The sequence below is a fragment of the Mesorhizobium sp. M1399 genome (assembly GCF_040317735.1).
Taxonomy (GTDB): domain Bacteria; phylum Pseudomonadota; class Alphaproteobacteria; order Rhizobiales; family Rhizobiaceae; genus Mesorhizobium.
This window is the reverse complement of record NZ_JAMYKZ010000004.1, coordinates 56,238-278,052: the sequence shown is the minus strand read 5'-3', so window position 1 is coordinate 278,052 and position 221,815 is coordinate 56,238. Positions and strand designations below refer to the sequence as shown.

Here is a 221,815-nt window from a genome sequence, read left to right as displayed (position 1 = left end):
GCGCCGCCGGGCCGCTGAACAGATGCGTGCCAACATCGCGGCAATTCCCGATGGCATCTACCGGTCGCAGGCCTTCGTCGATTCCGATGGGGTGGTGAACGAGCCGCTGACCATTGCGCTTGCCGTCGAGAAAAAAGGCGACACGCTCCGCTTCGACTTCTCAGGCTCGTCAAAACCCTGCGCCGGGCCGATGAACAGCGTGCTGGCGACGACCTTGTCCTCGGTCTACCTCGCCATGCGCCACATTTTCCCCGACGTGCCGATCAGCGCCGGCGCCTTCGAGCCGCTCATCGTCAAGCGGCCAGAAGGCACCTTCCTCGATGCCAAATATCCGCGGCCGGTATCGGGCTGCGCGGCCGAGGTTTCGCAGCGCATCGCCGAGGCGGTGTTCGCGGCCATGGTGCAGGCGCTGCCGGACAGGGTGACTGCGGCTCCCGCCGGCTCCAGCGGCAATTTCGCGCTCGGCGGCAACGATCCGCTCCGTGGCCGCGACTACGTCATGTACCAGATATCCGGCGGCGGCTATGGCGGCAATGCCGATCATGATGGCCTGACCAATGGCTGCTCGACCATCGGCATTTCCAAATCGCCGCCGGTCGAGATCATGGAACAGGCTTTCCCTGTGCTCTATCGCCACTATGCCTTGCGCGAAGGCTCGGGTGGCGCCGGCAAGCATCGCGGCGGTTTTGGCCTCGCCTATGAGGTCGAGATCCTGCGTGGCGACGCCCGCGCCTCCTTCGTCATGGACCATGGCCGTTTCGGCCCGCAAGGCGCGCTCGGCGGCAAGGACGGCGCGGTCAACACGGTGACCGTGTTCCGCGACGGTGAGGCCCATGTGCCGCCGCACCTCTCCAAGGAACAGGACATCGCGCTGAAGGCCGGCGACCGCGTGCGAGTTGGCACGCCGGGCGGCGGCGGCTACGGCAATCCCTGGCAGCGTGATCCGGAATTGGTCGCTCGGGATATCGCCCTAGGCTATTACACACCCGCAGAAGCCGGCGAAAAGTTCGGCGTCGCGCTGTCGGCGAACGGGTTGGCGATTGACCGGGCAGCGACCGAAAAGAAGCGCGCCGGCTGACGATGCTGGCCAGCATCTCCGCTGTGCCACGCTCAGTTCCGATGATCCAGCCTCGCGACCAGCCGGTCGCCGGCCCACTGGATGCCGCAGACCAGGACGATCAGGACGATGACCACGGCGATCATGACTGACGTTTCGAAGCGCTGGTAACCGTATCGGATGGCGAGGTCGCCCAGCCCGCCGGCGCCGATGGCGCCGGCCATGGCCGAGGCGCCGATAAGCGTCACCAGCGTCACCGTGAAGCCGGCGACGATGCCGGGCAGCGCTTCCGGCACCAGCACCTCGCGGATGATCGTCCAGCGGTTGCCGCCCATGGCGCGCGCCGCTTCGATCAGCCCGTGGTCGACCTCGCGCAGCGACACTTCGGCGATCCGGGCATAGTAGGGCGTGGCCGCGATCGACAGCGGCACGATGGCGGCCCATGTGCCGATCGAGGTGCCGACGATCAGCCGCGTCACCGGGATCAGCGCAACCAGCAGGATGATGAAAGGCACCGAGCGGAAACCGTTGATGACCGCGCCGAGCGCACGGTTCACCCACAGGTTTTCGGCGATGCCGCCGCGGTCGGTGGCGACCAGCGCCAGGCCGAGCGGCAGCCCGAAAACCAGCGAGATGAGGCCGGAGGCGGCCGTCATCAGGATCGTTTCCCAGATGGATCGAAGCAGGAGTTCAAACAGAATTGGCGACATGGCCAAGCACCTCCACCCGCGCATTGCGGGCTTTCAAGAACGCGATCACCTGTGCCAGGTGAGCTTCATTGCTACCGGCGACCGCGACGAACAGCGTCCCGACAGGCTGCTGCTGGACGTGATCGATGCCTCCATGAACGAGGCGGAACGAGCCGGGAACTGCCGAGGCAAGATCGGACAAAAGCGGGCTTCGCGCGGCCTCACCCGCCACGTCGATCCTGAGGATCGCCTCCACGCCGGCGTTCTGCGTTAGCCGGCTTGCGATCTCCGCCGGCAATTGCGGCCTGATGCCGCCGAGCAGGCTTTGTGTGATCGCCGACTTCGGATCGGCAAACACCGACCACACCGGCCCTTGCTCGACGATTCGTCCGGCGTCGATCACCGCGACCCGGTCGGCGATCGAACGGATCACCTCCATCTCATGGGTGATGAGCAGGATGGTCAGGCCGAGCTGCCGGTTGATGTCTCTGAGCAAGGCAAGGATGGAGCGCGTCGTCTCCGGGTCCAACGCCGAGGTCGCTTCGTCCGACAGCAGCAGCGCTGGGCGCGCCGCAAGCGCCCGGGCAATGCCGACGCGCTGTTTCTGTCCGCCCGACAGCGACGCCGGATAGGCTTTCGCCTTCTCCGACAGGCCGACGAGCTCGAGCAGCTCGGCAGCGCGCGCCAGGCGTTCGGCCCTGGGCCGGCCTTCGATCTTGAGCGGCAGCGCTACATTGTCTTCGACCGTCTTGGCGGACAGCAGGTTGAAATGCTGGAAAATCATGCCGATACGCCGGCGCAGCGGCTGCAATTCGCGCTCGCCGAGCCGGCTGATGTCGCGGCCTTCGATGAAGACCTGTCCTGTATCCGGCCGCTCCAGGCCGTTTAGGCAGCGTATCAGCGTCGACTTGCCGGCGCCGCTCCGGCCGATGATTCCGAGGATCTCGCCCTGGCGCACGCTGAGCGATACGCCGTCCAGCGCCGCTGTTGCGCCGAAGCGGCGCTTCAGCTCGATGAGGCGTACGACATCGTGCGGTCCCGCGGAACGGCTGCCGACGGGATGCATGACTTCGGTGACCGGGGCGAAATGCTGGTTCATGAAAGTTCCTGTATTGGTGTCCCGCAAAACGCGATCGCGGTCCGCGTTGGAGCGCGGACCGCTTTATCATGCCGGGCTTCAGCGCCAAGTCGAGCTCGGTATCAATAGGCGCTGATGCCGGTTCCCTTGTAGACCCGGTCGAATTCGGCCTTCACCTTTTCGTTCTGGTAGGAGGCGACCAATGTCTTTACCCAGGGCTGGTTTTCATTGCCGGCCTTGACCGCGATGAAGTTGCGGTAGGGATTGTCGGCCACCGCCTCCTGGGCGATGCGGTTCTCCGGTGTGAGGCCGCTTTTAAGCGCCCAATCCGTGTTGACCACGGCCCCGTCGAGATCTTCCACCGAGCGCCCGACAATGCCAGCGTCGAGCTCCTTGACGACCAATTTCTTCGGGTTTTCGGCAATGTCGGTCGTCGTAGCCAGAATGCCGGTTCCTTCCCTGAGCTTGATCAGACCTTCGCTCTGCAGGACACGCAGCGCGCGCCCTTCATTGGACGGATCGTTCGGCACGCCGACGACGGCGCCTTCGGGCAAGTCGCCAATCTTCGCGTACTTCTTGGAATAGAGGCCGATCGGCCAGACCCCGGTATAGCCGACCGGGACGATGTGATAGCCCTGCGTCTTGATCTGGTTGTCGAGATAAGGCTTGTGCTGGAAGGCGTTGGCGTCGATTTCGCCACGCTCGAGTGCTTCATTCGGCTGGGTGTAGTCATTGAACACCACGGTCTCGATCGTCAGCCCCCTCTCCGCCGCCTGGGCGGTCACGACCCGCCACACATCCTCGTCCTCGCCGCTCATGATGCCGACCTTGACCGCCGTCTTGTCTTCGGCGAACGACGGCGCAGCAAGGCCGACAATCGCAACCGCCGACGCGAAAAGTACAGCCAGACCGGCGCGCCGGTTTATAGTTGCTGAGAAGAATGGAAGCAAAGTGTTGATAGTCCCAGGCATGGTCAATCCCATCGGTTTTGAAATCATTGCGGCCAAGCGGAATGCGAAGCCTTGCGGGCATCATCGGAAATGCTGATCGCCAGATCAAAGAACGGTATTTCCCGCCAAATGAGGAGCCTGGAATATTCTGTCAAAGTTTCTGGCCTAGCGAGCACAGGACGCTGCCGCCTAGCGCGCTGACTCCGCTATGAGGCCCGCCGTGCGTCGGAACGGCGGGCCTTTCTGCGTCCGAATGCCCAGGCACAGGCACCAGTTTGGGATGTCGACAATGCAGGACGCGCCGCATGTCCCTTCAAAAAACGACGCGCATTGCTCACTGGATGACCTTCACGATCCTGCGTGTGCCCGGATCGACCAGGACGGTCTGGTTGTCGACGACGACATAGCGGTATTTGACGTCGGGAACCTCATGAAGCTCGACGGTATCGGGCACGGTCGAGCCGACATTGAGCTCCACGCCGGGAAGCTGGACGGACGCCAGAGGCTGCTTTTTCACATACTCGCGTACGATCGTCTCCTGCTGCGGTTCGATGACCACGTCCTGAGCGGCAGCGGCGCCAATACCCGCAAGCAGCAAGAACCCAGCCGCGGCTGCCGAAAGATGCATGCTCATGATTGTCTCCTTTCGTGGTGGGCCACCTCTGCGCTGCGCCGCGTCATGCTGTTCGCAGCGGGGTCGCTATAGGCGGGTAACGTCATCAGGTGGAGCTTGTTCCGCCGCTCGGATCGCTTGCCGTTTCGCTCCATTGGTTTGGAACAAAATTTTTTAGCCGCAGTTTTACGCGGTGAAGGGACGCATTTTCCAAGGAGATCTCTCATGAAAGGCGTTCTGATCACCAGCTTGCTAGCAATCAGCGTCAGCTGCGGAGCTGCACTTGCCCAGACGCAGCAGTCGACCGACGACCAGTCCGGCGCCAATTGCGCAGCCGGCGCTGCCAATTGCCAGAATGGCGCCAAGATGGACGAGCAGGCTCAGGGCAAGGCCGGCGCTGCGACTGATCAACAGGCGCAGGGCAAACCGAAGCTGAAGACCGACGAGCAAGCCCAAGGCAAGGCCGGCGCCACGACCGACCAGCAGGCCACGGGCAACACCAAGATGAAGACCGAGGAACAGGCCCAAGGCAAAACCGGAACCACCACTACCGAGCAGGCCCAAGGCAACACGAAAATGAAGACCGAGGAGCAGGCTCAGGGCAAGACTGGGACCACGACCACCGAGCAGACTCAGGGCAATGCTTCTACGCAGACGCAGGACCAGAGTTCGACCGCTTCCATCAGCAATGTGACCGTTGAACAGAAAACCCAGATCACTCAGGTCATCAAGGAGACCAACGTCCAACCCGTTTCCAGCGTCGATTTCGACATCTCTGTCGGCATCGAGGTTCCGCGGAAGAAGGTCCGGCTGCATCGTCTGCCGGCGCGCATCGTCAAGATCGTTCCGGCTTACGAAGGCTATGAGTATTTCGTGCTCGCCGATGGTCGGATCGTCATCGTCGACCCGAATACCTACAAGATCGTGATTATCCTGACCTAGTCGCGGCCAGACGGTTTGATTGAACCAAAGCGTCCGTCGCGCAGGTCGCGTGGCGGCCCTTTCCGCATCTCCTCGCTCCGCGTCTGCTGCAAATCGCAGATCACGGTCCGTCCTCGGGGCGAGGAGTGAGCACGGTGTGATCGATGGTGTCGGGCAGGCATGGACTGGGCACGCAGCTTGTTCGGACTGACGCGGTGGTCATGCCCTCGATATCCGTAACTAGCACCATTCTCGCGTAGTGCCGCGGCCACAGCGGCTCTCCAAACAGGACGAAGACGCCGCCAATCATCAAGGCCAGCAACATGAGTGCCGTAACATTTGCAAATATCTCGCCGTAGCGCATGAAGGCAGCCTGTCCCGTTCGGAAAGCGATTTCAGCCTGTGACAGCGGCGACCAGGATGGCGCCGAAACCCAGCGCTAATGCCCTTGGCGCCTCGCGAATGCCGCCTTCCATTGGATACTCCCCGGAATAAGCCAGGTGAATAACGGCACTCTCGGTGCTTTGTTCCGGGCCGGACGACAGCCGCTTCATTCATGCCGGGGCGTTTCCGTTGGCAAGACCGCAGGCGGTCTTCGCCCTCATTGATGCGCAGCAGCGAGATCCTTCACGTGACGTTCGTGCATTTGCAGCACCGGCAGCGTCTTCTTGGCAAACTCCTTCATCGCCGGATCGTCGCCGGAATTTGAGTAAGCGGAAAACAGCGCCACCGCTTCCTTATGCGCCTGGGTCTGCATGTCGATATATTTCGATTGGAAGCTGTCCCCGCTGGCCTCCTTGAGTTGGTCGAGCAACGCCTGGTGCTTGGTGTCCAGCGGCGGGCCGGCCGGCGTGGTGGCCGAAGTTGTCTGACCTTTGCTGAGCGCCGCCTTGAAGTCCTCGCCAGCCTTGGTGTGGTCCGTGACCATTTGCGCCGCGAAGGCCTTCACATCGTCGGCCGTCGCCTGCTTCTGTGCAAGTCGGCTCGACTCGATTTCAAATGTATTGGCGATGGGCACCGTCTTCACGAACGTCGCCGTGTCAACCTTGCTCATGGTGTCGGTCGTCAGAGGTGTCAGCGTCCCCGATTGGGCAAAAGCAGCCAAAGGCGCGCCGGCCATCAGCGCTGCCGCAGTGATGGATAGAAGTGTTTTCATGGAAGTTCTCCGAGGCTGATGTCATCCCTCCGATGGCTCAACGCGGAAGCTGCGGCGAGGTTGCCTGGTCGCGGCGGCCAGAGCCGCTGCGACGCCAAACAATGGTTTGGAAAGGCAAAACAAAGGACGCCGGCCGCGTCGCGCAAAGTGCAACGCAAGCCGCGAGATCGTACGGAATCGTACAAGCTCTTTCGCTTTGCCGCAGTCTTGCTATCGTTGGCTGGGAGAGATGGGTGGAGGCTTCCGTGGGGCAGATCAGGTCGCCGCTAGGAATCGGTATTGATACCGACGCTGCCGTTCACACCATCATGGCCGACTACCATTCCGGCGACATTCTCTCGACCACCGTCGTCATAGCCGATTTGCGCAGACGCTTTCCTTGGTGCCGGCAAACCGACGAGGAGCTGGTTGGCTTCATCGTTCGGGCGCTGGACGGTCGGGAGATCGCCGTCAGCTTCGACCACCGCGGCCGTTAGGCGGCTGATTCATGGCAAACTGACGAGGCTGCGGAGCGCACGCTCCGCAGCCTCGTCAGGCTATGATCACAGGGCGTTTACTTGCCGCAGTGGTTATCGTTCACCGTCGGCGCCATCGTTCCCGGAGCCTTGCCGGTCGCATCGGGCAGAGCCCCCTGCGGGCCCGGCGGGCAATTCCGGTCGGCATTCGAATTCGTCGTTGAGAAATCGCGAATGCTGTTGGTGATGGTCGAATCCGTGCCGGTGTCAGGGCCGCCATTATCCGGGACTACGACCGTCCGCCCGCTGCCGTCGGCAGCGGCTCCGGAGGGGTCGCCGACGTTCTGGGCCATCGCTGACGTGGCCAGACCGATCGTAAGCGCCGAAGCTGCGAGAATTTTCGTGAGCATGATGCTTCTCCTTTTTACGAGGGTCGTCGCGTTGCGACTACGAAAACAACCGTTCGGGCGGGCGAAGGTTCCGACAAATTTCCTATGAATTCAGCATGTTCTCAGGTGTTCAAGGTGGCCGGCGCGCCATTGCACAGCCCGGCGTTTTCCTCGCTACATGAGCGTGCGCCTTGCTGTCCCGCCGGAACAGGAATGCTCCTTGCGAGTTCATACCTTTGTACAATGCGAACGCGCTGATGCGAATGGCGGCAGCGCAAACAAGGAGAGCAGACATCATGGGCCTTGGAACCATTCTCATCATCATCTTGGTCCTTGCCTTGCTTGGCGGCTTCAGCGGCTTGGGCGGCGGACCGTTCTACGGCACCGGCTATTACGGTGGCGGTGGCCTCGGCCTGGTGCTGCTCATCGTCATCATCTTGGTCGTGCTTGGGCGCATTTAGCGTCACGCTCACGACAAAACGCCTGCCGCCGGGTAATAAGCGGCGGGCGTTTTGTCGTGAATAGACGAAAAGTCTCTAGGACTCTGGCTAAAAAGGCCGACCTGGCGTCGGACCCTTCGACACCGAGGACCCCGCCATAGCAGCAGCTTTAGTGTTGGCGATCGGCGGCCAGTGCTTCCTTTAGATCGGCGCTTAGCACGCCCTCGTTGAACAGCGACATGATACGGGCGGCCAACCGCTCGCGGACCGGACTGTCGTCCGCAACACCCAACTCGCGGCAGCAGTCGTCGAGCGCTTTTCTCAGCACGCTCAGTTCGGCTGGAGTTGCTGCACCATGCATCGACATGCCATCCTCCCTGAAAAGGGCGAAAGCGCGAAGCGTCTTTCAAGCATCCACTCGCCATGCCTGTGTGGATGACTCAAATTCAATTAGCGCCGCTTGCCTCCAAACTCAATGTACGGAAATTACCGAGCGGACAGATCGGGAACGACTGCCTTTCACCTGCATTATTGTAGTGATCCAAGCCACCCTCATTTGGATCACTGGGCGTAGCCCACGACGCCCGAATGGAGCCCGTTGCATCCCTCGCGACGGGCTCTTTCGCGCCCGACATTTTTGATTTATCGATTTCGTACCAAGCACCTTTGGTACGTTTTCAACTCTAACTTTCAGTCAGATGTTTTCGTAGGCAAGCGGCAGGAGAAACTGCCGTGCATCGAATTCATTTATTTAGTAGGCTCCATACCTTTCAGCGCTTATATAAGCCGTATCGTCAGCAGGTTATACCGGGCGCGGACGGCTGGGAGATCAAAAAGCTCTTGCCCTGTTTTGGGCCCAGCTATGTCCAATCAAAATCTATTCAAAAACAAGCTGTTGCGCCGGATGAGCGCCGGCGATTTTGCATTTCTCGAGCCGCACATCGAGCGCTGTTCGCTGGAGTTGCGGCAATCGCTCGAAGTATCCGGATCACCGATCGAGGCCATCTATTTCGTCGAGGACGGCATTGGTTCAGTGGTTGCGAAAATGCCGAATGGCAGCGATGCGGAAGTTGGCCTCATTGGCTTGGAAGGTATGACCGGCTCGGCCTTGGTGATGGGCGACGACCGCATGGTCCATGATTGCTATGTGCAACTGGCGGGAGAAGCCGCCAGGATAGATGCCGAGCCATTCAAGGCAGCGCTGACGCAAAGCCCGACATTGCGGCTGTTTTTGTTGCGCTACGTGCAGTGTCTGCATATCCAGACCGGCTACACCGCGCTGGTCAACGCGCGATCGAAGCTTGAAGACCGGCTGGCGCGCTGGCTGCTCATGTGTGACGATCGGGTGGCCGGCGACCGGCTGACGATCACCCACGAATTCCTGTCGATCATGCTCGGCGTAAGACGTCCGGGCGTCACGGTCGCGCTCCAGCTGCTTGAGGGCCGAGGGCTCATCCGGTCCCGCCGCGGCGAAATCATTATCCGCGACCGCGATGGTCTCGTTTCGCTAGCGGATGGCGGCTACGGCCTGGCCGAGGCCGAATATATCCGCCTGGTCGGACATACCGGCGAGCGCTGAGTGCTTTTCTCGCCTGTTGCTACCGCAGGTCGAGGCCCCTTGCGATACGACACAAGTGCCGTCGGAAAAATTTTCAAAGCTCCTGAACCGTCAGGGAACTTGTTTCCCATCGGAGGGTTATCGGACGCCTCTACTTTGCGAGGCTGCCACCAACTCCCGGGAGACGACCATGCCGACTACGAAAAAGGCCGCGAAGGCGGCAAGCAAGGGCCTCGAGGACCTGTTCCTCGACGGGCTCAAAGACCTCTACTACGCCGAGAAGAAGATACTGAAAGCGTTGCCCAAAATGGCCAAGGGCGCGGAGTCGGAAGAAGTGACTGCCGCCTTCGAGAAACACCACATGGAAACCGAAGGACATGTCGATCGCCTGGAGGAGGTGTTCGAGAAATTCGGCAAGCCGGCCCGCGGCAAGACCTGTCCAGCGATTGACGGCATCATCGAAGAGGGCTCGGAAGTGCTCGAGGAGTATAACGGTGCTCCTGCGCTCGACGCCGGGCTTGTCGGCGCGGCGCAGGCCGTCGAGCATTACGAGATCGCTCGTTACGGCACTTTGATCGCATGGGCGGAAGAACTCGGCAAGAGCGACGTTGTCGAACTGCTCAGGGCAACACTCAAGGAAGAGGTCGCGACCGACGAAGCGCTTTCCAAGCTCGGCGAAAGCGGTGTCAACGAACGCGCAATGCAAGAAGCCGCTTGATTTTCAGACTGCATCCCGAGCCTCGGCAATGGATTGCCGAGGCTCGGCTAGTGCGGCGAACCAGTGAATTCTGCATCGGTTCCGTCGTAGGCGGCAGAACGGAACACCAAGAGCGCCTTGAAGCGTTGCCTCCGGCGGGACTTACTCCATCTGCTCGAACGTACATTGCCGGGGCTCCTTGTCCGGCCGCCAGCGCAACAGCTTGGTTCCGTGCCGGAACCGGTCGCCTGTCACATGGTCGAAACGAACCTCGACCACCAGTTCAGGCTTTATCGGTTCCCATTGTGCGCTGCGCTCCGTGCTCCAGCGGCTTGGCCCGCCCGGCGCCTCGCCGGTGAAACCCGGTTTGGCCCGCAGTTTTTCCAGCCGTCTGGTCAGCGCCGCCCTGTCGTCCTTGCCGATGGTCGAGGTGAATCCGACATGGTCCAACCTGCCTTCGTTATTGTAGAGGCCAAGCAGCAGGGATCCGACTTCGTTGCTGCCGGCGAGATAGCGAAAGCCGCCGACCACGCAATCCGCAGTGCGCAGCCGCTTGACCTTGACCATGGCGCGCTCGCCGGGCTGGTATGGCTCGGCGATCAGTTTTGCAACAACACCGTCGGTCGAGCCATGGCCGGCGCCTTGCAGCCAGCGCTCGGCGGTAGCGGCATCGTGCGTGCATTTGGACAGGCGCAGTTCGCGCCGTCCCGCCGACGCGACAAAGGCCTCGATCGCCCGTCTCCTGTCGGTGAGGGGTTGTTCGATGATAATCTTGCCGCCGGGTTCGGCCAGCATATCGAACAGGACCAGCATGGCAGGCGTCTCCAGGCTCAACTTGCGGATCCTGCTTTCGGCTGGATGAAGGCGCATTTGCAGGGCCTCGAACGAGGACGATCCGTCGACCTCGATGACGATCTCGCCGTCGGCAACAAACCGTCGCGACCTCACATCGCGCAGCACCGCGATCAGTTCGGGAAAATAGCGGCCAAGCGGCTTGCCCGATTTTGCACGCAGATCGACGGCATCGTCACCCTTGAACACGAGGCACCGAAACCCGTCCCATTTCGGTTCGTACTGCCAAAGCCCGTCGCCGCCAGGAATTGCGTCGGCGGCTTTGGCTTCCATCGGACGAAGGTCGAGCGGCAACGGAAATGCGGTCATGGCTGGTCCGCGCCGCCGCTGAGGCATTCGCTACCGCCGTCGGCCATTCCCCTGGGCCCTGCTTTGCCGCCTCGCCACCTTGCGGCCGGTCTGGTCGGGCGCAGGCGACAGCGGATCGACTTCGTCGGACCCGCCGATCTCCTTGGTAATGCGATAGGCCAGATAAGCGACGGCTCCGGCAACCAGCAAGCGGACCATGTTTGAAAATCCTTCGTTGGCGTGAACCCACCAACCCCGGGCCGAAGGTTTTGTTCCGTCGCTGCCCACAGCCGAGGTGAATCGTCGGCTGCGCAACCAAAACCTAAGCGCATCGTTTGTTGCTTATCGACGAAAAGAATTTGCGATGAAGACGCTGTTACCCTTGTTCGCTTTGACCCTGGCGCCAATCCAGGCCAGCAGCGCTTGGCCTGACGGGTGACCGCGATGCTCCTCGTTGTTCCGGTTTGGCAAGACATCGCGGCACGGCTGCTTCTGACCGCGCTCGCAGGCCTTTTGATAGGCCTCAACAGGGAGGCGCGCGGGCACGCGGCGGGGCTACGCACCACCGTGCTGGTGGGATTGGCCGCCGCCATCACAATGATCCAGGCCAGTATTCTGCTGGAGACCGTTGGCAAGCACCCGGATTCGTTTGCATCGATGGACGTCCTGCGCTTTCCGCTGGGCGTGTTGACCGGCGTCGGCTTTATCGGCGGTGGCGCCATTCTTCGCCGCGGCAATCTTGTCAGCGGGGTCACCACAGCGGCCACGTTGTGGGTGATGACGGCGATCGGATTGGCTTTCGGTGGTGGCCAATACGGCTTGGGCGCGGCCGGCACGGCGCTGACGCTGGCCACTTTGCTGGTCCTGAAATGGGTGGACCTTCGAATGTCGCGCGAACACCATGCCCAGTTGGCACTGACGTGGAAGGCCGCGGCTCGACAGGAGCTCGATGCGCTCATCGGGCCGCTTGGCTACCAGGCACGCCTCGTCGCAATAGAGAGGCGCCCAGATCTCAAGGACCCTGTGTTCTCGTTCGAGATCAGTTGGAGGCGGCCCGACACAGGCGCACCGCCAATGGATCTGCTGGCATCGGTGGGCGAGCATTGCGAGATCCAGAAGTTTGATCTCCTCAGCGAGCCTGCCCGGTAGAGCGGTTCATCGTTTCACGGAAACGCCGAACCGCTCTATCGCTTTGTTTCTGCGCAATTCCGGACGGAAAACCGTTTCACACTTTTCCTGGAACAGCTCTAGCGGCTCGCAACGATCGCGGCCTGAATCAGGCCATCGCTTCTTCGCGGCACTTTCGATACCTATCTGTCGAGGCAGGACTCAAGGAGCAAGCAAAAGAGCGTGGCACAGCGATCGGGAAGTGCTGACCTTCCACTTCACGGCGGGCGCGTGCCGAAATGGCTCGGCGACCGCATGACGCGGCTTGGCGCGGTCATGTGCGAGGCGATCATCCACCATTACGGCCGCGATGAATTGCTGCGCCGGCTGGCGCATCCGTTCTGGTTCCAGTCTTTTGGCGCCGTGATGGGGATGGACTGGCACTCCTCCGGCATCACCACCAGCGTCGTCGGTGCCTTGAAGCGCGGCCTGTCGCCGCTTTCCAGCGAGCTCGGCATTCACGTTTGCGGCGGCCGCGGCGCGCATTCGCGCAAGACCCCGCACGAGCTTGCCCTGATCGGCGAGCGTGTCGGCCTCGACGGGCAGGGCCTGGCGACTGCCAGCCGGCTTGTCGCCAAGGTGGACAGCGCCGCGGTCCAGGACGGTTTCGATCTCTATCTGCACGGCTTCATCGTCACCGATGACGGCAAGTGGGTGGTGGTGCAGCAAGGCATGAACGGCGACAGCAAGGTGGCGCGCCGCTATCACTGGCTGTCGGAGGGCCTGAAGAGCTTTGTCGACCAGCCGCATGCCGCCATCGAAGGCGCCAACCAGGGCGAGATCGTCAACCTGACCGACCGCCGCGCCGAAGCGTCGCGCCAGGGACAACTGGACCTTCTGCACGATCTTGGACCGGATCGCATCGTGAGGGAGCTTGCCGCTTTGGAGCGGGGTTCGGCGCCAGTGCCGGAGCCGGCACAGAAGCTGCTGCCGCATCTGGTGATGCCGGCGCACCACGATGTACGCGAAAGCGATGTCGTCATGCGCCGCCTGCACGGCAACATCGCGGCGGCGGCCGAGCGCGGCCCGGCGGATTTCGCCGGCCTTCTCCTGGTGCCCAATGTCGGCGCGCGCACGGTGCGGGCGCTGGCGCTGGTCGCCGAAGTCGTGCATGGCGCGCCATGCCGTTTTTCCGATCCAGGACGTTTCTCGCTGGCGCATGGCGGCAAGGACAGGCATCCGTTCCCTGTGCCGTTGAAGGTCTATGACGAGACGATCGGCGTGCTGAAGTCGGCTGTCCAGAAGGCCAGGCTCGGCCGTGAGGAAGAGGTCGGCGCCTTGCGGCGGCTGGACGACCAGTCGCGGCAAGTCGAGCGCTATGCCACCGGGCCGAGCCTGAAGGAAATCGTCGCCGGGGAGTTCGAGCAATCGCATCTGCTCGGCGGCCGCAGCGTCTTCGGTTGGGAAGTCGCCCCCGAAACGACCGCAGTTAAATCAACGAAGTGATCGGCTCGGATCAAGCCTCCAGGTCGATCAACGCGACACCGAGCTCGGGACGGTGCCTGCGGCGCAGATGTCCAGGCGTTTCCACCAGCGTGACCTCGAGCGTCGGGCGAACGATGGCGTCCAGCAGATGGCCGCCCCTTGTGCTGCCGTCGCTCAATCCGAGCACGGCATGGACGTGCAGGCTGGGCTTGCCGTCGTCGCCGATGGCAACATCGCCAATCGCGCTCAGCACCTCGCACTGTTCCCGGATGGGAATTTTCCGGTAGGTCCTTTCCCTAGGGTCGAACCAGCCGACAGTTGCCCTTTCGAAAGCGCCGAGCGCGCTCAGCGACGCGCTGCCAACGCCGTGGTCGGCCGCAAACGAGGTCAGCTGCGCAAACGCCTCTTCGCCGGGATCAAGCACAACGACGAACGTTCTTTGGCCGGCGCTTTCGGCAACAATCTGTGACTTCATGATCTCGCTCCAGACGCCATTTCGGTTCTGTCCGATCGGGGTTGAACGGCAAGCCGGCTCGAGAGTTCCCCGGCACGGTTCGGATGAACATAGGATCACAGCCACGTGAGGCGGAGGAACCTTGCCTTGCGTGACTGGTTCGGCCGGCTTGAGACCCAGCCAGCCGGGAGCCAGCCATGTCCGAAACCCCTCTTGCCAGCCTGAGCCGACGCAGTTTCATGACCGGATCCGTTTCGGCGGCTGCGGCAGGGCCGCTCATGGCCACGTCGGCAAAAGCCGCCGCCCCGCAACCTGCCGCTTCGGCCGAGCCGCGCGATCTGTCGGCGATTTCACTGCGCATCAACAAGCAGCCCTACAATCTCGCCCTCGACAATCGCACCAGCCTGCTCGACGCGCTGCGCGACCATGTCGGCCTGACGGGTACCAAGAAAGGCTGCGACCATGGCCAGTGCGGGGCCTGCACCGTTCTTGTCGACGGCAAGCGGGTGCTGTCGTGCCTGAGCTTCGCCGTGATGAACAAGGGCCATGAGATCACCACGGTGGAAGGGCTCGCTTCCGCCGACGGCAATCTGCATCCGATGCAGCAGGCCTTCATCGACAATGACGCCTTCCAATGCGGGTACTGCACGCCCGGCCAGATCATGTCCGCCATCGGTTGCATCAACGAAGGCCATGCCGGCTCCGAGGACGATATCCGCGAGTATATGAGCGGTAATCTCTGCCGCTGCGCTGCCTACCCCAACATAGTCGCGGCCATCGTGCAGGCCCGGGACGAAACAAGGAAAGCCTGAGATGCGCCCCTTCGTTTACGAGAGACCGGCCAGCGTGTCCGCGGCGGCCGCCATTGCTTCCCGTTTTGCCGCAGAGGGTGTTCCGCCGACCGAGGCCGCCGCGCAATTCATCGCCGGCGGCACCAATCTGGCCGACTACATGAAGCTTGGCGTGGCCCGGCCGGAACGGCTGGTCGATCTCAATGGTCTCGGTGACAGGGCCCTGCGGCAGATCGAGGTCGGCGACGACAGCATCCGCTTCGGCGCGCTGGTCCGCATGGGCGAGGCTGCTGACACAGGCGAGATCAAGCGCCTTTGCCCGATGCTTGCCGAAAGCCTGAAGTTCGCCGCCAGCGGCCAGATCCGCAACATGGCGAGCCTGGCCGGCAATGTGTTGCAGCGGACGCGGTGCGAGTATTTTCGCGAGACCTCCTGGCCATGCAACAAGCGCGAGCCGGGCTCCGGCTGCGCGGCCATGGAAGGCTTCAACCGGCAACATGCGGTCCTTGGCACCAGCAACGCCTGCATCGCCACCTACCACGGCGATTTCGCCCAAGCGCTGATCGCGCTCGGCGCGACGGTCGAGGTGGAGGCAAGGCGCGGTATGCGCAAGATAGCGTTTTCGAGGCTACATCGCCTGCCGGGAGATACGCCCAACGTTGAGACCGAACTGGCCTCCGACGAGGTGATCACGGCCATCGAGGTGCCGCTTGGCGCCTGGAGCCGCCGCTCACGCTACCTGAAGATCCGCGACCGCGAGTCCTATGCGTTCGCGCTGGCCTCGGCGGCCGTGGCTCTGGATATGGACGGCGACACCGTCAGCCAGGCGCGCATTGCGCTTGGCGGCGTGGCAACCGTGCCATGGCGGGCCAAGGCGGCCGAGGAAGCACTGAGCGGCAAGGCACTCGACGATGAGGCGGCCGAAGCTGCCGCCGAAGCCGCGTTCGCCGAGGCGAAACCGCGCGAACACAATGCGTTCAAGATACCGCTCGGCAAGCGCACGCTTGTGCGGGCACTGCTCGAAACGCGCGACATGAAGGTCTGACCCATGAACCAAGCTGCTCCCGCGCCGAAAGAGAACATGGGAAATCCCGTTCCGCGCATCGATGCCCGCCTGAAGGTCACCGGACAGGCCGGCTATTCGGCTGATCTTCCAACCGCCAATATGGCCTATGGCGCACTTGCTACCAGCAGCATCGCCAAGGGCAGCATCACCGCCGTCCGGCTCGAAAGGGCGCGTAAGGTGCCCGGCGTTCTCGATATCGTCAGCGTCGGCGACATGGACGGCATCGACAAGCCGAAATTCGGCAACACCGGTGCAAGTTCGATCGCGCCGCTGCATGACAAGGCCATTTTCCACGACGGCCAGATCATCGCGCTGGTGGTGGCTGAAACATTCGAGGCGGCCGAGGAAGCCGCGGCGCTGATCCGCGCCGACTACGCCGAAGAGACGCCCAGCGCCGGCTTCGATTCCAGGGGAACGGAGATGGAGCCGGCCGCCGGCAAGAGTCCGTTGTTCAAGGAGGACGTCAAAGCCGGCGACTTCGATGCTGCCTATGCCGCAGCCGCAGTGAAGATCGACGAGAAATATTCGACGCCGACCCAGCACCACAACCCGATCGAGCTGTTCTCGACGACGGCGGTCTGGCAGGGCGATCAGCTCACGGTCTATGAACCGAGCCAGAACGTCACCGGCTGGAAGGCCGAGCTCGCCCGGCAGTTGAAGATCGATCCGGCCAATGTGCGGATCGTCAGTCCCTATGTCGGCGGCGCCTTCGGCTCCAAGGGGCCGATGACGGCCCGCACGGCGATCGTTGCCGTTGCGGCCCGCCGCGTCGGCCGGCCGGTGCGCTGCGTCGTCAGCCGCATTCAGGCGTACGGCACGCAGACCTACAGGGCGGAGACCCGGCACCGCATCCGCATCGGCGCAAACCAGGACGGCCGCATCACCGCCTTTGCACACGAAGGCTGGGAAGTCACGTCGCGGCCCGATCCCTATGTCGTCGGTGGCACTTCGGCCACCGGACGCATGTACGATTACGGCTCGGTGCTGACCCACGTCTCGCTGGTGCATGCCGACCGCAATACGCCTGGCTACATGCGTTCGCCGCCGGAGACGCCCTATGTCTATGCGCTGGAAAATGCCATGGACGAGATGGCGGTGGCGCTCGGCATGGACCCGGTCGAGTTCCGCCGCGTCAACGAGCCGCAGAAGGAGCCGATCGGCGGCAAGCCCTTCTCCAGCCGCTCGCTCGTGAAATGCTACGACCAGGCCGCCGAGGCCTTCGGCTGGTCCAAGCGCGAGGCCGCGGTTGGCTCGATGCGTGACGGCGACTGGCTGGTCGGCATGGGCTGCGCCACCGCAATCTATCCGACGGCGGCTGCGCCATGCGCCGCCCGCGTCCGCCTGACCACTGACGGCGAGGTTCGCGTCCAATGCGGCTCGCATGAGATCGGCACCGGCGTGCGCACGGTGGCAGCGCAGATGGCAGCCGAACGGCTCGGGATAGAAATGGACAAGATCAGCGTCGAAATGGGCGACAGCGCCTTGCCGCCGGCACCGGTGTCCGGCGGGTCGATTTCGACGGCAAGCGTGTGCTCGGCGGTGCTGAAGGCCTGCGATGCCGTCCGCGCAAAGCTCTTCGCCGCGGCCGTCGCCGAAGCCGGGCCGCTGGCCGGGTCCGGCAACGCCAAGCTTGAAATGAGCCAAGAGAAAATCGTCGCGGACAACGGCAAATCGGCCAAGCTGTCGGATGTTTTCAAGACGATGCAGATCGGTGCGATCGAGGAATATGCCGAATTCGCGCCAAAGGGATCGTCACCGGAGGCGCTGAAGAAGCTCTATGCCGGGCAATCGGAGTTCCACGGCGGCGACCAGGACAAGGATTCGGTGAAATACGCCTTTGGCGCGGAATTCGTCGAGGTGCGCATCAACAGCCATACGCGCGAGATCCGCGTCCCGCGCATCGTCGGCGCCTTTGCCGCGGGGCGCATCATGAACACCCGCACCGCGCGCAGCCAGCTGATGGGCGGTATGATCTGGGGCATCGGCCAAGCCTTGCACGAGGCGACGGAAATCGACAAGCGTTATGCGCGCTACGTCAATCGCGACCTGCAGGACTATCTCGTGCCGGTCAACGCCGACGTGAAGCAGATGGAAGTGATACTGGTTCCGGAGATCGACCACGAGGTGAACCCGGCCGGCGTCAAGGGTTTGGGCGAACTCGGCAATGTCGGGACCGCGGCGGCGGTCGCGAGCGCGGTCTACCACGCCACCGGCAAGCGCATTCGCGACCTGCCGATCAGGATCGATCACCTGATCGTCTGACCTCTCCAACTCAGCCGGCTTCGGACCGGCTAGGCGCAGTTTGCATCTATTCCTTCGGCGCGGTGGCGGGCGCGGTATAGCGGCGGCGCACTGCGTCCAGGACGTGGTTGCGGCTCTCCTGCGCCGAAAGTGTGTCGTCTTTCTCCGCTTCGGCGGTTTCGCGCGCCAGCTCCTTATCCCTGATCTGGTGGCGAAACCATTTGGAATAGTCGCCGGCGCGCAAATGATGTTCCCAAGTCTTGTCGTCAATGCCCTCGGCGATCTGGGCGAAAATCATCAGATTATGGGCGCGCAGGTTCATCGCATGGTCGGGGCCGCGGAAATAGAAGCTGCCCTTCTCGTCGAGCTGGCCCTCGGCATATTTGCGGCTATGGCGCTTGAGCGACTGCCGCGGCTCGATCGGCTCGACCGTGCAAGGTTTCTTGTGCGCCTGCGGCCGCCAGAACAACACGTGCTCGTCTTTTGGAGAGCTCAGATCCTTGTCCTTTGGCGGTTCGGTGCCGGTCTCGCGACAGAATGTCTTGACGACCTTTTTCGCCTTGGGGCCGAGTGCGATGACGGCGGTGACCAGCCGCAATGCTTCGGTTGAGATCGCATCCGGATGAACGGTGATCAGGATCGTGCCCGGCAATTCCATCGCCAGAACCATTGGCGTGTCGTCGCGCCGCTTCGGCAAGAGGTGATGCGCTTCGTCGATGATCAGCCAGTGTGGTCGCGCGGTGCGGAAGCGAACACCGCCAAGGCCCGGCAGCAGGTCGGCAAAGAAGTCCGGCCGCTCGTTGACGCGCAGCGCCAGGCCGTTGACGACCAGATTGTTGTCCGGCTTCTCCAGGAGATCGAGCAGTTGCGTCTTCGTCGGCGCATTCGAGCCGTCGCCCAGCCGGACGGCGCCCTCGAGGCCGTCATAGTCGCCTTCCGGATCGAAGATGCAGAACTGGAACTTTCTCTCGACAAAGCGCTCCGTCAGTGCGGTCGCCAAGGTCGATTTGCCGATGCCGGAGCTGCCGGCGATCAGCACCGTATCGGTTGGCGACAGATACACCTCCTTGCCATCGTCCGAGCCAAGCAGAATGCCGTCGCGGTTCGGCACAAGCTCGCGATCGCGCTCGACCACCTTGGCGATCAGTTCCTCGACGCCTTTTCCGCGCGCGCCTCGTGTCACGAGATCCGCCGTATCCTTGACTGCCGGCAGTGCGTTGTCGACGGCGACGCTGAAGCCGCAGGCGCGCAGGAAGGCGTGGTCGTTTTCGGCGTCGCCGACACCGACGACGTTGTGCGGCGACAATCTGAGGTCCTGAAGCGCGGCTGTCAGCCCGGTCGCCTTGTTGATGCCGCTGGGCAGGATCATCACCGCGCCCTTGTTGAAGATGATTTCCAGCTCCAGCCCCAATTTCTTGATGACCTCGAGCGCGACAGCCTGATGCGGTTCCCAGGTGGCGACGATGGAGCGTCCGACCGAAAGCGGTTTGACACCGCGTTTCCTGAGTTTGGCGATGAACTCGGGGGCGGGCGGCGGAGATATCGCCCGCTCTTCCTCGCTGGCCGGCGTGTAGATCAGCGCCCCGTTTTCCGCGACCACCTTGTCGAAGATCGCAACTTCGGGAAAGACGCGTTTCAGGTCGGGCAGCTCGCGCCCGGTGACGAGAATGAGCTTGCGGCCGCTCTTCTTGAAGCGTTGAAGCGCCGCAAGTGTCTTTTCGGCGACAATCCCTTCATGCGCCAGCGTGCCGTCGTAGTCGGTGGCCAAGGCTATGAAATACATGTCGTCAGTAGCCGCCGACGATTGGCAATATCTCGCCGGTGATGTAGCTCGAGCAGTGCGGCGAGGCGAGGAACACATACGCTGGCGCGATCTCTTCCGGTTGTGCCGGTCGTTTCATCGGTGTGTCGGCGCCAAATTTCGAAACATCGCCGGCTTCCTTGTCCGAGGGGTTGAGCGGCGTCCAAACCGGGCCTGGTGCCACGGCGTTGACCCTTATGCCCTTGTCGACAAGGTTGCCCGAGAGCGCGCGGGTGAAGGCATGAATGCCGCCCTTGGTCATGGAGTAATCGACCAGTTGCTTCGATCCCTCGATGCCGGTCACTGAACCGGTGTTGATGATCGCCGAACCGGGTTTCATGTGCGGAACGGCCTCCTGCGCCATGTGGAAATAGCCGTAGAGGTTGGTCTTCAGCGTGGTGTCGAAATGCTCCTCGGTCAGCTCGCTGAAATCGCTGGAATGGACCTGGAAAGCGGCGTTGTTGACCAGCACGTCGATCCGCCCAAACTGCTGCACGATCTCAGCCACCGCGTTGTGGCAGTGGCCGCGTTCGCTGACATCGGCCTTGATCAGGATGCATCGCCGACCTTCGGTTTCGACGGCCCTTTTGGTCTCTTCGGCGTCCTTGTCCTCCGACAGATAGACGATCGCCACATCGGCGCCTTCACGTGCATAGAGCACGGCCACCGCGCGGCCGATGCCTGAATCGCCGCCGGTAATGACGGCCACTTTGCCGTCGAGCTTTTTCGATCCGATATAAAATGGCGCATCGTAAAGCGGCGCCGGCTCGATCGCCCATTCATGCCCCGGCTTCGGCTGGTGCTGCTCGGGGAAGGGCGGCTCGGGATATTTGCGGGCACCGGCCTGCATGGCGCCTTTTGGCTTGCCCTTGGACTTGGACTTGTCCTTCTCGTCGATACGGCGCTGGATGTGCCGTTGCTTGGCGGCCTCGCCGGCGATTTCCGATTTCATCTGCATGGTCATCTCCCTGGCTTGAAACCCAACAACGCACGTCCGGCGAAAAGGTTTATGCGACCACTTCATTCCTTCAGCCCGGCGACCCGCTCCAGCAGCGGCCGTTGCAGCCGCGGTAGATGGCCGACGACGCTGAAGGCCGCGTTCCTGAAGCTTTGCATGATGCCATTGTCCGACCGGGCCATTGACAGGATGCGCTCGCTGAGGGTGATCCACCGTCGCCCTATCGGGTGGCGTTAGCTTGTGTAGCCGGCCAGCGTGCCTTCGACGAAACGCCTGGCGAATGATGCGGCGAGATTCATGCCGCGCGCGCCCAGCGGCGAATGGGATGGAGGTCGGGGATGGTCATGATGGTTGTCCGGGTGAAACGAAACGTGACCTCATCCGAACGCATGGAGTGTTCGATGGTTTCCGGTCAGCCGACCCGATGGGCCAGGGCGGGGTAACCATTCTGTGATCTCCGCTGCCCCGGCCGGAACTTACCCACGCAGCCGCAGTTAGGGGCTTTGGCGGGTGGATACGGTTGCTGGATGTGAAATCGGCGAGGGGATGCCGCAGGTCTTTTCAAGGAGCGCCAACGGCATTTCACGCTTCGCTCTGTGGGGCGCGTGTTTCATGGCCATCTTTGCGGCTCTCGGCGGTACCGCCATCCTGCGTTCGGACTTCGTCACCGGCGTTGGCCGGCCGTTGGCGCAACCAGTGCCGTTCAGCCACAGGCACCATGTCGGCGAGCTCGGCCTCGATTGCCGTTATTGCCATAGCGGCGTCGAGACTTCGTCATCGGCTGGTCTGCCGGCGACGGAGGTGTGCATGACCTGCCATTCGCAGCTCTTCACCAACGCGGACATGCTGGCGCCGGTACGGGCGAGCCTTGCCTCCGGGCAGCCATTGCAGTGGCAGCGGGTGAACAGTGTGCCCGACTTCGTCTATTTCAATCATTCGATCCATATCGCGAAAGGCGTCGCCTGCGAGACGTGCCATGGCGAGGTCGACGACATGCCGCTGATACGGCGGGCGCACGCGCTATCGATGGAATGGTGCCTGGGATGCCATCGCGATCCCGAGCCCAATTTGCGTCCGCCGCAGGACGTGTTCCTGATGCACTGGAAGCCGCCGGCCGGCATCGCCGAAATCCGCCGGTCGCTCATCAGCCTTCTCGATATCCACCCCGAGACCATGACCGACTGTTATGTCTGCCACCGCTGACAAGCCGATTGCGGCTCCAGACATGGCCGGCCTGCGCGAACGGCTTTCGCCTGGTCCGGAGCTGTGGCGGAGCCTCGACGAACTCGCCGATACACCGGAATTCCGCCGCTTCGTCGATGCCGAATTTCCTTCGATCGCCGAGCGCATCCCGGCGCGGCTCGACCGGCGCACGCTGCTGAAGCTGATGGGTGCATCGCTGTCGCTGGCCGGGCTTGCCGCCTGCAGCCGGGCCGAAGACATCCTGCCTTATATCCGCCAGCCGGAAAACATCGTTCCCGGCCGGCCGCTTTATTACGCGACCACGCTGTCGAGCGACGGCTACGGCATCGGTGCGGTGGTCGAAAGCCATGAGGGCCGGCCGACCAAGGTGGAAGGCAATCCCGACCATCCGGCCTCGCGCGGCGCGACGGACGCTGTCATGCAGGCGGCGGTGCTGTCGCTGTTCGACCCCGATCGCTCGCGCATGCCGCTGAAGCATGGCGAACCCGCAGCCTATGACGACTTCCTTGCCGACATGGCCGAGCTCACCTCGCGGCTCGCTGGAGCTGGCACGGCGCTGCTGATCGAAGCAACGACCTCGCCCACCATGAAGGCGCAGCTCGAGGCGCTGCGCGCGCGCTATCCCAGGCTGAGGCCGTTCCGGCACGATCCCCTGGCGACGCCGTCCGGCACCGAAGCCACACAGATCCTGTTCGGCAGGGCGCTTGCACCGGTCTGCCGGTTTGATCGCGCCGACGTGATTTTCAGTCTCGACGCGGATTTCCTGGGCGAAGGCCCCGGTCGTCTCGCCTACGCCCGTGATTTCGCTGCAAGACGCCGCGTGCGCCGGGCGGACGATACGATGAGCCGGCTCTATGCGGTGGAGTCGACGCCGACGATCACCGGCGCTGCCGCCGATCATCGCCGGCCGGTGCGGCCGAGCGAGGTCGAAACCGTCGCAGCGGCGCTGAGCGCCGTGCTTGGCGGCGAAGCGGCGCCAAGCGCCTTGGCATTGGACCCGACCTGGCTGGCTGCCGCCGCGAACGACCTGAAGGCGGCCGGCCGCTCGGCGCTGATCGTGCCGGGCGCCCATCAAACGCCGTTCGTCCATGCCGCCGCTCTTGCCATGAATGCGCGGCTTGGTGCGCTTGGCAACACCGTGGAACTGATCGAGCCGCCCGACGCGATGCCCATCGAGGGCGACCTCGCGGCACTTTGCCAGGCGATCGCCGCGCGGGACATCGACACCGTTGTCATACTTGGCGCCAATCCTCTCCACACTGCGCCTGCGGGACTTGATGTCCACGACGTGTTTTCGCAGCTGAAGCTTCTTGTCCACTGGGGTCTCCACCGCGACGAAACCGCCTTCGTCGCACACTGGCATATCCCTGCTGCGCATGATCTCGAGAGCTGGAGTGACCTGCGCGCCCATGACGGAACCGCGTCGATCGTGCAGCCGCTGATCAGGCCGCTTTACCGGGGGCGGACCGTGCATGAACTCCTCGCCGTGCTTGGCGGTGAATTAGCTGTTTCTGCGCTGCAGCTCGTCCGCCGGACCTGGGCGCAGACACTGGACGATCCTGCGTGGCGAAAGGCGCTTCGCGACGGCTTTGTGTCCGGCAGTGCCAGCATTCCAGCCGATGTCGCGATGCCCCCGGATTTGCGCGGCCTGAAGCCGCGCATCGAAGCGGCAAAAGGCGTCGAAATCCGTTTCGTTGCCGATCCCTGGCTGCGCGATGGACGCAATGCCAATTCGTCCTGGCTGCAGGAGCTGCCGCGGCCGCTGAGCAAGATCGTCTGGGGCAACGCAGCCCTGATGTCGCCGGCGACATCAGGACGGCTTCAGGTGGAAAACGGCCGGGTCGTCAACATCGCCTCGAACGGCATGGACATCGATGCGCCGGTCTGGATCATGCCTGGCCATCCCGACGACACCGTGACGCTTGCTCTGGGTTTCGGCCGGAAGCTCGGTTCGGTGGCAGCACTCGCTGACGGCCACGACGCGTACAGGCTGCGAAGCCCTGAGGCTCCCTGGATCGTCTATGGCGCCATGATCACGCCGCGCGACAGCAGCGCACGGGTCATCACCACACAACACCACCAGGCGATGGAGGGCAGGGCGATCGTTCGCCATGCCTCGCTCGATGTCTTTCGCAAAGATCCGCACTTCGTGCGCGACGGCGTGCCGCCGACGCCAAGCGAGTCGCTCTATCCTGACTGGCAATACAGCCAGGAAGCCTGGGCCATGTCGATCGATCAGTCGGCATGCATCGGCTGCATGGCCTGTGTTTCTGCCTGCCAGGCGGAAAACAACATCGCCACCGTCGGGCCGGACGAGTCGGCACTCGGCCATGAAATGCATTGGCTGCGGATCGACCGCTACTATTCCGGCCCGCTCGACGATCTCGACGTCTTTTTCCAGCCCGTGCCTTGCATGCATTGCGAGAAGGCGCCGTGCGAGGTCGTCTGTCCGGTCAACGCCACCACCCACACCCATGACGGGCTCAACGCGCAGGTCTATAACCGTTGCATTGGCACGCGCTACTGCTCGCAGAACTGCCCCTACAAGGTGCGGCGCTTCAACTTCCTGGACTTCCAGGAATTCGACAAGGATGCCGCGGGACCTGAACAGGCCGTGCACAATCCAGACGTCAGCGTCCGTTCGCGCGGCGTGATGGAGAAATGCACCTACTGCGTCCAGCGCATTTCCGAAAAGCGCATCAAGGCTCAGATCGAAAACCGCGCCATCGCCGACGGCGAGGTGGTGACCGCCTGCCAGCAGGCCTGCCCGACGCAGGCGATCGTCTTCGGCGATCTCAACAGCAAGGGCGCCAGGGTGGCGCAGGAAAAAGCGGCACCGCATCACTACGCCTTGCTCGAGGAGCTGAATACGCGACCGCGCACCACCTATCTCGGCAAGATCATAAATATCAATGGCCGTCTCTCGTCAGGCGGGAAAGCCGATGGCTGAGGCTTTTGCTGCAAAACCGGGCGCATTGCCCGTTCTGCATGGCAGGCACGACCTTCCGGAGATCAGCGGCCGTATCAGTGCGATCGTCCTCGACGGCAGGCTGCCGCGCTATTTCTGGGCAGCTTTTTTTTCCTGCTTCGTCTTCGTCCTCATCTTCCTCTATTCGATCACCTATCTGATCTCGGTCGGCGTTGGCGCCTACGGCATCAACGTCCCCGTCGTCTGGGGCACGATGATCGGCAATTTCGTCTGGTGGATCGGCATCGGCCATGCCGGCACGCTGATCTCGGCCGTGCTCCTGCTTCTGCGCCAGCCATGGCGCGCCTCGATCAATCGCTTTGCCGAGGCGATGACGCTGTTTGCCGTTGCAATGGCCGGGCTTTTCCCGATCCTGCATCTCGGCCGCCCGTGGTTCTTCTACTGGTTGCTGCCGCTGCCCAACACCCATATGCACTGGCCGCAATGGCGCAGCCCGCTGGTCTGGGATTTCGCGGCGATCGCCACTTATGCCAGCGTTTCGCTGATGTTCTGGTATATGGGCCTGCTGCCCGATCTCGCCGTCCTGCGCGACCGAGCGAAATCGCGCCCGGCGCAGCTGTTCTACGGCATACTGGCAATCGGCTGGCGCGGTTCGGCCTTTCATTGGGCGCGCTATCAGACGGTCTATTTCCTGATGGCGGCACTGGCCACGCCGCTGGTCGTCTCGGTGCATTCGATCGTCTCGCTCGACTTCACCTTCGCCATCACGCCGGGCTTCCACTCGACGATCTTTCCTCCCTATTTCGTTGCCGGAGCGCTGCTGTCCGGCTTCGCCATGGTGCTCACCATCGCCATCCCGCTGCGCTGGGCGTTTTCGGTCCAGGATCTGATCACGCTGCGGCACATGGACAATGCCGCCAAGCTGATGATCGCCGCCGGCATGATCGTCATCTATGGCTACGCGTCCGAGGCCTTCTTCGCCTGGTATTCGGGCGAGATCTACGAGCGCACGATGATGTGGCAGCGCGCCTTCGGACCTTATGCGCCGCTGTTCTGGGCCATGCTCGCCTGCAACGGCGCAGTTTTGCAATTGCTCTGGTTCCGACGGGTGCGCCTCAACATGCCGGGGCTGTTCGCCATTGCACTCATCATCAACGTCGGCATGTGGATCGAGCGCTATGTCATCGTCGTCACCGGGCCAAGCCGCGATTACCTGCCGTCGTCCTGGGGCGAGCAGTCATTGAGGTGGCTCGACTTCGGCATCCTGTTCGGCTCGATCGGCACCTTCTTAGCACTGGTCTTCCTGTTCATCCGCATCCTCCCGGCCATCACCATCTTCGAGGTCGAGGAGCTGGCCGAGGAAAGGGGCAGCGCAGGATGAGACTTTACGGCGTCATCGCGGCTTTCGCCGATCCCGAAGCGCTGACCGAGGCGGTCCGCACCATGCGGGCGCGTGGCTACCGGCGCATGGACGCGTTCTCGCCATTCTATGTGCGTGGGTTGGCCGAGATGCTCGGCATGCGCAAGACGCGCTTGCCGTGGGCCATCCTTGGCGGCGCCGTCGCTGGCGCGGTGTTTGTCTACGGGCTGATCCTCTATTCGGTCGAGATCGACTATCCGCTCAATGTCGGCGGCCGGCCGCTGCATTCCTGGCCGGCCTTTCTCGTCATTGCCTTCGAGGCGGCGATACTTGGCGCCGCGCTGGCCGCATTCTTCGGCGGGCTGGCCGCCAATCGCCTGCCCGAATATTACCACCCGGTCTTCAATGCCACGAGCTTCACCTACGCGCGCGGCGGCAAGTTCTACCTGCTCGTCGAAGCCGCCGATCCGAAGTTCCGCAAGGGCGTGACCAAGGGCCAGCTGACCCGGCTTGGCGCCGAAACCGTCGAGGAGGTGGAGGCGTGAACATGCGCACGAGTCTGCTGGCGGCAGCCTTGCTGCTCGCCGGCTGCCGGCAGGACATGGAGGACCAGCCGCGCTACGATCCGCTCGAAAAGAGCAACCAGTTCGCCAACGGCATGTCGGCGCGGGCGCCGGCCGAGGACACGGTCGCACGCGATGCCGATCTTTCGCCGGTGCCGGACACGTTTCCCTATCCGGTCACCATGACGCTGCTGCGGCGAGGCCGGCAGCGCTTCGACATCTTCTGTTCGCCTTGCCACGGCCGCACCGGCGACGGCCACGGCATGGTCGTCGAGCGTGGCTTTCCAGCGCCGCCCACCTATCATCAGGACGCGCTGCGCAAGGCGAGTGACGGGCATTTCTATGAGGTCATCAGCTACGGCTATGGCGCCATGTTTTCCTACGCGGCGCGCGTCCCGCCTGCCGACCGCTGGGCGATCGTCGCCTATATCCGCGCCCTGCAATATTCGCGCGAGGCGCCAATTGCCGAACTGCCGGAAAGCCTCCGCGCCGAGCTCAATGCGGAGCCAGATCGATGATGCGGCTTGCCACCGAACGTTTGATTTTGCCGGCGCTTGCCGTGGCCGCCGCCGGACTTGTGCTTTGCGCCGCGGGATTGGCCTTCGACCTCAGAGCCATGTTGGCCGGCTGGCTGCCTGCGGCGCTGTTCCTGCTCGGCCTGCCGCTCGGTGCGCTGACCATCCTGATGGTGCATGGGCTGACCGGTGGCCGCTGGGGCGAGGCAATCCGCCAGCCGCTACGCGGCTTGGTCACGACGCTGCCGCTGGCGCTGCTTCTGCTGCTGCCGGTTCTGCCCAGGCTCGACCTGGTCTTTCCCTGGGCGAGTGCCGACGCGGCTGCATTGCCCGAGACGGTGCGCCTGAAATTCTCTTATCTGAACGTTCCGTTCTTTTTGTTGCGCTTTGCCGCCTGCGCTGCGATCTGGCTGGTGCTGGCGTGGCGCGTGCTCGACTGGACAACGACCGATAGCGGCCGCGGCAGCGCCGGCCGCGGCAAGGCCTATGCCGCTGGATTGATTGCGCATGGGCTGACGGTGACGATCTTTGCCATCGACTGGATGCTCTCGCTCGAGCCGGAGTTCTCCTCGACGATCTATGCGCTGCTGGAAGCATCCGCCGAAGTCGTCGGCGCTTACGCTCTGGCAATGACGGTGCTGTGTGCGAACCGCTCGATCGAGGTCATGCCGGGCGGCGAGGAGGATGTCGCGCTGAGCGAGGATTTGGCCAACATGCTGTTCGGCTTCGTGCTGCTATGGGCCTACCTGTCGTTCATGCAATGGCTGGTGACCTGGGGCGGCGACCTGCCGAACGAGATCCGCTGGTACCTCATTCGCAGCAGCAATGGCTGGCAATATCTGCTCTGGCTGCTGATTGCGCTGCAATTCGCGATCCCCTTTGCCGGGTTGCTCAGCCGGGATCTAAAGCGCAGCCATGCCGGCCTTCTGTCGATCTGCGGCATCGTGCTGGCCGGCCATTATGTCGATGTCCTGTGGCGGATCAGACCGCCGCTTGCCGGTGGCGGTGTGACAGCGTTCTGGTGCGACCTTGCCGCGCTGGCAGGAGCCGGCGGCCTCTGGCTTGCGCTGCTGCTTTTCGTGCTTGGCCGGCCGGACGGTATCGGCTTCTGGCGCCGGGGGCCGGCGCATGGCTAGGGCGGCCCGCCATCCCGAAACGCGCGATATCTGGCCGGGCGCGCTGCTTGCCTTCGCGGCCGGCTTGCTGCTGTTCCTGGCGGCATCAGCCATCGTCCTCGGGCTCGTCTTCGACACCAGACCGTTGTGGCCGCTGCCGGGGCCATCGTCGGCCGGCAACCGAGCCAGTCCCGCCTTGCAGCGCTTTCCGGAAGACGACCTAGCCGCCTTCCGCAAGGCGGAGGAGCAGGCACTGAACAAAGTCGGCTGGGTCGACCGCACCGCCGGCATTGCTCGCATTCCGATCGAGGACGCCATGTGGGCGATCGTCAGCCACGGTTTGCCGAACTGGGGGCAGCCGCCGGCGGCCGCCGGCGCCGACTGCGGATTGGTCGAGGCCGAGATACCACGCGCGCCACAGGCCGCTCGCTGCCGGACCGCGCCAGGCCAGGGAGGCCGGCCGTGAAGGCTTGGCTAACCGCTTTTTCCCTCCTCGTGGTGCTGCCCGCCTCAGCCGTCGCACGCCCGGCCTTCGATCCCGAGATCGGCGCACAGCTCAGCCTCGACCGGGTGTTTCGTGATGCATCCGGCGTGCAGCGCACGATCGGCCAAACGCTTGCGGGCCGGCCGGCGCTGCTGATTTTCGGCTATGACAAATGCCCGAACCTTTGTGGTGTGACCCAACAGGCGGTCGCTTCGGATTTGAAAAAGACGTCGCTCGATCCCGAAACCTATCGCGCTTTGTTCGTCTCGATCGATGCCGCCGACACGGCCGGTGATGCGAGCGATGCGCAAACCACCGTCGCCGCTGTGGCCGACGCGAGGAACCTGTCGGCATGGCGGTTCCTGACCAGTGCCGACGGCGCCGGTGCCGCCCTTGCGGCGGAGGCTGGCATCAGCTTCGACACACGCGCCAGGATCGACCAGTTCGCCCATCCGATCGCCGTCATCGCGCTGACGCCGAAAGGCCGGATAGCGCAGGTGCTGCCGGCGCTGAGCTTCACGCCGCGCGATCTTAAGCTTGCCCTTGTCGAGGCATCTTCCGGCAAGCTCGGCTCGATCGCCGATTATGCCTTCCTGCTCTGCGCCGGCTTCGATACCTCTAAGGGGCAATATACGCCGGCGATTTGGGCTGCCTTGAAGCTCGCCAGCATCGTGATGGTGGTGGGGTTGGCGACGGCCATACTGCAGCTGGCGCGCAGGAGGCGGGCGTGAGCTTCGGTATCCGGTTTTTCCCGCCGGAAGCCTCGTCGATCGCAAGCAGCATCGATGCGTTGTTCTATACATTGCTGGCCTTCGCGGCCGCGCTCGGCCTGTTCCTGACCGTTCTCGTGGTCGGCTACGCCGTCAAATATCGCGTCGGCTCCGCCGCCGACCGTACCGGGGCGCGTGCCCGCAGCCTGCCGCTGGAGATGACATGGAGCATTGCCAGCCTGGTGATGGCCTTCATCTTCTTCGGCTGGGGCGCAGTCCTGTTTGTGCGGCGCGACCATCCGCCGCCGGACGCTATCGAGATCGCCGGCCTCGGCAAGCAATGGATGTGGGAGTTCCGCCATTCCGGCGGCCAGCGTGAGATCAACGAGCTGCACGTGCCGGTCGGCAAGGCGGTGGTGGTGTCGCTGGCATCGCAGGACGTCATCCACTCCTTCTATGTGCCGGCCTTTCGGGTGAAGCAGGATGCGGTGCCGGGACGCACCACCAACGTCTGGTTCATTGCCACCGAACCGGGCCGCTACCATCTGTTCTGCGCCGAATATTGCGGCACCCAGCATTCCGAAATGGGCGGCTGGGTAACGGTGCTGGCTCCGGAGCAATATGCGTCGTGGCTGGGCAGCCAAGATGAAGGCGAAAGCCTCGCCGCGAGCGGCGGGAAACTGTTCCGCGCGCTCGGCTGCTCCGGCTGTCATGGCAATTCCAGTAAGGTGCGGGCGCCCGGCCTCGATGGGATTTTCGGCCGGCCGGTGGCGCTGGCGAACCGGCAGACGGTCATCGCCGACGAACGCTATCTGCGCGATTCGATCCTTGTCCCGAACAAGGAAATCGCCGCCGGCTACCAGCCGGTGATGCCGAGCTTCGACGGTCTGGTCGATGAAGCCGAGTTGCAGATGCTGATGGCCTATCTCAAGTCGCTTTCGTTCCAATTTCCCTCGTTCCCGGCGGCAAACAGCGAGGCGCCGCAATGAATCGCGATTTGGCGCCGGCAAACTATCTCAGTGAGGGTGCCTGGCCGCGCGCCTGGCTGCTGACAACCGACCACAAACGGGTAGCGTGGCTCTATCTCGTCTCGCTGACGGCCTTCTTCTTCCTCGGCGGTGCGTTTGCCGTGCTGATGCGCATCGAGCTTGCGACGCCGGCCGGCGACCTGGTCTCCGACGATGTCTACAACCGGCTGTTTTCGCTGCACGGCATCATCATGGTATGGTTCTTTCTGGTGCCGTCGATCCCGGCGACGCTCGGCAATTTCCTGTTGCCGCTGATGATCGGCGCGCGCGATCTTGCCTTTCCCCGCCTCAACCTGGCCAGCTGGTATGTCTTCATGTTCGGCAGCCTGTTCGCGCTCGCCTCGGTGCTTTTGGGCGGCGTCGACACCGGCTGGACCTTCTACACGCCGCTGTCGACGCTCTATGCCAACGGCTTTGTCTCGACCGCGGCATTTGGCGTTTTCATCGTCGGCTTTTCGACAATCATGACCGGCATCAATTTCATCGTCACCGTCCACACCTTGCGGGCGCCCGGCCTCACCTGGTTCCGGCTGCCGATCTTCGTCTGGACGCTGTACGCCACCAGCCTGGTGATGGTGCTGGCAACGCCGGTGCTCGCAGCATCGCTGATCCTCATCGTGCTGGAGCGCGTCTTCGGCATCGGCATCTTCAATCCCGACCTCGGCGGCGATCCGCTGTTGTTCCAGCATCTGTTCTGGTTCTACTCGCACCCCGCCGTCTACATCATGATCCTGCCGGGCATGGGGGTGGTCTCGGAAGTGCTGCCGTGCTTCAGCCGCCGGCCGCTGTTCGGCTACAAGGCCGTCGCCCTGGCTTCAATGGCGATCGCCGTCTTCGGCTTTCTCGTCTGGGGCCACCACATGTTCGTCAGCGGGCAGTCGGCCTATGCCGGCGTGGTGTTTTCGTTCCTGTCCTTCTGCGTCGCGATCCCATCGGCGATAAAGGTGTTCAACTGGAGCCTGACGCTGCGCAAGGGCGAAATCAGCTTCGAGACGCCGATGCTTTATGCCCTGTTCTTCCTGGCGCTATTCACTTTTGGCGGGCTGGCCGGCCTTTTCCTTGCCGCCCTCGCCGTCGACGTCCACGTTCACGACACCTATTTCGTCGTCGCCCATTTCCACTACATCATGGTCGGCGGCATGGTGACCGCCTACATGGCCGGGCTGCATTTCTGGTGGCCGAAGCTCACCGGCCGCATGTATTCGGAGATTTGGGGCCGTATAGCCGCGGCTGTGACCTTCATCGGCTTCAACCTGACCTTTTTTCCGCAATATGTGCTCGGCTTTTTGGGCATGCCGCGGCGCTACCATACCTATCCGCCGGAATTCGCTTTCTGGCACATCCTGTCGTCGGCAGGCGCCGTGGTGCTGGCGATCGGCTATCTGATGCCGCTCCTCTATTTGGCGTGGTCGCTGTTTCGAGGCGCGCGGGCGCCGGATAATCCATGGCGAGCCACCGGGCTCGAATGGCAAACAAGCTCGCCGCCTCCGGCGCATAATTTCGATCGCATGCCGACCGTCACCAGGCCAGCCTACGATTATCCGATGAAAGGCCTGACCGAGAAACGGTCGGACCCGGTGGAGGATCTGGTTTGAAGTCACCGATGACAAGCATCGCCTTCGACCGGCCGGCTCGCGAAACGGCAGCCGACAGCTTTGCCATGTGGGTGTTCATCGGCTCCGAGGCGATGCTGTTCGGCGCCATCCTGCTCGTCTTCATGTTTGCCCGGTTGAGTTATGGCGACGCCTTCGCCGGCGCGGCGAAGCATCTGTCGCTGCCACTGGGTACGGCCAATACCGTCGTCCTGATCACCAGCAGTTTCGCCATGGCGCTCGCCCATATGTACACGGCCGCGCGGCGATGGCGCGCCGCCGGCCGGGCATTGGCTGCGACGGCGCTGCTCGGCGTCGTCTTCCTGGCGATCAAGGCGACGGAGTACGCCAGGGAATTCGGCGAAGGGCTGGCGCCGGTGCTCGCCGCGCCTTTCATCTATAAGGGCCCGGATCCTGTCCATGCCGAATTCTTCTTCGGCCTCTATTTCGCGATGACCTCACTGCATGCCTTGCATCTGATTTGCGGCGTAATCGTCATCGGCGGCATCCTCGCTCTGTGGCCGCGCACGATCGAGGCCAGCCGGTTCCGCCGCGTGCAGGCAATCGGCCTCTATTGGCATTTCGTCGATATCGTCTGGGTCTTCCTGTTCCCCGTCCTCTATCTGATCAACAGATGAGCGAGTTCCGCAAACTCACGCTTGCCTATGTCGGGCTTCTGGCCTTGCTGGCCCTGACTGTCGGCTCGTCCTTCCTGGCGCTTGGCGCCTTCAATTCGGCACTCAACCTGACGATCGCCGCGGCCAAGGCTGCCGTCATCGCCATCCTGTTCATGCATCTGCCCAGCGCCGGCGTCCTGCCGCGTCTTGCGGTCGCTGCTGCCGGGCTTTGGCTGATGATCCTGTTCGGGCTGACGCTGATCGGACAATAGGCCGAAGCGGCGCACCTCGTTCATACCCTTACAGCGGCTCCGGAACGGCTTTGCACGGACGGCTTTTGCTCGGCCGCGGGCATGGAAGCCCTTTGGCCATCGCCATTCAGATGCCGGGCCTCGTCCTCGGCTGCGTCTTCAAGCTTGGCGACGAGCAGATCCTTGAGGTCGCCAACCTCTTCCTCGATGTCTTCGATGGGTACGCCGGCGTCGGCCGCCTCTTCCTCGCATTCCCTGGCGAGGATTTCCGCCTCTCTTTCAAGCCTGATCGGAGGCGGCGGCACATGAACGTTTTCGTGAATCCAGTCCTGCAAGAATTCTATCGCACTATCACTCATGGGGCTCACCTGTAGCGGCAAACTGTAGTGCCATTAACGTACGTGCTGCAAAATGGATGCTTGGCAACGCCGGATTTCGAATAGCGATACTTGACAATAGCGTGATCGCCAAGGAGCTAGAGCTTTGCAGCCAGGGAAATCATTTGGCGTCGCAGAAATGCGGCTAACCAGACAGTTGGAGCGGGATGTAATTTGAAGGCATCCCGCCCTAAGACGCGTTGCGCCGTCGCGCCGGTGTTGCGCGATTCGGGTCGCCGGACGGCCGAACATCGTCATCTGCGGCAGATCGTGTCGGCCGCTCAGCGACACGGTCGGCGCGCATTTTGCGTTTATGCGCCATCCAGAATGGCAAGAGCTCGGCAAGAAAACTGTATATCGTGGTCTTCATCGGCATGCTCCGGACAACGGTTACAACTCGTCATCCCGGAGTTCCGTTCCAGCAAAGAGTTGCGTTCCGGCAAATCCGTCGCCTCTACAATTGCGATTCGATAGGCAGGCATCCAACCAGCGCTGCAACGATGCGCCGATAGAGACTGGCCTCGGGTTCATGCGAGTATTGCCGCATCTCGCCATCCGCCATGCCGAGCCACCGCAAGGCGCCTTTGTCCAAGACCAGCTGGTAGCTCGTCTGCGCCGACTTTTCGCGCTCGAACCGCCGGCGCAACTCCATCACCAGATTGGTATCATGGAAAAGCACGCCCATTTCCGCATTCAACGACACCGAACGCGGATCGAAATTGAAGGAACCGACAAACCCCAACGTGTCGTCGACCGTGAAGGCCTTGGTGTGGAGGCTGGCTCCCTTTGAGCCGAAAACGGAGATGTTGGCCTGGCGGTCGAATGGCTGCAATTCGAAAAGCTGGATACCCTTTTTAAGCAGCTTGCGGCGGTATTTGGCATAGGCGCCGTGCACGGCGGCGACGTCCGTCGCGGCGAGCGAGTTGGTCAGGATTGCAACCTCGGCGCCACGGTCCACCAGCTTCGACAGGATGGCCAACCCGGTGCGGCTGGGGATGAAATAGGGCGAGACAATTTCGAGGCGCTGCCTGGTCGCCGCGATAGCGGGAAGCAGCTCCTTTGTCAGCCAGTTCCTGCGCCTCTTGCCGCGCACCTTTTCCGGCGGATCGGAAATGACGCGAACGCCTTTCGTCCAGCAGACGTCGCTGTGCGCTACAATGAACTCCGTGATCGTGCGCCAGGCACGCAGGCTGTTCAAAAGCTGGCCGTCCGCGGTCGCATCGAGATTGTCGAGGAAATCGGCGCGCGAGCCCGCCGTAGCCGGATTGAGCAGTTGGATCGGCTTTGCCGCCTCGCAATTCCAGAACGCCTCGAAGATCTGCATCGTCTGCCCTACGGCAGGACCGAGAAGCAACAGGTCGAGATCACGAAAATTCGTCTCCGCAGCGTCGAAATAGGCATCGCCGATGTTTCTTCCTCCGACGATGGCCAGGCTCTCGTCGGCGATCCAGGCCTTGTTGTGCATGCGGCGGGTCATCGCAAACAGCCGGGCGACCATCTCCAGCGAGCGAAAGATGCTGCCGTTCCTCATGCCGCTGGGGTTGAATAGCCTCAGCTCGATGTTCTTGTAGCTGTTGAGCGCCAGGTAAGCGGCGTCGCTGTTGCGCGGATTGATATCGTCCAGCAGCAGGCGGACGCGGACACCGCGCTCCGCCGCCTTGACGACCTCCTGCATAAGCAGCCGGCCGCTATGGTCGTCGTGCCAGAGATAGTACATCAGGTCGAGGCTGCTGGTAGCACTGCGCGCGGCAAGGATTCGCGCGGCAAACGCGTCATAATTGTCGGCGATCAGCAGCAGTCCGCTATTACCGGCCGCGATCTTGTCCTGGGCAAACCGCGAAATGGCTGTATCCATGAAATGCACCGGCGAACGTCAGCGAAGCAAACGATCTGAAAATCTGACTAACAACCCTTCAGGTTCATTCTGGTTGCAGTCGCGGCTGCCTTATCGCGTCCAGGTTCAGGCGGGCCTTGATGGGCAGATGGTCGGAGGCGCGCTGCGCCAGCGGCGTCTTGTGCACCTCGATGCTGGAAATGAGGTGCGGCGGCCTGGCCAGGATGCGGTCGAGCGCAAACAGCGGAAAGCGCGACGGAAAGCTCGGCAGAACCGCATCGATCGGACCGAAATGCGGCAGCAGGGCCAGCAGCGAAGACCTGTTGCGGACGCGCCACTCGTTGAGATCGCCGAGCAAGATTGTCGGCCGCAGAACCGGGTGCGTGGCTTCGACAAGCGCGTTGGCTTGCTGCGAGCGCGAGCGCCGCAGCAAGCCGAAATGCGCGGCTATGATCCTGAGCGAGACGCCCTTCAGCTCCAGGTCCGCGATAACCGCGCCGCGCGGCTCGAGGCCGGGCAGCCGGATCTGGTTCACGCTTTCGACCACGCCGCGTCGCGCCAGGATCAGATTTCCATGCCAGCCATGGCTGCGGCGGTTTTCCGGGACATGTGTGGGGACGAGATCGCTGTCGCGCTCGAGTGCTGCGAGATCCAGCAATCCCTGCCTGCTTCCGGTCCTTTCGTCGGCCTCCTGCAAAGCAATGATATCGGCATCGAGCTCCTTGACCACGGCCGCGACCCGCTCCGGATCGAACCTGCCGTCGGTGCCGACGCATTTATGCACATTGTAGGATGCGACCGTGGTGCAGGAAATTTCACTGCCGGGTGCCGTAAACCGCGGCACTTCCCTTCGCAGCGCAGCGCCAAGCGACCTTGGGAGGGTAGGCGATCGATCCAGCATGTGGTCCATTTGCGGTTGAGTCGGCGAGTGGCGGCCATTGCGATTATGGCGCGTGCGGAGGTCTGAAACAACGACGACCTTGCAAAACCGTTCCACCACCGGCCTCGGCGCGCCCGCGGTCTGGAACTCAGACGGGCAACAACACGTTTCGGGAAGGCAGCGCAGTCAACGGAGAAGTCGAATGCAGTCCTTAGCCGCAGATTCCGCCCCCCGCCCAGGCCCGCTCAGGATTGTCCCGTTCGATGGAACTGTGACCGTTCGGTTCTCCGATGCCATTATTGCGTCGAGCGAGCGGGCAAAGCTGCTCTATGAAGACGGCCATGATCCGGTTTTCTACATCCCCTTCGAGGACATCTATTTCGACCTGTTGGAGAAGACGAACACAACGAGCCACGGCGCGCTGAAGGGCACGGCAAGCTATTGGCGTGTTCATGCGGTCGGTTCGTCGGCAGAAGACTTCATGTGGGCCTACGAGACGCCCGACACCCCGGCATTGGCGATCGCCCGCCATGGTGCGTTCGATCCCGACCGGGCGCGGATCGAGGCCGATCCCGCGGAAGACAAGCGGCACACGCCGCACGTCACCGAGTAGACCCACATCGGCGATAGCCGCCAGCTGTCCGTCAGCTCGGGAACTCTTCCTTGAGGATGCGCAGGCCGTCTTCGTATTTCGCCGTCGAGGCACCGATCTGCCGTGCCTGCCATAGATTGTCGGCGAGATCGGCGCGCTTGACCGGCAATGCCAGCGGGTTAGCCGCGGCCCTGCGAACGAAGGCGGCATCGTCCTCGTTCGGCCGCCGCGTCATGGCATCGACGGCAGATACGATGGACGGTCCAAACCCGGCCGCCTCAAGCCGGTCGCGGTTCCAGCCGTCGCCTTTTTCGATGACGTCGTGAAGATAGGCGATGGCTTTCTGGTCGAGCGTTTCGACGGCATCGACGACCCGGCGGCAATGTTCGATATAAGGCCTTCCAGTCTTGTCCGCCTGTGCGGCATGGGCCTGTTCGGCGATTTTTGCCGCGCGATACAGCACGCTCATCGGATCGACCCCGTAACGAACAGCGCATTCCTGGCGCACCAACGCGCCATAGTCAGCGCGAGTTCCGATGCACAACGGGACGCCCTGCTCCCTCACTTGCGTGCTGAATGCCGCCGCAGCAGGCGCGACACGTCAGGAGACGCGTTCAAAACTGTCGAGGCTGGTTCCAAAGGCGCGCCAGGCGGGGAGTTTCCTGGCTCGGGCCGGCGCCCCTTCCTTTTCCGCCGACAAAGCGGCATCGGCAACAGTGTGCCACAGCATCTCCAGCTTCCCGTTCCTGAGGATGCCGGTATAGCTCACCGCTGCGGCTCCGACCCGCCCTTCGGCCGCGCAGGTGAAGCCGATGACGTCTCCATGGCAGGCACCGAACAGCGGCACCGTCATGCCGAAGAAGGCGCTGTCCTCCAGCGCCGTCCTGAAGGTTCCGCTGATCCGTCCGCCTTCTTCGCCGGTTATTTCGACCACCGACCCGTACTGGTTCCGCCAGGTGCCCAGCCAACTCATCGTTGCTCCTCCTGATTGCCTCCACAGGGATTGCGTTGCCACACGGCCGCCAAGCCGCGGCCGGTGTAGCGGCCTTCAATCAGCCGCGATGCCAGTCATCGACATCTGCACGAAGTGCAGCGGCGCCTCCAGCGTCCAGGTGATGCCGCTCGTGTCGAATTCCAGGCGTCCGGTGCCGCTGAGCGCCTGCGGCGTGACGCGTTTGAGCACAACCGTTCCGAAACCGCGTCGCGTGTTTTCATCCACCAATGGCCCGTCCAGTTCCCGCCAGACAAGGCGGAAGCCGTCGCTGCCATCGGCGGCTGGCATCACGGTCCATTCGACCTCGACCCGTCCGTCATGGCGCGACAGCGCTCCGTGCTTTACCGAATTGGTGGCCAGCTCGTGAAAGGCCATGCCGAGATATTGCACGGCGTTCGGCTGCAGCATGATCATCGGCCCGCTCATCGACAGACGGGCCTGTGTCGCGAAGGCCTTGGTCTGGGCATGGATCAATTCGCCGATAGTCGCGCCGCGCCATTCGGCATCGACCAGCAGATCGTGCGATTCCGAAAGCGCCATGATGCGTTCCCGGACCTGTGAAAGGAAAGCCTCTGGCGTCCCCGCCAGCTTGCTGGTCTCGCGGATCATCGAGACGATCACCGAGTACTGGTTTTTGACGCGGTGGTTGACTTCGCGCATGAGTGTGCGGATGCGCCGTTCGCTCTCCTTATGCGGGCTGATGTCGCGCGCGATCTTGGAGGCGCCGATGATACGCCCGATGCCGTCGCGTATCGGCGAGATGGTGAGCGAAACCGGTACCAGGGTGCCGTCCTTGCGCTGCCGGATAGTCTCGTATGAGGGAATCCGTTCGCCGGCGCGAATGCGGCTGATAATCATGGCTTCCTCATCCAGGTGGTCGGGCGGGATGAGGATCGTCACCGGGCGGCCGATCGCCTCGGCGGGCGTGTAGCCGAACAGGCGTTGTGCGGCGTCGTTCCAGCTGGTGATAATGCCGTTCAGGTCTTTCGACACGATCGCGTCCATCGAGGATTCGACGATGGCAGCGAGCCTTATGCCGACGTCGTCAGCCAGCGCCTGGGTGCGGAGGTCGAGCAAGGTGTTGATGGCGCCGACGACCTCGCCGGTCGCATCGCGAAGCAGGGCCGGGTGCGCGCTGAACGGGATGAACTGGCCGTCCGGCCGCTCGACGATCGCCCGGCCCCCACGAACGTCCCGCTCTTCCAGCAAGGCAACGGCCATCGGACATTCGTCGTGCGCCATCGGTCGCCCGTCGAGGTGGCGAAGCTTCCATGAACCGCACCAGCGGTCCTGGCCGATAACCGGACGATATCCCCAAAGATCGGCAGCGGCTTCGTTGAAGAAGGTGATGTAGCCTTGTCTGTCGGTGGTGTAGACGGCCACAGGCAACGCCTGCATCAGATCGGCGGAGGAAACTTGCGGGATTCCGCCAGTCTTTAGTTCAACGACGTCCACCAGTCCCCCGCTCCGCTTGGCTTGCCGACGGATTGCTTCGTCATCTAAATGCGCGCGAGCGTTTTCGGTTCCGTTCGGTCTGCTTTCGGACATTCAGGCTGATTTGCGTTTCGCGGCCGTTCCCGGACCTTTGCTCGGAGCCTTGCCGCCTTCTTGCGCCAGGCTCTTGCGCAGAACATCGGCGAGATTGACGACGTTCGTCCTCGGCTCGGGTGCCGGCTTGGGCGGTTTCTTGCCCTTGCGCTTGGCTTCGATCATCGCAACCAGCGCCTGTTCATAAGTATCTTCGAACTTCGACGGGTCGAATTTGGCCGGCTTCTTGTCGATCAGCAATTGCGCGATTTCCTGCATCTCCGGATCGACCTTGCGATCCTTCAGCCCTTCGAACACCGCGTCCGCCGCGACCACTTCATTGTGGTTGCGTAATTCAGTCATCACCATGCCCTTGCCCAGCGGCTGGATCAGCACCTCTCGGCCACGCTGGTAGAGCACGACGCAGGAGCGGGCTGCTACCTTTTTCCTGGCCATGGCGTCCCGGATCACCGCGAAAGGCTCCGTGGAGGGCGCGTCGGCCGGAACGAGATAGTAGGGTTTTTCGAGGTAGCGTGCGTCGATTTCGGCGGCGGGCACGAACTCGCCGATCTCGAGCGTATGCTGCGATACCATCTTCAGTTTCTTGATTTCGTCCGGCTCAATGCGGATGAACTCGCCCTTTTCGACCTCGTAGCCCTTTACCTGCTCGGCCGCCTCGACCGTGTCGCCGGTCTCCTCGTCTATATAGGCGCTCTTGACCGGAAGACCGTCCTTGCGGTTCAGGATCCTGAAATGCACTTTCTCGGCCTCGCTGACGGCGCCGATGATCTTGACGCCACAGGAAACAGATCCGACTTTCATAAAGCCCTTCCAGGCAGCTCGTGGCGTCGCCATGTCGATCACTCATTTGCCGAACGGACGGAACGGCTGCGAGCGGAAATCGTTCCGCCGTGGCAGGCTATTCCACAGGCCCGCCCGGACGAGAACGTTCGTTTCATTTTCGTCAGGGGAATAGCGCAATGGCCAAACGCAGCGCCGGGTTGCTGATCTTTCGCCGAAGCGAAGGACATTTCCAGGTCTTGCTGGTGCATCCGGGCGGCCCATTCTGGGCGAAGAAGGACGACGGCGCATGGTCGATCCCGAAGGGCTTGATCGACGAGAACGAGGACGAGCTAGCGGCGGCAAAACGCGAGGCCGAAGAGGAACTCGGCGTCGCCATCGATGGAGGTTTCGAACACCTTGGCAGCTACCGGCAGCCGGGCGGCAAGCTCGTCATCGCATGGTGCGTCGAGGCGGATTTCGACAGCGACGCCATCAGCAGCAACACCTTCGTCATGGAATGGCCGCCAAGGTCCGGCTCGATGAAGGAATTCGCCGAAGTCGACAGAGCGGGCTGGTTCTCCCTGCCTGAAGCCAACCATAAGATCCTGAAAGGCCAGCGCGCCATGTTGGCGGACTTTGCCAGTCGGCATGGCGACGGATGAATTTGTTTCAGCCCAGTTCTTAAGGGCAGTGCTTGGGCTTCCTCACCGCTCTGCTTTAAGCGCGTTGCGGCCGCAGCGTGCGCAACGTGATCGAATAGCGGTGCTCGGCAACCGGCGGGATGCTGTGCTCCCATTCACTGCGCGCGGCGCCCGTCATCAGATAGGCCGATCTTGGCTCGACGGTGACCGTCTTGCGGTCCCATCGCGTGCCGTTTTTCCGGCGCAGGCGAAAGCTGCACGCGGCCAGCAGGGAAACGCCGGCGACCGCCTCGAAGTGAGGCTTGTCGCGGTGCCAGCCGATACCGGCGCCCGGCCGGTACTCGTTGATCAGCACCTGCACGAAGGTCTCGGCGGGCAGGCGGGCAAAGGCTGCAACCTTTTCCCTGAGCGGCAGCAGAAAGCCGGGTATCGGCGGTGCCTCGACGACTGCGCGCCGGTCGTAGTCGTAGCGCAGCCCGAAGCCGACTATCCGCCGGTTTGCCAGATGGCCATGAAAGTCGAAAGCCTGAAATGGCTGGCTTGCGAGCTGGCTCGCCAACGCTGCTTCTTCGTCCGGCGTGATCAGTTCGGGCCGGTAGCGGAATCCTTCCGGCCGGTCGTCGGTGGCGGCAAAGAGATCGCCCTGGCGGGCTGCAGCCGATGTCTTGGGCGATGGCATCAACCGTATTTGGTGAAGCCGCCCCGTAGCGGCAAGGCTGCTTCGGCAGCAAGGAACCTCGCTCTCCGTGCAGGGTTATTCACACGACGGCATGGAATGGAGCACTGCCGAGCATTGGACCTGTCGAGGATGCCTTCAACTGCAATCAGGAACATCGATTACCAGCCGGCGACGAGGGTACTCTCCGTATGGTTCGTCCCGAGCGGAAGCCGCTATGATTACGAGGACGTGCCGCCGCAAGTCCACGCCGCGTTCCGCAAAGCCTCGGCGAAGGGCCGGTTCTTCAACGAGCATATTCGCGACCGGTACAAATACCATCTGGTCGAGCAGAGCCATTCGAGCTGAGCCTTCAGCCGCTTCTCAACCACGATCTCGGCTTTCCGCCATGCCTCGCCGCGCGGTGGCAACGAGCGGACTTCGCAGTTGGCGAGCGACCTGATATTGACCATGGTCCTACCCGAAACATCGAAAGCCTGGAATGTCCGCCGAAGCCGAAAAAACCGAGCAGCTCCAGCAATTGCTCGACAACCTCGACCTGGCGGGCGCCCTGGACAGTGACAGTTATAAAAGGTTCCTCGACCAGCTGCCGATTGCGATCGCAATTTCCGATTTGGGCGGCGATGAACGTGTTGTTTACGTCAATTCCGAGTTCCAGAAACTGTCAGGCGTTTCCGTCGCAGAGCTGGAGCGCCGCAACTGGGCTGCGCTGAGCGGACAAGGCTTGGGCGAATACAAGGACCGGCCGCTGGCCCGGGCCATCGTCGAGGATATCGATCGCGCGGGGACTTTCAGGATGCAACGTGCCGGCACAGAGCCGGTCATGGTCGACGTTTATTCGAACCTGATCGAGGACGAGCGCGGGCGACGGTCCTTTCGACTGGTCGCCCTTGTCGATGTCACCGCGCACAAGGCAAGCGACAGCGAGGCCTTCGAACAACGCATCCGTGAAAAGGACATGCTGCTGCGCGAATTGCAGCATCGGATGAAAAACAATCTCCAGATGATCACGGCTCTCATCAGGTTGGAGGCCCGCAGCGCGGCGTCACCCGATCAGAAACGCTTCGAGCGTCTCGCCGGCCGCGTCGATGCACTCGCAATTCTTTATCAGGCGCTGTCGGCCGACGAACAGAAGGCCGAAGTTGACCTCGGCGTCTATCTCAGCCAGATCGCTTCCGCAGTGATGACGTCGCACGCCGTGCAAGGCATCCGGCTGGATATGAAGGTCGACACCTATCCCGTGTCCATCAACGTGGCGATGCCAACCGGCCTGGTGGTCAACGAGCTTTTGACGAACGCGCTGAAACACGCCTTTCTGGGTCGCGAAGGCGGGACAATCACGCTGCGCAGTGTTGTCGACGGCGACGGCTTTCGCATCGTTGTCGCCGATGACGGCATCGGCCTGCCCGAAGGCGAGACCTGGCCGAAACCCGGCAAGCTCGGAGCGTTGATCGCGCAATCGCTGACCGAGAACGCCAAAGCCCGGTTCGAGGTGGACTCGACCCCCGGCAAAGGAACGCGAGTGACCATCGTCTTCAACAGATCGGCCGCGCTCGCTTCGTAGCCGCACGAGCAGGGCTGCCGCAAGCGGGGTCATTCGAGGCCATCCGCATCAGCCGGGCCCCTCCATTACCTTGCGCGTGTGGCGGGCGATGACACCTTCTTCGTCGGTCGCCACGACGCGGACTTCGACCTTGCTCTCCGCCTGGCTCATCAGCGCGGCATGGGAGCTGTTGGCTGCCTCGTCGATCGCCACGCCGAGCCAGCCAAGCCTGTCGCAAATCGCTTTGCGGGCCGGAGCCGAGTGCTCGCCGATGCCGCCGGTGAACACCAGGCATTCGAACCCGCCCAGCGTGTTGGCGAGGGCGGCAATCTCCCTGGCGGCGCGGAAGGCGAAAAGCTCCACCGCTTCGCGCGCCCGGCGGTCGTCGCTGGCTTCCAGCGTGCGCATGTCGCCGGAAATGCCGGACACGCCGAGCAGGCCGGATTCCTCGTAGAGCATGTCTTGCAGCGCCTCTCCCGAAATCCCTCTTTCCAATAGCAGGTACAAAAGCACGCCCGGATCGATGGCGCCGCAGCGTGTGCCCATGACCAGGCCGTCAAGCGCCGAAAAGCCCATCGTCGTATCGACGCTTCGCCCGTCGCGCATGGCGCACAGGCTCGCCCCGTTGCCGAGATGGGCGACGATGGTTCTTTTCGCCGCCAGATCGGGCGATATCTGCTTGAGCCGGCCGGCGACATATTCGTAGGAAAGCCCGTGAAAGCCGTAGCGGTGGATGCCGTCTGCCTCATAGTGGCGCGGCAGCGCGAAACGGCTGACCAGAGGCTCGATGGTCCGATGGAAGGCCGTGTCGAAGCATCCGACCTGCGGCAGGTCGGGTCGCAACGCGGCAAGCGCCCGGATCGGCGCGAGGCTGCGCGGCTGGTGCAGTGGCGCAAGCGGCGTCAGCCTGTCGAGAGCCTCGATAATTGTCGGCATCAGGCGGACAGGTTCGACGAACTCGCGTCCGCCATGGACGATGCGATGTCCGGCGGCGATCAGTTTCCTTCCGCCAAGTTCGTTCTCGATCCATTGCAGCATCTGGCCGATGCCCATGTCGCGTGATGCGTCTGCGGCAAGTGGCCGATCGCACTGCAGCTCCCCATCGGCGGCTTTCGCGGTCAGCCTTGGCGCATCGCCCAGATCCAGTGAACCGCGCGAGGCAAGATCCAGCTCGGCGGACGCTGCAAGATCGTAAAGTCGGAACTTGATGCTCGACGAGCCGGCATTCAACGCAAGGATCGATCGTCGCATCAATCGCCGGCCCTCGTCGCGCTGTCCTGTGGCCAGGACCATTTCTGGATCTCGGGCATGTCCTCGCCATGTTCGCGGACATAGGCCGTGTGCTCAGCCAATTTCCCATGCAGCGCCGCGGCAAGATCCTTCGCCCGCTCGGCCAGCCCCGGCACGCGCGCGATCGCGGCGAGCGCCAGATGATAGCGGTCGAGCTGGTTGAGCACCACCATATCGAACGGCGTCGTCGTCGTGCCTTCCTCGCGAAAGCCATGCACATGCATGTTGTCGTGGTTGGCGCGCCGGTAGGTCAGGCGGTGAATGAGATAGGGGTAGCCGTGATAGGCGAAGATGACCGGCTTGGCTTTGGTGAACAGCGCGTCGAATCTGTCGTCGGCAAAGCCATGCGGATGCTCGGAATTCGACTGCAAAATCATCAGGTCGACGACATTGACGACGCGGATCTGCAGGTCCGGAATGCCTGAGCGCAGGATGTCGGCTGCGGCAAGCGTCTCCAGCGTCGGCACGTCGCCGGCGCAAGCGAGAACCACATCCGGATCTTCGCCCTTGGCAACCGTCCCGGCCCATTCCCAGATGCCGGCACCGGCCTTGCAGTGCGCTTCCGCGTCTTCGGCGGACAGCCATTGCGGCGCCGGCTGCTTGCCGGCGACGATGACGTTGATGCGGTTGTAGGTTTTCAGGCAATGGTCGGTGATCCACAGCAGCGTGTTGGCGTCGGGCGGGAAATAGAGCCTGACCGTGTCGGCCTTCTTGTTGGCGACGAAATCGGCAAAGCCCGGGTCCTGATGGCTGAAACCATTGTGATCCTGCCGCCAGACATGCGAGGTCAGCAGGTAGTTGAGCGAGGCGACCGGCTTGCGCCAGGCAAGTTCGCCGGAGGTCTTCAGCCATTTGGCGTGCTGGTTGACCATGGAATCGACAATGTGGACGAACGCCTCGTAGCACGAGAACAGGCCATGGCGGCCGGTCAGCAGATAGCCCTCCAGCCAGCCTTGGCAAAGATGTTCACTGAGCACTTCCATGACGCGGCCGTCACGGGAAAGATGGACGTCGTAGGGCTCGATCCGCTCCATCCAGACGCGGTCCGTAACCTCGAACACGTCGTCGAGGCGGTTGGAGGATGTCTCGTCCGGTCCCATCAGCCGGAAATTCCTGGCCTCGGCGTTCAAGCGGACCACGTCGCGAAGATAGCTTCCGACCGTGCGCGTCGCCTCTCCCACAGTGCCGCCCGGACGCGGTACGTCGAGCGCCAGGCCTTTCCAGTCGGGAAGCACGAGGTCCTGTTTCAGCAGGCCGCCATTGGCGTAGGGGATTGCGCCCATGCGTCGTGACCCCGTAGGTGCCAGCGCCGCGAGCTCCGCCAGGAGATGGCCGCCTTTATCGAACAGTTTTTCCGGCTCGTAACTGCGCATCCAGTCTTCGAGGATCTGGCGGTGCGCCGCATCGCCGCGTGCGTTCGATACCGGTACCTGGTGCGAACGCCAGAAATCCTCGACCTTCTTACCGTCGACCTCTTTCGGCCCAGTCCAGCCCTTTGGGCTGCGCAGCACGATCATCGGCCACAGCGGCCGCTCTCCCTTCCAGCCCGCGGCTCGTGCAGGCTCCTGGATGGAGTGGATCCGGTCGAGCACGGTATCGAGCGTGCGGGCCATCTCCCGATGCATCGCAGCAGGTTCATGACCTTCGACGAAGAAGGTTTCGTAGCCATAGCCGAGGAACAGGCTGCGCAACGCCTCGTCTTCCATGCGGCCGAGGATCGTCGGGCTGGCGATCTTGTAGCCATTGAGATGCAGGATCGGCAGGACGGCGCCGTCGGATGCCGGGTTCAGGAACTTGTTGGAATGCCAGGCCGCGGCGAGCGGACCGGTCTCGGCTTCGCCGTCGCCGACGACGCAGGCGACCACAAGGTTCGGATTGTCGAAGGCGGCGCCGAAGGCATGGACCAGTGCATAACCGAGCTCTCCGCCTTCGTGGATCGAGCCGGGCGTCTCCGGAGCCGCGTGGCTCGGCACTCCGCCGGGAAACGAGAACTGCCGGAACAGCTTTCGCAAGCCGTCTTCGTCCTTGCCGACCTCGGGATAGATCTCGCTGTAGGTCCCCTCGAGCCAGGTGTTCGCGACCATTGCCGGGCCGCCGTGACCCGGACCGCAGATGAACAGAACATCGAGACCACGTTCACGGATGATCCGGTTCAGATGCACATAGATGAAATTGAGGCCGGGTGTCGTGCCCCAATGGCCGAGCAGCCGCGGCTTGATGTGCTCGGGCAGCAAAGGCTCGCGCAAGAGCGGATTGTCGAGCAGATAGATCTGGCCAACCGAAATGTAGTTCGCGGCGCGCCAGTAGCGGTCCATCACATCGATCTGGTCAAGGCCGGTTGTTTGCGCAGTGGTGCGGGCCTCGTCGTTCATAGAAATGCCTCCGGAATACCCCTCGTCCGTCGTTATCTGGGGTGGCGTCGCGCCGGAGAAAGGATTTGCCTCGAAATAAGTTTGGGCGGCCGCCAGCGCCGCTTGCCGATCCTGCAACCTGGCGAGCCCGACAAAAGCGGGTCGGTCTTTGGGGAACCTCGGGGCTTGCCAACGGTTAGGAAGGTGCACCGCATTGTATGAATCCAGGCGGACTGCCGAGGCCCTGGGACATGGACCGGCCAAAGTGCCGTTTGAGCAGCTTGGGCGATTGTGGCGGAGGCCCATAGGAGGAGCAGAAAAATGCTCGATCTCTCCCATGCCCGCAACCAAATGGTCGACATTCACTTAAGCCGCCGTGGCATTCGCGACCGCAATGTCCTTCAGGCGATGCGCGAGGTGCCGCGCGAGGCTTTCGTCGAGCCTGGTTTTGAAGAATTTGCCTATGAGGACGGGCCGCTGCCGATCGCCGAAGGTCAGACGATATCGCAGCCCTACATCGTTGCGTTGATGATCGAAATGGCGGAGATCGGAGCCGGTGACCACGTCCTCGAGGTTGGCACCGGCTCGGGCTATGCGGCTGCCGTAATGAGCCGGATCGTCGAACGCGTCTACACGATCGAGCGCCACGCCGCGTTGGCTGAAACGGCAAGGCAGCGGTTTAAAAAGCTTGGCTACGACAACATCGAAGTCCGCACCGGCGACGGCACCAAGGGCTGGCCCGAGGCGGCACCCTTCGATGCGATCCTGGTTGCGGCCGCCGGGCCCGGCGCACCGCTCGCCCTGCAAGAACAGCTCGACGTCGCCGGCCGGCTTATCATCCCGGTCGGCGACGAATTCGACTCGCAGCGCCTGCTCAAAGTCACCCGGACTGGCGCAGCAACTTACACCGAGGAGGATTTCGGCGGCGTGCGGTTTGTTCCACTGATCGGCGAGCAAGGCTGGGGCGAGCCAGGCAGCGACAGCCAAATAGCGGCCGATCTTCCGCACCGGCATCAGCGCAGAAGCAGCCTGCCGCAGATGATAGCGACCGCCGCCGAACCGCTTCCGGATTTCGACGATCCCGCCTTCGGTGCGCTGTTCGACCGGTTTGCCGACCGCCGCGTCGTCTTGCTCGGCGAAGCCAGCCACGGCACGTCGGAGTTCTACCGCGCGCGCGCCGCGATCACTCGCAGGCTGATCGAGAAGCATGGCTTCACCATCGTCGCGGTCGAGGCCGACTGGCCCGATGCCGCGGCGATCGACCGCTACGTCCGTCACCGGCCACCGCGGCCGGGCGCCGATCCGCCGTTCCAGCGCTTTCCCACCTGGATGTGGCGCAACACCGACGTCGCGGCGTTCGTCGACTGGATGCGAGAGCATAATGAGCGGATCAGGATATCCTCCCGGCGGGCCGGGTTCTATGGCCTCGACATCTACAATATGGGCGGGTCGATCGCGGCGGTCTTGCAATATCTCGACCGGATCGATCCGCAGGCGGCAAGGATCGCACGCGAGCGCTATGGCTGCCTGACGCCGTGGCAGAACGACCCGGCCACCTATGGCCGTGTCGCACTCACCTCCGGCTACCAGAAATGCGAGAAGGCCGTGCTCGAGCAATGCCGGGAACTGCTTTCCAGAGAGCTCGACTATGCGCAGCAGGACGGCATCGATTTCCTCGACGCCACCCAAAACGCCCGCCTGGTCGCCTCCGCCGAACGCTATTACCGCACCATGTATTACGGCGGCGCGCAGTCCTGGAACCTGCGCGACACCCACATGTTCGAAACACTGGAGCACCTGCTGCAGGCCCGCGGCCCGGCCGCCAAGGCGGTGGTGTGGGCACATAATTCCCATATCGGCGATGCCCGCTATACCGAGATGGGGATCGTCAGGGACGAAGTGAACATCGGCCAGCTCTGCCGCCAGCGTTTTGGCGACGAGGTTGCCTTGATTGGGCTCAGCACGCATTCCGGGACGGTGGCCGCCGCCACCGACTGGGACGGCGACATGGAAGTGAAACCGGTTCGTCCTTCCCACAACGACAGCTATGAGCGGCTTTGCCATGACAGCGGCGTCTCGCCTTTCCTGCTCGATTTCGAGCGCGACGACACGCTGCGCCAACGGCTTCTGGAGCGCCGGCTGGAACGCTTTATCGGCGTTATCTACCGGCCGGAGACCGAGTTGCACAGCCACTATGCGGATGCCTCGCTCGCCCGCCAGTTCGATGCTTTCGTCTGGTTCGATGAAACCAGTGCCGTGACGCCGCTTGGGCCGGAACATGCGGGGACAGGCCTTCCCGAGACCTATCCTTTCGGGCTGTAGCGAATTTGGACCCTGGGGGAAGCGGAAAATCGAAAGAAGGACGTCACCAATGGCCGGAAAGAAGACTCATGAGCAGCAATTGCGCATCATCGAAGAGCGCGAGAACACGAAAAACGCTGGCAAGGACTTCGACGCGGAAGCGGATTTGAAAAAGACCAGGCAAGAGCGCGAGGCGTTCCGGCGCGGTGCCGAGCTCAGATCGGACCCCAAGGACATTGCCGATCCCGACGACCGCAACATCATCCGCGGCGAGCACCAGGAAAGCGCCCACAACAAGCATCGCGCCGACCGCTGAAACGGCGGGATCGCTTAACGTTAAGACAGTATGGCGCCGGTTCCCGTTCCCCGATCTGACGGATGCAGCGTTCGTGGCCGCAAATTGGCGGACGAGGGCGCCGTCTTGATCCCCTCGGCGCTATTCAGCAAAAAATGTCGCGGCGACAGCAATTGAGACGAGGCTCAGCATCGCCAGGCCTGCCCTGGCGACATGCGAAGTCTCCCAGACGTTGCGCAAATCTCTCCAGTCGCCGGTCTGCTTTCGAGAAAACATTGAAAAAAACGTCGCGGCTGATTGCGGCATGGCAACGTCTTGCACCCAGAAATTATTGACGGGATGCGTGACCAACCAATAGGTCGCATGTTCCGCCAGCAGGAAGACAAGCGCCGCCAAGGTCCACCAGAATCGAGCGCTTGGATAAGGCGTCAGGTAGAGCAGGATGGCGAGTGCAATGATGCCGCCGATCCCGGCAAACCCGCCGATCGTGAAGCCGGGATAGTAGATCGCCTGCACTGATTTGTAGGTCGCCTCCTTGAGGCGCAACTTGCCCGGCAACTCCAAAGCGTGCGCGAGCGAGAGCGCCATCGTGACGGCGACCAGAAGAAGGGCGGCGATCATCAATACGCGCATGTTCCTGCTCCCTGACCACAGCGTGGTTGGTGATCCGGTAAAGGCGACGCCACCCGACTTCCCTGCAGGCCGGTTCGGTCATTCCCCGATCTGGCTGGTCGACCGTTCGTGGAGTGTGGCGCCGGTCTGCGCGTCGACCGCGACCATGCTGACCTCGTAGCCCCAGAGCTTGCGGATATGGCGCAGCGTGGCGTCACGGCTGCCGCCTTCCAGCACGATGCCGTCCTTGACCTTGTGCTGCAGGCGCAGATGCCGGTCGCCGAGCAGGTCCACGTCCACCACCTGGATGTCCGGCCGGCTGGCGCCGATGTCGTAGCTGTGGGCGAGTGCGGCGCGGACGCTCTCGTAGCCGCGCTCATTGTGTATCGAGGCGACTTCGTAATGCGGGTCGTTGGCGGCATCGGCAAGGACAAAGAACCGCCATTTCCGTATCAGGGTAGGGCTCAGATACTGGCGGATGAAGGACTCGTCGCGATGGTTGGCCCAGGCGTCCAGCAAGGTCTGGCGCCAGTCGCCATTGCCGGCGATATCGGGAAACCAGTCGCGGTCCTCAGCCGTCGGCGCGGTCGAGATGCGCTGGATGTCCTGCATCATGTCGAGACCCAGCGCGTAAGGATTGATACCGGAAAAGCGCGGATCGTCGAACCCTGGCTGGAAGATCACGTTCGAATGGTTGCGCAGGATTTCCAGCATGGCACCTTCGCCGATCAGGCCGCGGTCGAACAAAAGGTTCATCAGCGTGTAATGCACGAAGGTGGCGCAGCCCTCGTTCATCACCTGCGTTTGCCGCTGGGGATAGAAATACTGCGCGATCACGCGGACGATCCGGATGACCTCACGCTGCCACGGTTCCAGGATCAGGCTGTTCTTCTCCAGGAAATAAAGCAGGTTCTCCTCGGGCAGCTTGAGCGATTTCTTGCGCTCCGTCATGGTATCCGTTTCGCGGACCTTGGTGCCGTCCTTGGAAGGCGGCAGCGTGCGCCACAGATCGTTGTAGGAACGTTCCTCGTATTCCAGGCGCTCGCGAATCCCCTCGCGCTGCTTTTCCGACGACAGCTTCGGCGGCCGGTGATATCTGAACACGCCCTGTTCCATCAGCGCATGTGCGGCATCGAGGATCTCTTCCACCGCATCGACGCCGTGCCGCTCTTCGCAGCGGGCAATATAGCCCTTGGCAAAGTCGAGATAGCTGAGGATGGCGCCGGCGTCCGTCCACTGCCGGAAAAGATAATTGTTCTTGAAGAAATGGTTATGGCCGAGCGCCGCGTGCGCCGTCACCAGCGCCTGCAGGGCCATGGTGTTTTCCTCCATCAGATAGACGATGCAGGGATTGGAATTGATGACGAGTTCGTAGGCCAGCCCTCGCCCACCTTTGCGGTAGAGCAATTCCTGGTAGAGGTAGTGCTTGCCGAACGACCAATGCCGGTACATCAGCGGCATGCCGACAGAGGAATAGGCGTCGAGCATCTGTTCGGACGAGATGATCTCCATCTGCACCGGATAGACGTCGAGGTGGAGCTCTTCGGTGGCGACCGCCTCGATGGTCTGGTAGGCGCGCGACAGCGTCCTGAAATCCCAGTCGGAACCGGAAAACAGCAACCCGGATTTGCTCGCCATCAGCCCCCTCTTTCACCGCTCTTTTGATAACCCGGCTGTCTGGCGAAGAGTTGGCGGAAAACCGGGTAGATGTCGGCCGCCGTGGCGATGCGGCTCATCTGGAAGTTCGACCATCTCAGCTTGACCGCACTGTAGGCACGCCACAGCGACGTGCCGTTGTCGGTGGCGCCGAAGATGTGGCTCTCACGCTCGTCGAGGATCTCGACATAGGCAAAATACTGGCAAAGCCGCATGATCTGTTCGTCGAGAAGGGCGATGCAGCGCTCGGAATCGGTGACGAAATTGTCGCCGTCCGAGGCCTGGGCGACATAGATGTTCCATTCGCGGCTGGGATAGCGTTGCTCGACGATGCGGTGCATCTCCTCGAGCGCCGTGGAAACCACCGTGCCGCCGCTCTGGGTGTTGTAGAAAAAGGTTTCCTCGTCCACCTCCTGCGCCTCGTGCGTGTGGCGGATGAAGACGACCTCGGTCCGGTCATAGCGCCGCTTCAGGAACAGGTGCAGCAGCACGAAGAAGCGCTTGGCCAGATCCTTCTCGCGTTCGCCCATCGAACCGGACACGTCCATCAGGCAGAACATCACCGCATTGGCGTTCGGCACCGGCTGGGCGTCGAAGCGGTTGAAGCGGATATCGACCGGATCGACAAAGGCGATCCGCTTGCGGCGGCGCTCCAGCCGCTCAAGCTCTTCCTGCAGCGCCACGATGCGCTGCCGCATCTCGGCGTTTTGCGGCTTGGCCTCCAGCGTCGCGATCTCCTGCGCGACAGCGTCGACCGCCTCCTGCTTGGGACGCCTGAGCGCTATGCGGCGGCCATGGCTGTTGCGCATCGTGCGTCCGACATTGATGTTGGTCGGCGAGCCGGTCGCGGCGAAGCCGGCCCGGCGCGGCTTGAAGGCGAGGATCTCCTTGAGGTTGAGCTTGACCATATCAGGCAGTTCGAGGTCTTCGAAGAAGAGGTCGAGCACCTCTTCGCGCGACAGCACGAAACGGAAATCGTCCTCCGATTCGGTTCTCCCCGGGGCGGATCCCATGCCGCCGCCCTGGCCCGGCTTGGGCAGCCGGTCGCCTGGGGCAAAATGCTTGTTGCCGGGCAGGACGTGCTGGCGGCTGCCGCTGTTCCGGGCATCGTTGAAGCTCGGCTCGCCGGTGCCTCGCGCCGGCATCGAAACGGCATGCTCGGCGTCCACGTCGGCGATCTTGCCGGTGCGGATCTGATCGCGGATGGTGCGCTTCAACTCTTCGCGCGCCCGCCGCAGGAAACGCTGCCGGTTGCCGAGGCTTTTGTCCTTCGGGTTCAGTCGGCGATCGATGAAGATCGGCATATGTTACCCCGGGCTGGCTTCAACCCGCCTTGTTCACCCGCATGTACCAGTCCACCAGCCGGCGGACCTGGCGCTCGGTGTAACCGCGCTGGATCATCCGCTGCACGAATTCGGTATGCCGCTTCTCCGTCACGCTGTCCTGCTTGGAGCCGAAGCTGATCACCGGCAGCAGATCTTCGACCTGCCCGAACATCCGCTTCTCGATGACTTCGCGCAGCTTTTCATAGCTTGTCCATGACGGGTTACGGCCGTGGTTTCTGGCCCGCGCGCGCAGCGTGAACTTCACCACTTCGTTGCGGAAGTCCTTGGGATTGGCGATGCCGGCCGGCTTTTCGACCTGCGACAGTTCGTTGTCCAAAACCTCGCGATTGAGGATCTGGCCGGTATCGGTATCCTTGAAGTCCTGATCCTCGATCCAGGCATCGGCATAGGCGATGTAGCGGTCGAACAGGTTCTGGCCGTATTCGCTGTAGGATTCCAGATAGGCCTTCTGGATCTCGTGGCCGATGAACTCGGCATAACGGGTGGCGAGCTCCGACTTTATGAAATCGAGATAGTCCGCCTCGGTTTCCTTCGGGAACTGCTCGCGCTTGATCGCCTCTTCCAGGATGTACATCAGATGCACCGGATCGGCGGCGACCTCTTCGGTGTCGTAGTTGAAGGTCTGCGACAGGATTTTGAAGGCGAAGCGGGTGCTGACGCCGGTCATGCCTTCATCGACACCGGCCGCGTTTCGGTACTCCTGGACCGACTTCGCCTTGGGATCGGTTTCCTTGAGGTTCTCGCCGTCATAGACGCGCATCTTGGTGTAGAGCGGCGAATTGTCGTGTTCGGCCAGGCGGGTCGAAACGGTGAACCGGCTGAGGATATCGAGCACTTCCGGAGCGCAGGGGCTGGAGGCCAATTCGCTTTCGCGCAACAGCTTCTCGTAGATCTGCCGCTCTTCCGTGACCCGCAGGCAATACGGCACCTTGACCACCAGGATGCGGTCGAGGAACGCCTCGTTGTTCTTGTTGTTCTTGAACTGCAGCCATTCCGATTCGTTGGAATGGGCAACGATGATGCCCTGATAGGGGAAAGCGCCGAAATTCTCGGTGCCGTTGTAGCTGCCTTCCTGGGTCGCGGTCAGCAGCGGATGCAGCACCTTGATCGGCGCCTTGAACATCTCGACGAATTCGAGCAGTCCTTGCGTCGTCCGGTTCAGGCCGCCGCTATAGGAATAGGCATCCGGATCGGACTGGCTGAAGTTTTCCAGCTGCCTGATGTCGACCTTGCCGACCAGGGCCGAAACGTCCTGGTTGTTCTCGTCGCCCGGCTCGGTCTTGGCGATGCCGATCTGGCGAAGCCTGGACGGCATCAGCTTGACGACGCTGAATTTGGAGATGTCGCCGGACAATTCGTCGAGGCGCTTGGCCGCCCAGGGCGAGATCAGGCCGTTCAGCCGCCGCCGGGCGATGCCGTATTTGTCCTCCAAAAGGTCGCCCATGCGGTCGGGGTCGAACAGCCCGAGCGGCGATTCGAAGACCGGACTGACCTGGCCGCCGACCTTCAGCGTATAGATCGGACGCTGCTCCATCAGCCTTTTCAACTGCTCCGCAAGCGAGGACTTGCCGCCGCCGACCGGGCCGAGGAGATACAGGATCTGCTTGCGTTCCTCGAGCCCTTGCGAGGCATAGCGGAAATAACCGGCGATACGCTCGATCGTATCCTCCATGCCGTAAAAGTCGGCGAAGGTCGGATAGATCTTGATCGTCCGGTTCGAAAAAATACGGCCGAGCCGCTCGTCCTTGCTGGTATCGACAAAGGTCGGCTCGCCGATCGCCTCGACCATCCGCTCGGGCGCCGAGGCGTACATCGACTTGTCCTCGCGGCAGGCAAGCAGATATTGCTGGAGGCTTATCTCCTCCTGCGCCGCATTCTTGTAAACCTCGGAAAACAGATCGAAGACGTCGGATTGATTCTCACGCATGGTATTCCTAGCCCCGGAGCCGGTGTGGCTGCACGTTTGTCTCTTGAACAACCAAATGTCGGAAAGCCCTTGTGGTTCCCTTCACTTTGCAGAGAGTGCCTGTGACCGAATGATAAGACTCTAGATAAGAGCATCCTGCATGCCGACAAGGCGTGGAACGTCCTGCTCGAGGCACAAAATCCTGAATCACGCCACGCGGTGCGGGCGACCTCCGACAAGACGGAGGAACGGTTCTGGTCCTTCCCGGTTGTGAGGGAAAGGAGACGGTTCGATGTTTGAGACTAGTTTGTGGTTGCTCGTTGTTGCAGGCGGTCCACTGCTGCTGGCAATCCTGATCGCCTACGCCCTGCTCACCCAGCGCCGTCGCGGCCCGGCGGAGCGCAGGGAAAGCGAGCGCGCGACCGAGCGCCTGTACCAGGAAAAGAAGGACTGACCGACGGGATCGCAGCTCAGCTGCGGGCAACCGCCAGCCCGGCCACTTTTTCGGCGCGCAGCAGCATGCCGAACAGGTCACGCGGCTCATCGGGATCGGCCAGAAGGTCTAGTTCCTCGTAAAGGCCGGTCCGCTGAAGCTGATCGCGGACGTAGCGTAGCGCGGAAAAATCCTCGATCGCAAAGCCGACGGAATCAAACAGCGTGATCTGTCCGGCGTCCGTCCGGCCTGCTGCCTTTCCTGTCATCACCTGCCACAATTCGGTGATCGGATGGTCCGCATCGAGCTGCTGGCTCTCGCCTTCGATGCGCGTCTGCGGCGGATATTCGACGAAAATATCCGAGCGCAGCAGAATGTCGCGATGCAGCTCGGTCTTGCCCGGGCAGTCGCCGCCGACCGCGTTGATGTGCACGCCGGACCCGACCATGTTGTCGGTCAGGATTGTTGCCGATCGCTTGTCGGCGGTTACCGTGGTGATGATCTGTGCACCTTCAACGGCCTCCTGCGCCGACGCGCAGAGCTTGATGTCGAAACCCATGCCGGCAAGGTTCTTCATGCATTTGGTCGAGGCCGCCGGGTCGATATCGTAGAGGCGCAGCCTGTCGACGCCAAGCAGCGCCTTGAACGCAATAGCCTGAAATTCCGATTGCGCGCCGTTGCCGATGATCGCCATGCATCTGGCGGCCCCGGGAGCGAGGTATTTCGCCGCGACCGCCGAGCTGGCCGCCGTTCGCAGGGCAGTCAGGATGGTCATTTCCGAAAGCAGCATCGGATAGCCGTTGCCGACATCGGCAAGCACGCCGAAAGCGGTCACGGTCTGGCGGCCGTCACGCGTGTTCTTCGGATGCCCGTTGACGTATTTGAAGCCGTAAAGCTGCCCGTCGCTGGTCGGCATCAGCTCGATGACGCCGTCAATGCTGTGCGAGGCGACGCGCGGCGTCTTGTCGAACAGCTCCCAACGCCTGAAATCCTCTTCGATATAGGCGGCAAGCTCGACCAGGAAGCGCTCGATGCCGATGGCAAGCACCAGCTTCATCATGCGGTCGACGCTGACGAACGGAACGATGTTCAAATTGACGGTCATGGCTCAGAACCCCCTCGTCGGGCGATCCATGATCCGCCGGCCCATCAGGCTTGCGGTCAGGTCGACCAAAAGCGTGGCGGTGCGGCCGCGCTCGTCGAGAAAGGGGTTGAGTTCGACCAGGTCGAGACTGGTGACGAGCCCGCTGTCATGCAGCATTTCCATCGCCAGATGCGCCTCGCGGAAGGTGGCGCCGCCGGGAACGGTGGTGCCCACCGCCGGCGCGATCGACGGGTCGAGAAAATCGACATCGAGGCTGACATGGAGCATGCCGTTGGCGGCGCTCACCCGTTCGAGAAAGGCGCGAAGCAGTTGCGCGATGCCGTGCTCGTCGATCGAACGCATGTCGTGGACCGTCACGCCGGCTCTGCGCAACGCATCCCGTTCCGCCAGGTCCACGCTGCGGATTCCCAGCGCGCATATGCGAGCCGGGTCCACCTGCGCCGCGAGGCGGGGGAAATAGCCCTCGAAGCCGGGCTGCCCGCTGGCATAGGCCAGCGGCACGCCATGCAGATTGCCGCTGGTCGTCGTGTCGAGCGTATGAAAATCGGGGTGGGCGTCGAGCCACAGCACGAAGAGCGGCCGGCCGGCATTCGCTGCCCGGCGGGCAATGCCGGCGAGCGTGCCGGCCGAAATGCTGTGGTCGCCGCCGAGAAAGATCGGCATTGCGTCGGCGCTCGCAGCATAGGCGGTTTCGCTGATCGCTGCCGTCCAGGCGGCGATTTCCGGCAGCGCCTTCACCACCGCGTTGCCGTGTACGACAGGGCGCATGTCGGCAGGGACAATCGTTCCGAGGTCGGTCAGCGTATGGCCAAGCTCGGTCAGCGCGCCGGCCAGACCGGCCGTGCGCAGCGCGCTCGGCCCCATCTCGCAGCCCATCCGGCCAGAGCCGGCCTGGATCGGTGCTCCCACGATCACGCAGTGCATTCTCGTACCCCACCAAATTACGATGCCTTTAGTGAACCCCGCATCGCTGGCAGAATGAACATATCAAATTGGCAAATTTGTCGAAGTGCCTTACCATAGTGGCAGCATCTACTTCCGTTGTGAGCAATCATGGACCAGCTCGACGAGCAGATCATCACCTCTTTGCGGCATGACGCCCGGCGCAGCATTTCCGACCTTGCCGTTAGCCTGGGTGTCTCCCGGGCAACGGTAAGGTCCCGGATCGAGCGACTTGAAAGAGGAGGCGTCATCGTCGGCTACACCGTCATTCTACGCGCCGACGCGGTCGATCAGCGGGTGCGTGGCATCATGATGATCGAAATCGAAGGCCATGCCGCAGATCGCGTCATCCGGGCGCTGGGCGGCTTCTCCGAGGTCTCGACGATCCACACCACCAATGGCCGTTGGGATCTGGTGATAGAACTCGGAACCCAGACGCTGAGCGAGTTCGATGCGGTGCTGAGACGTATCCGCCTGATCCCCGGAATTACCGGCAGCGAAACAAGCCTGCTCCTGGCAACGCCGCGCACCACCAAAGCGCGGCTGTGACCTTCGCCCGTGACCTGTAGCGGTAACGAAGCTACGGAACCTTCAATTGCTGCCGCGGTTAGAGCAATTCCAGGAAAAGCGTGGAACGATTTTCCGTTCGGAATTGCGTCAAAACAAAAAGATTGAGCGGTTCGGCGTTTCCGCGAAACCGTTCCAAGCCCACACAGGCCTTCTTCGAGGGAGAACAAGCATGGCTCACGCCCAGCAAGAACTCGTCGAATTCGTTATCAGCAAAGCCTTCAATCCGGTCATGCGGGCCAAACCCGACGGAAAATCCGATGCCGAGCGCAAGATGCTCGAACATGTTCAGCAGGCCACGAAGACCGAGATCGAGCGCTATCGCCGTTACGGCTCGGCTGAGGAGGTCGCGACCAATTTCAAGCGCGACCTGAATTCCGACGCTGCCAAAAAGTTGCACGCCCAGCTGCGACGCCTGCATCTGCCGACGATCGAGGACATTCGCGACGACTTCGAGGACAAGGCCCGCGCGTTAGGCGTCAAGGCCTCGCCGTAGATCCGCGACCGGTCGTCCTCGGTGACGTCCGTCCGGTTGTCATCACAATCCGTCCTTGGTCGGAGGCCACCCTGACCGAACCGTCTCGGGGATGTTGTCCGACGTCAGCTCGCCCCGATTGAGCTTTTCAATCGCTTCACCGGCTTCGCTCTCGTCGAGACCGGAAAGCGGCAACCCGCCGACCACGACGGCTTCGTCGCTCTCGCTGTCATAGACCTCCCAGAGGCCTTCCGGATCCTGTCGTTTGTCGTAGGGCATGGCCACTCCTCCAGGCAACGCCGCTATTGTACGGCCGCTACCCATTTCAGGGCCTGAGCCTTTTCGTCTTCCGGGAACACCCGCGCCTCGAGTTGCGGAAACAGCGCGTCCGTCATTTCCGTGGCTGCCTTGATCCACTGCTTGTCGGAAATCACGGCGGCACGTTTGAAGCGGTGGAGCTCGCGGAGTTTGCTCAGCCCATACTGCAGGTCGCGCCGTAAGGCGCCAGCCGTCATGTCTTCGAAATCGGTAAGGTCAGTCAGGACGCCGATGTCCTTGTGGTCGCTCAGTTTCGCTTCGATGGCCGGGATTGGCTGGCTGCCTGAAACAAACTCGGGCCATTCGCGGATGTTCCCTGCCAAAAGCGTGTTTCACTTCGACCTAAAATGACGATCGGCTGGCTTCCTGACCGGTCCTCGGATCGCCTGCGTGACGACGGTATAACGCGTGATTTGGCCCTCCACGGGGTCCTCTCCGTGGAAGTGGATTTCTGCATTCAGCGGCATCTGCGCGGTGTTGCCGAATTGCTTGACCGCGCACGCATGCACGAGCTGTACGTCGGGGTCACGCGTCATGGCCTCCATTGCCGCAAGCTCTGCCGTGCTGCTGCCGCCGATCCGCCAGCTGGCTTCCAGCACACCCGATCGCCAGATGCCCGAGGAATCGACACCTTGGCCGATGTCGTAGTTGCGCCTCGAGGCGAAGAATCCGGGATGGCCAAGCATCGCCGCGTCGTAGGTCCTCGCCTGCGCCACAGCCAAAGTCAGCGCCGGAGACAGCTGCAGCCTGTCGAGCGCTTCCCATCCGCCGCGCACGACGACCAGATCGGATCCGCCGTAAACGGGCTGTCCGGCATTGTCGGCGGTCATCCGCTGCACGCCGTAATAGCTGACCGATGTTCCGTCGATCGCGGTTCTGCCAATGCTCAGCGTGACAATGTCGCGAAGCTCCGTTTCGAGAACAAGCCCGTATTCGCTTAGGTCGGAGGATGGATATCGTTCCAGCAGCCTTTCGATATCGGCGACCGTCGCGGCGGTGTGCTGGTCGCGGCCCCGCGAAGCGCGCGGTGGCTTGAACCGGACCAGCCCGAGCTGCAGCAGACGTTCCGCTGCGCGCAGCGCGTCATCGCGTGAAAATGCGGTGTAGCCTGGCAGTACGGCCGCGCCGACGGCGCTGCCGAAGCCGGTTGGCCAATCTTTTGGCCGTGCCGCCGACCCGTCCACCAGCTCGTGGGTTATGGCCTTGGTGGTTGCGAGGCGCCAGGGCACCACACCGCCGAAGAGGTCGTCGGGCCCGTTGATGCCCAGTTGGACCGCATCGGCGGCAAGCAGGCTGTCGTCCGGCACGAAATACAGCCCGCCGTTGTCACCGCCCCAGTCACGCAGGCCCTGGCGGAAGGAAAATCCCTTCAACGCCGCAATCGTGCGCGCGACGGCAGCGACGGTCTCCCATTCGTGGGCATAGATGGTCTCGCCGCCCGGCGCGGAGAACGCGACCACAACACCTTTTGCTCCGCCCGATTGTGTGCCGCTTAGCCCGGTCATGTCGCGCCGCCCTTCGTCCATTGCCGGGCCCATTGCCGTTATTCCGCGGCGATGCGTCCGAACCGAAAAACCCGCTTCCTCGGCGAATGTTCCGGGCAACGGCGCGCTATCCGGTTTGACCGAGTTGCGGCGATCGGAACATCGGCGGCTCATGGTTTTTATGCGGGAGCCTCAGACAGGGTGATGGATGTGCTCAAGGAGGCCGCGCCCCGCGCCCTGGGAGCGGCCGAGGTCGTCGACACATTCGAACGGGCTTGAGACCGAGCTGGCTGTCGCATGAACTGCGGCCAACGGCCGGAACTGTCACTAGCGGTTCATGTTCATGATCGCATTCGTCGGCATCAAATTGTGGTCGAGGTTGGCCATGATCCAGATCGAGCCGCCGATCACCAGGACGACGATCAGCACGCCGAAGGCAAGCGCCAGGGCGTTGTTGGTGTTGTCCGGCCCCGTCGTGATATGCAGGAAGAAGACGAGATGCACGCCCATCTGCGCGATCGCCAGCACAATCAGCGCCACCGGGATGCCCGGTGCCCATATAAGGTTGGTTCCGAGCAACCAGAACGAGGCGATGGTCAACAGCGTTGCCAGCCCGAGGCCGATCACATAGCCGCGTAACCCGGATCCGACCTCGGCGTCGCCGAGGTATTCGTCACCCGGCGCCGTATCGATGTCGTAGCGCTCCAGGCCATCGGTGTCGCGCCTTTGCGCATGGCGGTCGTCAGCATTGCTCATCGACTTGCTCCCAGGAGATAGACCACCGTGAACAGGGCGACCCAGATGATGTCGAGGGCGTGCCAGAACAGGCTGAAGCACATGAAACGCCGAAGAATATCGTCGCGGAATCCCTTGGCGAAGATCTGCGCCATCATCGTGAGCAGCCACAGCAGCCCCGCCGTCACGTGCAGGCCATGGCATCCCACCAGCGTGAAGAACGCCGACAGGAAAGCACTGCGCGTCGGTCCGGCATCGCGGGCAATCATATGCGCGAACTCGCGCAGCTCGAGCAGGATGAAGCTGGCGCCGAGCACGAAAGTGAGAGCCATCGCAACATAGAACCAGGAGCTTCGCCGCGCGGTCACGGCGAGGCTGGCGAGACCGCAGGTAAAGCTCGACAACAGCAGGGCCGCCGTCTCGATCGCGACGTTGCGCAGGTCGAACAGCTCGGCTCCGCTTGGTCCGCCCGCCGTCTTGCCCGCCAGCACAGCGTAGGCCGCAAAGAAGGCCGAGAACATCACGATGTCGCTCAGAAGGAAGATCCAGAAGCCGTAGCCGACGACGATCCGGATCGGTGCCGGTCCGCCGTCGCCATGGCCGGGGGCATGGCCGTGCCCGCGATGGCCGAGGTGGTAGGGGTCACGCTCTCGAACGTCGATCGCGGTCATGGCCTTGGCCCCGTATACGTGGCCAGCGCCTCGCGGCGGGCACTTCGGTTGGCGCGGTCGATCCGGGCGACTTCGGCGGCAGGAATGACGTATTCGGGTATGTCGCGCCACGCGAATACGACGAAGGTGGCGAAAGCACCGAGCGCGCCGAGCGCCACCATCCACCAGATGTGCCAGATGAGGGCGAAACCCATCACGGTCGCAAAGAAGGCGCAGATGAACCCGGTGGGACTGTTGCGCGGCATCTCGATCGGCTCGTATTCAGGCTCGTCGCGCAGCCGGTTTTGCTCGCGTGCCCGCTGCTTGATGCTCCAGTAGGGCTCTTCGCCCTCGACATGCGGAAGCGCGGCGAAGTTGAAGACCGGCGGCGGCGAGGGTGTGGCCCATTCCAACGAACGGCCGTCCCAGGGATCCCCGGTGACATCGCGAAGCGCCGCGCGCTGTCGGATGCTGACGACGAGCTGAATGATCTGGGCGACCACGCCGGCGGTGGTGATTAACATGCCGGCGCCGGCAACCAGCACCCAGGGATACCAGGCCGGCACGTCGAAATGCTGCATGCGGCGGGTCATGCCGAGCAGGCCGACGGTGTAGAGCGGCACGAAGGTGGCGTAGAAGCCGATCAGCGTCAGCCAGAAGGCCAGCTTGCCCCAGCCCTCGTGCAGCCGGAATCCGAATGCCTTGGGAAACCAGTAGGTATATCCCGCGAAGGCGCCGAACAGCACACCGCCGATGATGACGTTATGGAAATGCGCCACCAGGAACAGGCTGTTGTGGAGCAGGAAATCGGCCGGCGGCACGGCCAGCAACACGCCCGTCATGCCGCCGATGACGAACGTCACCATGAAGCCCAGCGACCACAGCATTGGCGTCGCGAAGCGGATGCGGCCGCCATACATGGTGAACATCCAGTTGTAGATCTTCACGCCGGTACCGACAGCGATAATGCTGGTGGCGATGCCGAACGCGGCGTTGACGTCGGCGCCGGCTCCCATGGTGAAGAAGTGGTGCAGCCACACCATGAAGGAGACGATGCAGATGAAGAGCGTCGCGGCCACCATCGAGCGGTAGCCGAACAGCGGCTTGCTGGAGAACGTGGAGATAACCTCCGAGAAGATGCCGAACGCCGGCAGGACGAGGATGTAGACCTCGGGATGGCCCCAGGCCCAGATCAGGTTCACGAACATCAGCATGTTGCCGCCGGCTTCATTGGTGAAGAAATGAAAGCCGAAATAGCGGTCGAGCGTCAGCATCGCGAGCGTCGCGGTGAGGACCGGGAACGCGGCGACGATGAGCAAGCTGGCGGCGAGTGAGGTCCAGCAGAACATCGACATCCTGAGGTAACTCATGCCGGGCGCCCGCATCTTCAGGATCGTGGTGACGAAATTGATGCCGGTGAGCAGCGTTCCGACGCCCGCTATCTGCACTGCCCACAGATAATAATCGACGCCGACGCCCGGCGAGTAGGCGGTCTCGCTGAGCGGCGGATAGGGCAGCCATCCGGTGCGCGCGAATTCGCCGATCACCAGCGAGATGTTGACCAGCAGCGCACCGGTGGCGGTGAGCCAGAAACTCACCGAGTTGAGCGTTGGAAAGGCAACGTCGCGGACGCCGAGCTGCAGCGGCACGACCAGGTTCATCAGGCCGATGACGAACGGCATCGCCCCGAAAAAGATCATGATGGTGCCGTGGGCGGAAAAGACCTGGTTGAAGTGGTCGGGCGGCAGATAGCCGGGCGCCTGGAAGGCGAGGGCCTGCTGGGACCGCATCATGATGGCGTCGCTGAAGCCGCGCAGCAGCATCAGCAGCGCCAGCAGCGTGTACATCACGCCAATCCGCTTGTGATCGACGCTGGTGATCCATTCGCGCCACAGATAGGGGAAATGGCCGGCCAGGAAGACCCAGGCCAGCACACCGAGGATTGCCAGGGCGACGACCGCCGAGGCGATCATCGGCAGAGGCTGATCGAACGGGATGACGTCCCAGCTCAATTTTCCGAGCATTGTCAGCCTCCTGTCTTGGGCGATACGCTCGGCTCGGGGCGACCGGCCTGGGGGCCGGGCGCGGGCGGAACGCCCTGCGTCGCGATTTCATGGAAAAGGTCCGGCTCGACCGAGCGATAGGTCGAAGGCGGCACGTCCAGGCTCTGTCTGGCCAGTTCCTGGTAGCTGGCCCTGTCGAGTGCCTGTCCTTGGCTTCGCGCCGAATTGACGAACGCGTCGAAGGCGTCGACCGCGACAGCATGCAGCACGAATTGCATGCCTGGAAAACCGTCGCCGCTGAAGTGGGCCGACCGCCCATAAAATTCGCCCTGCTGATCCGCCTGCAGGTGAAGCTGCGTCGTCATGCCGTTCATCGTGTAGATCATGCCGCCAAGCTGAGGCACGAAGAACGCATTCATGACACTTGCCGAGGTAAGCGAGAAATGCACCGGCCTGCCCGCCGGCACCACGAGCCGGTTGATGCTCGCGACATTCTGCTCGGGGTAGATGAACAGCCATTTCCAGTCGAGCGAGACGACCTGCACCTCAAGCGGCTGTTGCTGGGAATCCAGCGGCTTCATTGGATCGAGGTCATGCGACCCGATCCAGATGATGCCGCTCAGAAACAGGATGACGAGGATGGGGATCGACCAGACCACCAGTTCGATGCGTCCGGAATAGGCCCATTCCGGCAGATACCGCGCTCTTGTGTTGGTTTCCCGGAACCACCAGGCAAAGCCGAGCGTCGCCACGATCGTCGGGATGACGATGGCCAGCATGATGGCAACCGAATTGAGCAGGATCGTGCGCTGCGCCGCGCCGACTGGCCCGTGAGGGTCGAGCACGCCGCCCTGGCAGCCGGCAAGCAGCCCGGCAAGTAGCGTCGTCGCGCCGACGCGGCCAAGAACGGCACAGTTTCGAACCATCGCCCTCGGCAACATGAGATCTCGCCGTTTCCTGAAAACCGATTGGAACGTTGCAGGCAGCGTGGCTGCCAACCCCGAATGTGCGCGCCGGTGTGCTCCTGGCGACAGTTTCTTCACGCACGCGGCTCCGGCTGGCAGAACCACATGCCGTGGATGTCGTTAAGCGGTCAACCTGTCGAGAACCCCTTCAAATCCTAACAAACCAGCGGCAAATCCCACGCAACCAAAGCCAAATCTTAAGAAACCAGAAACAGTACCCAGATCGAAGTTATCGCCAGAAACGTGGCGAATGCCAAGGCGGCAAACCGGTTCATGGCCGCGCCCACAGTTGGGCCATTTCGTCCGCTCCCTACGACTCGGCGCTGAATCCAGTGACGCTGCCCAATGATGCTGCTCAAGATGGTTGCGCCAACCGAACGTATGTTCGTCGCGAAAGTTCCAAAAAGCCAGACCCGTCGCAGCCTTTGGTTGAAGGCCGGCGACAATGCGATGCGCACCAGCGGCGGTTGGGCGGTTTCCCTGCCAAACGGAGCCGAGACTGGTTTTGCGTATGTAAAAATTACTTGTCTAGGTGAAAATAGTTGCTACTAATCGGCTGGGCAGTTCAGGGAGGAATTTCGGGCATGACAAGACTGCGCGGTCTCGCGTGGGATCACCGACGCTGCTGGGGTCCGCTCGACGCCAGCATCGGGCCGTATTGTGCCGCCAATCCCGGTCTTGAGATCGAATGGGACCGCCGCAGCCTCTACGAGTTCGGCGAGGGCGCGCTTGGTCCGGTGCTCGGCGCCTATGATCTTGTCGTGTTCGACCATCCGTTCATCGGCGATATTGCCGAAGGCGGGCTGATGGTGCCGTTCGATTTGTCGGCTGAGCAGCGCCGCGGCTTCGAACGGGATTCGGTCGGCGCATCCTGGCAATCCTACGCAAGGGACGGGCGCCAATGGGCGTTGCCGATCGATGCTGCCTGCCAGGTTGCCTCGTATCGCCCCGATCTCCTGGAGCGCTACGGGCCGCTGCCGCGCAGCCATGACGAGGTGCTGGAGCTCGGCCGGCGCGCCTTGAAGGACGGCAAATGGCTTGGGCTGCCGTTGGTGCCGACTGACGCCATGTGCCTGCTTTTGACGCTGGGCGAACCGCGGGAAGACGGCGACGAGTTCATTGCCAGGGAAAAAATCGAGCAGGCCGTTGGGCAATTGCGCCAGCTTGCGGCGCTGTCGCATCCGGACTCGCCGAAATGGAACCCGATCCGCTGCTACGATCATATGATCGCGCATGACGATGTGGTCTACGTGCCGTTCGCCTTCGGCTATGTGAACTATGCCTTCAAGGCAGACAGGCCGTATCTGCGCTTCGCCGATGTGCCGACGCCGCGATCCGCCGGCGCCTTGCTCGGCGGCGCCGGCATCGGCGTCAGCACGCAATCGCAACACAAACAGGCAGCCATCGACTACGCGCTGTTTCTGTGCTCGCCCGGCTATCAGCGCGGCGACTATGTGAAATCCGGCGGACAGCCGGGGTCGCTGGCGGCGTGGCAGGATACCGAGGTCAACGCGCTCTCGGGCGGCTTCTTCGCCTCGACGCTGGCGACCATCGAAGCCTCCTATCTACGCCCGACCCATGCGGGCTTCATCAGCTTCTTCCGCCAATGCGCCCCTCATGCCGCGGCGGCCATCGCCGGCGAATTGCCGGCGGCGGAGCTCGCGGACCGGCTGAACCGGCTCTATCGCGAGACCAGGCATGGCCAGCCGCAACGGAGCGTCGCGTAATGGCCGCCGATATTGCCCAGATCGTCGACGAAGGCGAAAGCGGCCGCAACGGCTACCGCGTGCCCGCTGTGGAGAAGGCGCTCGATATCCTGGAATTCATGGCTGCCAGCGGCGAGCCGCTGACCCAGACAGAGATCGCCACCGGAATGGGGCGCTCCATTCACGAGATCTACCGCATCCTGCTGCTGCTGGAGAAGCGCGGCTACATTTTCCGGACGCAATCGGACCGCTTCCGCCTGTCGCTGAAGCTATTCGAGCTGGCGCATATGCATCCGCCGGTAAACCGCCTGGTTGAATGCGCGCTGCCGGTAATGCGTGGCCTCGCCGCCAATGCCGATCAGAGCTGCCATCTGGTCGTGCGCGAAGGCGAGAGCGCGCTGGTCGTGCTGCAGATCGATTCGCCTTTGCCGATGCGTTATTCGGTTGCCCTCGGCTCACATTTCCCGATCCTCGAAACGAGCTCCGGCGCGGTGCTGCTGGCGCATTCGAGCCGCGCCGAGCGCGACCGCATCGTCGAACGGATCGTCGCTGCGGGCGAAGGCCAAGGCAGCCGGGCGGAAATCGAAGCGCGGCTGAACGACGTCGCAAGGCTCGGCTATGAAATGCGCGCCTCGCTGGCTGTCGAGGGCTGCACCAACATCTCGATGCCGGTGCGCGACCATACCGGCGCGGTCATTGCCGCGCTCACAGTCCCGTTCCTGCCGCAAAAGGCCGCCCGCTTCGATCGCAAGACCGTCTTTGAACGGACTAAGGCGGCCGCCGAGACGATATCGGCGGCGCTGGGCGCGGGTGAAGCTGCCTACCCTTCACGTGCCGACCCGGAACGGCGGGACTATCCGTTCAGCAACTGACAAGAAATACAGGGAGAAGAAACATGAACTGGTCCAAATCAATGCTGTTTGCCTCGGCGGCCGCGCTGGCTCTGAGCGCCGCCGCGGCACACGCCGAAAACATGCCGAAGCGCATCGGCTACGTCACCAACTACGCCACGCATGAATGGTATCAGAACGTTATCAAGGGCATGCAGTCCCGCGCCAAGGAACTCGGTATCGAGCTCGAGGTGCAGGACGCCAATCTGGACGTTGCCAAGGAGGTCTCCGCCGCCGAAGATTTCATGGCCAAGGGCGTTGACGTCCTGATCATCACGCCCGTCAACGAGGAAGGCGTCGTGCCGCTGCTGCGCCAGGCGAAATCCAACAACGTTCGGGTCGTGCTCGAAGGCAATCCGGTCAAGGGCATGACCACCATGGTCGCGATCTGCGACTACGACACCGGCTACACCGCCGGCGTTGAAGCCGGCAAATACGCCAAGGAAAAGCTCGAAGGCAAAGCCAAGGTGATGAATGTCGGCCTGCCGCTGCTGTCCGCCACGGTGCTGCGTTCGCAGGGTTTCATGGACGGCCTCAACACCATCGTCCCCGACGCGGTCATGGTCCACGACCTCGACGGCGGCGGCAATCCGGACCGCGCGCTCGAAGTCTCTTCGGCGGCACTTGCCAAGAACGCCGACATCAACATCATCTACGGCATCAACGATTCCTCGTCGCTCGGCGGCCTTCAGGCCTGGAAAGCGGCCGGCAAGTCGCAGGATGGCCTGTTAACGGTCGGCACCGGCGGCGAAGGCCTTGCCTTCATCAATGCCATGCAGAACGAGCCGTCCTATCGCATCGAAGCCGCGATGTTCCCGGAAAAGGAAGGCTACACCGCCATCGATGCAGCGGTTAAGCTCTTCAACGGCGAAGAGGTGCCGGAACACATCGTCAGCCCGACCGCGCCGATGAACGGCGACGACTGGAAGAAGTTCTACGACTACGACGGCACCACACGAACGATCAAATGGGATGCCGTCAATGCGCTTCAGCCACCGGAAAAATGCATGAAAACTTCCGCCGACCTGAAGAAGTAAGGATTCCGGGTAGCCCTTCCCACGCCGCGGGAAGGGCATCGGATCGGATGCAGGCGGCAAAACAGGTCAACCGCCCTGTTTTGGCCGGCAGTTTCCAAACGGCGACGGCACCCGATGCGGCCCGGAAATGAAATGGACATGAGCGAGCTTACGCAATCCTCCGCGCCAAGGCGTTTCATCGGCGGCCAGCTGCTGGGCAGCAGCCAGCTGGTGCTCGGCGTGATCCTGGCCGTGCTCTGCATCGCCATCTCGATTGCGGCGCCGCAATTCTATTCCGAGGCCAACATCATCGCAATCCTGCGCCAATGCGCGCTGGTGCTGATCGTCGCCTCCGGCATGACGATGCTGATCATCACCGCTGAAGTCGACCTGTCGGTCGGTGCATCGCTCGCCTTTGTCGGCTGCATCGGCATGGCCGTACTCAATTCAACGCACAGCCTGACGCTCGGCCTGCTGGCGGCGCTCGCCTTTTCCGGTGCGGTCGGCCTGTTCAACGGGCTGGTTGTCACCAGGCTCGAGGTGAACTCGCTGATCGCCACCATCGGCACCATGATGATGCTGCAGGGCGGCGTCTATCTGTTCACCCGCGAAGCGGTGCAGAACCACCACCGGCTTGCAAGCTTCACCGATCTCGGCGCCGGCTATATCGGCGCGATCCCGCTGCCCGTGGTCATTGCCGCGCTGATTTTCGCCCTGGCCGCGGCAACGCTGCGCTTCACCACGCTCGGCCGTTATCTCTACGCGGTCGGCGCCAATGAGCGGGCGGTTCGTCTCTCCGGGGTGCGCTCGCAACGCTTGAAACTGTTCGCCTTCGTCGTCACCGGCCTTTGCGTCGGCATTGCCGGCATGATCTTGTCGTCGCTGATGAATGCCGGCCAGCCGACCGCCGGCCGCGGCTTCGAGCTGACGGTGATTGCCGCCGTCATCCTCGGCGGCACCAGCCTGCTTGGCGGCCGCGGCTCACTGCTCGGCACATTGCTGGGGGTGCTGGTGCTGAAGGTCATAGACAACGGCATCATCATCCTCGGCTGGAACCAGGACCTGCAGATGGTGGTGCCGGGCATCGTCATCATCCTGGCGACCTATCTCGACATCGTCCGGAACAGAGCCAATGTCGGTTGATTTCCTTCACCCCGGCAAAACCGCGGCCGTCGATAAAAGCGTGCCGGCGCTCGAGATGCGCGGCATCGGCAAGCGCTTTCCCGGCGTGATGGCGCTGGACAATGTCGACCTCACCCTGGAACCCGGCAAGATCCACGCTTTGATGGGCGAGAACGGCGCCGGCAAGTCGACGCTGATCAAGATCATGGCCGGGGTCTACGGCAAGGATGGCGGCACCATCCGCCTGCGCGGCCGCGAGGCCGACATCAAGTCGCCGCGCGACAGCCTGAAAGCGGGCATCAAGGTGGTGTTCCAGGAGATCGCGCTGATCGCCGAATTCAGCGTCGCCGAAAACATCTTCCTCGAGGGCTATCCGACCGGCAAAGGCGGCTCGATCGACTGGAAGAAGATCCGCGCCGACGCGGCCGCTCTGTTCAAGCGCATCGGCTTCAACGTCGACCCGGCAGCGCGCACGGGATCGCTGCCGGTCAGCCAGCAGCAGATGGTCGAGATCGCCCGCGCGCTCGCCCATGAGGCCCGCGTCGTGGTGATGGACGAGCCGACCTCCTCGCTGACGCCGAACGAGGTCTCGCTGCTGTTCACCGTCATCCGCCGGCTGGCCGCTCTCGGCATCGCGGTGCTCTATGTCAGCCACAAGCTCGACGAGGTCTTCGAGATCGCCGACACCGTGACCGTGCTGCGCGATGGCCGTCACGTCTCGACCAGGCCGATCGGCGAGCACACCAACGACACGCTGATCCAGGACATGATCGGCCGGCGCATCGAAAACCTGTTCCCGCGCAAGCGCAGTGCGCCGGGCAGCAAGGTAGCGCTTTCGGTTGAAGGGCTCAGCACCGCCAAGAAACTGAAGGACGTATCGTTCGAGGCGCATGCCGGCGAGGTCCTCGGCTTCTTCGGCCTCATGGGGGCCGGCCGGACCGAGCTCGCCAAGGCCACCGTCGGTTACGACCCGATCACTTCCGGCGCCATTTCGGTCGATGGCAGCCGGCTGCTGCCGCACGACACGCACACCGGCGTCCGGCTCGGCATCGGACTGCTCACCGAGGATCGCAAGAGCGAAGGGCTGATGGGCGAGCTGCCGGTCTACCAGAATGCCAGCCTCGCCTCGCTCGGTGCCTTCGCCAGAATGGGCTTCGTCGACAAGGCCAGGGAACGCAAGGCGGTGGAGGACTATGTCGACCGTTTTCGCATCAGGACGCCCAGCCTGTTTCAGTTGGTCAAGAATCTGTCCGGCGGCAATCAGCAGAAAGTGCTGATCTCGCGCTGGCTGATGCGCGGTCTTAAGGTGATCGTCGTCGACGAACCGACCCGCGGCATCGACGTCGGCGCCAAGTCGGAGATTTTCGCGCTCATCGACCGGCTCGCCGGCGAAGGCTTGGCGGTCGTCATGATGACGTCCGAAATGCCTGAGCTGCTGGGCCTTGCCGACCGCATCGCGGTGATGTGCGAAGGCCGCCTCACCGCGATCATGCCTCGCGACGAGGCCACGCAGGAGAAAATCCTCAATGCGGCGATCGGATAAGATGATGACGCTTCGCAAAGGGAGCAAGCGATGAGTCTTGCAGGCACCCAGTCCATCAAAGCCGGGCCATCCATGCTGGCACGATTCCTGGCGCGGCAGGAGCTCGCCCTGCTGCTTTGCCTGATCCTGGTGATTGCGTTCTTTTCCCTGACGGCAGAGAACTTCTTCTCGGTACGCAACATCACCAATGTGCTCGGTCAGGCGTCGCTGGCGCTCACCGCCGGCATCGGCTGCGCCATCGTCTTCATGTCCGGCGAGGTCGACATCTCGATAGGGTCGCTGCTGGCGACCATCGCCCTGCCGCTGATCATCATCATGAACGAAACCAACTCGCTGCTGCTCGGCATCAGTGGTGCGCTGCTGTTCGGGCTGATCATCGGCGTCGTGAACGGCTATCTGACGGCCTATGCCGGCATCAACTCGCTGATCGTGACGCTGGGCACGATGTTCATCATGCGCGGCGGCGTCTATCTCTACACCGGCCAGCGCGCCATCCCCGACGATGCCGCGCTCGACAGCTTCATTGCGCTGTCGGACGGCCGCCTGTTCAATGTCATTCCCTATTCGGCGGTCATCGCCATCGTCCTGCTCGCGGTCTTCGCCTACATCATGCAGCACCGGCCGTTCGGACGGCAGATCTATGCCGTCGGCGGCAATCCGGAAGTGGCACGGCTGGCGGGTTACGACGTGCGCCGCGTCAAGTTCATCTGCTTCATCATCAGCGCACTGCTAGCAACGGTTGCCGGCATCATCCTGGCCGCCCGCGTCGGCTCTGCGCAACATACGGCCGGGCTGAATTTCGAGTTCCAGGTCGTTGCCGCCACCGTGCTTGGCGGCGTAAGCCTTGCCGGCGGCATCGGCAGCCTGACCGGCATGGCGCTTGGCGTGCTGATCCTGCAATTCCTGTCCAACGGCCTGCGCGGTCTCGGCCTGCCGACCGAGTGGCAGCTGGTCATCACCGGCGTGATCATCATTGCCGCCGTCGCCTTCGACGAAGCGAAGCGCCGGCGTGCCATTGGAGGCTGATATGGATCGTCTCAAAGGGAAAACCGCAATCGTCACCGGCGCCGCCGACGGCATCGGCCATGCGATCAGCGAGGCGATGGCGCGTGAGGGCGCGCACGTCGTCCTCGGCGACATCGCCGACGAGAAGGGTGAAAAATTCGCGGCGGAACTGCGCGCCGCCGGCCACCGCGCCGACTACGTCCATTGCGACGTGGCGGAGGAGGCCGATATCGCCGCCCTCATCGACGCAGCCGTCGCCAAGACCGGCCATCTCGACATTCTGGTCAACAATGCCGCCATCGCCATCGGCGGCATGCCGGTTCACGAAATGAGCGACGAGCAGTGGCACCGGCTGATCGCGGTCAACCTGACCAGCGTGTTCCGCGGCTGCAAATATGCGCTGCCGCACATGATCGCGCAGAAATCCGGCTCGATCATCAACATGGCCTCGGCGCAAGGTCATATCGGGCTCGACGGCTGGACCGCCTATGCCGGCGCCAAGGGTGCGGTGATGGCGATGACGCGCCAGATGGCGGTCGAGTTCGGCCCGCTCAACATTCGCGTCAACTCGATCTCGCCCGGCACCATCAACACGCCAATGAACGACAAACTGGTCAAAGAGATCGGCGGCAACCTCGCCAAGGCCTGGGTGAAGATGCATCCGCTCGGCCGCATCGGCAAACCGTCCGAAGTGGCCGAAGCCGCCGTCTATCTCGCCTCCGACGCCGCCGGCTTCACCACCGGCACCGACCTGCGCGTCGACGGCGGCCTCACCGCAGCACCCCGCTACGTACCCGACCTGCTTTGACAACCAACGAGACAAAAATGAACAAGGCCCTCGAAGGCGTCCGCATTCTCGATTTCAGCCATCTGCTGCAAGGGCCGTTCGCCACGCAGCTGCTCGGCGACATGGGCGCCGACGTCATCAAGATCGAGCGTGCCGGCGCCGGCGACATGTTCCGCGGCATGACCTTCTTCGCCAAATGGGTCGGCGGCTCCGAAAGCCCGAATTTCCTCGCCTGGAACCGCAACAAGCGCTCCATCGCGCTCAATCTGAAGAGCCGCAAGGTGCATGCCATCATCATGGACATGGCGAAGAAGGCCGATGTGGTGGTGCAGAATTTCCGCCCCGGCGTGCTCGCCAGGCTCGGCTATGGCTACGAGGATTTCAGGGCGGTCAATCCCGCCATTATCTATTGCTCGGGCTCCGGCTATGGCGAGGAAGGCCCCTATGTCGAGCGCCCCGGCCAGGACATGCTGATCCAGGGACTGTCCGGGCTGATTTCCAACACCGGCCGCGGCGATCAGGCTCCTGTTCCGGCCGGCGCCGGCCTCGCCGACCAGATCGGTGCCATGAACATGGTCTACGGCATCCTGTCGGCGCTCTACTATCGCGAGAAGACCGGCAAGGGCCAGAAGATCGAGGTCAATCTGCTGGCCGGCATGCTGGCGCATCTCAACCAAGAATATGTCGCCGTGCTCAATCTCGGCGAGGATTTCGTGCGCCCGAATTCAGGCATCGGCCACCCCGGCATGCAGGCGCCGTTCGGTATCTACGAAGCGAACGACGGCGGCTATGTGTCGATCGCCATGAGCCCGTTCAAGGCGCTGTACGAGGTGCTAGAGGCGCCGCAGCTTGCTGTTTACGACGATCTGAAGACGCTGTTCGACAAGCGCGACGAGGTGTTCGACAAGGTCAACGCCGAAACCAGGAAGTTTGCCACGCAGGATCTGCTGGCGCGGCTGCTGGCGGCCGACATCTGGTGTGCCGAGGTGAAAGACATCCGCCGCGCAGCCGAAGACCCGCAGGTGAAGCACCTGGGCATGATCACCAGCTACGATCATCCGCGCGGCGGCAAGGTCAGGGTGGTCGCGCCGGCGGTCAAGATGAGCGAGACGCCGGCTACCATAGAACGGCCGGCGCCGCTGGTCGGCCAGCATGGCCGCGAGATACTGGCCGAGTTCGGCCTCTCCAGCGATGAGATTGCAGCGCTTGAGGCGTCCGGCGACATGACCGTGGATGCTGCCTGACGATGAGCGGTTACCAGACACTCACCTTGGAAATATCCGGGCGCGTCGCGGTCGTCACCTTCCGGCGCGCCGATCAGCTCAACGCCATGAACCGGCTGATGCAAAGCGAGATCACCGAGGTTTTCGAGGCGCTGTCGCAGGATGACGGTATCGGCGCGATCGTGGTGACCGGCGAGGGGCGCGGCTTTATGGCCGGCGCCGACATCAAGGAATACGCCGCCCAGACAGCTGCCGAGTTCGACGCCTTCCAGATGGCGGGCACACGCATGTATGCGGCGGTCGAGAACAACCGCCAGCCGGTCATCGCGGCGGTCAACGGCTTTGCGCTCGGCGGCGGCATGGAGCTGGTGCTGTGCTGCGACATCGTCATCGCCAACCAGTTCGCGAAGCTCGGCCTGCCCGAGATCAAGCTCGGGCTGGTGCCCGGCGGCGGCGGCACCCAGCGCAGCGTCCAGAAGCTCGGCCGCAACCGCGCCAATCTGCTGCTGATGACCGGCGCCATCGTGCCGGCTTCCGAGTTCGTCGGCGCCGGTCTGGTCAACGAGATCGTCGATGCCGAAAGGCTGATGCCGCGGGCGCTGGAACTCGCCGAGATGATCGCCGCCGAACCGGCCGCAGCGATCGACGGGCTGAAAGGGCTGACAGCGCATGCCGTGTCGGGCGATCTGGCCGACGGTCTTGCCATGGAACGCGATGTCCTGGGTGGTCTCTACCGCAGCGAGATCGGCCAGCGCCGCGTCAAGGCGTTCGCTGAAAAGAGCGCGGCACGGGCCAAGGCTGCGAAATGACGTCTCTGATCAAGCCGAACCGGCCGCGCTTCACCGATGTCGAGGGGCTGGCCGCGATGGTTGGCGGCGGCGACGTCTTCGGCGTCGGCGGCCATCATTTTGCCCGGCTGCCGATCGCCCTGCTGCGCGCCATCGCGCGGTTGGGCGTACGGGATTTGCGCTACGTCTGCTGGGCCGGCGGCCTGCCGCTCGAGCTGCTTCTCGAAGCGAATGCCGTGGCGGAAATCGACCTCTGCTTTTCCAGCCTCGATATTTTCGGCCTGCCGCCCCGCTTCCGCGCGGCTGCCGAGACGAATGCCGTGCCGATTCGCGACTGGACCGCGCTGGCCATGATCCAGGCGTTGCGGGCAGCGCAGCAGAACCTGCCGTCAATGCCGTTTCAGCTTCCGCAGGGTTCGGATATGCTGGCTCGCGTGCCCGGCGCGATCGCCGCGCCCGATCCGGTCGACGGAATCACGACCGGGGTCATCCCGGCCTTGCGGCTCGATACGTTCGTCGTCCATGCTCAGCGTGCCGACCAGAGCGGCAATGTCCAGATCATCGGACCACGGGCGCTGGACTTCGCCATGGCCGGCGCGGCGCGCCAGGTGCTGGTCACGGTCGAGGAGATCGTCCCTGTCGGAGCGCTGCGCCATGACGGCCGCCAAAGCATTTTGACCCGCAACCAGGTGTCGGCCATAGCGCTGGCGCCAGGCGGCGCCTATCCCGCCTCCTGCCTGCCATTCTATGTGACGGATTATCAAGCCTTGGCGGCAGCGGCGGCCAAGGAGATACCTTTGGCGGACAGCCTGAGCGTGCCTTCGGAGGGTGTGCCGGAGCGGGTTCAAGACGCTGCGAAAGTCCGCGCTGAAACAGTCCTCGCAATGCCCGGGCTCGTGCACGGCGAAAAGAAAGCATCCATCGACCAGATCATTGCTGCCCGCATCGCCGCCGAGCTCGACAATGACAGCTTTGCCAGCGCCGGCGCCGTGTCGCCGCTGGCCAATGTCGCCTACCGGCTGGCCAAGGCGACGCACGCGCCGGACATGATCATCGCGACGATGAGTTGCGGCCATCTCGACATAGCGCCGAGCCCGATGATCCTGTCGCTGATCGAAAGCCTCGATTGCGGGACGGCGGTGGCCCATGCCGGCGGCGACGACACCTATTCGACCTATTATCAGGCCGGCGCCGTGACGCATGAGATCGTCGGTGCCGCGCAGGTCGACCGACGCGGGCGCGTCAACACCATTGCGCTGCGCAAGCGCGACGGCAGCCTCATCCGGCTGCCCGGGCAGGGCGGCATGGCTGATGTCGCCAACATGCATCGCGATTATCTGCTCTACATCCCGCGCCACTCCCCGCAGTCGCTGGTCGACACCGTCGAGATCGCCAGCTCCGCGCGCGGCTTGCTGACAGAGGCCGAACGCGACCCGATGGGCTATCGGACCGGGGCGGCGCTGGTGTTCACCGACCTTCGCATCTTTCGGCTCGACCGGGAGAGCCGGCAATTGGTTATCGTCGAGACCATGCCGGGCGTGACGCGCCAGCAGATCCAGGATGTCACCGGCTTTGCCCTGACATTCGATGCCGATTGCCGCGAGGTTCCGCTGCCCTCGAACGAGACGCTCGACATCCTGCGAAACCGGATCGACCCGCTCGGCCTGCGCCGTCTCGAATTCGTCAGCGCCAAGGAGCGTGGCGCGCTCATCGCCGAGATCCTGGCGGCCGACCGGCTGATGGTCGAGCGCTGTATTGCCGTGCAGCGGTCGCATACCGCAACAGGCTGAAGAGGGGTGGCGCATGGCAAAGCCGTTGCTCGAAATGTCGGCCGCGAAGGTCTTCTTCGACGGCATCTTCACCAGCCCGCGCGTCGCCCATCCGGAAGGCGTGGCCATCCATCGCGACGGCTCGATCTGGTGCGGCACCGAAACCGGCGACCTGCTGCGCCTCGCCGCCGATGGCAGCTCGGTCGAGCACATGGGCGGCACGGAGGGCTTTCTGCTCGGCATCGCCTTCGATAGCGCGGACAACTGCTTCGCTTGCGATCTCAGGCATTCGGCGATCTTTCGCTGGAATGCCGGAACGGGTCATATGGAGCGCTTCGCCTCGGCTGGCATCCGCGTGCCGAACTATCCGATCGTCGACGAGGCACGAGGCTGGCTCTACGTTTCCGACAGCCTCGGCGAAGACAGCCGCTCCGGCATTTTTCGCTACGAGTTGAAGACCGGCGAAGGCCGCCTGTGGTGTAGCGAGACCATGGCCTTCGCCAACGGCATGGCGATGGCGCCGGGTGGGAATGGGCTTTACGTCGTGGAAAGCCATGCGGCCTGCGTCAGCTATGTGCCGATCCGTGCCGACGGCACGGCAGGACCTCGCCAGCTCGTCGTGGACGGCGTGAACAACGTCCCCGATGGCGTCGCCTTCGCGCCGGACGGTTCGCTGTTCATCTCATGCTACGAGCCCAGCCGTATCTATCGCTGGCGAAAAGATCGCGGGCTCGAGGTGCTGGTCGAGGATCCGGCGGCAACGACGCTCGCCCATCCCACCAACATCGCCTTCAAGGGCGACAGGCTTTACACCTCAAATCTCGGCCGCTGGCACATTACCGAAATCGACCTGACGGCGATTTATTAGGTCGGGCCGAACAGGGCGGCGCTCCTCAGGGCTATTGCAGGCGGCCGTGACTGGAGCGGATGCGCAACACCTGCACCCGCGACGGCAGCTCGATCAGGAACTCTTCGTCCCGCTCGAGATGGTGGATTTTTGTCGGATCGCCACCGGTAAACGCCGCCATCGCCTCGACATTTTCCCAATAGGAAATCGTCACGAATTCCGAATGGGTCGGCGTGTCCTCGCGAAAGGTCTGCACGCCCAGCGCCTTCTCGACCAGCGGCTTGATGCCGGCCTCGTAATTGTAGCTTTCATAGGCGTCGGCCTTCTCAGGCAAGGTTCTGCCACGCCAGACACGGGCGATCGTGGGGGTTTTCTGTGTAGCTTTCTCCGTCATTGCCAAATTCCTGCTGTCTCGAATGGTTCCGACCCGGCATTCAGCCTGGCAAGGCCAGCCAAGCAACGCATCTTCCCTGCCGGGCAACCCGGTATCCGGTTGCCAGCGGCGGTTTTCATCCTCCCGGTCGACGTAGGTGGGCTGCCCAGATAGGGCTTCCTTGCCGACCGCTAGGAGACTTACTCCTGATCCTCGGCGCCCCCTCCATGGAAGAAGGATCGGATTTCCTGCATGTCGACGCTGTCGTCGCCGTCCTCATCGACGGCGTTGAATATCCGCCCGACGAAATCCTGGACTTCGCTCTGAGAAAGCGCGCCGTCGCCGTCGGCATCGACTATGGCGAACATCATTCGCATCCTCGCGCCATGCATCCCCCGTCCCATGCCACCGCGGCCACCCGTCTCCCAGCCTCGGTCAGGCGGGCCCATCCTGTAGTCGCGATGCCAGCGGTCGCGACCGCGCCGTTCCGCCCGGGGCGCGCGATCCTCTTGCATTCTCTCCTCCAGCATCTCGGTCATCATCTGGCGCATCATATCGCGCATGGCATCCTGCCCGTTCACTGCGGGCGACGGTTCGGCGCCACGATCCGGCGCCGGCGCCGCGGGCGGGCTCGTCTGGCCGAATGCCGGCGCGGTCAATATGGCCAGCGCGGCTGCAATTACAGTGGTTTTGCTTGCGAGCGTCATCGTAACCTCCATCGGTATGAATTGGTGGCCGAACGTGGTCTGCATCCAAGCCAAACCGGCTGCTCGCCTCATGGTTCCTGGGCAGTCGGCACGGCCGCACAAAAGTCCGCCCGATCGCGGCAACGAAAGCGGCTTGCCCACGTTGCCATTGATGCGAAGCTCCACCAGGAGGAAAAAATGGCTGACGATAAGAGCAAGCGAGATTTCCGCGACCGCGATCGCGTTTCCGCGGAAGATGAACGTGAAGTCGAGTATTTTGCCCAACAGAACGGCATCACCGCCGACCAGGTCCGCCGGCTGATCAAGAGCTTCGGCAATGATCGCGGGCGCCTGACCGAAGCCGCGAAGGCGTTGCGAGGGATTTCACCTGCCGGAGCCGACGAGGTGACCAGGGAAGCCCGCCAACAGAGAACGCCTATGCATCTCGGCAAACCCGACGAGTGATGCCAGGCAGCTGCTCTGCCGCTGCCGCAGGCGTCAGAACTTACGGCTCAAATAATCCGAGCCACGAAGGCCGAACCGCCACTCCGCATCGACAGCCTTGGAAATGCCGATCCGGCGGCCTGTAAGAATGGCGCTGGCGTCGCCCGGCCGCCTGAATTCGAATGGCGGCACGTCCAGCGGCAGCCCGTCATGGGATTTGTCGATTGCCAGCGCCTGGCAAAGGCGACCCGGTCCCGAACAAAGCAGCCCGGGATCGTCAAGGCCGCGATTGGCCCGCATCACCTCCAGCCCGGATTGCGGTTCGATTGCGCGGATAAGCACGGCACTGCCGGGCAGGCAGACGGCATTGAGGCACCAATGCAGGCCATAGGAGCGATAGACATAGGCGCTGCCCGGGGCGCCGAACATTGCGCCATTGCGCACCGTCCTGCCACCGAAAGCATGCGAAGCCGGGTCATCCGGACGATAGGCTTCGGTCTCGACGATGATGCCGCCAACGCCGTGCAAAAGCAGCGTGGCGCCAATCATGTCACGCGCCACGATGGTGGCGTCTCGGGCAAAGAATTGATGGTTCGTGGTCAAAGTGCACCGGACGGATCGCGCCTCAACCTGGCGCGGCAGCAAGTTCCTGGACCGGACACGAAATGTCCAGCCACTGCTCTCGGATATGCGATATTCAGCGCAGCAGGGCTGCGCCGATGAAAACCGCCGCGGCCAGCACGACGATGGCGGCAATCACCATGACTGGCCCATATCTACTCGGTTGGACGTCGGGCTCATCCTTCAGCGGACGCATCGCATTGGCATAGCTCGCCTGGTTGGTGAACTCCGGCTTTTCATGAGGCGCAGACCGATCCTTTGCCGGAACGCTGCCGGCCGATTCCGCGTCCGTCTCCATGGGAGCCGCGGCTGGGTCGATCCCCGGTGTCTTATCCCCTCCGCGCCCGGCGTCGATATCGCCCCGCGCTTGAGCCGGGCTTCGCCCAACAGGTGCTGCGTCGGTCATCGTCGAGGTCCTTTCAGAGCATCGGCCTCAAGCATTCTAACCTGCGTCTCATTTCAAAGTTCCCACGTTTCAAAAGTTCCCCCTTCTTAAAGTTCCCCCTTCTTAATGTTCCAACGAGCGGAAGCCGCCCAGGCCTGTTTACAGGAACAACCGACGATCGAGCGGGTTGAGCAAGCATTGGGGAGAGCAAGATGGACTTGGTGCGCCACGCGCCTACATGCGCGGCAGTTCGACAACAGGCCCAACGAGCGCGCATGATCTACTTCACCGCCGACACGCATTTCAGCGACCCGCGCATTCTGCGCATCGACCGCCGCCCGTTCGGCTCGCTGGCGGAGCATGACCGGGCGCTCATTGCGTTCTGGAACGAGACTGTCGGCCCGGACGACGAGGTCTGGCACCTCGGCGATTTTGCCAAGGGCTCGGCGTCCTTCGTGTCGTCGCTGCTGTCGTCTCTTCATGGCAGCAAGCACTTGATCATCGGCAACAACGATGCTGCGACCACCATTGACGCGACGGGTTGGGCGAGCACGCAACATTACAAGGAACTGAGCCTCGACGGCAGTCTGCTGATCCTTTGCCACTATCCTTTTCGCACCTGGAACCAGATCGGCCGGAGGTCGATCGACCTGCATGGCCATTCGCACGGCCGGCTCACCCCGGTCACGCGCCAGTATGACGTCGGTGTCGACAGCTGGGATTTTCGTCCGGTCACGCTTCCCGCCATCCTCGCCAGCCGCGGCCGCCGGCCGGCGCGGACAAAACCCGGCTGAAGGCGGCTGGCCGCAACCGGAACCTCCGCGGAGCTGAGGCGTTCGAAAAATTGCAAGGCGTAAAGGCAACGGCAATGGCTCAGAAGATCACGACAGGCATGAATGACCGGCCGCGCAATGAAACCATCGGCCAATCCGGCGAAGGCCTGCCGGACGATAGCAGCAGGCCGCTCGAGGTCGACGAAGGCTGGGTCGCCCGGTTGAGAAACAAGCTGCAGGGCAAGCCCCGGCAAGCCGCTCAAACCAACATGGACGAGATTCCGGCAGGCGTTCCCGGCGCTGGCGAGAACATTTGCCGCCGCTGTGCAGGGTCAGGCATGATCGACGGCCGGACCTGCCCCGAATGCGGCGGAACCGGCAAGGTGACGACGCCGATAGGCTGATAAGCGCCGGTCAGATCGCCGGCACCCACTTCCAGAACACGCCCTCCTTGCGGTCGGGGTAGTGCTTGAAGTCGCATTCGAAGCGCCAGCCGTAATTCTTGGCAGCGGCAAGCGCCTCCTTGCTGACCGGGTTCATGCCCGTTCCCGGCGCAAACCAGTCCTCCAGCAAGTCGTCGGGTATGTAGGCGCCGATCCTCAACGGCAGCTTTTCGAGGACGACATCCATTTCGGGCGGTGCGGGCACGGGGCGCTCCCTTCAAGATCACGCACAAACAAGTCGTTCGAAGCCGATTGGGTTCCAGAGCATCGCTAAGGTGGAAGGTGGCGTGATGAGCGACGTGTCGGAGATACTGCCTATGGATCTGCATATTCCAGGCTGCCCGCCGCCGCCGGTGAACAGACATCCTGAAAGGTCTGCTGGCGCTGCTTGAGGGGGTGAATCCGAAGGCGAGGTCGTCCAGGAGTTAAATGCCGATACCTCTTGACGTTGGCTGTTTCAACGTTGCTGGCAATCTGCCACTGTCTCGAATCGGGGACAGAATACTGGCGATTCGAGGGATTTGGGACAAGGAATGCAGAATATTGTTCGCGCCATCCTCGAATACGTCAGCGAGACAAGACATCTGCACACACTGTCCTCCTCTACGGAGAATACGTTCTATCCCGCAATCAAGACATTGATTACGGCGGTACTAAAGGAAGGCCGACTTCCGTTCCAAGTACGGGTAAACACATCGGAATCCAATGCGAAGGCACGGGACATGCCCGACTTTGTTCTTGGCGACGACAAGATGTTTGTCGGCGTCTATGGCGAAGTAAAGCGGCCAAGCGCTCGCTTGAAGACCTCGCCGTTTCGATGGAACAGAACGATCAAATCGGCCGCTATCTCGCGCAAACCGGTGTGGTGTTGATTTCAAATGTCCGGAGCTTCGGCTTGCTCGCATGCGTCGCGGGCTATGACCGCCCGGTTACAGGCAGCGTTCCGCCCGACAAGCGAGCGCTGATCAAGACCATAGATGTATGGTCCGGCGTCACCGGTGCGGGACCACACGCTAAAGTCGATGACGTGGCAGTTGCGGACTTGTTGGAAATCTTCGAACGGTCCGTCACCGACTATGCCCCGCTTGCCGATCCTTCCAGCTTGGCGAAGGTGCTTGCGAGACAGGCTCGCGACGCGAAGGACCAACTTCCCGGTGACCTGAAAGCTGTCAAACCATTGTTGGATGACTACCGCCAAGCGCTTGGCCTTTCATTCGACATTGACGACGAAAAGGGGGATCGGTTCTTCCGATCTTCATTGGTGCAAACGGCATTCTATTCGCTGTTCGCCGCATGGGTGCTGTGGGATAAGTCCAAGGAGGAAGAACGCCTGAAGGCAATTGCTGAAGGCCGTCCGGTTCCCGCCAAAACTCGCTTCGAAATCGACGACGCCCACAGCTACCTTCCGATCCCGTTCCTCGATGCGCTCCTTCACGACATTCGTCATCCGAAGAGACTGAAGGCACTTGGGCTTGAGGATCATCTTGCCCGTGCCATCGCGACATTGAACCGCGTTAATCGCCCGTTGTTTCGGGCACGCATGACTTTCCCGACGATCGATGAACAAACAACGGCGGCGGCGATCACCTATTTCTATGAACCCTTCTTGGAAGCCTTCGATCCGAAGCTTCGCGACGATTTGGGCGTTTGGTACACGCCCCCGGAAATTGTGCGTTATCAAGTGCGTCGGGTTCACCACATCCTGAAGACCGAACTCAATCTCCCACGCGGCCTTGCCAATCCCGATGTTATCGTCCTGGACCCATGTTGCGGCACCGGCGCATATCTCTTGGAAGTGGCACGGTGCATTGCCGATGAAGCGAAGGCGGATGGGGACGAATCCGCAATCGGCTTAGAACTGTCCCGCGCCTTCCATGAACGGGTGATCGGGTTCGAAATCCTCACCGCGCCTTTCGCTGTCGCGCAACTGCAACTCTATCTCTTGCTCGACAGCCTGGGAGCAAAGCCGGACCCGGATAAGCGCTTGACGATCTTTCTCACCAATTCGCTTTCCGGTTGGCGGGATAGTGGCGACGTCAAATTGACCTTCCCTGAGATGCGCGAAGAGTTCGATGCCTCTCAAGAGGTAAAGCGAAATGCAAAAATCATCGTCGTCATCGGCAATCCGCCCTACGACGCATTTGCAGGTGCAGCACAAGCCGAAGAAGCGGAGTTAGTCGCACATTATAAGGGCATCGAACTTATCGATGACATCGATTCCAAAACGAAACAGGTGAAGCGCAACGAATTCGGCAACCCGAAAAAGAAACAGCGCGGGCAAAGCGCGCTTTATTTCGACTATGGTGTTCGCAAACAGCTCCTTGATGATCTGTATATCCGCTTCTTCCGTATGGCCGAAGAGCGCATCGGCGAAGTGGGAAAATTTGGTATCGTCTCCTACATTTCGAATTCGTCATATCTGACTGGGCGTTCGCACCCGATCATGCGCAAGTCGCTATTGTCGAACTTCCATGATGTTTGGATAGACAATCTGAACGGCGATAAATACAAAACGGGCAAACTTATTCCGGAAGGATTGTCAGGCGCTGGCACTTCGGACCAAAGCGCATTCAGCACGGATATGGATGCCCGCGGCATTCAGCCGGGAACTGCCATAATCACGCTTGTGAAACGGGCTGAAGCCAAGACCGAGCCAACGGCAACAGCGGTTCACTACCGCGACTTTTGGGGCTTGGCAAACGCCAAGCGGGCCGCACTTGTAGCCGCCTTACCTACCGGCGTGGGTAATTTGTCAGCACCGTATGATCTTGTTACCCCGACACGCGAAAACCGTTGGCGTCTGTCGCCAACGATGGTCGAAGGTGGCTACGAAGCATGGCCCGCTTTGGATGAGCTCTTTCCAACATCTTATCAGGGTGTGGAACCAAGCCGTGGCCTGTCTGGCACAGTTATCGACACTGACAAACGCGAACTAACTCTACGAATTCAACATTACCTTGGTGCGTCGAATTTTGACGAAGCAATAAGTCTGCATCCGGCTTTTTCGGAACAATACTCACGATATGACGCCCAGAAAGAATGGGATTCCGTACGGAAAATAGGCTTTTCCGAGAGTAAGATTGTAGAAAATCTATTGTTTCCGTTTGATCAGAGGTATTTGTACTACGAAGTTAGCGGCAAATGGTTGAACGAAAGCCGCCCTGAATTTGATAAGAACCTCAAGGGTAACGAGTTCTTTGTGACGGTGCCTGAGCCGCGCAAATTATCAGAATCGCGCCCGGTTTTTTCATCAACCCTCACAAATCGGCATGTTCATGAACGAGGATCCGCAATATTTCCGCGCGAAGTTCAAGAGGGATTTTCTGCCGAACGGTATGCCAACCTATCGGAAGCAGTTTGGCGCGCTTTAGGCGTGCATTTTAGGCTTACCGGCCCAACTGAAACAGCCCGTCGATTTACATTTTTAAGGGATAGCGATGTTGCCCGCGACTTTGTGGGCAGGCTTTTTCGCGTTGGCTTCGCGATCCTTCACGCACCAGCTTACCAGGCCGAACACAAGAGCGCACTTTCGGCCGATTGGGCGCATCTGCCCATTCCGAAGGATCCCGATCTTTTCGAACAACTTGTCGCCAAGGGCGAACAGGTGACGCGCCTTCTCGATGCGAACCGCGACGCCCGCGACGTGATCGACATTGTTCTTGGGCGAGAGCGCGCTGCACTGCTTGGGCCGCTGAAGCGCGATGATGGCAGCAATCTTCGTCCCGGTGATTTGAAGATCAATGTCACCTATTGGGGTGGAGGCAAGGGCCGATGGAGGCCCCGACCATTCACCATCGACGATGCCCCGAATGAGATGTGGGCGCTGACGTTTGGGGGGAACGCACTGGTGACCTCTACATCAATGATGATGCGTTTTTCTCCCACGTCCCTGAAGCAGTTTGGACCTATCAGCTTGGCGGCTATCCCGTTCTCAAGAAATGGCTCGGCTACCGCCAAGCCGATCGGCGCGACAACAACTCGTTGACCGACGATGAACGCAAATGGTTTCGTCAAATGATCCAACGCATCGCCGCACTTCTGGCACTCGGCACGGAACTCGACGTTTTGTACCAGCAAGCAGCGGCGAACGCCTTCACCGCCGCGGAATTGGGGATTGATCGGTAGTTTACGGAAGCTGCCCTTCCCGAGAGATAGGTAACCTATGTGGCCGGAATGGACCGCTGAGAGGTGGCGCACCCGACAGGATTCGAACCTGTGACCTCTGCCTTCGGAGGGCAGCGCTCTATCCAGCTGAGCTACGGGTGCCTTCAGGATCGGTGATCCCAAAAACGAACCAGCCGGTAAACCGGCCAGCCACGGCTTCTTAGCGGAAGCAGGCGCCGGCTTCAACGGGCAATCGCGGACGGGCTCAGATTGCCGTAGCAGCCCAGACGGTGTCCCGTCCGGCGGCCGCGCCTGCTCATTCCGTCATGGTGAGCACTGCCTTGCCGCTGATGCTGCGCTGCCGCAGCGCGTCGAGGGCCTGGCCGACGTCCCGCCACGGCACGGTCAGGACCACGCGCGTTTCGAGCCGGCCGGCTGCGATCAGCGCGAGCAACGAGGCGATGTCGGCGCCGACCTCCGGACCGGAAGCGTAGTAGGCGAAGGTCTGCAGCCGCGCGCCTTCGTGACCCGGGACGAACTGGCGGAAGCCGATGGGCGTGAGTTCGCCGCTGCTCGAGCCGAACATGACGACGGTCCCGCCGGGCGCCACCCGTTCGATCGCGTGGGCGAGGCTGTCGCCGCCGACCGACTCGGCAATCAGCGAGAACAGTCCTTCGGCGAGCTCGATCGATTCGACGACCCGCTCGGCTCCGAGGTTGCGGAGATCTTCGGCATGCCGGGTGGCGGCGACCGCCACCACCGACGCGCCCTGCTGGCGGGCGATCTGGATCTGGAAACGGCCGACCGCGCCGCTTGCGCCGGTAATCAGGACCCGCTGGCCGGCCAGGTCGCCGCCGAGGCGCAGGGTTCGCAGCGCGGTCGTGCCCGCGACCGGAACGGTGGCGGCGGCGGCGAAGCTGACGCCGTCCGGCAGCACGGCGAGGTGGTCGGTTGGAACGGCGACACGCTCGGCCCACCCGGCCTCGTCGACCAGCGCCGCAACCCGGGTGCCGATGGGCGGCCCGGAGCCATCGGCCGCGGCGCGCTCGACAATTCCGGCGACGTCCTGGCCAGGCACCCAGCCGTTCGGACGGATCTTGAGCAGGCGCAGTTCGCCGCGGTTCAGCGAGACTGCCCGCACCGAGACCAGCGCCTCGTGCGGGGCGGGCTCGGGCTCGCCAAGCTCGGCGAGTTTCAGCCCGGTGGCGCTATCGGAAGATGTGACCAAGGCGAGCATTGCTATCGTACCTTCTTGCTGCATGGCGGACGCCAGCCTGTTTTCGTGCGCCGGGCTTGTTGATCCGACGTTCAGAACGCAAGCAGGGCACTGAAAGCCCGCCTGCCGGCTTCTGAGTTACTCAAGGCCCTAAACTATCGACTTTCCTGTTTGAGTAATTTAGATATCTTTGCATTTCATCGCTAAAATCAGTCAATATGAGGCAGCCTCTCCGCTACCCCTGGCCTTTCGATCCCGATGATGTCCTCGCCTCGGCAATCGCCGTGCGCGTTGACGTTACCGAAACCAGGGCGGAGGTGCCGGACCACCACCACCGCAAAGGGCAACTCGTCTTCGCGCTCGGCGGTGGCGTCACATGCCGCGTCCCCAGCGGCCTGTGGATGGTGCCGCCGCATTGCGCGGTGTGGATTCCGGGCCGCATGGAGCACAGCAATATCGCGACCGCCAATGCCCGGATTTTCTTCGTCTATATCGAACCGGGTGCTACCGACCTGCCGGACCGGTGCTGCACGCTTTCGATCACGCCGTTGCTGCGCGAGCTCATCATAGAGCTGGCGGATCGCGTTGAGGACGATGACGCGAGGGGCGAGCTCCTGACCAGGGCTCTGCTCACCGAACTGCCGCGCATGCCTGTCCAGCAGCTGCATTTGCCGATCTCGTCCGAGCCGCGCTTGAGGCGCATCGCCGCGGCGTTGGCGCAAGATCCTGCCGATCGCAGCACCCTGGCGGAATGGGCCAATCGCGTCGCACTCAGCGAGAGCAGTCTCGCACGTCTCGTGGTGAAAGAGACAGGGCTGACCTTCGGGCGCTGGCGCCAGCAAATGCATTTGATCGTCGCATTGAGCGAGCTGGCCTCCGGCGCCAGCGTGCAGCAGGTTTCGGCCGATCTCGGCTATGAATCGGTCACCGCCTTCATCACCATGTTCAAGAAAGCGCTTGGCAAGCCGCCAGCAAAGTATCTCAGCAGTGTCGCGCAAAACGGCGGCTCTGCGTTTGTCGCTTGATGAGCGCCCTGATCCGCCGCCCGCCGGACGTCAGCCGTCACTGCTTCTCGGCGTACAGCAGCCGCGTCTTTGCCGCCGATGCCGTCGACAGGCTGCGCTGGATCAGCGCTTCGACGTGGTCGTTGCGCTGGCGCGCGCTGTCGGCGCCCATCACCACGATGATCAGCCTGCGCCCGTCCGCATCATAGGAGGTAACGATGTTGAAGCCGGAAGCCCGGATGTAGCCGGTCTTGATGCCGTCGACGCCGCGCACCCGGCCGAGCATGTCGTTGTGGCCGCGCACCAGCCTGCCGCGAAACATGAAGTCGCTTTCGGAGAAATAGTGGAAATGCTGCGGGAAGCGGGCGTGCAGCGCCATGCCGAGCACCGCCATGTCGCGCGCGCTCGTGTGCTGGTCGCCGTCCGGCAGGCCCGAGGCGTTGCGGAATACCGTGCTGCTCATGCCGATCTGGCGCGCCTTGGCGGTCATCATGCCGGCGAACGCCTCTTCGCTGCCGCCGAGATATTCGGCAACGGCGACCGCCACGTCATTGGCCGATTTGACGACGATGGCGCGGATCGCCGAATCGACGTCGATGGTCTCGCCGCGCCTGAACCGCAGCTTGGTCGGCGGCTGCCGGGCGGCGTTGTCCGACACCGGAATTTGCGTCTCCTTGCTGATACGGCCCTGGTCCAGCGCCTCGAACAGAAGGTACAGCGTCATCATCTTGGTCAGCGACGCCGGATAACGCGGCGCCGTCGAATTGACCTCGAACAGCGTCTTGCCGGTGCCGGCATCGATGACCATCGCGGCATATTTCTGCGGCGGCGCCGGCACCGCCAGCACGCTGTCGGGCGGCGTCACCGTCGTACAGCCGGCAGCAAGCAGCAGCAGCGCCAGCATGGCGACGTAGTTGTGGATGAGCGAAAAGAACCGGAAGGCGGACAAGTCAGTTCCGAAGGCAGGCTGTTTCTGAGACGAGGCGAAGCTATCTTAACGCAAAGGCACAGTCCATTTGGTTAATATCGTCGGAACCCTGGAATGGTGCCCTGTCCACAGGCCGACGTGGCGGCTGTGCCAAGCCGTCCGATGCGAATTGCCGGCCACCGCGCTTGCGCAACGGGCGGCGAGTGGGCTTTGCTGGCGCCGGCAGAATCGGGCCGCCAGAATCGGGCTGGCAGAATCGGTAGGTGCATATGGATACGGTCACGATTACGGCAAAGGGGATTTCGGTATCGGTTGATCTTGCCGTCGGCCATCTCGCCGACATGGCGATCGAGATCGACGGCCGTCGGCTGAAGCCGCTGCATCGCGCACCCTGGGTCGAAGAGCCGCGCGAGACGCTGCCGAAAGATCTGCCTGAAGGGACGGTCCACCTGTCCGGCGATTTCCTCTGCGCGCCGTTCTCGACCAGCGACGTCGAAGCGGCACCTTTGCATGGCTGGCCGGCCAATAGTCGCTGGGACGTCGTCGACAGCGCCGCGACGGCCGATGGCTGGCGCGCCGTCTTCCGTCTGCAGCGCCCGGTCATGGGCGCAACCGTCGACAAGATCCTGACCTTGCGCGACGATCATCCCGTTCTCTATCAGGAGCACGTCTTTTCCGGCGGCGTCGGCGCCATTCCCGTCGCCCACCACCCGATGACGGTAATGACGGCCGGCGGCAGGCTGGCTTTCTCGGCGAAGCGCTTTGCCGCAACGCCGAACGAGGCGCCGGAACCCGATCCGGCTCGCGGCCGCTCTTTGCTCGCCTACCCGGCACGGACCGCCGACCTGACGCGCTTTCCCGCCGCCGACGGCGGCATGATCGACCTGACCGCCTATCGCATGGACCAGCAGCGTGAGGACTTTGTCACGCTGGTCGAGGCCGATCATGGCGGGCCGGGCTGGACCGCGCTGGCGCGCCAGGCGGAAGCAGATCTCGTGCTGGTGCTGAAGAACCCGGCTGAACTGCCGGTGACCATGCTGTGGGTCAGCAATGGCGGGCGCGATTATGCGCCATGGAGCGGCCGCCATCGCGGCGTGCTCGGCATCGAGGATGGCCGCACCGCTGTCGGCCACGCCGCATCGCTCGGCGACAACTGGCTGAAGCGCGAAGGCGTGGCGACCGCCTTTGCGCTTTCTGAAGGGCGCAGCTTTTCGTTCCGCCATGTCATCGGCGCACTGCCGTGGCCGTCCGGCGAGCCGCCGCGCGACGTCGCGAGCTTACCGGGCCGCATGCGCATCCTGGCCGCCGACGGCGCCGTGCGCGACATTGGCTTCGACAGCGACTTCCTGCGGATCGGCAGGTCGGCCCCAGCTTGAGAACTCGCCTCCCCACCTTCGTCATCCCAGGGCGGAGCAGGAGCGAAGCGACGTCGCGGAGACCCTGGGATCCATGCCGCGACCGTCGTCGAGGAATGCGGCGGAACAGAATTCTGCGCCGCTGAGGCGCCCTGATGTCACGGCATGGATCCCGGGGTCTGCGCTGCGTCGCTTCGCTCCTTGCTCCGCCCCAGGATGACGAAAGGGACGATCGTTTCGGGCAATCTCAAAGCTTTGCGATTTGCCGACGGACGGTCAAAATCCCTGAGCGAGGAAACTAATCTCGGGTTTGAAATTCCCGCGAATTGTCGCCAAGATCGAAAACACTCAGCCAGAAAGGCTCCAATGTCCGAGATCGCCCATATTGCTGCTGCCATCTTCAAGCGCGCCGGCAAGGCACCGCGCTTCATCGTTGCCATTGCCGGTCCGCCCGGCGCCGGCAAATCGACATTGTCGGCAGGCTTGCACGACCTGCTGCCGGAAGGCACGGCAGAAGTCGTGCCGATGGATGGCTTCCATTACGATGATGTCGTGCTCGAGCGACGCGGCCTTCGCCAACGAAAAGGTGCCCCGGAAACCTTTGATTTTGCCGGCTTCGAAACGCTGCTCAAGCGCATCCGCGCCGGCGAGCCGGATATCGCGATCCCGGTCTTCGACCGCAGCATGGAGCTGTCGCGCGCCGCCGCTGCGATCATCGCCGCCGACACCAAATTCATCCTGGTCGAAGGCAATTATCTGCTGCTCGACGAAGAGCCATGGACGCGGCTGGCGCCGCTGTTCGACTTCTCGATCTTTGTCGATGTGCCGCGCGCCGACCTCGAGCGCCGACTGCTGGAGCGATGGCACGAGCACGGCCGGTCCGACGAGGACGCGCGCGCCTGGATTGCTTCCAACGACATGCCGAACATCGATCGCGTGCTTGCCCGTCGGCGGCCCGCCGACCTGGTGGTTGGTGAACAGGCCTGATCTGTAAGGACTGTTCGGCCGGAACCTTAACACTTTCAGGCCGTTATCCCGGACACGGCAATCGTGCCGCATGAGGGAACAGTTCGATGGAAACCATGGCAAGAAAGCCTGCGCCCGCCAAGGGCAGGGCAACACGATCAAAAGCAACGCGAGCGAAAACCAGCGCCGGCCCGGCAGTGGCGGCCCGCTCCAAGGACGCGGCAAAGCCCAGCTTTGGCAAGGCGGCGCCGAAGAAGGTGGTGCCTGCCGCGGCCAAAGCCGCTGCACCCAAGCCCAAAAAGCCGGCAAGCAGCAGAGGATCGATCGCAGGCAGCGCAATGCGCACCGTCAAAACGACGGCCAACGTCGCCGCCGGTGCCGTGCTTGCGACCGCCAAAGGTGCGGCCTCGCTTGCCGCTTCCGTAGTCGGCAAGGGCTCGAAACCCCGGACCAAGGCAAAATAGCCGGGCCAGTCTGGCTTTCGATCAGGCTCTGGCCGGAATGGTGAGGCCCCTCTGCACCGCCGGCCGGGCAAGGCCGCGCTCCAGCCATGCGCCGACGCTGGGGAAATCGTCGAAACCGACGAGTTCCCGTGCCTCATAAAAGCCGATCAGATTGCGCACCCATCCAAGCATCGAAATGTCGGCGATGGTGTAATCGTCGCCCATGATCCAGCTGCGGCCCTTGAGCCTCGTTTCGAGGACGCCGATCAGCCGTCGCGACTCGTCGCGATAACGTTCCAGGGGGCGCTTGTCGGCGATTTTGCGCCCGGCGAATTTGTGGAAGAAACCGACTTGGCCGAACATCGGCCCGATCGAAGCCATCTGGAAGAACACCCACTGGATCGTCTCGTAACGCAGCGTTGCGTCTGCCGGGACCAGCTTGCCGGTCTTGTCGCTGAGGTAGAGCAGGATGGCGCCGGATTCGAACAGGCCGATCGGTTTGCCGCCCGGGCCGTCCGGATCGATCATCGCCGGTATCTTGCCGTTCGGGTTCAAAGACAGGAATTCCGGTGTCCAACTTTCGTTCTTGCCGATGTCGACAGCATGCGGCTCGTACTGCAGGCCAAGTTCCTCCAGCGCGATCGATATCTTCACCCCGTTCGGCGTCGGAAACGAATAAAGCTGGATGCGGTCGGGATGGTTTGCCGGCCAGCGCGTGGCAATCGGAAACGCGGACAGATCGGTCATCGAAACTCCTGGTCGGGGGGCGCCCCGAACGGCGCGGTCACGGCGGGTCGCAGAGAGTTAGGCGCGACGCCTGGCGCGATCAATATGCGCATGGAAAGTTTCACCGGCCCCGACGAAACCCGGCAAGGGGTGCGGTTCAGACGGCTTTGACCGCCAGCACCGCATCGGTGCCGCCGAAGGCGAAGCTGTTGCTGATCGCGGTGCGCACCGCGCGCTCACGCGCCACGTTCGGCGTGATGTCGAGATCGCAGTCGGCGTCGGCTTCCCGGTAGTTGGCGGTCGGCGGCACGATGCCGTCGCGGATCGCCATCACGCAGGCGATCATTTCCAGCGCGCCGGACGCGCCGAGACAGTGGGCGTGCATCGATTTGGTCGAGGAGATGGAAAGCTTGTAGGCATGGCCGCCGAAGACACGCTTGATCGCCGCCGTCTCGATCTGGTCGTTGGCCTTGGTGCCGGTGCCATGCGCGTTGAGATAGTCGACGTCTTCCGGATTGAGCCCGGCATCGACGAGGCAGAAGCGCATCGCCGCCTCCGGCCCTTCGATGGTCGGCGCAACGATGTCGGAGGCGTCGGCGGAAAGGCCGACGCCGGCGATTTCGGCAAGAATGGCGGCGCCGCGCGCCATGGCATGCTCATAGGTTTCCAGCACCACCATGCCCGCACCCTCGCCGAGCACAAGGCCTTGGCGATCGGCCGAAAACGGCCGGCAGGTGTCCGGCGACAAGACCCGCAGGGCCTCCCAGCCCTTGAGGATGCCCCAGACCAGCGGCGCATCGGTGCCGCCGGCGACCATGACGTCGGCCCGGCCGAGCCTGATCTGGTCGACCGCCGAGGCAATGGCGTGGTTGGATGACGAGCAGGCAGAGGTGATGCCGAAGACCGGCCCGCGCAGACCAAGATTCATGCTGACGTGGCCGGCGGCAGCGCCCGGCATTACTTTCGGCACGGTGAAGATGCCGGCGCGGTTCTTGCCTTCGAGCAGGATGGCGCGATAGCTCTCTTCGATTGCCTCCCAGCCGCAGACGCCGACGCCGACGATGGTGCCCATCCGATAGGTGTTGGCCGCGTGCGGGTTCAATCCCGCCTGCTGTGCCGCCTCCCGCGCGGCGATCGTCGCCAGAAGGCTGAAGCGGTCCATCGACACGACCTGCTTGCGGTCGATGCCGTGCTCGGGAAGCGTTTTGATTTCGCAGCCGACCCTGACCTTGAGGTCATACAGCTCGGAATTGACGATCGCACCGATTGCCGAACGGCCGGTGCGCATCTCATTCCATATTGCTGGTGCATTGGTGCCGAGCCCGCATAACCCGCCGATGCCCGTGATGACGATGCGCTTGTGCATTCAGTCAGGCTTTTTTCGCGATCAGCGCGCGAACCGCCTCGACCATGTCGCCGACATTCTTCAGATTGCTCCAGGCATCGACCGTGTTCATCTCGATTTCGATGCCATACTCTTCCTCGAGATCGAAGATGATTTCCGTCAGTTCCAGCGAATGGATGCCAAGGGCGGTCAGTTCGGTACTGGTGGTGATTTCCTCGCCGCCCGGCTCGGCATGAGCCTTGATCTTGGCGATGATATCGTTTGCCAGCTGGTCAGCCATTCGGTTTCTTCCCCAACTCTGTCGTTTCCCGACGCCAACTGATCAGCGCCCCTTTTGTCCCCGATTACGTCGTCATCGTCGCCTTTTACCCCCGCCAGGCGCCGATGACCGTACCAAGGTGGCTCCCTCTATAGAAACCGAAACGCTGTCAAGCAACAAGCTATATATCGACAAAGCCGCCGCAGTGCTTAACGTTGGTGTCGTGGACACGATCGCATATAGCTTGAGCTCAGTGCCGCCGGCCCAGCGCGTTGCCGGCGTCGCGCGGCTTGGCTGCGACTGGAACGGAGGCCGCACGCGTCTTCGGCGCCTGTACCAGGACGGCTCGGCCAAGATCCGCATGCCGGCAGTCTCGGCCGATCCGCTCGAAGCTGTCCTGATCAACACTGCCGGTGGGCTGACCGGTGGCGACCGTCTCGCCTGGCAGGTCGATGTCGGTGCCGGCGCCTCAGCAACCATAACAACGCAGGCCTGCGAGAAAATCTACCGCGCCGCATCCGATCGCGCCGAAGTGCGGGTGCAACTGACCGTCGGCGAAGGCGGCCACATTGCCTGGCTGCCGCAGGAAACCATCGTCTTCGACCGCTCGGTCTTTGCCCGCACGCTTGACGTGGAGCTTGCCGCCGAAGCCGAGGCGCTGATCCTGGAGGCTACTGTCTTCGGCCGCCTGGCCATGGGCGAACGGGCAGCGCAAGGCTATTTCCACGACCGCTGGCGCGTTCGCCAGGACGGAGCGCTGGTCCATGCCGAGGAGTTCCGCATCGGGCCCGACATTGCGGCCACCTTGAACCGTACGGCTGTGGCCGGTGGCGGCATCGCCGTGGCGACGCTGCTGATGGTGTCGCCGCGGGCAGAGGCTTTGCTCGAGCCGGCCCGGGGCATGGTCGGCGGCCAGGGCGGCGTCAGTTTCTGGAGTGTGCGGAAATCTGGCAAGCTTCTTGCGAGGCTGTTCGCCGAGGACGGCTACCAGCTCCGCAAGCGGCTGGTGCCGCTTGTCGAATTGCTCAACGGGCGGGCGGGCCTGCCCAAATTATGGTCACTCTGATTTCGATTATGCCACTGCAGGAAAAAGCATGAATCTGACGCCGAGGGAGAAAGACAAGCTGCTGATCGCCATGGCGGCGATCGTGGCCCGCAAGCGGCTCGAACGCGGCGTCAAGCTCAACCACCCGGAAGCGATCGCGCTGATCACCGATTTCGTCGTCGAGGGTGCCCGCGACGGGCGCGCGGTCGCCGAGCTGATGGAGGCCGGCGCCCATGTCGTGACCCGGGCGCAGGTGATGGAAGGCATTGCCGAAATGATCCACGATGTGCAGGTCGAGGCGACGTTTCCCGACGGCACCAAGCTGGTGACCGTGCACGAACCGATCAGATAATCACCAAAGGCGAGGAGAGGAAAATGCTTGAGCTGCGTCCCAACTGCGAATGCTGCGACAAGGATCTGCCGCCCGATGCGACAGATGCGGTGATCTGCACCTTCGAATGCACCTTCTGCGCGGACTGCGCCCAAAACGTGCTCGGCGGCGCCTGTCCGAATTGTGGCGGCAACTTCTCGGCCCGCCCGATCCGTCCGGCAGCGATGCTGAAGAAATATCCGGCCTCGACCCAGCGCATTCTCAAGGCAGAGGGCTGCGGCCCGGCCCGCAAGGCCGCGTGAGAGGCATGATGATCTCGAAGATGGAAGGTACGCCGATGATCCCCGCTACGATGAAACGCACAACGCTGTCGGCGGTCCTGCTGCTGGCGGCAGCTGGGCCAGCCTATGCCCATGTCGGCGACGGCACGGTTTCGTCCTTCACCGCCGGCTTCACCCACCCGCTCTCCGGCCTCGATCACATGACGGTGATGATTGCCGTCGGCCTGTGGGCAGCACTCAAGGGCGACAAAGCGATCTGGGCATGGCCGCTGGCTTTCGTCGGCATCATGCTGGCCGGCGGCGCGCTCGGCATCCTGCATGTGCCGATGGCTTTCGTCGAGCCGGCCATATTGGCGTCCGTCGTGGTGCTCGGGCTGCTGGTTGCGCTCGCCGTCGACCTTCCGGTCTCGGCCGGCGTCGCCGTCATCGGCCTGTTCGCGTTGTTCCACGGCTATGCCCACGGCACCGAGGTGCCCGAAAATGCGGGTGGGCTCGGCTACATGGCGGGCTTTGCCGCCGCCACCGCGCTGCTCCACGCCGTCGGCATCACTGCCGGTTTCAACCTCGGCTGGCGCTTCCGCGGACTTGCCCGCGTCGCCGGGGCCGCCTGTGCCACGATTGGCGCCGGCCTTGCTTTCGGCGTCCTGTGAGGGCCGCAATGATCCCAGGTGAAATCATCACGGCAAGCGGCGAGATAGAGCTGAACAAGGGTCTGGCGACCGTCACCTTGAAGGTAGCCAACAGCGGCGATCGGCCGATCCAGGTCGGCAGCCATTATCATTTCTTCGAGACCAATGAAGGGCTGAGATTCGATCGCGACCAGGCCCGCGGCATGCGCCTCGACATCGCTGCCGGCACCGCCATGCGCTTCGAGCCGGGGCAGGAGCGTGACGTTACCCTGGTGCCGTTCGGCGGCAAGCGCGAGGTCTACGGATTTCAGCAGAAGATCATGGGCAAGCTGTGAGATCGAAGGCGTCGAGCAGTTTCGGCTCAGCCGGGCGGCTTGGCCGCCGCATAGATGACGACCTTTCCCGGATCGTCGAATTCCACCGCCAGAACGTCCTCGGTTTGCACTCTCCGCGAGTCGATGGCGTTGAACAGCAATGCGTTCGCCTCGATCTCCTTGCGCAGCTCGGCAATGTCGTCCCGATGTTGCCTGACCTTGTTTTCGATCGCCGGCGGCGGGCCGCCTTCGGTGCGCGCGGCGTCGGTAAGAAACACGATATCGACCTTGTCGAGCTTGGACGTCTTGCGCACGACAGCGATGTTTTCACGCGTGCGGTCGATCGCCGAGCTGACCTTGCCGGCTTCCGCATTTGTCTTGGTCTCTTCCTGGCCGACCTCCGAGCCGACGATCCGGTTGACGGTCTCGGCGCTATCGAGGCTCTGCGCGTTCAGCGCGGCGTGCGGAATGCTGGCTGCCAGAAACGCGGTCGCAGCAATCCCATGCAGCCATCTGGTGTCGGAGAAGGTGGTGATCGCCATCGCTCGTTCTCAGGCTCCTTTTCGAGGCTTGTGTCAGGGCGACAGGACCGAAACGTAACTTCCCCTGTGAAGGTTCCCTTTGCGACGCGGCGGGCTGACCGGGCGCCGGCCCGCCGCCTCGCCTCGTCAGCTGGCTTTCTTGGTGATCAGCGTCAGCGCGCCATTGGTGCTCATGCTGGCGGCGATCACCTGCGCCGAGGTGAGTCCTTTCGCTTCGAGCGCGGACTTGACCTCCGGTGTCGCGTCGATCGAGCCGCGCAGCTTCTGCAAATCGGCATCGCTGCGCTTAGCGATCACCTCGTTGACCTTGGCTTGAGTGTCCGCCGGCAGATCCTTGATATCGACGACATTGATCGCCTGAATGGTGGGCGCCTGCGGCTGCGCCCCGGGCGCGGCAGGAGCAGGAGCGGCCGGCGCCGGACTGGGCTGCTGCGCAGGCTGTTGCTGGGCGCTGGCGGCGGTTGCGAGCACCAGCGTGGCGGCGGCTGCCAGAAGGGTCGTTTTGCGCATGGATGTTCCTTTCCATCGATTGGCAAATGGTCGTTTTGGGGTGGCCCGCCCACCTCAACCGCCAAATGGGATCGGAAAGTGTCGCTCAGCGGGTCATTGCGTGACCATAGGATGGCGGCAATGTGGGTCCCGGCTTCGACAAGCGGTATTTTCGGGCTGTATTTCGGGAGCAATTGCTGATGGCTAAAATCACCCGCGCCGCCTATGCGCAGATGTACGGCCCGACCGTTGGCGACAAGGTCCGGCTCGCCGACACCGAACTGTTCATCGAGGTCGAAAAGGATCTCACCCTTTACGGTGAGGAGGTGAAATTCGGCGGCGGCAAGGTCATCCGCGATGGCATGGGCCAGAGCCAGGTTTCGCGCGCGCAAGGCGCGGTCGACACCGTCATCACCAATGCGCTGGTCGTCGATGCCACCGCCGGTATCGTCAAGGCAGATATCGGCCTCAGGGACGGCCGTATCGCCGCGATCGGCAAGGCCGGCAATCCGGATACTCAAGGCGGCGTCACCATCATCATCGGCCCGGGCACCGAGATCATCGCCGGCGAGGGCAAGATCCTGACCGCCGGCGGCTTCGACGCGCATATCCACTTCATCTGCCCGCAGCAGATCGAGGAAGCGCTGATGTCGGGCATCACCACCATGCTCGGCGGCGGCACCGGCCCGGCGCACGGTACGCTGGCCACCACCTGCACGCCTGGGCCGTGGCATCTGGCACGCATGATCCAGTCTTTCGATGCCTTCCCGATGAATATCGGCCTGTCGGGCAAGGGCAACGCGTCGCTGCCTGCCGCGCTCGAGGAGATGGTGCTCGCCGGCGCCTGCTCGCTGAAGCTGCACGAGGACTGGGGCACGACGCCGGCTGCAATCGACTGCTGCCTGTCGGTCGCCGACGATTACGACGTGCAGGTGATGATCCACACCGACACGCTGAACGAGTCCGGCTTCGTCGAAAACACGGTCGCGGCGATCAAGGGCCGCACCATCCATGCCTTCCACACCGAAGGCGCCGGCGGCGGCCACGCGCCTGATATCATCAAGGTCTGCGGCCTGCCCAACGTCATTCCGTCCTCGACCAATCCGACCCGCCCCTACACGGTCAACACGCTGGCCGAACACCTCGACATGCTGATGGTCTGTCACCATCTGTCGCCGTCGATCCCCGAAGATATCGCCTTTGCCGAAAGCCGCATCCGCAAGGAAAGCATCGCCGCCGAAGACATTCTGCACGACATCGGCGCCTTCTCGATCATCTCGTCGGACAGCCAGGCCATGGGCCGCGTCGGCGAAGTCGCGATCCGCACCTGGCAGACCGCCGACAAGATGAAGCGCCAGCGCGGTTCGCTGCCGCAGGAGACCGGCGACAACGACAATTTCCGCGTCCGCCGCTACATCGCCAAATACACCATCAATCCGGCCATCGCGCATGGCCTGTCGAAGGACATTGGCTCGGTGGCGGTGGGAAAACGCGCCGACCTCGTGTTGTGGAACCCCGCCTTTTTCGGCGTCAAGCCGGACATGGTGCTGATCGGCGGCATGATCGCCGCCGCCCCGATGGGCGATCCCAACGCCTCGATCCCGACGCCGCAGCCGATGCACTATCGGCCGATGTTCGGCGCCTATGGCAAGGCGATGACCAATTCGTCGGTGACCTTCGTTTCGAAAGCCGCGCTCGACGCCGGCCTGCGCGGCAGGCTCGGTGTCGACAAGCAGATGGTGGCGGTCGAGAATACCCGCGGCGGCATCGGCAAGCATTCGATGGTGCTCAACGACGCCACGCCGCATGTCGAGGTCGACCCCGAGACCTACGAGGTCCGCGCCGACGGCGAGTTGCTCACCTGCGAGCCGGCCACCGTGCTGCCGATGGCGCAACGCTACTTCCTGTTCTGAACCATAGGCGTTAGAACGACCGATGTAGAACATGCCGCGCCAGGCCTATGGACCAGCAACTCCCTTACGCCCACGACATTTTCCCGCATATCCGCATTGTCCTGGGCATGGTGATCGGCCTTGGCGTCACACGGCTGCTGTCGGGGCTCGCCCGCATCGTCCAGCATCCCGGCCAGTACCGGCTCTATCCCGTGCACCTCGCCTGGGTTGCGTCGGTGCTTCTGATGCTGGTGCATTTCTGGTGGTGGGAGTTCGGCCTGTTCCAGATCGAGAATTGGACCTTCGGCAAATACCTGTTCATCATCTTCTACGCCGTCGCGCTGTTCCTGCTCTGCGCGCTGCTGTTCCCGGATTCGATGCTGGACTACACCAGCTATGAGGATTTCTTTTATTCGCGCCGGGCCTGGTTCTTCGGCCTGCTGGCGGCGACCTATCTGCTCGACGTGATCGACACGCTGCTGAAAGGGCCGGAGCATTTCGCCCATTTCGGCATCGAATATCTGATCCGCACGCCGGTTTTCGTCGCGCTTTGCGTCATTGCGATCCTGCTGCGCGACCGCCGCTTTCACATCGCCTTTGTCGCCGGCGCGCTCGTCTATCAGATATCGTTCATCCTGCGGCTCTTCGACACGATCGTCTGAGCCCCATTGGGGCGGCGGACCGGATAGTCTAGGCTTTTTGCGAAAGGCAGTCTTACATGAAGCTCGATATTCGCACCGACTTCACCAAATTCCCGCGCGCCGTCTCCGTCCTGGCCGCAGGCGAAGCCGGAACTGCCACGCCATACGACCGTGCGGTGCTTGCTCATGACGAGCGGCATCTGCGCCGTCGCGCCATCGAAACGGCCCGTAGCGACAAGGTGCTGGTCGACCTGCCCGAACCGGTGACGTTGAACCATGGTGACCGGCTGGTGCTGGAGGATGGCCGCCAAATCGAGATCATCGCGGCCGAGGAGCCGCTCTATGACATCAGGGCCAGCGATCCTGTCCATCTGGCCGAGCTTGCCTGGCACATCGGCAACCGCCATCTCGCCGCCGCAATCGAAGCTGGGCGCATCCTCATCCTGCGCGACCATGTCATCAAGGCGATGCTGGAGGGATTGGGCGCCATTGTGAGCGACGTCTCCGAGCCGTTCAAGCCGGTGCGCGGCGCTTATTCCGGCCATGGCGGGCACGGCCATGCTCATGCCGAGGCGCATACGCACAGCCACGCCGAAGCGCATTCTCATAGCCATAGCGAATCGCATTCCCACAGCCATTCGCACGACCATGACCATGACTGACCAGCCTTCCAACATTGCATTGTTGCGGCTGATGGCGTGGCTGTCGCCTTCCTTCCCGGTCGGCGGCTTTTCCTACAGCCATGGCCTGGAACAAGCCGTGCATGCCGGGCTGGTTGCCGACAGCAAAGACCTCGCCGCGTGGCTGGAAACGCTGGTCGAGATGGGTTCCGGCTGGAACGATGCGGTGCTGTTTGCCGAAAGCTGGCGCCGGGCGCGCGAAGCCGGCGATCTCGTCGAGGTCGCTGCGCTCGGCGAGGCCTTAGCCGGCTCGCGCGAGCGTCATGCCGAAACCATGCTGCAGGGCGCCGCCTTCCTGAAGGCGGCCTCGGCCTGGCCGTGCCAGGTGCTGGACCGCCTGCCGGCCGAATGTGCCTATTGCGTCGCCGTCGGTGCCGTCGCCGGCGGCCACGGATTTATGCTGCGGGACGCGCTGGGCGCCTTCCTGCAGGCCTTCTTTTCCAACCTCGTCCAGGCAGCGATCCGGCTCGGTGTCGTCGGCCAGAGTGCTGCGATGACGCTGCTCGCCGGCTTCGAGCCGCTGGCCTTGGCGACCGCGGCCCGCGCTACCGGCTCGACGCTCGACGATCTCGGCGGCTGCGCTTTTATCTCCGACATCACGGCGAGTAGGCACGAGACCCAGTATTCGCGGCTGTTCCGCTCATGATCGTCCTCGCTTTCGCCCTCTCGCTGGTTCTGCTGCTGATCACCGCGCTGCATGTCTATTGGGCCATTGGCGGCATCTGGCCGGGCAGGGATGCTGCCTCCTGCGCCCGCGCCGTCATCGGCTTTCATGGCGTCGACGAAATGCCGGCGCCCTTCGCCAGCTTCGCCGTTGCCGCCTGCCTCGGCCTGGCGACACTGTGGCCGATGGCGCTCGAGGGCATCTTTGCCACGCCCTTTCCCAAGGCCGGGCTTGCCGCCACGTCGCTGCTCATCGCGCTGGTTTTCCTGGCGCGCGGCATTGCCGGCTTCACGCCGTGGTGGCGCCGGCTGACGCCCGAGCAACCTTTCGCGCGGCTCGATCTGCGTTATTATTCGCCGCTGTGCCTGCTGATCGGCCTCGGCTTCGCCATCCTTGCCTTCACGGAGTTCCCCGCATGATATCCCCGAACGGCCCTCTTCGCATCGGCATCGGCGGTCCGGTCGGCTCCGGCAAGACGACGCTCACCGAAAAGCTCTGCAAGGCGCTGCGCGACGAGTTCTCGATCGCCGTCGTCACCAACGACATCTACACCAAGGAGGACGCCATGATGCTGGCGCGCCTCCAGGCGCTGCCCGAAGATCGCATCATCGGCGTCGAGACCGGCGGCTGCCCGCACACCGCCATCCGCGAGGACGCCTCGATCAATCTGCAGGCGATTGCCGAAATGACCAAAAAATTCCCGGATCTCGACATCATCTTCATCGAATCGGGCGGCGACAACCTCGCCGCCACCTTCTCGCCGGACCTTGCCGACCTGACGCTCTATGTCATCTCGGTTTGCCAGGGCGAGGAGATTCCGCGCAAGGGCGGACCGGCGATCACCCGGTCCGATTTCCTGGTCATCAACAAGAGCGACCTTGCGCCCTATGTGAACGTCAATCTCGATGTCATGGAGAGCGACGCCGCCCGCATGCGCGGCAAGCGGCCGTTCGGTTTCACCGATCTGTCGCGCGGCAAGGGGCTGCAGGAGGTCATCGATTTTATCGTCGAGCATGGCGGCCTAAGGGTCGGCGCCGCCGCCAGCACGGCGGCGTAAGGCGACAGTGCTCGCCTGCACCAAACGAAATCGGTTGCGGGTGTTCCAGCCGCGCGGCATGCTCGCTCCATTCGCGGAGACATACGATGAGCATCACGCGCCTGCAGAAGGAAGTGCTGACCAACCTGCCGTTCTATGAGGAGCGCGTCGACCTCGCTTGCGCCTTCCGCTGGACGGCGCGGCTCAACATGCACGAGGCGGTGGCCAACCATTTCTCGCTGGCGGTCAACGACGATGGCTCGCAATTCCTGATGAACCCTAACCAGGTGCATTTTTCGCGCATCAAGGCGAGCGACCTGCTTTTGATCGACGCCAATGATCCCGACACGCTGACAGGCCCGAATGCGCCCGACCCGACGGCATGGGGCCTGCACCGCGCCATCCATCGCAACGTGCGTCATGCGCGCTGCGTCATGCATGTCCACTCGATCCACGCCACCGTGCTTGCCTCGCTCGCCGACTCGACGCTGCCGCCGGTCGACCAGAACTCGGCGATCTTCTTCAACCGCCATGTCGTCGACGCTCATTATGGCGGGCTGGCCCTCGAGGAAGAGGGCGAGCGCTGCTCGCAGCTTCTTGTCGACCCGAAGGTCAAGGTGATGGTGATGGGCAACCATGGCGTGCTGGTCATCGGCGACAGCGTCGCCGACACCTTCAACCGCATGTTCTATTTCGAGCGCGCCGCCGAAACCTATATCAAGGCGCTGTGGACCGGCCGGCCGCTGCGGGTACTGTCGGATGAGATCGCAGAGAAAGCGGCAAGGGAACAGGAAGACTATCCCGGCCAGGCCGAACGCCACCTCTCCGAACTGAAGGCTATCCTCGACGAGCAGGAGCCTGTCTACCGGTACTGAGCTGCGCCCTTCTCCCCGTACAATGACGGGGAGAAGGACGCTGTTATCGCTGGTTTCGCCAATCATCGGCGTTGCAGGAAGTCTAGCTTGCGGCGGCCTTTTCAGCCAAGCTTACAGCCCCAAATGAGCCCGCAATTCGTCGGCGCCGTTGATGACAATCGCCCCCGGCGGCCCTTCCATGGGCACCTCTGGCCAGAAGATCGTTTTCATTCCCGCTGCCAGCCCCGCCGTGGCGCCCGTCACGCTGTCGTCGACCGCCACGGCCTCGGCGGGATCGACGTCGGCCAGCCAGGCGGCGCGCAGGAAAGGTTCGGCGTGCGGCTTGCCTTCGCGCACGTCGTTGCGGCTGACCGTCTTCATACCGGGATAGACGAGGCCTACGGCGCGCAGATTGGCATCGACGATCAGCCTGTCCGAGTTGGACACCACCGCTTGCGGCACGCCAAGCGCGCGCAGCTCATTGAAAATCTCGATCGCGCCGCTGCGAGGCGTCAGCGTTTGCGCCATCGGCAGATAGTGATCGTATTTACGCACGATCCAGTCGTCGAAAGGCAGGTCGAGGCCGAACTCGTCGCGCAGCATTTCGTAGACCGGCCATGCGGCGATGCCGAGCACCCGCTCGTGCAGGTCGGCCGGCGGCGCGATGCCGACGCTGTGCAGCGCCGCAATCAGCGCCGCCTCGTGCAGCGGCTCGCTGTCGACCAGCGTGCCGTCCATATCCCAGAAAACCGCTTTCGGCGTCATGCAAGGCTCCATTCTCCAAAATCCCTTAAAGCGTTTAGCGTGGGAGATAAACCGCCGCGTCCCCGCTAATGCATGTCGCGCAAAAGTGTGCAGCGGTTTTGTGATAACGACATGCATAAAAAAGAATCTAAAGCGGATCGCATGAGGCCGATCGAACACGTCGCGCTTTGGAACCGAGATTGGTGCGACCTCGACAGCCTTGCTGTTGCGACGAGACTAGGTCGGCCCCGTCACTTCGCTCGAAGCACCAAGTCCGGACCTTAAGCAATTGCTCTTCCAATAGGCAATTGCGCACAACCTCATTCCCTGCGAAACTATGGTGCTCCGCCTCTCATGCTCGGCGGGCTGGGAGGCAGGACCTTGAATTCGCGGCAGGATAGCGGCGGCAACAGGCTGGACGACGCGGCGCGCGCCGGCTGGCTCTATTACGTTGCCGGCAACACCCAGGACCAGATCGCCGCCACGCTTGGCATCTCCCGGCAGACGGCGCAGCGGCTGGTGTCGCTCGCAGTCTCCGAAGGGTTGATCAAGGTGCGCGTCGACCATCCGATCGCCAATTGCCTCGACCTTGCGGCACGGCTGAAATCGCGCTTTGCGCTTGATCTGGTCGAGGTGGTGCCGAGCGACCCGTCTTCGTCCTCCACCGTCATCGGCGTCGCCGAGGCGGCGGCGGCGGAGATCGAACGGCGGCTGCGGTCGCCCACACCGATCGTCATGGCGATCGGCACCGGCCGCACGCTGAAGGCCGCGATCGAGCAGCTGCCGCCGATGGAATGCCCGCAGCACAAGGTGGTGTCGCTGACCGGCAATATCTCGCCAGACGGTTCGGCGGCCTTCTACAACGTCATCTTCACCATGGCCGACAGGGTCAAGGCGCGCTCGTTTCCGATGCCTTTGCCGGTCATCGCCTCCTCGCCGGAGGAGCGCGAGATGCTGCTCAGCCAGCCGATGATCCAGCCGACGCTGGCGCTTGCGGCCGAGGCCGACGTCACCTTTGTCGGCATCGGCGATCTTGGCCCGAAGGCGCCGCTTTACGAGGACGGCTTCATTTCGGAGGGTGAATTGAAGGCGCTGCAGAAGGCCGGCGGCGTCGCCGAGATCGTCGGCTGGGTATTCGATCGTGACGGCCGCATGATCGAGGGCATCACCAACGACCGGGTCTCGTCGGCACCGCTGCCGTCGCGCGAAAAGTCGCTGGTGATCGCGCTTGCCATGGGCGACCGCAAGCTGCCGGGCATCTTCGCCGCCGTCAACCGGCGGCTGGTCAACGGCCTCATCACCGATGAGCGGACCGCCGCCGCCTTGCTGGCCGGCGCATGATCTCAGAGCCGCTGGCGGTCGGAAACGATCAGGTGAAATCGAAACGCAGCTGAACCCTCGATAAAACGAGCGACATTATTGGTGCCGGCCACAAGGATCGTTGCCGTCGAGGAAGCCCATGTCGCGCTGGAGATGCGGCGGCAGTTCCCGGACGTCGAGATAGGCCCGTTTCCGCGCTGCGTGCCTTGCCAATCCCCGCGCCAGCCGTGAAAACCAGCCATGGGCTGGAGCAAGAAGCAGCTTTTCCTGTAATGTGGTCATGATCGTCAGCCTTCGCTATCTCTAGGCGTAATTGATCTTCAACACGGAATATCGGTAGGACCGGCCGGTGCCGCCAATCAAACGTCGATCATTGCCCATAAGGAGGGCTTATGCCGGAGCTCAATTCACGACAGCTGGTTTCGCAGCTTCCTCCGCTTCAGGCGATCCGGGTGTTCGAGGCGGTGGCGCGGCATCTCTCGTTCACCAAGGCCGCCCAGGAGCTTGGCATGACGCAGGCGGCGGCAAGCTATCAGATCAAGCTTTTGGAGGAGCGCATCGGCGCACCCTTGTTCCTGCGCCAGCCAAAACAGATCGTGCTGACCGAACCTGGCCAACGCCTGGCGCCCGCGGTCAGCGAAGCGTTCGCGCTGTTGAGCGGCGCCTATGCCGCCGCGCGCACCGGCGCCGATGGCGTGCTTTGCGTTTCGACGCTGCTGACCTTTGCCTCCAATTGGCTGGCGCAGCATCTCGGCTCGTTCCAGGTCGCGCATCCGTCGCTGGCGGTGCGCGTCGATACCTCGAACAGGGTTGTCGACTTTGCCAGAGAGGATATCGACATCGCCATCCGCTCCGGCGGCGGCAATTGGCCGGGCGTCGAGACCCATATGCTGTTCCGGGCCGACTTCACGCCGGTCCTTAGTCCAAAGCTCGCGGCAAGCATCGGCGGCGTCAACGAACCGGCCGACCTGCTACGGCTGCCGATCCTCGACCCGGGCGACATCTGGTGGCGGGACTGGTTTGCCGCCGCCGGCCTGCCGGTCGCGGAATTGGCCAAACGCACCGGCACCAGCATGGGCGCGCAGGCCTACGAGGCCAATGCCGCGATTGCCGGCCACGGCGTGGCGATCGTCACCAAGGCGCTGTTCAAGACCGAACTTGCCGACGGCCGCCTGATTCAGCCCTTCGATCTTGTTGGTGACGACGGCCATGCCTATTGGCTGGTCTACCCGACAGCGCGGCGCAACGTGCCGAAGATCCGCGCCTTTCGTGATTGGATCCTGAACGAGATCGCTTGCCAGTAGGCCGAATCCAGGCCACCCGGACAGCAAAGCTCCGGCTTTTGACGGCGCGATGAGCCCGACCCAACCCTTCTCCACATATACCGCGAGTGTCCCAGGCTTGCCGCTGCACGAGACCAGCGTGCTGCGCTGCAGCAACGAATCCGGCTTGACATAATTCACGGTAAGTGAGTAATTGCTCACAGCCAAGGCAAATGCTCATCTTGGTTCATGGGAGGAATTTTGATGAAACTTCGCACGTTCACCCTAGGCCTGTTGTCGGCCAGCGCGCTTGCTTTCGCCGCGCATGCCGAATCCATCACCATCGCCACGGTCAACAATGGCGACATGGTCCGCATGCAGAAGCTGACCGACGACTTCACCGCCAAGAATCCCGACGTCCAGCTGCAGTGGGTCACGCTCGAGGAAAACGTCCTGCGCGAGCGCGTCACCACCGACATCGCCACCAAGGGCGGCCAGTACGACGTGATGACCATCGGCACCTATGAGGTGCCGATCTGGGCCAAGCAGAGTTGGCTCCTGCCGCTCGACAAGCTCGGCGACGACTATGACGTCAAGGACATCATCCCGGCCATTGCCGGCGGCTTGTCGGTCGACGGCAAGCTCTACGCCGCGCCGTTCTACGGCGAAAGCTCCTTCGTCATGTACCGCAAGGATCTGATGGAAAAGGCCGGGCTCAAGATGCCCGATGCACCGACCTGGGACTTCATCAAGCAGGCTGCCGACAAGATGACCGACCGCGCCAACGGCGTGAACGGCGTCTGCCTGCGCGGCAAGGCCGGCTGGGGCGAGAACATGGCCTTCCTGACCGCCATGTCGAACTCGTTCGGCGCGCGCTGGTTCGACGAGAACTGGAAGCCGCAATTCGACCAGCCCGAGTGGAAGAACACGCTGCAGTTCTATGTCGACCTGATGAAGGCCGATGGCCCCGAGGGCGCATCATCCAACGGCTTCAACGAAAACCTGGCGCTATTCCAGCAGGGCAAATGCGGCATGTGGATCGACGCCACCGTCGCTGCTTCCTTCGTCTCTGATCCGAAGAACTCCACCGTCGCCGACAAGGTTGGCTATGCGCTGGCGCCGGACAATGGCCTCGGCAAGCGCGGCAACTGGCTGTGGGCCTGGTCGCTGGCCATCCCCGCCGGCACGCAGAAGGCCGACGCCGCTCAAAAGTTCGTATCCTGGGCTACCAGCAAGCATTATGCCGAGCTCGTCGCCTCGAAGGAAGGCTGGGCCAACGTTCCGCCGGGAACGCGCTCCTCGCTCTATGCCAATCCCGAGTACCAGAAGGCAGCACCTTTCGCCAAGATGACGCTGGACTCGATCAACTCCGCCGATCCGACGCATCCGACCGTCAAGCCGGTGCCTTATGTCGGCGTCCAGTTCGTCGCCATTCCTGAGTTCCAGGGCCTCGGCACCACTGTCGGCCAGCTCTTCTCGGCGGCACTTGCCGGCCAGTCGAGCGTCGACGACGCCCTGAAGCAGGCGCAGGACGCCGCCACCGCGACGATGACCGAGGGCGGTTACATCAAGTAGGCTCCTCCCGGTGCCGGTTGCCAATGGCGACCGGCAACGGCCGCCCGAATCCCAGTTCGGGCGGCCGGCTTTCACACCGCTGAAAACTTGGCTGACCTCGAAGGGTGACCGTCATGGCTACTCAGCAGACCCGTTCGCTTGCCCGCTTCATGATGGCGCCATCCGTGGTGCTGCTGCTGGTTTGGATGATTGTACCGCTGGCATTCACACTGTGGTTCTCCTTCCAGCAGTACAATCCGCTCAATCCGATGCGCGACGGCTTCGTCGGGTTTTCGAACTACGCGCTGTTCTATTCCAACCCGGCATTCCTGCAGTCGATCCTCAACACGCTCACCATCGTCGTCAGCGTGCTTTTGATCACGGTGATCGGCGGTATCTTGCTGGCCCTTCTGCTCGATCAGCCGATGTGGGGACAGGGCATCGTCCGCATCCTCGTCATCTCGCCGTTCTTCGTCATGCCGCCGGTGGCGGCACTGGTCTGGAAGAACATGATCATGCATCCGCAATACGGCGTCTTCGCCGATATTGCGCGCTTCTTCGGCGGGCAGCCGATCGACTGGTTCGGGCAGCACCCGCTTTTGGCCATCATCATCATCGTCGCCTGGCAGTGGCTGCCGTTTGCGACGCTGATCCTGTTGACCGCGCTTCAGTCGCTCGACGGCGAGCAGAAGGAAGCCGCCGAAATGGACGGCGCCGGCTTCATCAGCCGCTTCATCTATTTGACGCTGCCGCATATGTCGCGCGCCATAACCGTGGTCATCCTGATCCAGACGATCTTCCTTCTGTCGGTCTATGCCGAGATCCTCGTCACCACCAATGGCGGCCCGGGTTATGCCTCCACCAACCTGCCCTTCCTCGTCTACCAGAAGGCATTGCTGGAGTTCAAAATCGGCCAGGCGTCCGCCGGCGGTATCATCGCAGTCATTCTCGCCAACATCGTCGCCTTCTTCGCCATGCGCGCCGTCGGCAAGAATTTGGATAAATAAGGGAGGAAACGATGGCACGTGCGCTGAACCACCCCCACTCCGTCCCGCTGCGCGGGACACCTCTCCCCCTGCCCGGGGGAGAGGAAACGCCTGCATCGAAGCCGCACCCTTCCTCTACCCCGTCGATCGGGGGAGAGGTGGTTTGCGCAGCAAACCGGAGTGGGGGTCGACCCTGCCGCCAACATCGCCGATACGGGAGGACCTGACGATGGCACGTGCAGTCACCACCCAGCACAAGACGATTGCGACCGCGGCCGCCTGGATCGTCGCGCTACTGATCTTCTTCCCGATCCTCTATACGATCATCACTTCGTTCAAATCGGAGCAGGAGGCCATCCAGGGCTTCAACCTGTTCCCGTCGGGAACCACGGAGAGCTATTCCGAGGTCCAGGCGCAGAACGGTTATTTCAAATTCTTCCTGAACTCGGTGTTCCTGTCGGTCGGCTCGACCGTCCTGGCTCTGCTTGTCGCCGTTCCGGCGGCATGGTCGATGGCGTTTTCGCCAAGCAAACGCACCAAGGACATCCTGATGTGGATGCTTTCCACCAAAATGATGCCGGCCGTCGCCGTGCTGTTCCCGATCTATCTGATCTTCCGCGATACAGGACTGCTCGACAGCCGCATCGGCCTGATGGTCATGCTGATGTTGATCAACCTGCCGATCGTGGTCTGGATGCTCTACACCTATTTCCGCGAGATCCCGGGCGAGATCCTGGAAGCGGCGCGCATGGACGGCGCATCGCTCTGGAACGAGATCATCTACGTGCTGACGCCGATGGCGGTGCCGGGCATCGCCTCGACCATGCTGCTCAACATCATCCTCGCCTGGAACGAGGCGTTCTGGACGATCCGGCTGACCACCACCGAGGCAGCGCCGCTCACCGCTTTCATCAGCTCCTTCTCCAGTCCGCAGGGGCTGTTCTGGGCCAAGCTTTCGGCCGCCTCGACACTGGCGATCGCGCCGATCCTGATCATGGGCTGGTTCAGCCAGAAGCAGCTGGTCCGCGGCCTGACGTTTGGGGCGGTAAAGTAACGGGCATCGCCTGACGCAAAACGAAAAACAGCCCTTCGGGGGAGGAAATCATGGGAAACATCACGCTCAAGAACGTCTCCAAATCCTTCGGGGCGACGTCCATCATCCCCGGCCTCGACCTGATCATCGAGAACGGCGAGTTCGTCGTCTTCGTCGGCCCGTCGGGCTGCGGCAAGTCCACGCTGTTGCGTCTGATTGCCGGCCTGGAGGACACCAGCGGCGGCACCATCATCATCGATGGCCGCGACGTCACCGGCGAGGCGCCGGCCAAGCGCAAGCTGGCCATGGTGTTCCAGTCCTATGCGCTTTACCCGCATATGACGGTGGCCAAGAACATCGCTTTCCCCCTGAAGATGGCGGGCGAGGACCAGGCGACCATCGACAAGAAGGTGAAGGACGCCGCCCGCATCTTGAACCTCACCAACTACCTAGATCGCCGCCCCGGCCAGCTCTCCGGCGGCCAGCGGCAGCGCGTCGCCATCGGCCGCGCCATCGTGCGCCAGCCTTCCGCCTTCCTGTTCGACGAGCCTTTGTCCAATCTCGACGCGGCGCTGCGCGGCACCATGCGGCTGGAGATCAGCGAGCTGCATCACCAGCTCAAGACCACCATGGTCTACGTCACCCACGACCAGATCGAGGCCATGACCATGGCCGACAAAATCGTCGTGCTCAACGCCGGCAATATCGAGCAGGTCGGCTCGCCGATGGAGCTCTACAAGACACCGAAGAACCTGTTCGTCGCCGGTTTCATCGGCTCGCCGAAGATGAACCTGATCGAAGGCGAGCCGGCCGCCAAATATGGCGCCAGGACAGTCGGCATCCGCCCGGAGCATATGAACATTTCGAAGACGTCAGGCGACTGGAAGGCGACCGTCGGCGTTGCCGAACATCTCGGCTCCGACACGTTTTTGCACGTCCAGGCGGATGGTGTCGGGCAGCTGACGGTGCGTGCCGACGGCGAACTTGCCGCCCATCACGGCGACACAATCTATCTGACACCGGACAAGACCAAGCTGCATCGTTTTGGCACCGATGGGAAGGCGATGCTGCAATGAGGCTCGGAGGTAAATCGGCGCTGATCACCGGATCGGCGCGCGGCATCGGCAGGGCGTTTGCCGAAGCCTACATGCGGGAGGGCGCGACCGTCGCCATCGGCGACATCAATCTCGAGGCTGCCGAGAAGACGGCTTCGGAAATCGGCGGCAACGCCTACGCGGTGAAGCTGGACGTCACCGATCTCGCGTCGATAGATGCGGCTGTCAAGGCGGTCGAAACCAGAGCCGGCGGCCTCGATATTTTGATCAACAACGCTGCGCTGTTCGACCTGGCGCCGATCGTCGAGATCAGCAAGGCAAGCTACGACAAATTGTTCTCGGTCAACGTCGCCGGCACACTGTTTACGCTTCAGGTTGCGGCCCGTTCGATGATTGCCCGCGGCAAGGGCGGCAAGATCATCAACATGGCAAGCCAGGCCGGGCGCCGCGGCGAGGCGCTGGTCGCCGTCTACTGCGCCACCAAGGCGGCGGTCATCTCGCTCACCCAGTCGGCAGGGCTCGACCTGATCAAGCACCGCATCAACGTCAATGCCATCGCCCCGGGTGTCGTCGACGGCGAGCACTGGGACCATGTCGATGCCTTGTTCGCCAAGTTCGAGAACCGGCCGAGGGGCGAGAAGAAGAGACTGGTCGGCGAAGCCGTGCCTTATGGCCGCATGGGCACGGCGCAAGACCTCACCGGCATGGCGGTGTTCCTGGCCAGCGATGAGGCCGAATACATCGTTGCCCAGACCTACAATGTCGATGGCGGCCAGTGGATGAGTTGAGGGGGCGAAGGCGCTCTTCTCCCCGTCTCCTCCAACGGGGGGAAGAGCCGTCCCGCTAAAGGGTAAAAGCAGATGTCCGTGAAACTCTCTTCTTCCATACTCGCCAAGCTTCCGCCCAAGATCGCCGGCCCGAAATACGATCGCGCCGCGCTCAAGGCCGGCATCGTGCATTTCGGCGTCGGCAATTTCCATCGCTCGCATCAGGCCGTCTATCTCGACGACCTCTTCAATTCGGGCGTCGGCCACGACTGGGCCATCGTTGGCGCCGGCGTCTTCGAGGGCGAGAAGGTCGGCCGCGGCAAGCTGCAGGAACAGGACTGGCTGACCACCGTGGTCGAGCAGGACAGCGGCCATATGAGCGCGCGCGTCACCGGCGTTATGATCGATTTCCTGATGCCGGGCGAAGCGACCGCAATCGTCGAGCGGCTTGCCGATCCGGCGATCAAGATCGTTTCCCTGACCATCACCGAGGGCGGCTATTTTATCGATCCGGCTTCTGGCGTGTTCAATCCGACGCATCCCGACATCGTTGCCGACGCTGAGCCGGGGGCGACGCCGAAGACCGTCTTCGGCCTCATCCTCGCTGGGCTGCTGCGCCGCCGCGCCGATGGCATCGTGCCCTTCACCATCATGTCCTGCGACAACATCCCCCACAACGGCCACGTCACTTCCGATGGCGTTATCGGCCTGGCGCGGCTGATCGACGAGGATCTGGCAAATTGGGTGAACGAAAACGTGGCCTTTCCCAATGGCATGGTCGACCGCATCACCCCGGCCACCACCGATCGCGAGCGCGGCATTCTCTCCAGCGAGTTCGGTCTCGACGACAATTGGCCGGTGTTTTGCGAGCCGTTCAAGCAATGGGTGCTGGAGGACCGTTTCACCGATGGAAGGCCGCCGCTGGAACAGGTCGGCGTGCAGTTCGTCAGCGATGTCGCGCCCTATGAGCTGATGAAGATCCGCATCCTCAATGGCGGCCATGCGACCATCGCCTATCCGGCCGGGCTGATGGACATCCATTTCGTCCATGAGGCGATGCAGGAGCCGCTGGTACGCGGCTTCCTCGACAAGCTCGAGCATGACGAAATCATCCCGACCGTGCCGCCGGTTCCGGACACCGACCTCGAAGATTACTACCAGCTCATCGAGCACCGCTTCTCCAATCCGAAGATCGGCGACACCATACGCCGGCTTTGCCTCGACGGCTCTAACCGCCAGCCGAAATTCATCATTCCGACCATCGCTGACCGGCTGAAGGCTGGCAAAAGTGTCACCGGCCTGGCGCTGGAATCTGCGCTCTGGTGTCGCTACTGCTTCGGCACCACGGATTCCGGTGCCGTCACCGAGCCCAACGACCCGAACTGGGGCCGGTTGCAGGGGACGGCCAAGGCGGCCAGGGACATGCCTGCCGCCTGGCTTGCCATGGAGGACATCTATGGCGATGTCGGCCGCTCGCCGCCGTTCGCCGAAGCCTTCGCCCATGCGCTCAAATCGCTGTGGGCGGACGGCGCGCGCGCGACACTGACGCGCTATCTCGCCGGCGACCTCTGAAGCCGATCCAGCGCGATGACGCCTGAACTGGTCATTTTCGACTGTGACGGCGTGCTGGTGGATAGCGAGATGCTGTCCGTCTCGGCATTGCTGGAGATGATCGCGCTTGCCGGCGGCAACGTCAGCGAGGACGTTGCCTACGAGCACTTCCTCGGCAAGAGCATGAAGAGCGTCCGCGAAATCCTCGCAAGCGACTTCGGGCTCGATCTCACCGACCAGCATCTGACCGAGATGCGCTCCGAACTGATGCGCAAGTTTCGCCAGGAGCTGAAACCGATGCCAGGCATGGCACAGGTCCTGCCGAAGCTCGGCGTGCCGTGCTGCGTCGCCTCCTCCGGCACGCTGGAGCGGATCCGCTATGCGCTCAAGGTTACGGGGTTGCTTGGGCTGCTGGAGCCGCATTTGTTCAGCGCTGCCATGGTGGCGCGGGGCAAACCGGCGCCCGATCTTTTTCTCCATGCGGCTGCTAAAATGGGAGCGGACCCGCGAAACTGCCTCGTCGTCGAGGACAGCCCGGCCGGCATCCAAGCGGCGCGGGTGGCAGGCATGCGCGTCCTTGCCTTCACCGGGGGCTCGCACACCGGCAACCCGGCATTGAAAGCGCGGCTTGCGTCGAGTGAGCCGGACTTTATATTCGCTGACATGCTGCAATTGCCCGATCTGATTGCAGGCCTGGGAGCGAGAGCAAGAACACCTTGACCAACAGTTTCGTTTGCGCGGTCGATGTCGGCACCGGAAGCGCCCGTGCGGGCATTCTCGATACCGCTGGCGCCTTGCTCGGCCGCGCCGAGCACCCGATTGCCATGAAACAGCCGAAGGCCGATCACGCCGAGCACGATTCGCAGGATATCTGGTCGGCGGTGTGCATTGCCGTACGCGCTGCCCGCGAAAAGGCGCGCGTGAAGGGTGAGGATATCGTCGGCATCTCCTTTGACGCCACCTGCTCGCTGGTGGTGCGAGACCGGCATGGCGGCCAGCTCAGCGTGTCGGTATCAGGCGAAAGACGCTGGGACACCATCGTCTGGCTTGACCATCGCGCCATTGCCGAGGCCGATGAATGCACGGAAAGCGGCCATGCCGTGCTCGGCTACATCGGCGGCGTGATGTCGCCGGAAATGGTGACGCCGAAGCTGATGTGGCTGAAGCGCAATCTGCCCGGGACATGGAACGAAGCCGGCTATCTATTCGACCTCACCGACTTTCTGACCTGGAAGGCGACCGGTTCGCTCGCCCGCTCGCAATGCACGCTGACCGCCAAATGGACCTATCTGGCGCACGAAAACACCGGCTGGCGGCACGACTTTTTCCAAGCCGTCGGGCTCGGCGATATCTTTGAGCACGGCAATCTGCCGGAAAAGGCAAGCCCGGTCGGTGCCGATATCGGCCCGCTCGGCGCGCAAGCCGCGACGGAGCTTGGCCTCACCGAAAAATGCCGGGTCGGCGCCGGCGTCATCGATGCCTATGCGGGCGCGCTCGGGGTACTCGGCGGTTTCGCCGGTGACGCGACGAACATCGGCCGCCATCTGGCTCTGATTGCCGGCACGTCGAGTTGCGTCATGGCTATGTCGCCCGATCCGCAGCCTTTCGCCGGTGTCTGGGGGCCCTATTATGGCGCCGCCCTTCCCGGCCTGTGGCTGTCGGAAGGCGGCCAGTCGGCCACCGGCGCGCTGCTCGATCACATCATCCGCTGGCATGGCGCCGGCGGCGAGCCGGATGCCGCCATGCATGCCAGGATCGCCCGCCGCGTCGCCGAGCTGCGCGCCGCTGAAGGAGACAACCTCGCCGCCAGGCTGCATGTGCTGCCCGATTTTCACGGTAACCGCTCGCCGCTCGCCGACCCGCATGCCGTAGGCGTCATCAGCGGGCTGACGCTGGATTCGTCCTTCGACAGTCTGTGCAAGCTCTATTGGCGCACCGCCGTCAGCATCGCGCTTGGCGTCCGCCATGTGCTGGAGGCGCTGAACGAGAACGGCTATCTGATCGACACGCTGCATGTCACCGGCGGCCACACCAAGAACCCCTTGCTGATGGAGCTCTATGCCGACGCCACCGGATGCACGGTGGTCGAGCCGCTGGCGGACGAGGCGGTGCTGCTCGGCACCGGCATGATTGCCGCCACCGCTGCCAGGCTTTTTCCCGATTTGAACGCCGCTTGCGTCGCTATGCAGCAAGGCGGCAGGACGCGCGAGCCCAATCCGGCTGCCGCCGGCCGGTTCGATCGCGACTACCGCGTGTTTCTCGAGATGCATCGGCAAAGGCAGGCGCTGGACGCGATCCGATAGATCGGGATCGGCGGCTATCTCTGGTTCCAGCGCCGGACGACCGGTTCGTCAAGGCCGTGCTCATAACCGATCACGCTTACGCTGGCGGTATCCAGCACGAAAAGCGCGCCGTCTTGCGGTGGCAGGCCGAGCCAGCGTGCGGCTAGCACCCTCAGGAAATGCGAACTTGAGAAGACCAGGACATTGCCGCTGGCCTCGAGCAACTGGCTGACGATCCGGTCCGCCCTCGAGCCTACATCCGTGGCGGACTCGCCGCGCGGGCAGCCGTCGCGAAAGAGCCGCCAACCGGGACGCTCGGCGAGGATTTGCTTGGTGGTCAATCCCTCATAAGCACCATAATCCCACTCCGCCAGATCGTCCTTCTTCACGCCTGACGAGCCGAAGCCGGCCAGCGCACAGGTGTTGAAGGCGCGCTGCGACGGGCTCGACCACATCGCCGAGAAGGATAGACCCTTTAGCCGCTCAGTGACCCGCCTTGCCGCATCCTCGCCGGCCGGCGTCAGCGGTATGTCGGTCCGGCCGGTATGTTTTCCGGACGCACTCCATTCCGTCTCGCCATGCCGAACCAGATAGATTTCGGGAAACGCGCTCATCAGGCTGCCTTTCAAAGGAATCCACCGTGACCATAGCGGCTTCCATGGCCTCTCCAATAGCCTGCATTGAGCCGACTGGCTTAACCCTTCCGCAAGTCAGCCTCTTGCCACCGGTGCCCATTTCATAGACAAACCCGTCGTAATGCGGAATCCGGCCGATCTTGGCCATTTTCCGCGCTGAGACGCGGCTTCCGGCTCTTGCCGACGTGCCGCAATCGGATAGGCGGAAAAAATGTCTGCGATCGAAGCCGACGCTCGCGCGCCGGAAAACCTTTGGCGTCGGGAAATCAGGGCGATGCTGGCGCTCGCCTGGCCGATGGTGCTGACCAATCTCGGTCAGACCGCGATGACCGCTACCGACGTCATGATGATGGGGCGGCTGGGGCCGGACACGCTGGCCAGCGGTGCGCTTGGTGCCAACCTTTACTTCATGCCGCTGATCTTTGGACTTGGATTGATGCTGGCGACCTCGCCGATGATGGCGACCGAGCTCGGCCGTCGCCGCCACTCGGTGCGCGACCTGCGCCGCACCGTGCGCCAGGGTCTGTGGCTGGCGATCCTCATTTGCATTCCGATCTGGGTCTTTCTCTGGCACGGCGAGGCCGTGTTGCTGGCCATGGGTCAGGAACCGGCGCTGGCGCATCAGGCCGGCATCTATCTGCGCTGGCTCGAATGGGCGGTGCTGCCCTTTTTCGGCTACATCGTCCTGCGCTCGTTCATTTCGGCGCTGGAGCGGCCGGGCTGGGCACTGATCATCGTTTTCGTTGCCGTCGCCTGCAACGCCTTTTTCAACTGGCTGTTCATGTTCGGCAATCTCGGCATCCAATCGATGGGCATCGCCGGCTCCGGCCTCGCCACCACGCTGTCCAGCACGTTAATGTTCGCCGGCATGGCGGCGGTGGTGATGCTTGAGAAGAAATTCCGGCGCTATCGTCTGTTCGGACGCTTCTGGCGGGCCGATTGGCCGCGCTTCAAGGGCCTGCTGCGGCTCGGCCTGCCGATCGCCGGCCTGCTGGCGTTTGAGGTGACGATTTTCAACGCGGCGGCCTTTCTCATGGGCCTGATCGATGCGGCTTCGCTTGCCGCCCATGCGATCGCCATCCAGATCGCCTCGATCACCTTCATGGTGCCGCTCGGCCTCAACCAGGCGGTGACGGTGCGCGTCGGACTTGCCCACGGCGCCGGCAATCCGGAAGGTGTCAGCCGGGCCGGCTGGACCGCGTATGTCGTCGGTGTCTCCTTCATGGCGCTGATGGGGCTGGTGATGATCCTGTGGCCGCATCTCTTGATCGGCGCCTTCATCGATCTGGGCAATCCGGCTAATGCCGAGGTGGTGGCGCTTGCCGTGTCGTTCCTCGCCTTTGCCGCGCTGTTCCAGGTTTTTGACGGTGCGCAGGCGGTCGCCAGCGGCATGCTGCGCGGCCTGCACGACACCAAGGTACCGATGATCTATGCCGCGATCGGCTATTGGGGCATCGGCCTGCCGCTCGGCGTGCTGCTCGCCTTCCATTTCGGCTTCAACGGCGTCGGCATCTGGATCGGCCTGTCGTCCGGGCTGGCGGTGGTCGCCGCGCTCCTGCTGGGACGCTGGCTGCGGCGGGACAGGATCGCGCCGCCGCTGGTGTTCGGGCGTTGAATTGCTGGTCGCCCGCTCAGCGGGCCGCCGCCCGCTGCTCGAGCGAACGTGCGTATTGCGTCAGCGGAAAGCACATGACGAAGAAGATCAGCGCTACCAGCCCGTAGACTTTGAACGGTTCGAAGGTCGCATTGTTGATTGCGTTGGATGTCCTCACCAGCTCCTCGAAACCGATGATCGAGGTCAGCGCGGTCGACTTGATCAGCTGCACCAGGAAGCCGACGGTCGGCGCGCGGGTGATCGAAAACGCCTGCGGCAGGATGATCAGCCGGAGTTCCTGCAGATAGTGCAGGCCGAGGCTGGCGCCGGCGTCCCACTGGCCGCGTGGCAATGCATCGACGCCGCCGCGCCAGATCTCGGCGAGATAGGCGCTGGCAAAGAAGGTCAGGCCAAGCACCGCCGCGGTCCACGGCTCGATGCGCAGGCCCAGCATCGGCAAGCCGAAGAACATCAGGAAGAGCTGCATCAGCAGCGGCGTGCCCTGGAAAAGCGCGATGTAGCCGGAGGCAAACCGGCGCGCCCATTTATTCTTGGCGATCCGGAGGAACAGCACGATCATGCCGACCACGGCGCCGCCGACAAAGGCAGCCAACGACAACAGCACCGTCCAGCGCGCCGCCAGCAGCAGGTTGCGCAGAATATCCCAGAAGGTGAATTCGATCATGATACGCCGGCTCCGAGAAGCCGGCGTCCGCCGCCAATCAGCAGACGGCGCAGCCCAATCGACAGGATGAGATAGACCACCGTCACCACGAAATAGGTCTCGAAAGCCCGGAACGTGCGCGCCTGCAGCATGTCGGCCTCGTAGGTCAGCTCGCGCACCGCGATCTGCGACACGACGGCGGATTCCAGCATCATGATGACGATCTGGCTGGTCAGCGCCGGATAGATCACCTTGAGCGCCTGCGGCAGCACGATCTTGATGAAGACCTGGCGCGGCCTGAGCCCAAGCGCCATTGCCGCTTCCGTCTGCCCGGGCGGCACCGCGTCGAGTCCGGCGCCAACGATCTCGATCGTGTACGCCGCCATGTTGAGCGTCATCGCCAGCATGGCTGCCAGCACGGGATCGAGCCTCACGCCGATGCTTGGCAGCCCGAAGAAGATGAAGAACAGCTGCACCAGGAACGGCGTGTTGCGGATCACCTCGACATAGACGCCGATCGCCCGCTTGAGCAGCAGCGGGCCGTTCCGCCGCCCTGCGGCGCCGAGGATGCTGAGCAACGTTCCCGCCAGCGTGGTCACGGCGATCAACAGGATCGTCGTGGCCGCGCCGCGCGCGATCGCCCCTGTCGCCCCGGCAAGCCAGCCGAAGTCGAGGCTATAGGTCACCAGCCGTCAATCCTTGAGATTGGCGGGATCGAGCGGTGTCTTCAGCCAGGCCTTCGAGCTTTCGTCCAGTTTGCCGTCGGCCAGCATCTTGGCAACCGCATCGTTGACCGCTTGCTTGAGGCGGTCTTCCTTCTTGTTGAGGCCGATATGCGATGGCGAGGTGAGAAGCTGGAATTTCTGTTCCGGCTTCAGCGCCTCCTGGCGGGCGAGCACCTGGGCGCCGACATCGTTGCCGACCACCATCAGCTGGGTCTGGCCCGAAATGAAGGCCTGGATGACGGAATTGTAGTTGTCGAAGCGGCGGATGTCGGCCGAGGCGGGTGCTGCCTCGGTCAGCGAGGTGTCCTCCAGCGTGCCGCGATTGACGGCGATCGACTTGTCGGCAAGGTCTTCCTTGCCTTTGACCGCAAGTGCTGCCGGGCCGATGACGGCGATGTAGTAAGGCGCGTAGGCGGCGGCGAAATCGATCACCTGCTCACGCTCCTTGGAATAGCCGACGCTCATCAGCAGGTCGACGCGCTTGTCGGTAAGATATGGGATGCGGTTCTGGCCGGTCACGCTGACCAGATTGAGCTTGACCTTGAGCTGGTCGGCGATGGATTGCGCCACGTCGATGTCGTAGCCCTTGATGCTCATGTCGGCGCTGGCCGAGGAGAAGGGTGGGAAATCGGAAAAGATGCCGACATTGATGGCGCCGGCCTTGGTGATGTCGTCGATAGCGTCGGCATTGGCGGCCTGGGTAGTGAAACCAAAGCCGGTTGCTCCGAGCATCAGCACGGCGGCGATGGATGATTTGAGTTTCATGTGAAGTGTCATTGTCGTTCCCCTGCTGGAAGCTTGTTTGTGTGAGTGTAACCGCCGGCTCCAGCGCGGCGGTCGCCTTTGGGATTTTCTAGTGGACCATGATCGTCTCCGAAAACCGGTTCCCACTTTTCGGGATCATGGTCGAGCGTGTCAGCCCGCCTTGCTGGTGATTGCCGGGCTGAAGACCATCAGGCTGAGGATCTCGAACAGCACCTGCGCGCCGGCATGCGCCGTGTTGGTGGTCGCGTCATATTGCGGCGCCACCTCGACGACGTCGCCGCCGACGATATTGAGGCCCTTCAGGCCGCGCAGCAGCTCGAGCACTTCGCGCGTCGTCAGCCCGCCGACCTCCGGCGTGCCGGTGCCCGGCGCGAAGGCAGGATCGACGCTGTCGATATCGAAGGAGACATAGGTCGGGCCGTCGCCGACTATCCTGCGCGCCTTCTCGATAATGGCGGGAATGCCGAGGCCGGTCACCTCTTCGGCATGCACCACGGTCATGCCGGACTCATAGGTGAACTCCCAAAGGTACTCGGCCGAGCCGCGAATGCCGATCTGGATGGTGCGGCTCGGGTCGAGCACGCCGTCCAGCACCGCGTTGCGGAACGGACCGCCATGGTGGAACTTGGTCATGTCGAACAGGCCGCTGGTGTCGCAATGGGCATCGATATGGATCATGCCCACCGGCGCCTTCTTGCCGACAGCCTTCAGGATCGGGTGGCTGATCGAATGGTCGCCGCCGACAGACAAGGGCAGGACGCCGGCGTCGACGATCTGGTTGGTGCGGCGTTCGATGTCGTCATGGCTGGTCTCCAGCCGGTAGCGGCTCTGGAACGGCACGTCGCCAATGTCGGCGACTTTCAGCTCATGCGTCGGTGCGCATTCCAGCACATGATTGTAGGGGCCGATGCGCTCGATGGCGCGCAGCGCCCTTGGCCCGAAACGGGCGCCCGGCCGGTTGGTGACGCCCAGATCCATCGGCACACCGATCATCGCCACCTGAAGGTCGCCGAAATCCGGATTGTCGGCGGCGATTTCACGATAGGGCGCCGCGAGGAAGGTCGGGATGCCGGAATAGGGCGCCAGCCGCGTGCCGGTCTTGGAGAAGATCTTGTCGGCGACACGCTGGAATTTCGGGTCGAACATTTCGCCGCCATGGCTCTCGCCGTATTTGCGGCGCAGCGCTTCGAGCTTGCCGCGGTCATAACCCATGTCGGTCCTCCATGGCTGGTGCAGCGCGGACGGCGGCCTCGATAGCCGCAGCCGTTGGCTGCCTGCAGATTTCACGTCTTGATGCAATGCTTGGGCAAAGTGTCCTGTAGCTGCATTGAAAAATCAATTGATATTGTTAGGGTGTTCGCTGTGAGAAAATCTCACAGAGCTTAGGTTCCAAATGGCCAAGCGTTTGCCACCGCTCAACCCGCTGCGCGCCTTCGAGGCGACGGCGCGCCATGCCTCGCTGACCAAGGCGGCGGCCGAGCTGAACGTCACCCACGGTGCCATCAGCCATCAGATCAAGGCGCTCGAGCAATCGTTGGGCGTCAAGCTGTTCGAGCGTGCCGGCCAGCGGGTGAAGCTGACGCCGCACGGCGCCGAATTGCTGCCGGCGGTGTCGACAGCCTTCGACGGCATTGCCGCCGCCACGCAGCGCATGACACGGCCGGCCAGCACCGGCGCGCTATCGGTATCCTGCGTGCCGGCGCTGCTATTGCTGTGGATGATCCCGCGGCTGGGCAGCTTCACTTCGCAATATCCGGATATCCGGCTGACGCTGATCCCATCCAATGATGCCAAGGACGTCCGCGCACCGCATATCGATGTCTGCGTGCACTATGGTGACGGCAGCTGGACCGATTGCTGGATGCGCAAATGGTCGGGTCTCGAACTGTTCCCGGTGGTCAGCCCGACGCTGATCAACAACCGCCCGATCCGCACCGTCCGCGACCTCGCCGATCACGTCTTCCTGCATGGCGACGACGGCCGCGAATGGCACACCTGGCTGGCCGCCGCCGATGCGCTGGACCTGGAGCGCGGCCGCCGCCACCATCTCGGCGACGCGCGCATGGCGACCGAGGCCGCAGTCCACGGCCATGGCGTGGCGCTCGGCGACACGGTGACGGCAAGCGGACTGCTCGCCAGGGGTCTGCTTGTCGCGCCATTCAGCCTTTCCGTGCCGGCCGTCGACGATTTCTACGTCGTCTGCCGCAACGAGATGCGGTCGGCGCCGATCGTGCAATTGTTCATCGACTGGCTGTTTGCCGAGAAAGAGCAGGCCGATCGCCGCGCCGACGCGCCGGTGGCAGGCCGCATCGGCTTTCGCCGCAAGCGTCCAGCGCTCAAGGTGGTCGGCGCCAAGACCGCATCCTGAGGCCGAAACTGCCGTGGGCGCCGCTTGCCGCAGGGGCTTCTTTTTGTCGGGCCAGCCCGCAAAGCGGGAGGCGCGTTCAAAAATTCGATGCTAAGAGGCATTTGGAGCAATTCCAGGAAAAGTGCGCAGCGGTTTTCCGTCCGGAATTGCGCTAGACAAAAGCTAGAACGAGCAGCGAAGGCGCATTGAGCGATGGCAAAGACCGATATAGCGCGGCGCGTCTACAACCACACCTGGAAGCTCGACCCGATCGTGCGTAGCTTGCTCGACACCGATTTCTACAAGCTTCTGATGCTGCAGATGATCTGGGGCATGTATCCCAAGGTCGACGCCACCTTCTCGCTGATCAACCGTACCACCTCGGTCCGCCTTGCCGAGGAGATCGACGAGACGGAGCTGCGCGAGCAGCTCGACCATGCCCGCACCTTGCGCTTCTCGAAGAAAGAGATGATCTGGCTCGGCGGCAACACCTTCTATGGCCGCAAGCAGATCTTCGAACCGGAATTCCTCGCCTGGCTGGAAAATTTCCGGCTGCCCGAATACGAGCTCTCCAGGCGCGACGGCCAATACGAACTCGCCTTCAGCGGCCCGTGGATGTACACGACGCTGTGGGAGATCCCGGCGCTGGCAATTATCAATGAACTTCGATCTCGCGCGGCCATGCGGGCGTTCGGGCCGTTCGCGCTCGACGTGCTCTATGCCCGCGCCAAGGCCAAGATGTGGGCCAAGACCGAGCGGCTGAAGGCGCTGCCCGGCATCCGCATCTCGGATTTCGGCACCCGCCGCCGTCATTCGTTCCTGTGGCAGCGCTGGTGCGTCGAAGCGTTGAAGGAGGGCATCGGCGAGGCCTTTACCGGCACCTCCAACGTCCTGCTCGCCATGGACAACGACCTCGAAGCGCTCGGCACCAACGCGCATGAGCTGCCGATGGTGTTCGCCGCGCTCACCAATTCGGAAAAGGAATTGAAGCAGTCGCCCTATAAGGTGTTGCAGGACTGGCAGCGCTACTACGGCGGCAATTTGCTGATCGTGCTGCCGGACACCTTCGGCACCGCGGCGTTCCTGCGCGATGCGCCGGACTGGGTCGCCGACTGGACCGGCTTCCGCCCCGACAGCGCGCCGCCGATCGAGGGCGGCGAGAAGATCATTTCCTGGTGGCGCGAAAAGGGCAAGGACCCCAAGCAGAAGCTGCTCATCTTCTCCGACGGGCTTGAGGTCGAGACCATCGAGGAGACCTACCGCCACTTCCGCGGCAAGGTGCGCATGTCCTTCGGCTGGGGCACCAACCTGACCAATGATTTCGAAGGCTGCGCACCGACCGAGACCAACCGGCTCGACGCCATCTCGCTGGTCTGCAAGGTCACCGAGGCCAATGGCAGGCCGGCGGTCAAGCTTTCCGACAATCCGGCCAAGTCGACAGGCGACGAGAAAGAGATCGAGCGCTATCTGCGCATTTTCGGCCAGAAGGACCGCGTGGAGCAGTTGGTGAAGGTGTGAGGTAGGGAACTCTTGCGTAGTATGAGTTCCTTCTCGCCCGCCTCTGTCCTACCGGACATCTCCCCCACGAGGGGGGAGATTGCGCCCTCATTGCTGCTTTCGCCAATCGCTAAAGTTGCAGAAGGAGAGCCGACGGCGGAACCGCCGATCTCCCCCCAAGTGGGGGAGATGTCCGGCAGGACAGAGGGGGGCGCCGCAGAGCGCTGCATTTCTGCAATCAGGCCCTTTCCCGGCCTCGTTGCTTCGGTGGCTCTCCTGTCACCCGCGCCCGCCTTCGCCCATGCCTCCGACCGCGGCTACGTGCTACTGCTTCCCACCGGCTACTACCTCGCCGGTGGCGCGCTCGCCGTCGCCGCCAGTTTCCTTGTCCTGGCGCTACTGCGGCCGGACTCCCTCGACCGCTTCTGGCACAAACGCCTGCCGCTTTTCACCTTCGGCGACGGCGCGCGGACTGCCGTCAGCCTGATATCCTTTGCCGGCTTTGCAATTCTCATTGCCGCCGGCCTGTTCGGTAGCCGCGATCCGCTCTCCAATCCGCTGCCGCTGACCGTATGGACATTGCTCTGGGTTGGGCTGGCTTTGCTGCAAGGGCTCGGCGGCGATCTCTGGTCGTGGCTCAATCCGTGGTACGGGCCTTGCCGCGTCGTCTCGCGCCTGTCCGACAGAACCGAGCCACGGCGGCCGCCCCAGTGGCTCGGCTATTGGCCGGCTTTCGTGCTGTTCTTCGCCTTCGCCTGGTTCGAGCTGATCGACCCGGCGCCCGATGACCCGGCGCGGCTGGCCTGGGCCGCCGGCGTCTACTGGCTGCTAAGCTTCGCGGCCATGCAGGTCTTCGGCTACCGCGGCTGGACCCGCAGCGGTGAGTTCCTGACAGTGTTCTTTTCGATGGTGGCGCGCTTCGCCATTGTCGAACGCAACGAGGACGGCCGGCTCAAACTCTGCTGGCCGGGCGCTAAGCTGCTCGAGGTTGCGCCGCTGTCGCTCAGCGGCGTCGCTTTCCTGCTGCTTGCGCTGTCGTCGGTATCCTTCGACGGCCTGTCGAAAACCTTCTTCTGGCTAGGCCGGTTCGGCATCAATCCGCTGGAGTTTCCGGGACGCACCGCCTTGATCGGCATCGGCAGTTTCGGCCTTGTGCTGACCTTTGTTGTGCTTGCGGCCGTGTTCGCGCTTGCCGTCTTTCTTGGCCAGCACCTTGCCGGCAGCAAGCATTCCCTCGCTCACGCCGCAGGGCTGCTGGTCCGGTCGATCGTGCCGATCGCGCTCGCCTACCACTTCGCGCACTATCTGACGGCGCTGCTGGTCGACGGCCAATATGCGATTGCCGCGCTCTCCGACCCGTTTGCGCTGGGCTGGAACCTGTTCGGTACCGCCGACATGCCAATTGAAGCCGGCGTCGTCGCCGGCGCCGGCTCGGCCTGGTGGCTGTGGAACCTCCAGGCCGGCGTCATCATAGCCGGTCACATGTTTGCAGTGCTTGTCGCCCACGGTTTGGCCGGGCGGCTGCATCCCGTTCCCGCTCGCGCCGCGCTCAGCCAGTTCCCGCTCACCGCGCTGATGATCGCCTACACCGTCTTCGGCTTGTGGCTGCTTGCGACGCCAACCGCCGGGTGAACGAGATGCGCGATGCCCGTCAATCGAACCTTGGGGAAAGCTCGCTTGCCACGTCAGAGCTTTGGTGATTTAGTTTGTACACATGCAATTTTCGGCCCTCTTAGCAAGAGTGGCCCGCCTCGCTACAGCCATTGGTCAAAGCTCAAAAACAAGGGGAACTGCCGTGACTGACAAGAATGGGTTTTTCGATCTCTCCAGATCCGCTCTCACCCGCCGCACGGCGCTGAAGGTCCTTGCCGCCGGCGCCGGTCTTGCCGTCGCGCCGGGCTTCGTGCGCTACAGCCAGGCGCAGAGCTCGGCGCCGATCAAGATCGGCTTCCAGTCGCACCGCACCGGCATCGGCGCCGCCTATGGCCGCTGGTACGAGAAGACCACGGCCGCGGCGGTCAAGGCGATCAACGATGCCGGCGGCATCAACGGCCGGCCGGTCGAGGTGATCATCGAGGATGACGGCACCGATCCCGGCCGGGGCGCCGAAGTGGTCGGCAAATTCGCCTCCCAGCACAAGACCGACATCGTCTACGGCACGCTGTTTTCGCATGTCGTCATCGGCTCGGCGCCGGCCGCCGGCGAGGCCAAGATGCCCTATTTCGTCGTCAGTGAAGGTCACCACGTCGCGTCGACCAAATTGAACCGCTACGTCTTCCAGCCCGGCATCACCGACGTGAAGAGCCAGATCCAGTCGATGGCGCCGTGGATTGCCGCCAATGCCGGCAAGAAGGTGACGCAGATATTCCCCGATTTCGCTTTCGGCTACGATCATCGCGACTACCTGCCGCCGGCGCTGAAGGCGCAAGGCGCCGAGGTCATCGCGCAGATCGCCATCCCGCCGACGGAATCCTCCTTCACCAAATATTTTCCGCAGATCCCGGCCGAGACCGAGGTGATTTACCACGTCATGGTCGGCCCGGCGGTGCTCACCTTCGTCAAGGAACTCGGCGAGTTCTACGGCTCCAACCGGCCGCAATTGTTCGGCTTCATCGATTCGCTCGAAGCCACCGACATCAACAGCCCCGGCCTCGAATTCCTCGACGGCAGCCATTTCTGGGAAGGCTCGCCACGTTATGCGCAGCCCGATGACTCCCCTGCACAGAAGGCCTATCGTGCCGCCGTCGGCATCGACGACAATGGTGCATCTGTCGGCGATCCCAAGGACGTCTCCACCGCCGCGCACATGTTCGGCTGCTGGGAAACGCTCTACGTCGTCAAGAAGGCGATGGAGGATGCCGGCTATAAGGGCCCGGAAGACCGCGCCAAGCTGGTCGAGGCGACCGAGGCGTTGACCGAGTTCGCCGAGGGGCCCGAGCATCCGCAGGGACCGAAAACCTTCAACGGCAAGATCCACCAGTGTTTTGGTATCCAGAACATCTCCAAGGTCGAAGGCGGCCGGCTGAATGTCGTCCACAAGACCAAGATCGAGGACGGCCTCTACGAGCCGGAAGGGGATTACACGACGCAGGCGCTGTGAGCTTGGCTGCTGCAGCAAGCGTGAGCGCCAAGACACCCCCCTCTGGCCAGAGGGGGGTGCTTCGCGCATCCGCCGGTGCTTAGCCGATGCACTTCGGACCCCACCTGCTCCTCGCCGCCCTCGAAGGCCTCGTCACCTCCGCCGTCCTGGCGCTGACGGCGCTTGGCCTGTCGCTGGTGTTCGGCGTCATGCGCGTCGTCAATGTCGCGCATGGCGAGTTCTTCATGCTGGGCGCGGTGCTTGCCTGGGCGATTTCTACGGCGATATCCGGCCATCCGGCGCTCGGCTTCCTGGCCGCCCTGGTGCTGGCGCCGCTGATCGTCGGCTTGATCGCACTGCTCGCCGAACGGCTGGTCCTGCGCCGGCTCAACTACAATCCGGAAGCCACCATCGTCGCCACCATCGGCATGCTCTACATCATCCAGCAATTGGCGCTGACCTTCTACGGCCCGGAGGCGCGGCCTGTGGAGCCGCCGTTCAGCTACCGCATCCTCCTGCCGTGGTTCGGCTATTCCGGCTACAAGCTGTCGATCATCGCCGCATCCGCGCTGCTTCTGGTCGCGACCTGGCTGGTGCTGACGCGCACGAAAATCGGCCTCATCATGCGCGCCACGCAATATGACAGCGAGACGGCGCAGGCCTTTGGCATTCCGGTGACCAGAGTCTATGCCGGCGTCTTCGCGCTCGGCGCCATGTTGGCGGCTGTGGCCGCGGTGCTGATCGTGCCGATCAGCCAGGCCCACTATCTGATGGGACAAGACCCGCTGTTGCTGTCGTTCATCGTCGTCATCATCGGCGGCCTCGGCTCGCTGCGCGGCACGGTCGTCGCCGCGGTGCTGATCGGCCTTTCCGACGGCATCATCTCGGTGTTCTTCTCACCGACGCTGGCCAAGATCATCGCCACCTTGCTCGTCGCCATGGTGCTGGTGTTCCGGCCGCAGGGCCTGTTCGGGACGGCATCGCGATGAAGGATGCTTCGCCGGCAAAGCCATATGCGCTGCACCTCGGCGTCATCGCCCTGCTTTTCGCCCTGAGCTTCGTCTTGCCGGAATACCATCACGGCCTGCTCGCTCGCATCATGGTGCTGGCGGTCTTCGCCATGGGCTACAATCTGCTGTTCGGCTATGTCGGGCTGCTCAGCCTCGGCCATGCCATGTTTTTTTCAGCCGGGCTCTATGGCGCCGGCCTCGCCGTCATTCATCTCGGCTGGAGCGTATCGGCCGCCTTTGCAGCCGGGCTTGCCTGCGGCGCACTTCTCGCGCTGGTGATCGCGCTGCTGGCGCTGCGCACCTCCGGCGTCGCCTTCATGATCGTAACAACGATGTTCGCTCAGGTATTCTATCTCGTCATCCTCTATCTCGCCGCCTGGACCGGCGGCGACCAGGGCATGGTCGTACCGCAGTCGATGCGTGTCCTTGTCCTGGGCAGCACGTCGCTCGACCTCACCAACCCGACCGTGCGCTATATGAGCGCGCTGGCGCTGTTCTCGATCGTGCTGCTTATAAGCCTGGCCATAGTCCGCTCCGGCTATGGCCGCGTGCTGGTCGCCATCCGCGAGAACGAGGAGCGGACAAAAATGCTCGGCTACGATACGTTTTCCAACAAGCTCGCCGCCGTCATCGTCTCCGGCACCATCTGCGCGGGTTCCGGCGCCGCCTATGCGCTGCTGTTCGGCTATGTCGGCTCGAGCTTCGCTTCGGTGCAGTATTCCATCCTGCCGCTGCTCTGGGTGCTGCTGGGCGGTGCTGCCACCACGCTCGGGCCGCTGATCGGCACGCTGTTCATGTACTATGTCATCGACGTCGCTAGCGGCTACACCTCCGCCTATCTGCTGATCGTCGGCATCGCGCTGATCCTGCTGGTTTTGTTTTTCCCAAAAGGCATTCTCGGCAGCATTCGCCAGCGCTGGCTCGGATGGCTGCCATGATGCCGCTTTTGACCACCAAAGACCTGTCGCGCAGTTTCGGCGGCTTGCGCGCCGTCGACGGCGTCGACTTCGCGCTGATGCCGGGCGAGATCCGCGCTGTCATCGGCCCCAACGGTGCCGGCAAGACCACCTTCGTCAGCCTGGTCAGCGGCCGCATCCAGCCCTCGTCGGGCACGATCATCTTCGACGGCGCCGATATCACCAGCCTGCCTGCCTACGCCAGGGTTCGCCTTGGCATCGCCTATACATTCCAGATCACCAGCGTCTTTGCCAATCTCAGCGCCTACGACAATGTTGCCCTGCCGGTGCAGCGCACGCTGACCGACAGCCGCTCGAAGGGCGCGGTTCACACCGGCGTCATGGCGGCGCTCGAGCGCACCGGACTTGCCGACTGGGCGCAAATGCCGGCCGGGCAGTTGTCCTACGGTCACCAGCGCCTGTTGGAAGTGGCGATGGGGCTGGCACTGAAGCCGCGGCTGCTGATCCTCGACGAACCGACGCAAGGGCTGGCCGACAGCGAGATCGACAATTTCATCGAGCTGGTGCGCGAGATCGCCGATAGCGCCACCGTGCTTTTGATCGAGCACAACATGCCGGTGGTCATGCAGCTCGCCGACCGCATCACCGTCTTCAACGCCGGCAGGATTTTAGCTGAAGGCACGCCCGAGCAGATCCGCGCCAATGCCGCGGTGCAGGACGCCTATCTGGGGACGACCCATGGCTGAGGCCCAGTCCAGGGCACTGACGATCTCCGGGCTTGATTGCTTCTATGGCGAGGTCCAGGTGCTCTATGGCCTCGATCTCGTCTTGAGCGAGGGCGAGGTGCTCTGCCTGTTCGGCCGCAACGGCGCCGGCAAGACGACGACGCTGAAGGCGATCATGGGCCTGGTGCCGGCAAGCGCCGGCTCGATCCGGCTCGAAGGGCGGGAATTGACCGGCCTGCCGGCGCACGAGGTGCCCAAGGCCGGCGTCGCCTATGTGCCGCAGGGCCGGCGGCTGTTCGCCGAGATGACGGTGGCTGAAAACATCGAGATCGGCCTGATGGCCCGCAACAAGGGCAAGGCGACGCGCGAAAACGTGCTCGATCTCTTCCCGCTGCTGCGCCAGCGCCTTAGGCAGCGTTCTGGCACGCTATCGGGCGGCGAGCAGCAGATGCTGGCCATGGCCCGCGCCCTGTGTCTGGAACCACAGGTGCTCCTACTCGACGAGCCGACCGAAGGGCTGATGCCGTCGATGATCGCCAAGATCCGCGAAACCGTTTCGAAGCTGCGTGCGCTTGGCGTGTCGACAATCCTTGTCGAGCAGCGCGTCGATGCCGTGCTCTCGGTCGCAGACCGCGTTTGCTTCATCGAAAACGGCCGCAACCGCGAGACGGTCGACGTTGAGGAACTGCGTGCTGATCCCTCGGCGGTCCGCCGCTATGTCGGCGTCGGCTGATCAGGCAAAAAACAGCAAGCCGGCGAGCAGGAAAGTCGGGATCAGCACGGCGCCCGACCACGCCATGTAGCCAAAGAAGCTCGGCATCTTGATGCCGCGATGCCTGGCAATGGCATAGACCATGAAATTCGGCGCATTGCCGACATAGGTGTTGGCACCCATGAACACCGCGCCGGCCGAGATGGCCGCCAGCGTCGAGGCGAGCTCGGTCATCAGATGCTGCGCATCGCCGCCGGCCAGCTCGAAGAACACCAGATAGGTCGGCGCATTGTCGAGGAAGGACGACAGCGCCCCGGTCAGCCAGAAATAAGCGAGATTGTCGGGCGCGCCGGTCGGCGAGCTGACCAGCAGCACCAACGGCGCCAGCGCGCCGTCGAGGCCGGCCCGCAATATGGCGACGACCGGCACGATGCAGATGAAGATGCTGGCGAACAGCTTCGCCACCTCGGCAATCGGCCCCCAGCTGAAGCCGTTTGCGCCGCGAAACTCCTTTGGCGAGACGACAAGCGACGTGAAGGCCAGTATCAGGATGGCGGCGTCGCGCACCAGATTCTGCAGCTCGAGGCTGACGCCCTGAAAAGAGAAACTCACTCCCGGCTTCCAGGCAGCGGAAATCAGGATCGCGGCGATCACCCCTGCCAGCAGCGGGATGTTGGCCAGGCCGCGAATGCGCACCTTGCTGTCGGGCGTCGGATCCTTGATCTTCGGCGCGCCTTCCTCCCGGTGATGCATGATGATGTCGATCGCCAGGAAAACCGCCAGCACCACGCCGGCGACGAACAGTGTCTCGGGCAACAGGTGAACTGTCGTCCAGAAGAAATCGACGCCGCGCAGGAAGCCGACGAACAGCGGCGGATCGCCGAGCGGCGTCAGCGACCCGCCGATGTTGGACACCAGGAAGATGAAGAAGATGACGACATGGGCGTTGAAGCGCCGGTTGTCGTTGGCGCGGATGAGCGGCCGGATCAGGATCATCGAGGCGCCGGTTGTGCCGATGATCGAAGCAAGCACAGCGCCGCCCAGCAACAGCCCGGCATTGACCAGCGGCGTGCCGTGGATGTTGCCGGCAACGAAGATGCCGCCCGAAATGGTGAACAGTGCGAACAACAGGATGATGAACGACATGTATTCGGTGAGCAGCGCGTGCAGCACCGCCTGCGTTGCCGACGGGATGCCGAAGGCGAGCGCCAGCGGCCCGATCACCAACGCTGCCCAGAAAGCGGCAATCTTGCCGTAATGGTGCTCCCAGGCATGACGGAAGAGCAACGGCCCGGTCGCGATGCAAAGCAATAGCCCGGCAAACGGCAGCACCCACCACAGCGACATGGCGGCGCCCGGCAATTCGTGCGCTTCGGCCGCGAGAACCGCTCCCGGAGAAAAGATTGCGGCAATCAGTGCAGCACTTGCCGTCAACGCCGCAAACCGCATGGAGCCCCTCAAAAGTCTGTCAGGTTCGGCTGGATGACGTTCAAATCAGTGCCACGCCGGCATCGCGCATCCGGCCCAGCATCCTCTCCACGGAGCCGTTGAGATCGATGCCGCGGCAGGCGTCGAGCCGCACGGACGTCTCAAAACCGAGCTTGACCGCGTCGAGCGCCGAAAAGGCGACGCAGAAATCCGTCGCTAGGCCGACCAGGGTCAGCGTCTCGATGTTCCGATCCCGAAGATAGCCGGCAAGGCCGGTCGGCGTCGTCCGGTCGTTCTCGAAGAATGCCGAATAGCTGTCGATCGCAGGACGGAACCCTTTGCGGATCACCAGCTCGGCCTTGCTCCAGGCGAGGCCCGAATGGAAATCCGATCCCAGGCTGCCCTGGATGCAGTGATCCGGCCACAGCGTCTGGTGGCCATAAGGCACATCGATCGTTTCGAACGGTTGCTTGCCGGGGTGGCTGGAGGCAAAGCTGGAATGGCCGGCAGGGTGCCAGTCCTGCGTCAGCAGGACGTGCTCGGTCCGCCGGATCAGGTCGTTGACCAACGGCACGATTTCGTCGCCGCCAGCCACTTCCAGGGCGCCACCCGGGCAGAAATCGTTCTGCAGGTCGATGACGACAAGCGCTTCGTCGGCCATGGAGCCTCCTTATTTTCTTGGTCTTGAGCTTAGGCTCCAATGAAAACGCGACCGGACGCAGAAACTTGACCAGATGGCCGGCTGCGTCAACCTCTCACGGCATAACAAATGCGTTCCGGGCGCACCGGTGCCCATAGCCGTGCAAACTCTGGCTTTGACAATTCCTGCCGGCTTGATATCATTTGCATACGAATGAATTTCCTGCCTTGCATGCTCGGGAAAATCTTTCGGCAGGATCCCCTCTCGGGAAGTCCATTCTGGGAAGGCAAAGCGTGATCCGTTACGCAAAACCCACCACGGTCGACGACGCCCTCGCTTTGCTGGGCGAAGGACAATGGCGCATCCTCGCCGGCGGCACCGACTTCTATCCGGCACAGGGCAGCAAGCCTTTCCGCGACAATGTCCTCGACATCAATGGCTTGGCGGCATTGCGCGGCATTGCCGAAGCCGAGAACCATTGGCTCGTTGGCGCGCGCACCACCTGGACCGATCTCGTCCGCCATCCGCTGCCGGCGGCTTTCGACGCGCTGAAGCAGGCGGCGCGGGAAGTCGGCTCGGTGCAGATCCAGAACGTTGCCTCGATTGCCGGCAATCTTTGCAATGCCTCGCCGGCCGCCGACGGCGTGCCGGCGCTGCTGGTGCTCGACGCCGAGGTCGAACTGCGTTCCTCGGTGGCGACCCGGCATCTGCCCCTTGCAGAATTCATCCTCGGCAACCGTCGCACCGCTCTGCAGCCCGGCGAAATGGTCACGGCAATCCGCATTCCCAAACCCGCGACCGCCGGCAGCTCCGCCTTCGTGAAGCTTGGCGCACGGCGTTATCTCGTCATCTCCATCGCCATGGCCGCCGCACGCCTGGCCATCGAAGATGGCATCGTCAGGAACGCGGTCGTCGCCGTCGGGTCCTGCTCGGTCGTCGCCAGGCGCTTGGCGGGCGTCGAGGCGGCGCTGCGCGGCCGTCCGGTCGGCCCCGCGCTGGCCACTGCCATCCAATCCGCGCCAATGGACGAGCTGTCGCCGATCGGCGACGTGCGCGGCAGCGCCGAATACCGGCTGGATGCGGCGCGCGAGATCGTCGTCCGCGCCGTGCTTGGTGCGATGGGCGCTATTCCCGGCGAAAGGGCGGCGGCCTGATGGGCATGGAGCGCGCCGACATCGCCTTCGAGGTCAACGGCGCCGCCGTCAGCGTTTGCGTACCGCCGGTGCGACGGCTGTCCGCGGTGCTGCGCGACGAGCTGCGGCTGACCGGCACCAAGATCGGCTGCGATGCCGGCGATTGCGGCGCCTGCACGGTGCTGGTCGACGGCGAGCCGGTCTGCGCCTGCCTGATGCCGGCGGCTTCCGCCTCCGGCACCGTGGTGACGACCGTCGAAGGTCTCGGCGATGGCAGGCTGTCGGCGCTGCAGGCCTCGTTTCTCAGCCATGGCGCAGCACAATGCGGCGCCTGCACGCCCGGCCTGCTGGTCGCCGCAACGGCACTCCTGGACAGGACGCCTTACCCGAGCGAGGCCGAAACGCAGGATGCGCTGGGCGGCGTGCTCTGCCGCTGTACCGGCTACCGCAAGATCGTCGCCGCGGTGATGGATGCTTGGCGCCACGCCGATGGTCTCGATCCGCGCATGCCATTGTCCGGCCATGCCGTCGGCTCCTCTCCGATCCGCCTCGATGGCGTGCCGAAAGTCACCGGCGTCGAAAAATTCGGCGGCGATTCCTTTCCCATGGATGCACTGTCGGTGCTGGTGATCCGCTCGCCGCATTATCATGCGGCCTTCAGCTTCGGCGATCTCGATGGCTGGGTGAAATCCCGTCCCGGCATTGCCGGCGTCTTTACCGCCGCCGACATTCCGGGAAAGAATTGTTTCGGCGTCATCGCGCCCTTCGCCGACCAGCCGGCGCTGGCCGAAGCATTTTCGCGCTTTCGCGGCGAGGCGGTGGCGCTGGTTGCCGGCGAACGCGAGGCCATCGTCGATCTCGACCTTGCCGATTTTCCTGTCAGTTGGACCGAATTGCCGCATTTTCTGGAGCCTTGCGAAGCACAGGCCGGCGGTGCGTCACTGGTCCATGAAAACCGGCCCTCGAACTTGCTCACCTCCGGCTTCGTCGAGCGTGGCGACCCCGAGGCCGCCCTTGCCGGTGCGGCTTTCGTCGTTTCCGGCGCCATCGACACCTCCTATGTCGAGCATGCCTATATCGAACCGGAAGCCGGCTATGCCTTCATGGACGGCGATACGCTGGTCGTCGTCGCCTGCACGCAGGCCCCCTATATGGACCGCGACGACACGGCAAAAGTGCTCGGCCTTGCCCCGGAAAAGGTGCGCATCGTGCCGACCGCCACCGGCGGCGGCTTCGGCTCCAAGCTCGATGTCTCGCTGCAACCGCTCATCGGCCTCGTCGCCATGAAAACCGGCCGGTCGGCGGCACTCGCCTATACCCGCACCGAATCGATGATCTCGACCACCAAGCGCCATCCCGCTCGGATGAGAGCGAGCATCGGCGCCGATGCCGACGGCCGCGTCACCGGCATGGTCTTCGCCGGCGATTTCAACACCGGCGCCTATGCCAGCTGGGGGCCGACGGTCGCCAACCGCGTGCCGGTGCACGCCTCCGGCCCCTATGCGACGCCGAACTATCGCGCCGAAGGCCGCGCCATCCACACCAATGGCCCGATTGCCGGCGCCTTTCGCGGTTTCGGCGTGCCGCAGGCGACGATCATGCAGGAGACCCTCTATGACGAGTTGGCCGACAAGCTAGGCATGGACCGGCTCGACTTTCGCCTGAAGAACTGCCTTCGGAACGGATCCGAAACAGTTACCGGGCAGCGGCTCGAGTCAGGCGTCGGCATCGCCGACTGCCTGGAGGCCCTCCGCTCACATTGGCGGCGTGCCCTTCGTGATGCCGAAGCGTTCAATGCCGGTAGCAGCATCAAAAAACGCGGCGTCGGCGTGGCCTCTTGCTGGTACGGCTGCGGCAACACCTCGCTGCCCAATCCGTCGACCGTCAAGGTCGGCATCTCGGTATCGGGTGAAGTCGTCCTGCATCAGGGGGCGGTCGATATCGGGCAAGGTTCGAACACTGTCATCGCGCAGATCTGCGTCGACGCGTTGGGGCTTCCGCTTGAAAAGCTCCGGCTGAAAGGCGCCGACACGGCGATCACCCCCGACGCCGGCAAGACATCGGCCTCGCGCCAGACCTTCGTCACCGGCAAGGCCGCCGAAAAGGCCGGCCGCGCCTTGCGCGATGAGATCTTGCGTTTCGCCAATGTCTCGGAAAAGGCGGCGATTGCGCTGGACGGCACAAGTCTGAGCATCGGGGAAGGCGAAGCGACGCGCCGCATCGATCTTTCCTCGCTGAAGGCAGACGCCGAAGGATTCGTCTTCCGGGCCGAGGAAAGCTACGACCCGCCGACGCAGCCGCTCGATGCAAAAGGTCAGGGCAAGCCTTACGCCGTCTATGGCTATGGCGCCCAGATCGCCGAACTGGAGGTCGACCTCAGGCTCGGCACCGTGAAGCTGATAAAAATCACCGCCGCGCACGATGTCGGCAAGGCCATCAATCCCTTGCTTGCCGAAGGCCAGATCGAGGGTGGCATCGCCCAGGGCATCGGCATGGCGCTGATGGAAGAATACATCCCCGGCCGCACCGAAAACCTGCACGACTATCTGATCCCGACGATCGGCGACGTGCCGCCGATCGAGACCATCTTGATAGAAGTTCCGGATCCGGAAGGACCCTTCGGCGCCAAGGGTTTGGGCGAGCATGTGCTGATCCCGACGGCGCCGGCGATCCTCAACGCCATACGCCATGCCGCCGGTGTGGTGGTCACCAAGATTCCGGCGACTCCGACCCGCATCCGCGCCGCCATCCTCGACAAGGAGGCCCGCCGATGAGCGAGCTTGCCGAACGCTTCGAGACACACGATCCCGGCGAGAAGCTGGTGGCGGAGAAGATCCGGTGCGATGCCTGTCCGGTCATGTGCTACATCGCCGATGGCCGCACCGGCGCCTGCGATCGCTACGGCAATGTTGGCGGCAGGATCGTGCGGATGGATCCGCTGACCATCCTCGACCACGCGGCCGAGACAGGCGGCGCGGTCGTGCCCTTTGCCGAGGAAGGCAAGGGCTGGGACGGCGAACTGGTCAACACCGGCCGCCGCTTCGTCACCGCGATCGGCGCCGGCACCACCTATCCCGACTACAAGCCGGCGCCCTTCATCGTCAGCCAGGAGGTCGAGGGCGTCGATCTGGTCACCGTCGTCACCGAGGGCATCTTCTCCTATTGCGGCGTCAAGGTGAAGATCGACACCGACCGTCATATCGGCCCCGAAACGGCAACGGTCCGTGCCGAAGGCGAGGCGATCGGCCATGTCACCACCGGCGAATACGGCTCGCAGATGCTGTCGCTGGGCGGCGTGCATCATTTGACCGGCGGCTCAAAGGCTGAAGGGCGCGCCACCTGTGATGCCATGCTCAGGCTGTGCAACCGCAAGCCGGTCGAGCTCGTCATCGACGGCGGCGCCACCGTCATCGTCGAAGCCGGCAAACCGCCTGTCATCGACGGCAAACTTGAGCAGCGCATGCGCGTCGGCTGCGGTTCGGCCACCATAGGCATGTTCGCCACCCAGTGGCGCGGCCTTGTCGACGAGGTGGTGGTGGTCGACGACCACATCACCGGCGTCGTCTCCGAGCATCAGGCGGGCAAGGTGCTTGGCTGGCAGGATACCGGCATCAAGATCATCGGCCGCCGTTCGACGCCGGGCCGCTATTTCAAGGTGTCGGAGCCCGGCCTCGGCTGGGGCGGCACCAATATCTCCGACCCGCTGTCGATCCTTGGTGAATGGAGCGCCAAAAAGGGTGCGCGCCCCGGCATGTCGCTGCTGATGGTCTCGACCACCGGTGAGCAATTCGCCTATTACGAGCTCGACGACGAATTGAAGCCGGTGCAGAAACCGTTCCCGGAGCGGCTGCGGAAGTCGGTTGAACTGATCGAGGACAATTGCGAGCCGGCGCTCTGCACCGTGCTTTTCGTCGGCGGCGCCGGCGGCTCGCTGCGCGCCGGCGTCACCGAGAACCCGGTCAATCTGACCCGCTCGGTGCAGGGCCTCAAGACCTATGTGACGGTCGGCGGCGCGCCGGTCTATGTCTGGCCGGGCGGCGGCATCACGCTGATGGTCGACGTCATCCGCGTGCCGGAAGGCGCCTTCGGCTATGTCCCGACGCCGGCGCTGGTGGCGCCCATCGAATTCACCATGCGCCGCGACGATTATGTCAGGCTCGGCGGCTATGAAGCCGAAATCCGCAGCGTCGACGATATCCTGGCCAAGGGCGGCGAGTATCTCAACCCGCGCCGCGGCAAGGCCGCACCTCGCGACAATCCCTGGCCGCCGCTGGTGCAGCTGCGGCGCGCGACGACAAATGGGGCAGGGTGATGAACGGCCCGCAGGCGCATTGGCTCGAGGACGGCCGAAGGCTTCACCTCAATCATGGGCCGATCGATCTGATCGTCGAGGCCTTCGGCGAGGCGAGCGAATGCCGCGCCGCCTATCATCAGGCGGCAACGCGCTTCCAGACAATCCTGCCCGAACTGGTCGAAGAGTTGCCCGAACTGCGTCGCCAGGCGCCGCTGCGTCCTCGCATGTTTGTCGGCCCGACGGCACGTCGCATGGAAGCGGCGGTCGTTCCGCTAGCGAAACAATTCATCACGCCGATGGCGGCCGTCGCCGGCTCGGTAGCCGACGAAGTGCTTGGCGTTCTGCTCGCCGGCCGCCGGCTCGAGCGCGCCTATGTCAACAATGGCGGCGACAGCGCGATCCATCTCGGCCACGGCCAGTCGATGACGCTTGCCATTGCCGGAACAGGTCACGGACTGGCAGACCGTCTCACGATCCGCGCCGAAGACGGGATCCGCGGCGTCGCAACAAGCGGCTGGCGCGGCCGGTCCTTTTCGCTGGGCATCGCCGACGCCGTCACCGTGCTGGCGCGGACGGGTGCTGAAGCCGACGCCGCCGCGACCTTGATCGCCAACGCCGTCGATCTGCCCGGTCATCCCGCCGTTACGCGCGTACGGGCGCGCGATCTCGCCCCGGACAGCGATCTGGGCGACCGACAGGTGACGCAAGACGTAGGGCCACTGTCCGCCGTCGAAATCGCTACCGCGTTGGACAGCGGGCTTGCCGTGGCGGAAGACTTTCGGCGGCGCGGCCTGATTGCCGCCGCGGCGCTTTTCCTCGACGGTCAGGCGCGCATCGCAGGTCCGATGGCGCTCGCCAATAAAGTTTTAGAGAGGGAAATTGCCCATGCCTGAGTTTCCGATCCGCAAGATCGCCGTGCTGACCGAAGAGATTTTTCACGAAGGCGGGCCGGTGGCGAAGGTGCCGCGGCGCCGCGCCGCGGCCATGGCCGTGGTGAAGAACCCGTTCGCCGGCCGTTACGTCGAGGAACTGCAGAGCGCGATGGAGGATTTGAAGCCGCTCGGGCTGCTGCTCTCCGACAGGCTCATTGCCGCATTGGGCGGCGACGTGAAACAGATCGACGGTTATGGCAAGGGTGCCATCGTCGGCGCGGCGGGCGAGCTGGAGCATGGCGCGCTGTGGCATGTGCCGGGCGGCTATGCCATGCGCGAACGGCTTGGCGACGCCAAGTCGATCGTGCCGTCGTCGAAGAAGGTCGGCGGCTTCGGCGCGCGGCTCGATGTGCCGCTCGGCCACATCAACGCGGCCTATGTGCGCAGCCATTTCGATGCCATGGAAATCGGCATCAGCGATGGCCCGCGTCCCGACGAGATCCTGTTTTGCCTCGCAATGACCTGCGGCCCGCGCGTGCATGACCGCATGGGCGGGCTGGCTGCCAAGGACATCAAGGCATGGGATGGGCTGAGGTGAGCGCCGAAGACAATCTGCTCAAGCTGGTCGAGGCCGAGGAACCTGACGAAAACGACTATCGCTTGCAGGAGCAGGTCGGCTTTATCCTGCGCAAGGCGCACCAGCGCCATGTCTCGATCTTCGCCGCACACATCGCCGATCTGACGCCGCCGCAATTTGCCGCCCTGGCCAAATTGCGCGACGTCGGCGAGACCTCGCAGAACCAGCTTGGCAGCCTGATCGCCATGGATGCGGCGACGGTGAAAGGTGTCATCGACCGGCTGAAAGCGCGAGGCTTTGTCGAACTTAGCAAACACGAAGTCGACAAACGGCGCCTGCTGGTCAATCTGACGGCCGAGGGGCGCGACTCGATCGAGCGGCTGATTCCGCTTGCCCGCGAGATTACGCAGGAAACGCTGGCACCGCTTTCCGCCAAGGAGGCTGCCATTTTCATGAAGCTGCTGGCCAAGCTGGCTTGAGCTGCCACCTGCCGAGCGTTTAGTTGTTACTCCTGCCGGGCGCTGAACGCCCGGCAGGAAAGCCTCGTCTCAGAGGCCGTTGTCCTTCAGGATCTGGGCAGCATTTTCCTTGGTGATCTTCTGCGTCGGCAGGATGATGGTCTTTTCCACCTTCTCGCCGTTCAGGAACTTGATCGCCTGCCGCAGCCCTTCGGCGCCCGGCGTCACATAAGTGAACGTCGCCGTCAGCTCGCCATTGGCGACGAGTTGCACGCCTTCATTGGGCAGGCCGTCGATGCCGATGAACTTGATGTCCTTCTCACGTCCGGCGTCCTTGGCGGCAAGATAGGCGCCATAGGCCATTGGATCATTGTGGCCGTAGACGAGATCGATCTTTTCGTTGTTGCGCAGCGCCGTGGCCATGATGTTGTAGGCCTGGTCCTGCTTCCAGTCGCCCGACTGCTGGTCGAGCAGGTTCTTGATACCCGGCTCCTTGTCGGTGAATTCATGGAAGCCGTCATGGCGGTCATGCGCCGGCTGGGTGCCCATGCCGCCCCAGATTTCGACGACGTTGCCGGCGGCCTTGCCCTTGCCGCCAAGCAGCTCGACGGCATATTCACCGGCAGCCCGGCCGATCAGCTTGTTGTCGCCGCCGACGAACTGCGTGTAGTCGTTGGTTTCGACGTTGCGGTCGAGCACGAAGACCGGGATCTTGGCATCGATCGCCTGCTGCACGACGCCGGTCAGGCCGGCGGACTCTTTCGGCGACACCAAGAGCGCATCGACCTCCTGACGGATCAGGTTTTCGACATCGGCGACCTGCTTCTCGGTCTTGTCCTCGCCGTCGGTTACGATCAGCTCGACTTCCGGATGCTTGGCCGCTTCGGCCAGGATGTCCTTGTTGAACTGGGCACGCCAGGGTTCGATGGTCGTAACCTGCGAGAAGCCGATTTTCCATTTCTTGTCCTGCGCGTGGGCACCGCTGGCAAGCATCGCGGTCGTGGTCAGGAGTGCCGCTGTCAGCGCGGCAAGCTTCAACAATTCACGTCGTTTCATTTCTTGTTTCCTCCAATATTCAGAGACGCGGTCTCTTGCGACGGCCGCTTTGCCGCGGCCGTTTCCTTGTGCGCTTGCCCACCGGGCAATCGCAGATAGAAGAGAAGATCGCCGGCATTGCGCTCCTGTACGAGCACGGTACCGATGATGATCATCCCCTTCAGCACCAGCTGAAGGTTCGAATTGATGTTGTGCAGCTGCAGGATGTTAGAGAGCAGCCCGAAGATCAGCACGCCGCAGAACGTCCCGGTGAGGCTGCCGCGTCCGCCCATCAGGCTGGTGCCGCCGATGACCACGGCGGCGATCGCGTCGAGTTCCAGCCCGGCGCCGGCGTCCGGCTTGCCTTGCCGGTATTGCGCGACATAGAGCACCGCCGCGATGCCGGCCAGCAGCCCCGAAACCGCGTAGGTGGCGATCTTGACGCGGCCGGCGGCGATGCCGGACAGCCGGGCCGCTTCCTCATTGCCGCCGATGGCATAGACATAGCGGCCAAACGGCGTGAAGCGCAGCACGGCGCCGTAGATCAGGATCGCGCCGAGGAAGAACAGGCCCGGCATCGGAATCACGCCGAACACCAGCGAGCGCAGCATTTCGAAATCGGCGGTGGCATTCGAGCCGGTGTAGACCGGCAGCACCGCATTGTTTTGGCCGGCTGTCAGCCGGGCGATGCCGAGCGCAGTGACCATCATCGCCAGCGTCACGATGAAGGGCTGCAGCCGTCCGGCGACGATGATGAAGCCGTTGAGCGCGCCGAACAGCAGGCCGACGCAAGGCGCCACCAGCAGCACGCCGAGCACGCCGAATTTTGAGCCTACCTGCGGCAGCAGGAACCACAGCACCAGACTGCACAGGATCACCCCGACAATGCCGGGGGTAACCAGCCCACGAACGCTATCCAACCTGATGTCGTGCGTGGCCTGCGCGCCGGCGCGGGATTTTTCGATGTTCAGCAGGATGAAACGGGTGACGAGAATGCCGAGGCAAAGGGCTGCCACAGCAACTGTCGGCACCCCCAGCACCACCGCCGGCGTCACGCCGGGGACCGTCAGCAGCATGGCACAAACTACCGTGCAGATCGCCATCAGCGAGCCGACGGAAAGGTCGATACCGCCAGTGATGATTACCGCCGTCATGCCAGTGGCAATCAGCCCCGTGGTCGACACCTGGCGCAGCACATCGAGCAGGTTGCCGTAGGACAGGAAGATGTTGTTGCCCTTGGAGCTGATCGGCGAGCCAAGCACGCCGATCAGGAAGATTGCGATCAGGCCCCAATAGAGCTTCGTCCGGGACAGGATATGCAAAATGCTCATGCAGCAGGCCTCGTCATGGTCCGTCGCGGCGCTGCAAGCCGCATGATGGCCTCCTCGCTGGCTTGCGCGCGGGACAGGATTCCCGTCTGGCGGCCATCGGCCATGACCAGGATACGGTCGGAAAGATGCAGCAGCTCCGGCAATTCCGAGCTGATGACGGCGATCGCCAGCCCGTCTCGCGCCAGCTTGAAGATGAGATCGTAGATTTCCCGCTTGGCGCCGACATCGATGCCGCGCGTCGGCTCGTCGAGCAGCAGCACCCGTGGCCTCGTCGCCAGCCATTTGCCGATGACGACCTTCTGCTGGTTGCCGCCGGACAGCGTGCCGGCCGGCTGCTCGACGGTTTCGCAGCGAATACCGAGCGCCTTGACGGCGTCCCGTGCCAGCCCTTGCTCGCCGGCCAGCGAGCGCAGGCCGAACCGCGCCAGCGCGCCGACCAGCGGCAGCGCGACATTGTCGGTGATCGAGGCCTCGAGATGCAGGCCTTGCGTCTTGCGGTCTTCTGTGACCAGGGCGATGCCGAGCCGGCGCGCATCGCGCGGCGAACGGATTTCTACTGCCTCGCCATCGAGCCTGATCTCACCGCCAGCACGTCCTCCGCTGGACCCGAAGATCGTTTCCAGGATTTCGGTACGGCCCGAGCCCAGCAGCCCGCCGATACCGAGGATTTCTCCTGCGGCAAGATCGAAGCTGACGCCGTCGAGCACGGTGCGCCAGCCATGGCGATTGGGCTTCGATAGCGACAGCTCGCTTACGGAAAGGATGGTGTTGCCACCGGGGATGCGGTGCTCCTGGGAGGAAGCAAGCAGGTTTCGCCCGACCATCGCCGAAATTATGGCGTCTTCGTCGAGCTTGTCCATCGTCTGCGTCAGGACGTGGCGTCCATCGCGAAACACGGTGACCCGGCTGGCCAGATGCATGACCTCGTCGATGCGGTGCGAAATGTAGACGATCGCCACGCCGCTATCGGCGAGCTGGCGGATGATGCGGAACAGCCGCTGGCATTCGGCTGGCGACAGCGCCGAGGTCGGCTCGTCCATGATCAGAATGCGCGCCGACATAGACAGCGCCTTGGCGATCTCGACCAACTGCTGCTCGCCGACGCGCAAGGCACCGACGCGCGCATCCGGGTCGAGCTCGATGCCGAGCCTTTGCAAGAGCGCGCCGGCAGCGCGGCTGCTCGCCTTGCGGTCGACAATCAGCCCGGCGATCAGCTTCTCGCGGCCGAGAAAGATATTGTCCGCGACGCTGAGTTCGGGAACGAGGTTCAGCTCCTGGTGGATGATGGCGATGCCGGCGCGCTCGGCTTCGCGGACGCCGGCAAAGCGCACCGGATGGCCATCGATACTGACCGTTCCGTTATAGTCCGTATAGACGCCGGATAGTATCTTCATCAGCGTCGACTTGCCGGCGCCGTTCTCGCCCATCAGCGCATGGACCTCGCCGCGCCGCAGTTCGAAGCCGACATCGACAAGCGCGGCGATGCCGCCGAAGGACTTGGAGATGTGCTCGGCGCTCAGCACGATAGCCGAGCCGTCCGCCATAACGCCTTCCGCAGGGATGGAATTGCCGTGCTGCATGACAAGGACGGCCTCCCTCCGTCGTCACCGAACGCCTCAAACGCTAATCTAAACGTTTCGATCATGTCAAGCCAATATCTGGTGTCGAAGATTGTTCCATTTCAATTCTTGCGCAAAACCATAAGATTCCGTACGTATTGCTGCCGCGGAGTGGTGAAACGTTTCGAAAATGACAGCGTCAGGACGAAAAAAGCAGCGCAAATCCACTGCACCGACCATGCTTCACGTGGCCGAAGCGGCGCGTGTTTCCGTGGCCACCGTATCGGCGTTGATCAACGGCACCGCGACCGTCAGCCCCGAGCTCAGCCAGCGCATCGAACAGGCGATCCGCGACATCGGTTACAAGCGCAACGCCATCGCCCGCAGCCTCAAGATGGGCACCACACGCACCATCGGGCTCACCGTCCCACACATCACCAACCCGTTCTTTACCGACGTGGTTTCGGTGATCCAGCAGGCTTTCGACAGGGCCGGCTACGCCGTCATGCTGTGCTGCACCGACGAGCACCTGAACACGCAGGACGACCAGATCAGGCTGCTGCTCGACCGGATGGTCGACGGGCTGATCGTCGCGCGTGTCGGCGACGGCGCGATCCTCAAACGGATTGTCGACGACGCCAATGTGCCGGTCGTGCTACTCGACCGTGTTTGCCAGGGTGTCGACACCGATGCCGTCGTTCTCGACAATCAGCGCGCGGTGTTCGACGCCATCACTTATCTGATCGATCTCGGCCATCGGCGCATCGGCTACATCTCCGGCTCGTTCGATATCTCGCCGATGCATGACCGCATGGCGGGATACCGGGAAGCCCTCCAGACCGCGGGCCTGCCGGCCGAGCCCGAGCTCGTCCGCTTCGGCAATTTCCACGAAGTCGATGGCTACAACGCCACCATGCAGCTGCTTTCGCTGCACGACCGGCCGAGCGCCATCTTTTCGGCCAACAACCCGATGGTGATCGGCACGATGAAGGCCATCCGCGATATCGGCCTGTCCTGTCCGGAGGATATTTCGGTCGCCTGCTTCGACGATTTTCCGTGGTCGGATGTGTTCCGGCCGCAATTGACCACGGTCGCACAGCCGGTGCAGGCGATTGGCGAACAGGCGGCCAATCTGCTGCTCGACCGGCTCGCCGGCAACAGGGATGCGCCGCCGCGCAAGCTGACGCTCAAGGGACGCCTGATGATCCGCAATTCATGCCGGCCACTTGGCGCGATCGCACAAAGCGTCAGCGCGTAGCGCTTGGGCTCTGTTCAGAAACGTTGTAATGCCGGACGGACAGCGCTCCCTCTGTCCTGCCGACCCCGGCCCTTCGCAGCCGCTACGGGCGTTCGTCGTTCGAAAACCGAGCAATTGAAGGACGCGGCGCCGATCGAGCCAAGTGGGCAACAATCAGCCCGCCGACAAGCAGGAAAATCTTGGCAATCGAAGCATGTCGGATTAGGAATATGACGAGATGCGGCTGATCGCCTACACGGGCGCCGGCTTGAGTCATGTGCGTGAAATCGATCCTAATCGGGCTGGTACTTGCTGGGATGGTCGCATTCTTCGGCTGCACCACCGGCGGCGCATTAAAGACTTTCCCCTCGGCCTATGGCGGCCTCACCGACGCCGGTTTTCGCGTTCCGCCGGTTCCGATCTACAAGGTTGACCAAAAGTTCCATCGGCAGACAGTGCCTTATGCGACTGAAGAGGCGCCTGGCACCATCATTGTCGATACAGGAGCGAAGTTCCTCTACTACGTGTTGGGAGACGGTCAGGCGCTGCGCTACGGAATCGGCGTTGGCAAGGCGGGCTTCGAGTGGCATGGCACTGCTCACGTTGCGAGGAAGCGCGAATGGCCGGATTGGAGCGCGCCGTCTGCGATGATTGTGCGCGAGCAGAAGCGGGGCCGCATCATACCGGCTCATATGGAGGGCGGACTCATGAACCCGCTCGGGGCGCGGGCGCTCTATCTTCTCAACGAGAAAGGTGACACTGGATATCGCCTGCACGGTAGCCCTGAATGGTGGTCCATCGGCAAAGCTGTGTCGGCGGGCTGCATTCGCCTCATGAACCAGGACATCATCGATCTCTACAACCGCTCCACAATCGGCACCAAGGTGATCGTCATTTAGTAGACGCCGCGTTTCCGTCTAACAGACGAGCATGACGGATCGAAAACTCTCCGCGTAAAGCGCGCGAACTGTTCGCGATGTCTTCGCACACCTGTTCGCGATGTTCCCTGCCTAAGGCCGGCCTTGCCCGCAACAGTGCCAAGTGGCGAACCACCTCTCAGGCAGCTTCCGACAGCGATTTGTGGGCGTCGGTCAGTATCTCGAACGAGCGCACCCGCGCCGCATGGTCGAAAATCTGCGCTGTGACCATCAGTTCGTCGGCGCCGGTGCGGCGCACGAATGCCTCGATGCCTTGCCTGACCGTTTCGGGGGAGCCGACGACGGCGCAGGAAAGCGCCTGGCCGAGCATGGTCTTGGCCATTGGATCGAGGTCGCGCTCATATCCTTCGACCGGCGGCGGCAATCGGCCGGGCCGGCCGGTGCGCAGATTGACGAAGGCCTGCTGCAGTGAGGTGAACAACAGCCGCGCCTCGGCATCGGAAGGAGCAGCGAAGACATTGAGGCCGAGCATCACATAGGGCTTGTCGAGCTGCTCCGAAGGCTGGAAGCGCGAGCGGTAGATCTCCAGCGCATGGTCGAGCTCGGCCGGCGCAAAATGCGAAGCGAAGGCGTAGGGCAGGCCGAGCGTGGCGGCAAGCTGCGCGCCGTAGAGGCTGGAGCCGAGAATCCAGATCGGCACCTTTTCGCCTTCGCCGGGCACCGCGCGGATGCGTTGGCCGTCTTCGGCTGGCTGGAAGTAACCGATCAGCTCGACGACGTCCTCCGGGAAATTGTCGGCGCCAGCGTCGAGGTTGCGGCGCAGCGCCCGTGCCGTGGGCATGTCGGTGCCGGGCGCCCGGCCGAGGCCGAGATCGATGCGGCCGGGATGCAGAGCGTTGAGCGTGCCGAATTGCTCGGCGATGACAAGTGGCGAATGATTGGGCAGCATGACGCCGCCGGCGCCGACGCGTATCGTACGGGTACCTCCGGCCACATGGGCAATGACCACCGAGGTGGCGGCGCTGGCGATGCCTGGCATGTTGTGATGCTCAGCCAGCCAGTAGCGCTTATATCCCAGCCGCTCGGCATGACGGGCGAGATCGAGCGAATTGGCGAGCGACTGCGAAGCATTGCTGCCTTCGACGATCGGCGACAGGTCGAGAACGGAAAGAGCGGTCATCGGCGGGGATTCCTGTGGACCGGACGGATGTAGGAAGCCGTTGCCGGGGCGGCAAATTCAAAATGTTGATAGAGCGCTGTGCGCGCGACGGATGTGCAACCGATGCAAGGTCGTTGATATGCACACCAATCAGTGACGCTTTTGGGCTCTTAAGCCGCTACCTTTTTGGCTCGGAAATCTCTTCATCCTCGATTACCGCCGTGTGCTGCGCCGCGAGGAAATTGCCGACATGGCTGAGACCGTCGAAATGATCGCAGAATACCTTGATGACGACCAGCAGCGGCACCGCCATCAGCGCGCCGACGAAACCCCATAGCCACGACCAGAAGGCGATGGCGATCAGGATCGCCACGGCGTTGATCTCGAGACGGCGGCCGACCACCGTCGGCGTCACGAACTGGCCTTCAACGACGTCGCATAAGAGGACGAAGGCCGGCGCCAGCAGCGCATAGGAAATCGTGTCGAAGCTGATCAGCGCGATGATCGTGACCAGCGTGATGGTGGTCAGCGCCCCGATATAGGGCAGGAAATTGAGCAAGGCCGCTGCCGCGCCCCAGACCTGCGCGTTGGGCACGCCGAGTGCCCACAGGCCGAGCCCGATGACCACGCCGAGACATGTATTGATGACCGTGACAGTAAGCAGATAGTGCGAGATTTCACGCTCGACGTCATAGACTACGCGCAGCGCCCGCTTCTTTTCGCTTAGACTGGGGAAGGACTGGACGATCTTTTCATAGAACATCGTGCCCGAGGCGAGCAGGAACAGCGACAGGACGAAGACGATGGTGACGCTGGCGCCGGCCGACAGCACATTGCCGGCGGCCTGCGAGAGAATACCCGATGGCGCCATCGCCACCCTCTGAACGCCCGGCTCCTGGGACGTCTGTGTCAGGCCCTCGATCTGGCGCGAAATCTCCACGATCCGTTCGAACGGACGGCGCAGTTGTGCCAGACGTTCGGTAAGCTGCTGGCCGATCGTCGAGGTGTTGTTGATGAGGTCGATGACCGGGCCGCTGAGCAGATATCCCGCGACGGCGACGAGGCAAAACGAAAGCAGCACCAGCAGTGTCGCCGAAATGACATCGGGCATGCCATGCTTGCGCAGGAAGCGAACGATCGGCGTCAGCGTTAGCGCCAGCAGAAAAGCCAGAATGACCGGCATGAAGAAGGCGCGGGCGAAGTAAAGCGCGTAGATCGCCATGAGGATGAAGATGCCGACGAGCAGCGAACGCATCAGATGCGCATCCGCCCGCGCCTCGACGCGCGAATCCGGGCTTTCGGCAGCGCTTGCGCCCGAAGCGGCGGGTTCGGCCTTCATTCTGACCCTCGGCGGCACACCGCGATTGGTGTAGACCGTTGGCGAAAACGCCTCTGCGGCTTCAAGGTTCCGTTAGCGGCGTCACCGGCAAGGCCGCCTCGCGGCTTTGCTGGTGAATCAGGCAACCGGCGCTGCCGCGGCGACGGCCTTCGCAGTTTCCCGGCGCACGATCGGCGCCACCTTGGTGCCGTAGAGTTCGATAGCCTTCATGACCTTGGCGTGCGGCATGGTGCCGATCGCCATTTGCAGCAGGAAGCGGTCGTTGCCGAATATCCTGTGCTGGGCAATGATCTTGTGCGCCACCTGTTCTGGATTGCCGACGAACAGGGCGCCGTTCGGGCCGCGCGATTGGTCGAAATGAGCCCGCGACGTCGGCCCCCAGCCGCGCTCGCGGCCGATGCGGTTCATCACTTCGGCCTGCGGCCTGTAGAAATCGTCGGCTGCCTGGTCGGCGGTGTCGGCGATGAAGCCGTGCACGTTGAGGCTGGTGGCAAGGCTCGCCGGATCGCTGCCGGCCCGCCTGGCTGCATCCCTGTAGATGTCGAACAGTGGTGCAAACCGCGCCGGTTCGCCGCCGATGATCGCCAGAGCCAGCGGCAACCCGAGTACGCCAGCCCGCGCCGCCGATTGCGGCGTACCACCGATCGCGATCCAGATCGGCAATTTGTCCTGAAAGGGCCGGGGATAGACGCCGCGATCGTTGATCGGCGCGCGCAGACTGCCCGGCCAGGTCACCTTGACATGATCACGGATGGCGAGCAGCAGGTCGAGCTTCTCGGCAAAGAGCTCGTCATAGTCTTCGAGATTATAGCCGAACAGCGGAAAGGATTCGATGAACGAGCCGCGCCCGGCCATGATCTCGGCCCGGCCGCCGGACAGAAGATCGAGGGTGGCAAACTGCTGAAAGACGCGCACCGGATCGTCGGAGGACAAAACGGTGACCGCGCTGGTCAGCCTTATGCGCTTGGTTCGTTCGGCAGCCGCCGCCAGCGCCACCACCGGAGCGGAGGCAGCATAGTCGGGACGGTGGTGCTCGCCGAGACCAAAGACGTCCAGCCCGACCTGATCGGCGAGCTCGATCTCCTCGATCAGGTTGCGCAGCCGCTCATGCGCACCGATCGCACCGGGACCCGGTTCCGGGCTGACGTCAGCGAAGGTGTAGAGACCGAGTTCCATAGTGGTGTCATCCTAGCGTTTTGTCTTGGCGCTACAGGTAGCGATCAGTCCGCTGCGCCGCCAGAGGCCTGGATGGTGAACAGTGCGGGTGGCTTTCAGCCGAATTCGATCGAAATGGCGTCTCCCGGTTGCAACAGATCAGAATTTCATGGCTGGCATACCGTTTTGGCGCTTGAACTCTCGGTTTTCACGCGTATGTAAGCCTCGCAAATTGACTCCAGGGAAGTGGACTTGGCTATCTACAGGGAAAAAGACGTTTTCGAGCGGCGCAATGCCGCAAACGAGGCAAAGAAGGCGCTTCTGGAGCGCTTCAAGGCAAAGCCGGCGGCAGATGATCCAGCGGTGCTGGCACGACAGGCCGAGCGCAAGGCAGTCCTCGAGGCCCGCGCGATACGCGAGGCCGAAAAGGCCAGGCTGAAGCAGGAAAAGCTGGCGCGCGAAGCGGCCGAAAAGGCCGAGCGCGAGGCAGCTGCCGAAGCGGCACGCATTGCCGCCGAAGAGGCAGCACAGGCCGAAGCGAAGATCCGGGAAGCTGAAGAGAACGAGCGCATCGCCCGTTTTCTTGCCGACGAGGCCGAACGCAAGGCCAAGCGTGACGCACGCTATGCCGCGCGCAAGCAGCGCACCGGCAGGACGCCGCCCGGCTTCTCCGCCCGATAGCGCCTTCCGGCGCTGATCGGCCGAATTCAAGAATCAGGGCCGCCTTGCAGCGGCCCTGAAGGCGTTTGGTCTGTCGGGCCGACTTAAGCCGCGAGCTTCAGTCCCATAATGCCGCAAACGATGAGCGCGATGCAGGCCAGCCTGATCGCGGTCGCCGGCTCCCCGAGCAGCCATATCCCCAACAGCGCCGTGCCGACGGTGCCGATGCCGGTCCATACCGCATAGGCTGTGCCGACCGGCAGTGCCTTCAGCGCCAGGCCGAGCAAGGTCAGGCTGACAATCATCGAGGCTACCGTCAGGACGGTTGGCAGCGGCTTCGAGAATCCGTCGGTGTATTTTAGGCCGATCGCCCAGCCGATCTCGAACAGGCCGGCGAAGAACAGGAAAATCCACGACATCGGAACGCTCCGTTTCGATGGCTCCCGGCCGATCTCTTGAAAGCGCAAAAACTATCTTCGCCGCATCCATATGGGATGCTCGTGCGCTTAATGAACAACAATACCGGCCGCATTTGCGGCCGGTCGAAATAAGCCAAAACGGTAGCTGCGGCCCTACTTGTCCTTCAGCTTCATCGCCTTCACCGGCGGTGCCTTCAGGGCCGGCGCCGGAGCAGGTTTCTTCGCGTCCTTCTTCGGCTTGCGGGCTTCCTTGCCTGCCTTCATCGCACCTTTAGCCATGATTCGTTCCTCCGGTTGATGTCTGGCGAAGTGAAACAAGAGAAAACGCTAGACTGCAAGAGGCCGCTGCCGTGCAGTCGCCTTGGCCGATGGCTGTCAACCGGTTTCTAATTCCCTCGTAAACCGCAGCGGTCCGTGCGATGGTCCTCTTCGCACTGCAGCATCAGCCCTTGCGTTTCGCCGGCTGATGATCGCGCAGTCCGGTCAGGACGACAATGCGGATCCACATCGGTTGCCAGATGAGCTTCGACTTCCCGCAGGAAACACCGCTGATCGCGATGCTCAACGTCCATTATTCGCGCGCATCCGATCTCGAGCGGCCGGACTTCCTGACGTCGAACCCGCCGGTGCCGATCGAAAGCTATCGCGACAGTTTCGGCAATTGGTGCAACCGTCTCGTTGCGCCGGCCGGGCGCTTTGCGTTCGGCACGGACGCGGTCATCCGCGACCCCGGCTCCTTCGAGACGCGCGAGCTGACGGCATGGCAGCATGAGGTGCGCGATCTGCCGTCGGAGACGCTGCTGTTCCTGCTGCCCAGCCGCTATTGCGAGAGCGACGTGCTGGCGAACGAAGCCTGGCGGCTGTTCGGCAATACGCCGCTCGGCATCCCGCGCGTCCAGGCGGTCTGCGACTTCGTCCATAACCATATCGTCTTCAACTATTTCAATGCACGGCCGACACGCACCGCAGCCGAAGCCTATCGCGAGCAGAGTGGTGTGTGCCGCGACTTTGCCCACCTCGCAGTCGCCTTCTGCCGCGCCCTGAACATCCCGACCCGCTACTGCACCGGTTATATCAGCGATATCGGCCTGCCAAAGCCGTGGTCGGACATGGATTTCGCCGCCTGGATGGAGGTTTATCTCGGCGGCCGCTGGCACGCGTTCGACCCGCGCAACAACGCGCCGCGCATCGGCCGCATCCTGATTGCCTCCGGACGCGATGCCGCCGATGTCCCACTCACCCACATTTTTGGACCGGGCGCGCTGGCTGGCTTCAAGGTCTGGACGGAGGAGGTCATCGAATAGCCTCTCGCGCTGCCCTTTTGAACAACTCGACACTTCGGGCGTTGTTCGAGCTGTGGAGCGTGGGCGTGCTCCGCTAATCTCGGTGCATCAACCAAGGCAGCACACCATGGCGGCGCATGGCGGGTCGAAAAAAGTGATCTATGCGGCGCTCGCCGGCAATCTTGCGATCGCCCTGACCAAATTCGCCGCTGCCTTGTTCACGGGCAGCTCGGCAATGCTCTCGGAAGGCGTCCACTCGCTCGTCGATACCGGCAATGGCAGCCTGCTGCTTTACGGCATGCACCGCGCCGCCCGGCCGGCCGATCGGACGCATCCGCTAGGCCATGGTCGCGAGCTGTATTTCTGGAGCTTCATCGTCGCGCTCCTCGTCTTTGCACTGGGCGCCGGCATATCGTTCTACGAAGGCGTGACGCACATCATGGCGCCGGAGCCGATTGCCAACGCAAAGGTGAACTACGCTGTACTTGGCCTTTCCTTCCTGTTCGAAGGCACCTCCTGGCTGGTGGCGCTGAACGAGTTCCGCCACCAAAAAGGCAGCCACGGCTGGCTCGAGGCGGTGCAGCTCAGCAAGGACCCGAGTGTCTACACCGTACTCTTCGAGGACAGCGCGGCACTTCTCGGCCTCGTTGTCGCCTTCGCCGGCATATTGGCGGCGGAACTGCTGGACATGCCGAAGCTCGACGGCGCCGCGTCGATCGGCATCGCGCTGATCCTGGGCGCGACCGCGATCTTCCTGGCCCGCGAAAGCAAGAGCCTGCTGCTCGGCGAGCCGGCCTCGCCCGAGGTGCAAATGAAAGTGCTGGCCATTGTCCAGCAGGACCCGGCGGTGCGGCGGGCAAATGGCGTACTGACGCTCCATATGGGGCCTCAGGAGATCGTCGCCGCTCTGAGCATCGAGTTCGAGGACCACTTGTCGGCGCCCGAGATAGAGACCTGCGTCGAACGCCTCGAGACACGGCTGAAGGCGGAGATGCCGGAGGTCACGCGCCTGTTCGTCAAGCCGCAGACCACCGGCACCTGGGAACGGCGGAGCAAGGCCTTGGCGGCGTCCGGAGGGGAGCCGGCCTGAGGAAAATGGCTGCGCCATCGGGCAGTCCCGGTTATGATTGCGCGCAAAAGCTCCAGGAGGAACGAAGATGAAAATCGACGGCGGGTGTCATTGCGGCGCCATTACTTACGAGGCCGAGGTCGATCCGGAAAAGACCACCATTTGTCACTGCATCGATTGTCAGAAGCTAACCGGAACGGCCTTTCGCGTCACCGTGCCGGCGTCCGAGGACAATTACACGATCACCAAGGGCGCGCCGAAAATCTACATCAAGACCGGTTCGAGTGGTGCCAAGCGCGCTCAGGCATTTTGCGGTGAGTGCGGCTCGCATCTCTACGCCACGTCGGCGGGCGCGGGACCGAAGGTTTACGGCATCAGGGTCGGCACGGCATGGCAGCGCGATCAACTGGTGCCGAGAAAGCAGATCTGGCATCGCTCGGCGCTGCATTGGCTGCCGGAATTCGAAGGCACAACCATCATCGAGGAGCAGTAGCGCCAGACCGGGCGAAGCCTCGGCTCCGGTTCCGGCGTAGCTCTCAATCGTCGCCTTCGACGACCCTTAGCCTCAGCTGCCCGGTTTTCGAATCGGCAACACGCGCGCTGCTTTCCGCTTTTGCTCCGCTGCCATTCGACCCAGCGGTGTCCTCCGCCGGCTGCACGCCAAACTCCAGCGCCTCGATCTTTTGTCCGCGCCTGGTCACCTTCGATGTCGAGACGAGGATGTCCTCGATATCCTTGGCCGATTGACCGAAATGCGTCTGCAATTTGCGCACCCGCTCGTCGAGCCGAGAGACGTCTTCCATCAGCCGGATGACCTCGCCCTGGATCAGGTGCGCCTGCTCGCGCATACGGGCATCCTTGAGGATCGCCTGGATGACCTGGATCGACAGCATCAAAAGCGATGGCGAGACGATGACGATCCGCGATCGATGCGCCTTTTGGACAACGGCCTCGAAATTCTCGTGGATTTCGGCGAACACCGATTCCGAGGGCACGAACATGAAGGCAGTGTCCTGCGTCTCGCCCTGGATCAGGTATTTTTCGGAAATATCCCGGACATGCACCTCGATGTCGCGGCGGAAAGCCTGAGCGGCGGACTTCTGCAGGTCGGCGCCTTCGGCGGCACGGATGGCATTCCAGGCCTCGAGTGGAAACTTTGCATCGATGGCAAGCGACGGTGCGCCGTTCGGCATCTTCACCAGGCAGTCGGGCCGGCTGCCATTCGACAAGGTCGCCTGGAATTCATAGGCGCCGTGGGGCAATCCGTCGGCGACGATGGCTTCCATACGCGACTGGCCGAAGGCGCCGCGCGTCTGCTTGTTGGAAAGGATCGCCTGCAATTGCACGACCTGGCCGGCCAGCGACTGGATGTTGCCTTGCGCGATATCGATGACCGCCAGCCGCTCCTGCAGCTTGGCGAGGCTCTCATGCGTCGATCTCGTCTGCTCGGTCATGGTCTGGCCGAGGCGGCCGGTCATGGCGTCGAGGCGCTGGCCGATCGACTGGGTCAGTTCGGCCTGACGCGCCCCGAACACTTCGGCGATAGCGCCCATACGGCCCTGCATTTCCGCCTGGCTTGCCAAGATGCCGGCCATCCGCACCTCGGCGTCGCGGGCGTGGTCGGCGGCTTCGGCGGCCGCCATTGCACGCGCCTTGGCCGATCGCCAGAGCGCAATGACGAGCGCCACGAACAGGCCGAGGAACAGCATTGCGCCGAAACCCAGGGCATGGCCGAGCGTGATCGTGGTGGCGCCGAGGCGGGCGACAGGTTCGGACAGGATGGTGGCCAGATCGTTCATGCCGACAGCATAGATGATTCGGTCTGGCGGCACAGATCAAAACGTGAACGACCAGAAGGCGTCCCGGTTGACGCTTTTCCTGCGAGGTCTTAGGTGAGACGCCATGTCGATCAAGCCGCTTATCATCCTCCCCGATCCCGTCCTGCGTCAGGTTTCAAAACCGGTCGAGCGTGTCGACGGTGATTTGCGTAAACTGGCCGGCGACATGCTGGACACCATGTATGACGCGCCCGGCATCGGCCTCGCGGCGATCCAGGTCGGCGAACCCTTGCGCTTGCTGGTGATCGACCTCGCCAAGGAGGACGAGACGCCGGCACCGCACGTCTTCATCAATCCCGAAATCCTCGACAGCTCCGACCAGCGTTCGGTCTACGAGGAAGGCTGCCTGTCGATCCCGGATTACTATGCCGAGGTCGAGCGTCCGGCAGCGGTGCGGGTGAAGTATCTCGATCGCGACGGCAAGCTGCAGGAGATCGAGGCCGAGGGGCTGATGGCGACCTGCCTGCAGCATGAGATCGACCACCTAAACGGCGTGCTGTTCATCGACCACATCTCCAAGCTGAAGCGCGACATGGTGGTCAAGAAATTCAAGAAGCTCGCCAGGGACAAGGCGCCGGGCAAGATGGTGGGATAGGGGTCGACGAATGCCCCTGCGTGTCATCTTCATGGGTACGCCCGAATTCTCCGTGCAGACGCTGCGAGCGATCGCCGGGGCAGGGCATGAATTGGCAGCCGTCTACACGCAGCCGCCGCGCGCCGCAGGCCGGCGCGGGCTCGAGCTGACGCCGTCGCCGGTGCAGCGTGAGGCGGAGCGGCTTGGCATCGAGGTGCGGTCGCCGGTGTCGCTGAAGAGCGAGGCGGAGCAGCAGGCGTTCCGCACCTTGCGCGCCGATGTCGCCGTGGTCGTCGCCTACGGGCTGCTTCTGCCCAAACCTATTCTCGAGGCGCCGCGGCTCGGTTGCCTCAATGGCCACGCATCGCTATTGCCGCGCTGGCGCGGCGCTGCCCCTATCCAGCGCGCCATCATGGCCGGCGATACCGAGACGGGCATGATGGTGATGCGGATGGAGGAAGGCCTCGACACCGGGCCTGTGGCAATGGTTGAAAAATGCGCCATTGGACCGGACATGACGGCCGGCGATCTGCACGACCGGCTGATGATCCTGGGTGCTGCGCTGATGGTGCAAGCGCTCGAACGGCTCGAGCGGAATACGCTGACATTTACCACACAGGCGGAGGTGGGGGTGACCTACGCCAAGAAAATCGATAAATCGGAGACTCGCATAGACTGGCTGCGACCTGCCGGCGACGTGCACAACCAGATTCGCGGCCTGTCGCCCTTTCCCGGTGCATGGTGCGAGGCCGAAATCGGCGGCCGCATGGAACGGCTGAAACTGCTTCGCTCGACGCTCTCGCAAGGCGCCGGCGAACCGGGAGGAATTCTCGATGACCGGCTGACGGTTGCCTGCGGGTCAGGCGCGATCAGGCTGGTCGAAGTTCAACGTGCGGGCGGAAGGCCCATTGCCGCGCAGGAGTTTCTGCGCGGGGCCAAGCTCGAAAAAGGGATGAAATTGTCATGAGCATGATGTCCATACGCGCGGCGACGCCGCGGGACCGCGAGGCGATCCGCCTTGTCGAAGAACACGCATTCGGCCAGCAGGCGGAGGCCGGACTGGTCGACGCGCTGGTCACCGGCGGTGATGCCGTCGTCGAACTGGTGGCGGACGAAGACGGGCAAGTGGTCGGCCATATCCTGTTTTCACGGCTCTTCGTGCAGAATGGCGGCAAGAGCTTCCCGGCAGTCGCGCTGGCGCCGCTGGCAGTCGAGCCGTCGTTCCACGGCACCGGCATCGGCGGTGCCCTGGTCCGCGAGGCTCATATCCGCCTGAAAGCCGCCGGCGAGACGCTCGCTGTGGTGCTCGGCGATCCGGCCTACTATGGCCGCTTCGGCTACAGCCGCGCCCGTGCAGCGAAATTCGAGAGCGACTACCAAGGCGAGGCTTTGCAGGCGCTTGCCTGGGGCGAGGCGCCGGAGACCGGCAGGCTGGTCTACGCCTCGGCCTTCGGCTCAGCCCTCGCCGCCTGATTTCGCCTCGATCCGGGAATGCCGCGTTTTCGCCTCGACATCGAATATGACGGCAGTCTCTTTGCCGGCTGGCAACGCCAGGCCAATCAGCCTTCGGTGCAGCAGGCGATCGAGCAGGCGATCGAGAAGTTCTGCGGCGAGCAGGTCTCTCTGCGCGCCGCCGGCCGCACCGATGCCGGTGTCCATGCGACCGCTCAGGTGGCGCATGTCGATCTGGTCAAGGCATGGCCCGGCGACAAGGTGCGCGACGCCGTCAACGCGCATCTGCAAGCGGCCAAGGCGCACATCGCCATCCTGAAGGCCGCCGTCGTGCCGGATGGCTTCGATGCGCGTTTCTCGGCGATCGGCCGCCACTATCTCTACCGTATCGTCAACCGCCGCGCGCCAGCAGCGCTCGACAAGGGTAAGATCTGGTGGGTACCGAAGCAGCTCGATGCCGCCGCCATGCACGAAGCGGCAAAAGTGCTGCTTGGCCGGCATGATTTCACCACCTTCCGCTCGACCCAGTGCCAAGCCACCAGCCCGGTCCGCACGCTCGACCGGCTGGATGTCAGCCGGGCGGGCGATTTCATCGAAGTCCGCGCTTCGGCGCGGTCATTCCTGCACAACCAGGTGCGCTCGATGGTCGGCTCGCTCAAACGTGTCGGCGAAGGCGGCTGGGCCATTGCCGACCTCAAGGCCGCGCTCGAGGCGCGCGACCGTGCGGCCTGCGGTCAGGTGGCGCCGCCCGACGGGCTGTTTCTAGTCGGCGTCGATTATCCGACGCCTGGCTGATCCGGCACGCTGATACCGAGCAGCGCCTGCAGGCCGAACAGGACGATCAGCGACGCCACGAACATGCCGGCAAAAACAGCGCTGCCGACAGCCGCACCCCTGCCGATGGCAACGTTGGTCATCCGCCAGGTCAATACCATTGACAGCGCGAACAGCAGCAGCGACACCAGCCCGGAGACTTCGTTGGCCGATGTCAGGAAAAGCCGGATCAACGCCGATGGCAGCATCATCCAGGCGATGATCGCCGAGGCCCAGTTGCTGGCGACGACATAATGGACGAAACGGCTGCCGACGCCGACCCGCGGCGCGACCAGGGCCAGGCCGATGAGCGGCAGCACCCAGGCGCCGATATCGACGGTGGCCAGCCGGATCAACATGCTGAAACGGCCGACGAATGCGTCGGGATCGCCGATCTCGTTGGCAATGCCGACCCAGCCGACGATCAATGCCGGCGCCGCGACGACGATGGCAAAAAAGGAGTTCCAGAAACCGTCCGCCGAAAGGTCGAGCAGGCGAAATCCGTCGGCCTTGCCGAGCATCAGCCGCCAGGCGCCGGCAAGCGAAGCATAGGTTTCATCCGCTGAAAGCATCACTAGGATATGTCCTGCGCAAACCAGTCTTCAACGAAGCGCAGATAAATCTGCGTCAGCGTCTCGAGATCGGCAATCGCCACACGTTCGTCGACCATGTGCATGGTCTTGCCGACCAGGCCGAATTCGACCACCGGACAATAATCCTTGATAAAGCGGGCATCGGAGGTGCCGCCGGAGGTGGAGAGCGCCGGCTTCCTGCCGGTCACCGCTTTGACCGAACCGCCAAGCGTCTCGATCAGCCTGTCGTCGCGTGTCAGGAAAACATGGCACGGCCCGTCGCGCCAGACGATCTCGTAGTCGACCGGCGTCTTCTTGCCGGCGCGGTATTTCTTGCGTTTCGCCGCCCGGTCGAGGCGGTTGTGGATCTCGGCCTGGATCGTCTCGGCGGTCCATGTGTCGTTGAAGCGGATATTGAAGGTAGCTGCTGCCTTCGCCGGGATGACGTTGGTGGCGGGATTGCCGACATCGATGGAGGTCACCTCAAGATTCGTCGGCTGGAAATCCCTTGTTCCGTTGTCGAAGACGGGGTGCAGCAAGGCGTCGACCAGCGTCACCAGGCCGCGCACCGGATTGTCGGCTAGCTGCGGATAGGCGGCGTGGCCCTGGCGGCCGTTGACGACGACCGTGCCCGATAGCGAGCCGCGCCGGCCGATCTTGATCATATCGCCAAGCGCGTCGGGATTGGTAGGCTCGCCGACGATCGAGGCATCCCATTTCTCGCCTTTGGCGGCCGCCCATTCGAGCAGCTTCGTCGTGCCGTTGATCGCCGGGCCTTCCTCATCGCCGGTTATCAGCAGCGAGACCGACCCCTTCGGGCCGCCCTTCTGCTCGACATGTCGCGCCACCGCCGCGACGAAACAAGCAATGCCGCCCTTCATGTCGACGGCGCCGCGGCCGAACATCTCGCCATTGGCGATCTCGGCGCCAAAGGGCGGGTGCGTCCAGGCTGCCTCGTCGCCCACCGGCACCACGTCGGTATGGCCGGCAAACATCAGATGCGGGCCATTGCCGGAACGCCGCGCGTAAAGGTTCTCGATGTCCGGTGTGCCGGCTTCGGAAAACACCGGTCGCTCGACCGCAAAGCCGAGCGGCTTCAACATCGCCTCCAGCGCGCGCAGCGCACCGCCTTCGGCGGGCGTCACGGAAGCACAGCGGATGAGTGCAGCGAGATTTCTAACCGGATCGGTAGGCAGCATCATGGGCAAAAGCGATAGTCGAAAGCGCAAGGTCTGTCACGGCCAGACGTGAGGGCCAGCCATGCCGCCGACATTATGGTTTTCATGTCGTATAATTGCGGCAAGGTCTCTCGACCAGAACAGGGCCATCGCATGGTCACGCGTGGCAAGACGATCGTAATCGCCGGTGCCGGCAGTATCGGCTGCTACGCCGGCGGCTGCCTGATACTTGCCGGGCGAAAGGTGTTTCTGCTGGCGCGACCGCGCGTCGAGAAGGCCCTGCAAGAAGCTGGATTGCGCATCACCGACCCTGACGGCCGCGACCGTTCTGTCAAACCGGACGCATTGTCGGTCACCGCCGATCCGGCGGTAGCATTCTCCGATGCCGATGTCATTTTGGTAACGGTCAAGTGCGGCGCGACGCAAGACATGGCCGGGCTGATTGCCGCCCATGCCCGACCGGACGTGGTGATACTCAGCCTGCAGAACGGCGTCGACAATGCCGATAAATTGCGAGCCCATCTCACCGCCCAGCCGGTGCTCGCGGGCATGGTGCCGTTCAACGTGGTCCAATCGCCGGAGGGCGAATTGCCGCTTCGCCTGCACCGCGCCAGCGGCGGCAAAGTGATGATCGAACAGGGCTCGGCGGGCCTTGACGAACTGCTTGATGTCGAGGGGTTTGCCGTCGCGACGCATGGTGACATCGACGCGGTGTTATGGGACAAGCTGCTGCTCAACCTCAACAACGCGCTGGTGGCGCTTTCCGGTCTGCCGCTGGCGGCAGAGCTTGCCGATCGCCGCTGGCGGCTGATCCTGGCCGGTCAGATCGACGAAGCATTGGCGGCAATGACGGCGACAGGCATCGAACCCGCTCGCATCGCCGGCCTGCGTCCCGCACTGCTGCCGAAGTGCTTCGCCTGCCCGACGGGCTGTTCAAGTTCTTGGCGCGGCGAATGCTTGCCATCGATCCGGCCGCGCGTTCGTCGATGTGGGATGACCTGCGGCGCCGCCGGTCGACGGAGATCGGCGAACTGCAAGGCGCGGTCCTGCGTTTGGCCGAAAAGGCCGGCACGCCGGCGCCTTTGCTGAAGCATGTCACTGCACTGGTGCGCGCGGCCGAGCAGGAGAGGCGCGGATCGCCTTGCTTGCCGCCGGAAGCTGTCGCTGCGACCGTCAGATCGTAGCCCGCACAGGCGCCCAATAACGGCCCTTGCCGGTGCGCTTGGCTTCGTAGAGTGCATGGTCGGAACAGGTGAGCAGGATTTCCGGATCGCCGCCGTCGGCGGGTGCAAAGGCGCTGCCGACGCTCAAGCCGACATGGATGGCGGAACCGACCCCGAGGTCGAAAGGCACCGAGACCTTTTCGATGGCCCGCTTTGCCAGATAGGTGGCCTCGATCTCCGAGGTTGCGGGCAAAAGGATGACGAATTCGTCGCCGCCGATACGGAAGACCACGTCCCCCGGCCGGAAGCCGCGCTTCAATCGTTCGGCCACCTTGCGCAGCAGCACGTCGCCGACCGCATGACCAAAACGGTCGTTGACCTGTTTGAAGCCGTCGAGGTCCATGCTGAGCACGGCAAACGGCTTGCCGCCATTGGCGGCCGGCGCCGCAAGGTCGCGGCACATGTCGCGCAATTTTTCCTGCAGGAAGATGCGGTTTGGCAGGCCGGTCAGCGCGTCCTTGATCGCCAGGTCGCGATTGTCCAGCTCGGCGCGGATCATGCGGGCGTTGATTGCGTGGTTCTGAAGCAGCACGATGATGACGCCGGCCACATAGAACGGCGTTTGAATTCCGACGATCGGCATTCCGGGCGCTGCGGAAAACAATGCACCGACCACGTAAGGCAGGCTTACGGCCAACATGACGAATATGGCGAAGCGCGGGGTGGCCGCATTGCGTGACGACACCACGCCAACGACACCTGCGACATTCAAGGCGGCAAGTACGGAAAGCGCCATATTCCCGCTGGCAACACAGCCATAGCAGCCGAGGCCGAAAACGACCGACCATACACCGCTGGCTGCCATCAGGCCCGCCAGCGGCCCTTTCGAGCCGCGCCTGCGGGCCTGCTCGCATTCCCGCATCAGCAGAACGCGGACGACGAAAAGCATCAGGTCGGCTGCGATCCAGGCGTAGGGCCACCAATCCTTCGTGGCAAGTGCGGCGCTGACCGCAACCACCAGAACGCTGATGGTGCCGAACAAGACTGCGAATTTGCGGTCGAAAGTGGTGTCGAGAAGCCGGGCGCGGACGGCTTCCGGTTCCAATCTCATCGGCGAAGAGAACCAGGCAAACAGGCGAGCGGCGGCGCTCCACGTTTTGCGCGGCTCCTTGGTGGTCAGGGATAGGTCGCTTGCCAGTCGAGCGCTCCGTGCCGGTCGACACAGTTTTCGCCGGCATGCTGGGCCAGGGTGATTAACATTCGCTTAGAGCGTCCGGCGCAAAACCGGGGTTTCGGAACTCCCCCCTCTGCCGCTCTAGCGGATCTGCCGCCGGCTCGCGGGTCTTAGCTTGCCGGCCCCGGTCGTCTGCGGACTGCAGGCCGACGCGGCGGACCCGGCTCGGGATCGGTTTTCTTCGCATGTGCCGGCTGCCCATGAGGGGTTTCGATCAGCGTGATCTTCTGCCAGATCTTTCGCGACAGGTTCGACGCCAGGTTCTCGATGTCATTGACCCCATCGATGACCACGGCGTCATTGACCGACTGGGCAAACAGCGCGGCGATCTTGCCGGTGATCGACAACATTTCGGAGCAATAGTCGAGATAGCGGGCAAGCTCGGCGGCGTTGGTGATGCGGGCTGGCGAATGTGCAGTCGGCTTGAAACTGGCTGAAAGTGCTGCCGGATCCTTGGTCAGCTGGTGCATGTCGATGACGTGGATGAGCGACCGCAGCCCGTGGAGTTGGCGGAACACCCGCTTGCGCTTGATCCGCTCCTCGGAGCGGATCAGGGCCAGGAAGCCCAGCACGGCGAGGATGATCATGTTGAGGGAGGCTTCGATGCCTTGCACCGACTGGAAGGCATCGTGGTTTCCCGAGATGCGGCCGAGCGGCAGGATTGTGCCGACGAACAGGAACATCAGCGCTCCGACGACGAAAGCGGCGATGATGAGGCCGCGCAGCCACCAGATCGGCGCCTCCAGCGCCTTGGCTGCCTTTGCCAGATCGCGCGACAGCGACACGAGCTCGGCGGCGACGCCGCGCAGGCCTGCATCGGGAAAGCGCTCGGCGACGCGCTCTTCCAGCCGTTCGGCGGTTTCGAGGATCAGTTTCGAATCAAGCGAGCGGTAGCGCATGACGAAATGTCCGATTGGCGCTCAGGGTTCGGCCGGTGCGTTGGTGCGCTTGCCGTAGCGGTTGGGGCCTGGGTCACTTTTGAAAAAAGCCAGGATAAAAAGCAGGACGAAGCCGATAATGAGAGAGATCAATGCGTAATAGGCAGGCTTGCCGAAATCATGGAACCGCTTCGCCGTTAGCGCAAAGGTCGACCATGTCGAGACGAACACAGCGATCCATAAGGCGAGCGCCCAATACTGGCTCGCGGCAGTGCCTAACGGCGTTCGCGCGAACTGGTAGAGCAGAAAGAGTTGAACGATGACCGGCAAGAGGCCAGCCAAAACATAAGCGCTCGGATTCACCCGCCCAGAAAGGCTGAAGAAAAGCCATAGGAATTGAGGTTTGTCAGTCAACCCGGTGCATCCGTTCTCGGGAGATCAATCGCGCAGCAATTCGTTGATCGAGGTCTTGGAACGGGTTCTTGCGTCGACCCGCTTGACGATGACGGCGCAGTAGAGGCTGGGGCCGGGCTCGTTGTTTGGAAAAGGCTTGCCCGGCAGTGAGCCGGCGACGACGACGGAATTGGCCGGCACTTCGCCGTAGAAGATCTCGCCGGTGGCGCGGTCGACGATCTTGGTCGATTGGCCGATGAAGACACCCATGCCGAGCACTGAGCCCTCGCGAACAATGCAGCCCTCGACCACTTCGGAACGGGCGCCGATGAAGCAATTGTCCTCGATGATGGTTGGGCCGGCCTGCATCGGCTCCAGCACGCCGCCGATACCGACGCCGCCCGACAGATGCACATTCTTGCCGATCTGGGCACAGGAGCCGACCGACGCCCAGGTGTCGACCATGGTGCCGCTATCGACATAGGCGCCGACATTGACGAAGGACGGCATCAGCACGGCGCCCGGCGCGACATAGGCAGAGCGGCGCACGATCGACGACGGCACGGCGCGGAAGCCGGCCTTCTCGAAATCGACGGCGCTCCAGCCGTCGAACTTCGAAGGCACCTTATCCCACCATACCGCCTGACCGGGACCACCCTTGATGATCTCCATCGGGTTGAGCCGGAAGGACAGCAGCACCGCTTTCTTCAGCCACTGGTTGACGTGCCATTTGCCGTCGGCCTGCCGCTCGGCGACGCGGGCGACGCCCCGGTCGAGCAGGTCGAGCGCCGATTGGATGGCCTCGCGCGTCTGGCCGCGGGTTGCGGTCGAAATGGTGTCGCGTTCCTCGAAGGCGTTCTCGATGATCTTCTCGAGACTCGCGAGATCGGGCTTCGACATGAATTCGCTCCATTACCAAGCTGTTAAGGGCCGGCGCCTTAACCTGTTTGAAAGTCGCGCGGACCCTATGTGAAGGCTTGGGGAGGGTCAATCGCGGCAGCGTCACGGGACGGCGCAAGTGAATGATTGGACGGGTAAAGCAAATATGACTCCCATGGAAAAGGCGGGGTGGACGCCGCTACCGCATTCGGACGAGGATCTGGAGCGGTCGAAAAGCGTGCCGGACACGCCGCAAACGCGCGCGGAGACATATCGGCTGGCCTGGAACGACCCCGATTTCATGACGCGGCGCGAGTTGCGCGCGGTCAGGCTGCAGCTCGAACTGCTGAAACCGGAGATGATCCTGGCCGAGCGCGGCATCCAATCGACCGTCATCCTGTTCGGCGGCGCGCGCATCCCCGAGCCCGGCGGTGAAGCCTGGGCGGCCAAGAACGAGACGCAGAAGAAGAATCTCGAGCAAAACAGCAAATACTATGAGGAGGCGCGCAAATTCGCCCGCCTCTGCTCGCAGCAGTCGGCCACTTCGTACTATCGCGAATTCGTCGTGGTGACCGGCGGCGGGCCTGGCGTCATGGAGGCCGGCAATCGCGGCGCCGACGATGTTGGCGCGCCGTCGATCGGTCTCAACATCGTGCTGCCGCACGAGCAGGCGCCAAACGCCTACGTGACGCCGGAACTCTGCTTCAACTTCCACTATTTTGCGGTCCGCAAGATGCATTTCGTCATGCGTGCCAAGGCCGTTGCGGTGTTTCCCGGCGGCTTCGGCACGATGGACGAGTTCTTCGAGACGCTGACCTTGATCCAGACCGGCCGCATGGAACGCGTGCCGGTCATCCTGTTCGGCAAGGCTTTCTGGGCAAGGGCTATCGACCTCGACTTCCTCGCCGAGCAAGGCACGATCACGCCCGGCGACCAGGATATCATCGATTTCGTCGACACCGCCGATGAGGCCTGGGGGATCGTCAGCCGCTTCTATAAACTTTGACATGCAAGCAAGGACTTGAAGCGCGCCGGCTGCCTCAAGCGGGGACTTCGACGATCGCCGTGAGAAAGCCGGCGAGATCGTCGGTGACGAAGTCCACGTCGTCCTCGTTGGCCGGGTCGCGTTCCCACATTTCCGAGAAGGTCGGCTCGAAATTGCGCGGCACCACCAGCACCGTGGTCATGCCCAGCGATTTCGGCACCGACAGGTTGCGGGCGAGGTCTTCGAACATCACCGCATTTTGCCCGGTGACGGCGTGGAGTTCGGCAAATTTCTCGTAGGATTGTCGCGCCGGCTTGGGGTTCAGCCCGGCTGCGACGATATCGAAAATGTCGTCGAAATGCTCGAGAATGCCCAGCTGCCGCGCGGTGCGTTCGGCATGCCGGCGATCGCCATTGGTGAAGATGAATTTGCGGCCGGGAAGCTGGCGTATGGCGGTGCCGAGGACGGGATCTGGCACCAGCCAGGAATAATCGATGTCGTGGACCTTCTCGAGAAAGTCGTCGGGGTCGATGCCGTGGCGCGTCATCAACCCGTTCAGTGTCGTGCCGTATTCCCGGTAGAGCTCCTTCTGCAGCTTGCGTGCTTCCTCGCGCGGCAGCGTCAGCAATTCTCCGACATAGGCGGTCATCTTCACATCGATCTGCGAGAACAGATTGGAATGGTGCGGATAGAGCGTGTTGTCGAGATCGAACACCCAGTCGGTGACATGGGCAAAGCGGGCGGGGTCGGGAAGCGTGGTCATACCGTCCTTATGGCACGAAACGATCTTTCTAACAGGAGGTTTATCCACAACCTATGCGCGCCCTGGGTGGTGAAAATGGTGCCGTGATTAAAATCTTAAGCATCGCCGAAAGGTGACATTCAGCGCTTGCTGGCACCAAGACGGACCAGTGGGAGCAAGCGATGAATCGCATATTTCTAAAGTCTGCCGCCATCGCTTTCGCCTCCGTCGCCGTCTCACTTTTGCTGACGCTGATCGTCGTGCCGGCAATGGGTTTTCCGATCAATCGCACCATCTGGTTGACGTCTACCGTATGCCCGCTGGCTCTTGCCTGGGGCGCCGGCGCCTATACGGTCTGGCAGGGCGAAAGGTTGAAGACCGCGCATCGCGAACTCGCCCGCGCCCATGCCCAGCTCGCGGCCGCCCACAGGCGCTTGGCGGAAAAGGCGAGCCGCGACGACATGACCGGCATGCTCAACCGCGAAAGTTTCTTTGCCGCCCTCGACGGCTCTCGGCGTAAATCCGATCGCGGGGCATTGCTGATCGTCGATGCCGACCATTTCAAGACCATCAACGACAGCTACGGCCATCTGATCGGCGACGAGGCGCTGCTCCTGATCGCAAGTGCGATAGAGCGTGGCGTGCGCAGCGGCGATGTCCTTGGCCGCATCGGCGGTGAGGAATTCTGCGCCTTTCTGATCGGCGCCACCGAACACGAAGCCAGGCGCGTCGCCGAGCGCATCCGCCGTGAAGTAGAGCGTATCCGTTTCCGGCCCGTCGACGAACGAACCGTTCCGCTGACGGTCAGTATCGGCGGGACCACCTGCGGCGAGGACGCCGCAGTGTCGGAGCTGATGCGCGCCGCCGACCAGCGGCTCTACGAGGCCAAGCATCGCGGCCGCAACCTGTCGATCATCGATCGTGACATTTCCGAAGCGGCGTGAGCTCAGCCCTAAGCCTTGTGCTGGAAAAATTCTACCTATCAGAATTCAACCGCGCCGCGGCCAGTGCTGTCAAAATCCGAAGATGGCGATGCGGAACAGCAGGGCAGCGGCCGCCAGCGCGACCAGTGCAATACCAAGGCCAATGGGAGAACCCCAGCCATACCATTCCATCGCCAGCTTGGCGTATTTGAATTCTTCGGCCGGTGTGAGTGGGCCGCGCGTCTGGTTCTGGTTCATTGTCCACTCCTTGCGTGCTGCGACAGGCCGTGCCTTGCGCCCGACGCAGCATATTACTATAATAGCCGTAATGTTAGGCAAATTGATAGTTAGATGATCGAAGTAAATTCGTCAAGCATGAATCGGGCCGACATGAAGACGGCCATCAGCCTCGCCATTATGGGCTGGCAGGACGCGACGCAGGCTTATGACGAGGCAGTAGGCGATAGGCTTGAGCTGAGTACGGCGGAACGCCATTGCCTGGCGCTGCTCTTAGGCGGCCCGCAATCGGCTGGCGAGGTCGCGGCCGCAACAGGGTTGACGCCGGCCGCAGTCACCGCGCTGATCGACCGGCTGGAGGCGCGCGGCCTGCTGACACGAACGCGCAGCCTCGAGGACAGGCGCAAGGTGGTCATAGAGGCGACGGAACTCACGCGAGAACTATCGGCGCGCTATTATGGTGCGATCGCGCAGGAGGGAGAAAGGGTGATCGCCACATTTAGCGACACCGAGCTGGCCACGATCCTTCGCTTCGTCACCGCATCGCTCGACCTTCAGCGCGACCAGCTTGCCCGGCTGAAAGCCGAGGCCCTGGAAACAGCCGACAGCCTATAGGCTCGCCGGGTCGAGCGCCGGCTCGCCTTTGCGGCGCGCCACGATCGCCGCAAGATCGGCGGTCTCGAAAGCATCACGCAGCACGTCGAAAGACGGCAGCACAAAATAGGCACGCTGGAACTTGTCGATCTCGTAGCCGGTGCGCATTACGGTTTCCAGGTCGAAGGGGACATCGTGCGCGTCGCCGCCTTCGACCGCGAACTGAAGCTCGGTGAAGGATGACATCAGCCCGGCGCCGAACGCCTTCAGCGGCTGGCCCGGCTCGCGTATCAGCCCGTATTCGACGGTGTACCAGTAAAGCCTGGTGATCATCTCGTCGCCGCCGAGCGCAATCACGCTGTCGGCCCTCTTGCCATACATCTGCATGAAGTCCGCAAAGACCGGCTGCGTCAGGATCGGCACGTGACCGAAGAAATCGTGGAACATGTCGGGCTCGACGATGTAGTCGAGCTCCTTTTGGGTTCGCAGCCAGTTGGTGACCGGGAAGCGGCGGTTGGCGAGGTGGTCGAAGAACGGCTGGGCCGGAATGAGCCCCGGCACCGCGACGATCTCCCAGCCGGTGAGCTTGCGCAGCTTCTCGCTGACCTCACCGAAATCCGGGATCTTGTCGAGAAGGCCGAGCGCCGCAACGCCATCGAGATAGGAATGGTGGGCGAGCTTCCTGGTCAGCTTCGTCTGGCGGTCGCACAGCGTGCGCCACACCGCCTGTTCTTCGTCGCTATAATTGTAGCCCTGCGCCACGGTGAAATCGGCACGGCAGACCGAATAATCGCCGCGAAGGCCTCGCGCCGCGCATTCGCGGGCGTAGTCGGCAACGTTCATCGTCATGGCTTGCTCTCCCTGGAAATCATGATCAGCGGATCGTCGGAAATTCTAGCCGGATGGCGTGAGGCAAATCAGCTTTGATGGTGGCTCAAATGCGGGGTTGGAGGTAAAAGACTCCACGATCGAGCTTTGGGAGAGTGAAAATGCCTCAGTTTGACGAATTCGAGATCAAGATGCTCGACAGCCTGCAGCGCGACGGGCGCAAGCCGGTATCCGAACTGGCGCAGGAGATCGGCCTGTCGACGACACCTTGCGCGCGGCGCTTCGAGGCGCTTCAGCAGGCGGGCATCATCAAGGGCTTCGCCGCGGTGCTCAGCCGTCGTGCCGTTGGGCTGATGGTCGAGGTGTTCATCCAGGTGCGCCTGACCAGCCACAGCGACGGCTCGCCCGAAAGCTTCATCGCCGCCGTCCAGCGGATGGACGAGGTGTCCTCATGCTGGACCATGACCGGCGATCATGATTTCCTGTTGCATGTGATGGTGCCGTCGGTCGACGAGCTCAATGCCTTCGTCATGCACCGGCTGATGCGGCTCGAAGGCGTGCGCGACGTCCACACCCAGCTTGTGCTGCAGAACATCAAGGGGCCGGGCCATGTCCCGCTTGCACATCTCAGACGGTAGGCATTTCTGCGGAAAAGCTGCACACAAACTGCTGAAGCGAGCCAATCTCCAGCGCTAGATCGCCGACTACGACATGCGGACCGCCATTGCATAAGGTCCGCCATGAAAATCGTCCTGATCAACCCGCCACATACGGCCATCGGCAGCCGTGTGCCGGACGACCATCTGCCGCCGCTCGGTTTGCTGGCACTGGGCGGTCCGCTGATCGACGCGGGACATCAAGTGCGACTTGTGGACGCCGAATTCGGGCCGATGCCGCTTGCCACGCTGGTCCGGGACGCCTTGAGCGATCATCCCGACTGTATTCTGATCGGCCATTCCGGCTCGACCTCTGCGCATCCGACAGCCCTACTGATCGCCGGCATGGTCAAACACATCGATCCGGCGACAATCCTGATTTATGGCGGCGTGTTTCCGACCTATCACTGGCGCGACATACTGGCCGAAACGGAGGCCTTCGACTTCATCGTTCGTGGCGAGGGGGAGGCGACCATCGTCGCGCTGGTCGAAGCGCTTGAAAAACGCAAGCCGCTGTCGGATGTGGCGGGCATCGCCTTTCGCGACGATTTGCGCCGGCCTTTTGCCACCAACCCGGCAAGGACGATCGCCAATCTCGACGACTACCGCATCGGCTGGGAACTGATCGATATCACTCGCTATAGCTATTGGGGAGGCAAGCGTGCGGTGGTCATGCAGTTCTCGCGAGGCTGTCCGCATCTGTGCAACTATTGCGGCCAGCGGGGGTTCTGGACGCGCTGGCGGCACCGCGACCCCGTGAAGTTCGCGCGGGAGATTGCCTGGCTATACCGCGAGCACCGCGTCGAGCTGATCAACCTTGCCGACGAGAACCCGACCTCGTCCAAAAAAGCCTGGCGCGCCTTTCTCGATGCGATGATCGCCGAGAATGTGCCGGTGCTGATCGTCGGCTCCACCCGCGCCGACGACATCGTCCGCGACGCCGGCAGCCTGCATCTCTATCGCAAGGCCGGCGTCATCCGCTGGCTGCTTGGCATGGAAAATACCGACGAGCAGACGCTCCAGTTGATCCGCAAGGGCGGCAGCACCTCATCCGACCGCGAGGCGATACGGCTGCTGCGCCTCAACGGCATCTTGTCGATGGCGACCTGGGTGGCCGGTTTCGAGGACGAAAGTTTCCGCGACCTCTGGCGCGGCTTCCGCCAGCTGATCGCTTATGACCCCGACCAGATCCAGGCGCTCTATGTGACGCCGCACCGCTGGACGCCGTTCTTCAGGATTGCCAGGGATCGCAAGGTGATCCAGCTGGACGCCCGCCTGTGGGACTACAAGCACCAGGTGCTGCAGATGACCCGCCTCAAGCCGTGGATGTTGTTCTTCGCCGTCAAGCTGATCGAACTGGCCGTGCAGTCGCGGCCCAAGGCCTTGGCGCGCATCCTGTTCCACAAGGATCCGGAGCAACGGCATTCGATGCGCTGGTACACCAAAATGGGCCGCCGCGTCTGGTTCCGCGAAGTCTGGGGCTTTCTGGTTCGCGACCGCCGCCTGAAGAATGGCCCGACGCTCGCCGAATTCTGGGGCGCGCCGCAGGACGAGGAAGAGGAATCGATGGTGGTCGCGCACCCGGCGCGCAGGCTGACACCGCCTGCGACCACGATTTCGTCGCGCGCCTGACCGGCTCGGGCAATCTTTTAACAAGCATACGCAACGTATGTATATTGACATACGGAATGTATGTACCCACTTCGGGATACGGGACGGATATCAGCGACCGCCCCGGAAAATGGAACGCAGCGATCCAAAACCCCGAAGTCTTGCGGGCGGCTCTCACCTTCTCGGAGAAGCCACATCGCGATGGTCGGGACCGGCCTGCCTTGTCTGATTGGAGTGAAACAATGACCAAACGCGATGCGATCTTCCCTGCCGGTCGGCAGGCCCTCTACGAAGTCAATCGCTATTCGGCGGCGATCCGCTCAGGCGGCTTTCTGTTCGTCTCGGGCCAAGTCGGCAGCCGCGAGGACGGATCGCCGGAGCCAGCCTTCGAAAAGCAGGTCCAGCTTGCCTTTGACAATCTCGCGGCGGTGCTGAAGGCCGCCGGTTGCACGTTTGACGACATTGTTGACGTGACCACGTTCCACACCGACCCGGCCAAACAGTGGGAGGCGATTGACGCCGTTCGACTTAGGGCGATCGGTGAACCGCCCTACCCGAACTGGACCGCGGTGGGGGTGAATTGGCTGGCGGGCTTCGATTTTGAGATAAAGGTCATCGCGCGCCTTCCTCAGCCCGGATGATCGATTGGCGGCGAGCGACGAAGGCGGAGACTACCTAGTCGACCGTTCGCCCGCCCGCCTGTCTCGACAAGCGCTGCGATGGTGATCGGATGGTCTTCCGGTCTGTCGCGGCGTTGAACAGACTGAGGCCACTCACGGCACGATCAGCGTGCCGGCGCCGTGTTCGGTGAACAGCTCGAGCAGCACCGCATGCGGCGTCTTGCCGTTGAGGATGACGACGCCAGCGACGCCGCGCTCGATTGCCTCGATGCAGGTTTCAACCTTGGGGATCATGCCGCCCGAGACCGTTCCGTCCTTGATCAGGGCCTTGGCCTCGGCCACGGTCAACTCGTCGATCAGCTTCTTGTCCTTGTCGAGCACGCCGGGCACGTCGGTGAGAAACAGCAGGCGCGTCGCCTGGCAGGCGCCGGCGATGGCGCCGGCAAAAGTGTCGGCGTTGATGTTGTAGGTATGGCCGTCGCGGCCGGGCGCCACCGGCGCCAGCACCGGGATCATTTCGGATCGCGCCAGGAGGTCGAGCAATGTGCGGTCGACCTCGACCGGTTCACCGACGAAGCCCAGGTCGAGCACCCGCTCGATGTTGGAATCAGGATCGATCATGGTCTTGCGCGCCTTTTCGGCAAACACCATGTTGCCGTCCTTGCCGCACAGGCCGATTGCCCACTCGCCCTCGGCATTGATCAGCGCGACGATTTCCTTGTTGATCGACCCGGCCAGCACCATCTCGACAATCTCGACGGTCTTCTGGTCGGTGACACGCAAGCCGCCCTCGAATTTGGATTCGATGCCCATCTTGCTGAGCATGGCGCCGATCTGCGGCCCGCCGCCATGCACGACGATCGGGTTGACGCCGGATTGCTTGAGCAGTGCGATGTCGCGGGCGAAGGCTTTGCCGAGCGCGATGTCGCCCATCGCGTGGCCGCCATATTTCACCACGACCGTCTTGTTCTCGTAGCGCTGCATATAGGGCAGCGCCCTTGAAAGCAGCGCGGCCTGCATTTCGGCGGTGGCGGCGACATCCGTCATCGGCTTGGTTCCCGGCTTGGCATGAACGGCGGCGTCTTAGCGGGAATTGCAGCAGGCCGCAAACGGCTTTGCTGTCATGATCGATCAAATCATCCCGCCTCTATGCCGGCACCCGCAGCGGCGCCCGCCGTCCCAGCCATCCAGAGATCTTTTCCATCTGCGCGGCGAACGACAAAAGCGTCTCCTCGTCACCGGGGCGGCCGGCGGCCTGGACGCCGAGCGGCAGGCCGGCATCGGTCACGTAAACCGGAAGCGTGATCGACGGTTGCCCGCTGACGTTCTGGATCGCCGGCCAGTGGGTGAACCAAAGGCTCTTGTCCATCAGCTGGCCGAATAGCGGCTTGAACTTCAGCAGGCCGGCGAGGCGCAGTCTGTCCAGGACATTCTCGATGAATTCGTCGGCGCCTTTCGGGTCCATGGTGCCGCAGGCGAGCGGCGGGTGCGCGATGACAGGCATCAGCACTGCATCATAGTGCGCGGTTTCGGTGATAAGGCGGCGCGAGGTTGCGTGCAGCCGCTGCAGGCCGGCATAGATTTCGCCGGCCGAGAGGATTTCACCGAACCGGCTCATCACGCGCGTGGCGCGTTCGATATCGCCTGAGATGGAGCGGCCGACGCGCAAGGCCTCGCCACGCATCGTGCCGGCCACCGCCGCGGCGACGGTTCTGGCGAAATCGGCGATGAAATCGCGGTCGATATAGGGCAGGTCGATCTCCTCGACGCTGTGCCCGCCTTCGCGCGCCAGCCCAATCGCCGCATCCAGAGCTTTCAAGGTTTCTCCCGAAATCGGCAGGCCGAGCGGCGATTTTCGGTAGAAGGCGAGCTTGAGCTTGCCCGGATCGCGCCCGGCGGCCGCAGTGAAACTGCCGTTCGGCGAGGGTGCCGCGTAGGGCGACAGCGGGTCGGGCCCGTGGGTCAGGTCGAGCAGCAGGGCCGTATCGCGCACCGAGCGGGCCAACGCATGGTCGACGACAAAGCCGTACCAGCTTTCAGTGACGAGCGGCGTCAAGGGCACGCGGCCGCGGGAGGTTTTCAACCCGACCAGCCCGGTACAGGCCGCAGGCACCCTGATCGAGCCGCCGCCATCCGAGGCGTGCGCCACCGGCACGACGCCGGCCGCGACCAGCGCAGCCGCGCCGCCCGAGGAACCGCCGGTCGTGTGAGCGGTGTCCCATGGATTGCGGGTGACGCCGTAAGCCACCGACTCGGTCACCAGCCTCAGCCCGTGTTCGGGTGCGGTGCTGGTGGCGATCGGGACCAGGCCGGCGGCCAGATAGCGTTCCGTCATGACCGAGTTAAAATCGGGGGTGTAGGCTGGGATGCGGCTGCCGCCATGCGTCGGCACGCCCTTCATGGCAATGCCGAGGTCCTTCAGCGCAAAGGGCACTCCGGCAAGCGGCAGCTTGTGGTCGACGGTTTTCGCTCGCGCCCGCGCCGCCTCAAAAAGCGGTTCGGCGATGGCGTTGATCTCCGGCTGGGTGGCCTCGGCCCGGGCGATCGCCGCATCGACGAGATCTTGCGGTGTGATCTCTCCCTTGTGCACGAGTGCGGCCTGGCCGGTTGCGTCATGCTCCCACAGAACCCGCTCGATCGACATGGTCGCCCTCCCGCTCATGGCAAGCTAGCGGGCGGCGATTTCCTTGGCAATCGACGCTGGCGCTGCCAGTGCGCAAGACCATTTCAGTCGTTGCAAATACATTGCAATCGCCTAATTTGGCGGCCGATGACGCCGCAGGACATCAGCAACCTGATTGTCCGGACTTCGATGAAGGACCGGGCTGCGTTCGATCTGCTGTACCGGCAGACCAGCGCGAAACTTTTCGGCGTCTGCCTTCGTGTATTGAAGGATCGGGGAGATGCAGAAGAGGCGCTTCAAGAGGTCTTCGTCAAGATATGGACGAAGGCGGACCGTTTCGCCGTTTCGGATCTGAGCCCGATCTCCTGGCTGGTGGCCATTGCGCGCAATCATGCGATCGATCGGATCAGGGCGCGGCGAGAGCCTGCCGCCTATATCGATGCCGCGCTCGACGTGGCCGATCCGGCGCCGGGGCCGGAGGCCATGGCCGTGGCGGGCGGTGAGTCCGGACGCATCTACCATTGTCTCGATGAATTGGAAAAGGACAGGGCGGCGGCCGTCCGGGGCGCCTATCTGGACGGCAAAAGCTATGCGGAGCTGGCGGAGCGCTATGGCGTACCGCTGAACACGATGCGGACCTGGCTGCGGCGCAGCCTGTTGAAACTGAGAGAATGCCTGGAAAGATGACGCTGGCTGACGACAATGGACCGGAACGTGGGGGCGACGACCTGTTCGCCGCCGAATACGTTCTTGGCGTTCTGGCCGCCGATGAACGCGAGATCGCGTCGCGCCGCATCGATGCGGACGCCGCCTTCGCGCGCCTTGTGGATGCCTGGGAGGCGCATCTTTCGCCGATGGCCGCCGCCTATCCGGAGACAGAGCCTCCGATCAGGGTCAAGGAAGCATTGGACCGCCGGCTGTTCGCTGCAGAGCCGCGCGCCGGCCTCTGGTCGAGCCTTGGCTTCTGGCGCGGTCTTGCCGCCGCCGCCATTGCGGCGCTGGCAATCTATATTGCCTTGCCTTACGTCAATCCACCGGTCGTCGAGCCGCAAACCCGGCTTGTCGCCTCGTTGGCAGCCGAAGGCAGCGATGTCAAATATCTCGTCGTCTACGACGCCGTCCGTCACGATGTCGGCCTTTCCCACGTCTCCGGCGAGCGGACCGCCGGCAAGGACTTCGAGCTGTGGATGATCGAAGGCAAGAACGCGCCGGTGTCGATGGGCGTCATCCCGGCCGGTGCGACCGCGCATCTGGCCATCCCGCCCGCCGTCCGGGAGAAATTGGCGCAAGGCGCCGTGCTTGCGGTCAGCGTCGAGCCTGCCGGCGGTTCGCCGACCGGCCAGCCGACTGGACCGGTGGTCGCAGCGGGCGATCTGAAGAGCATCTGACCGATTCTTGCTTCGGAAGAAGACCTGAAATCTATCTCTCACGAACCAAAATCATGCAAAGCTTGTCGGCGGTGACCGATTAGCACATGGAAAATTGAAGCGACACAATATTTCTTACGTGAGGACGAAACTCCGGCATTTCTGTTGCGTATCTTCTTGCGTTCCCGAACGAGGGGAACGATAACCCAAGGAGATTGAAATCATGCCTAAATTCGCCACCCTTTTGCTTGCCGGCAAGGTTGCGATTTCTGCGATCGCCACCATTGCCTATGCCCAAAATCCGATGGTCGGCGGCGCCGCCATGTATGCCCAGAAAAACATCGTCGAAAATGCTGTCAACTCGAAGGACCACACGACGCTGGTCGCTGCCGTCAAGGCAGGCGGACTGGTCGATACGCTGCAAAGCGCTGGCCCCTTCACCGTGTTCGCGCCGACCAACGAGGCCTTTGCGGCACTTCCAGCCGGCACGGTGGAGACGCTGCTCAAGCCTGAAAACAAGGACAAGCTCGTCAAGATCCTGACTTGCCATGTCATCGGCGCCAAGGCGATGGCCGCCGACGTCGCCAAGATGGTCAAGGATGACGGTGGCACCCACAAGGTCAAGACGGTCGGTGGTTGCGAACTGTCGCTCAAGACCGACGGCGGCAAGGTCACCGTGACCGACGAGAACGGCAATGTCGCTAATGTGACGATCGCCGATGTCGAGCAGTCCAACGGCGTCATCCACGTCGTCGACAAGGTTCTCCTGCCGAAGATGTAACAAACGCACGCTGCCGGCGAAGATATCGCTAAGGGCCTCCCTGCGCACACTCCGCGCCGTTCACGCAAGTGGATAGGCGCGGAGTCCCGCTTTGAGGACAGCGATCGTCACCGGCTTTTGATTTCCGTCTGGCGGTCGAATTTGGCACAAGCAGTAACAGGAGGAATGGGCATGAACCGTCGCGAGCTTCTTTTGAGTGGTGCGGCAGCCATTGGCGTTGTCGCAGGCGCCACCGCGCTGCGCATGGGCGGAGCCCAGGATGCACGCGCGGCCGAGACTTTCGAGGTTACCAAGACCGAGGCCGAGTGGCGCGCCATCCTGTCCGACGCGGCCTTCAATGTGCTGCGCAAGGAGGGCACGGAATACCCGGGCACCAGTCCGCTGCTCAACGAGCACCGCAAAGGCATCTTCGCTTGCGCCGGCTGCGACCTGCCGGTCTATTCGTCAGAGACCAAGTTCGATTCCGGCACCGGCTGGCCGAGCTTCTGGCAGGAAATCCCCAACGCGATCGGCAAGACCGTGGACAGGTCGTTGGGCATGACCCGCACCGAGGTCCATTGTCGCCGCTGCGGTGGCCATCTCGGCCACGTCTTCGACGACGGTCCGCCGCCGACCGGGTTGCGGCATTGCATCAACGGTGTCGCCTTGACCTTCAAGCCGGCGACGGCCTGAGGATGGCTGCGCCCCTGACTTTGTCGGAGAGCGCTAGAGCATCGGACCCAAAAGTGCGAAGCGGTTTTGGGAAAATCCGATGCTCAAACAAAAAGTTGGAGCGGTGGAGTGTCCGCCGCTCCAAGACTTCGTAATGGTTGATTTTGCGCATGACCCCGAAATCGCTTTTCGGGGTCATGCGCGAGGGCGCCAGGCGGGGGATCCAGCGCGCCTCAATGGCCTCCGCCACCGCCGCCCTGAGCGGCTGGCTTGCGGATCACCAGGGTGAAGAGCCCAAGCGTCGCGAACAAAACCGTCAGCATGAAGAATACGTCCATGAACGACAGCAGCGACGCCTGCTGCTGGACCATGCCTGACAGTTTGGAGATGGCCGCCTTGGAGGCGTCGAGCCCGGCGGTCTGCTCGAAGTTGAGCGTCATGTTCTGCAGCTTCTGCTGCGCAGCGGCACTTCCCCATTGCACGTGCTCGGAGAGCCTGGCGTAATGGAAGGCATTGCGGTCGATCAGCACGGTGTTGATGACTGCCAGGCCGACGGCGCCGCCGAGATTGCGGGTCAGGTTGAACAGGCCAGACGCATTCTTCAGCCGCTCCGGCGGCAAGGTTCCGAGCGCAATGTTGTTGATCGGCACCATGCAAAGCATCATCGAGCAGCCGCGCAGGATCTGCGGGATCAGCAGTTCATAGAAATCCCAGTCGGCGGTGAGATGCGTCATCCACCAGGTCCCCGTGGCGAAGCCGAAGAAGCCGATCATCATCATGATGCGCGGGTCCATCTTGTTCGACAGGATGCCGGAGATCGGCGCAGTGAAGAACATGGCCAGGCCGCTGACGAACAGCGCCTCGCCGATCATCATCGAATCGTAGCCGCGGATCCGCCCCAGGAACACCGGATAAAGATAGGTCAGACCGTAGAGGCCGATGCCGACGACGAAGGAGAACAGCGAGCCGAAGGCAAAATTGATATTGCTGAAAGCCCTCAGATCGACAATCGGCTCCTCGGCGGTGAACACGCGCCAGAAGAACAGCACCGCGCCGAAGGTCATGATGACGGCGCAGATGAACACCGCCTGATCCTGCAGCCAGTCGTTGTTGGGACCTTCCTCCAGCACATATTCCATGCAGCCCAGGAAGGCGGCCATGCCGGCAAGCCCCCACCAGTCGAACTTGCTGAACAGCTTGAGATTGGGTTTGTCGAAGTCGATCAGCGACCAGGCGGCCGTCGTCACCAGAATGCCGGGCACGACGTTGACCAGGAACAGCCAGTGCCAGGACATGGCATGGCTGATATAGCCGCCGACGGTCGGGCCGATGGTTGGCGCCAGCGTCGCCACCAGGCCGATCATCGGCGAGACGATGGCGCGACGCGACGGCGGGAAGATGGTGAAGGCGGCTGCAAAGACGCTCGGGATCATGCCGCCGCCGATGAAGCCCTGCACGGCGCGGTAGACGATCATCTGGTCGATATTGGTTGCGGTCGCCGCCAGCGCGCTGGCCGCGGTGAAACCTGCCGCCGAGATTGTGAACAGCACCCGCGTCGACAGCATCCGGCTGAGGAAGCCCGACAGCGGGATCATCACCACCTCGGCAATCAGATACGCCGTCTGCACCCACGGAATCTCGTCCGAACTGGCGCTCAGGCCCGCCTGGATCTCGGCCAGCGAGGCCGAGACGATCTGGATGTCCAGGATGGCCATGAACATGCCGAACACCATTGCCAGGAAGGCGATGACGCGGCGTGTCGAGATGTGGTCAACCGGCGCCGGCATGGCTGGCGTCGGCGCCGATCCTGCAGTTAGGGTTGCGGTCGCCATGACCTTTGCTCCCGGTTCCGCTTTACTTCGATGCCGAAGGCGCCGTGCGGCTGTCGACGGCGACGACGACGCTCAGGCCGGCGCGCAGCTTGCCCGTCTTCAGCACATCCGCGGGCACGTCGATGCGAACCGGAACGCGCTGCACCACCTTGGTGAAATTGCCTGTGGCGTTTTCCGGCGGCAGCAGCGAGAACACTGCTCCCGAAGCCGGGGCCAGCGACGACACGGTACCCTCGATGTCCTGACCGTCGATCGCGTCGACCGACACTCTGACCTTTTCACCAGGCACCAGCCGGGCAAGCTGGGTCTCCTTGAAGTTGGCGACGATGTAGAGCTTGTCCATTGGCACGATGACGGCGAGCTTCTGTCCGGGGCTGATCAGGTCGCCCTGCTCGACCGAGCGGTTGCCGACCACGCCGTCATAGGGTGCGCGCAGCACGGTGAAGGACAGATCCCGCACCGCCTTGTCGTGGGCAAGCTGCAGCGAGCCCAGCGTACTTGCCGATTCCGCCCGCTGCGCCTGGAGCACGCCGATATTCGCCTGAGCCGCCGCGATCTGCGCGTCGGCGCCGGCTAGTGCGGCATTGGCTTGCTCGACCGCCGTCTGGGCATCGTCCAACTGGGCCTGGGTACCGACGCGGGTCTTGAGCAACTGGGCGGCACGAACCTGAGCTCGCTTGGCATTATCGGCCGCGGCCTGGTCGGCGGTCTTCTGCGCCTGCGCCTGCTTGAGCGAGGCGCGCGCCGCCTCGGTCTGGGCATCGATGCGGTCGAGCGTCTTGCTCAACGTGGCGATCTGCGCCTCGGCCTGGGCAACGGCTATCTTGTAGTCACCGTCATCGACGATCAGCAGCGGGTCGCCGGCCTTCACCTGCTGGTTCTCGGTCACTTTGACCTGATCGACATAACCCGAGATTTTTGGCGAGATGAACGCGGTGTCGGCCTGGACATAGGCATCGTCGGTCGTGATCATGAAGCGCCCGTCGGTCCAGTAATCATAGCCATACCAGGCGCCGGCGCCCAGCAGGGCCAGGCCGATGATGGGCAGCAACATCGAGCGCATCGACCGCTTCTTCTTGGCGGGAGCCAGCGGGGTGACGTCGGCGGGCTTGAGAGGGGTTTCCGGCGCTTCGATCGCAGGCTGGACCTTGGCACTGGGGAAGGGGCGGACTTCGGCACTGGTGGGCGCGTTCGAGGACATGATATCTCTCTAAATTAACTGGCGCTGAATTTTGTCAGACTGAACCGTTCGGTTCGATCTCGACGTTGACTTAGCGCTTAAAGAGGACCATATCAAGAGCAATCGAACCGGATGGTTCGAATTATTTTACGAGGTGTGACATTATGGCCGAAGTCCCCAAGGCCGCTCCTTTGCCTGGTTCAGGCTCATTGCCCAGCGCTGGCAAGGACCAGTGCGATCTGCTGGACAGTCTGCCGCGCGGCCGCCCGGCCGCGGGTCAAGACCCGGTCAAGCGCAGCCAGATCATCGACGGTGCGCGCCGTGTCTTCATCGAAAAGGGCTTCGAAGCCGCGTCGATGAACGACATTACGCGCGAGGCCGGCGTGTCCAAGGGCACCATCTATGTCTACTTCGCCAACAAGGAAGAGCTCTTCGAAGCGCTGATCGAGGAAGAGCGCGGCACGATTTTCAAGAACATGTATGAGGTGCTCGACCAGATCGGCGACCTTCGCCAGACGTTGGTGAAGTTCGGCATCGTGCTGTCCATGAAGATCACTTCGGCGAGGGTCATCCTGGCGCAGCGGGCGGTGATCGGCGCGTCGGAACGCATCCCGGAGCTTGGTGCCCGGTTCTACGAACGCGGCCCGAAGCGTGGCCATGACAGGGTCGTCGTTTTCCTCAACATGGCTATCGAACGCGGCCTGCTGAAAATCGACGACGTCGAGCTTGCCGCCTATCAGTTCACCGAGCTGTGTCTGGCCGGTCTTTTCCGCCAGTGCATTTTCGCCTATCGCACCAAGGCGCCAAGTGTGGCCGAGATCGAACACATCGTCAGGTCGGGCGTCGATGTGTTCCTGAAGGCCTACGGCACCGAACAGCTTGCAGAGCAGGAACGGGCCTCCAGCCCCGCCTGACAGGCTGCCAGGGTCGGTGGCCTATCCGCCATTGGCGGCGAGCACGATCGCCGCACGCAGTTCCTCGAGACCCTCGCTCTTTTCCGACGACGTGGCGAGCACGAAGGGAAAGGCCGCCGGGCGTTTCTTGATCTTCTGCAGCGTTTCCTCGATCAGCCGTGGTACCCCCGCCGCCTTGATCTTGTCGGTCTTGGTCAGCACGATCTGATACGACACCGCCGCCTTGTCGAGCAGCGACAGCACCTCGTCGTCCTTGGCCTTGATGCCATGGCGGGCGTCGATCAGCACGTAGACGCGCTTCAGCGTCACCCGGCCCTTCAGGTAGTCGAACACGAGCTTCGTCCACTCGTCGACCTTTTCCTTCGGCGCCGTGGCGTAGCCATAGCCCGGCATATCGACCAGTGCCATCGGCGGCAGATCGGCGCCTTCTCCCGAAAATCCGCCCGGCACGAAATAGTTGAGCTCTTGCGTCCGGCCCGGCGTGTTGGAGGTGCGCGCCAGCCCCTTCTGGTTGACCAGCGCGTTGATCAGCGACGATTTGCCGACATTGGAGCGGCCGGCAAAGGCGATCTCGGGTGGACCCTCCGGCGGCAGGAATTTCATCGCCGGCACGCCGCGGATGAAGATCCAGGCTCGCGTGAACAATTCGATGCCGATCGTGGTCTTGTTCAACGCGTTCAAACCGCTGCCTCCAGAAGAAAAATGTTGCTGCCACGAATGGCATCGAGATTGCGGCTGATCTTTTCCACCGGCCAGTGCCACCACGCCAGCGCCAGCAGCCGCCGGATGGTCCTGTCATCGAAGCGCATCTTCACCACCTTGGCCGGATTGCCGGCGACGATCGCATAGGCCGGCACATCGTGCGTCACCACCGACTTTGCCGCCACAATGGCGCCGTCGCCGATCTTGACGCCCGGCAGCATCACCGCTTCCATGCCGATCCAGACGTCGTTGCCGACGATTGTGTCGCCACGCACCTCCTTCGACCATGTCGCCGGGTCGAAGCCTTCTTCCCAGCCGTGGCCAAAGATATTGAACGGATAGGTCGAAAAGCCGGACATGGCGTGATTGGCGCCGTTCATGATGAAACGCGCGCCCTCGGCGAGGGCGCAGAACTTGCCGATGACCAGCCTGTCGCCGATGAACGGATAATGATGCAGCACGCATTTTTCGGCGAATTTGTCAGGTCCGTCAGGGTCGTCATAATAGGTGAAGTCGCCGATCTCGATATTAGGCGCCGTCACCAGCGGTTTCAGAAAGCCGACGCGTGTGTGCAACGGGATCGGATGCTTGATCGATGGATTGGGTCCGGTCATATCGAGCTCCGTCGAGCACCTGCCAGGCAGGTCAAAATAGCGCGATCCGTCCCGCAGTACCAATCGCTTAATCCAGGCCGGCAGCTTGTGCAAAAAGCCCCGGACGAACCGGGGCTTTCTGGTTTCTCATTATCGGAGCGCCGGCTATTCCGCCGGCGACGGTTTCTTGCGGAACAGCGCGACCAGATTGTCCCACAATTCGATCTTGGCGCCCTGCCGCTTCATGATCACGCCCTGCTGCAGGATCGACAACGTGTTGTTCCAGGCCCAGTAGATGACGAGGCCGGCCGGAAAACCCGCCATCATGAAGGTGAAGATCACAGGCATCCAGGTGAAGATTGCCGCCTGCGTCGGGTCCGGCGGCGTCGGGTTCATGCGCATCTGCAGGAACATCGTCACGCCCATGATCAGAGGCCAGACGCCGATCATCAGCATGTGCGGCAAGGTGATCGGGATCAGCCCGAACAGGTTGAAGATCGATGTCGGATCCGGCGCCGCCAGATCCTGGATCCAGCCGAAGAACGGCGCGTGCCGCATCTCGATGGTGATGTAGAGCACCTTGTAGAGCGAGAAGAACACCGGGATCTGCAACGCCACCGGCCAGCAACCGGCGAGCGGATTGATTTTCTCGGTCTTGTACAGCTCCATCATCGCCTGCTGCTGCTTCATCTTGTCGTCCGCGTATTTCTCGCGGATCTCGAGCATCTTGGGCTGCACCTTCTTCATGTTCGCCATCGACGCATAGGACTTGTTGGCGAGCGGGAAGAACAGCGCTTTGACGATGACGGTGGTGGCGAGGATCGCCAGGCCGAAATTGCCGAAGAATTTGTAAAGCGTGTCGATCAGCCAGAACATCGGCTTGGTGATGAAATAGAACCAGCCCCAGTCGATCAGCAGGTCGAACTGGCGAATATGACGGTCCTTTTCATAAGCGTTGATCGTCGAAACTTCCTTGGCGCCGGCGAATATCTCCGACTCCACGGTCGTCGATTGCCCGGGAGCGACCGTGACGGGATCGGACAGGAAATCGGACTGGTAGCTGTGCGGATGGGGCCCGCTTTTGAACTCGAAATAAGAGAATTTGGGCTGAAATTCGCGGCCGCTAGGCGGCACCAGGGTCACCGCCCAATACTTATCGGTGATGCCCAGCCAGCCGTCGGTCGACTTGCCTGGCTTGTATTCCTTGTCCGATTCGACGCTGGAGTATTTGTATTCCTGCAGGCCCTCGCTTCCGGTAACGCCGATCAGGCCCTCGTGCAGCACATAGGTGCTGGCGATGGCCGGCTTGTCGAAACGCGTAACGCGGCCATAGTTCGACAACGTCGCCGGCGCCGAGCCGCCGTTCTGAACCGTGTCGGATACGGTGAACATATATTGGCTGTCGACGGAGAAGGTGCGCTTGAAGGTCAGGCCCTTGTCGTTGGTAAAGGTCAGCGTGACCGGCGTCGCCGGTGTGAGCGTCGCCTTGCCGTCGGTCTGCCAGACCGTGTCGGGGCCGGGCAGCGTGCCCACATCCGGCGCGCCAGAAAAGCCGATCTCGGCGAAATAGCCGTTCGGCAGGGACGCCGGGTTGAGCAACGCGATCTCGGGCGAGGTCTTGTCGACCGTCTCCCTGTAATGCTTGAGCCGGAGGTCATCGAGGCGCGCACCGGTGAGGTTGATCGAACCTTCGAGGCTCGGCGTGTCGATCTTGACGCGGCTGGTCGAGGCAATCGCCTGGTCGCGGCCGGCCGGCGTCACCGCATCGCCGCCAGGCGCGCTCGGAATGGCGCCGGGCTGTACCGGTGTTTCGCTGGCGCCCGGACTGGTGCCTTCGGCGGCCTTCTTCTGCTCCGCCACGCGCTGCTCTTCGATGCGGGCGGCTTCGCGCTGCATCTCGCTGCGCGGCATCACATAGAAATATTGCCAAAGCGCCAGGATCAGCACCGACAGTGCGATGGTGATGAAGAAGTTGCGGTTGTTTTCCATCGAAGCCCTTGGCCTATCGTGTTCCACGCAATCTGCGGGAGAGTTCGGCCTTCAACTGGCCAAACGGAGTGGTAAGCACGTCTTCGCGCCCGACGATGACATAATCATTGCCCGGCGCCATGTCATCCGCGGCATGCGTGCGCACGGCCTCTCTCAGCCGCCGCCGGATGCGGTTGCGAACGACGGCGTTGCCGACCTTCCTGGTGACGGTATAGCCGACGCGCGGCGCTTCGCAGTCGCCGCGGCCCAGAACCTCGACGAGGACAAGCCGCCCGCGGCGCTTTTCGCCACGGCGGACGGCCAGGAATTCCGCGCGCTTCAGAAGCCGCTTGGGATGGGCACCCGTTGGCTTGCCGGTTGCGGGCAACGATCTTGTCTCTCGCTTGGTGCTCAGGCGCTGAGACGCTTGCGGCCGCGGTTGCGGCGGGCTGCGACGACGCCGCGGCCACCTTTGGTTGCCATGCGGGCGCGGAAACCGTGCCTGCGTTTGCGGACGAGTTTGGACGGCTGGTAAGTACGCTTCATTTGTTTAAATACCGCGGGGTGCGGCCCTTCTTGATTCTGTCACTTTGTAACAGGAGCTTTGCCGGGCCGGTTTTGGCGCGATCGAAACCGCGCCGGGACGAATGGCCCGAGCGTGAGCGGGCTTATAGAAAGAAGGGTTTTGGAAGTCAATCCAGCCTGTCGGGCCGGCGTTGTCGGACTGGCAGGGAAGTCCTTGCGGCCCTTTGTCCGGCTTCGATCAAGGATGAATTTGGCAAAAAAGCCGCAATCGCCTAATCTCACCCGATCAAGCGATCGTGAAGACAAGCAGTCCTTAAGACAAGCAGCCGTGATGACAGGCAGCCGTGACGACGAGCATGAGTGAAGTCCCAGCAACCGACGAAAGCATCGCCGAGGCGAAGGCCGCCACCCGCAGGGTGCCCTTGGCGCGCGGCCTGTCGACCAAGTTGCTGCTGCTCACCATCGTCTTCGTGCTCTTGGCTGAAATCCTCATCTTCGTGCCCTGGATCGCCAGTTACCGGCTGAGTTGGCTGAAGGAGAGGCTGAGTACTGCCGCTGCTGTTTCCATCGTCCTGGTGCAGGGCGAACCTGCCTCGCTGTCGCGTGCCGCCCAGAACGACGTGCTGATGGCGATCGGCGCCAAGGCGATCGCGGTGCGCGACGGCGGCGTCTCGCGGCTGCTGGTCGTGGCCGAAATGCCGCCGCAGGTGGACGAGCATATCGATATCGCCAATGTCGGCATGATCAAGGGCATGACCGGCGCGCTGGACACGCTGTTTTTCGGCGGCAAGAGGATGCTGCGCGTTTTCGGGCCGGTCGGCGACAGCGACAAGGAGTTCGAGCTGATCATGCCCGACCACCGCCTGCGCAATGCCATGCTGATCTATTCGCGCAACGTCGCCTTCGTCTCGCTGCTGATTTCGCTGTTCACCGCCATGCTGGTCTACGCCGCGATAGACCTGATCATGATCGGCCCGATCAGGACGATGACGCGCTCGATGCTGTCCTTTTCCGAGGCGCCCGACGATCCCGGTCGCATCATTCACCCCGCCGCCCGGGCCGACGAGATCGGCGTCGCCGAACGCGAGCTGTCGCAGATGCAGGAGCGGCTGCAAAAGATGCTGACCGAGCAGAAGCACCTGGCCGATCTCGGCCTGGCCGTGTCGAAGATCAACCACGACATGCGCAACATCCTTGCCTCGGCGCAGCTGATGTCGGACCGCCTGCGCCAGGTAAAGGACCCGACTGTTCAGGCCTTCGCGCCAAAACTGCTGCGCGCGCTCGATCGCGCCGTGTCCTATTCGGAAGGCGTGCTGTCCTATGGCCGCACCCAGGAGCCGCCGCCGTCGCGTCGCAGGCTGCGGCTGCGCCAGTTGGTCGAGGACGTCCAGGGCCTGCTCGACATCGAATGCGGCATCGAATTCGTCAACGCCGTCGATCCGGTGCTCGAGGTCGACGCCGATTCCGATCAGCTGTTCCGCGTGCTCACCAATCTTAGCCGCAACGCCGTGCAGGCGATGGCGGCGGACACCGAGAGCGCCGTAGTGCGCCGCCTGACCATATCGGCCGAGCGCATCGGCAGCGTCAGCCGCATCGTCGTCACCGACACCGGCCCCGGCCTGCCGCCGAAGGCGCGCGAAAACCTGTTCGCGGCGTTTCGCGGCTCGGCCCGCAGCGGCGGCACCGGCCTTGGCCTGGCGATCGCCCATGAATTGATCCGCGCCCATGGCGGCACGGTGGAGCTGGTCGAAAGCATCGGCGGCCGCACCACATTCGCCGTCACCATTCCCGACCAGCCGGTCCGGCTCGACCAAGCCCGCAATGGCCTGCGCCGCCCGGCGTAACGAACCGTTTCGTTACGGACCGTTTCAATTCGCAAATGGTTGGTCCGGGACTAAGAGTCATCGGCTCGGCCGCCGTGCAACGGCTTGTTTCGTTACGGACCGTTCCGATTGGCAAATGACCGATCCAAGACGACGACCTATCGGCTCGGCCGCCGCGTGACGCGATCTTACCTTCGCCGGCCGGCGCATGACGGCAAAACGTGACGGCAAAACTTTTGGCCAGGATCGGCTTGCTTTTCGCAAATTCAGTCGCTAGGGAACAGCTCACATTCGCGGCCGGTCGCCAGGATCGGATCGCGGGGCTATGCAAAGCATGGCCTGTTGCGCGCCCGTAGCTCAGCTGGATAGAGCACCAGACTACGAATCTGGGGGTCAGGAGTTCGAATCTCTTCGGGCGCGCCATTTGTAATGTACATCCCAATCCACCGGCATCGATGGACCGCTTAGCCGCTCATCATTGCCATCGTGGTGGCGCTTTAGCGGTTACCGGCAAATCTGCGGGATTCCCGGCGCTGAGAAACGACTTCTCCTGGGGGATGAGCCACGGCTGGTCGGCTGATGTTTAGGACCGCCTTGCATGCAGGCGACTGCATGCGCTGCCGCCGCCCCCCCGGGGGCGGCGAACTCGATCACACGTGCGTTGCCGCTATCGAGCATTCGTACTAACCTCGCCCTTCTTGAAATCGTGCCGGGTCCTCAGGCTTGCCTTGGGAGATGCTAATGCGCGGGTTCTTGCCTTTCATTCTGTTGGTGCTTCTACACATTCCGATTGTATCGCATGCCGCCTCCATCCACGACGCCGCCATGAAGGGCGATGTCGCCGGGATCACGGCAGCGCTCGACGCTGGTGCCGGCGTCGATGAGAGCGACGGGGGCGCGACACCACTCTATCTTGCGGTTAGGGGCGGGCATTTTGCGGCGGCAAAACTGCTCATGGAACGCGGTGCCGACGTTAACGCCGCCCCGACGCCGCTTTTGGGGCCTGCGCTCATGCCGGCTTTGGCAAAACGCAGGATCGACCTGATCAATCTGTTGCTGGATGGGGGCGCAAATCCAAATTCGAAGCGCAGCCGCGAAAACGCTATCCACATCGCGGTGAATCTCGGTTGTTTCGACTGCGTGAAGGCACTCGTCGAGGCCGGCGCGGACGTGAATGCGAAGACAAAGGACGGCAAGACGCCGCTCCATCTGGCAAAATTCAAGAGGCAACGCGAAGTCGCTGACTATCTCATGTCGCACGGCGTCGTCTTGCCAACACCAGCTCCGATCTCGATGAAGTTGGCTACTGCCGATGTCGAGAAAGGCCGAACCTACTTCACCCGCCTGTGTGCCGGTTGCCACAATGCCGAGCCACAGGGAGCGACCAAGACGGGACCCAACTTGTGGAGCGTCGTCGGTCGCGACAAGGCGTCTGTGGCAAAAATGCGTTACTCCGACGCTTTGCTCGACTGGGAGGGTGTATGGACGTACGAGGATCTGAACAGATATCTCTTCGGACCCATGCTCACCACGCCGGGCGTTTACATGGAGACGCCTGGTGTTCCGGACGAGACCGAACGGGTCGACCTGATCGCCTACTTGCGCACACTCAGCGACAAGCCGATCCCGCTGCCCTGAACGTTAGCCCCAGGAGGGCCGCGGCCGGATTGCGCCCAACGCCGATGAGCGCTCGAATTCTGCATGGAGGTCACTTCGCTTCCCCTTGACGAATGACCGGTTGGATCCGATTTTGGCTGTTCAGGGGTGGCAAGGGACAGTTTATGGCGCGCAAGGCGGACCTTCGGCTCCGAGCGGTGATCTGAGAAATCGATAGGCGCAGCAATAACATACGAGTTCCCAGTTTCATCCTCTTCGGGCGCGCCATCAATCCAATGCACGGCCCGCCTCATGGGGCCTCTCGGGCGCGGTGAGCTCATAGCCGCCCGACTATGACCGTGACCGGCGCCGGTGGTCGGAGGGTCGCGAGGGCTGAGCGCCATCCCTGCCAAAAGAGGGGATGGTCTGCTGATGCCGACTCAGTCGGCCTGCTTGATCTCCGGACCCGGTTCAGTCGGCGGCGCTGGCGTGCAATCCTGGCCGGTGCATTCCTGCACGGGATCTTTCGCCGGCGGGAGACAGTTTTGGCCTTCACAATGAACGGGCGGCTGCACTGTTGCGGCTTTGTTGTTCGGCGGCACAGGCCGATCCTCAGCGCGAACGGTAGGCATTCCAAGGTCGATCATGGCCGTGCACAAGAGCGCAATCCGAAGCAAATTCATTTCCGCCTCCGCAACTGACAGCCAGATGCAGACTACACGTTTGACCTGCGGCCAACATCCTGTCACCCGCGAACGGCGTTAACAGCGCGTTTCATTGCTGGCCAGCAGGGCGCGCGATTGAGATCGAGTGTCGTCCTCTTCCTAACAAACATCGCCAGGAACAGGCGTTCGGCGTGAGATGGCTGAAGCCAACCTTCCGATTTTCCGATACGCTCGTTTGAGGGTTTGAGGTGCCTTAGGGCTTTCGCGCATTCGAGGTTCTTCAGGTCTTTCACGGGGGGAGCATACATGATGGCATTCAACAGCGTCCGCTTCCAGGTCAAGCCGGGAAGTGAAGACGAATTCGTCGAACTGTTCAGCAGCGCTCCGCGCAATTTCGAGGGATTGCGAAAAATGGCTCTCATCAAATCCGGAGATGGCGCCTTCTTTTCGATTGGAGAGTGGGACACTTTCCAGCACATGGTCGATGCTCGGCCCAAAATGCTAGGCAATCTTGATCGGTTCCGGCATACGTTGCAGCAGCTTGAAGGCGGATATACGGATGCTGTTTCCGGCGAGGCCGTCTTCGAAACGGACGGCAGGAGCGGCGGCAGGTCGGTGTAGTGTTCGCATTTCGACAAAGCTTATGCCGTGCGCATCTCCCGCCACTCACCTAAACCGCACATTCCCACTGGAAAGCTCTGCCACCGACCTGCATCCCATCAGCCGCATGTCGCGTTCGATTTCGGTTCGCATCAGGCCGAGCGCCCGTTCGACGCCGGCCTGTCCGGCGGCTGCCAGCGGGAAGAGATAGTAGCGCCCGATACCGACGGCCTTGGCACCCAACGACAGGGCTTTCAGCACATGCGTGCCGCGCTGGACGCCGCTGTCGATGATCACGTCTATCTTGTCGCCCACCGCGTCGACGATCTCCGACAGCTGGTCGAACGGGCTGCGCGAGCCGTCCAGCTGCCTGCCGCCATGATTTGACAGAACGATGCCGGTGCAGCCGATGTCGACCGCCTTGCTGGCATCGGCAACGCTCATGATCCCCTTCAGGCAGAACTGGCCGTTCCAGAAGCGGACCATGTCTTCGACGTCCTTCCAATCCAGCGATGGATCGAGGATCTCCGTGAAATAGCGGCTGATGGAAAGCGCTCCGCCGCCGAGATCGATATGGCCGTCCAATTGCGGCAGGCTGAACTTGTCGTGCGTCAAATAGTCGATGGCCCATCTCGGCTTGATCGCGAACTGCATCATGCCGCCGAGCGTAAGCCGAAAGGGGATGGAAAAGCCGGTCCGCAGGTCACGCTCGCGGTTTCCGCCGGTGACGCTGTCGACGGTCAGCATCATCACCTCGACGCCGGACGCCTTGGCGCGCTCCATCATGGCGCGGTTCAGGCCGCGATCCTTATGGAAATAGAACTGATAAACCTGCGGCGTCCGGTGCTTGCGGACTTCCTCCAGGCTGACCGTCCCAAGCGACGAGACGCCAAACATCGTCCCGAACTTCTCCGCCGCCGCGGCGACGGCGCGCTCGCCGCTATGGTGAAACAGCCGCTGGAGAGCCGTCGGCGAGCAATAGACCGGCATCGCCAGTTTCTGGCCATGACGGTGACCGACATGTCGATCTGCCCGACACCGGCAAGCACGTTTGGGACGAGGTCGCAGTCCTCGAACGCAGCCGTGTTGCGCCGCAGCGTCGTCTCGTCGTCCGCGCCGCCATCGATATAGTCGAAGATCGGTCCTGGCAGGCGCTGTCTGGCCAGCCTGCGAAAGTCCTGAAAATTATAGCAGCTTTGCAACCTCATAGGGCTCAATCGGATCTATGCGGGGCGCGATGTCAAGCCTATGCAATTGTCGATCGCCGACTATTCCGCCGCCTCGCGTCAGCCCGCCACCGCGCCAACCGACTCCCGCTCCACCAGCGGGCATTCGAGCTTGGTGATGGGATGGCGGCCACGACCGGGAGGGGCGGGGACTTCCAGCTGCTCGATCGCCCATTGCCCCATCGCCATATGCGGCAGGATCGACGTCGTCAGCGGGGGGAACAGATGGCGCGCGATCTCCTCGTCGTCATAGCCGACCACCGAAATATCCTGGGGGATGTGCAGGCGGGCCTCCTTCAGCGCCTCGTAGCAGCCGATCGCGGTGCGGTCGTTCTGGCAGAAGATGGCGGTCGGCCGGTCTTTCAGCGCCAGTAGCTTGATGGTCGCGGCATAGCCGGCGCTCGCCGACCAATCGCCTTCGACGACCAAGGCCGGGTCGAACGGGATGTCGGCTGTCGCCAGCGCCCGGCGGTAGCCCTTCAGCCGGTCCTGCGCCGCCTGCATCCATGGCTCGCCGGTGATGGTGGCGATACGGCGATGGCCATGGCTGATCAGGTGCCGGGTCGAGCTCTGGCCGCCGGCGATCTCGCTCGGCACCACGGCGGGGAAGGCATAGTCGGCGGTGTAGCAGTTGAGCAGGATGACCGGAATGTCGAGGCCGTAGAGATACTCCGGCGCGACGATCTCGCGGGTGAAGATGGTCATGTAGATCAGCGCCGAAATGCCCTGCTTGGTCAGCGCCGCGATGGCCCGGGGCTCCATCACCTCGTCGCCCATGGTCTGCGCCACCAAAAGTACATTGCCAGCGTTCCACGAGGCTTGCCGCGCCCCTTCAATGGCGACGACCGCCTCCGGGCTGGTCGCCAATTGGTCGACGGCGAAGCCGATCACGCCATCCAGCCCGTCAAAAGCGGCAACCGGGGCTCGCAGGGCGGAAAACACCGGCGGCGCATAACTGAGGGCCCGCGCCGCCTCTATCACCCGCTCACGAGTTTGCTGCGATAGCCTGATGCCCGGCGTGTTGTTGAGGACGAACGAAACCGTCGCCTGCGAACAACCGGCGGCCCTGGCGATGTCGGTCATGGTAACGCGGCCTCTGGGGTTTTTCCCGGACGGCTTGCGCCGCCTGGTACCCTCAAGGACGGGATCGCGCAGTGGTTCGTTCATGTCATTCGTCCCTCAAATCTCGCATTTATAAGGTAAAGCGATGCTAATAGATATAAGTGCCCTCTTAAGTGATTTAGTCGCGAATCCGACGTGACAGCGCATTGGGAGGCTTCTCCTTTCTCGTGAGAATCCCGATTAAACTAATACTCTTTACTAATATCCGGCGGCCCTATAACGTCAATCCATCATGCTCGGACGAACATCGGACCCGCGCATGTTCGGAACGTAAGCCAGCTTGGTGGCGGACAGTTCCCGTCAACCGAAGCTCGCCTGCCGTTTCGAGGAAATGTCAGACAAATCGGACTATTTACGAACGACGAATGAGTCTCTAAAGTCGACGATCGCGGCTGGAATGGCGTCGTTCTTCGCTGCCGGAACCCTGAGGAGGAGGGCGTCCAAGCCGCGCCGGCACGTTCATCATCAGCGAAAATTACTGAGTCAAATGGGAGGTTGAATATGAAATCTGCGATACGAAATGCGTCCGTCGCCGCTGCGGCCCTGCTGCTCGGCCTGTCCGTCAGCGCAATTGCGCGTGCCGACGACAAGCCGACACTGGCCTTCGTCGTCAACGGCGCTTCCGATTTCTGGAAGGCTGCCGAAGCCGGGGTCAAGAAGGCTCAAGGCGAATTGCCCAATTACAATCTAGAACTCAAATATCCGGAGCAGTCCTCGGTCGCCATCCAGCAGCGCCTGATGGACGATCTGGTGACGGCCGGTGTTAAGGCGATCATGGTCTCGGCCGTCGACCCCAAGACGTCGACCGACGGGCTGAACAAGATCGCCTCGGAAACGGCGTTGTTCACCACCGACAGCGACGCACCGCAGACCAAGCGTGTCGCCTATATCGGCTCGTCCAATGTCGATGCCGGCAAGCAGGCGGCAGAGATTGCCAAGAAGGCGATGCCAGATGGCGGCAAATGCCTCGGCTTCGTCGGCCTGCTCGGCGCCGACAATGCCAAGGAACGCATCCAGGGCATGAAGGACGGCCTCGCCGGCACCAAGATCGAACTGGTCGACGTGCGTGGCGATGACATCGACCAGGCCCGCGCCAAGAAGAACGTCGAGGACGCGCTGGTCGCCAGCCCCGACGTCACCTGCATGGTCGGCTTCTATTCCTACAACACGCCGCGTATCTATGAGGCGCTGCGCGATGCCGGCAAGCTCGGCCAGATCACCGTCGTTGGCTTCGACGACGATCCGATCACGCTGGGCGGCGTCAAGGAAGGCACCGTCGCCGCCACCGTCGTGCAGCAGCCCTTCGAATGGGCCTATCAGGGCATGAAGCTGATGGCCGCCTATCTCGAAGGCAACAAGTCGGGCGTTCCCGCCGATGGACTGATCATCATCCCGACCAAGATCATCGGCAAGGACGATGTCGACGCCTACGCCGCCAGCCTCAAGGCGATGTCTGGAAACTGAGCAAACTAGGTTGCGCCGGCTCAAGGTTCGCCTTGAGCCGGCGTTCTATTGACGGGCCTCGCGAGGCCCGTCAGTCTGAGTCCAAAACGGCTCACCGGCTGCTGTCAGGCGTGATGAATTATTCCGACCCATCCATCGTTGCAACCACGGACGCTCCGTTCCTGAGCCTCAACGGTGTGCGCAAGACCTATCCCGGCGTTGTCGCGCTGGACGGGTTCTCGATCGAGGTCAGGCCCGGCGAGGTCATCGGCCTGGTCGGCGAAAACGGCGCCGGCAAATCGACGCTGATGAAGATCCTCGGCGGCGTCACCAGGCCGGACACCGGCACCATCATTGTCGATGGCGCCGCCCATGACGGGCTGACTGTCGAGGCCAGCATCGGTTCGGGCATCGCCTTCGTCCACCAGGAACTCAACCTGTTCGAAAACCTCGACGTTGCCGCCAATATCTTCTTCGGCCGCGAACCGCTGCGCGCCGGCCCGCTCAAGCTGGTCGACCGCGCCAGGCTGCGAGCGCTGGCGGCGCCGCTGCTCAAACGCGTGGGCGCCAATTTCTCGGCCGATACGCCGGTATCGGCGCTGTCGCTGGCCCAGCAGCAAATGGTCGAGATCGCCAAGGCGCTGTCGATCAAGGCAAGGCTGGTTATCCTCGACGAGCCGACCTCGAGCCTGCCGATCGCCGAAACCGACAAGCTGCTTGGTGTCATCAAGGCGCTGAAGGCAGACGGCATCAGCGTCATTTTCATCTCACACCGCCTGCACGAGGTCGAGCGCGTCGCCGACCGCGTCGTCGTGCTCAGGGACGGCATGCTCGCCGGAACTTTGCCGAAGAGCGCCATCAATCACGACCAGATGGTCAAGCTGATGATCGGCCGCATGCTCAAGGAGAGGGAGAAGGCCGCAGAATCGGCGCGCCCGCCGGGCTCTGTCGCGCTGTCGGTCAAGGCCATTCGCACCGCCGCCTATCCCGACCGGCCCGTCGACCTCGACGTCAGGCATGGCGAGATCCTCGGCCTTGCCGGTCTCGTCGGCTCCGGTCGGACGGAGCTGGCGCGCGTGCTGTTCGGCATCGACAAGAGCTTTGGCGGCTCGTTCCAGCTTGACGGAAAAGATCTGGTTCTTGGTTCGGCCGCGGACGCAGTGGTCAACGGTATTTTCCTCGTCCCGGAAGACCGCAAGCTGACCGGCATCCTGCTCGATCTGTCGATTGCCCAGAACATCTCGCTGCCCAATCTGCCGGCGCATTCGCGGCGCTCGCTGGTCTCGGCCAGCGCCGAGGCCGCCACCGCCGAGAAACAGAAGACCGATCTGGGCATCAGGGCGCCCTCCGTGCAGACGCGTACCGGCACGCTGTCGGGCGGCAACCAGCAAAAGGTCGTGCTGGCCAAATGGCTGGCGATGAAGCCGAAGGTGATGATCCTCGACGAGCCGACACGCGGCATCGACATTGGCGCCAAGGCCGAGATCTACGGGCTGATGCGGGCGCTGGCCGATGCCGGCGTCGCCGTGCTGATGATCTCCAGCGACATGGAGGAGGTGATCGGTGTTTCCGACCGCATCGCCGTCATGCATGAAGGCCAGATCTCCGGCATTCTCGACAAGGACCGGTTCAGCCAGGAAAACGTGCTGCTGCTGGCGGTCGGCAAGCACCCGAAATAGTTCGCCGGCATTGGGAGAAGACGATGAGCAAGAAAGATCTCGGCCTGCTGATCCTGATCCTGGTGGTCGGCGCGGTGGTGGCGATCATCAACCCGCGCTTCCTGCTGCCGATCAATCTCGCCAACACTTCGAACCTGATCGGGTTGTTCGGCATCCTGTCGATCGGCCAGGCTTTCGTCATCATCACCGGCGGCATCGAATTGTCGGTCGGCTCGGTGGTTGCGCTGCTCGGCGTGCTGTTCATCGACTTCATCGCCACGCGCGGCATGGCCTGGCCGGTCGCCCTGCCGCTGATCCTGGTGCTCGGCGGCATCATCGGGCTGGCGCATGGCTGGCTGATCACCCGGCTCAAATTGCAGCCTTTCGTGGTGACCTTGTGCGGCCTGCTGATCTATCGCGGCGTGGCGCGCTTCTATACCGCCGACGGCACCGCCGGCTTTGCCTTCGGACAGAACTTCCCGGAACTCGAGTTCCTGACGGCGGGGCGGTCCTGGGGCGTGCCGAACAGTTTCATCGCGCTGATCGTCATCGCCGTCGTCATGTGGGTGGTGCTGCACCGTTCGGTGTTCGGGCGATATCTCTACGCCATCGGCAAGAACGAGGAAGCGGCGAAATATTCCGGCATCCGCACCGGCCGCATCGTCATGGCTGCCTATGTCATCTGCGGCGTGCTGACGGCGCTGTCGGCTATCTATTTCGCCATGTACACACGCTCGATCTCGCCGGCGAGCCACGGCCAGTTCTACGAACTCTACGCCATCGCGGCAGCGGTGCTCGGCGGCTTCTCGCTGCGCGGCGGCGAAGGCTCGCTGATCGGCGTCCTGCTCGGCACGGTGCTGCTGCAGGAGCTGCAGAACCTCGTCAACCTGCTCGGTATCCCGTCCTCGCTCAACTTCGCCGTGATGGGCGGGGTGATCCTCATCGGCGTTCTGGTCGATCAGCAATGGGGCGTGTTCAGGGCGCGGCGGCGGATGCTGGAAGCCACCCGCAAGGGCGTGGCGGGTGCTGCCGCGGAATGACGCAAAAATAGCTGGATGAAATACGCCGACTGCCATTGGCAGGCGTGAAAAGGTCAGCCTGAGCTTCGCGACAGCAGTTCAGGTTAATCTATTTGGAACGAAACCCGTATCTGAGCGTTTATTTAAGCTTTGCTGCGCGGAGGCGTCCCATGCCCGTGAATCCAGTAAGTACCGCAAAGGTAGGAACTCACCCCCTCCACCCGATGCTGATACCTTTTCCTGTCGCGTTTCTTGTCGGTGCCTTTGTCACCGACCTGGTTTTCTGGGGGACTGCCGACGCCTTCTGGGCACGGGCATCGATGTGGCTGATCGGGGCAGCTATCGTAATGGCGCTTCTCGCTGCCACAGCCGGTTTCATCGACTTTCTCAACGAGCCGCGCATTCGCGCCTTGTCCGACGCCTGGTACCACATGCTGGGCAACTTGACCGCGGTCGTTGTGGCACTGATCAATTTCTACCTTCGCTATGCCCAAGGCGCCGAGGCCGCGGTCCGACCGTGGGGCGCGCTGTTGTCGTTCATAGTGGTCTGCATTGCTGTTCACCGGCTGGAAGGGCTGGGAGATGGTCTATCGGCATCACGTTGCAGTTCTGGATACACCGGCGTATGCACCAGCGAAGCCTTCGACAACCACTAGCACGGATACTCATCACGCTGGTCGGGACCGGCACGCCGCATGAGGCCATGATCCGAACAGTGGATACCGGTTTCCAAAAAGATATGGGTTAGACAAGTAGCGCCCATCCCGAATGCATCGGATGGGCGCGCCTTAGATGAGGCCCGACATGTCGGAGAAGGCCATGGCCTTGCGCAGCACCTCGGTGAAGCGCTCGCCGGCGGCTTCACGAGGGCCGCTATTGTCGATGGAGGTGACGCCCGGTCCGGACAGCGCCACATTGGCGCTGCGCGCCAGCCGTGCCAGCACTTCGCCGCGCGACTCGCGCCCGCGCAAGGCCAGCCGCTCGGCCAGGATCTCCGGTGCAGCCGTGATCTCGACGATAGCCAGATTGGCGTAGCGGTCCCGCAGCGTCGGGATGATCGCGCGCGAGACGTTGGCGATCGCGACACGGCCGTTGGAGACTGACCAGTCGACTTCGGCCGGGATGCCATAGCGCAGGCCATGCGCCTCCCAGGAAATCGCGAAGGCGCCATCCGTTTCGGCCTCGACGAAGGCAGCGTCGGCTAGCGTATCGTGATCCTCGGTGGCCGCATCGCTCGGCCGGGTGATCACCCGGCGAACGAACTCCAGTCGGCTCTCGTCGGCAAACATGGCGCGCGCATAGCCAATCACCGTGTCCTTGCCGGCACCGCTCGGTCCGACGACGGCGACGAAGACGCCGTCGCGGATTGGAAATCCCGCGGCGGACAATTCACGCTCGACCGATGCCGACACCATCATGCGACCCGCCGTCCCTGCCGCCACACCGTGCGGACAACCGGGACGTGATCGTCGACGCGCACGCGAACCAGATCGGCGCGCCGGCCGGGCTCGATGACACCGCGATCGGTGAGGCCGACCGCCTCGGCCGGGTTCTTCGACACCATCGCCACTGCCTGAGGCAACGAGATGCCCTCGACCACGTCGCCGAGGAAAAAGGCCGACTGAATCAGGCTGAACGGAATGTAGTCCGATGACAGGATATCGAGCAGGCCGTCGCCGGCCAGTGTGCGGGCCGAGACATTGCCCGAATGCGAAGCGCCGCGCATGACGTTCGGCGCGCCCATCAAAACGCCGAGCCCTGCCTCTTTCGAAGCCCGAGCCGCCTCCTCGGTGGTCGGGAACTCGGCGACACGGACGCCTTGCTCGATCGCTTCATCGACATGGCTGACGGTTGCGTCGTCATGGCTGGCGAGCACGATACCGCGCTCTTTGCACGCAGCGGCGATGAAGCTGCGGTTCGGGCTCGAGTTCTTCGCCGATTCCGCCATCCGCTTTTCGCAGAATTTCTGGAAATCGCGATCGGTCAGCTTCAGCTTGCGCTGGTAGTAATACGCATAGGTTTCGAGATCGACGAATTGCCGCTGTCCCGGCGCGTGGTCCATCAGCGACGCCAGCCTGACCCGCTCGTCGCCGTCGAAATTGGCGAAGGCTGTGAGGCAGTCCGGCGCCGAAACCTCGCAGCGCAGATGGATGAAATGGTCGGCCCTGAGCCGGTCCTGCTGGACGCTGTCCTCAATCGCCTCGGCCAGCTTGCGTATGTCGGCGGCCGTCAGGTCGGCGTCCTCGTCCATACCGACGCGCAAGGCGTCGAGCACGGTGGTGATGCCGGCGGTCGCCACCTGCGCGTCGTGGGCGAGCACCGCGGCGATCGGGTTCCAGCGCACTTTCGGCCGTGGCGCGTAATGGCCTTCGAGATGGTCGGTGTGGAGCTCGACCAGCCCAGGGATGATGAAGTCGCCGCCCATGTCCTTGCCGCTGCGGCCAGCGCCGGGAGCAATGTCGGCGATCACGCCGTCGCGCAGCACGATCGACCCTTCGACGATCTGGTCGGCAAGCACGATGCGGGCGTTGTCAAGAACGGTCTCGGCGGTCATTTCAGGCAGTCCTCGGAGCATTTTGCAGCCAACTGAAAATGGATTGGCGTCGCACAATGCGGTTAAAGCAAATAGTCATCTCAGGCAGTTCTTCTGGCCGGGCGGCGCCCGAGCGCGTGATGGGACAGCACCATGAACGGCGCACCCGGCTCAGTTTCGACAAACAGCGTCAGCGCGTCCACCGGCACCGGCCGTTGCAGCACGTCCGCAAACAGGCTGTCGATTGCTAGGTGAAGACGAGGGCTTTCCTGTGACGACACCCGGCCGGACAGGGTCATATGGAAACGAAACGTCTCGAAGACATAGGGGTAGCCCCATTGGCAGAGATTGCGGAACTCATCGGGCTTCAGCGAGTCGGGGCTGCGGCGTTCAATCTCCGCGTCTGTCAGCGGCGCGCGAAAGCGGTCGAAGCCCCGCACCACATCATCGGCGAAACGGTTGAGCCCCGGCAGCGGTGCTTCCGGCACGAGCGCGAAAAAGCTGTCGATCTGGCTGACGACGAGACGCGGGACCGTCACCACCGGCGTCGCCTCGGCAAAATCGTCGAGTGCGGCGCGAAGCGAGGCCTCCGTCTCGTTTGAAGCCAGCCGGAAGGGCGCCTTCAGCGTCGCATGAAAGCCGTAGCGGCGCGCCGAGGCGGTATGGAAGGCAACTTCCGCTGCCGACAACTCGCCCACCGCCTCGACCGGCCTCGTGGCGGCACCGAAGGGATCACGGCCGAGCCAATTGGCGGCGATCCGCGCCAGCGGTTCGTCCTGCAGGGGGGTGAAATAGATCGCGTAGCGCATCGAAGTTCCTCGTCAGCCCCGCTGCCATAGGCGATTTGCATGACGAAATGACGAAGCTTTGCAGCGTTTTCGGTAACAAAACGACACAGCCCGGTCATTAGCCGACGATTTTTTCGGCTTGGACCAGCGGTTGAGAAGCGAAGGGGAAACGGTCAGGCCATCAGCCATTCGTGCTCGGGCGCGTTGTGGAATTTCCACGTCCGCTTCGGTCCGGCCATGACGTTGAGATAATAGAGATCATAGCCGTGGCAGGCGGCGCAGGGGTGATAACCCTTGGGTACAAGCACGACGTCGCCGTCCTCGATCGCCATCGCCTCGTCGAGCGAACGAGAGCCGTTCTGGTCGGCATCGGTGTAGACGCGCTGGAAAGCAAAGCCCTGCGGCGGGTTGAGGCGGTGGTAATAGGTCTCTTCGAGATAGGATTCGGCCGGCAGATTGTCCTGGTCGTGCTTGTGCGGCGGATAGCTCGATGTGTGGCCGCCGGGCGTGATGACCTCGACCACCAGCAGGGAATCGGCCGGCTCGCCCTCCGGCAGGACGTTGGTGACGTAGCGCGTGTTGGTGCCTTTGCCGCGGGTCTCCTGGCCGAGATCCTTCGGCGCAATGATGCGGACCGGCAGACCGCCGCCAAGCCCCGGCGCCGAGCACACGGCGAGTTCGAGATCGGTATCGGCGCTCACCGACCACTCCGAGCCCTGCGGCACATAGACCGACCACGGCTTGCCCTCGAACGGCGACATGCGTTCGCCGAGCAGCCCGAGATCCTTGCCGCCGGCCTTGACCTTGCCCTTGCCGGTGACGAATACCAGGCAGACCTCACGATCCGCGGTTTGCCCGGAAGCGGTGTCGCCGGGCCTCAGCCGATGCAGATCGAAGCCGACATAGGTCCAGCCGGCGTTTTGCGGCGTCACATGGGCGATGCGGCCGTGGCCCTTATTGGCTTTGACGAGCAGCTTCGACATGGTCATTCCTTCGGTTTGGCGTTTGCCGATGGCTTGTCTTCGTCGGCCGGTTTGTAGAGGTAGAAAAACTGCCAGAGCGCATAGCCGGCGAAGCCGAGCGCGATCACGCCCCAGAACGGCGTGCCGGTGGCGAATTCGATCGCCGACCAGACCAGGCAGACCGCGACAATGGCAACGCGCCGCCACAAAGGCCGGAAAAACGGGTGCTCGGAGTCTTTCATCGGATAAACGCCGGCATCGGGTCAGCCCTTCCTCGCGAACTCTCAAGCATTGGGAAAGCCCTGTGTCTCCACCGTATAGCCGGCCGCCGTCATCACCCGCATCAATTCCTTGTAGCCGACCTGCGCCATCTTGAGCGGCGGGTTCTTCTTCGGATCCTGCTCGGCCTCGACCACGAACCAGCCTTCATAGCCGTGGTTGGCGAGCCTCTGGACGATGGCGCCAAAATCCAGCGATCCATCTCCCGGCACGGTGAAGGCACCAAGTGCCACCGCGTCGAGGAAGGATTGCTTGTTGCGATCCAGCTTTTGGATCACCTGCATGCGTACGTCCTTGACATGCACGTGGTTGATGCGCCGGTGGTGGTTGTCTATCGCGCGCAGCACATCGCCGCCGGCAAAGGCCAGGTGACCGGCATCGAGCAGCAGCGGAATGCCCTCTCCCGAATAGCGCATGAAAGCGTCGAGCTCCGGCTCGGTCTCGATCACCGCCGCCATATGATGATGGTAGGAGAGCGGCATGCCTTGCCCGGCACACCATTCGCCGAACTCGGTTAGCCGCCTAGCGTAGGCTTTCATCTCATCGTCCGACAGCCTCGGCTTGATGGCAAGCGGTTTCGAGCGGTCGCCCTGGATGGAACGGCCGACTTCACCATAGACGATGCAGGGCGCATTCACCGCCTTGAACAGGTCGATCATCGGCTGGATACGAACCTTGTTCTTCGCCATGTCTTCGTCGACCAGCGTCCCGGAGAACCAGCCGCCGCACAGCGTCACGTCGGCCTCTTTCAGGATCGGCAGCATGATCTCCGGATCGTTGGGAAAGCGGCGGCCCATTTCCATGCCGGTAAAGCCAGCCGAGCGCGACTGGCGCAGGCACTCCTCCAGCGACACATCATCGCTGAGTTCGGCAAGATCGTCGTTCCACCATGCAATCGGGGACATGCCCAGTTTGGCTTTCAAGTCGTCACTCCAATTTCTGACATTCGAGGCGGCGTTGGCGGGCGCGTTAAAACCGCCGCCCGCTCAGCGCTTCCTCATATTTCTTGCGCGCCGCGTTCACTTGCGGCCGTGCCGAGACTTCCGGCACTGCGACATCCCACCAGCTTCCACCGGCCTCGGTCGAAGCCATCGGGTCGGTGTCGATGACCAGCACGGTCGTTCGCGTATTCTTCTTCGCTTGCGCCAGGGCCGTTTCCAGCCCGGCGATCGACGCCACTTTTTCGGCAATCGCACCCATGCTTGCAGCATGCGCGGCGAAGTCGATCTCGGGCAAGGTCTCGTGACGAGCGTCCTTCAGCAAATTGTTGAAGTTGGCGCCGCCGGTCGCCATCTGCAGCCGGTTGATGCAGCCATAGCCGCGGTTGTCGAGCAGCACGATGGTCAGCTTGAGGCCGAGCATCACTGACGTAGCGACCTCGGAATTGAGCATCAGGTAGGAGCCGTCGCCGATCATCACCACAACCTCCTCGTCGGGCTTGGCCATCTTGACGCCAAGCCCGCCGGCGATTTCGTAGCCCATGGTCGAGAAGCCGTATTCGGCATGATAGGAGCCGGGCGCGCCCGCCTGCCATAGCTTGTGCAATTCGCCGGGCAAGCCGCCGGCGGCATGGAGCAGTACCACGCCGGAGCCCATGGCGCGCTGTACGGCGCCGATCACCTGCGCGTCGGACGGATAGGCGGCATTGGTCGACGCCGTCACCTTGCCGGCATCCGCCTGCCAGTCCTTCTTGCCGCTGATCGCATTGTCGGTCCAGCCAGAAGGAGCTTTCCAGCCTTTCAGCGCCGCACCGAGTTCGGCGAGCCCTTCAGCCGCATCGGCGACCAGCGGCAGCGCCTGGTGCTTTCCGGCATCGAAAGGCTGGACGTTGAGCCCGATCATGGTCTTGCCGGAATTCTTGAACAACGCCCAGGAGCCAGTGGTGAAATCCTGCAGCCTGGTGCCGACGGCAAGCACGACGTCGGCCTCTTCGGCCAGCCTGTTGGCAGCCGAAGTGCCGGTAACGCCGACCGCCGCCATGTTCAGCGGATGATCGTCGGGCAGCGAGGATTTGCCGCCTTGCGTCTCGCACACCGGAATGCCAGCGTCTTGCGCCAGCTTCGCCAATTCATCCGACGCTTGCGAATAGAGCACGCCACCGCCGGCAATCACCAATGGCTTCTTCGCGCTCTTCAGCGCCGCCACTGCAGCTGCTAACTCTTGGCGGTCCGGGCGCGCTCGCCGCTGGGTCCAGAGCCGCTCGGCAAAGAAACTCTCGGGATAATCATAGGCCTCGGCCTGCACGTCCTGGCACAGCGCCAGCGTTACCGGGCCACACTCAGCCGGATCGGTCAGCACCTGCATGGCGCGGTTGAGCGCCGGCATGATCTGCTCCGGCCGGGTGATGCGGTCGAAATAGCGCGACACCGGCCTGAGGCAGTCATTGACCGTCGCCGTACCGTCGGAAAAATCCTCGGCTTGCTGCAGGACGGGATCGGGAATGCGATTGGCGAAGACGTCGCCGGGCAGAAACAGGACAGGCAACCTGTTTACATGCGCAAGTGCTGCCGCCGTCACCATATTCAGCGCGCCAGGGCCGATCGAACTGGTCGCCGCCATGAAGCGGCGGCGGAAATTGGCCTTGGCATAGGCGATCGCCGCATGCGCCATCGCTTGCTCGTTATGGGCACGGAACGTCGGCAATTCGTCGCGGACCTGGTAGAGCGCCTCGCCGATGCCGGCGACATTGCCGTGGCCGAAGATTGCCCAGACGCCGCCGAAGATCGGCACTTTCTTGCCGTCGATCTCGGCCATCTGTTGGGCAAGAAAGCGGGTCAGCGCCTGCGCCATCGTCAGGCGGATTGTCTTGGTCATGTCGTTTTCCTCCGCAGTCCTTATGCCGCGCCTTCTTATGCTGCTTTGCGGCCGCGCACGGCAAGCCATGCCTCGGTCAGCCTCTCGAAGCGCGACGCCATGTCGGCAACCGCCTCATCGTCCGACATCTTGCCGGCAAGCCATTGTTCGGCCGCGTTGATGAAGATGGTACGGCCGACAGCGAAACCCTTGACGATGGGCGCCTTGGCGGTGGCGGCGAAGGCCGCTTCCAATTCGTCCTGCGGTGCTTCCAAACCCAGCAGTACAATCCCGCGGCACCACGGATCGTTCTTCAGGATCACCGCCTCGATCTTTGCCCATGCGCCGGTCGATGCCTGCGGTTCGAGCTTCCACCAGTCGGGCTTGATGCCGAGTGCGTAGAGTTCCTCAAGCGCCCGCGGGATGGTCATGTCGTCGAGCTTGCCGTGCTTGCCGGCGATGATCTCGACCAGAAGTTCTCTCCCCACTTTCCGCGCGGCCTCGAACAAAGCGCGCAGTTTCTGCTGCTGTTCGCTCTTCAGCGCCGCGGGATCGTCGGGATGATAGAAGCACAGGCATTTGATGCAGTGGTCGACCGGCCATTCGGTCAGTTGCGAGCCTATGTCTTGCGAGAACTCGAAGCGAAGCGGCCGCGAACCCGGCAACTCGACCGGCCGGCCGAGCCAGGCGAAGGAATGGTGGGCGAATTCGAACATCGCCTCGCGCCCGTATTTTTCGTCGAGCAGCATGCCATAGCCGCCGCGGCCAGCCGCGACCTTTGCCGCAGCCTTGACCGTCAGCACCTTGAAAGCCGGGATTCGCGACGGATCGGCGCCGGCCTTTGCCGCGACGTCCTCCAGCTGGACGCGGTGGTCGCAGGCGAACGCCATCAGAGAGGGGATGTCGCGCCGGCGCGTGGTCGCCCAATGGATGTGGTTGATCGCCTCGTCCTTGCGCAGCGCCAGATGCTTGCTGCCGTTTTTCAGGAAGAACTGCAATTCCTCGAAAGTCGGGTATTCAGGTGCGCAGAGCAGCCGCGATACGGCAAAGGCGCCGCAGGCATTGGCCCAGGTCGCGGCCGTCGCCAGGCTTTCCTCGCCGAGCCAGCCGCGCAGGAAGCCCGACATGAAAGCGTCGCCGGCGCCGAGCACATTGTAGACCTCGATCGGAAACCCCTTGCCGACGATACCGTCCTCGAGATCGTCGCTGATCGGCCCGTCATAGACGATGCAGCCCATGGCACCGCGCTTCAGCACTATGGTCGCCGTCGACAGCGAGCGGATGGTTTTCAGCGCGCTCAGGCAATCGTCTGCGCCGGAGGCGATCATGATCTCCTCTTCGGTGCCGACGATGAGATCGCAGTCGGGCAGCACCGTCTTCAACTGCGCCGAGACGCGGTCGGATTTCACATAGCGCTCGAAGCCTTCGGCATGGCCGGCGAGGCCCCACAGGTTAGGGCGGTAGTCGATGTCGAACACCACCTTGCCGCCCTTGGCCTTCATGACACGGATCGCCTTGCGTTGCGCGGCGTCGCTGTTGGGCCGTGAAAAATGCGTGCCGGTGACGACGACCGCGCGTGCTGAAGCAATGAAGGCCTCATCGATATCGTCTTCCGAAAGCGCCATGTCGGCGCAATCGCTGCGATAGAAGATCATCGGCGAGACGCCCTCATCCTCGACCGACAGCAGCACCAGGGCGGTCAGCCGCTCCGGATCGGTCTTGAGGCCTTGGACCGAAACGCCCTCGCGGGTCAGCTGCTCGCGGATGAAGCGGCCCATCTGCTCATTGCCGACGCGGGTGAGCAACGCCGAGCGCAGGCCGAGCCTGGCAGTGCCGACCGCGATATTGGCTGGACAGCCGCCGACCGACTTGGCAAGCGAAGTAATGTCCTCGAGGCGCGAGCCGATCTGCTGGCCATAGAGATCGACGGAAGCGCGGCCGATCGTGATGATGTCGAGCGGCGCATGTCTCGCTTCCACGGCTTCGCCCATTCGAACCTCCCATCGGCTTTGTTGTCTTGGGTAACACGCGCGAGCGGCAGCGTGGCGCCGGTAATATGAAATAATAATTCCAATCCATAGTCAATATGGAACGAGCATTCCCAAGGCCGAAAAGTGCTCTGCAAAGGCCGGCGCGGTGAGAAACTTTGAAGTCAGACGAACGTCAAGCGTCTGCCGCTGAAACCAGCTGATTTACCAAGGAAGCGGGCCGTCATCGTTGAAGTACCCGGCGGTCGGGCCATTGGCGTCCAGGGTCGCCAGGTGAATGACGATCTCGGCTGCCTGCTGCACCGTGCGCTGACCTTTATACCCGTTGAGATCGGTGGCGGTATAGCCGGGCGCCGCGGCGTTGACCTTGATGCCCTGGAGCGCGAGCTCCCTGGCGAAGCCCACGGTGATGGCGTTCAAGGCTGTCTTGGAGCTGCCGTAGCCCATCATATTGACGGCGTGATTCGCGGTGGCGGGATCGAGCGCCCGGCCGATGGACCCGGTGGAGCTGCTCACCATCACGATACGGGCAGCAGGTGCTGCCAGCAGCAGCGGCAGGAATGCCTGTGTCACGCGGATCGGGCCGAAGACATTGACGTCGTAGGTGGCCTGGATGTCGGCGATCCGCTGCTGGCTCGGCGGCAGGTCGTAATTGATGGCGACGCCGGCGTTGTTCACCAGCACGTCAAGGCAGGGGCTGGCCTGCCCGAGCGCCTTGGCTGCCGCCTTCACACTGTCATCCCTCGTGACGTCCAGCTCAAGCCACTCTGCGTCGAGGCCTTCCGCGCACAATGCCTGCGCCGCCGCCATGCCGCGTTCGGCGCTCCTGGCGCCGAGCCAGACCTTGAAGCCCATGGTCGCCAGTCGCCGGGCGATTTCGCGGCCTATACCCTTGTTGGCGCCGGTCACCAGCGCGGTCTTCGAAGTCGTCATTTCGGTGTCTCCATTTTTCTTGTGGAAGACCCACAAATGGCGCGAGGCAGCGGGCGCCGCGCGCCGGAAATTCTCAGGCTCTTGCCTAATCCTCTCACGCTGTTGCGCGGCCAGCGTGAATGCGCGATGCTGGCGCAATGAACGAGGCGCTGCAGGAGTTGATCGAGATCGCCGGCCGCCATGCGCGCGGGCGACGAACAAGAACGGCGGTTCCCCGCGTTTCGATCGGCTGCAGCGAAGTCGCCACGGCACCATTGCCGGGTGTGTGGGGGTCGGGGATCTTATTCGTATTGCAGGGCGCAAAGACGGTCCTGATCGGCTCCCGGGCTCTTCGTTACAACCCGGCCAGCTATTTCATCTACACTGTCGAGACGCCCACTATCAGCCAGATAGTCGAAGCGAGCGCGGCGCGTCCTTATCTGGCCATTGGCTTGACCCTTGACCTGCAAGCCGTCGCCGCGCTCCTCGTCGAGCACGCGCCAGCCCTCGGTGGCGACAGTTTCTTCTCCACCACTCCCGTTGATGACGATCTGCTCGACGCGTTGCGTCGAATGATGCGGTTGCTTGACCGGCCAGCGGAGATTCCCGTGCTCGCGACCATGCTCGAGCGGGAGATGCTGTTTCGGCTCCTGCAAGGCCCCCAGGGCGGAAAGCTTCGTGAACTTGCGCGCGCCGATGGCCATCTGTCCCGGATCGGCAGGGCGATCGCCTGGATCCGTTCGCACCCCCATCAGCCGGTCCGGGTCGGCGATCTGGCCGAGATCGCCCATATGAGCAGTGCTGCGTTTTATCGTCACTTCAAGGCGGCGACGGCCATGAGCCCAATCCAGTATCAAAAGCAAATCCGCTTGCTGGAAGCCCGCCATCTGCTGATTGCTCAGCCGGGCAACGTGGCGCGTGTCGCCTTCGCTGTCGGCTATGAGAGTGCTTCCCAGTTCAGCCGGGAGTATGCCCGCCAGTTCGGGTCGCCGCCTGCCCGCGACGCAGCGCGGCTTTTGGCAGAAGGCGAAACGGCAATAGAGGTGATCTAGGCCTTGCGCTTGCGGCCGCTATCGCGCCGCTTCTCGCCGACGGCAACGGTCAGCGCCATGGCCAAAGCCATCGTCGCCGACAGCGAGCGGAAGCCGGCGAAATCGGCCTCGGCGACCTCGAACCAGACCCTGGCGAATTGGGCGAGCGGCGAAAAAGAGCTGTCGGTGATCGCCACGATCGGCACGCCTTGCTCCGAAATGACGCGCGCCTCCTCGATGGTGGCAGGGGCATAGGGCGAAAAGCTGATGGCGATGACGGCATCCCCTGGAGAGGCAAAGCCGATCATCTCCGCGTTCAGGCCGGCGGCCGATTCGATCAGCTGGTTGCGGATCTTGAGCTTGCCCAACGCATAGGCGATATAGGAGGCGACCGGGTAGGAGCGCCGCTTGGCCAGCACATAAATGGTTTCCGCCTTGGCCAGAACGGCGATTGCGTCTTCGAAATGGTCTTCATTCAGCGTGCGCGAAATGTCGTTGAGCGAGGTGCTGGCTGCGGCGACGAAACCGTCGAAAATCGCCCGGTGGCCGGCGCCTTCCTCGGCCTTGGCGCGCAATGCCGCCAGCCTTTCATCGTAGGACGAGTTGCGCTCGCGCAGGCGCTCGCGAAACACCAGCTGCAGGCTGGTGAAACCGTCAAAGCCAAGCTGCTGGGCAAAGCGGATCAGGGTCGAAGGCTGAACACCGGCGGAGGCGGCGATGCTGGCAGCGGTGCCGAAGGCGATATCGTCGGGGTTGTCGAGCGCATAGGCGGCGATCTGGGCGATACGTTTCGGCAGGCTCTGACGCCGCTCCAGGATCGTCGCCCGCAGCGTTTCGAAATCGCGCGGCACCCGTTCGTCCATCGTCGCTCCGCCCAGGCTCATCGTCGGTTCCCTCTGTGCCCCATCATAGCGGGCCTGTGCAAGAACACCATAAAAAATGAGACAAGCGTTCCATTTGCAAACAAAATGGACTAATTCATCCACACAAAATTTTGCACACAGGGAGGCAAGCGGATGGTCGGGGTAGGTCTTATCGGCACGGGCTTCATGGGCAAGTGCCACGCCATTGCCTGGAACGCGGTCGGCACCGTCTTCCCCGATGTCGACAAGCCAAGGCTGGTCCATCTGGGCGAGGTCAACGAGGACCTTGCCAAACGCCGTGCCAGCGAATTCGGCTTCGCCAAGGCCTCCGGCGACTGGCGCGCAGTCGTCGACGATCCCGACGTCGATGTCATCTCGTTGACTACGCCGAACCAGTTCCACCCGGAAATGGCCATCGCCATCCTCGAAGCCGGCAAGCATCTGTGGTGTGAAAAACCGATGGCGCCAAGTTTTGCGGAGGCGCAAGCGATGGCTGCGGCCGCGCGGAAATCCGGCAAGGTTGCCGCGCTGGGCTATAACTATATTCAGAACCCGGCGATCCGCCATATCGGCGCGCTGCTCGACGAGAAGATCATCGGCGAGGTCAACCATCTGCGTATCGAGATGGACGAGGACTTCATGGCCGATCCGGAGGCGCTGTTCTTCTGGAAGCACGAGGCGGCGTCCGGTTACGGCGCGCTCGACGATTTCGCCGTGCATCCGCTGTCGCTCATAGCGGTACTGTTCGGCCGCGTCGCCCGAGTCATGTGCGACATGGCCAGGCCCTATGCCGAACGCCGCGTCGCCTCGGGCGGGCGCCGCGCCGTCGAGACCTATGACATCGCCAGCATCCTGATGCATCTCGAAAACGGCATTGCCGGCACGTTGCTGGTCAACCGTTCGGCCTGGGGCCGCAAGGGCCGGATCGCCATCCAGATTTTTGGTTCGAAGGGCTCGATCCTGTACGACCAGGAGCGGATGAACGAGTTCCAGCTCTATCTGACAGCCGACCGACCGACGGAGCAAGGCTATCGGACAGTCCTGGTTGCCCCGCACCACAGGCCTTACGACGCCTTCCTGCCGGCGCCCGGCCACGGCCTTGGCTTTAATGACCTCAAGATCATCGAATGCCGGGAACTGTTGACGCGGCTTGCCGGCAAGCCGGCGCGGATCATCGACTTCGACGAAGGCCTGGAGATCGAGCGCACGGTGCACGCGATGGCGCGCTCGTTCGCGGAACAGCGCTGGATCGCTGTGCGGTAGTAAGCCCGGCGCTGGCTTCCCCTTCTCCCCTTGAGGGTGAAGGTGGCCGAGCGAAGCTCGGTCGGATGAGGGGTGTTGGACGGATCGCTACAGCGAAGAAATAAGCGCTTAAAATCCCTCAATATTTTACGCCGAGTTTCTTCCAGCACCCTCATCCGGCTCGGCGCTGCGTGCCGATCCACCTTCTCCCACAAGGGGAGAAGGAGAAGTGCTCAGGCGGCGCCTGAACGGCTTGATATCATGCTTCGGCGCACCGACCGGCGCCGCTCGACGGCGTCGGCAAGGCCGTGAAGCACCGTCTCGGTGGCTGCCCAGTCGATGCAGCCATCGGTGATGCTCTGGCCATAGACGAGCGGCTTGCCCGGCACGACGTCCTGCCGGCCGGCGACGAGGTTGCTCTCGATCATGACGCCGATGATGCGCTCGTCGCCTGCCGCGACCTGGCCAGCCACGTCAGCCGCCACCCCTGGCTGGTTTTCCGGCTTCTTGCTGCTGTTGGCGTGGCTGACATCGATCATCAGCCGCGGCGCCACGCCGATCCGGCCGAGTTCCGCGCAGGCAGCCGCGACGCTTGTTGCGTCATAATTGGGCTGAATGCCGCCGCGCAGGATGACGTGGCAGTCCTCGTTGCCGGTAGTCGTCGCGATGGCGCTGCGTCCGCCCTTCGTCACCGCCATGAAATGATGCGGTTGGGCGGCCGATTTCACCGCCTCGGCGGCGATCCGCAGATTGCCGTCAGTGCCGTTCTTGAAGCCGACCGGGCAGGACAGGCCCGATGCCAGTTCGCGATGGATCTGGCTCTCGGTCGTGCGCGCGCCGATCGCGCCCCAGGCGACGAGGTCGGCGATATATTGCGGGGTGGCCATGTCGAGGAATTCGGTCGCCGCCGGCAGGCCGAGATTGTTGACGGCGGCGAGCACGTTGCGGGCCATCCGCAGCCCCTTGTCGATGTTGAAGCTGCCGTCCAGGTCGGGATCGTTGATCAGGCCCTTCCAGCCGACCGTCGTGCGCGGCTTCTCGAAATACACCCGCATCACGATCTCCAGCCGGTCCGACAGGCTCTCTCGCAGCGATGCCAAGCGGCTGGCATAGTCTACGGCAGCGGCCGGGTCGTGGATCGAACAGGGGCCGACGACGACCACCAGCCGGTCGTCGGTGCCGGTCAGCACGGCATGGATAGCATTGCGTGACGCGGCAACGGTCCGCGTCGCCGTCAGTGTGCGCGGTATCTCCCGCATCACCTCGTCCGGCGTACTCAATTCCCTTATTTCCTTGACCCGAAGATCGTCTGTGGTGGTCAACACGGCTTTCTGCTCCTGATTGGGAGACCTGCCGGCTGAAACAAAAAAGCCGCCAGGTCTGGCGGCTGTTCGGATCTTGCTGCTGCAATCTTCAGATCGAGCGCAATCCTCCCGCCGCCAGCGAGCTGCTAAAGTACCAATAGGTGGCGGTCAGGTTGATCATGAGGCTCATATAGTCGAAGCCGAGGCGATTGTCACGTGTCTGATGATGCTACTGACGTAGTGGCCCAGCATGCAGCGCCGAGCGGGTTCATGCAGTCCAGGGATCGACGAGTTCAATTCCGAAGTCTTCGAAATCCTTCGTGTTACGCGTTGCCAAGGTGAGTTCCTGCGCAATCGCCGTGGCTGCAATCAGGCCGTCCATCGACGACAGACCGCGACCGCGGCGCTTCGCAAGGCCCATCAGGTCGCCCCACGCCAAGGCAACCGGTTCGTCCACCGGAAGAACTCTCTGCTCGAAGCGCTGCGGCAGGTCCCGTGCGAGCCATTCGGCCAGTGCCTCGCGTTTCCGGCCCTCGTCCATGAGGGCGACGCCGCGCTGGATCTCCGCGATCGACACGACGCTAATGAATGAGCGGTCCTCATCAAGCCCGCCCAGCCAGTCCAGAACGCGCACATCCGGCGCCGGCCTTGTCACCTCGGACAGGACATTCGTATCGAGCAGAAGCCTCACAGCGGCAGATCACGCGGTTCGTCGCGCTGGCGCTCAAGGTTGAGATCGGCGCCGCGCAGCGGCGACTCCAGCAGGAACTCCGCAAGCGTACCCTTGCGCGCGGTCTTCCGCTGCCATTCCTCGGCCGAGACGACAACCACGCTTGGCTTACCGTTTCTGGTGATCGTCTGCGGCGAAGATTGCGCGCGCTCGATAACCTCCGAGAGCCGGGCCTTTGCCCCAGCGACCGTCCAGTTAGTATCCTCTCTGGGCGCAGACGGCATTTCGACCTCCCATGACCATTCTGACTATCTTGACTATATGGGAATGGCGATACGGCGGCAACAGGGAAGGAGAGGGTTTCAGAGCCCGTGTGCCTGAGTGAGGTCGATCGGAACCGATTATGCCGGCTTTGATATTTTGGGGCATCTCGGCCACTCATGGCAAACTGCTTCTGACGCAAGGCTACACGGCTGATCCTATTCCGGTGACGCCCCCGCGATGCTCTGGTCGTAGTCGACCAGCGACCCGGTCATGACGCCGGACTGCGGGCTGATCATATAGCTGATCAATCGGGCAAGTTGCGCCGGCTTCACCAATTGGCCCATCGGCTGCGCGGCCTCGGCTTTTTCAAGCCAGTCGTCCGGCGCGTCATGCCATTTCTTCTGCACGATTGCCTCGCCCTCGGTGTCCATCCAGCCGGGCAGCACCGCGTTGCAGCGGATGCGATTGCCGCGATGGGCATTGGCGACATTCTTGGTCAGCGTCGCCAGCGCTCCCTTGCTCGATGAATAGGGCGCCAGGAACGACTGGCCGCAATGCGCCGACATCGACAGTACGTTGACGATCGAGCCCGGTGCCTGGCGCGCCAGCAGATGCGCCACCACGCCCTGCATCAGAAAAAACGGGCCGCGCACATTGGTCTGGAATATCTGGTCGAATAGATCCTCTGAGGTCTCGACCAGTGAGCCGCGAGCCGAGGTGGCGGCGGCGTTGACCAGCGCGTTGACGGTGCCGCAATGGCCAATCGCCGTTTCGACCGCACGCTTGCAGTCGGCGACTTTGGCGACATCGGCGCTGATGAAGATGGCATCGACGCCTGCCCCCTTGAGGATGGCGACAGCCTTGTCGCCCTTCTCCTTCGAGCGGCCGATCAGCGCTAGCGCCCGGCAGCCCTCATCGGCCAGCGCTTCGGCGACGGCAAAGCCGATGCCTTGTGCGCCGCCGGTGACGATGGCGCGTGTTTCGGAATTGCGACCGGCTGAACCGTTCATCGCCTTGCTCCTGTGCTTGATAGTCAGATTGTTTTGTCGAGGCGGACGGTCTTGCCTTCCTTGGCCGATTTCAGCGCCGCATCTGCCAGCCTGAGCGCCACCAGCCCGTCCTTGCCGCTCGGCGCCGCCTTCTTGCCTGACGTCGCTGCCGCGATGAAGGCAGCGATCTCGTTGGCATAAGCGTCGAGATAACGAGTCATGAAGAAATCGTGCAGCGGCGGCCGCGTATAGCCTTTCTCATTGGCGAGTTCGATCGACACCGGCCGCTGGTTCTCGGCCGCAATCATGCCTTTCGAGCCATGCACCTCGATGCGTTGGTCGTAGCCATAGGTGGCTCGGCGCGAGTTGGAGATGACGCATTGCTTGCCGGAGGCAGTTTCGAGGATGACGCTGACGCTGTCGAAGTCGCCGGCCTCGCCGATCTTTTTGTCGACCAGCACCGAAGCGTGCGCGCTGACCGCCACCGGCTCCTCGCCGAGCAGGAAGCGCGCCATGTCGAAATCATGGATGGTCATGTCGCGGAAGATGCCGCCCGAGCGGCCGATATAGTCGAGCGGCGGTGGACCGGGATCGCGCGAGGTGATGGTCACCATTTCGACTGTGCCAATCGCACCGTCGTCGATCGCCTTGCGCACGGCGGCAAAATGCGGATCGAAGCGGCGGTTGAAGCCGACCATCAGGGTGGCGCCGGCCTTGTCGACGACGGCCAGGCATTGTTCCACCCTGCCGGCGTCGAGATCGATCGGCTTCTCGCAGAAGATCGCCTTGCCCGCCCTGGCGAAGCGTTCGATCAGATCGGCATGGGTGTCGGTCGGCGTGCAGATGACGACCGCATCGATATCGCTGGCAGTTTCGATGGCATCGATGCTGCGCACTTCGGCGCCATAGGCAGAGGCCAAATCGGTCGCCGCCTTCTCGAAGGCGTCGGCAACCGCAACCAGCCTGGCCTGCGGGTTGGAGCCCACCGCACGGGCGTGGACCTTGCCGATACGGCCGGCACCGAGAAGAGCAAAGCGAAGCATGAAGAATTTCCTTTGAGAATGGTTGGAAAGAGAAGGCGTGTCAGCCCCCGTAACACGACGTTGGCCTTACGCCGCAAGTTCCGCCTGCCCGGTCTTGGCGCCGGTGATGTAGGAGACGATATCGTTGCCATCGGTATCTTGCTTGCGCAAATTGGCGACGATGCGGCCGCGCCGGAAAACGACGATGCGGTCGACCAGATCGAACACCTGACGCATGTTGTGAGAGATCAGGATCAGCGGCTCGCCATTTTCCTTCAGCGTGCGGATGATGTTTTCGACCTGCATCGTCTCCTGCACGCCGAGCGCCGCCGTCGGCTCATCCATGATGATGAGCTTGGAAGCAAAGGTCGCGGTTCTGGCAATCGCCACGCACTGGCGCTGGCCGCCCGACATGTGGCGGATGGTGTTGGAAAGGTTGGGGATCTTGACCGCTGTGCGGACCAGGGCTGCTTCGGTCGCCTTGCGCATGAACTTGCGGTCGAGGATCGAGAAGGGCCCAAGATTGAACAGCACTCTTTCACGGCCGAGGAACAGGTTCGACGGCACGTCGAGGTCGTCGGCGAGCGCCAGGTTCTGGAACACCGTCTCGATGCCCGCCTCGCGGGCTTCGATCGGCCCGGCGAAATTCACTTCCTTGCCGTCGAACGACATCCTGCCGCTGGTTCGCTGCTCGACGCCGGTGATCTGGCGCACGAAGGTCGATTTGCCGGCACCGTTGTCGCCCATGATGGCGACATGCTCGCCCTTGCGCAGCTCGAAGTTGGCACCCTCCAGCGCATGGACGCCGCCATAATACTTGGTCAGGTTTTCGGTTTTCAGGACGATGTCCGACATGATCAAGCCCTCATTGCCCGCAGGCGTTGGCGCCACTGGTCGAGAACGACTGCGCCGACGATGATCACGCCCTTGACCATCTCCTGATAATAGGCGTCGAGGCGCAAAAAGGTGAAGCCGGAGATGATGACGCCGAAGATCAGCGAGCCGATCACCGTCCCGATAATCGAGCCGCGGCCGCCCGACAGCGACACGCCACCGATGACCGCCATGGCGATCGCATCGAGCTCGTACATCACACCCATGCCGGCCTGGGCAGTGAGATTCTTCGAGCTCAACACCACGGCGGCGAGCGCGGCAAGGATGCCGGCAATGACGTAGACGAGGATCTTGTGGTTGGCGATGTTGATGCCGGACATGCGCGCGGCATCCTCATTGGAGCCGATTGCATAACAGTGCTTGCCATATTTGGTGTAGCTCAGGATCAGCTGGAACAGCACCGCCAGCGAAATGAAAATGATGACCGGCATCAGCCCCTTGCCGATGGCGGCGAAACTCTCGGTCGGAAACGAGATCGGCTGCCCCTTCGACCACCATTTGGCGATGCCGCGCGCGGTGACCATCATGCCAAGCGTGGCGATGAACGGCGGGATGCGCGTGTAGGCGATCAAGGCACCGTTGACCAGGCCGGCCAGCAGGCCGCAGCCGATTGCGACGAGCACCGGCACGATCACCGGCAGGTCGGTCCAGCCCTGGGCAATGAACATCGCCTTGGGGTTCGGGTTGCCGTTGACCGTCGCCACTTGGGCGAAGCTCATGGCTATCATCGCCGTGGCGCCGACGATCGAACCCGAGGACAGGTCGATGCCGCCGGTAATGATCACCTGCGTCACGCCGATGGCAATGATACCGACGATCGACACCTGCAGGATGATGATCTGCAGGCGCGCTTCGTTGAAGATCGCATCGATATTGTCGCGGGTATTGAACAGGAAGCTGTCGCCCAGGAAAACCCGGCCGATCAGCTCGAAAGCGCCGACCAGGATGACGAGCGCCAGGAAGACGTTGAATTCGGCCGGCCATGCGCGCCGCTTCGCATCATAGCTGAGCCCGCCGACGCCGTGAGATGTCTGTGCCAATCGTGCTTCCTCCGTCAGCCACGGTCTCCACCCGGCGCTGTTCAGGCCGAGGGGGAAAAAGCGGAGCGGCGCTGTCTTACTTTGGCGCGCCGCTCCGTATCGGACAGGTCCGCCTCAGTTCTTCTTCAGGAACTTGTCGATATTTGCCGGCGTGACCAGCTGGAACGGGATGTAGACCTTGTGCTCGACCTTCTCGCCCTTCGCTAGCTTGAGCGCAGCATCAAGCGCGCCAGCGCCCTGGCCGGCTGCGTCCTGGAACACCGTCGCATCGAGGTCGCCCGCCTGCATCGCCGCTAGCGCGTCCTGGGTAGCGTCGACGCCGCCGACGACAACCGACTTCATGTCGATATTGGCGGCCTTCATCGCCTGGATAGCGCCGATGGCGCTCTCGTCATTGTTGGCGATGACGCCGTCGAACGGCTTGCCGGTCGACAGCCAGTTGGTCATCAGGTTCTGCGCTTCTTCGCGCTTCCAGTTCGACGTCTGCTTGTCGATGATCTTGATGAAGCTGCAATCCGGCGTGGCAATCACATCATCGATGTCCTTGGTGCGCTGCACCGCGGCCTGGTTCGACAGCTCGCCCATGATCACATAGACATTGGCCTCTTTCTTGCCGGCTTCCTTGAACAGGCGGCAGACCTCCTTGGTCTCGAGCGTGCCAGAATCGGCTTCGTTCGAGGCGACGAAAGCCTGGTTTTCCGGCAGCGTGTCGACGTTGACCGGCTCGCGATTGACATAGACCAGCGGAATTTTGGCAGCGGCGGCTGCGTCCGACATCGCTTGGGTGGCCGAGGTGTCGACCGGGTTGACGATGATTGCGTCGACGCCCGAGGCGGCGAAGTTCTTGATCTGGTCGAGCTGCTTGGCGACGTCGTTCTGCGCGTCTTCCACCTGCAGCTCGACGCCGTCCATGCCCTTGGCCTGCTCGATCATGCCGTTGCGCAGCACGGTGAGAAAATTGTCGTCGAACAACGCCATCGACACGCCGATCTTGGCAGCAAAGGCGGACGAACTCATTAGCGCCGCGAACGCGACGCCCAAAAGCAGTTTTTTCATTTTATTTCTCCTCCACATTGGTGTCCGGCTGCACCGATCTACCCGGAATCCCCGATCTCGCAGGGAATTCTCTCCCGATTGCCATTTTAGTTCCGGAAGGCATTTGCCTGAAACAGATCTTCCGGAACGAAAGAACCAAAATGCTCAGTTGGTGAAATATTTATTCCATTTCGCGTGGGCGTCAAGCGAGATTTCGCCATGAGGAATGGATTTTCGGCATTTCGAGCTCTTTTAGACGAACGCTCAGGCAAGCCAGGCCTGAAAGCGTTCTGATAGATTACATCATGTCTGCCGCCAATGACCGCGACGTCAGATGTTTTCCGGCAGATAAATGTCGAAGGGCAGAAAGGTCTGACCCGGCGCATTCGCGGCGCCGGTCTCGATGGCATGCGCCATCAGCCCGACAAGCTCGCGGCAAAGCGCTGCCAGAGGCGTCGAGATCACCATCGTCAGGAAATTATCCGCCAGCGCCGCGCGGGAGTCAGGCGTGATCTCGTTGCAGACGACCGCTGGCATCTCTGCCGGCTTTGCCTCCCTCAGCGCCGAGATCGCGCCTTCCATGCCGCCACCGGCGACATAGCAGCCGGCAAGATCGGGGTGGCGGGCCAGAAGCTCGATCATTGCATCATGCGTGATCTGGTTCGCTTCCAGATTGACCAACGTCTCAAGGAGAGTGAATTCCGGCGCTTGCTCGCGAAAAAAGGAGCGAAAACCGATCTCGCGAAGCTCGTGGCCGTGGAAGCGATGGCTGCCGACGAAGAGGGCGACCTTGCCAGGTCTCTTCGCGGCCTTCGAGATCATCCAGGCAGCGGTGCGGCCAACCTTGCGATTGTCGAGGCCGACATAGCCCTCGCGAATGCCGGACGCAAAGTCGGAAAGCAGGGAGAACACCGGTACGCCGTTGGCTTTGAGCGCCTCGACGGCCACCGTCAGCGTCGGGTGATCAGGCCCGACCAAGGCGACGGCCCTGGATTTGGCTGCCAGCTTGCGCATCCGCTCGACGATCTCATCCGGCGCCAGCGAATCGGCGAAGTCGATGGTCGCCACGCCTCGAAAGCGCGGCGACTGCGATACTGCCAGTTCAAGTTCGCGGGCAAATTCGCTGTAGAAGACGTCTTCCCGCCGCAACAGCAGAAATCCGAGGCGATACTCCGGCAATTCATGGCGCATCCGCTGCTTGATCAATCCGGCCGCGTGATAGCCGATGCTGGTCGCGGCGTCATAGACGCGGCGCGCGGTTTCCTCGCGCACCGGCAAGCGGTTGTTCAGCACCCGGTCGACGGTGGCAACGCTGACCCCCGAAATGCGTGCCAGGTCGGTGATCGTCGGCCGTTTCGCCATCGCTGCCTCGCTCCAACTATCCGACTCTTTTAAACCATTCTGATGGAAAATGATAGAAACTATCTTTGTGATATTGAGTCTATCAGCGCTCGGCGTTATTTTGAACACTGACCGAATATGATCGAGGCCTCCGCCATGGTGGATATTGGACTCCAAACCGGGAACACAACCTCAGCAGCAGCGTCCCAACGCGACTACAGCCTGGTCGGCCGCGACGCGAAGCTTGCCGTCGAGAGCGGGCTGGCGGCGGCCGAGTGGTATCACACCGACGTGCCGCGCAAGCAGATGAAGGAGCTGATGCAGCGCTCCGACGGCCCGGCGATCCGCGATACCATCATCTGGCTCGGCGCCATGATCCTCAGCGGCGCGGGCGCCGCCTTGTTCTGGGGCAGCTGGTGGTGCGTGCCGTTCTTCTTCGTCTATGGCGTCCTCTACGGTTCCTCCACCGATTCACGCTGGCACGAATGCGGCCACGGCACCGCCTTCAGGACGCAGTGGATGAACGACGTGGTCTATCAGATCGCCTGCTTCATGATCATGCGCAACCCGGTGACCTGGCGCTGGAGCCACACGCGCCACCATACCGATACCATCATCGTCGGCCGCGATCCGGAGATCTCGGTCATGCGCCCGCCCGATCTGCTGCGCGTCGTGCTCAATTTCGTCGGCATTCTCGATGCCTGGCATGCGATGAGCGACATGCTGCGCAATGCGGCCGGCATCATCAGTCCGGCCGAAAGAACCTTCATTCCCGACCAGGAGCAGCCGAAGGCAATCCGCATTGCTCGCATCTGGACGGCGATCTATGCCGCGACGGTCGCGCTGGCGCTTCTTACCGGCTCGTTCCTGCCGCTGATGCTGGTCGGGCTGCCCAGGCTTTACGGTGCCTGGCATCATGTCATGGTCGGCCTGCTGCAGCATGGCGGCCTGGCTGAAAACGTCACCGATCACCGGCTGAACAGCCGCACCGTCTACATGAACCCGATAAGCCGTTTCATCTACTGGAACATGAACTACCACGTCGAGCATCACATGTTCCCCATGGTGCCCTACCATGCGCTGCCCAGGCTGCATGAGCTGATCAAGCACGATCTGCCGGCGCCGACACCGTCCATCCTGGCCGGCTATCGCGAGATGATACCGGCTTTCCTGCGCCAGCTGCGCAATGAGGATTATTTCATCAAGCGCGAACTGCCGCCGACGGCGAGGCCCTATCGCGAGGATTTCCACAACGATAACGCTGCTGTTGCGGTGGCTGCTGAATGACAAGCCTACGCCGGGGCACCAAGAATCGGGGAAGGCGCAAATGAGCGACTGGGTCGAGGCTTGTGACGCCGAGGACATCGACGAGGAGGATGTGATGCGGTTCGACCATGGCGGTCGCACCTTCGCCATCTACCGCAGCCCCGAGGACGGGTATTTCGCCACCGACGGGCTTTGCACGCATGAGAAGGTGCATCTGGCCGACGGGCTGGTGATGGACGATATCATCGAATGCCCGAAGCATAATGGCCGCTTCAATTACAAGACTGGGGCTGCCAGGGGCGCGCCGGTCTGCGTCGATCTCAGGACCTATCCGGTCAAAGTCGACGCCGGCAAAGTCCTTGTCCGGATCGGTTGATGATGACGAAGGGAATGGTCATCATTGGCGCCGGCGAATGCGGCGGGCGCGCCGCCCTTGCGCTGCGCGAGCTCGGCTATGATGGCCCGGTGACGTTGGTCGGCGACGAGCCGCATCTGCCCTATGAGCGGCCACCGCTGTCGAAAGACGCGATGGTCGCCGACGCGCCCCTGATCAAGGCGATCGCCAGTGAGGCGGTCCTGGCCGAAAGATCGATCAGGCATATCCATTCGGTTCAGGCGATGGCGATCGACCGCGTGGCGCATGTCGTGCGCCTGTCGGACGGCTCGGTCCTGGCCTACGACAAGCTCCTGCTGGCGACAGGGTCGCTGCCGCGCAAGCTGCCGATTCCGGGCCTTGGCGGGCGCTGCGTCTATCTGCGGACCTTCAACGACGCACTGGCCATTCGCGCTCATCTCAGCGCCGGAAATCGCGTCGCCATCATCGGCGGCGGCTTCATCGGTCTCGAGCTCGCCACGGCGGCACGCAGGCTCGGCGCCACTGTTGCCGTTATCGAGGCGCAGCCGCGCATTCTAATGCGCGGCGTGCCGGCCGAGATCGCGCAGGTTATCCATCAGGCGCATGAAGCCGAAGGCGTAAAAATCCTGTGCGGCGAGGGCATCGACGCCATTGCCGATGACGGCGCCGAAGTGCGCATCGTGCTTGCCGGTGGACACGACATTGTCGCCGATCTTGCCGTGATCGGCATCGGCGCCGTGCCGGTGACCGGACTTGCCGCGGAGGCAGGGCTGACGATTGACAATGGTATCGCCGTCGACGCCGAGCTTCGCACCAGCGACCCCGACATCTTTGCCGCCGGCGATTGCTGCTCGTTTCCGCTCGCCATCTATGGCGGCCGGCGAGTGCGGCTGGAAGCCTGGCGCAATGCGCAGGAGCAGGGCGCGCTTGCGGCCAGGAACATGCTTGGCGCCGGCGAGGCCCACGCGGCGGTGCCATGGTTCTGGTCGGATCAGTACGGCCTGACCTTGCAGATCGCCGGCCTGTCGGACGAAGGCCGCAGCATTGTGCGTCGCGAGCTCGGCGACGGCGCCTTCATCCTGTTCCATCTCGCCGAGGACGGCAGGCTGGTTGCGGCAAGTGGCATCGGCCCCGGCAACGCGGTCGCCCGCGACATAAGGCTGGCCGAGATGCTGATCGCGAAAAGGGCAAAGCCGGCGCCGGAAGCGCTAGGCTCGCAAACGATCAAGCTGAAGTCGCTGCTGGCGACATGAGCCAGCGCGGGTTCCAGAGCCATTTGAAAGAACTTGCGGAGCGCTTGCCGTTCTGGTGGTGACAATCCTGCACCTGATGGCGGGAGACGACCCTGACCGGTCGTTCCTGCCCGCGATGGAAACGTCTCATGAGGGTTGGAACGGGGTCGTTCGCGCGACTTTGCGCCGAAAGGTTGCCATGAGGCGAATGATCCGATCTCGATCCCAGATGTCAGCTAAGCGCTTGCCGTCACGGCCGAGACGACCCCTTCCAGCCAACCGAGTTTCAGATGTAACCGAATTTCCTCCTTCTGAAATCGCAGCGCGACCCTCTCTCCTCAGTAGACGGGCTGACCACAGCCCGCCGCCCTGCCCGTATACGGCCGGGGCTCTGTGAAAAGAGGCTATCATGACGCCTCCAGTCCAGTGTGTTCTCCGTGTTATGCACCTGGTCATCGCCCGATCCCTTAGGGCCGCAGCGCAACGGCGTGAGCTGGCTCAACTTAGCGACCGCCAGCTACGCGATGCCGGAATCGATCCCGCATTGGCAGGCCGTGGCAAGGCGGCCGCCGTCGATAGAACCAGCCTGCTTCGACTGCCGACCCTGTCGTCCGGCTGAGCGAGTTGATAGAGGAGCTAGCGATGGCCGGTCTCTCCACCGCGATCGGCGCAGAAGTCGGAGAGGTGTGCCTGCTCGGGGCAATGTTCGCTGGACTGATCCTCATCTCAGCTCCGAGAACGCGCTTCGTTCAGAGTCCGATCTCTGACTTGCCGGGCGCTCAGCGTCCGGTCGTCTTTCAAAGCAGTTCCAGGCGCCGAACTGGACGCTTTGAGATCGTCGGAACTGAACTCGACCTTCCCGGCATATCCCGGCCGAGCGATGGAACCCGCGCAAGCTACTTACAACGTCCGAGCCACCCTTGAGCGATCGCTCACGCCTTCAGTCGCGTATAGACGGCGCGCGTTGCCAGTGTTTCTTGCTGTCCGGGACGCGTGAAATAGAGCTCAATGATGTGGCGATCGTTGTTCTCGATTTTGATTACAGTGCGCATGCCGACCTGCTTGCCGACTGTTTCTTCGCCCGCCACGCCCTGGTCGGTAAAGGTGCCGGACATGCTGATCGGCCTTTGATCCCCCGAATTAGGGACGCCTTTAAAATACATCATGGTTGTGTTGACAGGATCGATCGTGACCCACTCGTAACGTCCGTCCATGATGCTGTAGCTGAGCCATCCTTTGCGCCAGACCGGCGCTCCATCCAGCGTTCCCTCCATTATGTCTTCGATGTAACGGCCGCCCGCCAACCACTGACGATGGCTAATGAGATCGTCCGTCACGAGCGGCGGCTGATCGGGGCTACGGCCGAGTGTGCCGTAGAAGCTCATCTGGACGCGCCAGGTGCCGATCATTGGCGCCAGGACCTCATGCCCCGGGCCCGGCAATCCACGGCGAAGCCAATTCGGCAACTCCGACTGGGTCGGGGGCTCGGCTGCAGCCGAGCTGCCTTGAGCCAATGCGCCGAAAGGAATGGGGAGGACGAACGCAACGACGAATAGGGCAACGTGTAGTGTCTTGATCATACTTTATCTCCAGCTCATCGCTCGCCCGGGAATTGCTATGACGCGCTCAGTTGGGGCAATCGTTGCGAATTTTGTCGGGTGAACTCGTGGATACTCATCTCATACCTCTCCGTCATTCGATGCTGACCAGCGTTTCACCACCGGAAACTTCGATAACGGCGCCGGTCACGAAGTCATTGGCCATCAGGAAAAGTGCGGCCTTGCCGATATCGTCGATTTTTCCGACGCGTCCTGCCGGGAAGCGCTGACGCACCAGCGCGAAAAACGCCGCGCGCTTCGCCTGCGGCATGCCGGCCCACATTTCGCTGTCTATGACGCCTGGTCGGATTGTGTTGACGCGGATCGGACCGAGTTCGAGCGCAAGG

General features: G+C 62.9%; 229 protein-coding genes, 2 tRNA genes and 6 pseudogenes (2 of these 237 only partly in view). 129 read left to right on the top strand and 108 right to left on the bottom strand.

What is annotated here, in order from left to right:
* A protein-coding gene (locus NKH05_RS08550; RefSeq protein WP_352495105.1) for a hydantoinase B/oxoprolinase family protein crosses the window boundary here: on the top strand, window positions 1-1,078 show its 3' portion. The gene continues 665 nt to the left of window position 1, outside the view; the window shows 1,078 of its 1,743 coding nt (coding positions 666-1,743); the start codon falls outside the window, past its left edge; it ends in the stop codon at window positions 1,076-1,078.
* A 32-nt stretch (window positions 1,079-1,110) separates the two neighbouring features.
* Here NKH05_RS08550 and NKH05_RS08545 read toward each other — a convergent pair whose 3' ends face one another.
* The 4 genes from NKH05_RS08545 to NKH05_RS08530 all read right to left on the bottom strand — a co-directional run bounded on the left by NKH05_RS08545 (window position 1,111) and on the right by NKH05_RS08530 (window position 4,408).
* Complete coding sequence (locus NKH05_RS08545; RefSeq protein ID WP_023720558.1) at window positions 1,111-1,767, bottom strand: methionine ABC transporter permease; 657 nt, start codon at window positions 1,765-1,767, stop codon at window positions 1,111-1,113.
* The gene (locus NKH05_RS08540; RefSeq protein WP_156948146.1) at window positions 1,748-2,812 is read right to left on the bottom strand and encodes a methionine ABC transporter ATP-binding protein; all 1,065 of its coding nucleotides are present in this window, start codon (window positions 2,810-2,812) and stop codon (window positions 1,748-1,750) included. The genes NKH05_RS08545 and NKH05_RS08540 overlap by 20 nt, the downstream gene beginning before the upstream one ends.
* A 134-nt stretch (window positions 2,813-2,946) precedes the next feature.
* Window positions 2,947-3,795: a MetQ/NlpA family lipoprotein gene (locus NKH05_RS08535; RefSeq protein WP_352481419.1), complete on the bottom strand. Its 849-nt coding sequence runs from the start codon at window positions 3,793-3,795 to the stop codon at window positions 2,947-2,949.
* 313 nt (window positions 3,796-4,108) lie between these two features.
* Window positions 4,109-4,408: a DUF1236 domain-containing protein gene (locus NKH05_RS08530; RefSeq protein ID WP_023720555.1), complete on the bottom strand. Its 300-nt coding sequence runs from the start codon at window positions 4,406-4,408 to the stop codon at window positions 4,109-4,111.
* A 204-nt stretch (window positions 4,409-4,612) separates the two neighbouring features.
* On the opposite strand from NKH05_RS08530, the gene NKH05_RS08525 reads away from it, so the two are divergent.
* On the top strand, window positions 4,613-5,329 hold the full coding sequence (locus NKH05_RS08525; protein WP_352481517.1) for a DUF1236 domain-containing protein: 717 nt from the start codon (window positions 4,613-4,615) through the stop codon (window positions 5,327-5,329).
* A 100-nt stretch (window positions 5,330-5,429) separates the two neighbouring features.
* On the opposite strand, the gene NKH05_RS08520 is transcribed toward NKH05_RS08525, so the two are convergent.
* Genes NKH05_RS08520 through NKH05_RS08510 form a run of 3 tightly spaced genes read right to left on the bottom strand, consistent with a single transcriptional unit; the run spans window position 5,430 to window position 6,428 of the window.
* The gene (locus NKH05_RS08520) at window positions 5,430-5,672 is read right to left on the bottom strand and encodes a hypothetical protein (RefSeq protein WP_023720552.1); all 243 of its coding nucleotides are present in this window, start codon (window positions 5,670-5,672) and stop codon (window positions 5,430-5,432) included.
* Window positions 5,673-5,703: 31 nt separating this feature from the next.
* Window positions 5,704-5,862, bottom strand: coding sequence for a hypothetical protein (locus NKH05_RS08515; protein ID WP_352816788.1), 159 nt, complete (start codon window positions 5,860-5,862; stop codon window positions 5,704-5,706).
* 47 nt (window positions 5,863-5,909) lie between these two features.
* Window positions 5,910-6,428 (bottom strand): DUF4142 domain-containing protein, encoded by a 519-nt coding sequence (locus NKH05_RS08510; RefSeq protein WP_353025258.1) that lies wholly within the window; start codon window positions 6,426-6,428, stop codon window positions 5,910-5,912.
* Window positions 6,429-6,709: 281 nt separating this feature from the next.
* On the opposite strand from NKH05_RS08510, the gene NKH05_RS08505 reads away from it, so the two are divergent.
* Window positions 6,710-6,940: a hypothetical protein gene (locus tag NKH05_RS08505; RefSeq protein ID WP_156948137.1), complete on the top strand. Its 231-nt coding sequence runs from the start codon at window positions 6,710-6,712 to the stop codon at window positions 6,938-6,940.
* Between the two features lie 77 nt (window positions 6,941-7,017).
* On the opposite strand, the gene NKH05_RS08500 is transcribed toward NKH05_RS08505, so the two are convergent.
* Entirely contained in the window at window positions 7,018-7,329 is a 312-nt protein-coding gene (locus NKH05_RS08500; protein ID WP_023720549.1) for a hypothetical protein, read from the bottom strand.
* 275 nt (window positions 7,330-7,604) lie between these two features.
* Between NKH05_RS08500 and NKH05_RS08495 the strand changes: the two genes are divergently transcribed.
* On the top strand, window positions 7,605-7,769 hold the full coding sequence (locus NKH05_RS08495) for a DUF3309 family protein (protein ID WP_023720548.1): 165 nt from the start codon (window positions 7,605-7,607) through the stop codon (window positions 7,767-7,769).
* Between the two features lie 148 nt (window positions 7,770-7,917).
* On the opposite strand, the gene NKH05_RS08490 is transcribed toward NKH05_RS08495, so the two are convergent.
* Complete coding sequence (locus NKH05_RS08490) at window positions 7,918-8,115, bottom strand: hypothetical protein (RefSeq protein ID WP_023720547.1); 198 nt, start codon at window positions 8,113-8,115, stop codon at window positions 7,918-7,920.
* Between the two features lie 495 nt (window positions 8,116-8,610).
* On the opposite strand from NKH05_RS08490, the gene NKH05_RS08485 reads away from it, so the two are divergent.
* Window positions 8,611-9,327, top strand: coding sequence for a Crp/Fnr family transcriptional regulator (locus NKH05_RS08485; protein WP_352548102.1), 717 nt, complete (start codon window positions 8,611-8,613; stop codon window positions 9,325-9,327).
* 169 nt (window positions 9,328-9,496) lie between these two features.
* The gene (locus NKH05_RS08480; protein WP_023720545.1) at window positions 9,497-10,024 is read left to right on the top strand and encodes a YciE/YciF ferroxidase family protein; all 528 of its coding nucleotides are present in this window, start codon (window positions 9,497-9,499) and stop codon (window positions 10,022-10,024) included.
* A 141-nt stretch (window positions 10,025-10,165) separates the two neighbouring features.
* Here NKH05_RS08480 and NKH05_RS08475 read toward each other — a convergent pair whose 3' ends face one another.
* Both NKH05_RS08475 and NKH05_RS08470 read right to left on the bottom strand, forming a co-directional pair.
* Entirely contained in the window at window positions 10,166-11,164 is a 999-nt protein-coding gene (locus NKH05_RS08475; protein WP_023720544.1) for an ATP-dependent DNA ligase, read from the bottom strand.
* A 30-nt stretch (window positions 11,165-11,194) separates the two neighbouring features.
* Complete coding sequence (locus tag NKH05_RS08470) at window positions 11,195-11,362, bottom strand: hypothetical protein (protein WP_023720543.1); 168 nt, start codon at window positions 11,360-11,362, stop codon at window positions 11,195-11,197.
* 225 nt (window positions 11,363-11,587) lie between these two features.
* On the opposite strand from NKH05_RS08470, the gene NKH05_RS08465 reads away from it, so the two are divergent.
* Window positions 11,588-12,292 carry an MgtC/SapB family protein gene (locus NKH05_RS08465; RefSeq protein WP_031194456.1) on the top strand — a complete coding sequence of 235 codons (705 nt, stop codon included), beginning with the start codon at window positions 11,588-11,590 and terminating at the stop codon, window positions 12,290-12,292.
* Between the two features lie 201 nt (window positions 12,293-12,493).
* Window positions 12,494-13,756, top strand: coding sequence for a DUF763 domain-containing protein (locus NKH05_RS08460; RefSeq protein WP_352481422.1), 1,263 nt, complete (start codon window positions 12,494-12,496; stop codon window positions 13,754-13,756).
* A gap of 10 nt (window positions 13,757-13,766) precedes the next feature.
* On the opposite strand, the gene NKH05_RS08455 is transcribed toward NKH05_RS08460, so the two are convergent.
* Window positions 13,767-14,210, bottom strand: coding sequence for a PPC domain-containing DNA-binding protein (locus NKH05_RS08455; protein WP_352481423.1), 444 nt, complete (start codon window positions 14,208-14,210; stop codon window positions 13,767-13,769).
* Between the two features lie 176 nt (window positions 14,211-14,386).
* Between NKH05_RS08455 and NKH05_RS08450 the strand changes: the two genes are divergently transcribed.
* From NKH05_RS08450 to NKH05_RS08440, 3 genes are read left to right on the top strand one after another with little or no spacing between them, the layout of a single operon-like run.
* On the top strand, window positions 14,387-15,001 hold the full coding sequence (locus NKH05_RS08450) for a (2Fe-2S)-binding protein (protein ID WP_352548009.1): 615 nt from the start codon (window positions 14,387-14,389) through the stop codon (window positions 14,999-15,001).
* A 1-nt stretch (window position 15,002) separates the two neighbouring features.
* Window positions 15,003-16,025, top strand: a complete 1,023-nt coding sequence (locus tag NKH05_RS08445) for an FAD binding domain-containing protein (RefSeq protein WP_352481425.1) — start codon at window positions 15,003-15,005, stop codon at window positions 16,023-16,025.
* A gap of 3 nt (window positions 16,026-16,028) precedes the next feature.
* Window positions 16,029-18,308 (top strand): xanthine dehydrogenase family protein molybdopterin-binding subunit, encoded by a 2,280-nt coding sequence (locus NKH05_RS08440; RefSeq protein WP_352481426.1) that lies wholly within the window; start codon window positions 16,029-16,031, stop codon window positions 18,306-18,308.
* Between the two features lie 46 nt (window positions 18,309-18,354).
* Here the strand turns inward: NKH05_RS08440 and NKH05_RS08435 are convergent, their stop codons facing one another.
* Together NKH05_RS08435 and NKH05_RS08430 are read right to left on the bottom strand one after the other, a co-directional pair.
* A complete protein-coding gene (locus NKH05_RS08435) occupies window positions 18,355-20,070 on the bottom strand; it encodes an HAD family hydrolase (RefSeq protein ID WP_352481427.1) in 1,716 nt (571 codons plus the stop codon).
* A 4-nt stretch (window positions 20,071-20,074) separates the two neighbouring features.
* Complete coding sequence (locus tag NKH05_RS08430; protein WP_352481428.1) at window positions 20,075-21,046, bottom strand: SDR family oxidoreductase; 972 nt, start codon at window positions 21,044-21,046, stop codon at window positions 20,075-20,077.
* A 546-nt stretch (window positions 21,047-21,592) separates the two neighbouring features.
* Here NKH05_RS08430 and NKH05_RS08425 point away from each other — a divergent pair.
* From NKH05_RS08425 to NKH05_RS08370, 12 genes are read left to right on the top strand one after another with little or no spacing between them, the layout of a single operon-like run.
* Window positions 21,593-22,249: a cytochrome c3 family protein gene (locus NKH05_RS08425; RefSeq protein ID WP_023720534.1), complete on the top strand. Its 657-nt coding sequence runs from the start codon at window positions 21,593-21,595 to the stop codon at window positions 22,247-22,249.
* Complete coding sequence (locus tag NKH05_RS08420) at window positions 22,233-25,199, top strand: TAT-variant-translocated molybdopterin oxidoreductase (RefSeq protein WP_353025255.1); 2,967 nt, start codon at window positions 22,233-22,235, stop codon at window positions 25,197-25,199. Before NKH05_RS08425 ends, NKH05_RS08420 begins: the two co-directional genes overlap by 17 nt.
* Window positions 25,192-26,559, top strand: a complete 1,368-nt coding sequence (gene nrfD, locus NKH05_RS08415) for an NrfD/PsrC family molybdoenzyme membrane anchor subunit (RefSeq protein ID WP_352791460.1) — start codon at window positions 25,192-25,194, stop codon at window positions 26,557-26,559. Before NKH05_RS08420 ends, nrfD begins: the two co-directional genes overlap by 8 nt.
* Window positions 26,556-27,083, top strand: coding sequence for a DUF3341 domain-containing protein (locus NKH05_RS08410; RefSeq protein ID WP_352791458.1), 528 nt, complete (start codon window positions 26,556-26,558; stop codon window positions 27,081-27,083). Before nrfD ends, NKH05_RS08410 begins: the two co-directional genes overlap by 4 nt.
* Before the next feature lie 2 nt (window positions 27,084-27,085).
* Window positions 27,086-27,619 carry a c-type cytochrome gene (locus tag NKH05_RS08405; protein ID WP_352495090.1) on the top strand — a complete coding sequence of 178 codons (534 nt, stop codon included), beginning with the start codon at window positions 27,086-27,088 and terminating at the stop codon, window positions 27,617-27,619.
* The gene (locus tag NKH05_RS08400; RefSeq protein ID WP_352481432.1) at window positions 27,616-28,752 is read left to right on the top strand and encodes a hypothetical protein; all 1,137 of its coding nucleotides are present in this window, start codon (window positions 27,616-27,618) and stop codon (window positions 28,750-28,752) included. Before NKH05_RS08405 ends, NKH05_RS08400 begins: the two co-directional genes overlap by 4 nt.
* Window positions 28,745-29,197 carry a hypothetical protein gene (locus tag NKH05_RS08395; protein ID WP_023720528.1) on the top strand — a complete coding sequence of 151 codons (453 nt, stop codon included), beginning with the start codon at window positions 28,745-28,747 and terminating at the stop codon, window positions 29,195-29,197. The genes NKH05_RS08400 and NKH05_RS08395 overlap by 8 nt, the downstream gene beginning before the upstream one ends.
* The gene (locus NKH05_RS08390; protein ID WP_353025253.1) at window positions 29,194-29,946 is read left to right on the top strand and encodes an SCO family protein; all 753 of its coding nucleotides are present in this window, start codon (window positions 29,194-29,196) and stop codon (window positions 29,944-29,946) included. Before NKH05_RS08395 ends, NKH05_RS08390 begins: the two co-directional genes overlap by 4 nt.
* Window positions 29,943-30,914, top strand: coding sequence for a cytochrome c oxidase subunit II (gene coxB / locus NKH05_RS08385; RefSeq protein ID WP_023720526.1), 972 nt, complete (start codon window positions 29,943-29,945; stop codon window positions 30,912-30,914). Before NKH05_RS08390 ends, coxB begins: the two co-directional genes overlap by 4 nt.
* The gene (gene ctaD, locus NKH05_RS08380; RefSeq protein ID WP_352481434.1) at window positions 30,911-32,548 is read left to right on the top strand and encodes a cytochrome c oxidase subunit I; all 1,638 of its coding nucleotides are present in this window, start codon (window positions 30,911-30,913) and stop codon (window positions 32,546-32,548) included. The genes coxB and ctaD overlap by 4 nt, the downstream gene beginning before the upstream one ends.
* 8 nt (window positions 32,549-32,556) lie before the next feature.
* Entirely contained in the window at window positions 32,557-33,183 is a 627-nt protein-coding gene (locus NKH05_RS08375) for a cytochrome c oxidase subunit 3 (protein WP_353025252.1), read from the top strand.
* Window positions 33,180-33,434 carry a cytochrome C oxidase subunit IV family protein gene (locus NKH05_RS08370; protein WP_352791025.1) on the top strand — a complete coding sequence of 85 codons (255 nt, stop codon included), beginning with the start codon at window positions 33,180-33,182 and terminating at the stop codon, window positions 33,432-33,434. Before NKH05_RS08375 ends, NKH05_RS08370 begins: the two co-directional genes overlap by 4 nt.
* A gap of 20 nt (window positions 33,435-33,454) precedes the next feature.
* Here NKH05_RS08370 and NKH05_RS08365 read toward each other — a convergent pair whose 3' ends face one another.
* The 3 genes from NKH05_RS08365 to NKH05_RS08355 form a co-directional block, all read right to left on the bottom strand.
* Complete coding sequence (locus NKH05_RS08365; RefSeq protein WP_023720522.1) at window positions 33,455-33,772, bottom strand: DUF768 domain-containing protein; 318 nt, start codon at window positions 33,770-33,772, stop codon at window positions 33,455-33,457.
* Between the two features lie 472 nt (window positions 33,773-34,244).
* Window positions 34,245-35,645 carry a phospholipase D family protein gene (locus NKH05_RS08360; protein WP_352495087.1) on the bottom strand — a complete coding sequence of 467 codons (1,401 nt, stop codon included), beginning with the start codon at window positions 35,643-35,645 and terminating at the stop codon, window positions 34,245-34,247.
* 64 nt (window positions 35,646-35,709) lie between these two features.
* A complete protein-coding gene (locus NKH05_RS08355) occupies window positions 35,710-36,525 on the bottom strand; it encodes an endonuclease/exonuclease/phosphatase family protein (protein WP_023720520.1) in 816 nt (271 codons plus the stop codon).
* 181 nt (window positions 36,526-36,706) lie between these two features.
* Between NKH05_RS08355 and NKH05_RS08350 the strand changes: the two genes are divergently transcribed.
* Window positions 36,707-37,117 carry a DUF427 domain-containing protein gene (locus NKH05_RS08350; protein ID WP_023720519.1) on the top strand — a complete coding sequence of 137 codons (411 nt, stop codon included), beginning with the start codon at window positions 36,707-36,709 and terminating at the stop codon, window positions 37,115-37,117.
* Between the two features lie 31 nt (window positions 37,118-37,148).
* On the opposite strand, the gene NKH05_RS08345 is transcribed toward NKH05_RS08350, so the two are convergent.
* The 4 genes from NKH05_RS08345 to ku all read right to left on the bottom strand — a co-directional run bounded on the left by NKH05_RS08345 (window position 37,149) and on the right by ku (window position 40,472).
* Complete coding sequence (locus NKH05_RS08345; protein ID WP_023720518.1) at window positions 37,149-37,565, bottom strand: HD domain-containing protein; 417 nt, start codon at window positions 37,563-37,565, stop codon at window positions 37,149-37,151.
* 132 nt (window positions 37,566-37,697) lie between these two features.
* Window positions 37,698-38,069, bottom strand: a complete 372-nt coding sequence (locus NKH05_RS08340) for an avidin/streptavidin family protein (RefSeq protein ID WP_023720517.1) — start codon at window positions 38,067-38,069, stop codon at window positions 37,698-37,700.
* A gap of 75 nt (window positions 38,070-38,144) precedes the next feature.
* Window positions 38,145-39,545, bottom strand: coding sequence for a PAS domain-containing HWE histidine kinase family protein (locus tag NKH05_RS08335; protein WP_353025251.1), 1,401 nt, complete (start codon window positions 39,543-39,545; stop codon window positions 38,145-38,147).
* A 93-nt stretch (window positions 39,546-39,638) separates the two neighbouring features.
* Entirely contained in the window at window positions 39,639-40,472 is an 834-nt protein-coding gene (gene ku / locus NKH05_RS08330; RefSeq protein WP_023720515.1) for a non-homologous end joining protein Ku, read from the bottom strand.
* Between the two features lie 125 nt (window positions 40,473-40,597).
* Here ku and NKH05_RS08325 point away from each other — a divergent pair, with 125 nt between their 5' ends.
* A complete protein-coding gene (locus NKH05_RS08325) occupies window positions 40,598-41,062 on the top strand; it encodes an NUDIX hydrolase (protein WP_023720514.1) in 465 nt (154 codons plus the stop codon).
* Window positions 41,063-41,117: 55 nt separating this feature from the next.
* Here the strand turns inward: NKH05_RS08325 and NKH05_RS08320 are convergent, their stop codons facing one another.
* Complete coding sequence (locus tag NKH05_RS08320) at window positions 41,118-41,720, bottom strand: alpha-ketoglutarate-dependent dioxygenase AlkB (protein ID WP_352481442.1); 603 nt, start codon at window positions 41,718-41,720, stop codon at window positions 41,118-41,120.
* Between the two features lie 129 nt (window positions 41,721-41,849).
* Here NKH05_RS08320 and NKH05_RS08315 point away from each other — a divergent pair, with 129 nt between their 5' ends.
* Both NKH05_RS08315 and NKH05_RS08310 read left to right on the top strand, forming a co-directional pair.
* On the top strand, window positions 41,850-42,065 hold the full coding sequence (locus tag NKH05_RS08315) for a KTSC domain-containing protein (RefSeq protein WP_023720512.1): 216 nt from the start codon (window positions 41,850-41,852) through the stop codon (window positions 42,063-42,065).
* A gap of 133 nt (window positions 42,066-42,198) precedes the next feature.
* A complete protein-coding gene (locus tag NKH05_RS08310; RefSeq protein WP_023720511.1) occupies window positions 42,199-43,281 on the top strand; it encodes a sensor histidine kinase in 1,083 nt (360 codons plus the stop codon).
* 48 nt (window positions 43,282-43,329) lie between these two features.
* Here the strand turns inward: NKH05_RS08310 and NKH05_RS08305 are convergent, their stop codons facing one another.
* Window positions 43,330-44,511 (bottom strand): acetate/propionate family kinase, encoded by a 1,182-nt coding sequence (locus NKH05_RS08305; protein WP_023720510.1) that lies wholly within the window; start codon window positions 44,509-44,511, stop codon window positions 43,330-43,332.
* Window positions 44,511-46,922: a phosphoketolase family protein gene (locus NKH05_RS08300; protein WP_352481445.1), complete on the bottom strand. Its 2,412-nt coding sequence runs from the start codon at window positions 46,920-46,922 to the stop codon at window positions 44,511-44,513. The genes NKH05_RS08305 and NKH05_RS08300 overlap by 1 nt, the downstream gene beginning before the upstream one ends.
* 300 nt (window positions 46,923-47,222) lie before the next feature.
* Between NKH05_RS08300 and NKH05_RS08295 the strand changes: the two genes are divergently transcribed.
* Window positions 47,223-49,223 carry a protein-L-isoaspartate(D-aspartate) O-methyltransferase gene (locus NKH05_RS08295; RefSeq protein WP_352481446.1) on the top strand — a complete coding sequence of 667 codons (2,001 nt, stop codon included), beginning with the start codon at window positions 47,223-47,225 and terminating at the stop codon, window positions 49,221-49,223.
* Between the two features lie 49 nt (window positions 49,224-49,272).
* Window positions 49,273-49,518 (top strand): hypothetical protein, encoded by a 246-nt coding sequence (locus NKH05_RS08290; RefSeq protein WP_023720508.1) that lies wholly within the window; start codon window positions 49,273-49,275, stop codon window positions 49,516-49,518.
* Window positions 49,519-49,638: 120 nt separating this feature from the next.
* Here NKH05_RS08290 and NKH05_RS08285 read toward each other — a convergent pair whose 3' ends face one another.
* The 4 genes from NKH05_RS08285 to NKH05_RS08270 form a co-directional block, all read right to left on the bottom strand.
* Entirely contained in the window at window positions 49,639-50,130 is a 492-nt protein-coding gene (locus tag NKH05_RS08285; protein WP_353025248.1) for a DUF1772 domain-containing protein, read from the bottom strand.
* 78 nt (window positions 50,131-50,208) lie between these two features.
* Window positions 50,209-51,747, bottom strand: a complete 1,539-nt coding sequence (locus NKH05_RS08280; protein ID WP_353025246.1) for a SpoVR family protein — start codon at window positions 51,745-51,747, stop codon at window positions 50,209-50,211.
* On the bottom strand, window positions 51,747-53,069 hold the full coding sequence (locus NKH05_RS08275; RefSeq protein WP_023720505.1) for a YeaH/YhbH family protein: 1,323 nt from the start codon (window positions 53,067-53,069) through the stop codon (window positions 51,747-51,749). The genes NKH05_RS08280 and NKH05_RS08275 overlap by 1 nt, the downstream gene beginning before the upstream one ends.
* Before the next feature lie 19 nt (window positions 53,070-53,088).
* On the bottom strand, window positions 53,089-55,038 hold the full coding sequence (locus NKH05_RS08270; RefSeq protein WP_023720504.1) for a PrkA family serine protein kinase: 1,950 nt from the start codon (window positions 55,036-55,038) through the stop codon (window positions 53,089-53,091).
* A gap of 271 nt (window positions 55,039-55,309) precedes the next feature.
* Between NKH05_RS08270 and NKH05_RS08265 the strand changes: the two genes are divergently transcribed.
* Window positions 55,310-55,471: a hypothetical protein gene (locus tag NKH05_RS08265; protein ID WP_023720503.1), complete on the top strand. Its 162-nt coding sequence runs from the start codon at window positions 55,310-55,312 to the stop codon at window positions 55,469-55,471.
* A 16-nt stretch (window positions 55,472-55,487) separates the two neighbouring features.
* On the opposite strand, the gene ocd is transcribed toward NKH05_RS08265, so the two are convergent.
* Together ocd and rocF are read right to left on the bottom strand one after the other, a co-directional pair.
* Complete coding sequence (gene ocd / locus NKH05_RS08260) at window positions 55,488-56,555, bottom strand: ornithine cyclodeaminase (RefSeq protein ID WP_023720502.1); 1,068 nt, start codon at window positions 56,553-56,555, stop codon at window positions 55,488-55,490.
* Between the two features lie 3 nt (window positions 56,556-56,558).
* Window positions 56,559-57,479, bottom strand: coding sequence for an arginase (rocF, locus tag NKH05_RS08255; protein WP_352481448.1), 921 nt, complete (start codon window positions 57,477-57,479; stop codon window positions 56,559-56,561).
* Window positions 57,480-57,608: 129 nt separating this feature from the next.
* Between rocF and NKH05_RS08250 the strand changes: the two genes are divergently transcribed.
* Complete coding sequence (locus NKH05_RS08250) at window positions 57,609-58,046, top strand: Lrp/AsnC family transcriptional regulator (protein ID WP_352481449.1); 438 nt, start codon at window positions 57,609-57,611, stop codon at window positions 58,044-58,046.
* A gap of 190 nt (window positions 58,047-58,236) precedes the next feature.
* Window positions 58,237-58,560 (top strand): hypothetical protein, encoded by a 324-nt coding sequence (locus NKH05_RS08245; RefSeq protein ID WP_352481450.1) that lies wholly within the window; start codon window positions 58,237-58,239, stop codon window positions 58,558-58,560.
* A 42-nt stretch (window positions 58,561-58,602) separates the two neighbouring features.
* On the opposite strand, the gene NKH05_RS08240 is transcribed toward NKH05_RS08245, so the two are convergent.
* The 7 genes from NKH05_RS08240 to cyoA form a co-directional block, all read right to left on the bottom strand.
* Entirely contained in the window at window positions 58,603-58,818 is a 216-nt protein-coding gene (locus tag NKH05_RS08240) for a hypothetical protein (RefSeq protein ID WP_352481451.1), read from the bottom strand.
* 23 nt (window positions 58,819-58,841) lie between these two features.
* The gene (locus NKH05_RS08235; protein ID WP_352481452.1) at window positions 58,842-59,180 is read right to left on the bottom strand and encodes a SpoIIAA family protein; all 339 of its coding nucleotides are present in this window, start codon (window positions 59,178-59,180) and stop codon (window positions 58,842-58,844) included.
* 9 nt (window positions 59,181-59,189) lie between these two features.
* Window positions 59,190-60,395, bottom strand: coding sequence for a DUF3182 family protein (locus NKH05_RS08230; protein WP_023720497.1), 1,206 nt, complete (start codon window positions 60,393-60,395; stop codon window positions 59,190-59,192).
* 273 nt (window positions 60,396-60,668) lie between these two features.
* Window positions 60,669-61,097 carry a cytochrome o ubiquinol oxidase subunit IV gene (cyoD, locus tag NKH05_RS08225; protein WP_023720496.1) on the bottom strand — a complete coding sequence of 143 codons (429 nt, stop codon included), beginning with the start codon at window positions 61,095-61,097 and terminating at the stop codon, window positions 60,669-60,671.
* Window positions 61,094-61,747 carry a cytochrome o ubiquinol oxidase subunit III gene (cyoC, locus tag NKH05_RS08220; RefSeq protein WP_023720495.1) on the bottom strand — a complete coding sequence of 218 codons (654 nt, stop codon included), beginning with the start codon at window positions 61,745-61,747 and terminating at the stop codon, window positions 61,094-61,096. The genes cyoD and cyoC overlap by 4 nt, the downstream gene beginning before the upstream one ends.
* A complete protein-coding gene (gene cyoB, locus NKH05_RS08215; protein ID WP_352481453.1) occupies window positions 61,744-63,750 on the bottom strand; it encodes a cytochrome o ubiquinol oxidase subunit I in 2,007 nt (668 codons plus the stop codon). Before cyoB ends, cyoC begins: the two co-directional genes overlap by 4 nt.
* 2 nt (window positions 63,751-63,752) lie before the next feature.
* Window positions 63,753-64,670: a ubiquinol oxidase subunit II gene (gene cyoA, locus NKH05_RS08210; protein ID WP_353025244.1), complete on the bottom strand. Its 918-nt coding sequence runs from the start codon at window positions 64,668-64,670 to the stop codon at window positions 63,753-63,755.
* A 369-nt stretch (window positions 64,671-65,039) separates the two neighbouring features.
* Between cyoA and NKH05_RS08205 the strand changes: the two genes are divergently transcribed.
* The 12 genes from NKH05_RS08205 (at window position 65,040) to NKH05_RS08150 (ending at window position 77,411) form a co-directional block, all read left to right on the top strand.
* Window positions 65,040-65,246 carry a hypothetical protein gene (locus tag NKH05_RS08205; RefSeq protein WP_352791038.1) on the top strand — a complete coding sequence of 69 codons (207 nt, stop codon included), beginning with the start codon at window positions 65,040-65,042 and terminating at the stop codon, window positions 65,244-65,246.
* A gap of 32 nt (window positions 65,247-65,278) precedes the next feature.
* On the top strand, window positions 65,279-66,421 hold the full coding sequence (locus NKH05_RS08200) for an extracellular solute-binding protein (protein WP_352856068.1): 1,143 nt from the start codon (window positions 65,279-65,281) through the stop codon (window positions 66,419-66,421).
* Complete coding sequence (locus NKH05_RS08195; protein ID WP_352548037.1) at window positions 66,421-67,272, top strand: IclR family transcriptional regulator; 852 nt, start codon at window positions 66,421-66,423, stop codon at window positions 67,270-67,272. Before NKH05_RS08200 ends, NKH05_RS08195 begins: the two co-directional genes overlap by 1 nt.
* 23 nt (window positions 67,273-67,295) lie before the next feature.
* A complete protein-coding gene (locus NKH05_RS08190) occupies window positions 67,296-68,327 on the top strand; it encodes a sugar ABC transporter substrate-binding protein (RefSeq protein WP_353025242.1) in 1,032 nt (343 codons plus the stop codon).
* A gap of 138 nt (window positions 68,328-68,465) precedes the next feature.
* Window positions 68,466-69,449 (top strand): ABC transporter permease, encoded by a 984-nt coding sequence (locus tag NKH05_RS08185; protein ID WP_352856066.1) that lies wholly within the window; start codon window positions 68,466-68,468, stop codon window positions 69,447-69,449.
* Window positions 69,439-70,971: a sugar ABC transporter ATP-binding protein gene (locus tag NKH05_RS08180; RefSeq protein ID WP_352856063.1), complete on the top strand. Its 1,533-nt coding sequence runs from the start codon at window positions 69,439-69,441 to the stop codon at window positions 70,969-70,971. The genes NKH05_RS08185 and NKH05_RS08180 overlap by 11 nt, the downstream gene beginning before the upstream one ends.
* 30 nt (window positions 70,972-71,001) lie before the next feature.
* Window positions 71,002-71,997: an ABC transporter permease gene (locus NKH05_RS08175; protein ID WP_352481460.1), complete on the top strand. Its 996-nt coding sequence runs from the start codon at window positions 71,002-71,004 to the stop codon at window positions 71,995-71,997.
* 1 nt (window position 71,998) lies between these two features.
* Entirely contained in the window at window positions 71,999-72,784 is a 786-nt protein-coding gene (locus tag NKH05_RS08170; RefSeq protein WP_352481461.1) for an SDR family NAD(P)-dependent oxidoreductase, read from the top strand.
* 17 nt (window positions 72,785-72,801) lie between these two features.
* Complete coding sequence (locus NKH05_RS08165) at window positions 72,802-74,007, top strand: CaiB/BaiF CoA transferase family protein (protein WP_352495078.1); 1,206 nt, start codon at window positions 72,802-72,804, stop codon at window positions 74,005-74,007.
* A gap of 2 nt (window positions 74,008-74,009) precedes the next feature.
* Window positions 74,010-74,795 carry an enoyl-CoA hydratase/isomerase family protein gene (locus NKH05_RS08160; RefSeq protein ID WP_352495077.1) on the top strand — a complete coding sequence of 262 codons (786 nt, stop codon included), beginning with the start codon at window positions 74,010-74,012 and terminating at the stop codon, window positions 74,793-74,795.
* Window positions 74,792-76,564 (top strand): CoA-transferase, encoded by a 1,773-nt coding sequence (locus NKH05_RS08155; protein ID WP_352856060.1) that lies wholly within the window; start codon window positions 74,792-74,794, stop codon window positions 76,562-76,564. Before NKH05_RS08160 ends, NKH05_RS08155 begins: the two co-directional genes overlap by 4 nt.
* Window positions 76,565-76,577: 13 nt before the next feature.
* Window positions 76,578-77,411 (top strand): SMP-30/gluconolactonase/LRE family protein, encoded by an 834-nt coding sequence (locus NKH05_RS08150; protein WP_352856057.1) that lies wholly within the window; start codon window positions 76,578-76,580, stop codon window positions 77,409-77,411.
* A gap of 31 nt (window positions 77,412-77,442) precedes the next feature.
* Here the strand turns inward: NKH05_RS08150 and NKH05_RS08145 are convergent, their stop codons facing one another.
* On the bottom strand, window positions 77,443-77,784 hold the full coding sequence (locus NKH05_RS08145) for an antibiotic biosynthesis monooxygenase family protein (protein ID WP_352791057.1): 342 nt from the start codon (window positions 77,782-77,784) through the stop codon (window positions 77,443-77,445).
* A gap of 206 nt (window positions 77,785-77,990) precedes the next feature.
* Between NKH05_RS08145 and NKH05_RS08140 the strand changes: the two genes are divergently transcribed.
* Complete coding sequence (locus NKH05_RS08140; RefSeq protein ID WP_352856054.1) at window positions 77,991-78,914, top strand: DUF3606 domain-containing protein; 924 nt, start codon at window positions 77,991-77,993, stop codon at window positions 78,912-78,914.
* A 33-nt stretch (window positions 78,915-78,947) separates the two neighbouring features.
* Here the strand turns inward: NKH05_RS08140 and NKH05_RS08135 are convergent, their stop codons facing one another.
* Entirely contained in the window at window positions 78,948-79,496 is a 549-nt protein-coding gene (locus NKH05_RS08135) for a DNA-3-methyladenine glycosylase (protein WP_023720477.1), read from the bottom strand.
* A gap of 94 nt (window positions 79,497-79,590) precedes the next feature.
* Complete coding sequence (locus tag NKH05_RS08130) at window positions 79,591-79,920, bottom strand: hypothetical protein (RefSeq protein WP_023720476.1); 330 nt, start codon at window positions 79,918-79,920, stop codon at window positions 79,591-79,593.
* Window positions 79,921-80,174: 254 nt separating this feature from the next.
* Between NKH05_RS08130 and NKH05_RS08125 the strand changes: the two genes are divergently transcribed.
* Together NKH05_RS08125 and NKH05_RS08120 are read left to right on the top strand one after the other, a co-directional pair.
* Window positions 80,175-80,693, top strand: coding sequence for a metallophosphoesterase (locus NKH05_RS08125; protein WP_352591929.1), 519 nt, complete (start codon window positions 80,175-80,177; stop codon window positions 80,691-80,693).
* Window positions 80,694-80,767: 74 nt separating this feature from the next.
* Window positions 80,768-81,076, top strand: a complete 309-nt coding sequence (locus NKH05_RS08120) for a hypothetical protein (RefSeq protein WP_036245199.1) — start codon at window positions 80,768-80,770, stop codon at window positions 81,074-81,076.
* Between the two features lie 10 nt (window positions 81,077-81,086).
* Here NKH05_RS08120 and NKH05_RS08115 read toward each other — a convergent pair whose 3' ends face one another.
* Window positions 81,087-81,320: a hypothetical protein gene (locus NKH05_RS08115; protein WP_254815811.1), complete on the bottom strand. Its 234-nt coding sequence runs from the start codon at window positions 81,318-81,320 to the stop codon at window positions 81,087-81,089.
* An 82-nt stretch (window positions 81,321-81,402) separates the two neighbouring features.
* Here NKH05_RS08115 and NKH05_RS08110 point away from each other — a divergent pair.
* The 5 genes and pseudogenes from NKH05_RS08110 to NKH05_RS08090 form a co-directional block, all read left to right on the top strand.
* Window positions 81,403-81,544: pseudogene (locus NKH05_RS08110) on the top strand (hydrogenase); the annotation flags it as partial.
* Between the two features lie 104 nt (window positions 81,545-81,648).
* Window positions 81,649-81,987: a hypothetical protein gene (locus NKH05_RS08105; RefSeq protein WP_352856052.1), complete on the top strand. Its 339-nt coding sequence runs from the start codon at window positions 81,649-81,651 to the stop codon at window positions 81,985-81,987.
* Window positions 81,933-84,719, top strand: a pseudogene (locus NKH05_RS08100) (type ISP restriction/modification enzyme); the annotation flags it as partial. The gene NKH05_RS08105 and the pseudogene NKH05_RS08100, both read left to right, overlap by 55 nt.
* A gap of 212 nt (window positions 84,720-84,931) precedes the next feature.
* Window positions 84,932-85,063, top strand: a pseudogene (locus tag NKH05_RS08095) (type ISP restriction/modification enzyme); the annotation flags it as partial.
* A 33-nt stretch (window positions 85,064-85,096) separates the two neighbouring features.
* Window positions 85,097-85,240: a hypothetical protein gene (locus tag NKH05_RS08090; RefSeq protein WP_353025306.1), complete on the top strand. Its 144-nt coding sequence runs from the start codon at window positions 85,097-85,099 to the stop codon at window positions 85,238-85,240.
* 64 nt (window positions 85,241-85,304) lie between these two features.
* Here NKH05_RS08090 and NKH05_RS08085 read toward each other — a convergent pair.
* Window positions 85,305-85,381: transfer RNA gene (locus tag NKH05_RS08085), tRNA-Arg, on the bottom strand.
* A 154-nt stretch (window positions 85,382-85,535) separates the two neighbouring features.
* Complete coding sequence (locus NKH05_RS08080) at window positions 85,536-86,456, bottom strand: zinc-binding dehydrogenase (protein WP_352856047.1); 921 nt, start codon at window positions 86,454-86,456, stop codon at window positions 85,536-85,538.
* A 197-nt stretch (window positions 86,457-86,653) separates the two neighbouring features.
* Between NKH05_RS08080 and NKH05_RS08075 the strand changes: the two genes are divergently transcribed.
* Window positions 86,654-87,460, top strand: coding sequence for an AraC family transcriptional regulator (locus NKH05_RS08075; RefSeq protein ID WP_353025239.1), 807 nt, complete (start codon window positions 86,654-86,656; stop codon window positions 87,458-87,460).
* Window positions 87,461-87,497: 37 nt separating this feature from the next.
* On the opposite strand, the gene NKH05_RS08070 is transcribed toward NKH05_RS08075, so the two are convergent.
* On the bottom strand, window positions 87,498-88,388 hold the full coding sequence (locus tag NKH05_RS08070; protein WP_502913236.1) for a D-alanyl-D-alanine carboxypeptidase family protein: 891 nt from the start codon (window positions 88,386-88,388) through the stop codon (window positions 87,498-87,500).
* A 248-nt stretch (window positions 88,389-88,636) separates the two neighbouring features.
* Between NKH05_RS08070 and NKH05_RS08065 the strand changes: the two genes are divergently transcribed.
* From NKH05_RS08065 to NKH05_RS08055, 3 genes are all read left to right on the top strand, one after another.
* Window positions 88,637-89,743 carry a hypothetical protein gene (locus NKH05_RS08065; RefSeq protein WP_353005785.1) on the top strand — a complete coding sequence of 369 codons (1,107 nt, stop codon included), beginning with the start codon at window positions 88,637-88,639 and terminating at the stop codon, window positions 89,741-89,743.
* 345 nt (window positions 89,744-90,088) lie between these two features.
* Complete coding sequence (locus NKH05_RS08060) at window positions 90,089-90,709, top strand: nucleoside triphosphate hydrolase (protein ID WP_352495059.1); 621 nt, start codon at window positions 90,089-90,091, stop codon at window positions 90,707-90,709.
* A gap of 86 nt (window positions 90,710-90,795) precedes the next feature.
* Entirely contained in the window at window positions 90,796-91,152 is a 357-nt protein-coding gene (locus tag NKH05_RS08055; RefSeq protein WP_352816696.1) for a hypothetical protein, read from the top strand.
* Window positions 91,153-91,173: 21 nt separating this feature from the next.
* On the opposite strand, the gene NKH05_RS08050 is transcribed toward NKH05_RS08055, so the two are convergent.
* The 3 genes from NKH05_RS08050 to NKH05_RS08040 form a co-directional block, all read right to left on the bottom strand.
* The gene (locus tag NKH05_RS08050; RefSeq protein WP_353025237.1) at window positions 91,174-91,878 is read right to left on the bottom strand and encodes a glutathione S-transferase family protein; all 705 of its coding nucleotides are present in this window, start codon (window positions 91,876-91,878) and stop codon (window positions 91,174-91,176) included.
* A gap of 136 nt (window positions 91,879-92,014) precedes the next feature.
* Entirely contained in the window at window positions 92,015-93,223 is a 1,209-nt protein-coding gene (locus NKH05_RS08045; RefSeq protein WP_353025236.1) for a beta-ketoacyl-[acyl-carrier-protein] synthase family protein, read from the bottom strand.
* Between the two features lie 4 nt (window positions 93,224-93,227).
* Window positions 93,228-93,482: an acyl carrier protein gene (locus NKH05_RS08040; protein ID WP_023677013.1), complete on the bottom strand. Its 255-nt coding sequence runs from the start codon at window positions 93,480-93,482 to the stop codon at window positions 93,228-93,230.
* A gap of 223 nt (window positions 93,483-93,705) precedes the next feature.
* Here NKH05_RS08040 and NKH05_RS08035 point away from each other — a divergent pair, with 223 nt between their 5' ends.
* From NKH05_RS08035 to NKH05_RS08015, 5 genes are read left to right on the top strand one after another with little or no spacing between them, the layout of a single operon-like run.
* Entirely contained in the window at window positions 93,706-94,527 is an 822-nt protein-coding gene (locus NKH05_RS08035) for an urease accessory protein UreD (RefSeq protein ID WP_502913235.1), read from the top strand.
* 28 nt (window positions 94,528-94,555) lie between these two features.
* Window positions 94,556-94,858 carry an urease subunit gamma gene (locus NKH05_RS08030; protein WP_023677011.1) on the top strand — a complete coding sequence of 101 codons (303 nt, stop codon included), beginning with the start codon at window positions 94,556-94,558 and terminating at the stop codon, window positions 94,856-94,858.
* Between the two features lie 23 nt (window positions 94,859-94,881).
* Window positions 94,882-95,139 carry a DUF1272 domain-containing protein gene (locus tag NKH05_RS08025; RefSeq protein ID WP_023722547.1) on the top strand — a complete coding sequence of 86 codons (258 nt, stop codon included), beginning with the start codon at window positions 94,882-94,884 and terminating at the stop codon, window positions 95,137-95,139.
* Between the two features lie 35 nt (window positions 95,140-95,174).
* Window positions 95,175-95,768 (top strand): HupE/UreJ family protein, encoded by a 594-nt coding sequence (locus NKH05_RS08020; protein ID WP_031195187.1) that lies wholly within the window; start codon window positions 95,175-95,177, stop codon window positions 95,766-95,768.
* An 8-nt stretch (window positions 95,769-95,776) separates the two neighbouring features.
* Entirely contained in the window at window positions 95,777-96,082 is a 306-nt protein-coding gene (locus tag NKH05_RS08015) for an urease subunit beta (RefSeq protein ID WP_023722545.1), read from the top strand.
* Window positions 96,083-96,108: 26 nt separating this feature from the next.
* Here NKH05_RS08015 and NKH05_RS08010 read toward each other — a convergent pair whose 3' ends face one another.
* Both NKH05_RS08010 and NKH05_RS08005 read right to left on the bottom strand, forming a co-directional pair.
* A complete protein-coding gene (locus tag NKH05_RS08010; protein ID WP_023722544.1) occupies window positions 96,109-96,603 on the bottom strand; it encodes a hypothetical protein in 495 nt (164 codons plus the stop codon).
* A gap of 126 nt (window positions 96,604-96,729) precedes the next feature.
* Complete coding sequence (locus NKH05_RS08005; RefSeq protein ID WP_023722543.1) at window positions 96,730-97,113, bottom strand: hypothetical protein; 384 nt, start codon at window positions 97,111-97,113, stop codon at window positions 96,730-96,732.
* A gap of 179 nt (window positions 97,114-97,292) precedes the next feature.
* Here NKH05_RS08005 and ureC point away from each other — a divergent pair, with 179 nt between their 5' ends.
* The 7 genes from ureC to NKH05_RS07970 all read left to right on the top strand — a co-directional run bounded on the left by ureC (window position 97,293) and on the right by NKH05_RS07970 (window position 102,880).
* A complete protein-coding gene (gene ureC, locus NKH05_RS08000; protein WP_502913234.1) occupies window positions 97,293-99,005 on the top strand; it encodes an urease subunit alpha in 1,713 nt (570 codons plus the stop codon).
* A 47-nt stretch (window positions 99,006-99,052) separates the two neighbouring features.
* Complete coding sequence (locus NKH05_RS07995; protein ID WP_023722541.1) at window positions 99,053-99,646, top strand: hypothetical protein; 594 nt, start codon at window positions 99,053-99,055, stop codon at window positions 99,644-99,646.
* A gap of 56 nt (window positions 99,647-99,702) precedes the next feature.
* Window positions 99,703-100,287: an urease accessory protein UreE gene (locus tag NKH05_RS07990; protein WP_023722540.1), complete on the top strand. Its 585-nt coding sequence runs from the start codon at window positions 99,703-99,705 to the stop codon at window positions 100,285-100,287.
* The gene (locus NKH05_RS07985; protein WP_352495055.1) at window positions 100,280-100,951 is read left to right on the top strand and encodes an urease accessory protein UreF; all 672 of its coding nucleotides are present in this window, start codon (window positions 100,280-100,282) and stop codon (window positions 100,949-100,951) included. Before NKH05_RS07990 ends, NKH05_RS07985 begins: the two co-directional genes overlap by 8 nt.
* Window positions 100,948-101,388, top strand: coding sequence for a DUF3995 domain-containing protein (locus NKH05_RS07980; protein ID WP_023722538.1), 441 nt, complete (start codon window positions 100,948-100,950; stop codon window positions 101,386-101,388). Before NKH05_RS07985 ends, NKH05_RS07980 begins: the two co-directional genes overlap by 4 nt.
* Window positions 101,385-102,026 carry an urease accessory protein UreG gene (ureG, locus tag NKH05_RS07975; protein WP_352791970.1) on the top strand — a complete coding sequence of 214 codons (642 nt, stop codon included), beginning with the start codon at window positions 101,385-101,387 and terminating at the stop codon, window positions 102,024-102,026. The genes NKH05_RS07980 and ureG overlap by 4 nt, the downstream gene beginning before the upstream one ends.
* A gap of 86 nt (window positions 102,027-102,112) precedes the next feature.
* Complete coding sequence (locus NKH05_RS07970) at window positions 102,113-102,880, top strand: class II aldolase and adducin N-terminal domain-containing protein (RefSeq protein WP_352791971.1); 768 nt, start codon at window positions 102,113-102,115, stop codon at window positions 102,878-102,880.
* Between the two features lie 111 nt (window positions 102,881-102,991).
* On the opposite strand, the gene NKH05_RS07965 is transcribed toward NKH05_RS07970, so the two are convergent.
* Entirely contained in the window at window positions 102,992-103,624 is a 633-nt protein-coding gene (locus NKH05_RS07965) for an HAD family hydrolase (RefSeq protein ID WP_352852147.1), read from the bottom strand.
* Window positions 103,625-103,984: 360 nt separating this feature from the next.
* On the opposite strand from NKH05_RS07965, the gene NKH05_RS07960 reads away from it, so the two are divergent.
* Complete coding sequence (locus NKH05_RS07960) at window positions 103,985-104,944, top strand: sugar-binding transcriptional regulator (RefSeq protein WP_023722533.1); 960 nt, start codon at window positions 103,985-103,987, stop codon at window positions 104,942-104,944.
* 75 nt (window positions 104,945-105,019) lie between these two features.
* Here the strand turns inward: NKH05_RS07960 and NKH05_RS07955 are convergent, their stop codons facing one another.
* Window positions 105,020-105,205: a hypothetical protein gene (locus NKH05_RS07955; protein ID WP_352495054.1), complete on the bottom strand. Its 186-nt coding sequence runs from the start codon at window positions 105,203-105,205 to the stop codon at window positions 105,020-105,022.
* A 110-nt stretch (window positions 105,206-105,315) separates the two neighbouring features.
* Here NKH05_RS07955 and gcvA (NKH05_RS07950) point away from each other — a divergent pair, with 110 nt between their 5' ends.
* The 9 genes from gcvA (NKH05_RS07950) (at window position 105,316) to NKH05_RS07910 (ending at window position 115,434) form a co-directional block, all read left to right on the top strand.
* The gene (gcvA, locus tag NKH05_RS07950; protein ID WP_023722531.1) at window positions 105,316-106,227 is read left to right on the top strand and encodes a transcriptional regulator GcvA; all 912 of its coding nucleotides are present in this window, start codon (window positions 105,316-105,318) and stop codon (window positions 106,225-106,227) included.
* Between the two features lie 222 nt (window positions 106,228-106,449).
* Window positions 106,450-107,760 (top strand): ABC transporter substrate-binding protein, encoded by a 1,311-nt coding sequence (locus NKH05_RS07945; protein ID WP_023722530.1) that lies wholly within the window; start codon window positions 106,450-106,452, stop codon window positions 107,758-107,760.
* 113 nt (window positions 107,761-107,873) lie between these two features.
* Window positions 107,874-108,746 (top strand): carbohydrate ABC transporter permease, encoded by an 873-nt coding sequence (locus tag NKH05_RS07940; RefSeq protein ID WP_031195183.1) that lies wholly within the window; start codon window positions 107,874-107,876, stop codon window positions 108,744-108,746.
* 208 nt (window positions 108,747-108,954) lie between these two features.
* Window positions 108,955-109,779, top strand: a complete 825-nt coding sequence (locus tag NKH05_RS07935; protein ID WP_352484354.1) for a carbohydrate ABC transporter permease — start codon at window positions 108,955-108,957, stop codon at window positions 109,777-109,779.
* A gap of 50 nt (window positions 109,780-109,829) precedes the next feature.
* Complete coding sequence (locus tag NKH05_RS07930; protein ID WP_352484353.1) at window positions 109,830-110,834, top strand: ABC transporter ATP-binding protein; 1,005 nt, start codon at window positions 109,830-109,832, stop codon at window positions 110,832-110,834.
* Window positions 110,831-111,601, top strand: coding sequence for an L-iditol 2-dehydrogenase (locus NKH05_RS07925; RefSeq protein ID WP_352484352.1), 771 nt, complete (start codon window positions 110,831-110,833; stop codon window positions 111,599-111,601). Before NKH05_RS07930 ends, NKH05_RS07925 begins: the two co-directional genes overlap by 4 nt.
* A gap of 72 nt (window positions 111,602-111,673) precedes the next feature.
* Window positions 111,674-113,152 carry a mannitol dehydrogenase family protein gene (locus NKH05_RS07920; protein ID WP_352484351.1) on the top strand — a complete coding sequence of 493 codons (1,479 nt, stop codon included), beginning with the start codon at window positions 111,674-111,676 and terminating at the stop codon, window positions 113,150-113,152.
* A gap of 15 nt (window positions 113,153-113,167) precedes the next feature.
* Window positions 113,168-113,851 carry an HAD family hydrolase gene (locus NKH05_RS07915; RefSeq protein ID WP_352484350.1) on the top strand — a complete coding sequence of 228 codons (684 nt, stop codon included), beginning with the start codon at window positions 113,168-113,170 and terminating at the stop codon, window positions 113,849-113,851.
* Window positions 113,848-115,434 carry an FGGY-family carbohydrate kinase gene (locus NKH05_RS07910; protein WP_352484349.1) on the top strand — a complete coding sequence of 529 codons (1,587 nt, stop codon included), beginning with the start codon at window positions 113,848-113,850 and terminating at the stop codon, window positions 115,432-115,434. The genes NKH05_RS07915 and NKH05_RS07910 overlap by 4 nt, the downstream gene beginning before the upstream one ends.
* Before the next feature lie 14 nt (window positions 115,435-115,448).
* On the opposite strand, the gene NKH05_RS07905 is transcribed toward NKH05_RS07910, so the two are convergent.
* Window positions 115,449-116,030 (bottom strand): histidine phosphatase family protein, encoded by a 582-nt coding sequence (locus NKH05_RS07905; protein ID WP_352484358.1) that lies wholly within the window; start codon window positions 116,028-116,030, stop codon window positions 115,449-115,451.
* A 229-nt stretch (window positions 116,031-116,259) separates the two neighbouring features.
* Here NKH05_RS07905 and NKH05_RS07900 point away from each other — a divergent pair, with 229 nt between their 5' ends.
* Window positions 116,260-117,663, top strand: a complete 1,404-nt coding sequence (locus NKH05_RS07900; RefSeq protein ID WP_352484348.1) for an MATE family efflux transporter — start codon at window positions 116,260-116,262, stop codon at window positions 117,661-117,663.
* 16 nt (window positions 117,664-117,679) lie between these two features.
* Here the strand turns inward: NKH05_RS07900 and NKH05_RS07895 are convergent, their stop codons facing one another.
* From NKH05_RS07895 to speB, 4 genes are all read right to left on the bottom strand, one after another.
* A complete protein-coding gene (locus NKH05_RS07895; RefSeq protein WP_352484347.1) occupies window positions 117,680-118,327 on the bottom strand; it encodes an amino acid ABC transporter permease in 648 nt (215 codons plus the stop codon).
* The gene (locus tag NKH05_RS07890; RefSeq protein ID WP_023722519.1) at window positions 118,324-118,992 is read right to left on the bottom strand and encodes an amino acid ABC transporter permease; all 669 of its coding nucleotides are present in this window, start codon (window positions 118,990-118,992) and stop codon (window positions 118,324-118,326) included. Before NKH05_RS07890 ends, NKH05_RS07895 begins: the two co-directional genes overlap by 4 nt.
* Before the next feature lie 6 nt (window positions 118,993-118,998).
* On the bottom strand, window positions 118,999-119,808 hold the full coding sequence (locus NKH05_RS07885; protein WP_352484346.1) for a transporter substrate-binding domain-containing protein: 810 nt from the start codon (window positions 119,806-119,808) through the stop codon (window positions 118,999-119,001).
* A gap of 138 nt (window positions 119,809-119,946) precedes the next feature.
* Window positions 119,947-121,008, bottom strand: a complete 1,062-nt coding sequence (gene speB / locus NKH05_RS07880; RefSeq protein WP_352484345.1) for an agmatinase — start codon at window positions 121,006-121,008, stop codon at window positions 119,947-119,949.
* A 181-nt stretch (window positions 121,009-121,189) separates the two neighbouring features.
* Here speB and gcvA (NKH05_RS07875) point away from each other — a divergent pair, with 181 nt between their 5' ends.
* The 8 genes from gcvA (NKH05_RS07875) to NKH05_RS07840 all read left to right on the top strand — a co-directional run bounded on the left by gcvA (NKH05_RS07875) (window position 121,190) and on the right by NKH05_RS07840 (window position 130,104).
* Window positions 121,190-122,164, top strand: coding sequence for a transcriptional regulator GcvA (gene gcvA, locus NKH05_RS07875; protein ID WP_023722516.1), 975 nt, complete (start codon window positions 121,190-121,192; stop codon window positions 122,162-122,164).
* A gap of 192 nt (window positions 122,165-122,356) precedes the next feature.
* Complete coding sequence (pncB, locus tag NKH05_RS07870; protein ID WP_352484344.1) at window positions 122,357-123,661, top strand: nicotinate phosphoribosyltransferase; 1,305 nt, start codon at window positions 122,357-122,359, stop codon at window positions 123,659-123,661.
* 168 nt (window positions 123,662-123,829) lie between these two features.
* Entirely contained in the window at window positions 123,830-125,272 is a 1,443-nt protein-coding gene (locus tag NKH05_RS07865) for a hypothetical protein (RefSeq protein WP_352484343.1), read from the top strand.
* A gap of 163 nt (window positions 125,273-125,435) precedes the next feature.
* Window positions 125,436-126,740 (top strand): ABC transporter substrate-binding protein, encoded by a 1,305-nt coding sequence (locus tag NKH05_RS07860; RefSeq protein WP_023718162.1) that lies wholly within the window; start codon window positions 125,436-125,438, stop codon window positions 126,738-126,740.
* Window positions 126,741-126,826: 86 nt separating this feature from the next.
* On the top strand, window positions 126,827-127,708 hold the full coding sequence (locus NKH05_RS07855) for a branched-chain amino acid ABC transporter permease (RefSeq protein ID WP_023718163.1): 882 nt from the start codon (window positions 126,827-126,829) through the stop codon (window positions 127,706-127,708).
* Window positions 127,705-128,667 carry a branched-chain amino acid ABC transporter permease gene (locus NKH05_RS07850; RefSeq protein WP_353025230.1) on the top strand — a complete coding sequence of 321 codons (963 nt, stop codon included), beginning with the start codon at window positions 127,705-127,707 and terminating at the stop codon, window positions 128,665-128,667. Before NKH05_RS07855 ends, NKH05_RS07850 begins: the two co-directional genes overlap by 4 nt.
* Window positions 128,664-129,392 carry an ABC transporter ATP-binding protein gene (locus NKH05_RS07845; RefSeq protein ID WP_023718165.1) on the top strand — a complete coding sequence of 243 codons (729 nt, stop codon included), beginning with the start codon at window positions 128,664-128,666 and terminating at the stop codon, window positions 129,390-129,392. Before NKH05_RS07850 ends, NKH05_RS07845 begins: the two co-directional genes overlap by 4 nt.
* Complete coding sequence (locus NKH05_RS07840) at window positions 129,385-130,104, top strand: ABC transporter ATP-binding protein (RefSeq protein WP_352484342.1); 720 nt, start codon at window positions 129,385-129,387, stop codon at window positions 130,102-130,104. The genes NKH05_RS07845 and NKH05_RS07840 overlap by 8 nt, the downstream gene beginning before the upstream one ends.
* On the opposite strand, the gene NKH05_RS07835 is transcribed toward NKH05_RS07840, so the two are convergent.
* Window positions 130,105-131,532: a sodium:proton antiporter gene (locus NKH05_RS07835; RefSeq protein ID WP_353025229.1), complete on the bottom strand. Its 1,428-nt coding sequence runs from the start codon at window positions 131,530-131,532 to the stop codon at window positions 130,105-130,107. It abuts the gene before it with no gap.
* Between the two features lie 40 nt (window positions 131,533-131,572).
* Entirely contained in the window at window positions 131,573-132,172 is a 600-nt protein-coding gene (pncA, locus tag NKH05_RS07830) for a bifunctional nicotinamidase/pyrazinamidase (RefSeq protein WP_023718168.1), read from the bottom strand.
* A 272-nt stretch (window positions 132,173-132,444) separates the two neighbouring features.
* Between pncA and NKH05_RS07825 the strand changes: the two genes are divergently transcribed.
* The 6 genes from NKH05_RS07825 to NKH05_RS07800 are packed head-to-tail and all read left to right on the top strand — an operon-like array spanning window position 132,445 to window position 139,506.
* Window positions 132,445-133,305: an FAD binding domain-containing protein gene (locus NKH05_RS07825; RefSeq protein ID WP_352548072.1), complete on the top strand. Its 861-nt coding sequence runs from the start codon at window positions 132,445-132,447 to the stop codon at window positions 133,303-133,305.
* Window positions 133,305-136,058, top strand: a complete 2,754-nt coding sequence (locus NKH05_RS07820) for a molybdopterin-dependent oxidoreductase (protein WP_353025228.1) — start codon at window positions 133,305-133,307, stop codon at window positions 136,056-136,058. The genes NKH05_RS07825 and NKH05_RS07820 overlap by 1 nt, the downstream gene beginning before the upstream one ends.
* The gene (locus NKH05_RS07815) at window positions 136,055-137,596 is read left to right on the top strand and encodes a 6-hydroxynicotinate reductase (RefSeq protein WP_352484339.1); all 1,542 of its coding nucleotides are present in this window, start codon (window positions 136,055-136,057) and stop codon (window positions 137,594-137,596) included. Before NKH05_RS07820 ends, NKH05_RS07815 begins: the two co-directional genes overlap by 4 nt.
* Window positions 137,596-138,471 (top strand): UPF0280 family protein, encoded by an 876-nt coding sequence (locus NKH05_RS07810; RefSeq protein WP_352484338.1) that lies wholly within the window; start codon window positions 137,596-137,598, stop codon window positions 138,469-138,471. Before NKH05_RS07815 ends, NKH05_RS07810 begins: the two co-directional genes overlap by 1 nt.
* Window positions 138,464-139,048, top strand: a complete 585-nt coding sequence (locus NKH05_RS07805) for an amino acid synthesis family protein (RefSeq protein ID WP_023718173.1) — start codon at window positions 138,464-138,466, stop codon at window positions 139,046-139,048. Before NKH05_RS07810 ends, NKH05_RS07805 begins: the two co-directional genes overlap by 8 nt.
* Window positions 139,045-139,506 (top strand): MarR family winged helix-turn-helix transcriptional regulator, encoded by a 462-nt coding sequence (locus tag NKH05_RS07800; protein WP_352484337.1) that lies wholly within the window; start codon window positions 139,045-139,047, stop codon window positions 139,504-139,506. Before NKH05_RS07805 ends, NKH05_RS07800 begins: the two co-directional genes overlap by 4 nt.
* A gap of 69 nt (window positions 139,507-139,575) precedes the next feature.
* Here the strand turns inward: NKH05_RS07800 and NKH05_RS07795 are convergent, their stop codons facing one another.
* Genes NKH05_RS07795 through NKH05_RS07785 form a run of 3 tightly spaced genes read right to left on the bottom strand, consistent with a single transcriptional unit; the run spans window position 139,576 to window position 143,431 of the window.
* On the bottom strand, window positions 139,576-140,541 hold the full coding sequence (locus NKH05_RS07795; RefSeq protein ID WP_023718175.1) for a substrate-binding domain-containing protein: 966 nt from the start codon (window positions 140,539-140,541) through the stop codon (window positions 139,576-139,578).
* Window positions 140,538-141,851, bottom strand: coding sequence for an ABC transporter permease (locus NKH05_RS07790; protein WP_023718176.1), 1,314 nt, complete (start codon window positions 141,849-141,851; stop codon window positions 140,538-140,540). The genes NKH05_RS07795 and NKH05_RS07790 overlap by 4 nt, the downstream gene beginning before the upstream one ends.
* Entirely contained in the window at window positions 141,848-143,431 is a 1,584-nt protein-coding gene (locus tag NKH05_RS07785; protein WP_352790260.1) for a sugar ABC transporter ATP-binding protein, read from the bottom strand. Before NKH05_RS07785 ends, NKH05_RS07790 begins: the two co-directional genes overlap by 4 nt.
* Window positions 143,432-143,648: 217 nt before the next feature.
* On the opposite strand from NKH05_RS07785, the gene NKH05_RS07780 reads away from it, so the two are divergent.
* Together NKH05_RS07780 and NKH05_RS07775 are read left to right on the top strand one after the other, a co-directional pair.
* Window positions 143,649-144,668: a LacI family DNA-binding transcriptional regulator gene (locus NKH05_RS07780; protein ID WP_023718178.1), complete on the top strand. Its 1,020-nt coding sequence runs from the start codon at window positions 143,649-143,651 to the stop codon at window positions 144,666-144,668.
* Between the two features lie 254 nt (window positions 144,669-144,922).
* A complete protein-coding gene (locus NKH05_RS07775) occupies window positions 144,923-145,546 on the top strand; it encodes a L,D-transpeptidase (protein ID WP_353025225.1) in 624 nt (207 codons plus the stop codon).
* A gap of 157 nt (window positions 145,547-145,703) precedes the next feature.
* Here NKH05_RS07775 and NKH05_RS07770 read toward each other — a convergent pair whose 3' ends face one another.
* The 3 genes from NKH05_RS07770 to NKH05_RS07760 all read right to left on the bottom strand — a co-directional run bounded on the left by NKH05_RS07770 (window position 145,704) and on the right by NKH05_RS07760 (window position 149,199).
* On the bottom strand, window positions 145,704-146,705 hold the full coding sequence (locus NKH05_RS07770; RefSeq protein ID WP_352716562.1) for an LLM class flavin-dependent oxidoreductase: 1,002 nt from the start codon (window positions 146,703-146,705) through the stop codon (window positions 145,704-145,706).
* Window positions 146,706-146,862: 157 nt separating this feature from the next.
* Complete coding sequence (locus NKH05_RS07765) at window positions 146,863-148,023, bottom strand: AI-2E family transporter (protein ID WP_023718182.1); 1,161 nt, start codon at window positions 148,021-148,023, stop codon at window positions 146,863-146,865.
* Between the two features lie 117 nt (window positions 148,024-148,140).
* Window positions 148,141-149,199, bottom strand: coding sequence for an LLM class flavin-dependent oxidoreductase (locus tag NKH05_RS07760; protein WP_352918199.1), 1,059 nt, complete (start codon window positions 149,197-149,199; stop codon window positions 148,141-148,143).
* 231 nt (window positions 149,200-149,430) lie between these two features.
* Between NKH05_RS07760 and NKH05_RS07755 the strand changes: the two genes are divergently transcribed.
* Window positions 149,431-149,859, top strand: coding sequence for a DUF6481 family protein (locus tag NKH05_RS07755; RefSeq protein ID WP_352484331.1), 429 nt, complete (start codon window positions 149,431-149,433; stop codon window positions 149,857-149,859).
* A gap of 83 nt (window positions 149,860-149,942) precedes the next feature.
* On the opposite strand, the gene sugE is transcribed toward NKH05_RS07755, so the two are convergent.
* Both sugE and NKH05_RS07745 read right to left on the bottom strand, forming a co-directional pair.
* The gene (sugE, locus tag NKH05_RS07750) at window positions 149,943-150,257 is read right to left on the bottom strand and encodes a quaternary ammonium compound efflux SMR transporter SugE (protein WP_352484330.1); all 315 of its coding nucleotides are present in this window, start codon (window positions 150,255-150,257) and stop codon (window positions 149,943-149,945) included.
* 153 nt (window positions 150,258-150,410) lie between these two features.
* On the bottom strand, window positions 150,411-150,536 hold the full coding sequence (locus tag NKH05_RS07745) for a hypothetical protein (RefSeq protein ID WP_013528464.1): 126 nt from the start codon (window positions 150,534-150,536) through the stop codon (window positions 150,411-150,413).
* A gap of 215 nt (window positions 150,537-150,751) precedes the next feature.
* Between NKH05_RS07745 and NKH05_RS07740 the strand changes: the two genes are divergently transcribed.
* The 3 genes from NKH05_RS07740 to NKH05_RS07730 all read left to right on the top strand — a co-directional run bounded on the left by NKH05_RS07740 (window position 150,752) and on the right by NKH05_RS07730 (window position 153,102).
* Complete coding sequence (locus NKH05_RS07740) at window positions 150,752-151,561, top strand: transglutaminase-like domain-containing protein (RefSeq protein WP_023718185.1); 810 nt, start codon at window positions 150,752-150,754, stop codon at window positions 151,559-151,561.
* Window positions 151,562-151,667: 106 nt separating this feature from the next.
* A complete protein-coding gene (locus NKH05_RS07735) occupies window positions 151,668-152,630 on the top strand; it encodes a cation diffusion facilitator family transporter (protein WP_352484329.1) in 963 nt (320 codons plus the stop codon).
* Between the two features lie 67 nt (window positions 152,631-152,697).
* Complete coding sequence (locus NKH05_RS07730) at window positions 152,698-153,102, top strand: GFA family protein (protein ID WP_352484328.1); 405 nt, start codon at window positions 152,698-152,700, stop codon at window positions 153,100-153,102.
* Between the two features lie 43 nt (window positions 153,103-153,145).
* Here NKH05_RS07730 and NKH05_RS07725 read toward each other — a convergent pair whose 3' ends face one another.
* Complete coding sequence (locus NKH05_RS07725) at window positions 153,146-154,408, bottom strand: DNA recombination protein RmuC (RefSeq protein WP_023718188.1); 1,263 nt, start codon at window positions 154,406-154,408, stop codon at window positions 153,146-153,148.
* Window positions 154,409-154,511: 103 nt separating this feature from the next.
* Here NKH05_RS07725 and def point away from each other — a divergent pair, with 103 nt between their 5' ends.
* Genes def through truA form a run of 4 tightly spaced genes read left to right on the top strand, consistent with a single transcriptional unit; the run spans window position 154,512 to window position 157,268 of the window.
* On the top strand, window positions 154,512-155,042 hold the full coding sequence (gene def / locus NKH05_RS07720) for a peptide deformylase (RefSeq protein WP_023718189.1): 531 nt from the start codon (window positions 154,512-154,514) through the stop codon (window positions 155,040-155,042).
* Between the two features lie 16 nt (window positions 155,043-155,058).
* Window positions 155,059-155,988, top strand: a complete 930-nt coding sequence (gene fmt / locus NKH05_RS07715; protein ID WP_352548109.1) for a methionyl-tRNA formyltransferase — start codon at window positions 155,059-155,061, stop codon at window positions 155,986-155,988.
* Entirely contained in the window at window positions 155,985-156,494 is a 510-nt protein-coding gene (locus tag NKH05_RS07710) for a GNAT family N-acetyltransferase (RefSeq protein ID WP_292662840.1), read from the top strand. Before fmt ends, NKH05_RS07710 begins: the two co-directional genes overlap by 4 nt.
* 18 nt (window positions 156,495-156,512) lie before the next feature.
* Complete coding sequence (gene truA, locus NKH05_RS07705; protein WP_023718192.1) at window positions 156,513-157,268, top strand: tRNA pseudouridine(38-40) synthase TruA; 756 nt, start codon at window positions 156,513-156,515, stop codon at window positions 157,266-157,268.
* Here the strand turns inward: truA and NKH05_RS07700 are convergent.
* On the bottom strand, window positions 157,250-157,858 hold the full coding sequence (locus NKH05_RS07700) for a hypothetical protein (RefSeq protein WP_023718193.1): 609 nt from the start codon (window positions 157,856-157,858) through the stop codon (window positions 157,250-157,252). The two genes, truA and NKH05_RS07700, sit on opposite strands and share 19 nt — an antisense overlap.
* Window positions 157,859-157,860: 2 nt before the next feature.
* Window positions 157,861-159,060 carry a succinyl-diaminopimelate desuccinylase gene (gene dapE, locus NKH05_RS07695; protein ID WP_023718194.1) on the bottom strand — a complete coding sequence of 400 codons (1,200 nt, stop codon included), beginning with the start codon at window positions 159,058-159,060 and terminating at the stop codon, window positions 157,861-157,863.
* 129 nt (window positions 159,061-159,189) lie between these two features.
* Between dapE and NKH05_RS07690 the strand changes: the two are divergent.
* Window positions 159,190-160,220, top strand: a pseudogene (locus NKH05_RS07690) (2-dehydropantoate 2-reductase).
* On the opposite strand, the gene NKH05_RS07685 reads toward NKH05_RS07690, so the two are convergent.
* From NKH05_RS07685 to dapD, 4 genes are all read right to left on the bottom strand, one after another.
* On the bottom strand, window positions 160,210-161,310 hold the full coding sequence (locus NKH05_RS07685) for a GGDEF domain-containing protein (protein WP_023718195.1): 1,101 nt from the start codon (window positions 161,308-161,310) through the stop codon (window positions 160,210-160,212). The pseudogene NKH05_RS07690 and the gene NKH05_RS07685 overlap by 11 nt on opposite strands.
* A gap of 233 nt (window positions 161,311-161,543) precedes the next feature.
* Window positions 161,544-162,332: a hypothetical protein gene (locus NKH05_RS07680; RefSeq protein ID WP_353025223.1), complete on the bottom strand. Its 789-nt coding sequence runs from the start codon at window positions 162,330-162,332 to the stop codon at window positions 161,544-161,546.
* 21 nt (window positions 162,333-162,353) lie between these two features.
* Window positions 162,354-162,725: a DUF805 domain-containing protein gene (locus NKH05_RS07675; RefSeq protein WP_031193743.1), complete on the bottom strand. Its 372-nt coding sequence runs from the start codon at window positions 162,723-162,725 to the stop codon at window positions 162,354-162,356.
* Between the two features lie 24 nt (window positions 162,726-162,749).
* The gene (dapD, locus tag NKH05_RS07670) at window positions 162,750-163,604 is read right to left on the bottom strand and encodes a 2,3,4,5-tetrahydropyridine-2,6-dicarboxylate N-succinyltransferase (RefSeq protein WP_023718197.1); all 855 of its coding nucleotides are present in this window, start codon (window positions 163,602-163,604) and stop codon (window positions 162,750-162,752) included.
* A 145-nt stretch (window positions 163,605-163,749) separates the two neighbouring features.
* Between dapD and NKH05_RS07665 the strand changes: the two genes are divergently transcribed.
* A complete protein-coding gene (locus NKH05_RS07665; protein WP_023718198.1) occupies window positions 163,750-164,589 on the top strand; it encodes an LOG family protein in 840 nt (279 codons plus the stop codon).
* 34 nt (window positions 164,590-164,623) lie between these two features.
* On the opposite strand, the gene NKH05_RS07660 is transcribed toward NKH05_RS07665, so the two are convergent.
* Window positions 164,624-165,331: a pyrimidine 5'-nucleotidase gene (locus tag NKH05_RS07660; RefSeq protein WP_353025221.1), complete on the bottom strand. Its 708-nt coding sequence runs from the start codon at window positions 165,329-165,331 to the stop codon at window positions 164,624-164,626.
* 161 nt (window positions 165,332-165,492) lie between these two features.
* Between NKH05_RS07660 and NKH05_RS07655 the strand changes: the two genes are divergently transcribed.
* The gene (locus NKH05_RS07655; RefSeq protein ID WP_023718199.1) at window positions 165,493-166,254 is read left to right on the top strand and encodes a GGDEF domain-containing protein; all 762 of its coding nucleotides are present in this window, start codon (window positions 165,493-165,495) and stop codon (window positions 166,252-166,254) included.
* Window positions 166,255-166,323: 69 nt separating this feature from the next.
* Here NKH05_RS07655 and NKH05_RS07650 read toward each other — a convergent pair whose 3' ends face one another.
* On the bottom strand, window positions 166,324-166,491 hold the full coding sequence (locus NKH05_RS07650) for a hypothetical protein (protein ID WP_023718200.1): 168 nt from the start codon (window positions 166,489-166,491) through the stop codon (window positions 166,324-166,326).
* 93 nt (window positions 166,492-166,584) lie between these two features.
* Here NKH05_RS07650 and NKH05_RS07645 point away from each other — a divergent pair, with 93 nt between their 5' ends.
* Window positions 166,585-167,085, top strand: coding sequence for a MarR family winged helix-turn-helix transcriptional regulator (locus NKH05_RS07645; protein WP_353025220.1), 501 nt, complete (start codon window positions 166,585-166,587; stop codon window positions 167,083-167,085).
* Here NKH05_RS07645 and phhA read toward each other — a convergent pair.
* On the bottom strand, window positions 167,080-167,913 hold the full coding sequence (phhA, locus tag NKH05_RS07640) for a phenylalanine 4-monooxygenase (RefSeq protein ID WP_023718202.1): 834 nt from the start codon (window positions 167,911-167,913) through the stop codon (window positions 167,080-167,082). The two genes, NKH05_RS07645 and phhA, sit on opposite strands and share 6 nt — an antisense overlap.
* Before the next feature lie 140 nt (window positions 167,914-168,053).
* Here phhA and NKH05_RS07635 point away from each other — a divergent pair, with 140 nt between their 5' ends.
* The 3 genes from NKH05_RS07635 (at window position 168,054) to NKH05_RS07625 (ending at window position 170,800) form a co-directional block, all read left to right on the top strand.
* Window positions 168,054-168,530, top strand: coding sequence for an Lrp/AsnC family transcriptional regulator (locus NKH05_RS07635; protein WP_023718203.1), 477 nt, complete (start codon window positions 168,054-168,056; stop codon window positions 168,528-168,530).
* A 102-nt stretch (window positions 168,531-168,632) separates the two neighbouring features.
* Complete coding sequence (gene bchE / locus NKH05_RS07630; protein ID WP_352495033.1) at window positions 168,633-170,180, top strand: magnesium-protoporphyrin IX monomethyl ester anaerobic oxidative cyclase; 1,548 nt, start codon at window positions 168,633-168,635, stop codon at window positions 170,178-170,180.
* Window positions 170,181-170,401: 221 nt separating this feature from the next.
* Window positions 170,402-170,800, top strand: coding sequence for a RidA family protein (locus NKH05_RS07625; protein WP_352495032.1), 399 nt, complete (start codon window positions 170,402-170,404; stop codon window positions 170,798-170,800).
* 132 nt (window positions 170,801-170,932) lie between these two features.
* Here NKH05_RS07625 and argB read toward each other — a convergent pair whose 3' ends face one another.
* Both argB and NKH05_RS07615 read right to left on the bottom strand, forming a co-directional pair.
* Window positions 170,933-171,826 carry an acetylglutamate kinase gene (argB, locus tag NKH05_RS07620; protein ID WP_023677482.1) on the bottom strand — a complete coding sequence of 298 codons (894 nt, stop codon included), beginning with the start codon at window positions 171,824-171,826 and terminating at the stop codon, window positions 170,933-170,935.
* Between the two features lie 100 nt (window positions 171,827-171,926).
* Window positions 171,927-173,423, bottom strand: a complete 1,497-nt coding sequence (locus tag NKH05_RS07615) for an amidase (protein WP_352856018.1) — start codon at window positions 173,421-173,423, stop codon at window positions 171,927-171,929.
* Window positions 173,424-173,549: 126 nt separating this feature from the next.
* Here NKH05_RS07615 and NKH05_RS07610 point away from each other — a divergent pair, with 126 nt between their 5' ends.
* From NKH05_RS07610 to msrB, 4 genes are all read left to right on the top strand, one after another.
* Window positions 173,550-174,089, top strand: coding sequence for a sigma-70 family RNA polymerase sigma factor (locus tag NKH05_RS07610; RefSeq protein ID WP_352856015.1), 540 nt, complete (start codon window positions 173,550-173,552; stop codon window positions 174,087-174,089).
* A complete protein-coding gene (locus NKH05_RS07605) occupies window positions 174,086-174,790 on the top strand; it encodes an anti-sigma factor (protein WP_352484356.1) in 705 nt (234 codons plus the stop codon). Before NKH05_RS07610 ends, NKH05_RS07605 begins: the two co-directional genes overlap by 4 nt.
* 202 nt (window positions 174,791-174,992) lie before the next feature.
* Entirely contained in the window at window positions 174,993-175,550 is a 558-nt protein-coding gene (locus tag NKH05_RS07600; RefSeq protein ID WP_352515757.1) for a fasciclin domain-containing protein, read from the top strand.
* 171 nt (window positions 175,551-175,721) lie between these two features.
* Window positions 175,722-176,222 carry a peptide-methionine (R)-S-oxide reductase MsrB gene (msrB, locus tag NKH05_RS07595; RefSeq protein ID WP_292655897.1) on the top strand — a complete coding sequence of 167 codons (501 nt, stop codon included), beginning with the start codon at window positions 175,722-175,724 and terminating at the stop codon, window positions 176,220-176,222.
* A gap of 212 nt (window positions 176,223-176,434) precedes the next feature.
* Here the strand turns inward: msrB and NKH05_RS07590 are convergent, their stop codons facing one another.
* Together NKH05_RS07590 and NKH05_RS07585 are read right to left on the bottom strand one after the other, a co-directional pair.
* Complete coding sequence (locus tag NKH05_RS07590) at window positions 176,435-177,988, bottom strand: DHA2 family efflux MFS transporter permease subunit (protein ID WP_352588947.1); 1,554 nt, start codon at window positions 177,986-177,988, stop codon at window positions 176,435-176,437.
* Between the two features lie 67 nt (window positions 177,989-178,055).
* A complete protein-coding gene (locus NKH05_RS07585) occupies window positions 178,056-179,234 on the bottom strand; it encodes an HlyD family secretion protein (RefSeq protein ID WP_352539957.1) in 1,179 nt (392 codons plus the stop codon).
* 143 nt (window positions 179,235-179,377) lie between these two features.
* Here NKH05_RS07585 and NKH05_RS07580 point away from each other — a divergent pair, with 143 nt between their 5' ends.
* Complete coding sequence (locus tag NKH05_RS07580; RefSeq protein ID WP_353025217.1) at window positions 179,378-180,127, top strand: TetR/AcrR family transcriptional regulator; 750 nt, start codon at window positions 179,378-179,380, stop codon at window positions 180,125-180,127.
* A gap of 21 nt (window positions 180,128-180,148) precedes the next feature.
* On the opposite strand, the gene yihA is transcribed toward NKH05_RS07580, so the two are convergent.
* The 5 genes from yihA to rpmH all read right to left on the bottom strand — a co-directional run bounded on the left by yihA (window position 180,149) and on the right by rpmH (window position 183,936).
* Entirely contained in the window at window positions 180,149-180,808 is a 660-nt protein-coding gene (gene yihA, locus NKH05_RS07575; protein ID WP_031193748.1) for a ribosome biogenesis GTP-binding protein YihA/YsxC, read from the bottom strand.
* On the bottom strand, window positions 180,805-181,443 hold the full coding sequence (locus tag NKH05_RS07570; RefSeq protein WP_352591267.1) for a CatB-related O-acetyltransferase: 639 nt from the start codon (window positions 181,441-181,443) through the stop codon (window positions 180,805-180,807). Before NKH05_RS07570 ends, yihA begins: the two co-directional genes overlap by 4 nt.
* Before the next feature lie 144 nt (window positions 181,444-181,587).
* Window positions 181,588-183,411, bottom strand: a complete 1,824-nt coding sequence (yidC, locus tag NKH05_RS07565) for a membrane protein insertase YidC (protein WP_023718215.1) — start codon at window positions 183,409-183,411, stop codon at window positions 181,588-181,590.
* 13 nt (window positions 183,412-183,424) lie between these two features.
* Window positions 183,425-183,778 carry a ribonuclease P protein component gene (gene rnpA, locus NKH05_RS07560; protein ID WP_352856012.1) on the bottom strand — a complete coding sequence of 118 codons (354 nt, stop codon included), beginning with the start codon at window positions 183,776-183,778 and terminating at the stop codon, window positions 183,425-183,427.
* 23 nt (window positions 183,779-183,801) lie between these two features.
* Entirely contained in the window at window positions 183,802-183,936 is a 135-nt protein-coding gene (rpmH, locus tag NKH05_RS07555; RefSeq protein ID WP_008833937.1) for a 50S ribosomal protein L34, read from the bottom strand.
* 335 nt (window positions 183,937-184,271) lie between these two features.
* Between rpmH and NKH05_RS07550 the strand changes: the two genes are divergently transcribed.
* The 4 genes from NKH05_RS07550 to NKH05_RS07535 all read left to right on the top strand — a co-directional run bounded on the left by NKH05_RS07550 (window position 184,272) and on the right by NKH05_RS07535 (window position 188,620).
* Window positions 184,272-185,759: a sensor histidine kinase gene (locus NKH05_RS07550; protein WP_023718217.1), complete on the top strand. Its 1,488-nt coding sequence runs from the start codon at window positions 184,272-184,274 to the stop codon at window positions 185,757-185,759.
* Window positions 185,760-186,084: 325 nt separating this feature from the next.
* Window positions 186,085-186,161, top strand: a tRNA-Arg gene (locus tag NKH05_RS07545).
* A 312-nt stretch (window positions 186,162-186,473) separates the two neighbouring features.
* Window positions 186,474-187,376 carry an ankyrin repeat domain-containing protein gene (locus tag NKH05_RS07540; RefSeq protein ID WP_353025216.1) on the top strand — a complete coding sequence of 301 codons (903 nt, stop codon included), beginning with the start codon at window positions 186,474-186,476 and terminating at the stop codon, window positions 187,374-187,376.
* Between the two features lie 932 nt (window positions 187,377-188,308).
* Entirely contained in the window at window positions 188,309-188,620 is a 312-nt protein-coding gene (locus NKH05_RS07535; RefSeq protein ID WP_352640270.1) for an antibiotic biosynthesis monooxygenase, read from the top strand.
* Between the two features lie 45 nt (window positions 188,621-188,665).
* Here NKH05_RS07535 and NKH05_RS07530 read toward each other — a convergent pair.
* Together NKH05_RS07530 and NKH05_RS07525 are read right to left on the bottom strand one after the other, a co-directional pair.
* A pseudogene (locus tag NKH05_RS07530) lies at window positions 188,666-189,807 on the bottom strand (alpha-hydroxy acid oxidase).
* Window positions 189,808-189,885: 78 nt separating this feature from the next.
* On the bottom strand, window positions 189,886-190,992 hold the full coding sequence (locus tag NKH05_RS07525) for a LacI family DNA-binding transcriptional regulator (RefSeq protein ID WP_352640269.1): 1,107 nt from the start codon (window positions 190,990-190,992) through the stop codon (window positions 189,886-189,888).
* Between the two features lie 456 nt (window positions 190,993-191,448).
* Between NKH05_RS07525 and NKH05_RS07520 the strand changes: the two genes are divergently transcribed.
* The 4 genes and pseudogenes from NKH05_RS07520 (at window position 191,449) to NKH05_RS07505 (ending at window position 195,766) form a co-directional block, all read left to right on the top strand.
* Window positions 191,449-192,411 carry a sugar-binding protein gene (locus NKH05_RS07520; protein WP_352484310.1) on the top strand — a complete coding sequence of 321 codons (963 nt, stop codon included), beginning with the start codon at window positions 191,449-191,451 and terminating at the stop codon, window positions 192,409-192,411.
* Window positions 192,412-192,524: 113 nt separating this feature from the next.
* The gene (locus NKH05_RS07515; RefSeq protein ID WP_353025214.1) at window positions 192,525-194,069 is read left to right on the top strand and encodes a sugar ABC transporter ATP-binding protein; all 1,545 of its coding nucleotides are present in this window, start codon (window positions 192,525-192,527) and stop codon (window positions 194,067-194,069) included.
* Between the two features lie 23 nt (window positions 194,070-194,092).
* A complete protein-coding gene (locus tag NKH05_RS07510; RefSeq protein WP_023677502.1) occupies window positions 194,093-195,088 on the top strand; it encodes an ABC transporter permease in 996 nt (331 codons plus the stop codon).
* A 149-nt stretch (window positions 195,089-195,237) separates the two neighbouring features.
* A pseudogene (locus NKH05_RS07505) lies at window positions 195,238-195,766 on the top strand (DUF2231 domain-containing protein).
* 89 nt (window positions 195,767-195,855) lie between these two features.
* Here the strand turns inward: NKH05_RS07505 and phnN are convergent.
* The 9 genes from phnN to NKH05_RS07460 all read right to left on the bottom strand — a co-directional run bounded on the left by phnN (window position 195,856) and on the right by NKH05_RS07460 (window position 205,343).
* Complete coding sequence (phnN, locus tag NKH05_RS07500; RefSeq protein ID WP_353005811.1) at window positions 195,856-196,485, bottom strand: phosphonate metabolism protein/1,5-bisphosphokinase (PRPP-forming) PhnN; 630 nt, start codon at window positions 196,483-196,485, stop codon at window positions 195,856-195,858.
* Window positions 196,482-197,621, bottom strand: coding sequence for an alpha-D-ribose 1-methylphosphonate 5-triphosphate diphosphatase (locus tag NKH05_RS07495; RefSeq protein WP_352495023.1), 1,140 nt, complete (start codon window positions 197,619-197,621; stop codon window positions 196,482-196,484). The genes phnN and NKH05_RS07495 overlap by 4 nt, the downstream gene beginning before the upstream one ends.
* Window positions 197,622-197,701: 80 nt before the next feature.
* The gene (locus tag NKH05_RS07490; RefSeq protein ID WP_353025212.1) at window positions 197,702-198,409 is read right to left on the bottom strand and encodes a DUF1045 domain-containing protein; all 708 of its coding nucleotides are present in this window, start codon (window positions 198,407-198,409) and stop codon (window positions 197,702-197,704) included.
* 152 nt (window positions 198,410-198,561) lie between these two features.
* Window positions 198,562-199,371 carry a 5-deoxy-glucuronate isomerase gene (gene iolB, locus NKH05_RS07485; RefSeq protein WP_352484309.1) on the bottom strand — a complete coding sequence of 270 codons (810 nt, stop codon included), beginning with the start codon at window positions 199,369-199,371 and terminating at the stop codon, window positions 198,562-198,564.
* A 2-nt stretch (window positions 199,372-199,373) separates the two neighbouring features.
* On the bottom strand, window positions 199,374-199,592 hold the full coding sequence (locus NKH05_RS07480; RefSeq protein ID WP_353025210.1) for a DUF3329 domain-containing protein: 219 nt from the start codon (window positions 199,590-199,592) through the stop codon (window positions 199,374-199,376).
* Between the two features lie 42 nt (window positions 199,593-199,634).
* On the bottom strand, window positions 199,635-200,552 hold the full coding sequence (iolE, locus tag NKH05_RS07475; protein WP_353005814.1) for a myo-inosose-2 dehydratase: 918 nt from the start codon (window positions 200,550-200,552) through the stop codon (window positions 199,635-199,637).
* Window positions 200,553-200,598: 46 nt separating this feature from the next.
* Complete coding sequence (gene iolD, locus NKH05_RS07470) at window positions 200,599-202,443, bottom strand: 3D-(3,5/4)-trihydroxycyclohexane-1,2-dione acylhydrolase (decyclizing) (RefSeq protein WP_353025209.1); 1,845 nt, start codon at window positions 202,441-202,443, stop codon at window positions 200,599-200,601.
* Between the two features lie 35 nt (window positions 202,444-202,478).
* The gene (locus NKH05_RS07465; RefSeq protein ID WP_352716528.1) at window positions 202,479-204,413 is read right to left on the bottom strand and encodes a bifunctional 5-dehydro-2-deoxygluconokinase/5-dehydro-2-deoxyphosphogluconate aldolase; all 1,935 of its coding nucleotides are present in this window, start codon (window positions 204,411-204,413) and stop codon (window positions 202,479-202,481) included.
* Between the two features lie 201 nt (window positions 204,414-204,614).
* Window positions 204,615-205,343 carry an SDR family NAD(P)-dependent oxidoreductase gene (locus tag NKH05_RS07460; RefSeq protein WP_023718236.1) on the bottom strand — a complete coding sequence of 243 codons (729 nt, stop codon included), beginning with the start codon at window positions 205,341-205,343 and terminating at the stop codon, window positions 204,615-204,617.
* A 137-nt stretch (window positions 205,344-205,480) separates the two neighbouring features.
* Here NKH05_RS07460 and NKH05_RS07455 point away from each other — a divergent pair, with 137 nt between their 5' ends.
* Window positions 205,481-206,374: an AraC family transcriptional regulator gene (locus NKH05_RS07455; RefSeq protein WP_353025207.1), complete on the top strand. Its 894-nt coding sequence runs from the start codon at window positions 205,481-205,483 to the stop codon at window positions 206,372-206,374.
* Here NKH05_RS07455 and NKH05_RS07450 read toward each other — a convergent pair.
* Window positions 206,371-207,216 (bottom strand): MurR/RpiR family transcriptional regulator, encoded by an 846-nt coding sequence (locus NKH05_RS07450; protein ID WP_353025296.1) that lies wholly within the window; start codon window positions 207,214-207,216, stop codon window positions 206,371-206,373. The genes NKH05_RS07455 and NKH05_RS07450 overlap by 4 nt on opposite strands.
* Window positions 207,217-207,369: 153 nt before the next feature.
* Between NKH05_RS07450 and NKH05_RS07445 the strand changes: the two genes are divergently transcribed.
* Window positions 207,370-208,479: a Gfo/Idh/MocA family protein gene (locus tag NKH05_RS07445; RefSeq protein ID WP_023718239.1), complete on the top strand. Its 1,110-nt coding sequence runs from the start codon at window positions 207,370-207,372 to the stop codon at window positions 208,477-208,479.
* A gap of 212 nt (window positions 208,480-208,691) precedes the next feature.
* Here the strand turns inward: NKH05_RS07445 and NKH05_RS07440 are convergent, their stop codons facing one another.
* The 9 genes from NKH05_RS07440 to NKH05_RS07400 form a co-directional block, all read right to left on the bottom strand.
* Window positions 208,692-209,783 carry a 3-deoxy-7-phosphoheptulonate synthase gene (locus tag NKH05_RS07440; protein WP_023718240.1) on the bottom strand — a complete coding sequence of 364 codons (1,092 nt, stop codon included), beginning with the start codon at window positions 209,781-209,783 and terminating at the stop codon, window positions 208,692-208,694.
* Window positions 209,784-210,030: 247 nt separating this feature from the next.
* Entirely contained in the window at window positions 210,031-210,453 is a 423-nt protein-coding gene (locus NKH05_RS07435) for a type II toxin-antitoxin system VapC family toxin (protein ID WP_023718241.1), read from the bottom strand.
* Window positions 210,450-210,716 (bottom strand): type II toxin-antitoxin system Phd/YefM family antitoxin, encoded by a 267-nt coding sequence (locus NKH05_RS07430; RefSeq protein ID WP_023718242.1) that lies wholly within the window; start codon window positions 210,714-210,716, stop codon window positions 210,450-210,452. The genes NKH05_RS07435 and NKH05_RS07430 overlap by 4 nt, the downstream gene beginning before the upstream one ends.
* A 195-nt stretch (window positions 210,717-210,911) precedes the next feature.
* Window positions 210,912-211,706, bottom strand: coding sequence for an SDR family oxidoreductase (locus NKH05_RS07425; RefSeq protein WP_023718243.1), 795 nt, complete (start codon window positions 211,704-211,706; stop codon window positions 210,912-210,914).
* 23 nt (window positions 211,707-211,729) lie between these two features.
* Complete coding sequence (iolG, locus tag NKH05_RS07420) at window positions 211,730-212,728, bottom strand: inositol 2-dehydrogenase (RefSeq protein WP_023718244.1); 999 nt, start codon at window positions 212,726-212,728, stop codon at window positions 211,730-211,732.
* 66 nt (window positions 212,729-212,794) lie between these two features.
* Entirely contained in the window at window positions 212,795-213,562 is a 768-nt protein-coding gene (locus NKH05_RS07415) for an ATP-binding cassette domain-containing protein (RefSeq protein WP_023718245.1), read from the bottom strand.
* Between the two features lie 2 nt (window positions 213,563-213,564).
* Window positions 213,565-214,641, bottom strand: coding sequence for an ABC transporter permease (locus NKH05_RS07410; RefSeq protein ID WP_352495260.1), 1,077 nt, complete (start codon window positions 214,639-214,641; stop codon window positions 213,565-213,567).
* Between the two features lie 114 nt (window positions 214,642-214,755).
* Window positions 214,756-215,697 (bottom strand): sugar ABC transporter substrate-binding protein, encoded by a 942-nt coding sequence (locus NKH05_RS07405; protein WP_023718247.1) that lies wholly within the window; start codon window positions 215,695-215,697, stop codon window positions 214,756-214,758.
* A gap of 309 nt (window positions 215,698-216,006) precedes the next feature.
* Window positions 216,007-217,038, bottom strand: a complete 1,032-nt coding sequence (locus NKH05_RS07400; protein ID WP_023718248.1) for a LacI family DNA-binding transcriptional regulator — start codon at window positions 217,036-217,038, stop codon at window positions 216,007-216,009.
* 135 nt (window positions 217,039-217,173) lie between these two features.
* Here NKH05_RS07400 and NKH05_RS07395 point away from each other — a divergent pair, with 135 nt between their 5' ends.
* The 4 genes from NKH05_RS07395 to NKH05_RS07380 all read left to right on the top strand — a co-directional run bounded on the left by NKH05_RS07395 (window position 217,174) and on the right by NKH05_RS07380 (window position 220,489).
* Window positions 217,174-218,304 (top strand): fatty acid desaturase family protein, encoded by a 1,131-nt coding sequence (locus tag NKH05_RS07395; protein WP_051409640.1) that lies wholly within the window; start codon window positions 217,174-217,176, stop codon window positions 218,302-218,304.
* Between the two features lie 40 nt (window positions 218,305-218,344).
* Entirely contained in the window at window positions 218,345-218,659 is a 315-nt protein-coding gene (locus NKH05_RS07390) for a MocE family 2Fe-2S type ferredoxin (RefSeq protein ID WP_023718250.1), read from the top strand.
* A 2-nt stretch (window positions 218,660-218,661) separates the two neighbouring features.
* The gene (locus NKH05_RS07385) at window positions 218,662-219,891 is read left to right on the top strand and encodes an NAD(P)/FAD-dependent oxidoreductase (RefSeq protein WP_023718251.1); all 1,230 of its coding nucleotides are present in this window, start codon (window positions 218,662-218,664) and stop codon (window positions 219,889-219,891) included.
* 388 nt (window positions 219,892-220,279) lie between these two features.
* Entirely contained in the window at window positions 220,280-220,489 is a 210-nt protein-coding gene (locus tag NKH05_RS07380) for a YjiS-like domain-containing protein (protein ID WP_352495259.1), read from the top strand.
* Between the two features lie 313 nt (window positions 220,490-220,802).
* Here NKH05_RS07380 and NKH05_RS07375 read toward each other — a convergent pair whose 3' ends face one another.
* Window positions 220,803-221,450: a DUF1579 family protein gene (locus tag NKH05_RS07375; protein WP_353025205.1), complete on the bottom strand. Its 648-nt coding sequence runs from the start codon at window positions 221,448-221,450 to the stop codon at window positions 220,803-220,805.
* Between the two features lie 112 nt (window positions 221,451-221,562).
* A protein-coding gene (locus NKH05_RS07370) for an SDR family oxidoreductase (protein ID WP_352858108.1) crosses the window boundary here: on the bottom strand, window positions 221,563-221,815 show its 3' portion. 491 nt of this gene lie beyond the right edge of the window; the window shows 253 of its 744 coding nt (coding positions 492-744); the start codon falls outside the window, past its right edge — the gene reads right to left on this strand; its stop codon occupies window positions 221,563-221,565.

Coding starts and splice junctions, on each gene's coding strand:
- NKH05_RS08080 (WP_352856047.1), bottom strand. CDS start 86,456: ATGCTCGCCTTGGTCACATCTTCCGATAGCGCCACCGGGCTGAAACTC.
- NKH05_RS08425 (WP_023720534.1), top strand. CDS start 21,593: ATGCCGCAGGTCTTTTCAAGGAGCGCCAACGGCATTTCACGCTTCGCT.
- ku (WP_023720515.1), bottom strand. CDS start 40,472: ATGGCGACGCCACGAGCTGCCTGGAAGGGCTTTATGAAAGTCGGATCT.
- NKH05_RS08465 (WP_031194456.1), top strand. CDS start 11,588: ATGCTCCTCGTTGTTCCGGTTTGGCAAGACATCGCGGCACGGCTGCTT.
- NKH05_RS08395 (WP_023720528.1), top strand. CDS start 28,745: ATGGCTAGGGCGGCCCGCCATCCCGAAACGCGCGATATCTGGCCGGGC.
- NKH05_RS08275 (WP_023720505.1), bottom strand. CDS start 53,069: ATGCCGATCTTCATCGATCGCCGACTGAACCCGAAGGACAAAAGCCTC.
- rocF (WP_352481448.1), bottom strand. CDS start 57,479: ATGCACTGCGTGATCGTGGGAGCACCGATCCAGGCCGGCTCTGGCCGG.
- NKH05_RS07895 (WP_352484347.1), bottom strand. CDS start 118,327: ATGATCGAATTCACCTTCTGGGATATTCTGCGCAACCTGCTGCTGGCG.
- NKH05_RS07985 (WP_352495055.1), top strand. CDS start 100,280: ATGACTGACCAGCCTTCCAACATTGCATTGTTGCGGCTGATGGCGTGG.
- NKH05_RS08295 (WP_352481446.1), top strand. CDS start 47,223: ATGCTCGATCTCTCCCATGCCCGCAACCAAATGGTCGACATTCACTTA.
- NKH05_RS08185 (WP_352856066.1), top strand. CDS start 68,466: ATGAGCGAGCTTACGCAATCCTCCGCGCCAAGGCGTTTCATCGGCGGC.
- NKH05_RS07625 (WP_352495032.1), top strand. CDS start 170,402: ATGACCAAACGCGATGCGATCTTCCCTGCCGGTCGGCAGGCCCTCTAC.
- NKH05_RS07995 (WP_023722541.1), top strand. CDS start 99,053: ATGGACCAGCAACTCCCTTACGCCCACGACATTTTCCCGCATATCCGC.
- NKH05_RS08325 (WP_023720514.1), top strand. CDS start 40,598: ATGGCCAAACGCAGCGCCGGGTTGCTGATCTTTCGCCGAAGCGAAGGA.
- NKH05_RS07990 (WP_023722540.1), top strand. CDS start 99,703: ATGAAGCTCGATATTCGCACCGACTTCACCAAATTCCCGCGCGCCGTC.
- NKH05_RS07785 (WP_352790260.1), bottom strand. CDS start 143,431: ATGCAGCACGGCAATTCCATCCCTGCGGAAGGCGTTATGGCGGACGGC.
- NKH05_RS07915 (WP_352484350.1), top strand. CDS start 113,168: ATGACGCCTGAACTGGTCATTTTCGACTGTGACGGCGTGCTGGTGGAT.
- NKH05_RS08165 (WP_352495078.1), top strand. CDS start 72,802: ATGAACAAGGCCCTCGAAGGCGTCCGCATTCTCGATTTCAGCCATCTG.
- NKH05_RS08475 (WP_023720544.1), bottom strand. CDS start 11,164: ATGACCGCATTTCCGTTGCCGCTCGACCTTCGTCCGATGGAAGCCAAA.
- NKH05_RS07400 (WP_023718248.1), bottom strand. CDS start 217,038: ATGGCGAAACGGCCGACGATCACCGACCTGGCACGCATTTCGGGGGTC.
- NKH05_RS08450 (WP_352548009.1), top strand. CDS start 14,387: ATGTCCGAAACCCCTCTTGCCAGCCTGAGCCGACGCAGTTTCATGACC.
- NKH05_RS07540 (WP_353025216.1), top strand. CDS start 186,474: ATGCTAATGCGCGGGTTCTTGCCTTTCATTCTGTTGGTGCTTCTACAC.
- NKH05_RS07805 (WP_023718173.1), top strand. CDS start 138,464: ATGCCTGAGTTTCCGATCCGCAAGATCGCCGTGCTGACCGAAGAGATT.
- NKH05_RS07795 (WP_023718175.1), bottom strand. CDS start 140,541: ATGAAACGACGTGAATTGTTGAAGCTTGCCGCGCTGACAGCGGCACTC.
- iolB (WP_352484309.1), bottom strand. CDS start 199,371: ATGTCGAAGCTGCTCGTCAAAGCCAATAAGGGCCACGGCCGCATCGCC.
- NKH05_RS07815 (WP_352484339.1), top strand. CDS start 136,055: ATGAGCGAGCTTGCCGAACGCTTCGAGACACACGATCCCGGCGAGAAG.
- NKH05_RS07730 (WP_352484328.1), top strand. CDS start 152,698: ATGAAAATCGACGGCGGGTGTCATTGCGGCGCCATTACTTACGAGGCC.
- NKH05_RS08375 (WP_353025252.1), top strand. CDS start 32,557: ATGACAAGCATCGCCTTCGACCGGCCGGCTCGCGAAACGGCAGCCGAC.
- NKH05_RS07465 (WP_352716528.1), bottom strand. CDS start 204,413: ATGGGCGAAGCCGTGGAAGCGAGACATGCGCCGCTCGACATCATCACG.
- NKH05_RS07765 (WP_023718182.1), bottom strand. CDS start 148,023: ATGAAGGCCGAACCCGCCGCTTCGGGCGCAAGCGCTGCCGAAAGCCCG.
- NKH05_RS07770 (WP_352716562.1), bottom strand. CDS start 146,705: ATGACCGCTCTTTCCGTTCTCGACCTGTCGCCGATCGTCGAAGGCAGC.
- NKH05_RS07460 (WP_023718236.1), bottom strand. CDS start 205,343: ATGACGACTTCGAAGACCGCGCTGGTGACCGGCGCCAACAAGGGTATA.
- NKH05_RS07650 (WP_023718200.1), bottom strand. CDS start 166,491: ATGAACCAGAACCAGACGCGCGGCCCACTCACACCGGCCGAAGAATTC.
- NKH05_RS08190 (WP_353025242.1), top strand. CDS start 67,296: ATGAACTGGTCCAAATCAATGCTGTTTGCCTCGGCGGCCGCGCTGGCT.
- NKH05_RS07535 (WP_352640270.1), top strand. CDS start 188,309: ATGGCATTCAACAGCGTCCGCTTCCAGGTCAAGCCGGGAAGTGAAGAC.
- def (WP_023718189.1), top strand. CDS start 154,512: ATGTCGATCAAGCCGCTTATCATCCTCCCCGATCCCGTCCTGCGTCAG.
- NKH05_RS07865 (WP_352484343.1), top strand. CDS start 123,830: ATGTCCGGCAGGACAGAGGGGGGCGCCGCAGAGCGCTGCATTTCTGCA.
- NKH05_RS07610 (WP_352856015.1), top strand. CDS start 173,550: ATGACGCCGCAGGACATCAGCAACCTGATTGTCCGGACTTCGATGAAG.
- NKH05_RS07685 (WP_023718195.1), bottom strand. CDS start 161,310: ATGAGATTGGAACCGGAAGCCGTCCGCGCCCGGCTTCTCGACACCACT.
- NKH05_RS08290 (WP_023720508.1), top strand. CDS start 49,273: ATGGCCGGAAAGAAGACTCATGAGCAGCAATTGCGCATCATCGAAGAG.
- NKH05_RS07925 (WP_352484352.1), top strand. CDS start 110,831: ATGAGGCTCGGAGGTAAATCGGCGCTGATCACCGGATCGGCGCGCGGC.
- cyoB (WP_352481453.1), bottom strand. CDS start 63,750: ATGCTCGGAAAATTGAGCTGGGACGTCATCCCGTTCGATCAGCCTCTG.
- NKH05_RS08500 (WP_023720549.1), bottom strand. CDS start 7,329: ATGCTCACGAAAATTCTCGCAGCTTCGGCGCTTACGATCGGTCTGGCC.
- rpmH (WP_008833937.1), bottom strand. CDS start 183,936: ATGAAGCGTACTTACCAGCCGTCCAAACTCGTCCGCAAACGCAGGCAC.
- NKH05_RS08480 (WP_023720545.1), top strand. CDS start 9,497: ATGCCGACTACGAAAAAGGCCGCGAAGGCGGCAAGCAAGGGCCTCGAG.
- iolD (WP_353025209.1), bottom strand. CDS start 202,443: ATGACCAAGACAATCCGCCTGACGATGGCGCAGGCGCTGACCCGCTTT.
- NKH05_RS08285 (WP_353025248.1), bottom strand. CDS start 50,130: ATGCGCGTATTGATGATCGCCGCCCTTCTTCTGGTCGCCGTCACGATG.
- NKH05_RS08125 (WP_352591929.1), top strand. CDS start 80,175: ATGATCTACTTCACCGCCGACACGCATTTCAGCGACCCGCGCATTCTG.
- NKH05_RS07790 (WP_023718176.1), bottom strand. CDS start 141,851: ATGAGCATTTTGCATATCCTGTCCCGGACGAAGCTCTATTGGGGCCTG.
- NKH05_RS07930 (WP_352484353.1), top strand. CDS start 109,830: ATGGGAAACATCACGCTCAAGAACGTCTCCAAATCCTTCGGGGCGACG.
- NKH05_RS07430 (WP_023718242.1), bottom strand. CDS start 210,716: ATGCCGTCTGCGCCCAGAGAGGATACTAACTGGACGGTCGCTGGGGCA.
- NKH05_RS08485 (WP_352548102.1), top strand. CDS start 8,611: ATGTCCAATCAAAATCTATTCAAAAACAAGCTGTTGCGCCGGATGAGC.
- dapE (WP_023718194.1), bottom strand. CDS start 159,060: ATGATGCTGCCTACCGATCCGGTTAGAAATCTCGCTGCACTCATCCGC.
- NKH05_RS08180 (WP_352856063.1), top strand. CDS start 69,439: ATGTCGGTTGATTTCCTTCACCCCGGCAAAACCGCGGCCGTCGATAAA.
- iolG (WP_023718244.1), bottom strand. CDS start 212,728: ATGCTTCGCTTTGCTCTTCTCGGTGCCGGCCGTATCGGCAAGGTCCAC.
- NKH05_RS07605 (WP_352484356.1), top strand. CDS start 174,086: ATGACGCTGGCTGACGACAATGGACCGGAACGTGGGGGCGACGACCTG.
- NKH05_RS07450 (WP_353025296.1), bottom strand. CDS start 207,216: ATGGACGAACGGGTGCCGCGCGATTTCGAAACGCTGCGGGCGACGATC.
- msrB (WP_292655897.1), top strand. CDS start 175,722: ATGAACCGTCGCGAGCTTCTTTTGAGTGGTGCGGCAGCCATTGGCGTT.
- NKH05_RS08200 (WP_352856068.1), top strand. CDS start 65,279: ATGACAAGACTGCGCGGTCTCGCGTGGGATCACCGACGCTGCTGGGGT.
- cyoC (WP_023720495.1), bottom strand. CDS start 61,747: ATGACCGCGATCGACGTTCGAGAGCGTGACCCCTACCACCTCGGCCAT.
- NKH05_RS08020 (WP_031195187.1), top strand. CDS start 95,175: ATGATCCCCGCTACGATGAAACGCACAACGCTGTCGGCGGTCCTGCTG.
- NKH05_RS08445 (WP_352481425.1), top strand. CDS start 15,003: ATGCGCCCCTTCGTTTACGAGAGACCGGCCAGCGTGTCCGCGGCGGCC.
- NKH05_RS08370 (WP_352791025.1), top strand. CDS start 33,180: ATGAGCGAGTTCCGCAAACTCACGCTTGCCTATGTCGGGCTTCTGGCC.
- NKH05_RS07735 (WP_352484329.1), top strand. CDS start 151,668: ATGGCGGCGCATGGCGGGTCGAAAAAAGTGATCTATGCGGCGCTCGCC.
- NKH05_RS07380 (WP_352495259.1), top strand. CDS start 220,280: ATGACGCCTCCAGTCCAGTGTGTTCTCCGTGTTATGCACCTGGTCATC.
- dapD (WP_023718197.1), bottom strand. CDS start 163,604: ATGTCGAAGCCCGATCTCGCGAGTCTCGAGAAGATCATCGAGAACGCC.
- NKH05_RS07680 (WP_353025223.1), bottom strand. CDS start 162,332: ATGCGCTACCGCTCGCTTGATTCGAAACTGATCCTCGAAACCGCCGAA.
- NKH05_RS08040 (WP_023677013.1), bottom strand. CDS start 93,482: ATGGCTGACCAGCTGGCAAACGATATCATCGCCAAGATCAAGGCTCAT.
- cyoA (WP_353025244.1), bottom strand. CDS start 64,670: ATGTTGCCGAGGGCGATGGTTCGAAACTGTGCCGTTCTTGGCCGCGTC.
- NKH05_RS07970 (WP_352791971.1), top strand. CDS start 102,113: ATGAGCATCACGCGCCTGCAGAAGGAAGTGCTGACCAACCTGCCGTTC.
- NKH05_RS07980 (WP_023722538.1), top strand. CDS start 100,948: ATGATCGTCCTCGCTTTCGCCCTCTCGCTGGTTCTGCTGCTGATCACC.
- NKH05_RS08315 (WP_023720512.1), top strand. CDS start 41,850: ATGCCTTCAACTGCAATCAGGAACATCGATTACCAGCCGGCGACGAGG.
- NKH05_RS08340 (WP_023720517.1), bottom strand. CDS start 38,069: ATGAGTTGGCTGGGCACCTGGCGGAACCAGTACGGGTCGGTGGTCGAA.
- NKH05_RS08055 (WP_352816696.1), top strand. CDS start 90,796: ATGGAAACCATGGCAAGAAAGCCTGCGCCCGCCAAGGGCAGGGCAACA.
- NKH05_RS08140 (WP_352856054.1), top strand. CDS start 77,991: ATGGAAGAAGGATCGGATTTCCTGCATGTCGACGCTGTCGTCGCCGTC.
- NKH05_RS08405 (WP_352495090.1), top strand. CDS start 27,086: ATGCGCACGAGTCTGCTGGCGGCAGCCTTGCTGCTCGCCGGCTGCCGG.
- nrfD (WP_352791460.1), top strand. CDS start 25,192: ATGGCTGAGGCTTTTGCTGCAAAACCGGGCGCATTGCCCGTTCTGCAT.
- NKH05_RS08470 (WP_023720543.1), bottom strand. CDS start 11,362: ATGGTCCGCTTGCTGGTTGCCGGAGCCGTCGCTTATCTGGCCTATCGC.
- sugE (WP_352484330.1), bottom strand. CDS start 150,257: ATGTCGTGGATTTTCCTGTTCTTCGCCGGCCTGTTCGAGATCGGCTGG.
- NKH05_RS07445 (WP_023718239.1), top strand. CDS start 207,370: ATGGTCGGGGTAGGTCTTATCGGCACGGGCTTCATGGGCAAGTGCCAC.
- NKH05_RS07710 (WP_292662840.1), top strand. CDS start 155,985: ATGAGCATGATGTCCATACGCGCGGCGACGCCGCGGGACCGCGAGGCG.
- NKH05_RS08455 (WP_352481423.1), bottom strand. CDS start 14,210: ATGAAGTCACAGATTGTTGCCGAAAGCGCCGGCCAAAGAACGTTCGTC.
- NKH05_RS07580 (WP_353025217.1), top strand. CDS start 179,378: ATGGCCGAAGTCCCCAAGGCCGCTCCTTTGCCTGGTTCAGGCTCATTG.
- NKH05_RS07845 (WP_023718165.1), top strand. CDS start 128,664: ATGATGCCGCTTTTGACCACCAAAGACCTGTCGCGCAGTTTCGGCGGC.
- NKH05_RS08145 (WP_352791057.1), bottom strand. CDS start 77,784: ATGACGGAGAAAGCTACACAGAAAACCCCCACGATCGCCCGTGTCTGG.
- NKH05_RS08355 (WP_023720520.1), bottom strand. CDS start 36,525: ATGCTGGATCGATCGCCTACCCTCCCAAGGTCGCTTGGCGCTGCGCTG.
- NKH05_RS07965 (WP_352852147.1), bottom strand. CDS start 103,624: ATGACGCCGAAAGCGGTTTTCTGGGATATGGACGGCACGCTGGTCGAC.
- NKH05_RS07615 (WP_352856018.1), bottom strand. CDS start 173,423: ATGTCGATCGAGCGGGTTCTGTGGGAGCATGACGCAACCGGCCAGGCC.
- NKH05_RS07810 (WP_352484338.1), top strand. CDS start 137,596: ATGAACGGCCCGCAGGCGCATTGGCTCGAGGACGGCCGAAGGCTTCAC.
- argB (WP_023677482.1), bottom strand. CDS start 171,826: ATGACGGATGTCGCCGCCACCGCCGAAATGCAGGCCGCGCTGCTTTCA.
- NKH05_RS08015 (WP_023722545.1), top strand. CDS start 95,777: ATGATCCCAGGTGAAATCATCACGGCAAGCGGCGAGATAGAGCTGAAC.
- NKH05_RS07835 (WP_353025229.1), bottom strand. CDS start 131,532: ATGCGGTTTGCGGCGTTGACGGCAAGTGCTGCACTGATTGCCGCAATC.
- NKH05_RS07745 (WP_013528464.1), bottom strand. CDS start 150,536: ATGGCTAAAGGTGCGATGAAGGCAGGCAAGGAAGCCCGCAAGCCGAAG.
- NKH05_RS08420 (WP_353025255.1), top strand. CDS start 22,233: ATGTCTGCCACCGCTGACAAGCCGATTGCGGCTCCAGACATGGCCGGC.
- phnN (WP_353005811.1), bottom strand. CDS start 196,485: ATGATGGTGTCGGCATCGGTCGAGCGTGAATTGTCCGCCGCGGGATTT.
- NKH05_RS08195 (WP_352548037.1), top strand. CDS start 66,421: ATGGCCGCCGATATTGCCCAGATCGTCGACGAAGGCGAAAGCGGCCGC.
- NKH05_RS08440 (WP_352481426.1), top strand. CDS start 16,029: ATGAACCAAGCTGCTCCCGCGCCGAAAGAGAACATGGGAAATCCCGTT.
- NKH05_RS07945 (WP_023722530.1), top strand. CDS start 106,450: ATGAAACTTCGCACGTTCACCCTAGGCCTGTTGTCGGCCAGCGCGCTT.
- NKH05_RS07740 (WP_023718185.1), top strand. CDS start 150,752: ATGCGGATCCACATCGGTTGCCAGATGAGCTTCGACTTCCCGCAGGAA.
- NKH05_RS08250 (WP_352481449.1), top strand. CDS start 57,609: ATGGACCAGCTCGACGAGCAGATCATCACCTCTTTGCGGCATGACGCC.
- NKH05_RS08050 (WP_353025237.1), bottom strand. CDS start 91,878: ATGACCGATCTGTCCGCGTTTCCGATTGCCACGCGCTGGCCGGCAAAC.
- NKH05_RS08060 (WP_352495059.1), top strand. CDS start 90,089: ATGTCCGAGATCGCCCATATTGCTGCTGCCATCTTCAAGCGCGCCGGC.
- NKH05_RS07415 (WP_023718245.1), bottom strand. CDS start 213,562: ATGTCGGACATCGTCCTGAAAACCGAAAACCTGACCAAGTATTATGGC.
- NKH05_RS08075 (WP_353025239.1), top strand. CDS start 86,654: ATGAGGCAGCCTCTCCGCTACCCCTGGCCTTTCGATCCCGATGATGTC.
- NKH05_RS07840 (WP_352484342.1), top strand. CDS start 129,385: ATGGCTGAGGCCCAGTCCAGGGCACTGACGATCTCCGGGCTTGATTGC.
- gcvA (WP_023722516.1), top strand. CDS start 121,190: ATGGCCAAGCGTTTGCCACCGCTCAACCCGCTGCGCGCCTTCGAGGCG.
- NKH05_RS07405 (WP_023718247.1), bottom strand. CDS start 215,697: ATGAAAAAACTGCTTTTGGGCGTCGCGTTCGCGGCGCTAATGAGTTCG.
- NKH05_RS07455 (WP_353025207.1), top strand. CDS start 205,481: ATGAACGAGGCGCTGCAGGAGTTGATCGAGATCGCCGGCCGCCATGCG.
- NKH05_RS07645 (WP_353025220.1), top strand. CDS start 166,585: ATGATCGAAGTAAATTCGTCAAGCATGAATCGGGCCGACATGAAGACG.
- NKH05_RS07600 (WP_352515757.1), top strand. CDS start 174,993: ATGCCTAAATTCGCCACCCTTTTGCTTGCCGGCAAGGTTGCGATTTCT.
- NKH05_RS08205 (WP_352791038.1), top strand. CDS start 65,040: ATGATGCTGCTCAAGATGGTTGCGCCAACCGAACGTATGTTCGTCGCG.
- NKH05_RS08045 (WP_353025236.1), bottom strand. CDS start 93,223: ATGCACAAGCGCATCGTCATCACGGGCATCGGCGGGTTATGCGGGCTC.
- ureG (WP_352791970.1), top strand. CDS start 101,385: ATGATATCCCCGAACGGCCCTCTTCGCATCGGCATCGGCGGTCCGGTC.
- ctaD (WP_352481434.1), top strand. CDS start 30,911: ATGAATCGCGATTTGGCGCCGGCAAACTATCTCAGTGAGGGTGCCTGG.
- NKH05_RS07935 (WP_352484354.1), top strand. CDS start 108,955: ATGGCACGTGCAGTCACCACCCAGCACAAGACGATTGCGACCGCGGCC.
- NKH05_RS08130 (WP_023720476.1), bottom strand. CDS start 79,920: ATGACCGACGCAGCACCTGTTGGGCGAAGCCCGGCTCAAGCGCGGGGC.
- ureC (WP_502913234.1), top strand. CDS start 97,293: ATGGCTAAAATCACCCGCGCCGCCTATGCGCAGATGTACGGCCCGACC.
- pncB (WP_352484344.1), top strand. CDS start 122,357: ATGGCAAAGACCGATATAGCGCGGCGCGTCTACAACCACACCTGGAAG.
- NKH05_RS07390 (WP_023718250.1), top strand. CDS start 218,345: ATGAGCGACTGGGTCGAGGCTTGTGACGCCGAGGACATCGACGAGGAG.
- NKH05_RS08280 (WP_353025246.1), bottom strand. CDS start 51,747: ATGGCGAGCAAATCCGGGTTGCTGTTTTCCGGTTCCGACTGGGATTTC.
- NKH05_RS08005 (WP_023722543.1), bottom strand. CDS start 97,113: ATGCGCAAAACGACCCTTCTGGCAGCCGCCGCCACGCTGGTGCTCGCA.
- NKH05_RS07760 (WP_352918199.1), bottom strand. CDS start 149,199: ATGGAACTCGGTCTCTACACCTTCGCTGACGTCAGCCCGGAACCGGGT.
- NKH05_RS08515 (WP_352816788.1), bottom strand. CDS start 5,862: ATGAAGCGGCTGTCGTCCGGCCCGGAACAAAGCACCGAGAGTGCCGTT.
- NKH05_RS08265 (WP_023720503.1), top strand. CDS start 55,310: ATGTTTGAGACTAGTTTGTGGTTGCTCGTTGTTGCAGGCGGTCCACTG.
- NKH05_RS07725 (WP_023718188.1), bottom strand. CDS start 154,408: ATGAACGATCTGGCCACCATCCTGTCCGAACCTGTCGCCCGCCTCGGC.
- NKH05_RS08490 (WP_023720547.1), bottom strand. CDS start 8,115: ATGTCGATGCATGGTGCAGCAACTCCAGCCGAACTGAGCGTGCTGAGA.
- NKH05_RS07635 (WP_023718203.1), top strand. CDS start 168,054: ATGCCTCAGTTTGACGAATTCGAGATCAAGATGCTCGACAGCCTGCAG.
- NKH05_RS08305 (WP_023720510.1), bottom strand. CDS start 44,511: ATGCGACGATCGATCCTTGCGTTGAATGCCGGCTCGTCGAGCATCAAG.
- NKH05_RS07490 (WP_353025212.1), bottom strand. CDS start 198,409: ATGCGCTACGCGATCTATTTCACCCCCCTGCAGGACGAACCGCTGGCG.
- NKH05_RS08350 (WP_023720519.1), top strand. CDS start 36,707: ATGCAGTCCTTAGCCGCAGATTCCGCCCCCCGCCCAGGCCCGCTCAGG.
- bchE (WP_352495033.1), top strand. CDS start 168,633: ATGAAAATCGTCCTGATCAACCCGCCACATACGGCCATCGGCAGCCGT.
- NKH05_RS08430 (WP_352481428.1), bottom strand. CDS start 21,046: ATGCAGATGAAATCGGAAATCGCCGGCGAGGCCGCCAAGCAACGGCAC.
- NKH05_RS08160 (WP_352495077.1), top strand. CDS start 74,010: ATGAGCGGTTACCAGACACTCACCTTGGAAATATCCGGGCGCGTCGCG.
- NKH05_RS07855 (WP_023718163.1), top strand. CDS start 126,827: ATGCACTTCGGACCCCACCTGCTCCTCGCCGCCCTCGAAGGCCTCGTC.
- NKH05_RS08495 (WP_023720548.1), top strand. CDS start 7,605: ATGGGCCTTGGAACCATTCTCATCATCATCTTGGTCCTTGCCTTGCTT.
- NKH05_RS08310 (WP_023720511.1), top strand. CDS start 42,199: ATGTCCGCCGAAGCCGAAAAAACCGAGCAGCTCCAGCAATTGCTCGAC.
- NKH05_RS07920 (WP_352484351.1), top strand. CDS start 111,674: ATGTCCGTGAAACTCTCTTCTTCCATACTCGCCAAGCTTCCGCCCAAG.
- NKH05_RS07665 (WP_023718198.1), top strand. CDS start 163,750: ATGACTCCCATGGAAAAGGCGGGGTGGACGCCGCTACCGCATTCGGAC.
- NKH05_RS07660 (WP_353025221.1), bottom strand. CDS start 165,331: ATGACCACGCTTCCCGACCCCGCCCGCTTTGCCCATGTCACCGACTGG.
- NKH05_RS07700 (WP_023718193.1), bottom strand. CDS start 157,858: ATGCTTTCAGCGGATGAAACCTATGCTTCGCTTGCCGGCGCCTGGCGG.
- NKH05_RS08230 (WP_023720497.1), bottom strand. CDS start 60,395: ATGGGCCCGGCAATGGACGAAGGGCGGCGCGACATGACCGGGCTAAGC.
- NKH05_RS08025 (WP_023722547.1), top strand. CDS start 94,882: ATGCTTGAGCTGCGTCCCAACTGCGAATGCTGCGACAAGGATCTGCCG.
- NKH05_RS07385 (WP_023718251.1), top strand. CDS start 218,662: ATGACGAAGGGAATGGTCATCATTGGCGCCGGCGAATGCGGCGGGCGC.
- NKH05_RS07780 (WP_023718178.1), top strand. CDS start 143,649: ATGCTTCACGTGGCCGAAGCGGCGCGTGTTTCCGTGGCCACCGTATCG.
- NKH05_RS07520 (WP_352484310.1), top strand. CDS start 191,449: ATGAAATCTGCGATACGAAATGCGTCCGTCGCCGCTGCGGCCCTGCTG.
- yidC (WP_023718215.1), bottom strand. CDS start 183,411: ATGGAAAACAACCGCAACTTCTTCATCACCATCGCACTGTCGGTGCTG.
- pncA (WP_023718168.1), bottom strand. CDS start 132,172: ATGGCCGACGAAGCGCTTGTCGTCATCGACCTGCAGAACGATTTCTGC.
- NKH05_RS08120 (WP_036245199.1), top strand. CDS start 80,768: ATGGCTCAGAAGATCACGACAGGCATGAATGACCGGCCGCGCAATGAA.
- NKH05_RS08065 (WP_353005785.1), top strand. CDS start 88,637: ATGGATACGGTCACGATTACGGCAAAGGGGATTTCGGTATCGGTTGAT.
- NKH05_RS08345 (WP_023720518.1), bottom strand. CDS start 37,565: ATGAGCGTGCTGTATCGCGCGGCAAAAATCGCCGAACAGGCCCATGCC.
- NKH05_RS07510 (WP_023677502.1), top strand. CDS start 194,093: ATGAGCAAGAAAGATCTCGGCCTGCTGATCCTGATCCTGGTGGTCGGC.
- NKH05_RS07590 (WP_352588947.1), bottom strand. CDS start 177,988: ATGCCGGCGCCGGTTGACCACATCTCGACACGCCGCGTCATCGCCTTC.
- NKH05_RS08320 (WP_352481442.1), bottom strand. CDS start 41,720: ATGCCATCGCCCAAGACATCGGCTGCAGCCCGCCAGGGCGATCTCTTT.
- NKH05_RS08300 (WP_352481445.1), bottom strand. CDS start 46,922: ATGAACGACGAGGCCCGCACCACTGCGCAAACAACCGGCCTTGACCAG.
- phhA (WP_023718202.1), bottom strand. CDS start 167,913: ATGACGATGAACGTTGCCGACTACGCCCGCGAATGCGCGGCGCGAGGC.
- ocd (WP_023720502.1), bottom strand. CDS start 56,555: ATGACCGTCAATTTGAACATCGTTCCGTTCGTCAGCGTCGACCGCATG.
- NKH05_RS07525 (WP_352640269.1), bottom strand. CDS start 190,992: ATGAACGAACCACTGCGCGATCCCGTCCTTGAGGGTACCAGGCGGCGC.
- NKH05_RS08105 (WP_352856052.1), top strand. CDS start 81,649: ATGCAGAATATTGTTCGCGCCATCCTCGAATACGTCAGCGAGACAAGA.
- NKH05_RS08400 (WP_352481432.1), top strand. CDS start 27,616: ATGATGCGGCTTGCCACCGAACGTTTGATTTTGCCGGCGCTTGCCGTG.
- NKH05_RS07585 (WP_352539957.1), bottom strand. CDS start 179,234: ATGTCCTCGAACGCGCCCACCAGTGCCGAAGTCCGCCCCTTCCCCAGT.
- NKH05_RS07515 (WP_353025214.1), top strand. CDS start 192,525: ATGAATTATTCCGACCCATCCATCGTTGCAACCACGGACGCTCCGTTC.
- NKH05_RS08535 (WP_352481419.1), bottom strand. CDS start 3,795: ATGCCTGGGACTATCAACACTTTGCTTCCATTCTTCTCAGCAACTATA.
- NKH05_RS08545 (WP_023720558.1), bottom strand. CDS start 1,767: ATGTCGCCAATTCTGTTTGAACTCCTGCTTCGATCCATCTGGGAAACG.
- NKH05_RS08365 (WP_023720522.1), bottom strand. CDS start 33,772: ATGAGTGATAGTGCGATAGAATTCTTGCAGGACTGGATTCACGAAAAC.
- NKH05_RS07570 (WP_352591267.1), bottom strand. CDS start 181,443: ATGACCGGACCCAATCCATCGATCAAGCATCCGATCCCGTTGCACACA.
- NKH05_RS07495 (WP_352495023.1), bottom strand. CDS start 197,621: ATGACCGCCGAGACCGTTCTTGACAACGCCCGCATCGTGCTTGCCGAC.
- NKH05_RS07940 (WP_031195183.1), top strand. CDS start 107,874: ATGGCTACTCAGCAGACCCGTTCGCTTGCCCGCTTCATGATGGCGCCA.
- NKH05_RS08270 (WP_023720504.1), bottom strand. CDS start 55,038: ATGCGTGAGAATCAATCCGACGTCTTCGATCTGTTTTCCGAGGTTTAC.
- NKH05_RS08530 (WP_023720555.1), bottom strand. CDS start 4,408: ATGAGCATGCATCTTTCGGCAGCCGCGGCTGGGTTCTTGCTGCTTGCG.
- NKH05_RS07425 (WP_023718243.1), bottom strand. CDS start 211,706: ATGAACGGTTCAGCCGGTCGCAATTCCGAAACACGCGCCATCGTCACC.
- NKH05_RS07885 (WP_352484346.1), bottom strand. CDS start 119,808: ATGACACTTCACATGAAACTCAAATCATCCATCGCCGCCGTGCTGATG.
- NKH05_RS08030 (WP_023677011.1), top strand. CDS start 94,556: ATGAATCTGACGCCGAGGGAGAAAGACAAGCTGCTGATCGCCATGGCG.
- NKH05_RS08525 (WP_352481517.1), top strand. CDS start 4,613: ATGAAAGGCGTTCTGATCACCAGCTTGCTAGCAATCAGCGTCAGCTGC.
- NKH05_RS08510 (WP_353025258.1), bottom strand. CDS start 6,428: ATGGCCGGCGCGCCTTTGGCTGCTTTTGCCCAATCGGGGACGCTGACA.
- NKH05_RS07850 (WP_353025230.1), top strand. CDS start 127,705: ATGAAGGATGCTTCGCCGGCAAAGCCATATGCGCTGCACCTCGGCGTC.
- NKH05_RS08360 (WP_352495087.1), bottom strand. CDS start 35,645: ATGGATACAGCCATTTCGCGGTTTGCCCAGGACAAGATCGCGGCCGGT.
- NKH05_RS08410 (WP_352791458.1), top strand. CDS start 26,556: ATGAGACTTTACGGCGTCATCGCGGCTTTCGCCGATCCCGAAGCGCTG.
- NKH05_RS08150 (WP_352856057.1), top strand. CDS start 76,578: ATGGCAAAGCCGTTGCTCGAAATGTCGGCCGCGAAGGTCTTCTTCGAC.
- speB (WP_352484345.1), bottom strand. CDS start 121,008: ATGGGTTATGACCGCGGCAAGCTCGAAGCGCTGCGCCGCAAATACGGC.
- gcvA (WP_023722531.1), top strand. CDS start 105,316: ATGCCGGAGCTCAATTCACGACAGCTGGTTTCGCAGCTTCCTCCGCTT.
- cyoD (WP_023720496.1), bottom strand. CDS start 61,097: ATGAGCAATGCTGACGACCGCCATGCGCAAAGGCGCGACACCGATGGC.
- NKH05_RS08155 (WP_352856060.1), top strand. CDS start 74,792: ATGACGTCTCTGATCAAGCCGAACCGGCCGCGCTTCACCGATGTCGAG.
- NKH05_RS07480 (WP_353025210.1), bottom strand. CDS start 199,592: ATGAAAGACTCCGAGCACCCGTTTTTCCGGCCTTTGTGGCGGCGCGTT.
- NKH05_RS08435 (WP_352481427.1), bottom strand. CDS start 20,070: ATGTATTTCATAGCCTTGGCCACCGACTACGACGGCACGCTGGCGCAT.
- NKH05_RS07395 (WP_051409640.1), top strand. CDS start 217,174: ATGGTGGATATTGGACTCCAAACCGGGAACACAACCTCAGCAGCAGCG.
- NKH05_RS07655 (WP_023718199.1), top strand. CDS start 165,493: ATGAATCGCATATTTCTAAAGTCTGCCGCCATCGCTTTCGCCTCCGTC.
- NKH05_RS08175 (WP_352481460.1), top strand. CDS start 71,002: ATGAGTCTTGCAGGCACCCAGTCCATCAAAGCCGGGCCATCCATGCTG.
- NKH05_RS08520 (WP_023720552.1), bottom strand. CDS start 5,672: ATGCGCTACGGCGAGATATTTGCAAATGTTACGGCACTCATGTTGCTG.
- NKH05_RS07375 (WP_353025205.1), bottom strand. CDS start 221,450: ATGATCAAGACACTACACGTTGCCCTATTCGTCGTTGCGTTCGTCCTC.
- NKH05_RS08540 (WP_156948146.1), bottom strand. CDS start 2,812: ATGCATCCCGTCGGCAGCCGTTCCGCGGGACCGCACGATGTCGTACGC.
- NKH05_RS08010 (WP_023722544.1), bottom strand. CDS start 96,603: ATGGCGATCACCACCTTCTCCGACACCAGATGGCTGCATGGGATTGCT.
- NKH05_RS07550 (WP_023718217.1), top strand. CDS start 184,272: ATGAGTGAAGTCCCAGCAACCGACGAAAGCATCGCCGAGGCGAAGGCC.
- NKH05_RS07955 (WP_352495054.1), bottom strand. CDS start 105,205: ATGACCACATTACAGGAAAAGCTGCTTCTTGCTCCAGCCCATGGCTGG.
- NKH05_RS07820 (WP_353025228.1), top strand. CDS start 133,305: ATGGGCATGGAGCGCGCCGACATCGCCTTCGAGGTCAACGGCGCCGCC.
- NKH05_RS08240 (WP_352481451.1), bottom strand. CDS start 58,818: ATGCCCTACGACAAACGACAGGATCCGGAAGGCCTCTGGGAGGTCTAT.
- truA (WP_023718192.1), top strand. CDS start 156,513: ATGCCGCGTTTTCGCCTCGACATCGAATATGACGGCAGTCTCTTTGCC.
- NKH05_RS08245 (WP_352481450.1), top strand. CDS start 58,237: ATGGCTCACGCCCAGCAAGAACTCGTCGAATTCGTTATCAGCAAAGCC.
- NKH05_RS07775 (WP_353025225.1), top strand. CDS start 144,923: ATGTGCGTGAAATCGATCCTAATCGGGCTGGTACTTGCTGGGATGGTC.
- NKH05_RS08170 (WP_352481461.1), top strand. CDS start 71,999: ATGGATCGTCTCAAAGGGAAAACCGCAATCGTCACCGGCGCCGCCGAC.
- NKH05_RS07900 (WP_352484348.1), top strand. CDS start 116,260: ATGTCTGCGATCGAAGCCGACGCTCGCGCGCCGGAAAACCTTTGGCGT.